This is a genomic window from Streptomyces sp. SS1-1, assembly GCF_008973465.1.
Classification (GTDB): Bacteria; Actinomycetota; Actinomycetes; order Streptomycetales; family Streptomycetaceae; genus Streptomyces.
This window is the reverse complement of record NZ_WBXN01000004.1, coordinates 4,525,105-4,751,324: the sequence shown is the minus strand read 5'-3', so window position 1 is coordinate 4,751,324 and position 226,220 is coordinate 4,525,105. Positions and strand designations below refer to the sequence as shown.

General features: G+C 72.3%; 205 protein-coding genes (2 of these 205 only partly in view). 79 read left to right on the top strand and 126 right to left on the bottom strand.

The window, feature by feature from the left end; all coding sequences use genetic code 11:
* Window positions 1–558, bottom strand: the 5' portion of a protein-coding gene (locus F8R89_RS23285) for a M48 family metallopeptidase (protein WP_151785763.1). The gene continues 39 nt to the left of window position 1, outside the view; 558 of the gene's 597 nt are visible here — the first part of the coding sequence; it begins with the start codon at window positions 556–558; its stop codon lies beyond the left edge, outside the window.
* Window positions 559–984: 426 nt separating this feature from the next.
* Here F8R89_RS23285 and F8R89_RS23280 point away from each other — a divergent pair, with 426 nt between their 5' ends.
* Together F8R89_RS23280 and F8R89_RS23275 are read left to right on the top strand one after the other, a co-directional pair.
* Complete coding sequence (locus F8R89_RS23280) at window positions 985–2,139, top strand: TOMM precursor leader peptide-binding protein (RefSeq protein ID WP_151788256.1); 1,155 nt, start codon at window positions 985–987, stop codon at window positions 2,137–2,139.
* A complete protein-coding gene (locus F8R89_RS23275; protein WP_151785762.1) occupies window positions 2,132–3,526 on the top strand; it encodes an ABC1 kinase family protein in 1,395 nt (464 codons plus the stop codon). Before F8R89_RS23280 ends, F8R89_RS23275 begins: the two co-directional genes overlap by 8 nt.
* Before the next feature lie 10 nt (window positions 3,527–3,536).
* Here the strand turns inward: F8R89_RS23275 and F8R89_RS23270 are convergent, their stop codons facing one another.
* The 5 genes from F8R89_RS23270 to F8R89_RS23250 all read right to left on the bottom strand — a co-directional run bounded on the left by F8R89_RS23270 (window position 3,537) and on the right by F8R89_RS23250 (window position 7,529).
* On the bottom strand, window positions 3,537–3,746 hold the full coding sequence (locus tag F8R89_RS23270) for a hypothetical protein (RefSeq protein ID WP_151785761.1): 210 nt from the start codon (window positions 3,744–3,746) through the stop codon (window positions 3,537–3,539).
* A gap of 131 nt (window positions 3,747–3,877) precedes the next feature.
* On the bottom strand, window positions 3,878–4,201 hold the full coding sequence (locus F8R89_RS23265; protein ID WP_151785760.1) for a hypothetical protein: 324 nt from the start codon (window positions 4,199–4,201) through the stop codon (window positions 3,878–3,880).
* The gene (locus tag F8R89_RS23260) at window positions 4,198–4,566 is read right to left on the bottom strand and encodes a WhiB family transcriptional regulator (RefSeq protein ID WP_062668745.1); all 369 of its coding nucleotides are present in this window, start codon (window positions 4,564–4,566) and stop codon (window positions 4,198–4,200) included. Before F8R89_RS23260 ends, F8R89_RS23265 begins: the two co-directional genes overlap by 4 nt.
* A gap of 176 nt (window positions 4,567–4,742) precedes the next feature.
* Window positions 4,743–5,069, bottom strand: coding sequence for a hypothetical protein (locus F8R89_RS23255; protein WP_151785759.1), 327 nt, complete (start codon window positions 5,067–5,069; stop codon window positions 4,743–4,745).
* A gap of 165 nt (window positions 5,070–5,234) precedes the next feature.
* On the bottom strand, window positions 5,235–7,529 hold the full coding sequence (locus F8R89_RS23250) for an ATP-dependent DNA helicase UvrD2 (RefSeq protein ID WP_151788255.1): 2,295 nt from the start codon (window positions 7,527–7,529) through the stop codon (window positions 5,235–5,237).
* Between the two features lie 99 nt (window positions 7,530–7,628).
* Between F8R89_RS23250 and F8R89_RS23245 the strand changes: the two genes are divergently transcribed.
* Window positions 7,629–7,871 (top strand): mycoredoxin, encoded by a 243-nt coding sequence (locus tag F8R89_RS23245; protein WP_151785758.1) that lies wholly within the window; start codon window positions 7,629–7,631, stop codon window positions 7,869–7,871.
* An 89-nt stretch (window positions 7,872–7,960) separates the two neighbouring features.
* Here the strand turns inward: F8R89_RS23245 and nudC are convergent, their stop codons facing one another.
* The 5 genes from nudC to F8R89_RS23220 form a co-directional block, all read right to left on the bottom strand.
* Entirely contained in the window at window positions 7,961–8,902 is a 942-nt protein-coding gene (gene nudC, locus F8R89_RS23240) for an NAD(+) diphosphatase (RefSeq protein WP_151785757.1), read from the bottom strand.
* 153 nt (window positions 8,903–9,055) lie between these two features.
* Entirely contained in the window at window positions 9,056–10,459 is a 1,404-nt protein-coding gene (locus F8R89_RS23235) for a dipeptidase (protein ID WP_151785756.1), read from the bottom strand.
* A gap of 10 nt (window positions 10,460–10,469) precedes the next feature.
* Window positions 10,470–14,075, bottom strand: coding sequence for an ATP-dependent DNA helicase (locus F8R89_RS23230; protein ID WP_192806199.1), 3,606 nt, complete (start codon window positions 14,073–14,075; stop codon window positions 10,470–10,472).
* A gap of 123 nt (window positions 14,076–14,198) precedes the next feature.
* A complete protein-coding gene (locus tag F8R89_RS23225) occupies window positions 14,199–17,615 on the bottom strand; it encodes an ATP-dependent helicase (protein ID WP_151785754.1) in 3,417 nt (1,138 codons plus the stop codon).
* A 311-nt stretch (window positions 17,616–17,926) separates the two neighbouring features.
* Window positions 17,927–18,313: an MGMT family protein gene (locus F8R89_RS23220; protein WP_151785753.1), complete on the bottom strand. Its 387-nt coding sequence runs from the start codon at window positions 18,311–18,313 to the stop codon at window positions 17,927–17,929.
* Between the two features lie 186 nt (window positions 18,314–18,499).
* Here F8R89_RS23220 and F8R89_RS23215 point away from each other — a divergent pair, with 186 nt between their 5' ends.
* From F8R89_RS23215 to F8R89_RS36260, 4 genes are all read left to right on the top strand, one after another.
* Window positions 18,500–21,286: a lysylphosphatidylglycerol synthase domain-containing protein gene (locus tag F8R89_RS23215; RefSeq protein WP_151785752.1), complete on the top strand. Its 2,787-nt coding sequence runs from the start codon at window positions 18,500–18,502 to the stop codon at window positions 21,284–21,286.
* A 221-nt stretch (window positions 21,287–21,507) separates the two neighbouring features.
* Window positions 21,508–23,055, top strand: coding sequence for an alpha/beta hydrolase (locus tag F8R89_RS23210; protein ID WP_151785751.1), 1,548 nt, complete (start codon window positions 21,508–21,510; stop codon window positions 23,053–23,055).
* Window positions 23,056–23,189: 134 nt separating this feature from the next.
* The gene (locus F8R89_RS23205) at window positions 23,190–24,734 is read left to right on the top strand and encodes an alpha/beta hydrolase (protein WP_151785750.1); all 1,545 of its coding nucleotides are present in this window, start codon (window positions 23,190–23,192) and stop codon (window positions 24,732–24,734) included.
* Window positions 24,735–24,823: 89 nt separating this feature from the next.
* Window positions 24,824–24,994 (top strand): hypothetical protein, encoded by a 171-nt coding sequence (locus tag F8R89_RS36260; protein WP_192806198.1) that lies wholly within the window; start codon window positions 24,824–24,826, stop codon window positions 24,992–24,994.
* Window positions 24,995–25,090: 96 nt separating this feature from the next.
* On the opposite strand, the gene F8R89_RS36840 is transcribed toward F8R89_RS36260, so the two are convergent.
* Window positions 25,091–25,309, bottom strand: coding sequence for a hypothetical protein (locus F8R89_RS36840; protein ID WP_225994469.1), 219 nt, complete (start codon window positions 25,307–25,309; stop codon window positions 25,091–25,093).
* Between the two features lie 446 nt (window positions 25,310–25,755).
* Here F8R89_RS36840 and F8R89_RS23195 point away from each other — a divergent pair, with 446 nt between their 5' ends.
* Window positions 25,756–26,139 (top strand): hypothetical protein, encoded by a 384-nt coding sequence (locus F8R89_RS23195; RefSeq protein ID WP_192806197.1) that lies wholly within the window; start codon window positions 25,756–25,758, stop codon window positions 26,137–26,139.
* A gap of 87 nt (window positions 26,140–26,226) precedes the next feature.
* Here F8R89_RS23195 and F8R89_RS23190 read toward each other — a convergent pair whose 3' ends face one another.
* The 14 genes from F8R89_RS23190 to F8R89_RS23130 all read right to left on the bottom strand — a co-directional run bounded on the left by F8R89_RS23190 (window position 26,227) and on the right by F8R89_RS23130 (window position 42,597).
* Complete coding sequence (locus tag F8R89_RS23190) at window positions 26,227–26,541, bottom strand: hypothetical protein (protein ID WP_151785749.1); 315 nt, start codon at window positions 26,539–26,541, stop codon at window positions 26,227–26,229.
* Window positions 26,542–26,553: 12 nt separating this feature from the next.
* Complete coding sequence (locus F8R89_RS23185) at window positions 26,554–27,342, bottom strand: DUF6928 family protein (RefSeq protein ID WP_151785748.1); 789 nt, start codon at window positions 27,340–27,342, stop codon at window positions 26,554–26,556.
* 158 nt (window positions 27,343–27,500) lie between these two features.
* Entirely contained in the window at window positions 27,501–28,679 is a 1,179-nt protein-coding gene (gene moeZ / locus F8R89_RS23180; protein WP_151785747.1) for an adenylyltransferase/sulfurtransferase MoeZ, read from the bottom strand.
* Between the two features lie 63 nt (window positions 28,680–28,742).
* On the bottom strand, window positions 28,743–29,603 hold the full coding sequence (locus tag F8R89_RS23175) for a spherulation-specific family 4 protein (protein WP_151785746.1): 861 nt from the start codon (window positions 29,601–29,603) through the stop codon (window positions 28,743–28,745).
* Window positions 29,591–30,592 (bottom strand): NAD-dependent epimerase/dehydratase family protein, encoded by a 1,002-nt coding sequence (locus F8R89_RS23170; RefSeq protein ID WP_151785745.1) that lies wholly within the window; start codon window positions 30,590–30,592, stop codon window positions 29,591–29,593. The genes F8R89_RS23175 and F8R89_RS23170 overlap by 13 nt, the downstream gene beginning before the upstream one ends.
* A 235-nt stretch (window positions 30,593–30,827) precedes the next feature.
* The gene (locus F8R89_RS23165; RefSeq protein WP_151785744.1) at window positions 30,828–32,072 is read right to left on the bottom strand and encodes a hypothetical protein; all 1,245 of its coding nucleotides are present in this window, start codon (window positions 32,070–32,072) and stop codon (window positions 30,828–30,830) included.
* A gap of 121 nt (window positions 32,073–32,193) precedes the next feature.
* Window positions 32,194–33,870 carry a DUF3492 domain-containing protein gene (locus tag F8R89_RS23160; RefSeq protein WP_151785743.1) on the bottom strand — a complete coding sequence of 559 codons (1,677 nt, stop codon included), beginning with the start codon at window positions 33,868–33,870 and terminating at the stop codon, window positions 32,194–32,196.
* Window positions 33,871–34,091: 221 nt separating this feature from the next.
* The gene (locus tag F8R89_RS23155; protein WP_151785742.1) at window positions 34,092–35,741 is read right to left on the bottom strand and encodes a dipeptide ABC transporter ATP-binding protein; all 1,650 of its coding nucleotides are present in this window, start codon (window positions 35,739–35,741) and stop codon (window positions 34,092–34,094) included.
* The gene (locus F8R89_RS23150) at window positions 35,738–36,736 is read right to left on the bottom strand and encodes an ABC transporter permease (RefSeq protein ID WP_151785741.1); all 999 of its coding nucleotides are present in this window, start codon (window positions 36,734–36,736) and stop codon (window positions 35,738–35,740) included. Before F8R89_RS23150 ends, F8R89_RS23155 begins: the two co-directional genes overlap by 4 nt.
* Complete coding sequence (locus F8R89_RS23145) at window positions 36,733–37,719, bottom strand: ABC transporter permease (RefSeq protein ID WP_151785740.1); 987 nt, start codon at window positions 37,717–37,719, stop codon at window positions 36,733–36,735. The genes F8R89_RS23150 and F8R89_RS23145 overlap by 4 nt, the downstream gene beginning before the upstream one ends.
* Before the next feature lie 4 nt (window positions 37,720–37,723).
* Window positions 37,724–39,442: an ABC transporter substrate-binding protein gene (locus F8R89_RS23140; RefSeq protein WP_151785739.1), complete on the bottom strand. Its 1,719-nt coding sequence runs from the start codon at window positions 39,440–39,442 to the stop codon at window positions 37,724–37,726.
* A 197-nt stretch (window positions 39,443–39,639) separates the two neighbouring features.
* On the bottom strand, window positions 39,640–39,732 hold the full coding sequence (locus F8R89_RS37240; RefSeq protein ID WP_318841307.1) for an Ms4533A family Cys-rich leader peptide: 93 nt from the start codon (window positions 39,730–39,732) through the stop codon (window positions 39,640–39,642).
* Window positions 39,733–39,788: 56 nt separating this feature from the next.
* Complete coding sequence (locus tag F8R89_RS23135; protein WP_318841306.1) at window positions 39,789–41,564, bottom strand: DUF3152 domain-containing protein; 1,776 nt, start codon at window positions 41,562–41,564, stop codon at window positions 39,789–39,791.
* 7 nt (window positions 41,565–41,571) lie between these two features.
* A complete protein-coding gene (locus tag F8R89_RS23130) occupies window positions 41,572–42,597 on the bottom strand; it encodes an alpha/beta fold hydrolase (protein ID WP_151785738.1) in 1,026 nt (341 codons plus the stop codon).
* Between the two features lie 290 nt (window positions 42,598–42,887).
* Here F8R89_RS23130 and F8R89_RS23125 point away from each other — a divergent pair, with 290 nt between their 5' ends.
* The 4 genes from F8R89_RS23125 (at window position 42,888) to F8R89_RS23110 (ending at window position 44,861) form a co-directional block, all read left to right on the top strand.
* Window positions 42,888–43,112 (top strand): hypothetical protein, encoded by a 225-nt coding sequence (locus tag F8R89_RS23125; RefSeq protein ID WP_151785737.1) that lies wholly within the window; start codon window positions 42,888–42,890, stop codon window positions 43,110–43,112.
* Window positions 43,113–43,320: 208 nt separating this feature from the next.
* Window positions 43,321–43,962: a TetR/AcrR family transcriptional regulator gene (locus F8R89_RS23120; RefSeq protein WP_062668722.1), complete on the top strand. Its 642-nt coding sequence runs from the start codon at window positions 43,321–43,323 to the stop codon at window positions 43,960–43,962.
* 194 nt (window positions 43,963–44,156) lie between these two features.
* The gene (locus tag F8R89_RS23115) at window positions 44,157–44,384 is read left to right on the top strand and encodes a DUF3107 domain-containing protein (protein WP_062668721.1); all 228 of its coding nucleotides are present in this window, start codon (window positions 44,157–44,159) and stop codon (window positions 44,382–44,384) included.
* A 207-nt stretch (window positions 44,385–44,591) separates the two neighbouring features.
* Window positions 44,592–44,861 carry a hypothetical protein gene (locus F8R89_RS23110; protein WP_151785736.1) on the top strand — a complete coding sequence of 90 codons (270 nt, stop codon included), beginning with the start codon at window positions 44,592–44,594 and terminating at the stop codon, window positions 44,859–44,861.
* Between the two features lie 39 nt (window positions 44,862–44,900).
* On the opposite strand, the gene F8R89_RS23105 is transcribed toward F8R89_RS23110, so the two are convergent.
* Window positions 44,901–45,665, bottom strand: a complete 765-nt coding sequence (locus F8R89_RS23105; RefSeq protein WP_151785735.1) for a ferritin-like fold-containing protein — start codon at window positions 45,663–45,665, stop codon at window positions 44,901–44,903.
* 474 nt (window positions 45,666–46,139) lie between these two features.
* Here F8R89_RS23105 and F8R89_RS23100 point away from each other — a divergent pair, with 474 nt between their 5' ends.
* Window positions 46,140–48,425 (top strand): DEAD/DEAH box helicase, encoded by a 2,286-nt coding sequence (locus tag F8R89_RS23100; protein WP_225994468.1) that lies wholly within the window; start codon window positions 46,140–46,142, stop codon window positions 48,423–48,425.
* Window positions 48,426–48,532: 107 nt separating this feature from the next.
* Window positions 48,533–49,414: an alpha/beta fold hydrolase gene (locus F8R89_RS23095; RefSeq protein WP_151785733.1), complete on the top strand. Its 882-nt coding sequence runs from the start codon at window positions 48,533–48,535 to the stop codon at window positions 49,412–49,414.
* On the opposite strand, the gene F8R89_RS23090 is transcribed toward F8R89_RS23095, so the two are convergent.
* Window positions 49,411–50,304, bottom strand: coding sequence for an NYN domain-containing protein (locus F8R89_RS23090; RefSeq protein WP_151785732.1), 894 nt, complete (start codon window positions 50,302–50,304; stop codon window positions 49,411–49,413). The two genes, F8R89_RS23095 and F8R89_RS23090, sit on opposite strands and share 4 nt — an antisense overlap.
* 238 nt (window positions 50,305–50,542) lie before the next feature.
* On the opposite strand from F8R89_RS23090, the gene F8R89_RS23085 reads away from it, so the two are divergent.
* Entirely contained in the window at window positions 50,543–50,695 is a 153-nt protein-coding gene (locus tag F8R89_RS23085) for a hypothetical protein (RefSeq protein ID WP_151785731.1), read from the top strand.
* An 88-nt stretch (window positions 50,696–50,783) separates the two neighbouring features.
* On the opposite strand, the gene F8R89_RS23080 is transcribed toward F8R89_RS23085, so the two are convergent.
* The 3 genes from F8R89_RS23080 to F8R89_RS23070 all read right to left on the bottom strand — a co-directional run bounded on the left by F8R89_RS23080 (window position 50,784) and on the right by F8R89_RS23070 (window position 53,114).
* A complete protein-coding gene (locus tag F8R89_RS23080) occupies window positions 50,784–51,389 on the bottom strand; it encodes a MarC family protein (RefSeq protein WP_151785730.1) in 606 nt (201 codons plus the stop codon).
* Between the two features lie 112 nt (window positions 51,390–51,501).
* Entirely contained in the window at window positions 51,502–52,359 is an 858-nt protein-coding gene (locus F8R89_RS23075) for a PHP domain-containing protein (protein WP_151785729.1), read from the bottom strand.
* 113 nt (window positions 52,360–52,472) lie between these two features.
* Window positions 52,473–53,114: a DUF6758 family protein gene (locus F8R89_RS23070; protein ID WP_151785728.1), complete on the bottom strand. Its 642-nt coding sequence runs from the start codon at window positions 53,112–53,114 to the stop codon at window positions 52,473–52,475.
* Between the two features lie 172 nt (window positions 53,115–53,286).
* Between F8R89_RS23070 and F8R89_RS23065 the strand changes: the two genes are divergently transcribed.
* Window positions 53,287–54,513 (top strand): MFS transporter, encoded by a 1,227-nt coding sequence (locus F8R89_RS23065; protein WP_151785727.1) that lies wholly within the window; start codon window positions 53,287–53,289, stop codon window positions 54,511–54,513.
* Between the two features lie 41 nt (window positions 54,514–54,554).
* On the opposite strand, the gene F8R89_RS23060 is transcribed toward F8R89_RS23065, so the two are convergent.
* A complete protein-coding gene (locus F8R89_RS23060) occupies window positions 54,555–55,139 on the bottom strand; it encodes a suppressor of fused domain protein (protein ID WP_151785726.1) in 585 nt (194 codons plus the stop codon).
* A 505-nt stretch (window positions 55,140–55,644) separates the two neighbouring features.
* On the opposite strand from F8R89_RS23060, the gene F8R89_RS23055 reads away from it, so the two are divergent.
* Both F8R89_RS23055 and F8R89_RS23050 read left to right on the top strand, forming a co-directional pair.
* Window positions 55,645–56,760 carry a magnesium and cobalt transport protein CorA gene (locus F8R89_RS23055; RefSeq protein ID WP_151785725.1) on the top strand — a complete coding sequence of 372 codons (1,116 nt, stop codon included), beginning with the start codon at window positions 55,645–55,647 and terminating at the stop codon, window positions 56,758–56,760.
* Window positions 56,761–56,793: 33 nt separating this feature from the next.
* On the top strand, window positions 56,794–57,306 hold the full coding sequence (locus F8R89_RS23050; protein WP_151785724.1) for a hypothetical protein: 513 nt from the start codon (window positions 56,794–56,796) through the stop codon (window positions 57,304–57,306).
* 4 nt (window positions 57,307–57,310) lie between these two features.
* Here F8R89_RS23050 and F8R89_RS23045 read toward each other — a convergent pair whose 3' ends face one another.
* Window positions 57,311–58,060 carry a hypothetical protein gene (locus F8R89_RS23045; RefSeq protein WP_151785723.1) on the bottom strand — a complete coding sequence of 250 codons (750 nt, stop codon included), beginning with the start codon at window positions 58,058–58,060 and terminating at the stop codon, window positions 57,311–57,313.
* Between the two features lie 232 nt (window positions 58,061–58,292).
* Here F8R89_RS23045 and F8R89_RS23040 point away from each other — a divergent pair, with 232 nt between their 5' ends.
* From F8R89_RS23040 to F8R89_RS23030, 3 genes are read left to right on the top strand one after another with little or no spacing between them, the layout of a single operon-like run.
* Entirely contained in the window at window positions 58,293–59,588 is a 1,296-nt protein-coding gene (locus F8R89_RS23040; protein ID WP_151785722.1) for a magnesium transporter MgtE N-terminal domain-containing protein, read from the top strand.
* Window positions 59,578–60,177 (top strand): DUF1003 domain-containing protein, encoded by a 600-nt coding sequence (locus F8R89_RS23035; protein WP_151785721.1) that lies wholly within the window; start codon window positions 59,578–59,580, stop codon window positions 60,175–60,177. Before F8R89_RS23040 ends, F8R89_RS23035 begins: the two co-directional genes overlap by 11 nt.
* A gap of 43 nt (window positions 60,178–60,220) precedes the next feature.
* Complete coding sequence (locus F8R89_RS23030; protein ID WP_151785720.1) at window positions 60,221–61,354, top strand: Mrp/NBP35 family ATP-binding protein; 1,134 nt, start codon at window positions 60,221–60,223, stop codon at window positions 61,352–61,354.
* Between the two features lie 75 nt (window positions 61,355–61,429).
* Here the strand turns inward: F8R89_RS23030 and F8R89_RS23025 are convergent, their stop codons facing one another.
* From F8R89_RS23025 to sigE, 5 genes are all read right to left on the bottom strand, one after another.
* The gene (locus F8R89_RS23025) at window positions 61,430–62,098 is read right to left on the bottom strand and encodes a hypothetical protein (RefSeq protein WP_225994467.1); all 669 of its coding nucleotides are present in this window, start codon (window positions 62,096–62,098) and stop codon (window positions 61,430–61,432) included.
* Between the two features lie 217 nt (window positions 62,099–62,315).
* Window positions 62,316–62,771, bottom strand: coding sequence for a sec-independent translocase (locus F8R89_RS23020; protein ID WP_151785718.1), 456 nt, complete (start codon window positions 62,769–62,771; stop codon window positions 62,316–62,318).
* Window positions 62,772–62,911: 140 nt separating this feature from the next.
* Window positions 62,912–64,990: a trypsin-like peptidase domain-containing protein gene (locus F8R89_RS23015; protein ID WP_151785717.1), complete on the bottom strand. Its 2,079-nt coding sequence runs from the start codon at window positions 64,988–64,990 to the stop codon at window positions 62,912–62,914.
* 103 nt (window positions 64,991–65,093) lie between these two features.
* A complete protein-coding gene (locus tag F8R89_RS23010; protein ID WP_151785716.1) occupies window positions 65,094–66,065 on the bottom strand; it encodes an anti-sigma factor family protein in 972 nt (323 codons plus the stop codon).
* Window positions 66,062–66,832 (bottom strand): RNA polymerase sigma factor SigE, encoded by a 771-nt coding sequence (sigE, locus tag F8R89_RS23005; protein ID WP_225994466.1) that lies wholly within the window; start codon window positions 66,830–66,832, stop codon window positions 66,062–66,064. Before sigE ends, F8R89_RS23010 begins: the two co-directional genes overlap by 4 nt.
* Before the next feature lie 163 nt (window positions 66,833–66,995).
* Here sigE and F8R89_RS23000 point away from each other — a divergent pair, with 163 nt between their 5' ends.
* Complete coding sequence (locus F8R89_RS23000; protein WP_318841317.1) at window positions 66,996–67,694, top strand: O-methyltransferase; 699 nt, start codon at window positions 66,996–66,998, stop codon at window positions 67,692–67,694.
* A gap of 88 nt (window positions 67,695–67,782) precedes the next feature.
* Here the strand turns inward: F8R89_RS23000 and F8R89_RS22995 are convergent, their stop codons facing one another.
* Window positions 67,783–67,950 carry a DUF3117 domain-containing protein gene (locus F8R89_RS22995; protein ID WP_003966491.1) on the bottom strand — a complete coding sequence of 56 codons (168 nt, stop codon included), beginning with the start codon at window positions 67,948–67,950 and terminating at the stop codon, window positions 67,783–67,785.
* Window positions 67,951–68,333: 383 nt separating this feature from the next.
* Here F8R89_RS22995 and F8R89_RS22990 point away from each other — a divergent pair, with 383 nt between their 5' ends.
* A complete protein-coding gene (locus tag F8R89_RS22990) occupies window positions 68,334–69,137 on the top strand; it encodes an enoyl-CoA hydratase/isomerase family protein (RefSeq protein WP_151785713.1) in 804 nt (267 codons plus the stop codon).
* Window positions 69,138–69,186: 49 nt separating this feature from the next.
* Here F8R89_RS22990 and F8R89_RS22985 read toward each other — a convergent pair whose 3' ends face one another.
* Both F8R89_RS22985 and F8R89_RS22980 read right to left on the bottom strand, forming a co-directional pair.
* Window positions 69,187–69,774, bottom strand: a complete 588-nt coding sequence (locus F8R89_RS22985; RefSeq protein WP_151785712.1) for a DNA-3-methyladenine glycosylase I — start codon at window positions 69,772–69,774, stop codon at window positions 69,187–69,189.
* Window positions 69,771–70,124 (bottom strand): DivIVA domain-containing protein, encoded by a 354-nt coding sequence (locus F8R89_RS22980; protein WP_151785711.1) that lies wholly within the window; start codon window positions 70,122–70,124, stop codon window positions 69,771–69,773. Before F8R89_RS22980 ends, F8R89_RS22985 begins: the two co-directional genes overlap by 4 nt.
* A gap of 138 nt (window positions 70,125–70,262) precedes the next feature.
* On the opposite strand from F8R89_RS22980, the gene folP reads away from it, so the two are divergent.
* Entirely contained in the window at window positions 70,263–71,123 is an 861-nt protein-coding gene (gene folP / locus F8R89_RS22975; protein ID WP_151785710.1) for a dihydropteroate synthase, read from the top strand.
* A 33-nt stretch (window positions 71,124–71,156) separates the two neighbouring features.
* On the opposite strand, the gene F8R89_RS22970 is transcribed toward folP, so the two are convergent.
* Window positions 71,157–71,915: a TIGR00730 family Rossman fold protein gene (locus F8R89_RS22970; protein ID WP_151785709.1), complete on the bottom strand. Its 759-nt coding sequence runs from the start codon at window positions 71,913–71,915 to the stop codon at window positions 71,157–71,159.
* Window positions 71,916–72,033: 118 nt separating this feature from the next.
* Complete coding sequence (dapE, locus tag F8R89_RS22965) at window positions 72,034–73,113, bottom strand: succinyl-diaminopimelate desuccinylase (protein ID WP_151785708.1); 1,080 nt, start codon at window positions 73,111–73,113, stop codon at window positions 72,034–72,036.
* 94 nt (window positions 73,114–73,207) lie between these two features.
* Between dapE and F8R89_RS22960 the strand changes: the two genes are divergently transcribed.
* Together F8R89_RS22960 and F8R89_RS22955 are read left to right on the top strand one after the other, a co-directional pair.
* On the top strand, window positions 73,208–74,182 hold the full coding sequence (locus tag F8R89_RS22960; RefSeq protein ID WP_151785707.1) for a heavy metal transporter: 975 nt from the start codon (window positions 73,208–73,210) through the stop codon (window positions 74,180–74,182).
* Between the two features lie 344 nt (window positions 74,183–74,526).
* Window positions 74,527–75,003: an ATP-binding protein gene (locus F8R89_RS22955; RefSeq protein ID WP_151785706.1), complete on the top strand. Its 477-nt coding sequence runs from the start codon at window positions 74,527–74,529 to the stop codon at window positions 75,001–75,003.
* Window positions 75,004–75,080: 77 nt separating this feature from the next.
* On the opposite strand, the gene F8R89_RS22950 is transcribed toward F8R89_RS22955, so the two are convergent.
* Together F8R89_RS22950 and fdxA are read right to left on the bottom strand one after the other, a co-directional pair.
* Window positions 75,081–76,175, bottom strand: a complete 1,095-nt coding sequence (locus F8R89_RS22950; protein WP_151785705.1) for a bifunctional succinyldiaminopimelate transaminase/glutamate-prephenate aminotransferase — start codon at window positions 76,173–76,175, stop codon at window positions 75,081–75,083.
* Between the two features lie 111 nt (window positions 76,176–76,286).
* On the bottom strand, window positions 76,287–76,607 hold the full coding sequence (gene fdxA / locus F8R89_RS22945) for a ferredoxin (RefSeq protein WP_010474859.1): 321 nt from the start codon (window positions 76,605–76,607) through the stop codon (window positions 76,287–76,289).
* Window positions 76,608–76,747: 140 nt separating this feature from the next.
* Between fdxA and F8R89_RS22940 the strand changes: the two genes are divergently transcribed.
* Window positions 76,748–77,740 (top strand): GNAT family N-acetyltransferase, encoded by a 993-nt coding sequence (locus tag F8R89_RS22940; protein ID WP_151785704.1) that lies wholly within the window; start codon window positions 76,748–76,750, stop codon window positions 77,738–77,740.
* A gap of 39 nt (window positions 77,741–77,779) precedes the next feature.
* On the top strand, window positions 77,780–78,631 hold the full coding sequence (locus tag F8R89_RS22935; RefSeq protein ID WP_151785703.1) for a transglutaminase-like domain-containing protein: 852 nt from the start codon (window positions 77,780–77,782) through the stop codon (window positions 78,629–78,631).
* A gap of 37 nt (window positions 78,632–78,668) precedes the next feature.
* Here the strand turns inward: F8R89_RS22935 and F8R89_RS22930 are convergent, their stop codons facing one another.
* From F8R89_RS22930 to F8R89_RS22890, 9 genes are all read right to left on the bottom strand, one after another.
* Complete coding sequence (locus F8R89_RS22930; protein ID WP_151785702.1) at window positions 78,669–79,283, bottom strand: response regulator transcription factor; 615 nt, start codon at window positions 79,281–79,283, stop codon at window positions 78,669–78,671.
* On the bottom strand, window positions 79,280–80,443 hold the full coding sequence (locus F8R89_RS22925) for a sensor histidine kinase (RefSeq protein ID WP_151785701.1): 1,164 nt from the start codon (window positions 80,441–80,443) through the stop codon (window positions 79,280–79,282). Before F8R89_RS22925 ends, F8R89_RS22930 begins: the two co-directional genes overlap by 4 nt.
* Window positions 80,440–81,180 (bottom strand): ABC transporter permease, encoded by a 741-nt coding sequence (locus F8R89_RS22920; protein ID WP_151785700.1) that lies wholly within the window; start codon window positions 81,178–81,180, stop codon window positions 80,440–80,442. The genes F8R89_RS22925 and F8R89_RS22920 overlap by 4 nt, the downstream gene beginning before the upstream one ends.
* Window positions 81,177–82,103: an ABC transporter ATP-binding protein gene (locus tag F8R89_RS22915; RefSeq protein WP_151785699.1), complete on the bottom strand. Its 927-nt coding sequence runs from the start codon at window positions 82,101–82,103 to the stop codon at window positions 81,177–81,179. The genes F8R89_RS22920 and F8R89_RS22915 overlap by 4 nt, the downstream gene beginning before the upstream one ends.
* A 126-nt stretch (window positions 82,104–82,229) precedes the next feature.
* A complete protein-coding gene (locus F8R89_RS22910; RefSeq protein ID WP_151785698.1) occupies window positions 82,230–84,518 on the bottom strand; it encodes a hypothetical protein in 2,289 nt (762 codons plus the stop codon).
* A 156-nt stretch (window positions 84,519–84,674) separates the two neighbouring features.
* Complete coding sequence (locus F8R89_RS22905; RefSeq protein WP_151785697.1) at window positions 84,675–85,076, bottom strand: DUF6113 family protein; 402 nt, start codon at window positions 85,074–85,076, stop codon at window positions 84,675–84,677.
* Window positions 85,073–85,933 carry an N-acetyl-1-D-myo-inositol-2-amino-2-deoxy-alpha-D-glucopyranoside deacetylase gene (mshB, locus tag F8R89_RS22900; RefSeq protein WP_151785696.1) on the bottom strand — a complete coding sequence of 287 codons (861 nt, stop codon included), beginning with the start codon at window positions 85,931–85,933 and terminating at the stop codon, window positions 85,073–85,075. The genes F8R89_RS22905 and mshB overlap by 4 nt, the downstream gene beginning before the upstream one ends.
* A 62-nt stretch (window positions 85,934–85,995) precedes the next feature.
* Entirely contained in the window at window positions 85,996–86,385 is a 390-nt protein-coding gene (locus tag F8R89_RS22895; RefSeq protein WP_192806196.1) for a hypothetical protein, read from the bottom strand.
* A gap of 67 nt (window positions 86,386–86,452) precedes the next feature.
* A complete protein-coding gene (locus F8R89_RS22890; RefSeq protein WP_151785695.1) occupies window positions 86,453–87,325 on the bottom strand; it encodes a helix-turn-helix domain-containing protein in 873 nt (290 codons plus the stop codon).
* A gap of 420 nt (window positions 87,326–87,745) precedes the next feature.
* Here F8R89_RS22890 and F8R89_RS22885 point away from each other — a divergent pair, with 420 nt between their 5' ends.
* Both F8R89_RS22885 and F8R89_RS22880 read left to right on the top strand, forming a co-directional pair.
* The gene (locus F8R89_RS22885) at window positions 87,746–88,621 is read left to right on the top strand and encodes a helix-turn-helix domain-containing protein (protein ID WP_151785694.1); all 876 of its coding nucleotides are present in this window, start codon (window positions 87,746–87,748) and stop codon (window positions 88,619–88,621) included.
* On the top strand, window positions 88,618–88,824 hold the full coding sequence (locus tag F8R89_RS22880; RefSeq protein ID WP_151785693.1) for a DUF397 domain-containing protein: 207 nt from the start codon (window positions 88,618–88,620) through the stop codon (window positions 88,822–88,824). The genes F8R89_RS22885 and F8R89_RS22880 overlap by 4 nt, the downstream gene beginning before the upstream one ends.
* 51 nt (window positions 88,825–88,875) lie before the next feature.
* Here F8R89_RS22880 and F8R89_RS22875 read toward each other — a convergent pair whose 3' ends face one another.
* Window positions 88,876–89,070 (bottom strand): hypothetical protein, encoded by a 195-nt coding sequence (locus tag F8R89_RS22875; RefSeq protein ID WP_003992731.1) that lies wholly within the window; start codon window positions 89,068–89,070, stop codon window positions 88,876–88,878.
* A gap of 174 nt (window positions 89,071–89,244) precedes the next feature.
* Here F8R89_RS22875 and F8R89_RS22870 point away from each other — a divergent pair, with 174 nt between their 5' ends.
* Window positions 89,245–91,386 (top strand): prolyl oligopeptidase family serine peptidase, encoded by a 2,142-nt coding sequence (locus F8R89_RS22870; protein WP_151785692.1) that lies wholly within the window; start codon window positions 89,245–89,247, stop codon window positions 91,384–91,386.
* 148 nt (window positions 91,387–91,534) lie between these two features.
* Here F8R89_RS22870 and F8R89_RS22865 read toward each other — a convergent pair whose 3' ends face one another.
* The 5 genes from F8R89_RS22865 to F8R89_RS22845 are packed head-to-tail and all read right to left on the bottom strand — an operon-like array spanning window position 91,535 to window position 97,097.
* Window positions 91,535–92,572 (bottom strand): ABC transporter ATP-binding protein, encoded by a 1,038-nt coding sequence (locus tag F8R89_RS22865; RefSeq protein WP_151785691.1) that lies wholly within the window; start codon window positions 92,570–92,572, stop codon window positions 91,535–91,537.
* Window positions 92,565–93,539: an ABC transporter ATP-binding protein gene (locus F8R89_RS22860; protein WP_151785690.1), complete on the bottom strand. Its 975-nt coding sequence runs from the start codon at window positions 93,537–93,539 to the stop codon at window positions 92,565–92,567. The genes F8R89_RS22865 and F8R89_RS22860 overlap by 8 nt, the downstream gene beginning before the upstream one ends.
* A gap of 7 nt (window positions 93,540–93,546) precedes the next feature.
* Window positions 93,547–94,551 carry an ABC transporter permease gene (locus F8R89_RS22855; RefSeq protein ID WP_151785689.1) on the bottom strand — a complete coding sequence of 335 codons (1,005 nt, stop codon included), beginning with the start codon at window positions 94,549–94,551 and terminating at the stop codon, window positions 93,547–93,549.
* Window positions 94,544–95,467: an ABC transporter permease gene (locus F8R89_RS22850; protein WP_151785688.1), complete on the bottom strand. Its 924-nt coding sequence runs from the start codon at window positions 95,465–95,467 to the stop codon at window positions 94,544–94,546. The genes F8R89_RS22855 and F8R89_RS22850 overlap by 8 nt, the downstream gene beginning before the upstream one ends.
* Window positions 95,468–95,474: 7 nt before the next feature.
* A complete protein-coding gene (locus F8R89_RS22845; protein WP_151785687.1) occupies window positions 95,475–97,097 on the bottom strand; it encodes a peptide ABC transporter substrate-binding protein in 1,623 nt (540 codons plus the stop codon).
* Window positions 97,098–97,410: 313 nt separating this feature from the next.
* On the opposite strand from F8R89_RS22845, the gene F8R89_RS22840 reads away from it, so the two are divergent.
* Genes F8R89_RS22840 through F8R89_RS22820 form a run of 5 tightly spaced genes read left to right on the top strand, consistent with a single transcriptional unit; the run spans window position 97,411 to window position 103,173 of the window.
* A complete protein-coding gene (locus F8R89_RS22840; RefSeq protein WP_151785686.1) occupies window positions 97,411–99,234 on the top strand; it encodes an ABC transporter substrate-binding protein in 1,824 nt (607 codons plus the stop codon).
* Between the two features lie 3 nt (window positions 99,235–99,237).
* A complete protein-coding gene (locus F8R89_RS22835; protein WP_151785685.1) occupies window positions 99,238–100,290 on the top strand; it encodes an ABC transporter permease in 1,053 nt (350 codons plus the stop codon).
* The gene (locus F8R89_RS22830) at window positions 100,287–101,228 is read left to right on the top strand and encodes an ABC transporter permease (protein WP_151785684.1); all 942 of its coding nucleotides are present in this window, start codon (window positions 100,287–100,289) and stop codon (window positions 101,226–101,228) included. The genes F8R89_RS22835 and F8R89_RS22830 overlap by 4 nt, the downstream gene beginning before the upstream one ends.
* Complete coding sequence (locus F8R89_RS22825; RefSeq protein WP_151785683.1) at window positions 101,225–102,199, top strand: ABC transporter ATP-binding protein; 975 nt, start codon at window positions 101,225–101,227, stop codon at window positions 102,197–102,199. The genes F8R89_RS22830 and F8R89_RS22825 overlap by 4 nt, the downstream gene beginning before the upstream one ends.
* The gene (locus F8R89_RS22820) at window positions 102,196–103,173 is read left to right on the top strand and encodes an ABC transporter ATP-binding protein (protein WP_151785682.1); all 978 of its coding nucleotides are present in this window, start codon (window positions 102,196–102,198) and stop codon (window positions 103,171–103,173) included. The genes F8R89_RS22825 and F8R89_RS22820 overlap by 4 nt, the downstream gene beginning before the upstream one ends.
* A gap of 81 nt (window positions 103,174–103,254) precedes the next feature.
* On the opposite strand, the gene F8R89_RS22815 is transcribed toward F8R89_RS22820, so the two are convergent.
* From F8R89_RS22815 to F8R89_RS22785, 7 genes are all read right to left on the bottom strand, one after another.
* Window positions 103,255–104,400 carry an ABC transporter ATP-binding protein gene (locus F8R89_RS22815; RefSeq protein WP_151785681.1) on the bottom strand — a complete coding sequence of 382 codons (1,146 nt, stop codon included), beginning with the start codon at window positions 104,398–104,400 and terminating at the stop codon, window positions 103,255–103,257.
* A gap of 27 nt (window positions 104,401–104,427) precedes the next feature.
* Window positions 104,428–105,489: an ABC transporter ATP-binding protein gene (locus F8R89_RS22810; RefSeq protein ID WP_151785680.1), complete on the bottom strand. Its 1,062-nt coding sequence runs from the start codon at window positions 105,487–105,489 to the stop codon at window positions 104,428–104,430.
* 10 nt (window positions 105,490–105,499) lie between these two features.
* Window positions 105,500–106,477, bottom strand: coding sequence for an ABC transporter permease (locus F8R89_RS22805; RefSeq protein ID WP_151785679.1), 978 nt, complete (start codon window positions 106,475–106,477; stop codon window positions 105,500–105,502).
* Between the two features lie 116 nt (window positions 106,478–106,593).
* A complete protein-coding gene (locus F8R89_RS22800; RefSeq protein WP_151785678.1) occupies window positions 106,594–108,390 on the bottom strand; it encodes an ABC transporter substrate-binding protein in 1,797 nt (598 codons plus the stop codon).
* A 121-nt stretch (window positions 108,391–108,511) separates the two neighbouring features.
* Entirely contained in the window at window positions 108,512–109,543 is a 1,032-nt protein-coding gene (locus F8R89_RS22795; protein ID WP_151785677.1) for an ABC transporter permease, read from the bottom strand.
* 912 nt (window positions 109,544–110,455) lie between these two features.
* Window positions 110,456–112,372, bottom strand: a complete 1,917-nt coding sequence (gene typA / locus F8R89_RS22790; protein WP_151785676.1) for a translational GTPase TypA — start codon at window positions 112,370–112,372, stop codon at window positions 110,456–110,458.
* 231 nt (window positions 112,373–112,603) lie between these two features.
* The gene (locus F8R89_RS22785) at window positions 112,604–114,772 is read right to left on the bottom strand and encodes an ABC transporter family substrate-binding protein (protein WP_151785675.1); all 2,169 of its coding nucleotides are present in this window, start codon (window positions 114,770–114,772) and stop codon (window positions 112,604–112,606) included.
* A 353-nt stretch (window positions 114,773–115,125) separates the two neighbouring features.
* Between F8R89_RS22785 and F8R89_RS22780 the strand changes: the two genes are divergently transcribed.
* From F8R89_RS22780 to F8R89_RS22760, 5 genes are all read left to right on the top strand, one after another.
* Window positions 115,126–115,416, top strand: coding sequence for a hypothetical protein (locus tag F8R89_RS22780; RefSeq protein WP_151785674.1), 291 nt, complete (start codon window positions 115,126–115,128; stop codon window positions 115,414–115,416).
* Between the two features lie 31 nt (window positions 115,417–115,447).
* On the top strand, window positions 115,448–116,269 hold the full coding sequence (locus tag F8R89_RS22775; protein WP_151785673.1) for a hypothetical protein: 822 nt from the start codon (window positions 115,448–115,450) through the stop codon (window positions 116,267–116,269).
* Window positions 116,270–116,289: 20 nt separating this feature from the next.
* Window positions 116,290–118,233 (top strand): fumarate reductase/succinate dehydrogenase flavoprotein subunit, encoded by a 1,944-nt coding sequence (locus F8R89_RS22770; RefSeq protein ID WP_151785672.1) that lies wholly within the window; start codon window positions 116,290–116,292, stop codon window positions 118,231–118,233.
* Window positions 118,230–119,000: a succinate dehydrogenase/fumarate reductase iron-sulfur subunit gene (locus F8R89_RS22765; RefSeq protein ID WP_151785671.1), complete on the top strand. Its 771-nt coding sequence runs from the start codon at window positions 118,230–118,232 to the stop codon at window positions 118,998–119,000. The genes F8R89_RS22770 and F8R89_RS22765 overlap by 4 nt, the downstream gene beginning before the upstream one ends.
* Before the next feature lie 76 nt (window positions 119,001–119,076).
* Complete coding sequence (locus F8R89_RS22760; protein ID WP_225994465.1) at window positions 119,077–120,690, top strand: hypothetical protein; 1,614 nt, start codon at window positions 119,077–119,079, stop codon at window positions 120,688–120,690.
* 90 nt (window positions 120,691–120,780) lie between these two features.
* On the opposite strand, the gene F8R89_RS22755 is transcribed toward F8R89_RS22760, so the two are convergent.
* The 6 genes from F8R89_RS22755 to F8R89_RS22730 form a co-directional block, all read right to left on the bottom strand.
* Entirely contained in the window at window positions 120,781–123,522 is a 2,742-nt protein-coding gene (locus tag F8R89_RS22755; RefSeq protein WP_151785670.1) for a SpoIIE family protein phosphatase, read from the bottom strand.
* Window positions 123,523–123,871: 349 nt separating this feature from the next.
* Window positions 123,872–124,282 carry an ATP-binding protein gene (locus tag F8R89_RS22750; protein WP_383654697.1) on the bottom strand — a complete coding sequence of 137 codons (411 nt, stop codon included), beginning with the start codon at window positions 124,280–124,282 and terminating at the stop codon, window positions 123,872–123,874.
* Window positions 124,283–124,401: 119 nt separating this feature from the next.
* Window positions 124,402–124,800: a (deoxy)nucleoside triphosphate pyrophosphohydrolase gene (locus F8R89_RS22745; RefSeq protein ID WP_151785668.1), complete on the bottom strand. Its 399-nt coding sequence runs from the start codon at window positions 124,798–124,800 to the stop codon at window positions 124,402–124,404.
* A gap of 28 nt (window positions 124,801–124,828) precedes the next feature.
* Complete coding sequence (locus tag F8R89_RS22740) at window positions 124,829–125,020, bottom strand: SPOR domain-containing protein (protein WP_055621826.1); 192 nt, start codon at window positions 125,018–125,020, stop codon at window positions 124,829–124,831.
* Window positions 125,021–125,373: 353 nt separating this feature from the next.
* On the bottom strand, window positions 125,374–126,126 hold the full coding sequence (locus F8R89_RS22735; RefSeq protein ID WP_151785667.1) for a GntR family transcriptional regulator: 753 nt from the start codon (window positions 126,124–126,126) through the stop codon (window positions 125,374–125,376).
* A 147-nt stretch (window positions 126,127–126,273) separates the two neighbouring features.
* Window positions 126,274–127,455, bottom strand: a complete 1,182-nt coding sequence (locus tag F8R89_RS22730; RefSeq protein ID WP_151785666.1) for a DUF4190 domain-containing protein — start codon at window positions 127,453–127,455, stop codon at window positions 126,274–126,276.
* 80 nt (window positions 127,456–127,535) lie between these two features.
* Between F8R89_RS22730 and F8R89_RS22725 the strand changes: the two genes are divergently transcribed.
* Window positions 127,536–128,744 (top strand): serpin family protein, encoded by a 1,209-nt coding sequence (locus F8R89_RS22725; RefSeq protein ID WP_151788251.1) that lies wholly within the window; start codon window positions 127,536–127,538, stop codon window positions 128,742–128,744.
* A gap of 6 nt (window positions 128,745–128,750) precedes the next feature.
* On the opposite strand, the gene F8R89_RS22720 is transcribed toward F8R89_RS22725, so the two are convergent.
* The 3 genes from F8R89_RS22720 to ychF all read right to left on the bottom strand — a co-directional run bounded on the left by F8R89_RS22720 (window position 128,751) and on the right by ychF (window position 134,387).
* A complete protein-coding gene (locus F8R89_RS22720; protein WP_151785665.1) occupies window positions 128,751–130,328 on the bottom strand; it encodes a S8 family peptidase in 1,578 nt (525 codons plus the stop codon).
* A 598-nt stretch (window positions 130,329–130,926) separates the two neighbouring features.
* Complete coding sequence (locus tag F8R89_RS22710; protein WP_151785664.1) at window positions 130,927–133,107, bottom strand: DEAD/DEAH box helicase; 2,181 nt, start codon at window positions 133,105–133,107, stop codon at window positions 130,927–130,929.
* A 191-nt stretch (window positions 133,108–133,298) separates the two neighbouring features.
* Complete coding sequence (ychF, locus tag F8R89_RS22705) at window positions 133,299–134,387, bottom strand: redox-regulated ATPase YchF (protein WP_151785663.1); 1,089 nt, start codon at window positions 134,385–134,387, stop codon at window positions 133,299–133,301.
* 525 nt (window positions 134,388–134,912) lie between these two features.
* On the opposite strand from ychF, the gene F8R89_RS22700 reads away from it, so the two are divergent.
* Window positions 134,913–135,398, top strand: coding sequence for a DUF6542 domain-containing protein (locus F8R89_RS22700; protein ID WP_225994464.1), 486 nt, complete (start codon window positions 134,913–134,915; stop codon window positions 135,396–135,398).
* Window positions 135,399–135,436: 38 nt separating this feature from the next.
* Here F8R89_RS22700 and ppgK read toward each other — a convergent pair whose 3' ends face one another.
* Both ppgK and F8R89_RS22690 read right to left on the bottom strand, forming a co-directional pair.
* The gene (gene ppgK / locus F8R89_RS22695) at window positions 135,437–136,192 is read right to left on the bottom strand and encodes a polyphosphate--glucose phosphotransferase (protein WP_151785662.1); all 756 of its coding nucleotides are present in this window, start codon (window positions 136,190–136,192) and stop codon (window positions 135,437–135,439) included.
* 29 nt (window positions 136,193–136,221) lie between these two features.
* Window positions 136,222–137,235: a 4-hydroxy-3-methylbut-2-enyl diphosphate reductase gene (locus tag F8R89_RS22690; protein ID WP_151785661.1), complete on the bottom strand. Its 1,014-nt coding sequence runs from the start codon at window positions 137,233–137,235 to the stop codon at window positions 136,222–136,224.
* A 150-nt stretch (window positions 137,236–137,385) separates the two neighbouring features.
* Between F8R89_RS22690 and xseA the strand changes: the two genes are divergently transcribed.
* From xseA to F8R89_RS22675, 3 genes are all read left to right on the top strand, one after another.
* Window positions 137,386–138,618: an exodeoxyribonuclease VII large subunit gene (xseA, locus tag F8R89_RS22685; protein ID WP_151785660.1), complete on the top strand. Its 1,233-nt coding sequence runs from the start codon at window positions 137,386–137,388 to the stop codon at window positions 138,616–138,618.
* Window positions 138,619–138,627: 9 nt separating this feature from the next.
* Window positions 138,628–138,867: an exodeoxyribonuclease VII small subunit gene (locus F8R89_RS22680; RefSeq protein ID WP_151785659.1), complete on the top strand. Its 240-nt coding sequence runs from the start codon at window positions 138,628–138,630 to the stop codon at window positions 138,865–138,867.
* A 188-nt stretch (window positions 138,868–139,055) separates the two neighbouring features.
* A complete protein-coding gene (locus F8R89_RS22675) occupies window positions 139,056–139,646 on the top strand; it encodes a malonic semialdehyde reductase (RefSeq protein ID WP_151785658.1) in 591 nt (196 codons plus the stop codon).
* A gap of 85 nt (window positions 139,647–139,731) precedes the next feature.
* Here the strand turns inward: F8R89_RS22675 and F8R89_RS22670 are convergent, their stop codons facing one another.
* A complete protein-coding gene (locus F8R89_RS22670) occupies window positions 139,732–140,253 on the bottom strand; it encodes a DUF4245 domain-containing protein (RefSeq protein ID WP_151785657.1) in 522 nt (173 codons plus the stop codon).
* A gap of 127 nt (window positions 140,254–140,380) precedes the next feature.
* Between F8R89_RS22670 and glpX the strand changes: the two genes are divergently transcribed.
* Window positions 140,381–141,418: a class II fructose-bisphosphatase gene (gene glpX / locus F8R89_RS22665; protein ID WP_151785656.1), complete on the top strand. Its 1,038-nt coding sequence runs from the start codon at window positions 140,381–140,383 to the stop codon at window positions 141,416–141,418.
* Between the two features lie 69 nt (window positions 141,419–141,487).
* Here glpX and F8R89_RS22660 read toward each other — a convergent pair whose 3' ends face one another.
* Together F8R89_RS22660 and F8R89_RS22655 are read right to left on the bottom strand one after the other, a co-directional pair.
* The gene (locus F8R89_RS22660; protein ID WP_079033618.1) at window positions 141,488–141,865 is read right to left on the bottom strand and encodes a WhiB family transcriptional regulator; all 378 of its coding nucleotides are present in this window, start codon (window positions 141,863–141,865) and stop codon (window positions 141,488–141,490) included.
* Between the two features lie 179 nt (window positions 141,866–142,044).
* Entirely contained in the window at window positions 142,045–142,722 is a 678-nt protein-coding gene (locus tag F8R89_RS22655; RefSeq protein WP_151785655.1) for a DUF1707 domain-containing protein, read from the bottom strand.
* A 159-nt stretch (window positions 142,723–142,881) separates the two neighbouring features.
* Here F8R89_RS22655 and F8R89_RS22650 point away from each other — a divergent pair, with 159 nt between their 5' ends.
* The 4 genes from F8R89_RS22650 to F8R89_RS22635 all read left to right on the top strand — a co-directional run bounded on the left by F8R89_RS22650 (window position 142,882) and on the right by F8R89_RS22635 (window position 149,203).
* Entirely contained in the window at window positions 142,882–144,561 is a 1,680-nt protein-coding gene (locus F8R89_RS22650) for a fumarate hydratase (protein ID WP_151785654.1), read from the top strand.
* A gap of 76 nt (window positions 144,562–144,637) precedes the next feature.
* A complete protein-coding gene (locus tag F8R89_RS22645; protein ID WP_151785653.1) occupies window positions 144,638–146,041 on the top strand; it encodes a class II fumarate hydratase in 1,404 nt (467 codons plus the stop codon).
* A 71-nt stretch (window positions 146,042–146,112) separates the two neighbouring features.
* A complete protein-coding gene (locus tag F8R89_RS22640; protein ID WP_151785652.1) occupies window positions 146,113–146,808 on the top strand; it encodes a DUF402 domain-containing protein in 696 nt (231 codons plus the stop codon).
* Between the two features lie 283 nt (window positions 146,809–147,091).
* Window positions 147,092–149,203, top strand: a complete 2,112-nt coding sequence (locus F8R89_RS22635) for an ATP-binding SpoIIE family protein phosphatase (RefSeq protein WP_192806195.1) — start codon at window positions 147,092–147,094, stop codon at window positions 149,201–149,203.
* Between the two features lie 39 nt (window positions 149,204–149,242).
* On the opposite strand, the gene F8R89_RS22630 is transcribed toward F8R89_RS22635, so the two are convergent.
* Complete coding sequence (locus tag F8R89_RS22630) at window positions 149,243–151,633, bottom strand: transglycosylase domain-containing protein (protein ID WP_151785650.1); 2,391 nt, start codon at window positions 151,631–151,633, stop codon at window positions 149,243–149,245.
* A gap of 250 nt (window positions 151,634–151,883) precedes the next feature.
* Here F8R89_RS22630 and F8R89_RS22625 point away from each other — a divergent pair, with 250 nt between their 5' ends.
* The 6 genes from F8R89_RS22625 (at window position 151,884) to F8R89_RS22600 (ending at window position 157,390) form a co-directional block, all read left to right on the top strand.
* The gene (locus F8R89_RS22625) at window positions 151,884–152,831 is read left to right on the top strand and encodes an SPFH domain-containing protein (protein ID WP_151785649.1); all 948 of its coding nucleotides are present in this window, start codon (window positions 151,884–151,886) and stop codon (window positions 152,829–152,831) included.
* Window positions 152,828–153,073 carry a hypothetical protein gene (locus F8R89_RS22620; protein WP_151785648.1) on the top strand — a complete coding sequence of 82 codons (246 nt, stop codon included), beginning with the start codon at window positions 152,828–152,830 and terminating at the stop codon, window positions 153,071–153,073. The genes F8R89_RS22625 and F8R89_RS22620 overlap by 4 nt, the downstream gene beginning before the upstream one ends.
* A gap of 105 nt (window positions 153,074–153,178) precedes the next feature.
* The gene (locus F8R89_RS22615; RefSeq protein ID WP_015658114.1) at window positions 153,179–153,703 is read left to right on the top strand and encodes a PadR family transcriptional regulator; all 525 of its coding nucleotides are present in this window, start codon (window positions 153,179–153,181) and stop codon (window positions 153,701–153,703) included.
* Window positions 153,700–154,389: an ABC transporter ATP-binding protein gene (locus F8R89_RS22610; RefSeq protein WP_151785647.1), complete on the top strand. Its 690-nt coding sequence runs from the start codon at window positions 153,700–153,702 to the stop codon at window positions 154,387–154,389. Before F8R89_RS22615 ends, F8R89_RS22610 begins: the two co-directional genes overlap by 4 nt.
* Window positions 154,386–156,722, top strand: coding sequence for an ABC transporter permease (locus F8R89_RS22605; protein ID WP_151785646.1), 2,337 nt, complete (start codon window positions 154,386–154,388; stop codon window positions 156,720–156,722). Before F8R89_RS22610 ends, F8R89_RS22605 begins: the two co-directional genes overlap by 4 nt.
* A 128-nt stretch (window positions 156,723–156,850) precedes the next feature.
* Entirely contained in the window at window positions 156,851–157,390 is a 540-nt protein-coding gene (locus F8R89_RS22600) for a carboxymuconolactone decarboxylase family protein (protein ID WP_151785645.1), read from the top strand.
* 15 nt (window positions 157,391–157,405) lie between these two features.
* Here F8R89_RS22600 and F8R89_RS22595 read toward each other — a convergent pair whose 3' ends face one another.
* The 5 genes from F8R89_RS22595 to F8R89_RS22575 all read right to left on the bottom strand — a co-directional run bounded on the left by F8R89_RS22595 (window position 157,406) and on the right by F8R89_RS22575 (window position 163,962).
* The gene (locus F8R89_RS22595) at window positions 157,406–158,803 is read right to left on the bottom strand and encodes an AI-2E family transporter (protein ID WP_151785644.1); all 1,398 of its coding nucleotides are present in this window, start codon (window positions 158,801–158,803) and stop codon (window positions 157,406–157,408) included.
* Window positions 158,804–158,957: 154 nt separating this feature from the next.
* Entirely contained in the window at window positions 158,958–159,668 is a 711-nt protein-coding gene (locus F8R89_RS22590) for a transglycosylase SLT domain-containing protein (RefSeq protein ID WP_151785643.1), read from the bottom strand.
* Between the two features lie 420 nt (window positions 159,669–160,088).
* A complete protein-coding gene (locus F8R89_RS22585) occupies window positions 160,089–161,414 on the bottom strand; it encodes a PhoH family protein (RefSeq protein WP_055621787.1) in 1,326 nt (441 codons plus the stop codon).
* Between the two features lie 324 nt (window positions 161,415–161,738).
* Entirely contained in the window at window positions 161,739–162,512 is a 774-nt protein-coding gene (locus F8R89_RS22580) for an isoprenyl transferase (protein WP_151785642.1), read from the bottom strand.
* Window positions 162,513–163,176: 664 nt separating this feature from the next.
* Entirely contained in the window at window positions 163,177–163,962 is a 786-nt protein-coding gene (locus F8R89_RS22575; RefSeq protein WP_151785641.1) for a methyltransferase domain-containing protein, read from the bottom strand.
* A 50-nt stretch (window positions 163,963–164,012) separates the two neighbouring features.
* Here F8R89_RS22575 and F8R89_RS22570 point away from each other — a divergent pair, with 50 nt between their 5' ends.
* Window positions 164,013–164,519, top strand: a complete 507-nt coding sequence (locus tag F8R89_RS22570) for a DinB family protein (RefSeq protein ID WP_151785640.1) — start codon at window positions 164,013–164,015, stop codon at window positions 164,517–164,519.
* A 19-nt stretch (window positions 164,520–164,538) separates the two neighbouring features.
* Here the strand turns inward: F8R89_RS22570 and F8R89_RS22565 are convergent, their stop codons facing one another.
* A complete protein-coding gene (locus F8R89_RS22565) occupies window positions 164,539–165,417 on the bottom strand; it encodes an LLM class flavin-dependent oxidoreductase (RefSeq protein WP_151785639.1) in 879 nt (292 codons plus the stop codon).
* 67 nt (window positions 165,418–165,484) lie between these two features.
* Between F8R89_RS22565 and F8R89_RS22560 the strand changes: the two genes are divergently transcribed.
* Window positions 165,485–165,850, top strand: coding sequence for a DUF192 domain-containing protein (locus tag F8R89_RS22560; RefSeq protein ID WP_151785638.1), 366 nt, complete (start codon window positions 165,485–165,487; stop codon window positions 165,848–165,850).
* Here F8R89_RS22560 and F8R89_RS22555 read toward each other — a convergent pair whose 3' ends face one another.
* The 13 genes from F8R89_RS22555 to F8R89_RS22495 all read right to left on the bottom strand — a co-directional run bounded on the left by F8R89_RS22555 (window position 165,851) and on the right by F8R89_RS22495 (window position 175,577).
* Window positions 165,851–166,471: an OmpA family protein gene (locus tag F8R89_RS22555; protein WP_151785637.1), complete on the bottom strand. Its 621-nt coding sequence runs from the start codon at window positions 166,469–166,471 to the stop codon at window positions 165,851–165,853.
* 7 nt (window positions 166,472–166,478) lie between these two features.
* A complete protein-coding gene (locus F8R89_RS22550) occupies window positions 166,479–167,063 on the bottom strand; it encodes a hypothetical protein (protein WP_151785636.1) in 585 nt (194 codons plus the stop codon).
* A 16-nt stretch (window positions 167,064–167,079) separates the two neighbouring features.
* On the bottom strand, window positions 167,080–167,697 hold the full coding sequence (locus F8R89_RS22545) for a pilus assembly protein TadG-related protein (RefSeq protein ID WP_151788249.1): 618 nt from the start codon (window positions 167,695–167,697) through the stop codon (window positions 167,080–167,082).
* The gene (locus tag F8R89_RS22540) at window positions 167,694–167,891 is read right to left on the bottom strand and encodes a Flp family type IVb pilin (protein ID WP_151785635.1); all 198 of its coding nucleotides are present in this window, start codon (window positions 167,889–167,891) and stop codon (window positions 167,694–167,696) included. The genes F8R89_RS22545 and F8R89_RS22540 overlap by 4 nt, the downstream gene beginning before the upstream one ends.
* A 133-nt stretch (window positions 167,892–168,024) precedes the next feature.
* Window positions 168,025–168,738 carry a LuxR C-terminal-related transcriptional regulator gene (locus tag F8R89_RS22535; RefSeq protein WP_151785634.1) on the bottom strand — a complete coding sequence of 238 codons (714 nt, stop codon included), beginning with the start codon at window positions 168,736–168,738 and terminating at the stop codon, window positions 168,025–168,027.
* Between the two features lie 12 nt (window positions 168,739–168,750).
* On the bottom strand, window positions 168,751–169,644 hold the full coding sequence (locus tag F8R89_RS22530; RefSeq protein ID WP_151785633.1) for a DUF5936 domain-containing protein: 894 nt from the start codon (window positions 169,642–169,644) through the stop codon (window positions 168,751–168,753).
* Window positions 169,645–169,657: 13 nt separating this feature from the next.
* The gene (locus F8R89_RS22525) at window positions 169,658–170,605 is read right to left on the bottom strand and encodes a type II secretion system F family protein (protein WP_151785632.1); all 948 of its coding nucleotides are present in this window, start codon (window positions 170,603–170,605) and stop codon (window positions 169,658–169,660) included.
* Window positions 170,606–170,615: 10 nt separating this feature from the next.
* A complete protein-coding gene (locus tag F8R89_RS22520) occupies window positions 170,616–171,953 on the bottom strand; it encodes a CpaF family protein (RefSeq protein WP_151785631.1) in 1,338 nt (445 codons plus the stop codon).
* A 13-nt stretch (window positions 171,954–171,966) separates the two neighbouring features.
* Complete coding sequence (locus F8R89_RS22515; RefSeq protein WP_151785630.1) at window positions 171,967–172,317, bottom strand: TadE/TadG family type IV pilus assembly protein; 351 nt, start codon at window positions 172,315–172,317, stop codon at window positions 171,967–171,969.
* 1 nt (window position 172,318) lies between these two features.
* Entirely contained in the window at window positions 172,319–172,645 is a 327-nt protein-coding gene (locus tag F8R89_RS22510) for a pilus assembly protein (protein WP_264158909.1), read from the bottom strand.
* A 47-nt stretch (window positions 172,646–172,692) separates the two neighbouring features.
* The gene (locus tag F8R89_RS22505) at window positions 172,693–173,976 is read right to left on the bottom strand and encodes an AAA family ATPase (protein ID WP_151785628.1); all 1,284 of its coding nucleotides are present in this window, start codon (window positions 173,974–173,976) and stop codon (window positions 172,693–172,695) included.
* A gap of 9 nt (window positions 173,977–173,985) precedes the next feature.
* Entirely contained in the window at window positions 173,986–174,693 is a 708-nt protein-coding gene (gene cpaB / locus F8R89_RS22500; protein ID WP_151785627.1) for a Flp pilus assembly protein CpaB, read from the bottom strand.
* 74 nt (window positions 174,694–174,767) lie between these two features.
* On the bottom strand, window positions 174,768–175,577 hold the full coding sequence (locus F8R89_RS22495) for a hypothetical protein (protein WP_151788248.1): 810 nt from the start codon (window positions 175,575–175,577) through the stop codon (window positions 174,768–174,770).
* A 277-nt stretch (window positions 175,578–175,854) separates the two neighbouring features.
* Here F8R89_RS22495 and F8R89_RS22490 point away from each other — a divergent pair, with 277 nt between their 5' ends.
* Window positions 175,855–177,558 carry a chitinase gene (locus F8R89_RS22490; RefSeq protein WP_151785626.1) on the top strand — a complete coding sequence of 568 codons (1,704 nt, stop codon included), beginning with the start codon at window positions 175,855–175,857 and terminating at the stop codon, window positions 177,556–177,558.
* 7 nt (window positions 177,559–177,565) lie between these two features.
* Here the strand turns inward: F8R89_RS22490 and F8R89_RS22485 are convergent, their stop codons facing one another.
* Window positions 177,566–177,997: a hypothetical protein gene (locus tag F8R89_RS22485; RefSeq protein ID WP_151785625.1), complete on the bottom strand. Its 432-nt coding sequence runs from the start codon at window positions 177,995–177,997 to the stop codon at window positions 177,566–177,568.
* A 129-nt stretch (window positions 177,998–178,126) separates the two neighbouring features.
* Between F8R89_RS22485 and F8R89_RS22480 the strand changes: the two genes are divergently transcribed.
* Window positions 178,127–178,642: a SigE family RNA polymerase sigma factor gene (locus tag F8R89_RS22480; protein WP_151785624.1), complete on the top strand. Its 516-nt coding sequence runs from the start codon at window positions 178,127–178,129 to the stop codon at window positions 178,640–178,642.
* Window positions 178,643–178,685: 43 nt separating this feature from the next.
* A complete protein-coding gene (locus F8R89_RS22475; protein WP_151785623.1) occupies window positions 178,686–179,912 on the top strand; it encodes a hypothetical protein in 1,227 nt (408 codons plus the stop codon).
* A 7-nt stretch (window positions 179,913–179,919) separates the two neighbouring features.
* Here the strand turns inward: F8R89_RS22475 and F8R89_RS22470 are convergent, their stop codons facing one another.
* Both F8R89_RS22470 and F8R89_RS22465 read right to left on the bottom strand, forming a co-directional pair.
* The gene (locus F8R89_RS22470) at window positions 179,920–181,239 is read right to left on the bottom strand and encodes an Nramp family divalent metal transporter (RefSeq protein ID WP_151785622.1); all 1,320 of its coding nucleotides are present in this window, start codon (window positions 181,237–181,239) and stop codon (window positions 179,920–179,922) included.
* Between the two features lie 88 nt (window positions 181,240–181,327).
* Window positions 181,328–182,239: an MEDS domain-containing protein gene (locus tag F8R89_RS22465; RefSeq protein ID WP_151785621.1), complete on the bottom strand. Its 912-nt coding sequence runs from the start codon at window positions 182,237–182,239 to the stop codon at window positions 181,328–181,330.
* Between the two features lie 340 nt (window positions 182,240–182,579).
* Between F8R89_RS22465 and F8R89_RS22460 the strand changes: the two genes are divergently transcribed.
* Entirely contained in the window at window positions 182,580–183,935 is a 1,356-nt protein-coding gene (locus F8R89_RS22460) for a M14 family metallopeptidase (RefSeq protein ID WP_151785620.1), read from the top strand.
* Window positions 183,936–183,938: 3 nt separating this feature from the next.
* Here the strand turns inward: F8R89_RS22460 and F8R89_RS22455 are convergent, their stop codons facing one another.
* From F8R89_RS22455 to F8R89_RS22435, 5 genes are all read right to left on the bottom strand, one after another.
* Window positions 183,939–184,499 (bottom strand): hypothetical protein, encoded by a 561-nt coding sequence (locus tag F8R89_RS22455; RefSeq protein ID WP_151785619.1) that lies wholly within the window; start codon window positions 184,497–184,499, stop codon window positions 183,939–183,941.
* Window positions 184,500–184,578: 79 nt separating this feature from the next.
* Entirely contained in the window at window positions 184,579–186,063 is a 1,485-nt protein-coding gene (locus F8R89_RS22450; protein WP_151785618.1) for a GntP family permease, read from the bottom strand.
* Window positions 186,064–186,182: 119 nt separating this feature from the next.
* Complete coding sequence (locus F8R89_RS22445) at window positions 186,183–186,593, bottom strand: RidA family protein (RefSeq protein ID WP_062671532.1); 411 nt, start codon at window positions 186,591–186,593, stop codon at window positions 186,183–186,185.
* Complete coding sequence (locus F8R89_RS22440) at window positions 186,590–187,351, bottom strand: IclR family transcriptional regulator (RefSeq protein WP_151785617.1); 762 nt, start codon at window positions 187,349–187,351, stop codon at window positions 186,590–186,592. Before F8R89_RS22440 ends, F8R89_RS22445 begins: the two co-directional genes overlap by 4 nt.
* Complete coding sequence (locus tag F8R89_RS22435) at window positions 187,348–188,400, bottom strand: sugar kinase (RefSeq protein WP_151785616.1); 1,053 nt, start codon at window positions 188,398–188,400, stop codon at window positions 187,348–187,350. Before F8R89_RS22435 ends, F8R89_RS22440 begins: the two co-directional genes overlap by 4 nt.
* Before the next feature lie 138 nt (window positions 188,401–188,538).
* Here F8R89_RS22435 and F8R89_RS22430 point away from each other — a divergent pair, with 138 nt between their 5' ends.
* On the top strand, window positions 188,539–189,807 hold the full coding sequence (locus F8R89_RS22430; RefSeq protein ID WP_151785615.1) for an amino acid deaminase: 1,269 nt from the start codon (window positions 188,539–188,541) through the stop codon (window positions 189,805–189,807).
* A gap of 13 nt (window positions 189,808–189,820) precedes the next feature.
* Window positions 189,821–191,428 carry an N-acyl-D-amino-acid deacylase family protein gene (locus F8R89_RS22425; protein WP_151785614.1) on the top strand — a complete coding sequence of 536 codons (1,608 nt, stop codon included), beginning with the start codon at window positions 189,821–189,823 and terminating at the stop codon, window positions 191,426–191,428.
* A 20-nt stretch (window positions 191,429–191,448) separates the two neighbouring features.
* Here the strand turns inward: F8R89_RS22425 and F8R89_RS22420 are convergent, their stop codons facing one another.
* Window positions 191,449–192,378 carry a S1 family peptidase gene (locus F8R89_RS22420; RefSeq protein WP_151785613.1) on the bottom strand — a complete coding sequence of 310 codons (930 nt, stop codon included), beginning with the start codon at window positions 192,376–192,378 and terminating at the stop codon, window positions 191,449–191,451.
* A 419-nt stretch (window positions 192,379–192,797) separates the two neighbouring features.
* Here F8R89_RS22420 and F8R89_RS22415 point away from each other — a divergent pair, with 419 nt between their 5' ends.
* The 3 genes from F8R89_RS22415 (at window position 192,798) to F8R89_RS22405 (ending at window position 195,259) form a co-directional block, all read left to right on the top strand.
* Window positions 192,798–193,184, top strand: a complete 387-nt coding sequence (locus F8R89_RS22415) for a hypothetical protein (protein ID WP_151785612.1) — start codon at window positions 192,798–192,800, stop codon at window positions 193,182–193,184.
* Window positions 193,185–193,534: 350 nt separating this feature from the next.
* Window positions 193,535–194,746, top strand: coding sequence for a pyridoxal phosphate-dependent aminotransferase (locus F8R89_RS22410; protein ID WP_151785611.1), 1,212 nt, complete (start codon window positions 193,535–193,537; stop codon window positions 194,744–194,746).
* 99 nt (window positions 194,747–194,845) lie between these two features.
* A complete protein-coding gene (locus F8R89_RS22405; protein WP_151785610.1) occupies window positions 194,846–195,259 on the top strand; it encodes a hypothetical protein in 414 nt (137 codons plus the stop codon).
* 224 nt (window positions 195,260–195,483) lie between these two features.
* Here the strand turns inward: F8R89_RS22405 and F8R89_RS22400 are convergent, their stop codons facing one another.
* Window positions 195,484–197,307 carry a phosphoenolpyruvate carboxykinase (GTP) gene (locus F8R89_RS22400; protein WP_151785609.1) on the bottom strand — a complete coding sequence of 608 codons (1,824 nt, stop codon included), beginning with the start codon at window positions 197,305–197,307 and terminating at the stop codon, window positions 195,484–195,486.
* A 329-nt stretch (window positions 197,308–197,636) separates the two neighbouring features.
* Here F8R89_RS22400 and trhA point away from each other — a divergent pair, with 329 nt between their 5' ends.
* Together trhA and F8R89_RS22390 are read left to right on the top strand one after the other, a co-directional pair.
* Window positions 197,637–198,383, top strand: a complete 747-nt coding sequence (gene trhA / locus F8R89_RS22395; RefSeq protein WP_151785608.1) for a PAQR family membrane homeostasis protein TrhA — start codon at window positions 197,637–197,639, stop codon at window positions 198,381–198,383.
* A gap of 101 nt (window positions 198,384–198,484) precedes the next feature.
* Window positions 198,485–199,210, top strand: a complete 726-nt coding sequence (locus F8R89_RS22390; protein ID WP_151785607.1) for a Mut7-C RNAse domain-containing protein — start codon at window positions 198,485–198,487, stop codon at window positions 199,208–199,210.
* Here the strand turns inward: F8R89_RS22390 and F8R89_RS22385 are convergent.
* From F8R89_RS22385 to F8R89_RS22365, 5 genes are all read right to left on the bottom strand, one after another.
* On the bottom strand, window positions 199,207–201,609 hold the full coding sequence (locus F8R89_RS22385; RefSeq protein ID WP_151785606.1) for a galactose oxidase-like domain-containing protein: 2,403 nt from the start codon (window positions 201,607–201,609) through the stop codon (window positions 199,207–199,209). The two genes, F8R89_RS22390 and F8R89_RS22385, sit on opposite strands and share 4 nt — an antisense overlap.
* On the bottom strand, window positions 201,606–202,793 hold the full coding sequence (locus tag F8R89_RS22380) for a glycosyltransferase (RefSeq protein ID WP_151785605.1): 1,188 nt from the start codon (window positions 202,791–202,793) through the stop codon (window positions 201,606–201,608). Before F8R89_RS22380 ends, F8R89_RS22385 begins: the two co-directional genes overlap by 4 nt.
* Entirely contained in the window at window positions 202,790–204,436 is a 1,647-nt protein-coding gene (locus tag F8R89_RS22375; protein WP_151785604.1) for an ArnT family glycosyltransferase, read from the bottom strand. The genes F8R89_RS22380 and F8R89_RS22375 overlap by 4 nt, the downstream gene beginning before the upstream one ends.
* Window positions 204,433–205,710, bottom strand: coding sequence for a glycosyltransferase (locus F8R89_RS22370; protein WP_151785603.1), 1,278 nt, complete (start codon window positions 205,708–205,710; stop codon window positions 204,433–204,435). Before F8R89_RS22370 ends, F8R89_RS22375 begins: the two co-directional genes overlap by 4 nt.
* A 191-nt stretch (window positions 205,711–205,901) precedes the next feature.
* A complete protein-coding gene (locus tag F8R89_RS22365) occupies window positions 205,902–207,935 on the bottom strand; it encodes a thioredoxin domain-containing protein (protein ID WP_192806193.1) in 2,034 nt (677 codons plus the stop codon).
* Between the two features lie 211 nt (window positions 207,936–208,146).
* Here F8R89_RS22365 and F8R89_RS22360 point away from each other — a divergent pair, with 211 nt between their 5' ends.
* On the top strand, window positions 208,147–211,347 hold the full coding sequence (locus tag F8R89_RS22360) for a tetratricopeptide repeat protein (RefSeq protein WP_151785601.1): 3,201 nt from the start codon (window positions 208,147–208,149) through the stop codon (window positions 211,345–211,347).
* A 22-nt stretch (window positions 211,348–211,369) separates the two neighbouring features.
* On the opposite strand, the gene F8R89_RS22355 is transcribed toward F8R89_RS22360, so the two are convergent.
* Together F8R89_RS22355 and mca are read right to left on the bottom strand one after the other, a co-directional pair.
* Window positions 211,370–211,633: a hypothetical protein gene (locus tag F8R89_RS22355; protein WP_151785600.1), complete on the bottom strand. Its 264-nt coding sequence runs from the start codon at window positions 211,631–211,633 to the stop codon at window positions 211,370–211,372.
* Entirely contained in the window at window positions 211,626–212,486 is an 861-nt protein-coding gene (mca, locus tag F8R89_RS22350; protein WP_192806383.1) for a mycothiol conjugate amidase Mca, read from the bottom strand. Before mca ends, F8R89_RS22355 begins: the two co-directional genes overlap by 8 nt.
* Window positions 212,487–212,654: 168 nt before the next feature.
* Between mca and F8R89_RS22345 the strand changes: the two genes are divergently transcribed.
* Both F8R89_RS22345 and greA read left to right on the top strand, forming a co-directional pair.
* Entirely contained in the window at window positions 212,655–213,053 is a 399-nt protein-coding gene (locus F8R89_RS22345; protein WP_151785598.1) for a DUF4307 domain-containing protein, read from the top strand.
* A gap of 168 nt (window positions 213,054–213,221) precedes the next feature.
* A complete protein-coding gene (gene greA / locus F8R89_RS22340) occupies window positions 213,222–213,722 on the top strand; it encodes a transcription elongation factor GreA (RefSeq protein WP_055621740.1) in 501 nt (166 codons plus the stop codon).
* Window positions 213,723–213,814: 92 nt separating this feature from the next.
* Here greA and F8R89_RS22335 read toward each other — a convergent pair whose 3' ends face one another.
* The 3 genes from F8R89_RS22335 to ilvA form a co-directional block, all read right to left on the bottom strand.
* Window positions 213,815–214,615 carry an ABC transporter permease gene (locus F8R89_RS22335; protein ID WP_151785597.1) on the bottom strand — a complete coding sequence of 267 codons (801 nt, stop codon included), beginning with the start codon at window positions 214,613–214,615 and terminating at the stop codon, window positions 213,815–213,817.
* Complete coding sequence (locus F8R89_RS22330; RefSeq protein ID WP_151785596.1) at window positions 214,612–215,592, bottom strand: ATP-binding cassette domain-containing protein; 981 nt, start codon at window positions 215,590–215,592, stop codon at window positions 214,612–214,614. The genes F8R89_RS22335 and F8R89_RS22330 overlap by 4 nt, the downstream gene beginning before the upstream one ends.
* Window positions 215,593–215,820: 228 nt before the next feature.
* Entirely contained in the window at window positions 215,821–217,050 is a 1,230-nt protein-coding gene (gene ilvA / locus F8R89_RS22325) for a threonine ammonia-lyase (protein ID WP_151785595.1), read from the bottom strand.
* A 163-nt stretch (window positions 217,051–217,213) separates the two neighbouring features.
* Between ilvA and F8R89_RS22320 the strand changes: the two genes are divergently transcribed.
* The 3 genes from F8R89_RS22320 to F8R89_RS36830 all read left to right on the top strand — a co-directional run bounded on the left by F8R89_RS22320 (window position 217,214) and on the right by F8R89_RS36830 (window position 218,661).
* The gene (locus F8R89_RS22320; RefSeq protein ID WP_151788247.1) at window positions 217,214–217,723 is read left to right on the top strand and encodes a MarR family winged helix-turn-helix transcriptional regulator; all 510 of its coding nucleotides are present in this window, start codon (window positions 217,214–217,216) and stop codon (window positions 217,721–217,723) included.
* Between the two features lie 192 nt (window positions 217,724–217,915).
* A complete protein-coding gene (locus tag F8R89_RS36835; RefSeq protein WP_413251296.1) occupies window positions 217,916–218,413 on the top strand; it encodes a sigma factor-like helix-turn-helix DNA-binding protein in 498 nt (165 codons plus the stop codon).
* On the top strand, window positions 218,410–218,661 hold the full coding sequence (locus tag F8R89_RS36830) for a hypothetical protein (protein WP_225994462.1): 252 nt from the start codon (window positions 218,410–218,412) through the stop codon (window positions 218,659–218,661). The genes F8R89_RS36835 and F8R89_RS36830 overlap by 4 nt, the downstream gene beginning before the upstream one ends.
* Window positions 218,662–218,670: 9 nt before the next feature.
* On the opposite strand, the gene F8R89_RS22310 is transcribed toward F8R89_RS36830, so the two are convergent.
* Window positions 218,671–219,828, bottom strand: a complete 1,158-nt coding sequence (locus F8R89_RS22310; protein ID WP_151785594.1) for a cystathionine gamma-synthase — start codon at window positions 219,826–219,828, stop codon at window positions 218,671–218,673.
* Window positions 219,829–219,980: 152 nt separating this feature from the next.
* Here F8R89_RS22310 and F8R89_RS22305 point away from each other — a divergent pair, with 152 nt between their 5' ends.
* Window positions 219,981–221,099: a hypothetical protein gene (locus tag F8R89_RS22305; protein WP_151785593.1), complete on the top strand. Its 1,119-nt coding sequence runs from the start codon at window positions 219,981–219,983 to the stop codon at window positions 221,097–221,099.
* A 52-nt stretch (window positions 221,100–221,151) separates the two neighbouring features.
* On the opposite strand, the gene msrA is transcribed toward F8R89_RS22305, so the two are convergent.
* The 3 genes from msrA to F8R89_RS22290 all read right to left on the bottom strand — a co-directional run bounded on the left by msrA (window position 221,152) and on the right by F8R89_RS22290 (window position 223,495).
* Window positions 221,152–221,664 carry a peptide-methionine (S)-S-oxide reductase MsrA gene (msrA, locus tag F8R89_RS22300; protein WP_062671587.1) on the bottom strand — a complete coding sequence of 171 codons (513 nt, stop codon included), beginning with the start codon at window positions 221,662–221,664 and terminating at the stop codon, window positions 221,152–221,154.
* Window positions 221,665–221,909: 245 nt separating this feature from the next.
* Complete coding sequence (locus tag F8R89_RS22295) at window positions 221,910–223,067, bottom strand: RNA polymerase sigma factor (protein ID WP_151788245.1); 1,158 nt, start codon at window positions 223,065–223,067, stop codon at window positions 221,910–221,912.
* Between the two features lie 20 nt (window positions 223,068–223,087).
* Window positions 223,088–223,495, bottom strand: a complete 408-nt coding sequence (locus F8R89_RS22290; RefSeq protein WP_151785592.1) for a YciI family protein — start codon at window positions 223,493–223,495, stop codon at window positions 223,088–223,090.
* A 155-nt stretch (window positions 223,496–223,650) separates the two neighbouring features.
* On the opposite strand from F8R89_RS22290, the gene F8R89_RS22285 reads away from it, so the two are divergent.
* Window positions 223,651–224,601 (top strand): DUF5829 family protein, encoded by a 951-nt coding sequence (locus F8R89_RS22285; protein WP_151785591.1) that lies wholly within the window; start codon window positions 223,651–223,653, stop codon window positions 224,599–224,601.
* A 97-nt stretch (window positions 224,602–224,698) separates the two neighbouring features.
* Here the strand turns inward: F8R89_RS22285 and F8R89_RS22280 are convergent, their stop codons facing one another.
* Window positions 224,699–225,613, bottom strand: coding sequence for a helix-turn-helix domain-containing protein (locus F8R89_RS22280; RefSeq protein ID WP_151785590.1), 915 nt, complete (start codon window positions 225,611–225,613; stop codon window positions 224,699–224,701).
* Window positions 225,614–225,799: 186 nt separating this feature from the next.
* On the opposite strand from F8R89_RS22280, the gene F8R89_RS22275 reads away from it, so the two are divergent.
* Window positions 225,800–226,220 carry the 5' end (the start) of an NAD(P)-dependent alcohol dehydrogenase gene (locus F8R89_RS22275; RefSeq protein ID WP_151785589.1) on the top strand. Its footprint extends 620 nt past the window's final position, so 421 of the gene's 1,041 nt are visible here — the first part of the coding sequence; it begins with the start codon at window positions 225,800–225,802; the stop codon falls past the right edge of the window.

Here is a 226,220-nt window from a genome sequence, read left to right as displayed (position 1 = left end):
GGCGGCGACGACCCCTTCGAGATAGCCCCTGGCCCGTTCGGTGCGCGGATACGCCTCCAGCAGCCGCCAGAAGCGCGGCCCGTGACCGGGGACGAGGAGATGCGCGAGCTCGTGCAGGAGGACGTAGTCCACGACGTACTCGGGCATGCCCTGCAGCCGGTGGGAAAGCCGGATGCTGCCCTCGGCCGGGGTGCACGAACCCCAGCGGGTGTTCTGGTTGGTGACCCAGCGGACCGAGTCCGGCCGGGCCCGTCCGTCCAGATACTGCTCCGACAACCGGGCCGCGCGCGCGGACAGTTCGGCGTCGCCGAGGACCTTCTTGCTCTCCTGGGCGGCCAGCTTGTCGAGCATGACGCGCACCCAGCGCTGCTCCTCCGCCTCGGACATCCGGGCGGGGATGAGCACGATGGTGCGATCGCCCTCGCGGTACGCCGACACCGTCCGGCGACGCCGGGCGCTCCTGCGGACCTCGATCGCGTTCGCCCCCGAGCCGCTCACGGGCGGGCTGGTCGTACTGCGCTGTGGCGTTCCGGCGCGGTGCAGTGGGTCGGCGGACACGCCCCGACGTTACCCGTTGCGCCTGGGGGAAGTCCCGACTCCGGGACGGTTCGATTCCGATCCCTCACCCGGCGTCTGATTTGTACGACGAATATCCACTGCCTGTGGACAACTTTCCGCACCGATCGCCGCGCCGGGGCATGCTGACTGCCGTCGGGAAGCCACGACCGGGCCTCCCGACGGCAGACGGGGACGCATCACGACGACGGCTACGGGGGCCTGTTCATGCACGCTGCAGCTTCGACCGAGACCTGTTTCGGCACCGGCATCGACACCGATGCGGCGATTTCGGCTGATTCGCCCGGTGGTTCGGCGGAGACGGAGGTGACGGCGGACCGGGAGACCGGGGCGGAGCTTCCACGGGCGCCTCTGCTGAAGCCCGCGTTGAGGCGCGGCTGGCGGGACCTCGGCACGGTGCAATTCGGGATGACTCCGGCGCACGCGCTGACGCTGGGGCCGATGGACACCGCGACGGGCAGTTTCCTCGACCTGCTGAACGGCACCCGGGGACCGGAGCTGCTGCGCGAGGAGGGGCGGCGGATGGATCTCCCCGACGGCCATGTCGACGGACTGCTGCGACGGCTCGCGCACGCCGGTCTGCTCGACGACGCCCGGGGCGGCGGGCCCGGGGGCGACTGGCTGCGGCGCAGAAAGGCGGTCCTGGACCGGCTGCGTCCCGACCTGGCGTCGCTGTCCCTGACCACGTCCGAGCCGGGCGAGGCGATCGGCCGGCTCGCAGCCCGCCGCTCCGCGCGCGTGCAGGTGCGGGGCGCGGGCCGGGTGGGCTCGGTGCTGGCCTCGCTGCTGGCGGCGGCCGGGGTCGGCGAGGTGGACGTGCGCGACATCGGGCGAGTCGAGCCGTGGGACGTGACGCCGGGCGGGCTGCCCGCGGAGACGGTCGGCGACCGCCGGGACGACGCCGCCCGCCGGGTCGCGCGCCGGCACGCGCCGCACCGACCGCCGCGCCGCGACGCCCGCTCCCCTCGCGGGCAGGACGCCCACGGCCACTCGCTGGTGATCATCGCCCCGCGCGACGACGTCGGTGTGCACGCCCCGTCCCCGTCCGCGGCGGAACCGCTGATCGACTCCGGTACGCCCCATCTGTACGTCGGCGTAATCGAGGGCACCGGCGTGGTCGGTCCTCTCGTCCTGCCCGGCGAGACGGCCTGCGCCGGATGCCTCGAAGCGGACCGCACGGACCGGGACCCGGTCTGGCCCCGCCTGGTGACCCAGTGGCGGTCGGGCCGGGGGCGGGCCCGGCCGGTGCCGCCCTGTGACGTCGCACTCGCGACGACCGTCGCCGGACTGGCCGCCGCGCACGCGCTGGCCTTCCTCGACGGCCGGATCCCGTCGACGGCGGGCGCACGCTGGGAGGTGTCACTACCCGGTCTGACCTGGCACGCCCGCCCGGTGTGGGCGCATCGTGCCTGCCCATGCGGTGCGGCGGACAAAGGTGAGGAGGAACACCCCTCCGCCGAGGAGGGGTCGCACGAGACAATGGCGGAGGAACGGCCGTCGAAGAAGCCACGCCGCGAGGCGGACACCGCACGGCCGGCTCGGATCTGGAGGGCGCATGTCTGATCTTCCGCGCAAGGCGGTCACCCGCACCGCCAAGCTCGCCGCGCTGCCGCTCGGCTTCGCCGGGCGCGCGACCTGGGGACTCGGCAAGCGGATCGTCGGCGAGTCCGCGGAGATCGTCGGCCGCGAACTGCAGCAGCGGACCGCCGAGCAGCTGTTCAAGGTCCTCGGCGAGCTCAAGGGCGGCGCCATGAAGTTCGGGCAGGCCCTGTCCGTCTTCGAGTCGGCCCTGCCGGAGGAGGTCGCCGGGCCGTACCGGGCGGCCCTCACCAAGCTCCAGGAGGCCGCGCCCCCGATGCCGACCCGCACCGTGCACGCGGTACTGACGGACCGGCTCGGCGAGGACTGGCACGACCTGTTCCTGGAGTTCGAGGACAAGCCGGCCGCCGCCGCGTCGATCGGCCAGGTCCACCGGGGCGTGTGGCACGACGGCCGGGAGGTCGCGGTCAAGGTGCAGTACCCCGGAGCCGGGGAGGCCCTGCTGTCCGACCTGAACCAGCTGAGCCGGTTCGCCCGGCTGCTGGGCCCCCTGATCCCGGGCATGGACATCAAGCCCCTGATCGCGGAGCTGAAGGACCGCGTCTCCGAAGAGCTGGACTACGGTCTGGAGGCGCAGGCACAGCAGGCGCACGCGGAGGAGTTCGCGGACGACCCGGACGTCGTCGTGCCGGAGGTCGTCCACCAGAGCGACGAGGTGCTGATCACGGAGTGGATCGACGGGGTGCCGCTCGCGGAGGTGATCTCCGACGGCACCGAGGAGCAGCGCGACCGCGCCGGTCAGCTCCTGGCCCGGTTCCTCTTCTCCGGCCCGGCCCGCACCGGCCTGCTGCACGCCGACCCCCACCCGGGGAACTTCCGTCTGCTGCCGGGCGGCCCGGAGGGCGAGGACGACTGGCGGCTGGGCGTGCTGGACTTCGGCACCGTCGACCGGCTCCCGGGTGGCCTGCCGACGCCGATCGGGGAGTCCCTGCGGATGACGCTGGACGGTGACGCGGACGCGGTCTACGAGATGCTGTGCGCCGAGGGCTTCGTCAAGGAGACGATCGACCTGGAGCCCGACGCCGTCATGGACTACCTGCTGCCGATCATCGAACCGGCCCAGGTCGAGGAGTTCACCTTCACCCGCGGCTGGATGCGCAGTCAGGCGGCCCGGGTGGCCGACCCCCGCTCCCCCGCCTACCAGCTGGGCAAGCGACTCAACCTGCCCCCCGCCTATCTCCTCATCCACCGGGTGACGCTGAGCACCATCGGCGTGCTGTGCCAGCTGGGCGCGACGGTCCGGCTCCGCCAGGAACTGGAGGAGTGGCTGCCGGGGTTCGCACCGGAAGACCTGACGGACGAAGAGGACTCGGCGGCGGAGGACTCGGCGGCGGAGGCGGCGGAGGCCTGAGCGGCCGGGGCTACCACCAGGCGGAGTCGAGCCGGCCCTCGATCGCGCGAAGGTTCTCTCGCGAGCAGGTGTCGCAGAAGTGGACCCGGACGCCGTTCTCCACGGAGCAGGTCCAGGTGGGTCGCGGTTCCTCGCTACGGGCGCCGCAGCGGGCGCACACCATCGGCTCAGGTCCGGCGTCGGAGCCGCGGTCTCCGTCGCCGCGGGGAGGACTCGTCACCCACCCGACGATAACGCCGGCGCCTGCCGGGTGCCCGGACAACGCACGGCGGGGGCCGCTCCGTTCGTGACGGATCGGCCCCCGCGGGAGTCGGTGCCCTGCCGGTGGGGAGACCCACCGGCCGGCGGCGATTACTGCATGACCGCCATGGCCAGCGCGCGGCGGGCGCGCAGCGAGGCGCGCTCGGCCCGGCGCTGCATCCGGCGAGCGGTCACCAGGCGGACGGCCTGTCGCTCCTGCTGCGCCTGGTGCTGGAGGTCGTGCATATGCGCACGTGCCAGGGCTTCTTGGATGAGTTGCATCTCTCGGTTCCTGTTCTGGCGCGCGGTGGTGGCGCCACTGTTGGTGAAGTCTTCAGGCGCGGTGCCTGCGGTCTCGTCGGTGGACGGCTTCATCGGGGCCTGCTTCTGGGGGTCGTGCGTGAGGGGGCGGTCGATCGTTCCGGTGATGTTCATGCCGTGACCGGGTTCTTGCGCGGGCGGCCACGCGGCCGCTTCCGGGCGACGACGACACCCTGGACGAACAGCTCGCCACCCCAGACGCCCCAGGGCTCACGCCGCTCCTTGGCGCCGGCGAGGCAGGCCTCCATCAGCGGGCAGGTGCGGCAGAGGGACTTGGCGTACTCGACGTCCGCCGGCGACTCGGCGAAGAAGACCTCCGGGTCGTAGGAGCGGCAGGGGACGGGCACGCCGAGGTTCTCGATGGCGTCGTCGAGCGCGGTGAGCGCGGTGAGGGGGATCAAGGTCGGGTCCTCCGTGGAGCCAGGCTTGGGAATCACGTCTGAAGGCGGTACGGACGGGGCGTGCGCTTCGAGTTGCACGGTTCGTCTTCCTCGTCTGTTCGTTCCGGTCCTGTTGGACCGGTTGGCGGCTGGTACCGGGTCTTGCCTGTCCCGAGGCCCCTTCGCTCTGTCGTCCCCTGTGAGAGGACAAACAGAAGGGCCGCGGATCCCGGATGGGGTTCCGCGGCCCTGAAGGCGCCGGCCTGATCAGGCGATCAGGCTGGATCACTCCAGGGTTCTGGCCCACGGAAGGCCCACATCTGGTGGTGCTGCGTCGTCTGCTTCCGGAATCCGGCACCGGTCGCCGTAAAGGCATAGGCCTTCGCCTGTGCCACTACTGCCGCTTCCAGTGCCTTGGTCGGTCGCTCATTGCGCTCGCGGACGGGAAGGCCCGCGAGGGACACGGCGGACGCCGGACGACCGGCACGAATGCCGGACAGACCGGTGCCCAGGTCCGAGGCGCCGAGCATGCACAGGGAGGCGACGACCGAGCGATCGGTCATTTTGGCGGTGCTGATGGAGCTGGCGTTGATGCTGATCACTGGACTCGCCTCCTCTCGGCGTCTCGGGGGACTGGTGTGAACCAGTCCTGCGGGTATGCAAGTACATCACGGATCAGGGGCCTCCGAGAAGGCCTCCGTTCGCGTGGTTAAGAACCTATGGGGATCGCTGGGGCATGCGCAAACTATTTTTGCGACGAGTTCTCCTCAGCCCCCGATCTCGCTCTCCCCGACCTCCTGACCTGCACATATGGCCAGAACATCGGTTCCGTAGCGGTCGAGCTTCCGTTTGAGGAGACCTGGAATACGGGCCAACTCATCCGGACTGCTCGGCTCCGCCTCGGCGATCGCCATCAGGGTCCGGTCCGTGAAGACGCAGAAGTCGGGCTGGCCGCTGCGCCGCGCCTGGTCCGCCCGCCAGTCGCGCAGCCGCTCGTACAAGCCCTCGTTCATGTCGGAGGGGCAGCTCTCGCAGCGCATCAGCTTCATCTCACCGGCGTCGATGAGGGTGCGCCCGCATACCCGGCAGCGGGCCGGGCTGCGCTGCCTGCGTCTCGGGGCGTCCTCACGCCGGCCGGTGTACCCGCGCGTGTAGCCCCGCTCGACGCCGGCGGCACCGCCCCCGGCCGCCGACCGGCCCGCGACGCCCCCGGATCCGGGACGCAACCCGTCCAGGAATCGGCTGGGCCGGCGGTTGGGACGGCCGCCCGGTGCGCGGGTCAGCGCCCAGGAGAGATGGAGGTGGCGCCGGGCGCGGGTGACGCCCACGTACAGCAGGCGCCGCTCCTCCTCGACCTGCTCGTCGGTCTTGGCGTAGGAGATCGGCATCATCCCCTCGGCGACACCGACCAGGAAGACGGCGTCCCACTCCAGGCCCTTCGCCGAGTGCAGCGAGGCGAGGGTGACGCCCTGGACGGTAGGGGCGTGCTGGGCGTTCGCCCGCTCGTCGAGCTCGGCGACCAGGTCGGCGAGGGTGGCGCCGGGCTTGGCCTTGGCGAAGTCCTGCGCGAGGTGGACGAGGGCGGCCAGCGACTCCCAGCGCTCTCTGACGGCACCCGAGCCGGCCGGGGGCTCGGACGTCCAGCCCTCCCCCGACAGCACGGCACGCACCTGCGAGGGCAGGCCCACGGCGTCGTCCAGGAGCGAGTCGTTGCCGCCGAAGCGGGCCGCGCCGCGCAGGGCGACGATCGCCTTGCGCACCTCGGGCCGGTCGAAGAACCGCTCGGCGCCGCGCAGCTGGTAGGGGATGCCCGCGTCGGCGAGGGCCTGCTCATAGGTCTCGGACTGGGAGTTCGTCCGGAACAGGACGGCGATCTCGGCGGCCGGGACACCGGCGTCCATCAGGTCGCGGATGCGCCGGGCGGCGCCCTCGGCCTCGGCCGGTTCGTCGGTGTACTCGGTGTAGACGGGCTCGGGGCCGGGGTCGCGCTGGGAGACCAGTTCCAGCCGGTGGTCGGCGGCGCGGCCGCGGGCCTGGGAGAGCAGACCGTTGGCGAGACGGACGACCTGCGGGGTGGAGCGGTAGTCGCGGACCAGCTTGACGACGGTGGCGCCGGGGTGACGGGTACGGAAGTCGAGCAGATGGTCCGGGGTGGCGCCGGTGAACGAGTAAATCGTCTGGCTGGCGTCCCCCACCACGCAGAGGCTGTCGCGGTCGCCGAGCCACAGCTCCAGCAGGCGCTGCTGGAGGGGGCTGACGTCCTGGTACTCGTCGACCACGAAGTGCTGGTACTGGGAACGCACCTGCTCGGCGATGTCCTGGCGGTCCTGGAGGACGGCGACCGTGAGCAGCAGGACGTCCTCGAAGTCGATGACGGCGCGGTCCCGCTTGAGGTCCTCGTAGACGGTGTAGAGCTGGGCGATCTCCGCCGGGTCGCGGGGGGCCTCCCGGCCGGCCTTGGCGGCGGCGAGCGCGTAGTCGGCGGGGACGGTCTGGGTGACCTTGGACCACTCGATCTCGGCGGTGACGTCCCGCAGCTCGTTGCGGTCGAGGCGGATGCGGCAAGCGGCAGCCGCGTCGGCGACGAGCTGGATCTTGCGGTCGACGAGCCGCGGCATGGAGCCACCGACGGCTTTCGGCCAGAAGTACTGCAGCTGCCGCAGCGCGGCCGAGTGGAATGTGCGGGCCTGGACGCCGGCGGCGCCGAGCTGGCGCAGCCGCCCGCGCATCTCCCCCGCGGCGCGGGCGGTGAAGGTGACGGCGAGGACGCCGGCGGGCGGGAGGATGCCGGCGCGCACCCCGTAGGCGATGCGGTGGGTGATGGCCCGGGTCTTGCCGGTACCGGCTCCCGCGAGCACGCACACCGGACCGTGCAGGGCGGTCGCCACCTCGCGCTGCTCGGGGTCGAGCCCTTCGAGCACCGCGTCGGGGGAGTCCGGTACCTGCGGGAAGAGGGTGGAGTGCGTTGCTGCTGTCACACGTTCATGCTGCCAGGTCGCCGGAGACGGCCGCGCCGGTTGTCCACAGGCGGGCAGGGATAGTCGTACGAATGCGGCAGGCATCACGTGCCCGGCATACCCCGGGTGGGAATGGAGCGCCGCCGCCGTACGTTCCCCCACCGGACGACCTGATCCCCGAGCCATCCGAGGAGCGCGCGAGACATGCAGGGCACTGTGACGATGTACAGCACCACCTGGTGCGGCTACTGCCAGCGGCTGAAGAAGCAGCTGGACCGCGAGGGCATCGCGTACACCGAGATCAACATCGAGCAGGACCCCGAGTCCGCCGCGTTCGTCGAGAAGGCCAATGGCGGAAATCAGACTGTGCCGACCATGCTGTTCGCGGACGGTTCGACGCTGACGAACCCGTCGCTGGCGCAGGTGAAGCAGAAGATCGCCGTCTGAGACACCCCTCAGCCAGAGCTGCGAAGAGGGTGGCGGCCCCTGACCGGGCCGCCACCCTCTTCGTCTGCGTCCGTGCGCTTCCGCGCGGGTCAGACGCCGCGCGTCGGCAGCTGCTTGCCGTACCAGAGCTCGATCAGCCGGGCCGCGATCGAGATGCCGTAGGGCGGCAGGACCTCGCCCGACTCGAAGGCCGCGCGCAGGTCGTCCCGGGAGAACCAGCGGGCCTCGTGGATCTCGTCGCCGTCGACCTGGATGTCGAAGGAGGTGGCACGGGCCATGAAGCCGAGCATGAGGCTGGACGGGAAGGGCCAGGGCTGGCTGGCCACGTACTCGACCTCGCCGACGGTGATGCCGGCCTCCTCGAAGACCTCGCGCCGCACGGCCTGCTCGATGGACTCCCCCGGCTCGACGAAGCCCGCGAGCGTGGAGAAGCGGCCCTCGGGCCAGTGCACCTGGCGGCCGAGGAGGATGCGGTCCTCCTCGTCGGTGACGGCCATGATCACGGCTGGGTCGGTGCGCGGGTAGTGCTCGGCGCCGCAGGCGGGGCAGCGGCGGATGTGCCCGGCGGCGGCGATGACGGTGCGCTCCCCGCAGCGGGAGCAGAAGCGGTGGGTGCGCTGCCAGTTCTCCAGGCCGACGGCGTGCACCATCAGGCCCGCGTCGCGCGGCGACAGCAGCAGTCCGGCCTCGCGCAGGCCCGCCGGTCGCGCGGACTGGTCGATACGGCCGGGCAGGGCGTCCTTCTGCAGGGCGAAGTAGCTGACGCCGTCCTCGTCGATGCCGAGGAAGTAGCGGTGCGCCTCGGTGAGGGGTGCCTCGAACGAGGGGGTCATGACGAGTTCGGTACGTCCGTCCGGTGCCTCGTCGATCAGGACCTGGCCTCCGGAGACCACGAAGCAGCGGGTCGTGGGGTGACTCCACGCCGCCGCGAGCCAGGCCTCGTCGAGCCGGTGGTGGGCGGCGCGGTCGATGCCGCTCGGGGCGGTGAGCGAGACGGGTCGGTCGGCGGTGTGGTCGGTCGAGGTGGTCACGGGTGCTTCCAACTCCCCCAGTGGAACGGTGTGCTTCGGCGGGTGGATCGGCGGGACGTGGGACAGGAGGTGACCGGGGGCGGCAGCGCGCGGCGCTGTGAGGCGGCGTCTCCAGTGTGCCGCGCGCGAGGCCGCTCCAGGTGGGGCGGTGCGTCAGGGCGCATGACGCCAGTGCGCGGCGAGGTCGCCCCAGAGGTGGGCGGTGGTCTCGACGCCCTTGAGGAGCAGGTCGAGCTCGACCTTCTCGTTCGGGGCGTGCCAGCCGTCGGAAGGGACGGAGATGCCGAGGAAGAGGACGGGCGCGCCGAGCACGTCCTGAAGGTCGGCGGCAGGCCCGGAGCCGCCCTCACGTGTGAAGCGGACGGGCTTCTCGAAGGCGCGGCCCATGGCGCGGACCACGGACTGGAGCGCCGGGTGGTCGAGCGGCGTCAGGCACGGGCGGGTGGCCCCGCTGAAGGTGATCTCGCAGCGGATCCCCGCGGGCACCTGCTCGGCTGCCCACGCGCGGACGGCCTTCTCGATGTGGTCCGGGTCCTGTCCGGCGACCAGCCGGAAGGACAGCTTCACCATGGCGGACGACGGGATGATCGTCTTGCTGCCGGGGCCCTGGTAGCCCCCGCCGATCCCGTTGACCTCGGCGGTGGGGCGGGCCCAGACGCGTTCGAGCGTGGTGTGGCCGGCCTCGCCGTGGGTGGCGTGCGATCTGGCGGTGCGCAGCCATCGCGCCTCGTCGAACGGCAGCTCGGCGAAGAGTTCGCGCTCGCGGTCGGTGAGCTCGACGACCCCGTCGTAGAAGCCGGGGATCGCCACGCGCGCGTGGTCGTCGTGGAGGGCGGCGACCAGGCGGGCGACGGTGGTCGCCGGGTTCGGGACGGCGCCGCCGAACGAGCCGGAGTGGATGTCCTGGTCGGGGCCGTACAGGCGGATCTCGCACTCGGCGAGGCCGCGCATGCCCGTGCACACGGTGGGGGTGTCCTCGGCCCACATGCCTGTGTCGGAGACGATCACGGCGTCGGCGGCGAGCCGGTCGGCGCGCTCCTCGGCCAGGGCACGGAAGTGCGGGGAGCCGGACTCCTCCTCGCCCTCGATCAGCAGCTTGAGGTTGACGGCGGGGGCGGTACGCCCGGTCGTGGCGAGGTGGGCCCGGACGCCGAGTGTGTGGAAGAACACCTGGCCCTTGTCGTCGGCGGCCCCGCGCGCGTACAGCCGTCCGTCGCGGACGACGGGCTCGAAGGGCTCGCTGTCCCAGCCGTCCTCGCGGGCGGCGGGCTGCACGTCGTGGTGCCCGTAGACGAGGACCGTCGGCGCCTCGGGGTCGCCGGAGGGCCAGTGCGCGAAGACGGCGGGCGCGCCGGGCGTGGGCCAGACCTCGACCGTCGGGAAGCCGGTCTCCAGCAGCTTGGCGGCGAGCCAGTCGGCGCTGCGGCGGACGTCGGGCGCGTGTGCGGGCTGAGCCGAGACGGACGGGATGCGCAGCCATTCCGCGAGATCGTCGAGGAAGGCGGTGCTGTGCTGTTCGATGTACGTACGGACAGCGTCGTCCGGGGTCTGGCTCATACTCCCGAGCCTATCGGCCTGAGCCGACATCCTGATTGGGCGGTTCCTCACACTCCGTCTCCCCGGCGGGCTCGCCGGTGAGCAGGCGTTCCAGCGCCGAGCGGTCCGGCAGGCCGTCCGGGCGTACGACCTCGCCGCTGCGGACGTACAGGAAGACGGCGTCGACCGACTCCAGCGGGACGCCCTGCTGCTCGGCCCAGGCGAGCCGGTACAGGGCGAGCTGGAGGGGGTCGGCGGTGCGGGCGCGGTTGGTCTTCCAGTCGACGATCTCGTACGTCACCCCGTCGCCCTCGCCGTTGCGGTACAGGGCGTCGATACGACCGCGCACGACCCGGCCGGCGATCGCGAGCTGGAACGGGGCCTCCACCCGGTACGGCGTGCGGTGCGCGTACTCCGTGCGCTCGAAGGCCTCTTTGAGGGCCTCCAGGTCGCGTTCGTCGGCGATCTCCGCCTCGCTGCCGGGCAGCTCGTCGGGCTCCAGCATCGGCAGCGTCAACTCTTCGAAGCGGGCTTCCACCCATGCGTGGAACCGGGTGCCTCGGCGTGCGGCGGGTTGTGGGGGGCGCGGCATGGGGCGCGCGAGTTCCTGCGCGAACCCGTCGGGGTCGGCGGCCAGCCGCATCAGCTGGGACGCGGTCAGGGACGCGGGCAGTGGTACGTCCGTGACGCTCGCGCGGGCGCGCAGCAGCTCGCCGGTGAGGGCGTCGAGATCACGGTCCCAGGAGGCGAGGGTGCGGGCCTCCTCCGGGGTGAGGTGGTCGGCGTCCGGCGTGCGGGTGCGCGGTGGCGCCGCCTGGTGCGGGATGGACGGGCGCGCGGGGGGCTCCGGGTCGCGGGGGCGTCCGTGGTCGGCGGTCGGGTCGAGGGCGGTCTCGTCGGGGGTTCGCTCGTGCGGGACGGCGTCCTCGCGCGGGGTGTCGTCGTAGAGGGCGTCGTCGTAGGCGTCGTCCTCGAAAGGCGCCTCGTCGAGGGGGGCGTCGTCCCAGAGGCCGGATGCGCCGGGGGCGTCGTCCTCGCGACCGTACGCGGGGTCGTCGTCCTCGTCCGGCGGGGGCGGCCAGTCGGGGTCGTCGTAGGTGTCGGGGTCGTGCGTCGCGACGGGGTCGTCCTGGGACGCCAGCCGCTCCAGGTGCGCGAGGACCGTCTCGGCGGCCGCGCGGCGCCGGGCCAGGGCGGTCTCGTCCAGGGGCAGGGGCCAGGCGTGCTCGGCGCCCTCCCGGAGCAGGGCCGGGTTCTCCGCGCCGTCGGCCGGTTCGTCGGCCCACACCTCGATCTCGCCGTGCCCGGCCGCGCAGTGGTCGTGGAGGGCCAGCAGGAAGTCGGAGGGCCCGCGCGGCTTCTTCTGGCTGGGACCCCACCAGTGGCCGGAGCCGAGGAGCAGCGAGCGGGGCCGGGTGAAGGTGACGTAGCCGAGGCGCAGCTCCTCGGTGTGCTGGTGCTCCTTCATGGCCTCGTGGAACGCCTTGAGGCCCCGGGAGTCCCAGGAGCCGACGTCGGGGAGCGTGTCGGCGTCGCCCCGCAGCTCGTGCGGGAGGACCTTGCCCTGCGCGGTCCACTTCTCGCGGCCCTGGGTGCTGGGGAAGGTGCCGGTGACCAGGCCGGGGACGGCGACGACGTCCCACTCCAGGCCCTTGGACTTGTGCGCGGTGAGCACCTTGACGGTGTTGTCGCCGCCCGGCAGGGCGTTGTCGAGGCCCTTCTCGTACTGGGCGGCGGTGCGCAGGAAGGCCAGGAAGGCGAGCAGGGAGGCCTCGTGGTCGCCGGCCGCGAAGGAGGCGGCGATGTCGAGGAAGTTGGACAGGGTCTCGCGGCGCCGGGCGGCCAGCGCGTGCGGGGAGGCCGACAGCTCGACCTCGAGGCCGGTGACGGCGAGGACGCGGTGCAGGACGTCCATGAGCGGGTCGGACAGGGAGCGGCGCAGGTCGCGCAGCTCGGCGGCCAGGCGGGCGAAGCGCACGCGCGCGTCCGGCGAGAACGGCAGCCCGTCGTCGTCCCCGGCACCGTCCAGGGGCGTCTCCAGGAAGGTGTCGAGGGCGTCCGCGAGGGAGATCACCTCGGCCGGGTCGATGCCCTCGACGGCCTCGGCGAGACGGCGGTCGGGGTCGTCGTCGCCGTCCACGCGCGCGTGGGAGACCAGCAGGCGGGCGCGCCGGCCCAGCAGGGCGAGGTCGCGTGGGCCGATGCGCCAGCGCGGGCCGGTGAGCAGCCGGACCAGGGAGGCGTTGGCGCCGGGGTCCTGGAGGACCTCGCAGACGGCGACCAGGTCGGCGATCTCGGGCAGGTGGAGCAGGCCGGACAGGCCGACCACCTCGACGGGGACGTCCCGCGCGACGAGCGCTGCCTGGATCTCCGCGAAGTCGGTCGCCGTACGGCACAGGACGGCGATCTCGCCGGGCGCCTTGCCGGTGTTCACCAGGTGGGCGATGGAGTCGGCGATCCAGTCGAGCTCCTCGGCGTGGGTGGCGAGGAGGGCGCAGCGCACGATGCCGTCGCGCTCGGCTCCGGGGGCGGGGCGCAGGGCCTCCACGCCCGCGTGGAGGGCGCGCAGGGGCTTTGCGAGGCCGTTGGCGAGGTCGAGGAGGCGGCCGCCGCTGCGGCGGTTCTCGCTGAGGGCCTGGCGGGTGGCGGGGCGGCCGTCGGCGTGGGCGAAGTGCTCGGGGAAGTCGTCGAGGTTGGCGACGGAGGCGCCGCGCCAGCCGTAGATCGCCTGGCAGGGGTCGCCCACGGCGGTCACCGGGTGGCCGGTGCCGTCGCCGAACAGTCCGGCGAGGAGGACGCGCTGGGCGACGGACGTGTCCTGGTACTCGTCGAGGAGGACGACCCGGAACTCGTCGCGCAGGACGCGGCCGACCTCGGGCATCTGTGCCAGGCGCGCGGACAGGGCGATCTGGTCGCCGAAGTCGAGCAGGTCCCGTTCGCGTTTGGCGGCGCGGTAGCGGACGACGAGGTCGGCGAGTTCGCGGCGCGCGGCGGCGGCCTCGGGGACCTTGCGCAGATCGCCGTTGCTGAGTTTGACGCCCTGGAGGGTGAGCAGCAACTGGGCGTCGTGGGCGCGCAGCGCCTCGGGGCGCACGAGGTGCTCGGAGAGTTCGGCGTCGAGGGCGAGCAGGTCGCTGACGAGGTCGGCGAAGGAGCGGGTGAGGGCCGGGTAGGGGCCGGGTGCCTCGCGCAGCACGCGCGCGGCGAGCTGGTAGCGGGTGGCGTCCGCGAGCAGCCGGGACGTCGGTTCGAGGCCGATGCGCAGGCCGTGGTCGGTCAGCAGGCGGCCCGCGAACGCGTGGTACGTGGAGATCACCGGTTCGCCCGGCGGGCGGTCCGGGTCGATGGCGTCGGGGTCGGTGACCCCGGCCCGGACGAGGGCCTTGCGGACGCGTTCGGCGAGCTCGCCGGCCGCCTTGTTGGTGAAGGTCAGGCCGAGGACCTGCTCCGGCGCGACCTGGCCGGTGCCGACCAGCCACACCACGCGGGCCGCCATGACCGTCGTCTTGCCCGATCCGGCGCCGGCCACGATCACCTGCGGGGCGGGCGGCGCGGTGATGCAGGCCGTCTGCTCCGGGGTGAACGGGATGCCGAGGAGCTCTTTGAGCTGCTCGGGGTCGGTGATACGGGCGGGCACCTGAGGAAGGCTAGCGGCGGCCACTGACAGCGCGTGCCGGATCGGTCCTTCGGGGCGGAGGAAGCGCAGGTCGGAGCGGGTGGTGCGATCCGTCACGCCGGTGATCGGGGCGCGCCGGACCGGTCACTCGACCACGTGCCGTCCCTCGGGGCGCGCGCTGCACGACGCGCGGAACGCGCAGTGCGTGCAGTGCTGGCCCGCGGTGGGCGTGAACCGTTCGTCGAGGACCTTTCCGGCCGCCGTGGCCAGCAGGTCGCCGACCCACTCTCCCTCCGGGCCGTCCAGCGGTTGCTGCGCCTGCACCTTGGGCAGCGTGTCGCCGCCGTCCCGCCGGGCGGCGCCCTGACGCAGCTGGACGAGTTCGGCGCCGCCCGGCTCGGGCCGGGCGCCGTCGAAGACCTCGTCGACGGCGCCCTCGCGCACGGCGAGCTGGTAGACGGCGAGCTGGGGGTGGCGGGCCACCTCGGCCGCGGTGGGGGACTGCTTGCCGGTCTTGAAGTCGACGACGTAGGCGCGTCCGTCGGCGTCGGCCTCGACGCGGTCCATCTGGCCGCGGATGCGCACCTCGAAGTCGCCCGCCTCCAGCGTCACGTCGAAGTCGTGTTCGCTGGCCACCGGGGTGCGGCCCGCGCGGTCCATCACATGCCAGCGGAGGAAGCGTTCGAGCGCCACGCGCGCGTTGGCCTTCTCCTGCTCGGACTTCCACGGGGCGTCGAAGGCGAGGGCGTTCCAGACGGAGTCGAGCCGTTCCATGAGGACCGCGAGATCGGCCGGGGTGTGCCCGGAGGCGACCTCGTCGGCGAGGACGTGCACCACGTTGCCGAACCCCTGGGCGACGGTCGCGGGCGCGTCGGCCTTCACCTCGCGGCCCAGGAACCACTGCAGGGAGCAGGTGTTCGCCAGCTGGTCCAGCGCGCTGCCGGACAGCACCACGGGCTGGTCGCGGTCGCGCAGCGGCACCTTCGACTCGGTGGGTTCGAACATGCCCCACCAGCGGTAGGGGTGGGCGGCGGGCACCAGCGGACGGCCGTCGTCGTCGGCGAGCGCGGCCAGCCGGGCCAGGCGGAGTGCCGCGGCCCGGCGCAGCGCCTCCGACGCGCGCGGGTCGACCGTCGTCGCCCGGAGTTCGGCGACGAGGGCGGCCACGGACAGCGGGCGGCGGGGGCGGCCCGTCACGTCGACGGGTTCCACGCCGAGTTCGGTCAGGAAGCGCGAGGGCTGGTCGCCGTCGTCGGCGGGGGCCTTGACGGCCGTGACGACGAGCCGCTCACGCGCGCGTGTGGCGGCCACATAGAACAGCCTGCGCTCCTCGGCGAGCAGCGCGCCGGGGGTGAGCGGTTCGGCGAGCCCGTCGCGGCCGATCCGGTCGGCCTCCAGGAGGGAGCCGCGGCGGCGCAGATCGGGCCACAGGCCCTCCTGGACCCCGGCGACGACGACCAGGCGCCACTCCAGCCCCTTGGAGCGGTGCGCGGTCATCAGGCGGACCGCGTCCGGGCGTACGGCCCGCCGGGTGAGGGTGTCGGCGGCGATGTCCTCGGCGTCGATCTCCTCGAGGAAGTTCAGGGCGCCCCGGCCGCCGGTGCGCTCCTCCGCGCGCGCCGCCGTCGCGAACAGGGCGCACACGGCGTCCAGGTCCCGGTCGGCGTTGCGTCCGGCGGCGCCGCCGCGTCGGGCGGCGCGTTCCAGGCGGGAGGGCCACGGGGTGCCCTCCCACAGGTCCCACAGGGCTTCCTCGGCCGTACCGCCGCCCGCGAGGCGCTCGCGGGCCGTGCGGAGCAGCGCGCCGAGGCGCTGGGCGCCCCGCGCGTAGGTGGGGTCGTGCACGGCCAGCCGCTCGGGCTCGGCCAGGGCGCGGGCGAGCAGGTCGTCGGAGGGCGGCGGCAGCGGGTTGCCGGCGGCCCGCTCCTCGTCCCGCAGGGCCCGCCCGAGGCGGCGCAGATCGGCGGCGTCCATGCCGGCCAGCGGGGAGGTGAGCAGGGTCAGGGCGGTCTCGGTGTCGAGCCAGCAGGGGGCGGGCGCGGCCTCCTCGTCACCGGAGGGGGCGGGCGCTGCCTCCTCGTCACCGGAGGAGGCGAGCACGGAAGACCCGGGCTCGGCCGGCCCGTCCTCCGTGCGTCCCTGCCCCTCCTCGGCGCGCCCTTGCCCCGCCACCGCCGTGGCCACCGCGCGCAGTGCCGTCAGCAGGGGCGCGACGGAGGGCTCGTGGCGCAGGGGCAGGTCGTCGCCGTCGATGTCCAGGGGCACCCCGGCGGCCGTGAGGGCGCGGCGGACGGTCGGGATGGTGCGGGAGCCGGCGCGCACCAGGACGGCCATGTCGCTCCAGGGGACGCCATCCTCCAGGTGGGCCCTGCGCAGGATGTCCGCGATGTTGTCCAGTTCGGTGCCGGCCGTCGGGTACGTGTGGACCTCCACCCGGCCGCCCTCGCGGACCGCGGCGAGCTCGCGGTGGGCGCGGACCTTGTCGGCCGGGAGCCGGGTGAGCGGCATGCGCCGGGTCAGCAGCCGGGTCGCGGCGAGGAGCGCGGCCCCGGAGCGGCGGGAGGTGCGCAGGACTTCCACGGGGGCGGGACGGCCGTCCGCGCGCGGGAAGGTGTGGGGGAAGTCCAGGATGCCGTTCACGTCGGCGCCCCGGAACGTGTAGATCGACTGGTCGGGGTCGCCGAACGCCACGAGGGTGCGGCCGCCGCCGGCGAGGGCGCGCAGCAGCCGTACCTGGGCCGGGTCGGTGTCCTGGTACTCATCGACGTACACGGCGTCGTACCGCGCGGCGAGCGCCTCGGCGGCGTCGGGCCGCCGGGCGAGCAGGACCGCGCGGTGGACCAGCTCGGCGTAGTCGAGGACGCCCTGGAGGTCGAGGACGTCCAGGTACTCGGCGAGGAAGGAGGCGGCGGCCCGCCAGTCGGGGCGGCCGATGCGCCGGGCGAAGGCGTCGAGGGCGCCGGGGTCGAGGCCCAGCTCGCGGCTACGGGCGATGACCGCGCGGACCTCGTCGGCGAAGCCGCGGGTGGTGAGGCAGGCGCGCAGCTCGTCCGGCCAGCGCACGTGGGCGAGCCCGAGCCGTTCCAGTTCGGGCTGGCCGGCGAGCAGCTCGCGGACGGTCACGTCCTGCTCCGGGCCGGAGAGCAGCCGCAGGGGCTCGACGAACAGGTCGTGGTCCTGGTGGGCGCGGACCAGGGCGTAGCAGAACGAGTGGAAGGTGGTCGCCTGGGGCGCGCGGGCGGCGCCGATGCGCAGGGCCATGCGGTCGCGCAGTTCGACGGCGGCCTTGCGGCTGAACGTCAGCACGAGGATGCGCTCGGGGTCGCCCCCGCGCGCGATGCGGGCCGCCACCGACTCGACGAGCGTGGTCGTCTTGCCCGTGCCCGGTCCCGCGAGGACGAGCATCGGGCCGCCGGTGTGGTCAACCACCGCGCGCTGGGCGGCGTCAAGACGAGGGGGAGCCACCTGCGCCGGAGGGGTACGCACCAACCGGTAAGCGCCACGGGTCCCCTGTCGCACCGGTGTGTGCGACAGGCGCCTGGTGGAGGAAGAGGAGCTCACGTGGTTCGCCGGTCCTGGTGGGTGTGCAAGGGGTCGTGGCCGGCGCGCTGCGCCGTCGCCGGGAGGCGGTGGCCGGGGCCGCGGACGGCCGCCTTCCGCGCGGGGAGTGCGGTGACCGCGGGGTGAGGGGGACACGCGCAGCCGACGCTACGCCGGGGGACGCCACGGAAGCAGGGCTTCCGCTTCATCCCTCGGGTCACTCCTGGCACCGGTGCCCCTCGCCTCACGAACGTACGTCATGCCTCGGACGTGCCCTCCTGCCCCGGGACGCGTCACGCGTCACACGGCGGGCCCGCCGATGGCGGAAGCTGTCAGGTGTGACCCTGTGCGCATCCACCGCCGTCCCAGCGCGCCCGTCTCATGTCGAGGCGCGGCAGGTGGTTCCCGGCGGCCCTGCCGGCCTCCTTCAGCGGTGTGCCCTCGGCGCGGTAGTGCTCCAGCGCCCGCAGATCGTGACCGGGCAGCAGGACGCCGTCGGAGCGGACCACCCGCCACCACGGGACGGCACCGCCGTAGAGGGCCATCACCCGGCCCACCTGGCGCGGCCCGCCCTCCTCCAGCCACTCCGCGATGTCGCCGTACGTCATGACGCGCCCCGGCGGGATCAGCTCGGCGACCTCCAGGACCCGCTCGGCGTACTCCGGCAGCGCGTCCGTGTGCTGCGGACGGGCGGCGTCCGGAAGGCTCTCCTCGCTCATCCGCCCCATCCTGCACCACGCCACCGACAACGCGACGCGCCCGCCACCGTGCGTAGCCCTCGCCCCGGGGCCACGCTTCGGGCAGACTGTGCGCCCCCGCGTTTGCACCCTGATGCCCCTGTGTGTCGGTGGGGCATGCCACCATCGTGCGGGCGGTGACTGGTGATACGAGATCAAGAAGAGACGATGAGGCAGCAGGGCGTGCACCCCGAGGACGCGGAGAGCACGTCCGGCGCTTCGTCGCGCCCTGACACCGCTCACGCGGGCGACAAGGCCCCCGAGGGGACCGCCGCCGGCGAGGAACAGCAGGTCAGCGGGGGCTCCGAGGCCGGCCGTGCGACCGGCGGGGCGACGGCCAAGATCGTCGAGGAGGCGCATGCCGACGAGGTGGAGGGCGACGAACCGCTGCTCCCCGCGCGTGTGCACCGCCCCTCCGACCTCGTCCGGGTACTGGCCGGCGTCCTGGGCATCGTGCTGCTGCTCGCGATCGCGGCGTTTGCGCACGGCACCACCTCGGGCCTCGAACAGGACATCAACAAGGGCACCGGGCAGGCGCCCGACCTGTTCAGCAAGCTCGCGGGCCTGGTCTCCAGCATCGCCATCCTGCTGGTCCCGGTGGCCTTCGCGATCGAACGGCTGATCAAACGGGACGGGCTGCGCATCGCCGACGGCGTCCTGGCGGCCGTCCTCGCGCACGGGGTGACACTCGCCACAGACCTGTGGGTCGCGCGGGCGGCTCCGGAGTCCATCCGGGACGCGCTCACCCAGCCCGCCCCCGGTGACGTCGGCTCGCTCACCGACCCGGTGCACGGCTACCTCGCGCCGGTCATCGCGTACATGACGGCCGTGGGCATGTCGCGCAGACCCCGCTGGCGCGCGGTCCTGTGGGCGGTCCTGGTCCTGTACGCCTTCTCGATGCTGGTCACCGGCTACACCACGCCGTTCTCGATCCTGCTGACGCTGCTGATCGGCTGGGCCGTCGCCTACGGCACGCTCTACGCGGTCGGCTCGCCCAACGTCCGCCCGACGGGACGGACGCTGATGGCGGGCCTGCGGCACGTCGGGTTCCGCCCCGTGAGCGCGGCCCGCGAGGAGGTCGCTGACACCCAGGAGACCGCCACCGACCGGGGCCGGCGCTACTTCGTCACCCTGGAGGACGGCCCTCCGCTGGACGTCACGGTGGTCGACCGGGAGCAGCAGGCGCAGGGCTTCTTCTACCGCGCGTGGCGCAACCTCACGCTGCGCGGCTTCGCCACCCGCAGCAGCCTCCAGTCGCTGCGGCAGGCCCTGGAGCAGGAGGCCCTGCTCGCCTACGCGGCCATCGCCGCCGGGGCCAACGCGCCCAAGCTGATCGCGACCTCCGAGCTCGGCCCGGACGCCGTGATGCTGGTCTACGAGCACACAGGCGGCCACACGCTGGACTCGCTCGCGGACGACGAGATCACCGACGACCTGCTGCGGGACACCTGGCTGCAGGTCAAGGCGCTGCAGTCCCGCCGTATCGCGCACCGCAGGCTGGTCGGCGACGCCATCCTGGTGGATCGTTCCGGCAAGGTGATCATCACCGACCTGCGGATCGGCGAGATCGCGGCGAACAGCCTGCTGCTGCGCATGGACATCTCCCAGCTGCTGGTCACCCTCGGGCTGCGCGTCGGCGCCGAGCGCGCGGTGGCCTCGGCGGTCGGCGTGCTCGGCCCGGACGCCGTGGCCGACTGTCTGCCGATGCTCCAGCCGATCGCGCTGAGCCGCTCCACGCGCGCGACGCTGCGCCGGCTCGCCCGGGAACGCGCCCAGCGCGAGCGCGACGCGGTGCTGGAGGCGTCGCGGCTGTCCAAGCAGGCCCGCAGCGAGGAGGCGGCGGCCGACACCGGCGCCGACTCCGAGAAGCTGGACAAGAAGACCGTGCGGGCGCAGGCGCGGGCCGAGAAGCGGGCGCTGGACGAGGCGCTGGACGACGCGCGCGAGGAGGACCTGCTCACGCTGATCCGGCACGAGGTGCTGCGGATCAGGCCGCAGGCACCGGTCGAGCCGGCCCGCCTCGAACGGGTGCGCCCGCGCACCCTGATCAGCTTCATCGCGGGCGCCATCGGCGCGTACTTCCTGCTCACGCAGCTCACGCACATCGAGTTCGGCCCGCTCGTCGCGAACGCCCAGTGGGGCTGGGTGGCCGCGGCCGTGCTGTTCTCCGCCGCCAGCTACTTCGCGGCGGCGATGGCCCTGCTCGGTTTCGTGCCCGAGCGGGTGCCGTTCCGGCGGACGGTGGCGGCGCAGGTCGCCGGGTCCTTCGTGAAGATCGTCGCGCCGGCCGCGGTCGGCGGCGTCGCCCTGAACACCCGCTTCCTGCAGCGCGCGGGAGTGCGGCCGGGGCTCGCGGTGGCGAGCGTCGGCGCGTCCCAGCTGTTCGGGCTCGGCTGCCACATCCTGATGCTGCTGTCCTTCGGCTATCTCACCGGCACCGAGAAGACGCCGTCCCTGTCGCCGTCCCGCACGGTCATCGCGGGTCTGCTGACGGTGGCGGTGCTGGTGCTGGTCGTGACGTCGGTGCCGTTCCTGCGGAAGTTCGTCGTCACGCGCGTGAGGTCGCTGTTCGCGGGCGTCGTGCCCCGCATGCTGGACGTGCTCCAGCGGCCGCAGAAGCTGGTCACCGGCATCGGCGGCATGCTGCTGCTGACCGCGTGCTTCGTGATGTGCCTGGACGCCTCGATCAGGGCCTTCGGCAGTGAGGGCACCTCGCTGAGCATCGCCAGCGTGGCCGTCGTCTTCCTCGCGGGCAACGCGCTCGGCTCCGCAGCCCCGACGCCGGGCGGTGTGGGCGCCGTGGAGGCCACGCTGACCGTCGGTCTGATCGCCGTCGGCCTGCCCAGCGAGGTCGCCGCGCCCGCGGTGCTGCTGTTCCGGCTGCTGACCCTGTGGCTGCCGGTGCTGCCCGGCTGGCTCGCCTTCAACCATCTGACGCGCAAGGGCGCGCTCTAGGACGCCCTTCCCGGCAGGGTGGGGCGAGGCCCGGCAGGGTGGGCGAAGCCCGGCAGGGTGGGGCGAGGCCCGGCAGGGTGGGCGAAGCGCGGCAAGATGGGACGAAGCCCGGCACGCCGGGCGCCGTACCCGTGGAGGGGCACCGGACGAGCGTGGCGCCGCCGTACCTCGTACGGCCCGTGTCCCGGGCGCCGCGCCCCGCACGACCGCAGGATGGGATCATGCCGAACCCGCTCCGGCTGCGCGCCGCCGCCCTGCCCGCCGCCGCCCTGCTGCTGGCCTCCGCGCTGGCGGCCTGCGGGGACGACAACTCCGGGGACCGTGATCTGACGGCACAGAAGCTGACGTGGCGTGACTGCCCCGCGCCGTCGCAGGCGCAGGGGGGCGGGGGCAGCCCCTCGCCGCTCCCGGACGACGGCACCTGGCAGTGCGCCAGGATGAAGGCGCCGCGCGACTGGGACGACCCCAAGGGCGACACCATCGAGATCGAGCTGATCCGGGTGAGGACCACCGCTCCCGAGAACCGGCGCCTCGGCTCCCTGATCTTCAACTTCGGCGGGCCGGGCGGCTCGGGAGTCACCACCCTGCCGGCCTTCGGCGAGTCGTACGAGTCCCTGCGCACCCGCTACGACCTGGTGAGCTTCGACCCGCGCGGGGTCGGCCGCAGCGCTCCCGTGTGGTGCGAGGACGACCAGCAACTCGACGCCTACTTCCAGCAGGACGCGACCCCGGACGACGCCGCCGAGCGCAAGGAGCTCGTCGACAGCACCAGGGACTTCAACAAGGCGTGCGAGAAGAACTCCGGCGAGATGCTCCCGCACGTAGGCACCACCGAGGCGGCCCGCGACATGGACCTGATGCGTCAGGTCCTGGGCGACGACAAGCTCCACTACTTCGGCATCTCGTACGGCACGGAACTGGGTGGCGTCTACGCCCACCTGTTCCCGAAGAAGGTCGGCCGGGCGGTGTTCGACGCGGTGGTCGATCCGACCCAGACCCCCGAGCAGGAGTCCCTCGCCCAGGCCAGGGGCTTCCAGCTGGCCCTCGGCAACTTCGCCGAGGACTGCACCTCCCAGGCCGAGGACTGCCCGATCGGCGACACCCCGGAGGACGTCGAGAACCGCATCGCCACGCTGCTGAAGGACCTCGACAGCAAGCCGATCAAGGGAATCTTCCCGCGCGAGCTCACCCAGAGCGCCGCCACCAACGGCATCCTGCAGGCCCTGTATTCGAAGGACTTCTGGCCGTACCTCACCGAGGGCCTTGAGCAGGCGTACGACGGGGACGGCAGCACCCTCATGCTCCTCTCCGACTCGCTGAACGGACGCAGCGAGAACGGCGAGTACAACAACAGCTCGGCCGCCAACGTCTCCGTCAACTGCGCCGACGAGAAGCCCCGCTACACCCCGGAGTTCGTGGAGGACCGGCTGCCCGAGTTCCAGAAGGCCTCGAACCTCTTCGGCGACGCCCTCGCCTGGTCGATCCTCGGCTGCACCGACTGGTCCGTGCCCGGCGCCGCCGACCATCCCGACGTCAGCGCGCCCGGCTCGGCACCGATCCTCGTCGTGGGCAACACCGGCGATCCGGCCACCCCCTACGAAGGGGCCCGGAAGATGGCACGAGCGCTGGGCGACGGGGTGGGCGTCGAGATGACCTACAAGGGGCAGGGGCACGGGGCGTACGAGAGCGACAACAAGTGTGTACGGGACGCGGTGAACGGCTATCTGCTCGACGGGAAGGTGCCCCCGGCCGGGACGGTCTGCGGCTGAAACTCGCCCACCCCTTACATATTCGCAGGTCAGAGAGTTATCCACAGGGTCCGACGGGCTTTCCGTGATCCGCCTAGTATGGCCGGACCGCCCTCCGCTGCACGGTGCGGAGGGCCCGCGAGGGGGGACACGGCATGGCACGGTTCGTACGGTGGACGGCTCTGACGGCTGCCGCCGCGCTGCTCGCGACCGGGTGCAGCGGGGACTCGTCGGACGACCCGAAGTCCGACGGGGACACGGGCAGCAGCGCCTCGGCGCCGGCCGCGAGTTCCGGGACCGCACTGCCCTCCTCTCTGACCTCGCAGAAACTGGACTGGGGCCGCTGCAAGGCCACCGGCGGCTCGCCGGCGCCGGGCGGCGAGTGGCGGTGCGCGACGCTCAAGGCGCCGCTGGACTGGAAGAAGCCCGAGGGCAGGACGATCGACCTCGCGCTGATCCGCGCCAAGGCCACCGGGGACGACCGCATCGGCTCCCTGCTGTTCAACTTCGGCGGCCCCGGCGGCTCGGGCCTGGCCACCCTGCCCTGGTACTCGGCGAGCGCGTCCGCGCTGCGCGAGCGCTACGACCTGGTGAGCTGGGACCCGCGTGGAGTGGGCGCCAGCGAGGGTGTGCGCTGCCGTCGCGACCAGGAGATCCAGGCGTCCGAGGCCGTCGACCTGACGCCGGACACCCCGGCGGAGGAGACGGCGTACTTCCGTGACGCCGCGAACTTCGGGAAGGGCTGCCAGAAGGCCGGAGGCTCCCTGATAGCGCACGTGTCGACCACCGACACCGCCCGCGACATGGACCTGATGCGCCACGTGCTCGGCGACCGGAAGACCCACTACTTCGGCATCTCCTACGGCACCGAACTGGGCGGCGTCTACGCCCACCTGTTCCCGAAGAACGTCGGCCGGATCGTCCTGGACGCGGTGGTCGACCCGACCGCCGACGCGACGGGCCACGCCGAGAACCAGGCGCTGGGCTTCCAGCGCGCGCTCGACAACTACCTGAAGTCCACGGGCAAGAGCGCGGAGGCGGGCACCCGTGAGGTGGTCGACCTGCTGAAGGAGATAGACGCGAACCCGCTGCCGACGTCGTCGAGCCGCAGGCTCACCGAGTCGCTCGCGCTCACCGGCATCATCAGGCCGCTGTACAGCAAGGCCAGTTGGCCGACCCTGACCAGTGCGCTCCAGGCGGCCCAGCAGGGAGACGGCACCGAGCTCCTGGCCCTCGCCGACGAGTACAACGACCGTGAGGCGTCGGGGAAGTACGGCACGGGCAGCCACTCGCAGCGGGTCATATCGTGCCTGGACGACAAGCAGCGCCCGACGGCCGAGGACGCGAAGAGGCTGCTGCCGCGCTTCGAAAAGGTCTCGCCTGTGTTCGGCCCGATGCTGGGCTGGGACACTGCCGGCTGGTGCCATGACTGGCCCGTCTCCGGTCAGTACGACACCCCGGAGGTGAGCGCGCCGGGCTCCGCCCCGATCCTGCTCGTCGGCAACACGGGTGACCCGGCGACCCCCTACGAGGGCACGCGCCGGATGGCCGACGAACTCGGCAAGGGTGTCGGAGTGATGATCACCTGGAAGGGCGAGGGCCACTCCGCCTACGGCAAGGGCAGTTCCTGCGTGGACTCCACGGTCAACGCGTACCTGCTCAAGGGCACCGTCCCGAAGGACGGAAAGGTCTGCTCCTGACAGCTCGCCCAGAATCTGTACGCGACGGCCGGCCGCTGCGATCATGAACGCCGGGCAGAAGCCCGCATGCGTGGGTGGGGGGTAGGACGTTGCGCAACCTGGTCGTGAGCCTGGTGCTGGTCACCGTGGTGTTCGCACTGGTGCTGCTGGCACTCGGCGGCAGCATGGGAGGCGTGGAGACCGGCATCTGGGCGGTGGCCTTGCTGGCGGCGATCACGGTGGCGGTCCGCCGGTATGTACGGCAGGGGCGCCTCGGCTAGACCTCCGAGGAGCCGCCAACCGTACGCATCGTCGGCTCCTGACCTGCGGTACAGCGGCCGCTCGCCCAGCTGAACCGCAGGAATCGCAGGGGTCCATCAGGTGGCCCCGTGCCGCCTGGCGGCGCCGCAGATCTCCCGTGCGGCGTTCGGCTGCTCCAACAGCATGGTCCCGGCCTCGCGTCCGTCATGGGTGGATGCGCAGGCGCGGCCCTCGGTGAGCAGACGCAGTTCCGGAAGCGGGTGCCGCCACAGCAGGACGGCGCGCTCCCACATCTCCAGGTGACGGGTGGTCAGCGGAGTTCGTACTGCGGGCAATCATGGGCCGACGGCGGGGTGTGCCGGGTGTACGGAGGCTGGACGGTGTACGTGCCGAGCACCGTCTCCCCCGGCTCCAGGACTTCGTTTCGGATCCCGCGTTGGCGACCGATCTGCGCCCCGGCCCAGCCGCCACATCCGGCCGCCGCCAGGCGCCGGCCACATCACCACCCACCACGGCAGACCGCCCTCGATACCGAAACCGACCGCCGCCGCCGAAGCGGGCAACGCCGTCGCGACAGCGCCGACTTATGTGAGGGAGCCGTCCCGAACTACTGGTCGAGATCAACTTCTCACCCTAGTATCCCATCGCAGCCCAACTCACCAAGTTGATAACACAGTTGGGCCCATCGGTCACCGCTGGACATCGAGCCGGACAAGGATCTCCATGACGAAGAAGCGTTCCAAGGCTTTCGGTGCCGCTGCCGCGGCCTTGCTGGCTCGCGGTGGACACCCCCGCCTCCGCGGTCACCTACACCGTCACGACCTCCGCCGCCCACGCCGGCGACGTGTGCACGGTGAATCCCTACTACTGCCACGGGTCCGCGTCGTTCATCAAGGACGGCGACCACCTGCTGGTCTGGGACAACAACAGCGACGGCCACTCGGTGGTGGTCAGATACATACGGTCCGACGACGGCAAGAGATACGACGCCTGGCACCACTACGGGGCCGGGAAGAGGCTGGACGTCAACATGAACCTCCCGGAGGGCAAGTGGCCCAACGCGTGGATCCAGTACGAGGTCTGCCTGGGCGAGTACAACGGCGGCAACAAACCGTCCATCATGTTCGAGACCTGCTCGGACTACATGATCGAAGACACCCAGTGATCCTCCGCCCGCGGCCATGCGTGGCCGCGGGCCGTTCAGGGCAGGCTGCACTCGCCAGCCCGCCCCTGTAGTGGTTGTCCGGCGGGATCACCGCGTCCACACCTGCTGAAACTCCTCGGCCGGGATGGCCTCCAGCAGCTCCTCTTCACGGTCGATCGCTTGGTCGGTCAGGCAGCCGTCCTCGTCCTCCAGGTGTTCCCATTTGTACCGGTGGAGCCGGCCGGCCGAGGTCAGCTCGGCTTGCTTGACGACGATCAGCTCGTCACCGTCGCGTACGGCCTCGATGTACCACAGGCCGCCCTCCTCGTCGGTGTGACGGAAGTGGTGCCGCAGGGTGGCGCTCTCATCGAGTGCTTTGAAGTACGCCACGGCCTCATTTCTGATGCGCTCCAGGTCAACCACCCGCCCATCGTGTCAGCGAGCGTGAGGGGGCGGCTGCGACGCCGGGCGACGCTCGCGCTCGAGCAGTGAGCCATCAGACTGCAGCGTGTAGACGCGCGGCGGCGGCATGGCTTCGACCGCCTTTCGTAGCGCCGCTTCCTGCTCAGCGGGGTCGGGCCCATCGGGGTCTCGCACGTGGAATCCGTACAGCTGGACGGCCTCCGCGTCGACGTCATCAGGGTGCGGACGGCCTTCCTGGATGAAGCCGCAGAGCGCACGCAGCGCGTCTTCTCCCATTTCCAAGGGATGGAAAGGCAGGGCGTAGGGCTCTTCCTCCTCGCCGGGCCAGGGGACGATGTCGGCCGGGCGGTCGCCGGCCCAGTAGGGCAGCTCGAAGGGGAGTGGTTCGCCGATGTTCTCGATGATGCCGCTGTCCGGGGACAGGCTCAGGGAGCGGACGAGGCGCCCGTCCTCCCACACGGCGAACGCCAGCCAGTCGACGACGCTGTGCATCGCGTGCAGGACGAGTCGTCGGCCGGCGCTTGCCGCCACGAGGTGTTCCGGGAGCTGGGAGGGGGCGTCGATCATCACCCTCTGATCGCCGATCACGTCCACGCCCGGCCAACTGGCCGCGTACGCCGTTCCCTTCGGGGGGTAGACGCCATCCCAGAGGTTCGAGCCCTCGCACTCCTCGATCTGCCAGCCGGGGTAGAGCCGCCGCATCAGGGCGGTCGTCCGGTCGAGGTCCGCCGTGCCCACCTGCCGCAACAGCCCCGGCACCTCGGCGTCGGCGTACACCAGCAGTCCCGTCTTGGCTCCCAAAACCCCTCCCCGCACGTTGCCTTCACCAGCCAGCGCACCGTAGCCGCACGCACTGACAACGGGAGCGGCGTCGACCCCGACAACGGCGGAAGCCCACGGCATCTGAGTGGTTCAGAGCCGTGGACTTCCTCAAGCCGCTGGTCAGCGGAAAGGGGCGGTCAGTAGACCGGCTTGTCGGGTTCGATCTGGTTGACCCAGCCGATGACGCCGCCGCCGACGTGGACCGCGTCCGAGAAGCCTGCGGACTTCAGGACCGCCAGGACCTCCGCACTGCGGACACCCGTCTTGCAGTGCAGGACGATCTTCTTGTCCTGCGGGAGGGTCTCCAGGGCGGTGCCCATGAGGAACTCGTTCTTCGGGATCAGACGGGCGCCGGGGATCGAGACGATCTCGAACTCGTTGACCTCGCGGACATCGATGATGTCGATGTTCTCGCCGTCGTCGATCCACTCCTTGAGCTGCTTGGGAGTGATCGTCGAGCCGGCCGCCGCCTCCTGGGCCTCCTCGGACACGACGCCGCAGAAGGCCTCGTAGTCGATGAGCTCGGTGACGGTCGGGTTCTCGCCGCAGACCGCGCAGTTGGGGTCCTTGCGGACCTTGACCTGGCGGTACTGCATCTCCAGGGCGTCGTAGATCATGAGGCGGCCGACCAGCGGCTCGCCGATGCCCGCGAGGAGCTTGATGGCCTCGTTGACCTGGATGGAGCCGATGGACGCGCACAGCACGCCCAGGACGCCGCCCTCGGCGCAGGAGGGGACCATGCCCGGCGGCGGGGGCTCCGGGTAGAGGCAGCGGTAGCACGGGCCGTGCTCGGACCAGAACACGGAGGCCTGGCCGTCGAAGCGGTAGATCGAGCCCCACACGTACGGCTTGTTCAGCAGCACGCATGCGTCGTTGACCAGGTAGCGCGTCGCGAAGTTGTCCGTGCCGTCGACGATCAGGTCGTACTGGCTGAAGATGTCCATCACGTTGTCGGCCTCGAGCCGCTCCTCGTGAAGGATCACGTTCACGTACGGGTTGATGCCCTTGACGGAGTCACGGGCGGACTCGGCCTTGGAGCGGCCGATGTCGGCCTGGCTGTGGATGATCTGGCGCTGGAGGTTCGACTCGTCGACCTCGTCGAACTCCACGATGCCGAGCGTGCCGACGCCCGCCGCGGCCAGGTACATCAGCGCCGGCGAGCCCAGGCCGCCGGCGCCCACACAGAGCACCTTGGCGTTCTTCAGCCGCTTCTGCCCGTCCATCCCGACGTCGGGGATGATCAGGTGGCGGGAGTACCTGCGAACCTCGTCTACGGTGAGCTCGGGGGCGGGCTCGACCAGGGGTGGCAGCGACACGGGGACTCCGTTGGTCGGTCGATCACTACATTTGTTCTCCTCGTAACAGTGCCACGGCCTTTTTCATTCCGAGACACCTGTTCCGATCCGCGAGACGATGTCGTCCCAGTAGCCGGGCATGGCCTCCCAGGGGTCGGTGCGCCCGCCCCGGTCGGTGCGGTCGGTGAACCAGACGGTCTCCGCGCCCTGCCAGCGCGCGATGCGCAGCGCCTCGTCCAGGTGCCCGCGCGGCACCCCGTGGACCAAGTGGCAGAAGCGGCCGGGCGGATAGTCGGCCGTCCACTCCGCCACCTGCGACCAGCGGTACTCGGACCAGGGCCCGGAGAACGTGACGAGCTGGTCGCCGCACTCGGCGTATCCGGGGTGCGGGTGGGTGCCGTGGGCGAGGACAATGTGGGCCTTGTCACGCAGCGCGCGCAGCCTGCCGACCGCGCGGCGGGTCTCGGGCAGATCGGCGCGTTCGATCGGGCAGCGGTCCAGGTAGAAGCCGTCGACCCGGTACCAGTCGATGTACCGCTGGGCCTCGGACATCAGGTCGCCGATGCTCCGGCCGCCGCCCCCTCGGGGCCGGCCGAGGTCCGGTCCGCACGGTTCCGTCGCGCGTAACCGCGGTCCGCCGGGGCGGGCGGTGTCGAAGCGCGTCGTGTCGAAGCGCGTCGTGTCGAGGCGCGAGGCGTCGAGGTGGCCGAGGACGCGGACGCCCGCGTTGCGGAGGCGGCCGGCTGCCTCCAGGCAGTGGGGGTCGGGCTGGGTGCCGGGGCCGTCGGCGACGTTGAGGACGGCCCAGTGCACGGGGGCGCCGGGGCGGGTCAGCTCCGCCCACTCGGCCGGCGCGAGCAGGGGGTGGGCCAGGCCGGGGATGCCGAGCCCCGGGCGCAGGTCCGTGCTCGCGGTCGTCGTGGGAGTACCGGTCAGATACGGCATGCCGCCTCCATCCAGATGTCGCCCAGGGACTCCTCGAGGCTGATACGGGGGCGCCACCCGAGCCGGTCGCGTGCCGTGCGCACGTCCGCCTGCTGCCAGCTGCCGCAGCCGTCCGGGTAGGCCACGGGCGCGGCGTTGTGCCCGGCGTGACCGGCATGGGCGCCGTGCGGGCCGTGCGCCGCGTGGTCCGAGTCGCCCCGGGGGTGCCCGATGGTGGCGCGCAGCGGGCCGGGGGGACCGTCGAGTTCGTGCAGGGCGCCGCCGTATCCGGCCACCCGGGCGAGGACGGCGGCCGCGTCGCGCAGGCGGACGGCGCGTCCGGAACCGATGTTGATGACGCCCTGCGCCGCCGAGAGGGAGGCGGCGTGGACGGCGCGGGCGACGTCCCGGACGTCGACGAAGTCGCGCTGGGCGCCGAGCCCGGTCAGTTTCAGCTCGCCGTCGCCCGACTGCATGGCCCGGCGCATGGCCTCGGCGAGGCGGCCGAGCGGGGAGCCGGCCGGGGTGCCCGGGCCCGCGGGTGAGAAGACCCGCAGCACGACGGCGTCCAGGCCGGACCCGAGGACGAGCTCGGTGGCGGCGAGCTTGCTGACGCCGTACGGGCCGCCGGGGCGGGGCACGGCGTCCTCGGCCGTGGAGGAGCCGGGCTGGCTCGGTCCGTACTCGGCTCCGCAGCCGATCTGCACGAGCCGGGCGCCGCAGCCGCTGCGCCGCAGGGCCTCGCAGACGGTGGCGACGGCGACGGTGTTGTGCCGGGTGAGCTCACGGGCGCCGCCGCGGGTGGCGCCGGCGCAGTTGATGACGACCCCGGGGTGGACCGCGTCGAGGAAGCGGGTGAGGGCGCCGGGGCTGCCGGACGCGAGGTCGAACCGGACGTCCGCGTCGTCGCCGCGGCCCAGCGCGGTGAGCTGGACGGCGGGGTCGGCGAGGAGACGGTCGGCGACGAAGCGGCCGAGATAGCCGTTGGCTCCGATCAGCAGCACTCTCATCGCGCGGCTCCCGGGGCCGAGGGGAGGTCGGGTCGGGAGGTGGTCATGGGAGGTCTCTCCTTCGTCGGGGTGCCTCCGGCGGTTCGGGCCGGGGGCTAGAAGTGGCTGGAGAAGCGAGGGGAGCGGGGGAGGCAAGGGCCGTGGGGGCCGTGGGGGAAGTGAGGGGTGCCGGGCAGGCGGCGCGGCCGGGGGCCCGGCCGTGCGCCCCGGGCGAGGGCTCCACCTGGTCGCCGGCTCACCACCGCTCCTCCCCCGCCGCGTCGGCCGGCGCCGCGTGGGCCGACGCCCGGGTGAGGGTGCGGCTCGCGTGGAGCAGCAGGGCCAGCGCGGCGACGCCGCAGGCGAGGGCGGGGACGGCGGCGGCTCCCCAGGCGTCGGTGAGCGCCCGGGTGGGGGTCCCCAGCCACGCGCAGCCCGGGAGGCGGGCCGCGAAGACGGCGGCGAGGGCCGTCGCCTCGGCCGCCGCGGTGGCGGTCAGGAGGAGCGCCGGGGCGTGGGTGAAGCCGTGCACGGTGAGGAGGCGGGCGAGGAAGAGCAGGGCGCCCAGCGTGAGGGTCGCCGGGTAGGCGGCGGGCTCGTCCAGGGCCGCGGCGGTCGCGGCGGTGAGGGCCGCGAGGGCGGCGACGTAGACGGCGAACACGACCAGCAGCAGAGGCTGCACCGAGGTGGCGAAGTCGGCCAGGGCCCGGCTGGAGGACAGCGTGCGGCGGGCCCGTACGGCGAGGAGGTGCGCGCACCAGGCCGCGGGGGCGCAGGAGAGCGCGAGGGCCAGGAGGGGCGCGGTCGTGAGGGGCCAGGGGCTGTCGGCTCCGCCGGACGGCAGGGTGTCGGGGCCGCCGGTGAGGGCCGCGCGCAGGAGGCCGTCGCCGAGGAGGGCGTAGCCGAGGAGCCAACCGGTCCAGGTCGCCGTCGGGCGGGTGGGGTGCGGGGTGGACAGCGGTCCCCTGGCCAGGGCCGCGCGCAGCGCGAGGAGCACGGCGAGCGCTCCGACGGCGGCCGCGATCAGACGGGTCTGGCCGTGGGTGAGACGTACGGCGGCCAGGGTGGCCGCGCCGAGCGCGCCGGGCAGGAGCGTGAGGAGCACCCAGTCGGCTCGTACGCGCGGCGGTGCGACGGGCTCGGGGGCGCCGGGGGCGTCGCCGTCGCGGGGCACGCGCGCGTACATCTCCTCGGCCAGCGAGAAGACGTCCCGGTGGCGGAAGCGGGCGGCGGTGCGGTCGGTGATGCCGTGGGCCTCCAAGCCGGCGGCGATCTCCAGGGGGTCCACCGCGCGGGCGCACAGGTCGTGGTGCCGGTGCATCAGGGCCTTCACCGGGTCGGCGCCCGCGCGGGGCGGGCGGGGCCGGTCGAGGGGGTGGGCGAGGGCCTGGTCCTCGGGGCCTTCGGCGTCGGCCGTGAGCCACTCCTCGGCGCGTTCGTCCCAGATCTCCGGGCCGCCCGGCGCGGTCAGCGGCCGGTCGGTCCCTCCTGCGGCGGTCATCGAGTCCCCTCCTGTGCCGGGGCCGGCCCAGCCGGCGTCCCGCCGATCCACGCGTCCCTCATCGCGCCCCCTCCGTCAGCGGAACCGGACAAGTCGACGTCCCGGCCCGTCCCCACGCCCCTCATCGCGCCCCCTCCGGCAGAGGAGCCGTGGTGGCCTCCGGCGGCCCCGCGTGCCTGCGCTTGTTGGTCCAGTGCCCGGGCACATGCGCCTCGGCCGGGACGCCGAACGGCAGCGGGGCGCCGGCGTCGTCGAGGACCACGCGCCGGAGCGGTGTGCCGGCGACGACGTCGAGGTAAATGCCGTGAAATGCCGCGACGTTCTGCTCGACCGTGAACAGTTCGAGGGCTCGCGCGCGGGCCGCCGCGCCGAGGCGTTCACGGCGCTCGGGGTCGCGCAGCAACGTCACGCACGCCTCCGCGAGCGCCCGCGGGTTGCGCGGCGGTACGACGAGGCCGGTGCCGCCGATGACCTCGACCACCGCGCCGACGTCGGTGGACACCGTGGCGCGCCCGCAGAGCATGGCCTCGACCAGGCCGACGGGGAAGCCCTCGACGACGCTGGACAGGACGGTCACCGCGCCGGAGGCGTACGCGTCGGCGAGCGACGGGAGTTGCGGGCCGCCGATCTCCTCGAAGGAGACCGGGTTCTCCCCGACGGTGTGCGGGCCGTCGGCCTCGTCGGGGAAGAGCTGGGCGGCCAGCGCCCGGCAGTGGCCGAGGTAGGCCTCCCCCTCGGCTCCCGCCGGGGCGCCGACGATCCGCAGGCGGGTCTTCGGCTCCTCCTTGCGGACCTCGGCGAAGGCGTGCAGCAGGGAGACGAGGTCCTTGGCGGGTTCGACGCGGCCGACCCAGACCAGGGTGTCGGGATCCGCGCACGACGACGCCTCGCCGACCTCCGCGAAGCGGGAGGCGTCCATGCCGGGGTACACCGTGCGCAGCTTGGAACGGTCGGCGCCGCAGCGCTCCTGCCAGCGGCGGGCGTGGGCGTTGCCCGGCGTGATGACGGCGGCCCGGCGGTACGCCTCGGCGGCGAGGGCGCCGTGGAAGCCGGCGAGGAGGGCGCGCACGGCGGGCGGGGCGCCGGTGCCGGCGAGGTACTGGGTGCGCAGCCGGACGCCGTACTCGGTCAGCAGCAGCGGTACGTCACAGAAGTGCCGGGCGAGCAGGCCGGTCAGGGCCGCGGTGCCGCCGGAGGTGGCGTGGCTCAGGTCGGCGGCGCCGAGTCCGTCGTCCTCGTACCAGTCGAGCGAGAGGGGGCGCAACGCGCGTTCGAGGTGGGTGGCGACGGTGAGGAGGTCGGGGACGCGCGCCTCGCGCGCCGTGCGCATCGCGTCCCGCGCGCGGCAGGCGCGCTCGAGGGTGCGTACGGCGGTCTCGGACCGTAACGCGCCGGCGAGTCCGCCTTCGTCGCGGGCGAGTTCGGCGAGCCCGTACAGCGCGTTGCCGAAACGGTCCGCCTGGACGGCGGACGGGGGTTCGGAGGCGCCGTCGGCCCCTCGGTCGCCGCCCGCGCAGAGGACGGCCGCCAACGCGCCGTAGTGCTCCTCGAAGCGCCGGCGGGCGCGGCGGCCGTACCCGGCCCCGTCGTCTTCGGCGGTCCACAGCGACGCCGTGCGCACCCGGCTGACCTGCGGGGGCAGCGGGACCCAGCCCTCGTCCTCCTGGCGCTCGCTGCGGCTGAGCGCGTAGATGTCGAACTCGTGCTGCCCGAGCCCGCGTACGAGCCGGTCGCACCAGAGCCTGGCGTCACCGCTCACATACGGATAGCCACCCTCCGCAATCAGTCCGATGCGCACGAGTACACCCCCGATCTCCCTTGAGGGGAGCCGCCGTACGGCGGCGGCTCACAGCGGGAAGAACGTATGCGCACAAGGCGGTGGCGCGATGGACGGTTGTCCATCGCGCCACCAAAAGGGGTGAACGGTCGTAACTTTCCCGTGCGGGTCGCGTTCCGTCGCGCTAGGAGTTCAAACGCACACGGATCGTCACCCTCTCCACCCTGTTCCGACGGGTCCGGTCAGATCGTGGCCGGCTCCCGTCGCGCCGACCGCCGTCGCGCCGCGACCTCCGGGTCGAGCGCCGGTACGGCGGCCAGCAGTTGCGCGGTGTACGGGTCCCGCGGGTGGTCGTACACCTGGTCGGCGGGGCCCTGTTCGACGATCCGCCCGCGCCGCATCACGGCGACGCGGTCGCTGACCTGGCGCACGACGGCGAGGTCGTGCGCGATGAAGACCAGCGCGAGGCCGAGTTCGCGCTGCAGCTCGGCCAGCAGCGCCACCACCTGGGCCTGCGTGGTGACGTCGAGCGCGGAGACGGGTTCGTCGCAGACGATGACGCGCGGGTCCGCCGCGAGCGCCCGCGCGATGCCGACGCGCTGGCGCTGGCCCCCGCTGAACTCGTGCGGATAGCGGTCGTGGTGGGCCGCCTCGAGTCCGACGCGCTCCAGCAGTTCGCGCACCCGCGCGCGGATCCGCGTCTCGTCCCGTTCGCCCCGCGCGCGCAGCGGGTCGGCGATCGACTCGCCCACGCTGCGGCGGGGGTTGAGGGAGGAGACGGGGTCCTGGAAGACCATCTGCACGGCCGGATCGACGCCCACGCGCGTGTGCCCGTCGTGGCGGACCTCTCCCGCGGTCGGCTCCAGGAGGCCGACGAGCATGCGGCCGAGGGTGGTCTTGCCGCTGCCGCTCTCCCCCACGACGCCGAGGGTCTCGCCCCGGCGGACGGTGAGCGACACCCCGTCCACGGCCGTGAACGCCTTCTTCCCGCGCCCGAACACCCGGCGCACCCCGACGGCCTCCAGCACCGGCTCCCCGGACCCGTCTCCCCCGGCGCCGGACTCCACGCCGGACTCCGCGCCGGACTCGGTGGCCGGCTCGGCGCGGGCCGCCCGGGGCGCGTCCACGCGCGGGACGGCACCGAGCAGTTCGCGCGTGTACGGCTGCCGGGGCGCGCCCAGCACCTCCGTGACGGACCCGTGCTCCACCTGCCGCCCGTGCCGCATGACCAGCACCTCGTCGACGCTCTCGGCGGCCACGCCCACGTCGTGCGTGACCAGCAGCAGCCCCATCCCGGTCTCCTGGCGGAGGGTGTGCAGCAGGTCGAGGATCTGCGCCTGGACGGTGACGTCGAGGGCCGTCGTGGGCTCGTCGGCGATCAGCAGCTCGGGCTCGCAGGCCAGCGCCATGGCGATGAGCGCGCGCTGGCGCATGCCGCCGCTGAACTCGTGCGGACGAGACCGGGACCGCCGTACGGCGTCCGGGATGCCCACCCGGTCGAGCACCTCGACGGCACGCGCGCGTGCGGCCCGCCGCGAGGCACGCGCGTGCACCCGGTACACCTCGGCGATCTGGTCGCCGACGGCGTAGTACGGGTCGAGCGAGGACAGCGGGTCCTGGAAGACCATGGCGGCCGTACCGCCCCGCAGCCGGCGCAGCGTGTCCTCGGACGCCCGCCCCACGTCGACGCCCGCGACCTCGATCGTGCCGCCGACCTCGGCCCCCGTGCCGCGGTGCAGCCCGAGCAGGGCGGAGGCGACGGTCGACTTGCCGGAGCCGGACTCGCCGACGAGGGCGAGGGCGGCGCCCCGCTCCAGGCGGAAGGAGAGCCCGTCGACGGCCCGCAGCCCGCCGAAGTCGACCGTCAGGTCAGCGACCTCGACCAGACTCATGTCAGTACCACCCGTCGGTCGGCCAGCGCGTACAGGACGTCCGCGACGGCGTTGGCGAGGACCACGAAGAAGCCGGTCACCAGGACCATCCCGACGACCACGGGCAGGTCGACGACCTTGACGGCCTCGACCATCTCCCGGCCGATGCCGGGCAGTCCGAACAGCGTCTCGGTGAGCACGGCACCGCCGAACAGGACGCCGATGTTGTTGGCGTTCACGGCGATGAGCGGGGCGAGCGCGCCGCGCAGGGCATGCCGCCCGATGACGGCCCGCTCCCCGACGCCGTACGCGCGGAAGGTGCGCACATGGTCCTCGGCGAGCGTCTCCAGCATCGCGGCGCGGGTGATCCGCGCGTAGGTGGCGGACTCGATGAGGGCCAGCGACAGCCAGGGCAGCAGCAGGTTCCAGGCCCACTGTTCGGGGTCGTCGGCGAAGGGGACGTACTGCGGGAAGGGCAGCAGCTCGAGCTGTCCGCAGACGACGATCATCAGGACGAGCCCGATGACGAAGACGGGGGTGGCCATGCCCGCGAGGGTGAGGGTGGTCAGCACCCGCTCGGTGGGCCGGCCGCGCCGCCACACGGACAGCACGCCGGTGCCGACGCCGATGATCAGCCACAGCACCATCGCGCCGAGCGCGAGCGACGCGGTGACCGGCAGCTTCGCCAGGATCAGCGTCAGGACCTGCTGGTCGCTCTGGTACGACAGCCCGAGGCAGGGCGCGGAGCAGTGCTGGACGGCGGTGCCGGTGGAGTAGTCCTGGCCGGCGACGATCCCCTGGAGGAAGTGCCAGTACCGCACGTACAGCGGGTCGTCCAGGTGCAGTTGCGCCGCGACCTGCTGCACCTGGGCGGGTGAGCAGCGCGGGCCGCAGGTGATCTGGGCGACGTCGCCGGGGGTGACGTAGAAGACCACGTAGATGATCACCGAGAGGGCGAACAGGGTGACGACGGCACCGGCCGCCCGGCGCACGGCGAAGCCACCGAAGCCGTTCATGAGCGGCCGCCCTTCCGGCCCGTGCCGACGCGCAGCCGGGAGGCGGCACGCGGGTCGAGGGCCGTGCGGACGCCGTCGCCGAGCACGGTGAGGGCGAGGACGGTGACGAACAGGGCGCCGGCGGGCAGCAGCAGGTACTGCGGGGCGGCCTGGTACCAGACGTTCGCGGAGGTCAGCATCTGTCCCCAGGACGGCGTCGGCGGCCGTACGCCCACGCCGAGGAAGGACAGGGCCGCCTCGACGGAGATGTTCGTCGGGACGAGGATGGCCGCGAACGTGATGACGGGCGCGGCGAGGCCGGGCAGCAGTTCGCGCCGGGCGATGCGGACGGTGCCCCATCCGCTGAGGCGGGCGGCGGCCACGTAGTCGGCCTCCTTCAGGGTGAGCGTCTGGGCGCGGACCAGCTTGGCCAGGGTGGCCCAGCCGGAGACCAGCCCGACGACCAGCGCCACCAGGACCGGGCGCGGGAAGCTGGTCGGCACCACGGCGAGCAGCGCCAGGGCGACGATCATCAGGGGCATCGCGACGAAGATGTCGGCGACGCGGGTCAGGAGCTGGTCGACCCAGCGGTTCCCGAGCCCCGCGGCGAGGCCGACGGCGACCCCGAGGACGAGCTGGACGACGGTCGCCGCGAGGGCGACGCCCAGGGATACGCGGGCGCCGTACACGAGCCGTGCGAACAGGTCGCGTCCGGTCTGCGGTTCGACGCCGAGCCAGTGGTCGGCGCTGACGCCGCCGAGGGATCCGACGGGGACGCCGCCGCGCGCGGAGTCCACGAGGGACGGTTGGTAGGTGGTGGGGTCCTGGCCCTCGAGGGCGGTGAGCAGGGGCGCGGCGAGCGCGACCAGGACGAGCAGGGCGACGACGGACGCCGCGACGAGGGCGGCGCGCCGGGTGCGCAGCCGCCTCCAGAACTGACGGGCCCCCGAGACCCCCGGAGCGTCCGCCCCGGGGGTCTCGACGGCGAGGACTGCCTCGCTCACGGCGCTACTTCACCGCGACCTGGGAGATGTCGAGGACGCCGGTCCAGTCGCTGATCACGACGTTCTTGACGTCCTTGCCGTACAGCCGCTTGTAGACGGGGTGGAACAGCGGCACGGTGAGGGCCTTCTCGCCGATCTTGCTGTCGAGCGCGCCCCAGCGCTTGGCGGCGGCGCCGAGGTCGGTGAGCTTGTTGATGGCGTCGATCTCGGCGTTGACGGAGGCGTCGTCCAGCAGGCCGTTGTTGAAGTTGGCGCCGTCCTTCACGATCTGCCGGCCGTCGAAGATCGGGGCGAGGAAGGGACCGCCGGAGGGCCAGTCGGCACCCCAGTGGGCGAGGAAGAAGCCGGGCTCGGTCTTCACATTGTGGATCTTGTCGGAGTAGTCGTTGTCCTCCAGGCCCTGGAGCCGGACGGTGATGCCGGCCTTCTTCAGGGCGTCCTGGATGGCGGTGGCGATCTCCGGGCTGGTCTCGAAGTCCTTGGCGTTGGAGTGGGTGAGCGTGACGGTCAGCCCGTCGCCGTGCCCGGCCTCCTTCAGCAGCTCCTTGGCCTTCGCCGGGTCACCGCTCGCGCCGGCCGGGAAGTGGTCGTACGGCGTGTGGCCGAAGGACTTCTGGTCGGGCAGGAAGGTGGTGGCGGGCTCGGCGAGCGCGGAGCCGCCGGCGGCGTTGACGACGGAGGAGCGGTCGAGCGCGTAGGAGATCGCCTGGCGGACCTTGGGGTCGTCGAACGGCTTCACCTTCGGGTTGAAGGCGATGTAGTTCGTGTAGCCGAAGTGCCCGGTGCCGACACGGGCGGCCAGTTCCTTGTCGCCGGAGACCTTGGCGAGTTCGGCGGGGCCGAGGTTGGTGTCCGTGGTGACGGCGGCGGCGTCCGCTCCCTGCGACGCGGAGAGCCGCTGGTTGATCACGGAGGAGTCGAGCCCGGACCGTACGTCGATCCGGTCGGGGTACGCCTTGCGCTCGGCGTCCGTCGTGGCGGACCAGTGCGGGTTGCGCTCCAGGACGAGCCGCTCGCCGTCGTTCTCGTTCGAGACGACCTTGTACGGCCCGGAGGAGACCGGGTGCTGCTCGTACCTGGTGCCGGTGTCCTTGGCCTTGGGGACGGGCGTGAACTGGGTCTGGGTGGCCAGGTACGGGAACTCGCCCTCGGGCTTGTTCAGGTGGAAGACGATGGTCCGCTCGTCCGGCGTCTCGATCGCGGACAGGCCCTTCTTGTCCTTGTACGGCCCCTGGTAGCCGGCGGCGCCGACCAGCCAGTCCCGCAGGTAGGGGGCGCCGCCCGAGAGCTCGGGGGCGAAGGAGCGCTCGATGCCGTACTTGACGTCGGCCGACGTGATCTTGGTGCCGTCCTCGTACTTCAGTCCCTCCTTGAGGGTGAAGGTCCAGACGGTGGCGTCCTTGTTGGGGCGCCCGGTGTCGGTGGCGAGGTCGGGGACGACCTGGGCACCGGCCTCGCCGTTCTCGCGGTTGCGGGTGGTGAGGGTGCGGAAGACGAGCGAGGGGACGTTGCCGCCGCCGGAGGTGTAGAGCCGGGCGGGGTCGAAGTCCTGCTGCGGGTTGGAGTTCAGAACGGTCAGCGTGCCGCCCTTGTAGGGCGTGGAGTCGTTGCCGGCTGCCTTGGCATCGTTGTCCTCAGGCCCGCAGGCGGCGACGCCCGCTGCCACGACCAGGCTGACGGATGCCGCTGCCACGCGGCGCGCTATGACGGACGATTGACGCATCGGAGACGACCTCTCGGTTGATGAAACGCGTGCCGGCCCCGCTTCGGGTCTCGAAGCATGAGATGGAACGACACGGAGTGAGACGTGCTGGAACGGACGTCTGCCCCGGCGTCAGGTCGTCGTGAGGCCGCGCCGGGTCAGGGACCGCAGCACGGAGGAGAAAAGGGGATCGCGACGCGTACGCCGAAGGGCGGGCGTCAGCGACAGTGGATGTCGGCCACGCACAGATGGGTCACGCCGATGAGCGCCAGCTCGATGGCGGCGCGGCAGGTGGCGGGACGGGACGACATGCGCAGAAATATGAACGATTTGGCTGCGCATGTCAATGTGAGCTGTGCGTCACCTGTCAACTCTTGGGGAACGCCCAGGGGTTGGCCTTGCAGGTGATCCCGTCGTGGTCGAGGAACTTGGTCTGCTGCTGCATGACCGGGGCGAGCTCGCCGTCCTTGTCGCAGTTGACATGGCCGAACCCGAGCCGGTGGCCGACCTCGTGGTTGATCAGCATCTGCCGGTAGGCGTGGATGTGGTCGCCGTAGGTCTCGGACCCCTGCGCCCACCGGTAGGCGTTGATCATCACGCGTTCGGTGGCGGCCGAGTCGCAGGAGACGTTGTCCTCGGTGGTGTCGAGGCCGGACTTGGCACACCAGTCGGCGGTGGTGCCGGGGCTGGCGAGCGTGATCACGAAGTCGGCGTCGTCGCCGGGGACGCGCTCGAAGGTCCGGGCGCCGCCGTGGGCCCAGCTCCGCTTGTCGTTCAGCGTCTTCTGCACGGCTTCGGCGAACAGCGCGCCGTCCAGCCCGAGGCCCTGCTCGACGTCCACGCGGTAGGTGAACTTCCGCCCGCCGCCGGGGGCCTTGGCGGTGCCCGGGACGGCGTCGAACTTCCCGGAGCCGGTCGCGTCCGCGGCCAGCGCGTACCGCCGGCCCATCTTCTGGTCGTACGTCAGCGGTGTCGCCGAGGGCGTCGGGCGGTCGTCGGTACGGGAGGCGGGGTCACGGAGGTCCCGCGTGCCGCCCTCGGCGGCCCCGGCCTGGGTGTCGGTGCCGCCCCGGCCCTGCGCGGCCTGTCCGGCGACCACGACGGCCAGCACGGTGACGACGGCGGCGGCCGCGACCCCGGTGAAGGCCCGGCCCCTGCCGCCCTTGACGGGCGCGGGCACGCCGGTCGGCGGCGCGTCGCCGGCGAGGCCCGGGGTCTCGTGGTCGGCGGCCGGGGGGTACGCCCGCCCGGCGGTGCGGGCCACGTCGACCTCGGCGTCGAAGGCGTCCACGAACTCCTGCCGGGGCCCCTCGGAGCCGGGCGCCTGGCGGGGCCGCGGCACGGGGGCACCGGCCGTGGCGGTGCCGTAGGCGACGGCGGTACGCCCTCGCAACTCCCCCCAGCCACCCCCGGCTTCCCGCTGCTCGGGGTGCCCGCCCCGGGCCCTGGGGATCCCGTGGGCGGGGGTGCCGTCGGCGAACCGGGGGACGCCTTGGGCGGGGGTGCCGTCGGGGTGACGCGGGACGCCCTGGGCGGGACTCCCGTCGGGGTGACGCGAAGCACCCTGGGCCGGGGTCCCGTCGGCGAAACGCGGCACCCCACGCGCGGGCGTCCCGTCGGGGAACATCGGCACCCCACGCGCGGGCGTGCCATCGGCGTAGCGCGGCACACCGTGGGCCGGAGTGCCGTCCGGCAGGCGCGGAACCCCGCGCGCCGGGGTCCCATCGGCATAGCGCGGCACACCATGGGCCGGCGTCCCGTCAGGCATGCGCGGCACCCCGTGCGCCGGGGTCCCGTCGGCGAAACGGGGGACGCCACGCGCGGGCGTACCGTCGGGGGCCCCCGGAGCGCCCTGGGCCGGACGCGGAACGCCCCGCGCGGGGGTGCCGTCCGGCAGGCGTGGGAAGCCCTGGGGCGGGGTGGTGCCCGCCGGGTGGGGCCGGCCGTCGTACGCCGGGGGTCCGCCCTGCGGCCCCGGCCCGGGCGGGGGCGTCGGCGCTCCCGGAGGGCGGCCGGGACCCGGCACGGAGGCCCGGCGCTGTGGCCCGCCGCCCTGCTCGGGCGGCGCCTGCGCGGCGTCCTGTCGTGCCGTCGTCTCCGTGGCGTCCCGCTTGGCGAGGCCGCGCCGGCTGTGGCGTCCCACGCGCGCCTCAGCTCCCCGGGTTCTCGGTCGGGGCACCCGCGTCGGTGCCGGACGGACGCGCACCCGCGTCGGGCGCGGGGCCCTCGGCCTGCGCGAGGAGGTCGCGGAAGCCCCGCGCGACGACGTCCGGGTACTCCATCATCGCCACGTGCCCGGCCTCCGGGAGGGTCAGCAGCCGGGAGTCCCGGAAGGCGCGCGCCGCCCTGCCGGACATCCGGTGGCCGACGAGCTGGTCCTTGCCGCCGTAGATGAGCAGGGTCGGCGCCAGGACCCGCTCGGCCTGCCGCCACAGCGCGTGCTGCCCGCCCAGGGTGTAGGCGTTGACGAGCCCGCGCGCGGACCGCGTCATCGCGTCCCAGAAGTACGGCAGTTGCAGCCGCCGCTCCATCTCCGCGACGGCGTCGCGGAAGCCCTCCGGCGTCACCCGTCCCGGTTCGCCGTAGCAGAGCTGCAGCACGCCGCGGACGCGCTGCTCCGCCGTCCACTTCCGGGTGAGCCGTGTGAAGAGCGCCGTCACCCCCGGCACCGCCAGCAGCCCGGTGGGCACGGCGGTGCGCTGGACGCGGAGCTCCGGTAGCGCGGGCGACACGAGGGTGAGCGTACGGACGAGGTCGGGGCGGACGGCGGCGACGCGCGTGGAGACCGCGCCGCCGAGCGAGTTCCCGAAGAGGTGTACGGGTCCGCGGCCGGAGGCGTCCAGATAACGGATCACCGCGCGGGCGTGCGCGGTGATGGAGTAGTCGCCGTCGTCCGGTGGCGGCGAGTCGCCGAAGCCGGGCAGGTCGACGGCCTCGGAGTCGACGACGCCGTCGAGCTGCTCCATGAGCGCCGACCAGTTGAGCGAGGAGCCGCCGAGCCCGTGGACGTACAGGGCGGGCGGCAGCCCTTCGCGCGCGGGCGGGCGCGACCGCACGGTCAGCGTGACCCCGGGCAGCCCGACCGACCGCAGCCGCTCCCCCTCCGCGACCCGGACGGTCGCCACCTGGGGGAGCACATGGGCGGCCGGCACGGAGGGCAGCTCGGTCGAAGACATGCGGCAATGTTACGAGGTGATCACGCGGTGATTCATGCGTTCGCCATTGTGTTCGCCATCACAAGGCGACGCGTACATGGCAGTACGAGCGACGGGAACCGGCCACGAGGACCGCTCTGTGCGCAGGGGTCCGGAAACCGCCCGGATCGCCCGCGGACGGCCCGTCCATCGCATAGCGTCCGGATCGGGTGTCTCCTAGGCTCGTACGCAGGGCACCCGGACACGGACCCCTGTCTCGCCCGGGGACACCGCACCCCCCACGGGGACGTTCTAGGAAAGGGAGCCCCACCATGGCCGTCGATCCCACCGACCCCGAGACCTTCGTGCACGACGACTCAGAGGACGCCGAGGAGTTCGACGTCGAGGCACCGCCCGCCGACGCGGCCGAGCAGAAGGCTGACATCAAGCCGGACCGCGACGACCCGCTGACGGAGGTGGACCCGGACCGGGCCAACGAGGCCGATCTCGTCGAGCAGGCGCGCGTGGTCTCCCTCGACGAGGACGACTATCGCTGACCGGACGGCTTCGCGAGCCCCGGAACAGGGCCGCTGAACAGGAAAGAGTCGGGCACCTGCCCATTGCGGCCTGGTTTCAAACCCTCTGTGCGACTTTCGCCACCGTCCGGTCCGTGAAATTCTGCGCTCGCACCGCGCACACCCGGGTTACCGAAAAGTACGATGGCGACGCGGCGCACACCGCATGTGGACGATCTTGGGAGGCGGCGTGACAGCCATCGAGCAGACAGAGGCGGCACGCCCGCGAGGCACGCGCCTGCCGCGCCGTGCCCGACGGAACCAGCTGCTGGGCGCCGCCCAGGAAGTCTTCGTGGCGCAGGGCTACCACGCGGCCGCGATGGACGACATCGCCGAGCGCGCCGGCGTCAGCAAGCCGGTGCTCTACCAGCACTTCCCGGGCAAGCTCGACCTCTATCTCGCGCTCCTGGACCAGCACTGCGAGTCGCTGATCCAGTCGGTGCGCAGCGCGCTCGCGTCGACCACCGACAACAAGCAGCGCGTGCGCGCCACGATGGACGCCTATTTCGCGTACGTCGAGGACGACGGCGGCGCCTTCCGGCTGGTCTTCGAGTCCGACCTGACCAACGAGCCCGCCGTGCGCGAGCGCGTCGACAAGGTCACGAACGACTGCGCCGAGGCGATCTGCGACGTCATCGCCGAGGACACCGGGCTCTCGCGCGCGGAGTCGATGCTGCTGGCCTCGGGCCTCGGCGGGCTCGCGCAGGTGGTGGCCCGCTCCTGGCTGCACAGCGACCGGAGCGTCCCGCGCGACCAGGCCGTCCAGCTCCTGACGTCGCTGGCCTGGCGGGGTATCGCCGGCTTCCCGCTGCACGGCTCCGACGCGCACTGAGCCGCACACGTCACGCATCCACGCGCGCGTACGGGCCGAAGCGCCCGCACGCGCGCGTGGTGCGCGTTTGTTCCCGCCCGCTGTTCGCTCCTGGCGTGGCCCGGCGGAGCGTGGACATCCCCTCACCGGGCTAATGTGTGCTGGGTACGGCGCGCATGGTCGCGCACTTCACTGACCGTCGGAGGGACATAGCCGTGGAGGTCAAGATCGGCGTGCAGCACGCGCCCCGCGAGATCGTTCTGGAGAGCGGTCAGAGTGCCGAGGACGTGGAGCGGGCGGTGTCCGAGGCGCTGGCCGGCAAGTCTCAGCTGCTGAGCCTCGTCGACGAGCACGGCCGCAAGGTCCTCGTCCCGGCCGACCGTCTCGCGTACGTGGAGCTCGGTGAGCCGGCTCCGCGCAAGGTGGGCTTCGGCGCACTCTGAGGCAGCCGCGCCAAGGCGTGCGGAGAGGGGCCCGGCGACCACGGTCGCCGGGCCCCTCTCGCGTTCCCGCACCCCGGACGGCACCTCCAGGTCTCCTCCACGCGCGGAACACAGCCCGTTCACAGAGGAGGATTGGATTCCGCAGGTCAGGGGTATGACGGGGTACGACCGTTTCGAGCAGGTCGGCCATGTGGGAGGGACCCCAGCATGCTCTTGGAAGCGCTCAGCTCCGCGATCCTCGGCCTGGCCCTGGCGTGGGCCGCGTACAGCCGCCTGCCGCACCGCATGCCCGCCCGCTCGCTGGTCCTCTCGACCGGTGCCGGCGGCGCCCTGTTCGGCGCCTTCGTCACGGACACCGCGCTCGACTTCGGCAATCTCGCCGTGATCCTGGCCGGCTCCGCGATCGTCGCCGTCGCCTCGCTCTCCCTGCTGGTGCGCCCCGCGGGAAGACTCGGCCGCCGCTCGGCGACCGCCTGACCCGCAGGAAGCGGCCGCCCAGCGCCTTACGCGTACGTGCTAGGCCGCGAGGCCCAGCGCCGCCATCCGCTTGGTGTGCGCCTCGGTGATCCGGGAGAACATCTTGCCGACCTCCGCGAGGTCGAACCCGTCCGCGACCCCGCCCACGAGCATCGTCGACAGCGCGTCCCGGTCCGCGACCACCCGCTGCGACTGCGACAGCGCCTCACCCATCAGACGCCGTGCCCAGAGCGCGAGACGGCCGCCCACGCGCGGGTCGGCGTCGATCGCCGCGCGCACCTTCTCCACCGCGAACTCGGCATGCCCGGTGTCGTCCAGCACGGCCAGCACCAGGTCGCGGGTGTCCGAGTCGAGCCGGGCGGCGACCTCCCGGTAGAAGTCGCTGGCGATCGAGTCGCCGACGTACGCCTTGACGAGGCCCTCCAGCCAGTCCGAGGGGGCCGTCTGCCGGTGGAAGCCGTCCAGGGCGGCCACGAACGGCTCCATGGCCTCGGTGGGCTCGACGCCGATGTCGGCGAGCCGGTCCCGCAGCTTCTCGTAGTGGTGGAACTCGGCCGACGCCATCTTCGCCAGCTCCGCCTTGTCCGCGAGCGTCGGCGCCAGCTTGGCGTCCTCCGCCAGCCGCTCGAACGCCGCCAGCTCGCCGTAGGCCAGCGCGCCGAGCAGGTCGACGACGGCGGCCCGGTACTGGGGATCGGCGGAGGCCTTCGCCCAGTCCTGGGCGGCGACCCCGGTGCGTGCGACGGGGGTGTCGGCGGTGTCCGCGGCGTCAGAGGTGTTGTCAGGCGTCGTCATGAAGCGCACAATAGCCCGCTCGGTGCGTGACGGAAGTCCCTGGTCAATCAGTGTGACGACGACTACGTGACCAATTCGGCCATCGCATGTGCGCGATTCCGGGGTATGGTGGTAATGCGCCCGCTGAGTACTTTGACGTACCCGACGGGCCGCGCGTTATGAGGATGCCCGGTCGGTGGCCCGATCGGCTCCGACCCGACAGCCCTCCCCGGTCGTACGGCACCATGCGTACGACGACCGGAGGGACACCCTCAGCGGTACGAGCGCTAGAGCGTCGGCAGTGGTCCCGTGCCTTACGGTCCCGCCGTACGGCAGCCGACGTCCCCGGCACGGTCCGTCAAGACCCCCCGCGCGCTCGCCTCGCACCGCGTACACAGAAGAGGCAGCACCCTGACTACGACTTTCCGAGAGCTCGGAATCCTTCCCGAGACCGCCGAGGCCCTGGAGGCCGTCGGCATCGTCACCCCCTTCCCCATCCAGGAGATGACCCTCCCCGTCGCCCTCTCGGGCACGGACGTCATCGGCCAGGCGAAGACCGGCACCGGCAAGACGCTGGGCTTCGGCCTCCCCCTCCTGGAGCGGGTCACCGTCCCCGCCGACGTCGAGGCGGGCCGCGCCCGTCCCGACGCGCTCACCGACGCCCCGCAGGCGCTCGTCGTCGTCCCCACGCGCGAGCTGTGCCAGCAGGTCACCAACGACCTGCTGACCGCGGGCAAGGTCCGCAACGTCCGCGTCCTCGCCATCTACGGCGGCCGCGCCTACGAGCCGCAGGTCGAGGCCCTGAAGAAGGGCGTCGACGTCGTCGTCGGCACCCCCGGCCGCCTGCTCGACCTCGCGGGCCAGAAGAAGCTCGACCTCAAGCACATCAAGGCACTCGTCCTCGACGAGGCCGACGAGATGCTGGACCTGGGCTTCCTGCCCGACGTCGAGAAGATCATCAACCTGCTTCCGGCCCGCCGCCAGACCATGCTGTTCTCGGCGACCATGCCGGGCGCGGTCATCGGCCTCGCGCGCCGCTACATGTCGCAGCCGACGCACATCCGCGCCACCGCGCCGGACGACGAGGGCAAGACGGTCGCGAACACCGCGCAGTTCGTCTACCGCGCGCACAACATGGACAAGCCCGAGATGGTCGCGCGCATCCTGCAGGCCGAGGGCCGGGGACTGGCCATGGTCTTCTGCCGCACCAAGCGCACCGCGGCCGACCTCGCCGACCAGCTCCAGCAGCGCGGCTTCGCGGCCGGCGCGGTCCACGGCGACCTCGGCCAGGGCGCCCGTGAGCAGGCGCTGCGCGCCTTCCGCAACGGCAAGGTGGACGTCCTCGTCTGCACCGACGTCGCCGCGCGCGGCATCGACGTCGAGGGCGTCACGCACGTCGTCAACTACCAGTCGCCCGAAGAGGAGAAGACGTACCTGCACCGCATCGGCCGCACCGGCCGCGCGGGCGCCAAGGGCATCGCGATCACCCTCGTCGACTGGGACGACATCCCGCGCTGGCAGCTGATCAACAAGGCGCTGGAGCTCGACTTCAACGACCCGCCGGAGACGTACTCCACGTCCCCGCACCTCTTCGAGGACCTGAAGATCCCCGCCGGCACCAAGGGTGTCCTGCCCCGCTCGGAGCGCACGCGCGCCGGGCTGGCGGCGGAGGAGCTGGAGGACCTCGGCGAGACCGGTGGCCGCGGCGCCCGTGGCCGGGGTGGCCGAGGCGGCCGGGACGACTCCCGTACCGCGGAGCGTGAGCGCCCGGCGCGCACGCCGCGCCGCCGTCGCCGCACCCGCGGCGGCACCCCGCTGGACGCCGAGTCGGCGCCCGCCGTCACCGGTACGCCGGAGGAGGCGGCCCCCGCGGAGTCCGCGACCGAGTCGCGCACGCCCCGCCGCCGTCGCCGCACGCGCGGCGGAGCGTCGGCCGAGGCGTCCCTTACGGCCGCCGCGCCGGCCCCCCAGGAGGCCGAGGCCGCCGTCGCCACCGCCGAGGGCCCGGCCCTGGAGACCGGCGAGGAGACCGCGGCGAAGCCGCGCCGTCGCCGCACCCGCAAGTCGGCGGAGGCGCAGACGGCACCGGTGGCCGAGGCCGCCGAGGAGACCGTGCGGGCGTCCGAGCCGGTCGCCGAGGCACCGGTGACCGAGGCGCCGGTGACCGAGGAGGCCCCCGCGGCCGCCCCGCGCCGCCGGACCCGGAAGACCGCCGCGCCGGCCGAGGCCGCCGTCGACACGGCCGAGGGCGCCGAGGCCAAGCCCAAGGCCCGCCGCACCCGCAAGACCGCGGCGACCGCCGAGGCGGCCGACATCCCGGCGCAGACGGCTCAGGAGCCGGAGGCCGCCGAGGCCAAGCCCAAGGCCCGCCGCACCCGCAAGGCCGCCGCGACCGCCGAAGCGGCCGTCGACACCGCCGAGGGCGCGCAGGCCAAGCCGAAGACGCGCCGCACGCGGAAGACCGCCGAGGCTCCGGCCGACGCGGCCGAGACGGCTGCCGAGCCCAAGCCGCGCCGGACCCGCAAGGCCGCCGCGACCGCCGAGGCCGCCGTCGACACCGCCGAGGGCGCTGAGGCCAAGCCGAAGACGCGCCGCACGCGGAAGACCGCGGCGACCGCCGAGGCGGCCGACATCCCGGCCCAGGCCACGCAGGAGCCGGCGGCCCCCCGCCGCCGTACCCGCAAGGCCGCGGCCGCCGAGGAGACCGTGGCGACGGCCGCCGAGGCGAAGCCGAAGGTGCGCCGCGCCCGCAAGGCGACGGCAGCCGCCGAGGAGCCCGCGGAGAGCTGACCCGCGTCACGCCGACGGCCCGGCCCCACCGAGAGGGGGGCCGGGCCGTCGGCGTTCCCGGGCTCCCGTGCGGTCCGGGGCGGGGCGTACCGGTTACCCTCCCCCTCGTGAGCACCGAACCCGTCCACACCCCGCCTCCCGGCTCCCGCGCCTACCCGCTGCGCACCGACCGCGGCGCCTTCGCCGTCGTCGACTGCCCCGTCGCGCCCGGGGTGCGGCCCCGCGGGGTCGCGCTGATGCTGCCCGGGTTCACCGGCAGCAAGGAGGACTTCACCCTGATGCAGGGGCCGCTGGCGGAGCGCGGCTACCGCACGGTGGCCGTCGACGGGCGGGGCCAGCACGAGTCGGACGGGCCCGAGCATGACGAATCGGCGTACGAGCGGGGCGAGTTGGCGCGGGACGTGCTCGCCCAGGCGGCGGCCCTCGGCCCCCTGGACACCCCGCTGCACCTGTTCGGCCACTCGCTGGGCGGCCAGATCGCCCGCGCGGCCGTCCTCCTCGACCACACGCCGTTCCGGTCGCTGACCCTGATGGCGTCGGGTCCCGCGCAGATCTCCGACTCCCAGCAGCAGCGCGTGAAGCTGCTGAGGGACGCGCTCGCGGTGATGACCATGGCCGAGACCTGGGAGGCGATCCTCGCCATGGGGCCGCCCGAGGAGGTCGGCGGCCCGGCGCGCGGCATCGGCGGCCCCGACCTGCTGCGCCGCCGCTGGCTGGGCACCAAGCCGGCGCAACTCCTGGCGACGGGACGTCAGTTGTGCGCGGAGCCGGACCGGGTGGACGAACTTGCCGCGCTGCCGCTGCCGTTCCACGTCCTGTCGGGAGCCGGCGACGACACCTGGCCGGTCTCCGTCCTGGACGACATGGCCGTACGACTGCACGCGCACCGGACGGTGATCCCGGGCGCCGAGCACTCCCCGAACGCCGACCGGCCCCTGCCGACCGCCCGGGCGACGGCCGACTTCTGGGACGAGGTCACCGGGGGTTAATACTGCGTCTGCAGGTGCTCCCAGAAGCCGTCGCGCAGTGCGCGGCGCAGGTCGGCCTGGCCGCGCAGGGAGTACTGGAGCAGTCCCTCCGCCTCGACGAGCAGGTCCTGGTCGACGGAGCCCGGAAGGTACGGGTGGCCGGGCAGCAGCTCGACCAGTGACTCGCGTCCTCGCGCCGCGAGCCACTTGGCCGCGATCTGCGCGCCGACGAACCGTACGTCCTCCCGGGTGGGCCGGGCGGCCGGGGCCTCGTAGGCGGCGGAGGTGCGCCGGGAGACGTACGGCTTGAAGAAGTCGAGGTCGAGGGTGCGCTGGCTGTCGACCTCCCAGAGCAGCGGCTCGGCCTGGTTGCGGCCCTCCGGCGCCTCGATGCCCCACAGGTGGACGCGTGCCCCGTAGCCCTGGGCCGCCTCGACCGCCGACACCAGGTCCTCGTCGCCGCCGAGGAGGGCGGCGTCGCTGATGGCGCGGTGCCGGGCCAGGGACTCCAGGTCGGTCCGGATGAGGGAGTCGACGCCCTTCTGCTGGTTGTGGGCGTTGAGGTTGCCCAGGCGCACCTTGACGTCGGGGAGTTCGGCGATCGACTGCTGTTCCGCGGTGTGGATGCGGCGCCGGGCGCCGTCGTACCAGTAGACGCGCAGCAGCCGGCTGTCGGCGAAGATCGTGCGGGCGCGGTCGATGAGGGCCTCGATCAGTCCCTCGGCGTCCAGGTCGAAGGCCCGGCGGTCCTCCGTGCCGGCGACGAGGCGCCCGGCGGCGGCGTAGAGGTAGCCCGCGTCGACGAAGATCGCGTGAGTGGAGGGCGTCTTCGCCACCTCGGCGAGCATGCGCAGCAGCAGCTCGTTCGTGTGGTCGATGCGGGCGGCGAGCGCCGCCAGGTCGTCGTTCATCGCCTCCATTGTCCCGGCGGTCACGCTGCGAACACAACTGGTCCCGGTCGGTCTCTGCTTGATCGTTCCACGATCCCTTACCGGTCAGTAGTTAGTCGTTCGAAAAATTTCTTTAGCGTAGGGAATGTTCGTAACACGCGAACCGTTGGATAGGTATGGAACCGGGAGCGCTGGTGCTCGTGGGGCCTCCACCCAGATGTTCTCCTCAGGAGGATGACCAGACGAAGGGAGAAGCCATATGCGCTTCGAGATCATGCGACTCGACGAGCTCGACGGCACGCCCGTGGACAGCACTGTCGTAGACGCCGCCTCCGTCAACCGGATCGTTCAGCAGGCTGCCGCCACAGGGCAGCGACTCTGGATCCGCCCGGCCGACACCTCGGCCTCGTAACGCGCGCGGATCGACGCGAAGCTTCAGGGCCCCGTACGGCACGACGCCGTACGGGGCCCTTTGGTGTGTCCTTGCGCCCAGGGGCGCCTCAGCTCCCCTGGATGACCTGGGTGACGCCGTTGATGATCTGCTGGACGGCGATCGCGGAGAGCATCATGCCCGCGAGCCGCGTCACGAGGACCACTCCCCCGTCCTTGATGACCCGGATGATCAGCAGCGAGTACCGCATCACGAGCCACAGCACCACGTGGATGGCGAGGATCGCCGTCCACACCGACACCTGGGTGCCGACGGTGTCCGCCTTCTGCACGGCGAGGATCACGGAGACGATCGCGCCTGGCCCGGCCAGCAGCGGCATGCCGAGCGGGACGAGGGCGACGTTCACGTCCTTGGTCTGCTGCGGCTCGTCCGTCTTGCCGGTGAGCAGGTCGAGCGCGATGAGCAGGAGCAGCAGACCGCCGGCGATCATCAGCGCCGGCACGGAGACGTGCAGATAGTCGAGGATCTGGTGGCCGAGGAGCCCGAAGACGGCGATCACGCCGCCCGCCACGCAGACGGCCTGGAAGGCCATCCGCCGCTGCACCTTGGCGGGCCGGCCGGCGGTGAGCGCGAGGAAGATCGGGGTGATCCCGGGGGGATCCATGATCACGAAGAGGGTGAGGAAGAGCGAGCCGAAGACGGCGACGTCGAACATGGGATGAGCAGTGCCTTGCGCAGGGGCGTGCCGCCGTGACCGGGCGCCCGCGGGGGCGGACGGGTGGGCACGGCGGACGGCGCCGGGTGGATCGGACGGGCGGGTGAGGGTCTCAGACTCCGCCGGTACCGGGGACGGGGAACGCGCCGGTGGCCCGCCGCGTGATCTCGCCGTACACCTCGGGGTCGGTCGTGTACTCGCCGAGGACGCAGGTCTTGCGGCTGCCGTGGTAGTCGCTCGAACCGGTCGTCAGCAGGCCGAGCTCCTGGGCGAGCCCGCGCAGCCGCGTACGGGTGCCGGGGTCGTGGTCCATGTGGTCGACCTCGATGCCGTCGAGGCCGGCGGCGGCCAGCTCGGCGATCGTGGACTCCGGGACCGTACGGCCGCGCTTGCTCGCGGCGGGGTGGGCGAAGACGGTGACGCCCCCGGCGGCCTTGACCAGCCGGACGGCCTCGAAGGGATCCGTCTCGTGCTTGCGCACATGGGCCCGGCCGCCGTCGGCCAGCCAGTCCCGGGTGAAGGCCTCGTCCACACTCCCCACGACGCCGAGCTCGACGAGCGCGGAGGCGACGTGCGGGCGGCCGACCGAGCCGCCGCCGGCGATCCGGCTCACCTGCTCCCAGGTGACGGGCACGCCCAGCTCGTTCAGCTTGGCGACCATGGCCTGGGCGCGCGGCACCCGGTCGTCGCGCACCAGCTCGCGCTCGGCGAGCAGGGCGGGCTCCTCGGGGTCGAAGAGGTAGGCCAGCAGATGCATGCTGACGCCGTCGACACGGCAGGACAGCTCGGCGCCCGTGACGAGCGTGAGGCCCTCCGGCAGCGCGGCGATCGCCTCGGCGTAGCCACGGGTCGTGTCGTGGTCGGTGAGGGCGACGACGTCCAGCCCGGCCCCGGCGGCCTTACGCACCAGCTCGGCGGGGCTGTCCGTGCCGTCGGACGCGGTGGAGTGGGTGTGCAGGTCGATACGCACGACGCGGACTCCAGTCGGGACGGCACGGAAGGGACCGCACAAGGATAGCCGTATTTCCGGCCACGCCTGTCACACCCGCACGGTACCGGCGCCCCCTACACGGGGGTGCCCTGCTACGGCTCGAGCAGACGCGGGGAGAGCGCCCCGCAGGGGACGAGTTCCACCTCGGCGCCGGCGTCCCGCAGATCGGTCAGCACCAGTTCGTCGTACATCAGCAGCCCGGACTGCTCGGGCCACATGATCGCCCACAGCCACACCCCGAGCGCCTCGCCGGCGAAGACGGCACGGTCGTCGGGAGTGCCGGAGACATGCCAGAGCGGGGTCGGGCGGCCGGTGGCGAGGACCTTGGCCTGCGGCGGCTTCTCGACGTCGAGGTACGGCCCGGGGTCGGGTCCGTCGATCCCGGCGTAGCGGGCGCCGAGCCCGACGCCGAGCTCCTCGGCGACCAGGATCAGCTCGCCGGGGCCGCCGAGCGGTCCGGGCCCGGAACAGGCCACGGCGCTCGCGCGTCCGCCGCTGCGGTCGTCGCCCGCGCTGGCGACGCCCGTGAACAGCCACCCGATCGGCAGCGGCCACGGCATCCACACGGGCACCCGTGTGCGGTGCACGACCACTCCGAGCGCCTCGACGCTCGGCGGGATCACGGGCTGCACCGGGTGCACGGTGCCGTGCACGTCGCACTGCCAGGTGTCGGCGAAGAGTCCGGGAGCCCTGACCCGGCCACCGCACTTCGGGCAACTGGGTTCGCCCCTCATAGGGCCCCACGGTCCTACCCCATCCGCGCCACGTCAAGGACGATCACCCGTCCGGACGGAAGGCGTGGACCGGCATATATAGATGTAGCTTGCATTAATTAGGCTAGCTAATCTAATCTGTTCAGGTACCAACCACCTTCACCGACTGTCCCAGTCCTGATTGGAGAACGGCATGGACCCCCTCGACGCGGGATCCGGCAGCATCCTCCGGCAGCCCAAGGCCGTCTGGGCCACCGCGGGCGCGTCCGTCGTCGCCTTCATGGGCATCGGGCTCGTCGACCCGATCCTGCCGTCCATCGCGAGCGGCCTGGACGCCACGGCCGGCCAGGTCTCGCTGCTCTTCACCTCGTACTTCCTGATCACCGCCGTGGCGATGCTGCTCACCGGCTTCGTCTCCAGCCGGATCGGCGGTCGCAAGACGCTGCTGCTCGGTCTGGCGCTGGTCGTCGTCTTCGCGGCCCTCGCCGGCACCTCCGGCTCGGTCGGCGAACTGGTCGGGTTCCGGGCCGGCTGGGGTCTGGGCAACGCGCTCTTCGTCTCCACCGCGCTCGCCGTGATCGTCGGAGCCGCGGCCGGCGGCAGCGCGGCGGCGATCCTGCTGTACGAGTCCGCCCTCGGGCTCGGCATGGCCTGCGGCCCGCTGCTGGGGGCGCTGCTCGGCGACGCCAGCTGGCGCTACCCGTTCTTCGGCACCGCGTTCCTGATGGCCGTCGGTTTCCTGTGCATCACGGCGTTCCTCAAGGAGCAGCCCAGGCCGGCCACCAAGACCTCGGTGCTCGACCCGATCCGCGCGCTCGGCCACGGCGGCCTGGCGTCGGCGGCGGCCTCGGCGTTCTTCTACAACTACACGTTCTTCACCGTGCTGGCCTTCACGCCGTTCGTGCTGGACATGAGCCCGTACCGGTCGGGCGCGGTGTTCTTCGCGTGGGGTGTGCTGCTCGCCGTGTTCTCGGTGATCGTGGCCCCGCGTCTGCAGGAGCGCTTCGGCTCGCTGCGGGTGCTCGGCGGCTCGCTCGTCCTGCTCGCGGCCGACGTGCTGGTCCTCGGCTACGGCGACCACACGACCGCCGTGGTCTGCACGATCCTGTCGGGTGCGTTCATCGGCGTGAACAACACCGTCTACACCGAGCTGGCCCTCGGCGTGTCGGACGCGCCGCGCCCGGTGGCCAGCGCCGGCTACAACTTCGTCCGCTGGTTCGCGGCGGCCGCGGCGCCGTTCTTCGCCCCGCGGATCGAGGAGTGGACCGGCAGCCTGCGGGTGCCGTTCGTGGTGGCGGCCGTCACGGCGGTGCTGGGCGCGCTCGTCGTCCTCGTCCGCCGCAGGGCGCTCACACTGGAGGCCGAGGAGCACGCCACGCGGCACGCGACCGAGGACAGCGTCACCGTGTTCGCCAACTGACGCTTCTCCAGGGCTCTTCGGTGAGATCGCTCACGTGACGCTCACGTCAGCGGGACGGACGTGCGGGTGGGATCCCGCAGGTCCGTCCCGTGCGTCAGCCAGCGCTCCTGGAGGGCCTGGGCGCCGTGCACACGCTTCCAGGCGGCCTCGTTCGGTGTCATCGGGAGCAGCGGCAGGAAGCTCACCGGGTCCAGCGGGGCGTCGAGGTCCAGGTCCTCCACGAGACCGCCCGGCTCGGCGACCAGGACCGAGGTGAACGGGGCGCCGGGCCACAGGGGTTCACCGACGTCGAGGGAGGCGCCGGGCGCCACGACGACACCCTCCACCTGCGGGGACGCGGCGAGCACCGCGAGCGGGCGCAGCACCTTGTCGGTGTCGGCGAGTCCGGCGCGGACGGACAGGACCAGCTCGGCGCGGGGGCCCTTCACGGGGTCGGCGATCACGGCCGTCGGGTCCGTCATGGGGTGCGCGGACATGCCGAGGGTCGCGTAGCGGACGATGTCGCCCTCCTGGAAGCGGAGCACCTCGACGCGGTCGGTGCCGAGGAAGGTGACCGCCGCGCGGGCGTCCGGTTCGCCGAGGGCGGTGCGGAGCCGGGCCTCGACCAGGGGAAGAACATCAGCCATGTCGCGAGCATAGAACTCGTCAGGACGCGGCAAAGCAGCGCCTTGACACTTCAGTCGGCTGATACTCTTGCCCGGTGTTCGGGCAGCGTGCCGAGGCATCGCGAACGAGTCCCGACGCCTGAATACTCCCGTACGGGGAACCCCTTAGGGGTATGGAACGTCCCTCACGAGGGACCGGCCGGAGGAGGTGGGGCTGTCATGGATCGAAGTCGACCGTGCAGTACCACTCGCTCTTCCCGCCGTTGATGTAGCTGGTTCGGCTGTTCCGGCTCCGGCTGACCGCCGCCTTTCACGCTCGTGTTCCTGACGCGGAAGAGCACTTCGTTTCGCTTTGCCTGATCGGTCTGATCTGTTTCAGCAACGAAGCCCATCACCGCAACGGTGCGGTGCTCCCCGCTTTGTGGACGTACCAAACATCCTGAGGTCAGGACGTCCTCATTCCGGGCAGTTCCATCCGTGCGGCGGTACGCGCGCGCTTCGTTGCCCGTCGCGAAGGAGCCTGCTCATGTCGATGATCCGCGACCTGCGTGCCGTGGTCCGTCCGTCCCGCATCTCGCTGCGCAAGGAGAGCGGCCCGTACGAGACCACCCGTGACCCCGCGACGCCCTCCGCCGTCGTCGACTGCGCCGTGTACCGCGACGGCGCCCGCGTGGCGACCGCGACACCGCTGACGCCCCACGAGGCGATGCGCCAGGTGCGCCGCGACGGAGGCTTCGTCTGGATCGGGCTCCACGAGCCCACCGAGGCCGAATTCGCCGGTATCGCGGGCGAGTTCGGGCTGCACCCGCTGGCCGTCGAGGACGCCGTGCAGGCGCACCAGCGGCCCAAGCTGGAGCGCTACGACGACACGCTGTTCACCGTCTTCAAGACGGTCCACTACATCGAGCACGACCGGCTCACCGCCAACAGCGAGGTCGTGGAGACCGGTGAGGTGATGTGCTTCACCGGCCGGGACTTCTTCATCACCGTCCGGCACGGCGGCCAGGGCTCGCTGCGCGCGCTGCGGCACCGCCTCCAGGACGACCCCGAGCTGCTCGCGAAGGGCCCGTCCGCGGTGCTGCACGCCATCGCCGACCATGTGGTGGACGGCTACATCGCCGTCGCCGACGCCGTGCAGGACGACATCGACGAGGTGGAGACCGAGGTCTTCTCGCCGGGCCGCAAGGGCGCGCCGCGCGGCACGGACGCCGGCCGGATCTACCAACTCAAGCGCGAGGTACTGGAGTTCAAGCGGGCCGTGTCGCCGCTGCTGCGCCCGATGCAGCTGCTGAGCGAGCGGCCGATGCGGCTGATCGACCCCGACATCCAGAAGTACTTCCGGGACGTCGCCGACCACGTCGCGCGCGTGCACGAGCAGGTCATCGGCTTCGACGAGCTGCTGAACTCGATCCTCCAGGCCAACCTCGCGCAGGCGTCCGTCGCGCAGAACGAGGACATGCGCAAGATCACCTCGTGGGCGGCGATCATCGCCGTCCCGACGATGGTCTGCGGGGTGTACGGCATGAACTTCGACTACATGCCGGAGACGCACTGGAAGTACGGCTACCCGGTGATCCTCAGCGTGACGGTGGCGATCTGTCTGGGCATCCACCGCACGCTCAAGCGCAACGGCTGGCTCTGATCCGGCCGGGCCCCGCTGGATAGGCTGGGGGCCATGACAAGCGAGCTGCTCGACCAGGCCCTCGTCGAGGAGGCCACGAAGAAGTCCGGGCTCGTCTGGGTCGCGGCGCCCGGTGTCCCGGCGCGCGCGCTGTGGCACGTGTGGCACGAGGGTGCCGCGTGTGTCGTGGGCGACGGCCCGGGTGAGCAGCCGCTTCCCGGCCTGGCCGACGGGGCCGCCGTCGAGGTCACCGTGCGCAGCAAGGACAAGGGCGGCCGGCTGGTGTCCTGGCCGGCGCGGGTCGTGGAGCTGGCGGCGCGGACCGAGGCGTGGGAGGCCGCCGTCGCCGACCTCAAGGGCAAGCGCCTGAACGCCCCGGACGGCGAGGCGATGCCCGAGCGCTGGGCGCGTGAGTGCCGGGTGCTGCGCCTGGAGCCGGCGGGAGCGCCGGCCCCGCTGCCCGACGGCTCCCTCGCCGAGGTCCCCGTCCCGACACCGGCGACGACCCGACGCCCCGTCCCGGCGGGACTCCCCCGCCTGCTGGCGAAGCGCCGCGGGCGGGGCTGAGCGGTCAGGACGACGGCAGCTGCTTGCCGTAGTCCACGGTGTCGTCCTTGTTCGGCTTCTCCAGCGGGAAGTCCTTGCCCCACGCGGAGAAGGTGAGGGTGCCGGCGCCGCCCGCGCGGGTCAGGAGCAGCGGGTAGGGCTTGCCCTCCAGGGAGACGTCGAGGGTGCCGCCGTCGCCGCCGTCCCCGGAGAGCCGGATGGTGCGCAGGCCCGCCTGCTCGTGGTGCCCGTCCGTGGTGACCTCGCCGTGCAGCGCCAGCAGCCCGTCGAGCAGCACGTCCTTCTCGGTGAACCCGCTGAACTTCTTGTACGAGGGATCACCCTGGGGCACCTTCACGTACTTGCCGTCCAGCTTGTCGACGGCCCCGGCGTCCGTCTTGCCGCCGGTGCCCGCGTCGCTCCAGAAGCCGGCGTCGGCCTTCAGGAACAGCTGCTCGCCGACGCGCAGCAGATGGAACGTGGAGCCGCGCGCGGTGACCGAGCCGGTCGCGCCGTCGGCCTTCAGCCGCATGTCGAGCCGGTAGGTGCGTCCGCTGGTGACCACGTTCCCGGAGAGGTGCACCGCCTGGGCGGAGTCGGCGGCGGCCCGGGTCTTGCGCTGGATCTCGGCCGGCGGCAGTTTGCCGACCCCGTTCGTCCCCGCGTCCGGGTCCTCGCTGCCGCATCCCGTCAGCCCCGTCGCCGACACGACCAGGGCGCACATGGCGGACACCAGCGCGGCCTTGCGGGGGCGGCCGTGGGGAATCGCAGTCACAGGTGGGGCTGCCTTTCTGTCGTGGTACCCGAGCGGCGTACGGCAGCGTACCGGGGCGCGGGGCCCTGGACGGAGCCAGTCCGTCCGGACCGCTCACCAGGGCGGACCGGATGCGGACGGGCTAGCCTGAAGCCCACTTGAGCGGGCATTTGGGAAAGGGCGCCCACGGCGCGGCACCCCGTCCCAGCAGCATCAGCAATTCGGCCGACCCGCACACAGAGGAGCCTCAGTCATGGCAGCCGGCGTCCCCCGGATCTTCGTCTCGCACCTCGCCGGTGTCGCCGTGTTCGACCCGAACGGCGACCAGGTGGGCCGGGTGCGGGACCTGGTCGTCATGCTGCGCGTGGGCCGGCGCCCGCCGCGGCTGCTCGGCCTGGTCGTCGAACTGTCCACCCGGCGCCGTATCTTCCTGCCGATGACCCGGGTGACCAGCATCGAGTCCGGCCAGGTCATCACGACCGGGGTGCTGAACGTCCGCCGGTTCGAGCAGCGGCCCACCGAGCGGCTGGTCTTCGGCGAACTGCTGGACCGGCGCGTCAAGCTGGTGGAGACCGACGAGGAGGTCACCGTCCTGGACCTGTCGGTGCAGCAGCTGCCCGCCCGTCGGGACTGGGAGATCGACAAGGTGTTCGTCCGCAAGGGCGGTAGGGGCGGCGCCTTCCGGCGGGCCAAGGGCGAGTCGCTGACGGTCGAGTGGTCCGCGGTCACCGGCTTCTCCCTGGAGGAGCAGGGGCAGGGCGCGGAGAACCTGCTGGCCACGTTCGAGCAGCTGCGGCCCGCCGACCTCGCCAACGTGCTGCACCACCTCTCCCCCAAGCGCCGCGCCGAGGTCGCCGCCGCCCTGGACGACGACCGCCTCGCCGACGTGCTGGAGGAGCTGCCGGAGGACGACCAGATCGAGATCCTCGGCAAGCTGAAGCAGGAGCGCGCCGCCGACGTCCTGGAGGCCATGGACCCGGACGACGCGGCCGACCTGCTCAGCGAGCTGCCCCCGGACGAGCAGGAGCGGCTGCTGAACCTGATGCAGCCCTCGGACGCGGCCGACATGCGCCGTCTGATGGCGTACGAGGAGCACACCGCGGGCGGTCTGATGACGACCGAGCCGATCATCCTGCGGCCCGACGCCACCGTCGCCGACGCGCTCGCCCGTATCCGGCACCCCGACCTGTCCCCGGCCCTGGCCGCCCAGGTCTACGTCTGCCGTCCGCCCGACGAGACGCCGACCGGCAAGTACCTCGGCACGGTCCACTTCCAGCGGCTGCTGCGCGACCCCCCGTACACCCTGGTCAGTTCCATGGTGGACGAGGCGCTGGAGGCCCTGGAGCCGGACGCGACGCTGCCGGTCGTCGCCGGGTTCTTCGCGACGTACGACATGGTCGCGGCCCCCGTCGTCGACGACTCGGGGTCGCTGCTGGGCGCGGTGACCGTGGACGACGTCCTGGACCACATGCTGCCCGACGACTGGCGGGAGACCGAGTTCCACCTGGACGAGGACTCCGGCGAGGGGAGCGGCACGGATGGCTCCTGAGCGCGAGAGCGGCGGACGCGAGCGCGCCACGGCGGGCGCGACCGCCGCCGGACGGGGACCGCGGACCCGGCTGGACCAGCCGCGCCCGCCGCGCCGCCGCATCCTGCCCGAGTGGGACCCGGACGCCTTCGGGCGCCTGTCGGAGCGGGTCGCCCGGTTCATCGGCACCGGGCGGTTCCTGGTGTGGATGACGGTCGTGATCATCCTGTGGGTGCTGTGGAACATCGCGGCGCCCAGCGAGCTGCGCTTCGACGAGTACCCGTTCATCTTCCTGACGCTGGCCCTGTCCCTGCAGGCGTCGTACGCGGCCCCGCTGATCCTGCTCGCTCAGAACCGGCAGGATGACCGGGACCGGGTCAACCTCGAACAGGACCGCAAGCAGAACGAGCGGTCGATCGCCGACACCGAGTTCCTGACCCGCGAGGTCGCGGCGCTGCGGGTCAACCTGGGCGAGGTCGCCACCCGTGACTGGATGCGCTCGGAGCTGCAGGACCTGATGAAGGAACTGGAGGAACGCCAGAACGGGCACCGCGACCGCGGGGTATTCCCGGCGGATCGGTCGCCGGGACGTGACGTAGACGACCGCTGACGGCCTTACCGGGGCATGGCTACCGGGCCGTACCATCGTCCTTATGGCTACGGAAGACGCGGTGCGCGAGGCACTGGCGACGGTGAACGACCCCGAGATCAACCGCCCCATCACCGAGCTGGGGATGGTCAAGTCGGTGGAGATCGGTGCGGACGGTGCGGTCGCGGTCACCGTGTACCTGACGGTCTCCGGCTGCCCGATGCGCGACACCATCACGCAGCGCGTGACGGACGCGGTCTCCCGCGTCGAGGGCGTGACCCGGGTCGACGTCACGCTCGACGTGATGAGCGACGAGCAGCGCAAGGAGCTGGCGAACGCCCTGCGCGGCGGCCAGGCCGAGCGTGAGGTCCCCTTCGCCAAGCCGGGCAGCCTGACCCGCGTGTACGCGGTCGCCTCCGGCAAGGGCGGCGTCGGCAAGTCCTCGGTCACGGTGAACCTGGCGGCTGCCATGGCGGCCGACGGTCTGAAGGTGGGCGTCGTCGACGCCGACATCTACGGCCACAGCGTGCCGCGCATGCTGGGCGCCGACGGGCGTCCGACCCAGGTCGAGAACATGATCATGCCGCCGTCGGCGAACGGCGTGAAGGTCATCTCCATCGGCATGTTCACGCCGGGCAACGCGCCGGTGGTGTGGCGCGGCCCGATGCTGCACCGCGCGCTCCAGCAGTTCCTCGCGGACGTGTACTGGGGCGACCTCGACGTCCTGCTGCTGGACCTGCCGCCCGGCACCGGCGACATCGCGATCTCGGTCGCGCAGCTGGTCCCGAACGCCGAGATCCTGGTCGTGACGACCCCGCAGCAGGCCGCCGCCGAGGTGGCCGAGCGGGCCGGCTCCATCGCCGTCCAGACCCACCAGAAGATCGTCGGCGTGGTCGAGAACATGTCGGGCCTGCCCTGCCCGCACTGCGGCGAGATGGTCGACGTGTTCGGCACGGGCGGCGGCCAGACGGTCGCCGACGGCCTGACCCGCACCACGGGTGCGACGGTCCCGGTCCTCGGCAGCATCCCGATCGACGTCCGCCTGCGCGAGGGCGGCGACGAGGGCAAGCCAGTCGTCCTGAGCGACCCGGACTCCCCGGCGGGCGCGGCCCTGCGCTCGATCGCGGGCAAGCTGGGCGGGCGGCAGCGCGGCCTGTCGGGTCTGTCGCTGGGGATCACGCCGAAGAACAAGTTCTGAGTCCTGACCCGCCCTCAGGGGCGTAGGTGCGCCGAAGGGGCGCCGCGGTTTCGCGGCGCCCCTTCGGCGTACGGGTCAGGCGTAGGACGCGATGTCCTTGATCATGGCGAAGCCCAGGCCGTACGCGCTCATGCCGCGGCCGTACGCGCCCACGTGGACGCCTTCCTGGGTGGATCCCGCGAGGACCCAGCCGAACTCGGACTCGCGGTAGTGGAACGGGGTCGGCACCCCGTCCACCGGCAGGGACAGCGTCGACCAGTCCGGGCCGTCGAGGTCGTCGGCGAGCGCCCAGGCCGTCTCGGTCTGCTGGTCGAGCCAGTCGTCCCGCAGCGAGTGGTCCATCTGGCCCGGCCAGGTGAAGGACAGCAGTCCGACGCCGGCCAGCCAGGCCGCCGAGGAGACCGTGGTGGCCTCCAGCAGGCCCGTGCCGTCGGCGCTGCGGCGGGACGGGTTGGCGGCGACGGTCACGACCACCGCGAACTTCTCACGGCCCTCCGCCGCCTCGTTGAGGACGGACGGTTCGTCACCGTGCCCGATCGAACCGTGTTCCACGGCCCCGTCGGCCGCCGTGCCGACCTGCATCAGCCAGCGCGGCCCGGTGAAGGCCTCGTCGAGGCCGTACCAGGGGAAGGGCGCCAGCAGGTAGCCGTCGACCGTGCGCCGGGCGGAGGGGACCGGTTGGCCGCCCTCCTCGGTCGGTGCCTGCGCGACCGCCCGACTCGTCGTCTGACTCGTCGTCTCCATGTGCCCGGACGCCTCCTCGATCTCGCCGGACCAGCCCGGCCCGCCCCCCTTCGGGCGTACTCGTCCAGTCCGCACAACAACTCGGCAGCATAGCCACACCGCTGCTGACAGCCGGGAAGCCGCCCGGCGCGCGAGGCGCGCGGACGGCGGGTTCAGGCCGTGCGGGGGTCCGGCCGGAGTATGAGAAGCGTCACGTACGGGCGGGGCGCCGGGTCTCTCAGGTGGCGTCCGCGTCGTACGGCGGGTGCTCGACGCGCGGGGTGTCCGGCTTCTTCGTCATGTCGACGGACCTCTTCGTCATGTCGACGCGGCCGCCCCCGGACAGGGCCGGCCCGGCGGCCGGCTCGGTCTCCCGGCCGTGGACGGCGTCGGTGACCTCGGCTATCTCCTTCTTCAGGTCGAAGCCGTTGCGGATCTCCTTGAGCCCCAGTTCCTCGTTGTCCAGCTGCTTGCGGATGAAGGTCTTGGGGTTGAGGTCCTCGAACTCGAAGTCCTTGAACTCCGGGCCGAGTTCCTTGCGGATGTCCTGCTTGGCGCTCTCCGAGAACTCGCGGATCTTGCGGATCGTCCGCGTGACGTCCTGGATGACCTTGGGGAGCTTGTCCGGACCGAAGACGAGCACGGCGAGGACGATCAGCGTCACCAGCTCGAGCGGTCCTATGTCATTGAACACCTGAAGCTCCTTGCGATGTCCTCGGTCCTCGGCCCTCGGTGGTCGCGCGCGGGTCTTTCCGTGGTCCGGGCCGCCCCCACGTTACCCGGCGATCCACCACGACCGGTACTGTGCCGGGCGGTATGAGACCGGTGTGAGTGTCACCGCCCGCTCGACGAGCCCAGCGTCAGCTCGAGCGTGATCTCCTTGCCGTCCCGTTTCAGCGTCAGCTCCAGGCGGTCGCCGGGGCGGTGGGCGCGGGTCTTGATGATCAGTTCCTCGCCGGAGTGGACGCGCGCGCCGTCGATCTCCGTGATGACGTCGCCGGGTTCGATACCGGCCTTGGCGCCGGGTCCGCCCTTGGTGACGGCGGGGCCGCCGTCGCCGTCCTTCGTCCCGACGCGGGCGCCGTCGCCGCTGTACCCCATGTCGAGGGTGACGCCGATCACCGGGTGGGTGGCCTTGCCGGTGTTGATCAGTTCCTCGGCGACGCGCTTGGCCTGGTTGACCGGGATGGCGAAGCCGAGGCCGATCGAGCCGGCCTGGCCGCCGTCGGGTTCGGCGCCGCTGCCCGCGGAGCGGATGGCGGAGTTGATGCCGACGACCCGGCCGGCGCCGTCGAGCAGCGGGCCGCCGGAGTTGCCGGGGTTGATGGGCGCGTCGGTCTGCAGTGCGTCGACGTACGACACGTCGCTGCCGTCCCCGCTCTCGCCGCCGGCGGTGATGGGACGCTGCTTGGCGCTGATGATCCCGGAGGTGACGGTGCCTTCGAGGTCGAAGGGGGCGCCGATGGCGACGACCGGGTCGCCGACCTGGACGTTCTCGGAGTTGCCGAGCGGCAGGGGCCGCAGTCCGCTGACGCCGGTGACCTTCACGACCGCGAGGTCGTAGCCGCTGTCCCGGCCGACCACGGTCGCCTTGGCGGTGTCGCCGCTGTGGAAGGTCACGGATATCTCGCCGTCGCTCCCGGCGGGTTCGACGACGTGGTTGTTGGTCAGGATGTGACCGCGGTCGTCGAGCACGAACCCGGTGCCGGTGCCCTGTTCCGAACGGCCGCGCACATGCAGGGTGACGACGCTGGGCAGGGCCCGGGCGGCGATCCCGGCGACGCTGTCCGCGGCCCGGCCGGGCGCCTCGACGCCGGCCTGCGGCAGCTTCACGGTGTCCAGGCCGCCGTTGCGCTCGAGATAGGCGCCGAGGGCTCCGCCGACGCCGCCGGAGATCAGCGCGATGACGAGGGCGCCGACGAGGAGCGCCCCCTTCACGCGCCTGCGCCGGCGCATCCCGGCACCGGCGCCGCTCTCCTGCAAGGGCGCCGCCGCCGCGCGCTCGGCCGCACGGGCCCAGGGGTCGTAGTTCCGCCAGGGGTCGAGAGGGGCGCCCTGGGCGCCGGGCGCGCCGGGCACCGCGGGAACGGCAGGCGGCGGCGCGTCCGCGAGGGCGGGATCAGGCACGGGGTGGGCGGGGGCGCCGGGGGGCGCCTGGTGATGGGGCGCGGGCACGGGGTGGGCGGGGGCCGCCTGCTGGTGGGGCGCGTGCGGAGCCGGTGGGGCCGCCTGGTGGTGGGGCGCGGGCGGACCGGAGACGGGCGGTGCCGCTCCCACCGGGATGCCGTGGGCCGGCGTGGCCGCCGGGTGCTGGACCGGCGGGGCGGGCGCCCAGGGGCCGGGCTCACCGTAGGGCGGCGTGCTGTAGGGGTCGGGGTCGTGCAGGGGCCGCGGGCCGGCGTCCCCGTGCGGAGCGGGGGCCACGGGAGCCTCGGCGGCGGTGCCGGGGGCTTGCGGGGCATCTGTGCCGGGAACCTGCGGGGCCTCCGTCCCGGGCCCCCGCGCGGCTTGCGTGCCCGAGGCATGCGGGGCTGCCATGCCCGAGGCCCGCGCGGCTCCCGTGCCCGTGCCGGCGTTCCCCGCCGGGGTGTTGAGGGCCGAGGCGGGCGCGGCCGGTACGTCCGGTGCCGTGCCCGGCGCTGACGTCCCCTCCCCGCCGTCCCGCGCCTGAGGCACCGACGCTCGCCCCGGGCTCGCCAGTTCGAAGTCGCCGTCGGTCGGGGTGGGGGTGCCTGGGCCGGAGGCGGGCGGGAGGGTGTAGTCGTCGTCCTCGCGGCCCGGCGTCTCCTCGGGGCTCGCGGGGCTCGCCAGTTCGAAGTCGCCGTCGGCGGGAGCGTCGGACGGGCCCGGGGAACCCTCCTGCGGCCGGGGGCGGTTCCACCACTTCGCCCGCGTGGGCTTCCCCTCGTTCATGCGCTGCTTCCTACTCACGTCGGCCACCCGTCCCGCGGGCACGCGGACGCGCGGCCCACCCCGGATTCAACCAGGTTCGTGGGCCGCGGCGCAGAGGGCCGGGTCAGGGGCCGGTGGCCGGAGAGGCGGAGGGTGAGGAGGTCGTGCCGGGGACGGGTGCGGCGAGCAGGCCCGGGGTGGCGGTGGTCCCGGGGTCCTTGGACCAGGAGGTCAGGCTGAGCGGCGGGGTGGCGCTCAGCGGACGTATCAGCGGGGACATGGCGGCGGCGCCCGCCACCACCGGGGCCGTCAGCGTCCGCATGTCCTGCGCCGCCGACGAGACCGGCGTCCCGGGGAGGAGCGGAGCGGGCGTCCGGGTCGGGGCGACCGGGGTCCGCGCCGCGCCGGACGCCTGGCCCTGCGCGAACAGCGGGCCGGCGCCCCGGCGGCGCTGGGTCTCCGGTGCCGTGGTGGCGCCGGTGCCCTGGGAGCGGGCCGGCGTCACATTGCTGCCGCCGGAGCCGCCGCGCGCCTCGGTGTCGGTGGGCACGCTGCCGGTGACCCCGCCGAGGGCGAGGGCGGCCAGCGACACGGCTCCGGCGGCGACGAACGCGAACCGCATCCGGGAGGACGCGTGGCGGTCGGGGTCCTGACGGCCGTTCACCGGGTGGGTGCGAAAGCCCCGGTCGGCCCCGGTGAACGCGGCGGCGTGCCCGCCCGAGGGGACGTACCCGAACTCGAACGCGTCGTCCCGCCTCACTCCGAAGACGCCCGCGGTGCCCGGCCGTCCGGCCGTCCCGAATCCGCCCCCGCCGAGCGGCGAGCCGCCGCCGTCGAGGTCACCTCCCCCGGGGAGGCCCTGGAGCCGGGCCAGGAAGCTCTCGGAGGGCGACGGGGGCGCCGCCTCCGCGAAGACGTTCTTCAGCCGGCGCTGTGCGTCGACCTCGGCCTTGCACCGGGCGCAGGTCGCCAGGTGGGCCAGGACGCGCTCACGCGTCTCATGACCGAGCTCTCCGTCCACGAGGGCGGAGAGGCGGTCGCCAAGGTGCTGCTCGGCGAGGAGCCGTTCGGTGGGGTCGGGTCGAAGGCCGCTCACGCGCTCGCGCCCCCTCCCCCCAGAGCGGCCACGCGCGGCACGAAGGAGCGGCGCTCGGCGCGCGCCTCCGGCGAGCGGTGGGCGAGGGCCTTGCGCAGCTGCGACCGGCCGCGGTGGATCCGCGAGCGGACGGTGCCGAGCTTGACGCCGAGGGTCGCGGCGATCTCCTCGTAGGACAGTCCCTCGATGTCGCACAGGACGACCGCGGCGCGGAACTCCGGCGCGAGGGTGTCGAGGGCCTGCTGGACGTCCGCGTCGAAGTGGGCGTCGTTGAAGACCTGCTGGGGCGTCGGCTCCTTGCTGGGCAGCCGCTCGGCGGCGTCCTCGCCCAGCGCGTCGAAGCGGATGCGCTGCTTGCGGCGCACCATGTCGAGGAACAGGTTGGTGGTGATGCGGTGCAGCCAGCCCTCGAAGGTGCCCGGCGTGTAGGTCGACAGGGAGCGGAAGACACGGACGAAGACCTCCTGGGTGAGGTCCTCGGCGTCGTGCTGGTTGCCCGTGAGGCGGTAGGCGAGCCGGTAGACGCGGCCGCTGTGCGTGCTGACGATCTCCTCCCAGGTGGGCGGAGTCCACGCCTGCCCGTCCGCGTCGGTGGAGAAGGTCGCGGTCTGGGCGAAGTCGCCGGCGTGGCTGTGGTCAGCGGTGTCGTTCACGGATTTCGGCCTGCCCGCCGATCCGAGGAAGCGCCGCAGCACCCCTCCCCGATCCGCAGGCGCAGCCGCACCTCCCCTATCGGCTCTGGTGGTGTCCAGTGGAGCCCCTACCATAGCCACCTCGCCCGTTAGCTCCGGATAAGCGGTTTTCCCTGAGTTTGAGCTGGGGTGACACGGCTGGTGCGCCTGCGTCAGCACTTGCTCGTGACCCTGCTCGTCATCGTGATCCAACCGTGTCCCCCCGCTCGTCTTCCCACCCTTCCAAACGCGCGGTCCCATCTGCGGGTTCCCGGGCGCAACGGATACAGTCACGCCGAGGCAACCACGGGGACAGGAGAGGGTCATTACCGGCAACCGGCAGACGAGCTGGGCGTTCGCCGACGCCTACGTCGCCGAGGACGACGTCCTGCGCTGGGCCCGGGACCGGGCCCGCGAGGCGGGACTGCGCTCGGTGTCGCCCGGCACGGGCGCCGCGCTCGGGTTGCTCGCCGCCACCGTGGACGCCAAGGCGGTCGCGGAGATCGGCACCGGCACCGGCGTGTCGGGCATCCATCTCCTGCACGGCATGCGCCCCGACGGGGTGCTCACGACCGTGGACTCGGAGCCGGAGCACCAGCAGTTCGCCCGCCAGGCCTTCCGGGCCGCGGGCTTCGCCGGCAACCGCGCCCGCTTCATCCCGGGCCGCGCGCTGGACGTCCTGCCGCGCCTCGCGGACGCCGGGTACGACCTGGTCTTCTGCGACGGCGACCGGCTGGAGTTCCTCGACTATCTCGCCGAATCGTTGCGTCTGCTGCGCCCCGGCGGCCTGGTCGCGTTCGAGGGCGTCTTCGCCAACGGCCGTACCGTCGACTCCGGACCGCAGCCCACCGAGGTCATACGGGTCCGGGAGCTGCTGCGGGCCGTGCGGGAGAGCCAGGAGCTGGTCCCGTCGCTGCTGCCCGTGGGCGACGGCCTGCTGTGCGCCGTCAAACGCTGAGCCCCCGGAACCTTGCCGGGCCCGGAACGCGGTGACCCCGGCATCCGTGGAATGCCGGGGCCACCGAAAGGGTAGGGTCGCGTCCGCGTCAGCCGACGACCTTCTTGAGGGCGTCGCCGAGCGCGTCGGCCTCGTCAGGGGTCAGCTCGACGACGAGCCGACCGCCGCCTTCGAGCGGAACGCGCATGACGATGCCCCGCCCCTCCTTGGTCACCTCGAGCGGGCCATCGCCCGTCCGCGGCTTCATGGCCGCCATGCTCGTTCCCCTTCCTGAAACCAGCTCATCGTCAAAGCCGACGGCCCCATGGAGGGCACGCGTCTCGGGAGTGAGACACGCGACACCGGCATCGAACACATTGCTTCCCAGCCATTATCCCGCATGCCAGGACCCGATGACCAACATCAGTAGGCATCGCTTGGGCAACGCGCGCGAGCAAAACCACTCAATTCGGCGATGTGGCTGCCATACTGCGCCACCCCGCGCACTTCGGCGGCACACGCCCGGGCGTGCGTTCTTTGACGCAGGTCACACCTCGCGTGCCCGTGGCGGCCCATGATCTCCGCCATGCTGTCCCTCAGACATGGGCGTACCGACGAGTACGAGTACGCCCGGAGCCGCCACACCGGAGGGGATACGCCATGGCCGACACCGTGCTCTACGAGGTGAGCGACGGGCTGGCGACGATCACGCTGAACCGCCCCGAAGCGATGAACGCGCTGAACATCGCCGCGAAGGTGGCCCTGCGGGACGCGGTGGAGGCCGCCGCGGGCGACGACGCCGTCCGGGCCGTGCTGCTGACGGCGGCCGGGGAGCGGTCGTTCTGCGTGGGTCAGGACCTGAAGGAGCACATCGGGCTGCTGGCCTCCGACCGGGAGTCCGGGACGAAGCTGACCATGACCACGGTCAAGGAGCACTACAACCCGATCGTCCGGGCGCTGGCCGGGATGCGGAAGCCGGTCGTGGCAGCGGTGAACGGCGTCGCCGCCGGGGCGGGCCTCGGCTTCGCGCTGGCCGCCGACTACCGGGTGGTCGCGGAGACCGCCGCCTTCAACACGTCGTTCGCCGGGGTGGCGCTGACCGCCGACTCCGGGATCTCCTGGACGCTGCCGCGGGTCGTGGGCCCGAGCCGCGCCACCGACCTGCTGCTCTTCCCGCGCAACATCAGCGCGCAGGAGGCGTACGACCTGGGGATCGCGAACCGTCTGGTGCCGGCGGCCGAGCTGCGCGCCGAGGCCGAGCGGGTGGCGCGCGGGCTCGCCGCGGGCCCGACGGTGGCGTACGGGGCGATCAAGGAGGCGGTGGCGTTCGGGCTGACGCACTCCCTGGAGGAGACCCTGGAGAAGGAGGACGAGCTGCAGACGCGCGCGGGCACCTCCGAGGACCACGCGATCGCGGTGCGGGCCTTCGTGAACAAGGAGAAGCCCTCCTACCTGGGCCGCTGACACCCGGGCCGCTGACACCCCGGCCGCCGGGCGGAGGGCGCCGCCCGCGTCAGGCGGCGCCCCGCGCGACGCAGTCCGCCAGATGGTCGTCGACCAGGCCGCACGCCTGCATCAGGGCGTACGCCGTCGTCGGGCCGACGAACCGCAGCCCCCGCTTCTTCAGCGCCTTCGACAGGGCCGTCGACTCAGGGGTGACCGCGGGGACGTCCGCCAGGGTCTTCGGGACCGGGCGGGCGGCCGGGTCCGGGGCGTGGGACCAGATCAGGGCGTCGAGCTCGCCCGGGGCCCAGCCGGCCAGCACCTTCGCGTTGGCCACGGTCGCCGCGATCTTCAGCCGGTTGCGGATGATCCCGGTGTCGGCGAGGAGGCGTTCCTCGTCGGCTTCCGTGAACGTGGCGACCCGGGCGATCTCGAACCCGGCGAAGGCCGCCCGAAAGCCCTCCCGGCGGCGCAGGATCGTGATCCAGGACAGCCCGGACTGGAACGCCTCCAGGCTGAGCCGTTCGTACAGGGCGTCGTCGCCGTGGACGGGGCGGCCCCACTCCTCGTCGTGGTAGGCCACGTAGTCCGGGGTGGACAGGGCCCAGGGGCAGCGCCGGGCGCCGTCCGGGCCCGCGAGGGCCGAACCGTCGCTCACTGGTCCTCCTGGTCGGGCTTGTCCATGGAGACCTGGCCGCGCGGCGCCCGCGCTCCGGCCAGCGCGGACTCCAGGTCGGCGATGCGCGCGTCGCGCTCGGCGAGCTCGGCGCCGAGGCGGCTGAGGGCGTCGTCGACGTCGGCCATGCGGTAGCCGCGGGCGGCGAGCGGGAAGCGCAGGGTCTCGACGTCGGCGCGGCCGACGGGGCGGTCCGGCGGGAGCGGGTCGTGCAGCCGCTCGGGCGCGGCCTCCGGCAGCGGTCCGTCGCCCTCGCCGCCGCCCACCACGGCGAGCGTCACCGCGCCGACCACGACGGCCAGCGCGACGACCAGGAACAAGAACATGAGCATCGCTGTGGCCCCCACGGTCCGTGATGCGAGCGGTCGGGTGTGTCAGGGTCCGATCGTGCCATGCGACGCTGACGGTTAGGGTCGCAGGCGGCCCGAAGGGCGTACGCAGCGGGAATGTCGAGGGAAGGTCAACAGGGGATGCTCAGGCTGGGCAGTCGCGAGTTCGGCGCGCACGAGCCGGTGATCATGGCGATCGTGAACCGGACCCCGGACTCCTTCTACGACCAGGGGGCGACGTTCCACGACGAGCCGGCCCTCGCGCGCGTGGAGCAGGCCGTGGCCGAGGGCGCGGCCATCATCGACATCGGCGGCGTCAAGGCGGGTCCCGGCGAGGAGGTGTCCGCCGAGGAGGAGGCGCGGCGCACGGTCGGGTTCGTGGCGGAGGTGCGGCGGCGTTTCCCGGACGTCGTGATCAGCGTGGACACCTGGCGTGCCGACGTCGGGGCCGCGGTGTGCGAGGCGGGGGCGGATGTGCTGAACGACGCCTGGGGCGGGGTGGACCCCGGTCTGGCGGAGGTCGCGGCCCGCTACGGCGTGGGCCTGGTGTGCACGCACGCCGGGGGTGCCCGGCCGCGTACCCGGCCGCACCGGGTGACATACGACGACGTCATGGCGGACATCCTGCGGGTGACCGTGGGCCTGGCGGAGCGGGCGCTCGCGCTGGGGGTGCCCCGCGAGTCGATCCTGATCGACCCGGGGCACGACTTCGGGAAGAACACCCGGCACAGCCTGGAGGCGACCCGGCGGCTCGGGGAGATGGTGGAGACGGGCTGGCCGGTGCTGGTCTCCCTGTCCAACAAGGACTTCGTCGGGGAGACCCTGGACCGGCCCGTGAAGGAGCGGGTGGTCGGGACGCTCGCGACGACCGCGGTGTCCGCGTGGCTGGGCGCCCAGGTGTACCGGGTGCACGAGGTGGCGGAGACCCGGCAGGTGCTGGACATGGTGGCGTCGATCGCCGGGCACCGGCCGCCGGCCGTGGCGCGGCGGGGACTGGCCTGAGCCCTCCCCGCCACGCTCCTCAGGTGCCCGGGGTCAGCGGCCCGCCTCCTTGGAGACCAGGGCGACCGCCTCGTCCACGTCGTCGGTGACGTGGAACAGCAGCAGGTCCTTCTCGGACGCCTTGCCCTGGGCCACCAGGGTGTTCGTCAGCCAGTCCACCAGGCCGCCCCAGTACGCGGTGCCGAACAGCACGATCGGGAAGCGGGTGACCTTCTGGGTCTGGACGAGGGTCAGGGCCTCGAAGAGTTCGTCGAGGGTGCCGAGGCCGCCCGGGAGCACCACGAACCCCTGGGCGTACTTGACGAACATCATCTTGCGGACGAAGAAGTACCGGAAGTTCAGGCCGATGTCGACGTAGGGGTTGAGGCCCTGCTCGAAGGGCAGCTCGATGCCCAGGCCGACGGAGGTCCCGTTCGCCTCGAGGGCGCCCTTGTTGGCCGCCTCCATCGCGCCGGGGCCGCCCCCGGTGATCACGGCGAAGCCGGCCTCGACGAGGCCCTGGCCGAGCCGGACCCCGGCCTCGTACTCCGGGGAGTCCACCGGGGTGCGCGCGGAGCCGAACACGCTGATCGCGGGCGGCAGTTCGGCGAGCGTGCCGAAGCCCTCGATGAACTCCGACTGGATGCGCAGGACCCGCCAGGGGTCGGTGTGGACCCAGTCGGTGGGGGCCCGCTCGTCCAGCAGGCGCTGGTCGGTGGTGCCCGCCTGCACCTGGTGGCGCCGGCGCAGCACCGGCCCCAGCCGCTGCTCGTCGGGTGGCTGCTTTTTCCCCTCGGGGTTACCGGTAGCCATGTGCGCTCCCTCCGTGTGCCAGGTCGTTCCGCCTCAGCGTAGATCTACGCGGGTTACCCGCGAGGGACGTCAGCATGTCCGCCCCGCGTCGCCCCAAACCCCCGGCGCCCCGATCGGGTCACGCGGTGAGCCACGCGCGCAGCCGCTCCTCCCCCGCGAGGATCTTCGCCGTCTCGACGCGCTCGTCCCGCTTGTGCGCCAGGTGCGGGTTGCCGGGGCCGTAGTTCACGGCGGGGACGCCGAGGGCGGAGAAGCGGGAGACGTCCGTCCAGCCGTACTTGGGCCGCGGGACGCCCCCGACGGCCTCCATGAAGGCCGCGGCGGCCGGGTGGGACAGTCCGGGCAGGGCGCCGCCGCTGTGGTCGTCCACGACGAACTCCTCGACGCCGCAGCCGGCGAACACCTCGCGGACGTGCGCGATCGCCTCCTCCTCGGTGCGGTCGGGGGCGTAGCGGAAGTTCACGGTGACGACGCACTCGTCGGGGATGACGTTGCCCGCGACGCCGCCGGAGATGCCGACCGCGTTCAGGCCCTCCCGGTACTCCAGGCCGTCGATCACCGGGTACCGCGGCTCGTAGGAGGCGAGGCGGGCCAGGATCGGGGCGGCCGCGTGGATGGCGTTGGAGCCCATCCAGGAGCGCGCGGAGTGCGACCGCTCGCCCTTCGTCTTCAGCAGTACGCGCAGGGTGCCCTGGCAGCCGCCCTCGACCTCGCCGTCCGAGGGCTCCAGGAGGACCGCGAAGTCGCCCTCCAGCCACTGCGGGCGGTTCTCCGCGATGTGCTTGAGGCCGTTGAGCTCGGCGGCGACCTCCTCGTTGTCGTAGAAGACGAACGTGAGGTCGCGGTTGGGGGCCGGGACGGTGGCCGCGATGCGCAGCTGGACGGCGACGCCGGACTTCATGTCGCAGGTGCCGCAGCCCCACAGGACGCCGTCGTCGTCGAGCCGCGAGGGCACGTTGTCCGCGATGGGCACGGTGTCGATGTGCCCGGCGAGGATGACGCGCTCCGGCCGGCCGAGGTCGGTGCGCGCCAGGACGTTGTTGCCGTACCGCTCGACCGTCAGGTGCGGCAGGGCGCGCAGGGCACCCTCGATGGCGTCCGCGAGGGGCTTCTCCGAGCCGCTCTCGGAGGGGAGGTCGACCAGCCGGGCGGTGAGCAGGGCGGCGTCGAGGCTGAGGTCAAGGGAGGTGTCGGCCATGGGGCCGACCCTAACCCGCCCTCCTGATCCGCGGTCCCGTCCCTCTTTTCCCACCGCCCTCCTACCACTCAGTAGCCTCGGCTACCTTGTAGGCGTGCCGAAGACGTCGCCTTCCTCACGCCGTGGCCGCCTCCTCCGCAGGGGGGCGGCCCTCCTGGTCCTGCTCGCCGTCGCGGGGTACCTCGCCGTGCAGTACGTCACCGGCGGCGCGCGCAAGCCGGGCTGCGCGGTCGTCTCCGCCGGGAGGGACGGGGCGCGGTACGAGTTCACGCCGGAGCAGGCGGTGAACGCGGCGACGATCGCCGCGGTGGGCACCGGGCGGGGGCTGCCGGAGCGGGCGGTGACGATCGCGCTCGCGACCGCGCTGCAGGAGTCGGCGCTGCGCAACATCGCGCACGGCGACCGTGACTCGCTGGGCCTGTTCCAGCAGCGGCCGTCGCAGGGCTGGGGCACCCAGAAGCAGATCATGGACCCGACCTACGCGGCCGGCGCCTTCTACGAGCACCTGGTCAAGGTCCCCGACTACACCCGGCTGCCGCTGACGGAGGCCGCGCAGCGCGTGCAGCGCAGCGGTTTCCCGGAGGCGTACGCCAAGCACGAGCCGGACGCGCGACTGCTGGCCGCCGCCCTGACCGGCCGCGCCGCCGCCACGCTGACCTGCGACGGCCGTCCGGAGACCGCGCCCAGTGCGGGCACGGACCGGGTGCGGGCGGCGCTGGTGCGGGACTTCGGGCGCGACGCGCTGCAGTCGGCCGCCGCCGAGGTGGGCGGCACGGCGTCGCCCTCGCCGTCCGGCGCGCGGGACGGGGACGGGGACGGGCGGACCGTGGTGCTGCCGGTGGCCGTGGACGGGCCGGACGGGAAGAAGCGCGCGGCGGATGAGCGCGGCTGGCAGCTGGCGCACTGGGCCGTGGCCAACGCGTCGCGGCTGCACATCGAGCGGGTGGCGTTCGCGGGGCGGGAGTGGACCGCCGGGCACACCGACAGCCGGTGGCGGCCGAGCGGGGCGCGGGGCGCCCCGGAGAGCGGGAGCGCGGCGGACGCCGTCCGGATCACGACGACGCGGTAGTACGGGCAGACGTTCAGGGACTCACTCCGCGGGGTTACCGCGGGTGTCGCCGGGCGCCGGGGCGGGCAGGCTTTCGCCCGGCCGGTCACGCGCGGCCAAAGCCCTTGTGAACAAAGGGATGTAAGGGTTCCGCACCCGTTTCGACGCGGAGCGATATGCCCGTTTTTGTCCGCAGGCGATTATGCGACGCATTGCCAACTCTTTACGTTGTCGCGCCGCAACCTTCCCGGCCTTCGAGCGGTAGTCACTGCGCCGAGCCCGGAGATCAACAGCCTGTCGGTCAACTGCCGGGCCTGGTCGGACACTTCATCGTTCTCATCCGACTTACCCGTCGAAGGAGCATCATGACCCTCCCCCTGACCCGCCGGATCGCCCGTGCCGCGCTGATCGTCGCTGCGGGAGCGGCTGCCGGGGTCGGTGCGGCCGGCTCCGCCAGCGCGGCCCCCGAACTGCCCGACGCGTCCAAGCTCGGCGGGCTCTCCGCCCTCGACGGCTCGAGCGTCGTCGACGGTGCCGCCCAGAACGCCACCGGGCTCGCGAGCGGTGCCGTCGACAGCGCGGTCGACCAGGCCCTGCCGACGGCCACGCAGACCGGCGACAAGGTCACCAAGAAGGGCACGAAGGCCGCCAAGAAGGCCGGCGGCAAGGTGACGAAGACCGGCGGCAAGGTCGCGAAGAAGGCCGCTCCGGCGGCCCAGCAGACCGCGGGCGGCGTGGCCGGGTCGGTCGGCACCGTCCTCGGCGACACCGCGGGTGCCGCCACGCAGGGCGGGCTGCCCGCCACCGGCTCGCTGCCGGTGCAGGGCCTGCCGATCGGCTGACGCGGCCGCAGGCCGACGAGAGCGGCGGGGTCCGGGACGCTTCCCGGACCCCGCCGCTCCGTGTGTCCCGGGGTGTCTCAGGCCAGCCGCTCGACCGCGGCCCGCACCCGCTCGTCGGTGGCCGTGAACGCCACCCGCACATGCCGGGCGCCGGCCTCGCCGTAGAAGTCGCCGGGCGCCACCAGGACGCCGCGTTCGGCGAGGTGCGCCACCGTCGACCAGCAGGACTCGTCCCGCGTGGCCCACAGGTACAGGCTCGCCTCGCTGTGCTCGATCCGGAAGCCGTGGCCCTCCAGGGCCGTGCGCAGGGCGGCGCGGCGGGCCGCGTAGCGCTCGCGCTGGACGTGGACGTGCTCGTCGTCGCCCAGGGCCGCCACCACGGCCGCCTGGGTCGGCGCGGACGTCATCATGCCGCCGTGCTTGCGGATCTCCAGCAGCGGCGCCAGCACGGCCGGGTCGCCCGCCAGGAACGCGGCGCGGTACCCGGCGAGGTTGGAGCGCTTGGACAGCGAGTGCACGGCGACCAGGCCGTCGTACGAGCCGCCGTTGACGTCCGGGTGCAGGACGGAGACCGGCTCGGCCTCCCAGCCCAGCTCCAGGTAGCACTCGTCGGAGAAGACCAGCACGCCGTGCTCGCGGGCCCAGGCGACGATCCGGGTCAGCTCCCGCTTCGAGAGGACCTTGCCGGTGGGGTTGGACGGCGAGTTCAGCCAGAGCAGCTTCAGCCCGCGCGGGTCCAGCTCGGTCGGGTCGTCGTACACCTCGTACCCGGCGCGGGCCAGGCGCGCGCCCACCTCGTACGTCGGGTAGGCCAGGCGCGGGTACGCCACCCGGTCGCCGGGGCCCAGGCCCAGCTGCGTGGGGAGCCAGGCGACCAGTTCCTTGGAGCCGACGATCGGCAGGACGTGCCGGTGGGTGACCTCGCGGGCGCCGAGCCGGCGCTCCACCCAGCCCGTGATCGCGTCACGCAGCGCCGGGGTGCCCCACACCGTGGGGTAGCCCGGGGAGTCCGCCGCGTCCATCAGCGCCTTCTGGATCAGCTCGGGGACCGGGTCGACCGGGGTGCCGACGGAGAGGTCGACGATGCCGTCCGGATGCGCCGCGGCCGTCTTCTTGTACGGCTCCAGCTTGTCCCAGGGGAAGGTCGGGAGGCGGTCGGAGACTGCGGACACGGGATGTCGCTCACTTTCTGGTACGGCCGGAAACGCCGACGCCCCGGTCCCGTACGGCGGTCGAGGCCGTACGGGACCGAGGCGGCACGCTGTGCGGGTCGCCGATGGGGGTTACCCGTTCTGCGGCGGCAGCGCGGCGATGAAGGGGTGGTCCCGCTCGATCAGACCGAGCTTGCTGGCGCCGCCGGGGGAGCCGAGCTCGTCGAAGAACTCGACGTTCGCCTTGTAGTAGTCCTTCCACTCCTCCGGAGTGTCGTCCTCGTAGAAGATCGCCTCGACCGGGCAGACCGGCTCACAGGCACCGCAGTCGACGCATTCGTCCGGGTGGATGTACAAGGACCGCTGGCCCTCGTAGATGCAGTCGACCGGGCACTCCTCGATGCACGCCTTGTCCTTGACGTCGACACAAGGCTGCGCGATGACGTAGGTCACGCTGTCGTTCCTCCTCGATTGGGCGCTGGCGGGCCTCCTCAGGCTCCGCCGCCTGGCGCGCGGGAGCGCGGCGTCGTCGATGCCCGCCCCTAGTATCTCCGTTCTTGGGCATGATCCGAACAGGAGGGGTGAACTGACCTGTGGAAATCTCTGCGACGGGACGCCTTGAGGTCCGTATCACCGCTGCTGACGTGGGCAAACGGGTCTCCGTACGCCGCCTGGCCGATCCCGCTGGTTCGGGTGAGAAGTTCACCGACACGGTGGGCGTGCTCGCATCGTGGGACGACGGTGTGCTGCTGATCACACGGAAGAGTGGTGAGACCGTCCACATTCCGGAAGCCTCACTGGTCGCCGGGAAGGTGGTGCCGGCCGCTCCGGCCCGCCGCCGGGGTCCCGCCGCGACCTACGAGGAGCTCGCGCGTGTCGCCGCGCGCGCGTGGCGGCCGGTGGAGAGCGAGCGGCTCGGCGGCTGGGAGCTGCGGGCCGCCGCCGGCTTCACCCGCCGCGCCAACTCGGTCCTGCCGATGGGCGATCCCGGGCTGCCGCTGGACGACGCGCTCGACGCCGTGCGCCGCTGGTACGCCGACCGGGGCCTGCCCGCCTACCTGCAGACCGCGACCGGCGCCGAGGGCACCCAGGAGCGGCTGTGCGCGGAGCTGGAGCGGCGCGGCTGGGAGCGCGAGGTGACCGCCGAGCTGTGGATCGGGGCGCTCGCCCCGGTCGCCGACCGGCACGAGGGCTCCGGAGTGGTGCTGAGCCGGGAAGCGGACGAGGCTTGGCTTGCGCGGTATCAGCGCAAGGGAGTGAGCGACGTGGCCCTGAAGGTGCTGGGCAGCGGCCCGTCGGTGTGGTTCGCGTCCGTCCCCGCCGGGGACGGCGAGGCGCCCGCCGCGATCGGGCGCTGTGTCGTGGACGGCCGGTGGGCCGGGTTCTCGGCGGTCGAGGTCGATCCGGCCATGCGGCGGAGGGGGCTGGCCCGCCGGGTGATGGCCGCGCTGTCGGCGCGGGCCCTGGAGGAGGGCGCGTCGGCGGCCTGGCTCCAGGTCGAGACGGACAACACGGGCGCGCGCGGCCTGTACGCCGGGATGGGCTTCGCCGCGCACCACGCGTACCACCACTACCGATCCGCCTGAGCGGCGGTACCGATCACCGTGGAAGGGCACGAGCCGGCTATGCCTCCCCTGCATCCCCCGACTCCCGAGCGCTCCGCCGAGCTGCGGCGGCGGTTCGCCGAGGAGGCGCGGTCCGAGCGGCCCGACCTCTCCGCGCTCTGCCTGCTCATCGGGGCCGAGGCGGACGGGGAGCTGGACGAGGCGGGCATGGACGCCGCGCAACTGGAGCTGGACGAGCTGGCGGGCCGGCTGCCGTACCGGCCGGGCGGGCCGCGCGCCTGGGCGGTGGCGCTGCGCGAACTGCTCGGCGAGCGGTACGGGTTCCGTGGCTGCGCGGCGGACTACGAGCGGCTGGAGTCGTCGCTGTTGCACCAGGTGCTGCTGCGGCGCAGGGGGCTGCCGATCCTGCTGTCGGTGGTGTGGATGGAGGTGGCCCGGCGGGCCGGGGCCCCGGTGTACGGGGTCGCGCTGCCCGGGCACTTCGTCGTCGGGTTCGGCCCGGCCGGGGAGCAGGTGCTGGCCGACCCGTTCGACGGGGGGCGGGTGCTGACCGGTTCCGACGCGGAGGTGCTGGTGGCCGGGGCCACGGGGGCGCCGCTGGACCCGTCGATGCTGACGCCGGCCGATCCGCTGGAGGTCGTGACGCGCATCCTCAACAACGTGCGCGCGTGGGCCGCGGCCCGGCCCGAGCGGACGGACGTGGCGCTGTGGGCGGTGGAGCTGTCGCTGCTGCTGCCGGCGCACCCGGCCCGGCTGCGGTTCGAGCGGGGCAAGCTGCTGGTGCTGCGCGGCGACTTCGTGCGGGGGGCCGTGGAGCTGGAGGAGTACGCCGAGCTGATCGACGTGGTGGACGAGGGGGCCGCGGAGAAGGTGCGCGCGGAGGCCCGCGCCGCCCGGGCCCTGCTCAACTGACCTCCGGGGAGCCTCGACCGGGCTCCGGGGAGCCGGACTACAGCCAGCCCTTCTCCCTCGCTATGCGCACCGCCTCGGCGCGGTTGCGGGCCGCCAGCTTCTGGATCGCCGTCGACAGGTAGTTGCGGACGGTGCCCTGCGACAGGTGCAGGGCCGCCGCGAGTTCGGCGTTGGTGGAGCCGTCCTCCGCGGCGCGCAGCACCTCCCGCTCGCGGTCGGTGAGCGGGTTGGCGCCCTCGGCGAGGGCCGCCGCGGCGAGGGTGGGGTCGATGACCCGCTCCCCCGCCAGCACCTTCCTGATCGCGTCGGCCAGTTGGGCCGCCGGGGCGTCCTTGACGAGGAACGCGTCGGCGCCGGACTCCATGGCGCTGCGGAGGTAGCCGGGGCGGCCGAACGTGGTGAGGACGACCAGCTTCACGGCGGGCAGTTCGGCGTGCACGAGGGCGGCCGCCTCGATGCCGGTCGCGCCCGGCATCTCGATGTCGAGGAGGGCCACGTCCACGTCGTGCGCGCGGGCCGCGGCCAGCACCTCGTCGCCGCGGGCCACCTGGGCGACCACCTCGATGTCGTCCTCCAGGCCGAGCAGGGCGGCCAGGGCCTCGCGCACCATGGACTGGTCCTCGGCGAGGAGGACCTTGATCGTCTGGCTCATGCGCCGGATCCTACGTCCGCCGGGACACCCGTGGCCGGGGCCCGGGCGATCAGGCGGAAACCGCCCCGGGTGCGGCCCGCCTCCAGGGTGCCGCCGGCCTGGGCCAGGCGTTCCGTGAGCCCGGTCAGACCGTGGCCCGGGGCGCCGCCCGGAGCGCCCTGACCGTCGTCCTCCACGGCGAGTTCCACGAGGGGGCCGTCCAGCGTCTGGCGGCGCAGGAGCTCCACGGTGCAGCGCCGGGCGCCGCTGTGCCGTACGACGTTGGTGACGGCCTCGCGCAGCGCCCAGGCCAAGGCCGTCTCGCTGTCCTCGGGGACGCCGGCGAGGTCCGGTTCGGCGGGGAGCTCGGCGGTGATGCCGGCCGCCGTCAACGCGACCTTGGCGCCCGCCAGTTCCTCCAGGAGCCGGGGCTTGCGGTAGCCCGCGACGGCGGCCCGGACGTCGACGAGCGCCTGCCGGCTGACCTGTTCGATGTCGGCGACCTGCTGGGCCGCCTTGTCGGGGTGGCCGGGGAGCATCCGGCCGGCCAGCTCGCTCTTCAGCGTGATCAGGGACAGCGAGTGGCCGAGCAGGTCGTGCAGGTCGCGGGCGAGCCGCAGCCGCTCCTCGTTGGCGGCGAGCCGGGCGACCGTGGCGCGGGCCTCCCGCAGCTCTATCGTCGTGCGGATCAGTTCGCGCACGCCGGTCATGGAGAAGCCGCCGAGCAGGGCCGGGAAGAGCAGCCCGGTCAGGAAGGACCTGCCGTCCGGCACCAGGAACGCGCAGCCGGTCAGCAGGGCGGACACGGCCGGGATCGTCCAGCGGGCCAGACGGAACGGCAGGGCGGCGCCCGCGGAGATGGCCACGTACACGAAGAGCACGAGCCACTGCGCGCCCAGGGTCAGGCTGAGCACGGTCGACTGGGTGGCGAGCACCGCCACGGAGCCGAGGACGACGGCGTTGTGCTCGCCGCGTCCGGCGCGGAAGACCAGCGCGAAGTACCAGGCGACGAAGGCGGCCAGGCCGATCCAGCCGAGGACCACGACCCCGTCGCTGTGGCCTCCGTGGAGCAGGTCGTCGACCGGCGCGCCCAGGTAGGCGAGCCAGATGCCGATCCAGAGGAACTTGACGACCTGCTGTCTGCGGTTCTGCGGGCGTTGCCCCATGCCGACGCTGCTCACGCCTTCAGCGTGTCCTTTCGGTACAGCCAGGCCGCGCCGCCGCTGAACAGCGCGAAGAACACGGCGAGGAGGGCGATGTCCCCGGCGTGCGGGGCCTGGTTCTGTTCGATGGCCTGACCCAGTGCAGCGTACGCGCGCGTGGGGACCCACTCGGCGATGTCCTGGAGCCAGCCCGGGAAGGTGGTGGTCGGCATCCACAGGCCGCCCAGGATGGACAGCCCGAAGTAGGTGATCATCGTGATCGGGCGGACCGCGTCACCGGTCGCGAGGTAGCCGATGGCGACGCCGAGCGCGGCGAAGACCAGGCTGCCGGCCCAGATCGCCCCGGTGAGGGCGAGCCACTGCCAGGCGTCCAGGCGCACGTCCTTGCCGACGGCGGCGACGAGGAAGACCATCACGATCGCGGGCAGGCTGACCACGGCTGCGCTCGCCGTCTTGGCGAGGACGTACCCGCGGCCGGGCAGCGGGGTGAGCCGCAACTGCCGTACCCAGCCGTTCTCCCGCTCCTTGGCGATGCGTTCGCTGTTGCCCATGAGGACGGCCGTCAGGGCGCCGAAGGACGCCATCGAGACCATCATGTAGGTCGGCAGGGTCAGTCCGGTGCCGTCGACCTTCGTGGTGCTGTCGGCGGTGCCCGCGATCAGCAGGAACAGGATCGACGGGTACGCCACCGAGAAGAACAGCGACTTGCGGTTGCGCAGGGCGCGGGCGAGTTCGAGGCGGATCAGGGCGTTCATGACGGGCGGGCCTCCTCGGCGGCGGTGATGGCGACGAACGCCTGCTCCAGGCCGAGCCCGGCGACTTCGAGATTGCGGGGGTACAGGCCGAGGCCGTACAGGGCGTGCACGGTCGCGTCGGCGTCGGCGGACTGCATGCGCACGGTCTGCCCGGAGACGTCGCAGCGGGTCAGGGAGGGCAGCGCCCGCAGCGCGTCCGCGTCGACCGGCCCCTCCAGGTCGAAGGAGATCCGGCGGGCGCCCGCCCTCGCCTTGATCTCGGCGGCGGTGCCGTCCGCGAGGAGCCGGCCCCGGTGCAGCACCAGGACGCGGTCCGCGATGGCGTCGGCCTCCTCCAGGTAGTGCGTGGCGAACAGGACCGTGCGGCCCCGGTCGGCCTGCTCGCGCATGGTCGCCCAGAACGCCTGGCGGGCGGTGACGTCCATGCCGGTGGTGGGCTCGTCGAGGACGATCAGGTCGCTGTCGCCGGCCGTGGCGAGGGCGAACCGGACGCGCTGCGCCTGCCCGCCGGAGAGCTTGTCGACCTTGCGGTCGGCGATCTGGGTGACACCGGCGCGGGCGAGGACCTCGGAGACGGGGTACGGCCGCGGGTGCAGCGAGCAGGCCAGGCTCACCAGTTCGGCGACGGTGACCTCCTCCATGAGTCCGCCGCTCTGGAGCATGGCGCCCACGCGGCCCGCGACGATCGCCGCGCGCGGGTCGGTGCCGAGGACGCTGACCGTGCCGCTGTCGGGCCGCTTGAGGCCGAGGAGCAGGTCGAGGGTGGTGGACTTGCCGGCCCCGTTCGGGCCGAGCAGGGCGACGGTCTCCCCCGGGTGCAGCGCGAGCGTCAGTCCGTCGACGGCGCGTACGTCCCCGTAGGTCTTGGTCACCCGGTCGAAGCCGGCCACCGCGGCGGCCGTTTCCACGGCTGTCGTTGTCATGGGTCCAGCCTGGCCGCCGGGCGGGGGTGCCCGGCAGTGCCGCCGGTCCTGTGTGCCGGATGACAGATGTCATACGACGGCCGAGGGGGCGCCCGCCGGATGCCCCCTCGGCCCGCCGAACCGCGGCTAGTTCGGGTTGGTGTCGATGGTGACCGTGCGCTCCGCCGGGGTCTTGCCGCGCAGTGCCTTGCGCAGGGCGGAGGCGACGTCCTCCGGGAGGACGTCCCGCTTGCCGCTGGCGCCGTTGATCTGCACGCCCGCGAAGGTGGTGCCGTAGGCCGTCTTGAGGGCCGTCAGGTCGTAGGTGTCGACGAGTTTGCCGTCGACGGCCTTCGCGCCGAGGATCTTCGGCAGGGACAGCGAGCCGAACTGGATGCTGTGGGCGGCGTCCGTCTGGATGGTCACCTTGGTGGCCATCGCCGGTTCGGCGAACTCCTTCATGAACCGGTCGACCTCGGCCTTGCCGATGGTCGGCTGCCGCGTGGTCGTCGGCACCTGGACGGCGGCCGCCTGGCCGGTCTCCACCTGGGTGCGGTACGCCGCCTCGACGGCGGACGTCGAGCGGGCGACGTCGATGCCGGCGCCGGGCTTGCCGTACACGGCGACCGCCTTGCCGGTCTTGAACGAGACGGTGCCCTCGGTGACCGATCCGCTGCCGCCGGAAGCGGCCTGGAGGGCGGCGTGCAGCTTCTCCTCGTCGGTGGGCATGACGGGCTCGACGACCCGCTGGTTGCCGAACAGGGAGCCGATGACGGAGACCGGGTTGTAGTCGCTGCTGGCGGCGGCGCTCACCGTCTGCTGCATGTCGAACTGGAGCCCGGCCTTGTCCGGGTCCAGCTGGACGGTCCGGCCGCCCACCGACAGCTTCAGCGGCTTGCCGACCCGGTCCTCGAAGGCGTCGTCCAGCTTCTTGACGGCGTCGTCGCGGGTGCCGCCGCCGATGTCGACGCCGAGCACGGTGGTGCCCTTGGGCACGTCGGTGTGGTTCATCAGCAGTCCGGCGCCGTACAGGCCGCCCGCGAGGACGACCAGGCCGCCGCCGAGCAGCGCGAGCTTGCTGCGGCCCTTCTTCTTGGCTGGACGGGCCGCCGGGGCGCTCGGCGCGGCCGGCTCGGGCGCGCCGGCGCCGGGCCCCCGGGAACCGCCCTGCGGGCCGCCGGACACGACCGGGATGCCGCTGGTGACGGTGTGCCCGGAGACGTTGTCCGCGACGCCGAGGTGCGGGTGGCCGGGCTCGGGGGCGTGCTTCTGCGGGGTGAGGATCGCGGTGTCGTCACTCAGGCCGCCGCCGGGGACCTGGCCCGGGGCGTGCGGGGCGGCACCGGGTCCTGCGGGACCGGGGCGGCCCGGGCCCGCCTGGATGCCGGGACCGGCCGGGCCGGGGCCCACGGGTCCGCGGGGCCGGCCGGGGCCGCCGCCCGCGAGGGCCGGGCCGTCGCCGGTGACGGGGCCGGTCGTCGGGCCCGTGGGACCCTGCGGGCCGCCGCCGGGGCCACCGCGGCCGAAGTCGTTCGGCCCGTTGAAGTCGCCGGGGCCGCCGGGGCTGTCCGGGGCGTTGAAGTCGGCGGCCGGGTCGATGTTGCCGGGGCCGCTGTAGCCGCCCTGGGGGCCGTTGCCGTTCGGGCCGGGCCGGCCGTTCGGGCCGCCGGAGCCGTTCTCCGCGAAGTACGGCAGGTCGTCGCGGCGCGCCTCACCGGCGGGCGGACGCGCGCCGCCGGACGGGCCGGTGCCGCCGCGCGGTCCGGCCGCGAGCGCCTCGGTCACGTCGAAGGAGCCGGTGCCGCCGCCGTGGCCGGGGGCCACCGGGCCGCCGGTCGCGCCGGGCAGTCCCGTGCCGGTGCCGCCGGACGGGCGGGGGCCGCCCTCCGTACGGGCGCCGGGCACGCTCACCGGGCCGACGACGCCGCCGGGGCGTCCCGAACCGGCGCCGGGGCCCTGGGGACCGGTGGCGGCCGGGTTCGAACCGGTGGGCGCGCCCGTCCCGTTGCCCGAGGGGCCGCTCTGCGGGGCCTTCGCGGACGGGGACTTGCGGGGGGCGAACCAGTCGCTGGCCTTCTCCTCCGCCGGAGCCGCGGGTTCGGCCGCCGGTTCGGCGGGGGCCGTGCGCGCGGCGGGTGCGGCGGGGGCCGCGGGCGCCTGGGTCTCCTGGGTGTCCGCGGCGGCGCCGGGCTTCCCGCTGTCGGAGACGGGCTTGCGCACGACGACCGGCGGGATCGGCCGTGATCCGGGGATGTTGATCCGGATGCGGGTCGTCAGCGTGGTCTCGGTCTTGCGTTCCTCCGGCGCGCCCGAACGGGCCGCGGCCGCACCGCTCTCGGAAGCCACGGGGGTCCCGTACGGCGGCGTCCCCGAAGGGTATGCGGCTCCGCCGCGCCCGTCGGGCCCGGAGGACGGAGTGTCAGTTTCACGACTCAAGGCAGGTTCTCCCGGTTGGCTCCGCCGCCCGTACCTCACTGCGTCGGGCGGCTCGGCGGCGCGCACCACCATACTGGCCACTTCTGACGCGTATCCCACGACCGCCTGGGAAACCCACACGGGACTCGCACGTGCACGGTATGGAGAAGTGGTACGTCACTTGCCAAGTCGGACCCCGTCGCCACCCGGTTGCCGTAGCGGGGCGAGGGTGGCGCAGATCACAGCCACGGCCATCCCTCCGAGCAAGAAGAGGTAGGCGGAGGCTCCCGTGCCGAAGACGAAGTCGCCCTCGGGGCGGCTGGCGGTGAGCAGGATGACGGTGACCGCCCAGCCCGCGGCGGCGGCGACGGCCCCGCCCCGGCTGCCCGTGGCGCGGGCGGCGCCGAGCATCAGCCCGGCCTCCCCCGCGAGCGCGAGCAGCAGGCCGCCCGGGAACCAGGCGGGCTGCACCAGCGCGCCGGCGATCCCGACCAGGGCGCCGAGCACGAGGAGCCCGAGGTAGGCGAGGACGCGGGGCGCGGACGGGCCCTTGAGCGGCCGGGCGAGCATCGAACTCATGACGTCTCCTCGATCCCCGCGAACAGGTCGGTCTCGGGGGCGCCGACGGGCTCCCCCTGGACCAGCTCGTAGTACTCGGTGGTGAGCAGGGGCTGGGCCAGCTCGTTGGACAGCGCGAAGTACCGGCCGGACACCTCGATCTGGGTGGCGTGCGCCCGCATGGCGGCGGTCTTGGCGGCGGCGGCGCGCTCGGTGCCGTCGATCACGGTGGTGACGCGCTCGTCCTCGACGACGCCCGGCACGTCGGCGGCCGTGGCGGCCTTGGCGAACGGCAGGCCGGGCAGGTCCGCCTGGAGCCGGGCGAACGCCTCGTCCACGGCGGTGCGCGGGACGCGGTTCCAGTAGATCTTGGGGATGCGCCAGCCGGCCTCGGCGGCCAGCTCGGCGCCGCGCATGGCGACGCGGTGGGCCTGGATGTGGTCGGGGTGCCCGTAGCCGCCGTTCGGGTCGTAGGTGACGAGGACCTGGGGGCGTACCTCCAGGATGACGTCCACGAGCGCGCGGGCCGCCTCGTCGAGGTCCGCCCGCCACAGGCACGCCGGGTCGTCGTTGTCGGCGGTGCCCATCATCCCGGAGTCCTCGTAACGCCCCGGACCGCCGAGCTGACGGAAGTCCTCGACGCCGAGCTCGCGCATCGCGGCGGTCAGCTCGCCGAGGCGGTACTCGCCCAGCGCGGCACCGGTCAGATGGCGCAGCCCGGCGGGGATGACCTCGCCGTGCTCCCCGAGGGTGCAGGTGACCAGCGTGACCCGCGCCCCCTGGGCCGCGTACGTGGCCATGGTGACGCCGTTGTTGATCGACTCGTCGTCCGGGTGCGCGTGCACGAGGAGAAGACGCCGGGCAGGCAGTTCCGTCATGGGGCCAGCCTACGAGGCCCGCTCCGCCGTTCCCCGCCTGCCCGGCGCCGCCCGGCTGTCTGTCACCCCTGCTCGTCCGGGAGGTGGGCGAAGGCGAGCGCCATGCCCGTCCGGTTTCCCTTCGTCGCCTCGTCGGCTACGGCGCTCAGCTCGCGAAGGGCTTCCCACGCGACAGCCGGATCCTCGTGTTCCAGGTTGCTCTGCGCCAGGGCATAGCGAGTGGAGAGGTCTGGCCGGCGGGCGATCTCGATCTCCTTGGCCCAGATCAGCACCCAGCTCTGGACAGGGCTCAGGGACTGCCACTCGACGGCCTTGGCGAAAGCCTCGTCCTTCATGGCCTGCATCTCGTCCAGGCGCCCTGGCGCGACGACCGCGAGGGCTGCGCGCAGAGCATCCGGGGTCAGGTCGGGGCGGGGAATCAGTTCGTTTCCGTGGTCGGCCTGAGTGCTCATGGTGTCCTCCGGAGGGTGCCCCGGCCAGAGTATCCGGCTGGAGCGCATGGAGCAGGGCGGGGCGGGCTCAGGCGGCAGCGGCAGCGGCAGCGGCAGCGGCATGGGAAGTACGGCAGTCACGGCAGTGTCCTGGTGTGGGTGAGCGGAAGGCCCGGTCGCAGGTGTCGCAGTTCTGGAGGGGATGGCGGACCGGTGGGGGCGCGGACGGGGCCACGAACGGTGGCGGGGGTGGGAGCTGGGCGGTGAGGCGGTGGGCCAGCAGGGCCGAGGGGCGCCGCAGGGGCTCGTCCGGCAGGTCGGTGGTGAGGGCGCGCACCACGCCCGCCGGGCTCACGTCCCGCTCCAGCCAGGCGGCGACGCCGGGGGCCAGATGGGCGGTGTCGTGGACGGACAGGAGCAGGCGCGGGTCGTGGCGGCGCAGGCCGGCCAGCAGCTCGGTGGCCCGGCGGACCAGCTCGGCCGCGGGATACGCCGGCTGCGGGACGGCGGGGAGCTGCCGGGGGCGCCGTTCGGCGGGCGTCCGGCGGGCCTGCGGAGCCTCCTCGTGGCCCCGGCCTCCCGGCTGGTTGCAGGAGACCGTGCGCGTGACGATCCTGCCGCCGGGGGCACGGACGCGTTCGCGACGCAGGTACCCGTGGGTCTCCAGCTCGCGCAGGGCCGCGGCGATGCGGGTGGCGCCCTCGGGGAACCGGAGGGTCAGGCTCTTGATGTCGACGCGGGCGCCCTGGGGCAGCGACTGGATGTGGCAGGCCAGACCGATCGCGAGGAGCGACAACTCGGCGTGCTGCGTGAGGTGGTTGCCGATCACGGTGAAGCGCGCGGTGTGCCGGGTGTTGTCGTGGGTCAAACCACCGCCCGGCTCGGGCCGCCGATTCGGGTGGCCGTGCGCGGTATAGCGGGCCCGGGCACGCGAAGGCGCGCTAGGGTTCTGCGTATCCATCGGGAAGCTTCCTCTTCCTCGGTGGTCAGGCCCTCGCACTGGGATTGCCGTCCCGGCGGGGGCCGTCGCATGTCTGCGGTTGTGTTGCGCCGAGCGTAGAGCCTCGAAGGGGCGCCGTATCCAGTCGAGTTGCCGATGTTCACCCGCGAGAGTGAGCGACGCCCGACGGGCGGGAGGGGTGGGGCTTGGTGAGGTTCTTTTCCCTGGTCACGTTCCTTGGAAAGACGGCTTGCGGCACCGGAGCACGAGGATGCGCGCTCCGGTGGCGTTCACGTCCAGGACGGACGCCTACCGTTTGCGTGACGGAGTCGTCGCGGTCGGTGATCTGTCCGGTGGTTGTCCGGTGGTGTCCGGGCTTGTCGGTGCCGGGTGGGCGGGTACGGAGCGGGGCGGCACGGCCGTACGACGGAGGGGCGCGACATGACGGTGGACGGGGAGATCCGGCGGCTCAGGAGCGAGGCCGACGAGCCGGGTTGGGAGGTGGATCCGGACGACGACTGGGGCCTCGCCGTCGTCGCGACCGTGGGGCGGCAGTTGAAGCTGCGCCGGGAGGCGGTCGGGATGCGGGCCGCCGCGTTCGGGGAGGCCGTGGGGTACGGCGAGGACATGGTCTACAAGATCGAGGCCGGGAAGCGGATTCCCCGGCCCGAGTTCCTGGACGTGGCGGACGAGGTGCTGGGCGCCGGCGGGCTGCTCGCCGCGATGAAGGAGGACGTGCGGAAGGTCCGGTATCCCAAGAAGGTGCGGGATCTGGCGCAGTTGGAGGCGCGGGCCGTCGAGATCGGGGTGTACGAGTGCAGCAATATCGCCGGGCTGCTGCAGACCGCCGGACACACGCGGGCGCTGCTGGAATCGTGGCAGCCCGCCTACTCGCCCGAGGACCTGGAACGGCGCGTCGCCGCGCGTATCGCGAGGCGTTGCGTCTTCGACCGCTCACCTGCCCCCGCTCTCAGCTTCGTCCTGGAAGAGTCGACGCTCCGCCGCAGGGTCGGGGGCACAATGGTGCGGCGACAGCAGTTCGAACGCCTGCTGGAGGTCGGCCGGTTCAGCAACGTCGCCCTCCAGGTGATGCCGATGGACAGCGCGGCCCATCCCGGCTTGAGCGGGAGGATCGAAGTGCTGAAGTTCGAGGACGGAACAGCCGTGGGACGCGCCGACGGTGCGTTCAGCGGCCGGCCGACGTCCGACCCGAGGCAGCTCCGCGTTCTCGAACTGCGCTATGGCACCATCCGGGCGCTGGCGCTCCCGCCGCGGGAGTCACTGGCACTCATCGAGCGACTGCTGGGAGAGACATGATCCGCGAAACCGCCGGACACGCCTACGAGTTGGCCTGGCGCAAGAGCAGTTACAGCAGCGGCCCCGACGGCGACTCCTGTGTCGAGGTCGCCCGCACCCCGGGCACCGTCCACGTCCGGGACTCCAAGGACGTCGCCGGGCCGCGGTTGGCGCTCACGCCCGCGGCCTGGGCCGGGTTCGTGGCGTACGCCGCCGGGCGGTGAGTGGGGCGGGCTCCGGACCGGTGGGTGCGGAGCCCGAGTGTGGCGGGCGGCTCAGAACTTGATGCTGCCGATCATGCCCGCGATGTTCGTCGTCAGCTCACTGATCGTGGGTGCGACGGTCGAGGACGCCAGGTAGAAACCGAGCAGCATGCAGACGATCGCATGGCCCGCTTTCAGCCCTGACTTCTTGATCAGCAGGAAGACGATGATCGCCAGCAGCACCACCGCCGAAATCGAGAGTGCCACGGCGGCTCACCTCCAAGAATCCCAAGCGGGGGTCGGTCTATGGGGGCAGATAAATCCATGCAGCAAGCCAGCAGGTTCATACCCACTATGCGACAGTGATCATAACGATCGGTACGTGCGCATCGGTCGGCGCACAGCCGCACAAGGGGGCGCACTGGCCAATATGGTCGGGGCATGACGACCGAGCCAGTCTCCTTCCCCAGGCGGCACGCCCGCACCCAGAGGTTCACCTTGGGAGCGCCCCGCGCGTTCACGGTGGCGCCCGACGGTTCCCGTGCCGTGTTCCTGCGCTCCTCCTCCGGTACGGACCCGGCGAGTTCGCTGTGGGTCCTCGACACGGCGGAGGGTCGGGAGCGCGTGACGGCGGACCCGCGCGCCCTGCTCGGCGGGGCGTCGGAGAACCTCCCGCCCGAGGAGCGCGCGCGCCGCGAACGCAGTCGCGAGGGGGGCGCGGGCATCGTCTCCTACGGCACCGACGCGGCTGTCGAGCTGGCCGCGTTCGCCCTGTCGGGGAGGCTGTTCACGGCCGAGCTGCGGGCCGGCACGGCCCGTGAACTGCCGGTCCGCGGACCGGTGATCGACCCGCGCCCCTCCCCCGACGGACGGCACGTGGCGTACGTCGCGCGGGGCGCGCTGCGGGTGGTCGGCGCGGAGGGCGAGGACGACCGGGCGCTCGCCGAGCCGGAGTCGGAGGGGGTCACCTACGGCCTGGCGGAGTTCATCGCGGCCGAGGAGATGGGCCGTCACCAGGGGTACTGGTGGAGCCCGGAGTCGGACCGGCTGCTGGTCGCGCGGGCGGACGACACCCCGGTGCGGCGGTGGTGGATCTCCGACCCGGCCCACCCGGACCGGGCGCCGCGGCAGGTGCCGTACCCGGCGGCGGGGACGCCCAACGCGGAGGTCCGGCTGTTCGTGGTCGGCCTGGACGGGGCGCGCACGGAGGTCTCCTGGGACCGGGCTCGGTATCCGTATCTGGCGCGAGTGCACTGGTCGGCGGCGGGTGCGCCGCTGCTGCTCGTACAGGCGCGCGACCAGCGCAGCCAGCTGTTCCTGGCCGTGGACCCGGCGACGGGGACGACCCGGATGGTGCACGCCGACGAAGATCCACAATGGCTGGAACTTTTCCCCGGTGTGCCGTGCTGGAGCCCGTCCGGGCACCTGGTGCGCATCGCCGACGAGGGCGGCGCGCGGGTGCTGGCGGTGGGTGAACGTCCGCTGACGGGGCCGCAGTTGCATGTGCGCGCGGTGCTCGACGTGTCCGGCGACGACGTGCTGGTCTCGGCGTCGGCCGGTGCCTCCGCGACCGATCCGGAGATCGGCGAGGTCCATGTGTACCGGGTGAACGAGCTCGGTGTGGAGCGCGTCTCGCAGGAGCCCGGCGTGCACGCGGCGGTGCGTGCCGGAGGGGTGACCGTGCTCGTGTCCCACACTCCGGACCGGCCCGGCGCTCAGGTCCAGGTGCTGCGCGACGGCAAGGTGATTGGCTTGGTCCGGTCGCATGCCGAGGATCCCGGAGTGACCCCGCGGCTCACACTCACCGAGGGGGGCGCACGCCGCATCCCGTGCGCCGTGCTTATGCCTCGGGACTACGCCGGTGACACCCCCCTCCCGGTCCTGCTGGACCCCTACGGCGGCCCGCACGGCCAGCGGGTGGTGGCCGCCCACAACCCGCATCTGACCTCCCAGTGGTTCGCCGACCAGGGCTTCGCCGTGATCGTCGCCGACGGCCGGGGCACCCCGGGCCGCTCGCCGGCCTGGGAGAAGGCCGTCAAGGACGACATCGCGGCGATCGTGGTCCAGGACCAGGTCGACGCCCTGCACGACCTCGCCGAGCGGTTCCCGCTGGACCTCGGCCGGGTGGCCGTCCGGGGCTGGTCGTTCGGCGGCTATCTCGCGGGGCTCGCGGCGCTGCGCCGCCCCGACGTCTTCCACGCGGCCGTCGTCGGCGCCCCCGTCACGGACCTGCGCCTGTACGACACCCACTACCAGGAGCGCTATGCCGGGCACCCCGACGAGCAGCCGGAGGTCTACCGGCGCAACTCCCTGATCGACGACGCCGGTCTGGTGGACGCGGCCGAGCCGCACCGCCCGATGATGATCGTGCACGGCCTGGTGGACGACAACGTGGTCGTCGCCCACTCGCTGCGACTGTCCTCGGCCCTGCTCGCCGCCGGCCGCCCCCACGAGGTGCTGCCGCTGTCCGGGGTGACCCACATGACCCCGCAGGAGGAGGTCGCCGAGAACCTGCTGCTGCTCCAGCTCGACTTCCTCAAGCGGTCGCTGGGGCTCACCGAGAAGGCGGCGGACCGGGCCTAGACGGCAACGGACCGGGGTGCCCATGGGCACCCCGGTCCGTTTACGGCACCCGCACGGCCGTACGCTGTTCAGCCTGACGCGTCCGTATATCGGAACCGGGTCGGTCAAGTTGCCTGCGTGTTAACGCGGTTCGCGGTCCTTTGCGGTGTTACGGGCGGGCCTCCGCGGCCACCACCTGCTTCTCCTCCGCGAAGTGGCACGCCGACGGATGGGCCGCCGGACCCCCCGCCGCGCGCAGCGGCACCGGCACCGCGAGCACCGGCACCTCCTCGGCGCAGCGCTCCCGCGCCTTGAAGCAGCGGGTGCGGAACCGGCAGCCGGACGGCACCTGGGTCGGGGACGGCACGTCGCCGCTGAGGATGATCCGCTCCCGGCGGGTCCGGGCCCGCGGGTCGGGGACGGGGACCGCGGAGAGCAGCGCCTGGGTGTAGGGGTGCGTGGGATGGTCGTAGATCTCGGCGTCGCCGCCGGTCTCCACGATCCGCCCGAGGTACATCACGCCGACCCGGTCGGAGATGTGCCGGACGATCGACAGGTCGTGCGCGATGAAGACGTACGACAGGCCGAACTCCCGCTGGAGGCGCGCCATCAGGTTGATCACCTGGGCCTGCACGGAGACGTCGAGCGCGGAGACCGGCTCGTCGGCGACGATGATCTCCGGGCGCAGCGCGAGGCCGCGCGCGATGCCGATGCGCTGGCGCTGCCCGCCGGAGAACTGGTGCGGGTAGCGGTTGATGTGCTCGGGGTTCAGCCCGACCACGTCGAGCAGTTCGCGCACCCGGCGGCGCCGGTCGCCCTTCGGCGCCACCTCGGGGTGGATGTCGTAGGGCTCCCCGACGATGTCGCCCACCGTCATCCGGGGGTTGAGCGAGGTGTACGGGTCCTGGAAGACCATCTGGATGTTGCGGCGCACGGCCTTCAGGGCGCGGCCCGACAGGCGCGTGATGTCCTCGCCCCGGTACCGGATGGTCCCGGCCGTCGGGCGTTCCAGGTTGACCAGCATCCGGGCGACGGTCGACTTGCCGCAGCCGGACTCCCCGACGACGCCCAGGGTCTCGCCGCGGTGCAGGGTGAGGTCGACGCCGTCGACCGCCTTCACGGAGCCCACCTGTCTGCGCAGCAGGACGCCCCGGGTGAGCGGGTAGTGCTTCACCAGTCCCTCGACCTCGAGGATCGCCTCAGGCATGCAGGCACTCCGTCCGGAAGTGGCAGGCGCTGGCGCGCACTTCGGAGACCGCGTACAGCGGGGGCTCGTCGGAGCGGCAGACGTCCCGGGCCATCGGGCAGCGGGGGTGGAAGGCGCAGCCGGGCGGGATGCGCGTGAGGTTGGGCGGCAGGCCCCTGATCGCGGTCAGCTCCCGGCCCTTGAGGTCGAGCCGGGGGACGGAGTCGAGCAGGCCCCGGGTGTACGGGTGGGCGGGCGCCTTGTAGATGTCGTGGACGGGGGCCGACTCCACGATCCGGCCCGCGTACATGACGGCGATCCGGTCGGCGACGTCGGCGACCACCCCGAGGTCGTGGGTGATCAGGACGAGCCCCATCCGGTACTCCCGCCGCAGCTCGGCGAGCAGGTCCATCACCTGCGCCTGCACGGTGACGTCGAGGGCGGTCGTCGGCTCGTCGGCGATGATCAGCGCCGGTTCCAGCGCGATCGCCATGGCGATCATGATGCGCTGGCGCATCCCGCCGGAGAACTGGTGCGGGTACTGCTTCACGCGCTCGCGGGCGCCCGGGATGCGCACCCGGTCCATCAGCTCGACGGCCCTGGCGCGGGCGTCCTTGCGGGACATGCCCCGGTGCACGACGAACATCTCGCCGAGCTGGTCGCCGACGGTCAGCACCGGGTTCAGGGACGACAGGGCGTCCTGGAAGATCATCGCCATGCCGGCGCCGCGCACCCGCCGCCGCTCCTCCTCGCCGAGCGCGAGCAGGTCCCGGCCCTGGAACAGCACCTCGCCGCCGGTGATCCGGCCCGGCGGCGAGTCCAGGATGCCCATCACCGCCTGCGCGGTCACCGACTTGCCGGAGCCGGACTCGCCGAGCACCGCGAGCGTCTCCCCCGCGTCCACGCCGAAGCTGACGCCGTTGACGGCGCGGGCGATCCCGTCCCGGGTGCGGAACTCCACCTTCAGGTCGCGTACGTCGAGCAGCATCGCGCCCTCACCTCAGCTTCGGGTCGAGGGCGTCGCGCACCGCGTCGCCCAGCATGATGAAGGCCAGGACGGTGACCGCGAGCGCCCCCGAGGGCCACAGCAGCGCGTGCGGGGCGGTGCGGATGTACGGGGAGGCGGCCGAGATGTCGATGCCCCAGGAGACGCTCGGCGGCTTCAGGCCGACCCCGAGGTAGGACAGGGTGGCCTCCAGGGCGATGTACGTGCCGAGCGCGATCGTCGCCACCACGATCACCGGGGCGACCGCGTTGGGCGCGATGTGCCGAAGCAGCAGCCGGGCCGGGGAGGCGCCGAGGGCGCGGGCCGCCTGCACGTAGTCGTTCTGCTGGACGGTGATGACCGAGCCGCGGGCGATCCGGGAGATCTGCGGCCAGCCGAGCAGCACGATGAACCCGACCACCGGCCACACCGAGTTGGCGGTCACCACCGACAGCAGGACCAGCCCGCCGAGCACGACCGGGATGGCGAAGAAGACGTCGGTGATCCGGGACAGCACGGCGTCCCACCAGCCGCCGAAGAACCCGGCGAGCGCGCCCAGCACCGAGCCGAGGAGGGCCACCCCGAGCGTGGCGCAGACACCGACGACCACGGACGTCCGGGCGCCGTACACGGTGCGGGTGTAGACGTCGCAGCCCTGGCCGTCGAAGCCGAAGGGGTGGCCGGGTCCGGAGCCCTGCTGGGCGCGGGCGAGGTCGCACTTCAGGGGGCTGCCGGAGGCGATCAGCGAGGGCCACACGGAGATCACGGCCAGGAAGAGGATGACCAGGGCCGAGACCAGGAAGACGGGGTTGCGGCGCAGGTCGCGCCAGGCGTCCGACCACAGGCTGCGGGGCCGGTCGGCGGCCTCGGCCGGGCCGGCCGCGGGCGGGGCGGGCTCCCCCGCTCCGTCGGGGGCGGCCGGCGGGCGCCGTACCGTCCCCGTCTCGGTCGCGCCCAGGTCCATCGCGCCGCCGCCGGCGATCACCCCCTCGGGCGGGAACGGCTGTTCAGGCATAGCGGATCCTCGGGTCGAGTACGGCGTACAGCAGGTCGACGACCAGGTTGCAGAGCAGGAAGACGAGGACGAGGACCGTCACGAAGCCGACGACCGTCTGGGTGTTCTGGCGCACGATGCCCTGGTAGAGCTGGTAGCCGACGCCGTGGATGTTGAAGATCCGCTCGGTGACGATCGCGCCGCCCATCAGGAAGCCGATGTCCGCGCCGACGAACGTGACGACGGGGATGAGGGAGTTGCGCAGCAGGTGCCGGGTGACGACCCGGCGCCGGGGCAGGCCCTTGGCGACGGCCGTGCGGACGTAGTCGGAGCGCCGGTTCTCCGCGATGGAGGTACGGGTCAGCCGGGTGACGTAGGCGAGGGACACCGAGGCGAGGACGAGGCCCGGCAGGAGCAGTTCCCCGAAGGGGGCCGCCGGGGACACCGACGGCCTGATCCAGCCCCACTCGACGCCGAGCCACAGCTGGAGCAGCAGGCCGGTGACGAACGTGGGGACGGAGATGACGACGAGGGTGAGCAGCAGCACGCCGGTGTCGACGGGACGGCCGCGGCGCAGACCGGTGAGGACGCCGAGGGTGACCCCGATGAGGATCTCGAAGCAGACCGCCACGACCGTCAGCCGGAGGGTGACGGGGAAGGCCGTGGACATCAGCTCGGTGACCTCCTGGCCGTTGAACGCGGTCCCGAAGTCCCCGGTGAACACGTTCCCCATGTAGGTCAGGTACTGCCGCCACACGGGCTGGTCGAGGCCGAACTCCTGGCGGAGCCGGGCGGCCGTCGCCGGGTCGCACTGGCGGTCGCCGCACAGGCCCGCGACGGGGTCGCCCATCACGTTCACCATGAGGAAGATCAGCAGGGTGGACCCGATGAACACCGGGACCATCTGCACCAGGCGCCGGACGACGTACCGTCCCATGGCGGGCTCAGCCGACCTTGATCTGTTCGTAGACGGGGACGCTGAACGGGTTGAGGGTCACGTCCGACAGGCGCGCGGACCAGCCTGCGCTGCCGTTCTGGTACCAGAGCGGGATGGCCGCCATCTCGTCGCGGACGACCTCCTCCGCCTGCTGGAACAGCTTCACGGCCGCGGCGGGGTCCGTCTCGGCGTTCGCCCGGTCCACGAGCCGGTCGAACTCCTTGCTGGACCACTTGCCGTCGTTGGAGGAGGCGTTGGTGTAGTAGAGCGGCTGGAGGAAGTTCTGGGGCAGCGGGTAGTCCATCTGCCAGCCCGCCCGGAACGGCCCGGCCAGCTTCTGGGTGGTGGACTTGCTGCGGAAGTCGGCGAAGGTGCCGATCGGGTTGCCGACGCACGCCTTGTCGTCGCCCAGCGCGTTGTTGATGGAGTTGCAGACGGCGTCCACCCACAGCTTGTGGGAACCGGTGTCCGCGTTGTACGTGATCCTGACCTGGCCGCCGGGCAGCCCGCCGCCCTCCTCGATCAGCTTCCGGGCGGCGGCGGCGTCGTACTCGCACCACTGCCCGCACAGCCCGGCCTTGTAGCCGCCCTCGGCGCCGAGCACGGGTGACGTCCAGTCGGTGGCCGGGGTGCGGGTGCCCTGGAAGATGGTCCGGGTGATCTGCTCGCGGTCGATGGCCCGGGACAGGCCCTTGCGGACCTTGTCCGCGCCGGGCCCGGTCCAGCGCTTGTCGTAGTGCGGGAAGGACAGGGTCTGGATGATGCCGGCCGGGGTGTTGAGGTAGCGGCCGTCGAGGTCGGCGCGGACGTTCTTCAGCTGCTGGGCGGGGACGTCGTCGACGAGGTCGAGGTTGCCGGCCATCAGGTCGGTGTAGGCCGTGTTGTTGTCGGTGTAGACCTTCAGGGTCACGCCGTCGTTGCGGGCCGCGTCGGGCCCGGCGTAGGCGTCCCACCGCACGAGCCGCATCTCCGAGCCCCGGGTGTAGTCCTGCACGGTGTACGGCCCGTTGCCGACGGGCCTGGCGAGCCAGCCGGCGTGGTCCTCGTAGAACGCGCGCGGCAGCGGGACGAACGCGTTGTAGCCGAGGGTGTCCGGGAACCCGGAGAACTTCTGGCTGAGCGTGACGGTGAAGGTCCGCTCGTCGACGACCTTCAGTCCGGACATGGTCTTCGCGCGCTGCTTCCCCTGCTCGGGGTGGACCTGGTCGTAGCCCTCGATGTAGCTGAAGAAGTACGCGTTCTTCTGGTTGTTCTCCAGGCTCGCCCCGTAGTTCCAGGCGTCCACGAACGACTTGGCGGTGACCTTCTCGCCGTCGCTGAACGTCCAGCCGTCCTTCAGGGTGACCGTGTAGTGCCGCGAGTCGGACGTCTCGATGCGCTCGGCGACCATGTTCTTCGCCTCGCCGGTCTTCGGGTCGTACTGCTTCAGACCCCGGAAGATCATGGACAGCACCTTGCCGCCCTGCACCTCGTTGGTGTTGGCCGGCTCCAGCGGGTTCTGCGGGTCCGTCCAGGAGGAGCTGAGCACCGCGCCGCCCTCCCCGGCGTCGGCGCCGCCTCCGCAGGCGGTCGTCGCGAGCGCAACGGCCATCGCGCCCGCGGCCCATCTGGCGTAGTTGGCTGCGCGCATCGGGTGCCTCCTCCTGACCGCGGCGCCCGGTCGACGCCCTGCCCTGCCAGCCACTATCGGCAGCCGCGCGGGCGGCGCGCATGCGCACGGAGTCCATCCGGGGAGGGGGTTGGCCCGTTCGGCCGCATGATCCCCGCCAGGGCGTCAGGCCGCCACCAGGGACTCTTCAGCGGTCTGGACCAGTGGCTGTCTCAATCTCATCACTTCGTTGTTTCCGCAGGCCACATGGGGTTTCATGCGCCATTGACGTGCGCATGAACGCGCTGACAGTCCAACTGGTCGTCCCTCTGCAAGCGATGACGCGAGGTCACACATGACTACTTCCGAGCAGCACGGCAGAGCGCGGCGGCGACTGGCCGCCGCCACCGGAGCCGCCGCCCTGGTCCTGACGGCCGGGCTGGTGCCGCAGCAGGCGGCCGCCGCTGACGACGGCAAGGTCCTCACCGTCGCAGTCGCACAGAGCGTCGACTCACTGAGCCCGTTCCTCGCCCAGCGGCTCCTGAGCACCAGCATCCACCGGCTGACGTACGAGTACCTCACCAACTACGACCCCGAGGACGCCCGCGCCGTCCCCGCCCTCGCCACCAAGTGGACGTCGTCGCCGGACAAGCTGACCTGGACCTACACGATCCGCTCCGACTCCGAGTGGTCGGACGGGAAGCACGCCACGGCCGAGGACGCGGCGTGGACGTTCAACACGATGATGACCGACCAGGGCGCGGCCACCGCCAACGGCAGCTTCGTCGCCAACTTCCGCAAGGTGACCGCCCCGAGCCCCACCAAGCTGGTCATCGAGCTGAAGAAGCCGCAGGCCACGATGACGGCGCTGGACGTCCCGATCGTGCCGAAGCACGTCTGGGAGAAGGTCGACGACTACTCCGAGTTCAACAACGACAAGAACTTCCCCATCGTCGGAAACGGGCCATTCATCCTCACCGACTACAAGCCCGACAGCTATGTGCGGCTGAAGGCCAACAAGGACTTCTGGCGCGGGGCGCCCAAGTTCGACGAGCTGGTCTTCCGCTACTACAAGGACCAGGACGCGGCGGTGGCCGCCCTGCGCAAGGGCGAGGTCTCCTTCGTCTCCGGATCGCCGGCCCTCACGCCCGCCCAGGCGTCCTCGCTCAAGAGCGAGAAGAACATCAAGGTGAACGACGCCCCCGGCCGCCGCTTCTACGCGCTGGCCGTCAACCCGGGCGCCCGGGCGAAGAACGGCGACACGTTCGGCGACGGCGACCCGTCCCTGAAGGACGAGCGGGTACGGCACGCGCTGTTCATGGCCGTCGACCGCAAGACCGTCGTCGACAAGGTGTTCCAGGGCTACGCCGTGCAGGGCGAGGGATACATACCGCCGCGCTTCGGCTCGTACTTCTGGAAGCCGTCCGGCGGCCAGGAACTCGCCTACGACCCCGCGAAGGCCGCCCAGCTCCTCGACGAGGCCGGATACAAGAAGAACGGTGACGGCAAGCGCGTCGGCAAGGACGGCAAGCCGCTCGACTACCGGGTGCTGTGCCACGCGACCGACCCCAACGACAAGGCGATCGGGCAGTACCTCCAGGAGTGGTGGGGCGAGCTCGGCATCGGCGTCTCCCTGAACTGCGTGGACAACGTCACCGACCCCTGGCTGGCCGGCCAGTACGACCTGGCCTTCGACGGCTGGTCCGTCAACCCCGACCCCGACTTCGTGATGTCCATCCACACCTGCGGGGCCCTTCCCGCCACCCCGAAGGACACGGGCGCCACCGACAACTTCATCTGCGACAAGCAGTACGACGAGCTGTACGCGAAGCAGCTCGCCGAGTACGACCCGGCCAAGCGGGCCGACCTGGTCAAGCAGATGCAGTCCCGGCTGTACGACCTCGGCTACATGAACGTCATGGCCTACCCGAACGCCGTCGAGGCCTACCGCACCGACCAGATCGCCTCGATCACCACGATGCCCAAGAAGGCGGGCAACATCTACGGGCAGGACGGCTACTGGAGCTGGTGGTCGGCCACCCCGGCGGACACCGGTGACTCCGGCGGCTCGGGCTCGACGGGGGTCGTCGTCGGCATCGTCGCCGGTGTCGTGGTCCTCGCCGGCGCGGGCGCCTTCCTCGCGCTGCGGCGGCGGTCCACCGCAGAGGACCGCGAGTAGCCCATGACCGCCGAAGCACCCCTCACCGCGGCCGTGCAGGCCGCCGCGCCCGCGGTCCCCGGACCGCGGGCGCGCACCACCACGCGCTATCTGCGCTACGGCGCCGGCAAGGTCGCCGGCGCCGCCGTCTCCCTGTTCGCCGTGCTCGTCACCGGGTTCTTCCTGTTCCGGCTGATCCCCGGCGACCCGGTGAAGACCATGACCGGCGGCCGTCCGGTGTCGGCCGAGCAACTGGCGGCCTACCGGCGCGAGTTCGGGCTCGACCTGCCGCTGTGGCAGCAGTTCACGGAGTACTGTGGCAAGGCGCTCACCGGCGATCTCGGGACGTCGTACCAGTTCCACACGCCCGTCACCGACAAGATCGCCGAGGCGCTGCCCAACACGCTGATCCTCACCGGCACCGCGTTCGTCCTCTACACCCTGCTCGGCATCGTGCTGGGCACCCGCTCGGCCTGGCGGCACGGCGGGCTCGGCGACCGGCTGAACACCGGCCTCGCGCTGACCCTGTACTCCGTGCCGTCGTTCTGGCTGGGCCTGCTGCTGATCATCGTGTTCTCGGTCGGCATCGGCCCGATCCCGGGTCTGTTCCCGACCGGCGGCATGGAGTCCGGCGGCGAGGAGGGCTTCGCCCACGTCCTCGACGTCGCCCACCACCTGGTCCTGCCCGTCGTCACGCTGGTCGCGGTCGAGTACGGCCAGACCCTGCTGGTCGCGCGGTCCGCGCTGCTGGACGAGATGGGCGGCGACTATCTGACGACGGCCCGCGCCAAGGGGCTCCGCGACGACCAGGTGCGCCGCCGGCACGCCGTGCCGAACGCGCTGCTGCCGACCGTCACCCTCGTCTTCGTCAACCTGGGCCGGACGGTCGCCGGCGTCATCCTGGTCGAGACGGTGTTCTCCTGGCCGGGGCTCGGCGGACTGTTCTACCAGGGGCTGAGCGTCCCCGACCTGCCGCTGGTGCAGGGCCTGTTCCTCTTCTTCGCCGGGACGGTGATCGTCATGAACACCCTGGCCGACCTCGTGTACCCGCTGCTCGACCCCCGGGTGGGCCGATGACGGCCGGGACCGGGGAGCCCGTGAAGCGGGGTGCCGAGCCCAAGGCGCCGAGCGCGCGGACGCTCGCCCGGCGCCGGCGCCGCGCGTCCGCCGCCCGCTTCTGGCGGGAGTACCGCAACCACCGCGCCGGACTGGTGGGGCTGGCCGCGCTCGCCCTGTTCGCGCTGGCCGCCCTGACCGCGCCGCTCACCGTCGGCTCCGACGTGTCCAGCGTGACCGGGGCGCCCGGACAGCCGCTGGAGACGCCGAGCGGGGAGTTCTGGCTGGGCACCGACCGGTTCGGTCGGGACCTGCTCGGCCTGGTGGTGTGGGGGTCGCGGGTGTCGCTGCTGGTGGGGCTCCTCGCCGCCGCGCTGTCCGTGGCGATCGGCACCCTCGTCGGCATCACCGCGGGCCATTTCAAGGGCGCGTACGCCACCGTGGTCATGCGGATCACCGACTGGTTCCTGGTGATGCCGACCCTGGTCCTCGCCATCGCGCTGGCCACCGTGATGTCCCGCTCGCTGGGTACGGTCGTCCTGGCGATCGGCGTCACGTCCTGGCCGACGACGGCCCGGCTGGTGCGGGCGCAGACCCTCGCCGTGGAGGCCCGGCCGTACATCGAGCGGGCCCGGGCGCTGGGCGGCGGGCACCGGCACATCATGGTCCGGCACGTCCTGCCCAACGTGATGCCGCTGGTCCTCGCCCAGACCACGCTGATGATCTCCTCCTCCATCCTCGCCGAGGCGACGCTCGCCTTCCTCGGGCTGGGCGACCCGACCGTCGTGTCCTGGGGCGGGCTGCTCCAGGACGCCCGGGAGGCCGGCTCGGTCTCCTCCGGGAACTGGTCGTACCTGGTGCCGCCCGGCCTCGCCATCGCGGGCGTCGCGCTGGCGTTCACGCTGTGCGGGCGCGCGGTGGAGTCCGTCCTCAACCCCAGGCTGGGGGTGGCCCGTTGACACTCCTCGAGGTCCGGAACCTGGAGGTGACCTACCCGGGCGGCGCGGCCGCCGTACGGGGGGTCGACCTGAGTCTGGAGGCCGGGCAGAAGCTCGGCATCGCCGGGGAGTCGGGGTGCGGCAAGTCCACGCTCGCGCTCGCCCTGCTGCGGCTGCTGCCGCCCGGCACCCGGGTCGGCGGCGAGGTCCTGCTGGACGGCGAGGACGTCCTCACCATGCGGTGGGGCCGGGTGCGGGCGGTGCGCTGGGCCGGGGCGTCCATCGTCTTCCAGGGCGCCATGCACTCCCTGAACGCCGTGCACCGCGTCGGCGACCAGATCGCCGAGCCGATCCTGCTGCACCGCCGGGCCACCCCGGCCGCCGCCCGCCGGCGCACCGGGGAACTCCTGGAGCAGGTGGGGCTCCCGGCGGCGCGCGCGTCGGCGTATCCGCACGAACTGTCCGGCGGGCAGCGTCAGCGCGTCATGATCGCCATGGCGCTGGCCTGCGACCCGCGCCTGGTCGTCGCCGACGAACCGACGACCGCGCTGGACGTGATGATCCAGGCGCAGATCCTGCGCCTCATCGAACGGCTCGTCGCCGAGCAGGAGCTCGGGCTCGTCGCGATCAGCCACGACCTCGCCGTCCTCGCCGAGACCTGCGACCGGATGGCGGTGATGTACGCGGGCCGGGTGGTCGAGGAGGGACCGGCGCGCACGGTGTACGAGCACGCCGATCACCCCTACGCGCGGGCGCTGTCGGAGGCGTTCCCGAGGATCGGCGACCCCGCCTCCCGGTTCGCCCCGCGCGGCCTGCCGGGCGACCCGCCCGACCCGTCGGCGCTGCCCTCCGGGTGCGCCTTCCACCCCCGCTGCCCGGTCGCGCTGGACTCCTGCGCGGCGGACGACCCGGCGCTGCGCGTGTCGGGCGCTGGACGGCGGGCGGCGTGTGTGCACGTGGGCGCGGCCCAGGACGCGAGGAGCGGAACATGAGCCTGCTGAGCGCGCGGGACCTGCACGTCACCTTCCCCGGCCGGCACGGCGGCCCGCCCGCCCGCGCGGTGGACGGCGTCGAACTGGACATCGGGGCCGGGGAGATCGTCGCGCTGGTCGGCGAGTCCGGCTGCGGCAAGACGACCCTGGCCCGCGCCCTGCTCGGGCTCGTCCGGCCGACGCGGGGGCGGGTCGTCTTCGACGGGGAGGAGGTACGGCCCGACGCGCGCGCCCTGAAGGCGTACCGGCGCCGCGTGCAGTTGGTCCTCCAGGACCCGACGGGCTCCCTGAACCCCCGGCACACCGTGTACGAGGCCGTGGCGGAGGGCCTGCGCATCCACGGGCACACCGGCGACGAGCGCGAGGCGGTGGCCGAGGCGCTGTCCCGGGCCGGACTGCGGCCGCCCGAGCGGTTCTTCCTGCGCTACCCGCACGAGCTGTCCGGCGGACAGCGCCAGCGCGTGGTGATCGCCGGGGCGCTGGTCCTCGCGCCCGAACTCCTCGTCGCCGACGAGCCGGTGGCCTCCCTGGACGCCTCGGTCCGCGGCGAGATCCTGGCGCTGCTGCTGCGGCTGCGCGCCGAACTCGGGCTGTCCGCGCTGGTGGTGACGCACGACCTGGGGCTGGCGTGGAACATCGCGGACCGGGTGGCGGTGATGTACCTGGGCCGGATCGTGGAGACCGGGGACGTCGAGCAGGTCCTGACGGCACCCCGGCACCCGTACACGCGGGCCCTGCTGTCGGTCCTGCCCGAGGCGCCGGGCACGCCCGTGATCCTCAGCGGCGAACCGCCGGACCCGTCACGGGTACCGGGCGGCTGCCGCTTCCACGCCCGCTGCCCGGTCCTGGCGAGCGGCGAGGCGGAGCGGGCCGGGGTGGCGGACGCCTGCCGCACCGAGGACCCGGAGATCCTCGACGGCGGCGCGCACGCCCAGGCGGCCTGCCACTGGGCGCGGGCGGCCACGCCCACCTGATCCGGCACGCACCAGGACCGGGGTGCGAGCGCCTGCCGCGGCGCTCACACCCCGGTCCTCGTGCGTCGGCGGGGGACGGTGTCAGCTCTTGGAGACCGGCCCGTCGGTGTCGGAGACGCCCTCCAGGGCCTTCAGGCCGGCGTCCATGACGACGTCCTCGCCCCGGTCCGCGATGGTGGGGTCCTCCGGGTAGTGGCACGCGGTCAGGTGACCGGGCTTGCTGCCCTCGATGCGCAGCAGCGGCGGCTCCTCCGTGGCGCACTTCTCCGTCGCCTTCCAGCACCGGGTGCGGAACCGGCAGCCGGACGGCGGCTCGATCGGCGAGGGCACGTCACCGGCGAGGCGGATGCGCTCCCGCTTCGTGGCGTCGATGTCCGCGTCCGGGACGGCCGACAGCAGCGCGTGCGTGTACGGGTGCCGCGGGCCGTTGTAGATCGAGTCACGGTCGGCGATCTCGACGATCTTGCCGAGGTACATGACCGCGACGCGCTCCGAGAAGTGCCGGACGATCGCCAGGTCGTGGGCGATGAAGACGAACGCGATGCCCATCTCCCGCTGCACTTCCTGCAGCAGGTTGACCACCTGGGCCTGGATCGACACGTCGAGGGCCGAGACCGGCTCGTCGGCGATGATCAGCTTCGGCTGGAGGGCGATGGCGCGCGCGACGCCGATGCGCTGGCGCTGACCGCCGGAGAACTCGTGCGGGAAGCGGTTGTAGTGCTCCGGGTTGAGACCGACGATCTCCAGGAGCTCACGGACGCGCTTCTCACGGCCGCCGGGAGGGTTGATCCCGTTGATCTCCATCGGGCCGGAGATGATCGTGCCGACCGTCTGCCGCGGGTTCAGCGACGCGTACGGGTCCTGGAAGATCATCTGGATCTCGGACCGGACCGGCGCCAGCTTGCGGCGGTCGGCCCGGCTGATGTCCTGGCCCTTGTACTCGATGGTGCCCGCGGTCGGCTCGTAGAGCCGGGTCAGCAGCCGGCCGGTGGTCGACTTGCCGCAGCCGGACTCACCGACGAGGCCCAGGCTCTCGCCCGGGTAGACCTCGAAGTCCAGGCCGTCGACGGCCTTGACGTGGCCGACGGTCCGCCGGATCGGGAAGCCGCCCTTGATCGGGAAGTGCTTGGTCAGTCCGCTGACCTTCATCAGCGGCGCCTCGTCGCTGCCCCGCTGCTGCGGGACGGCGTCGACGACCGCCGTGCTCGTGTTTTCGTTGTCGCTCATGGTGATGCCCCAGTCGCCGGTTTCCGCTCAGCCCAGCCGGGGCTGAATCGTGTCGATGAAGACCTGCTGCCGCTGCTCCCCCGTCAGGTGGCAGGCGGCGGCGCGCCCCGGGGCGAGCGTCGGACGCTCCCCCGAGCACAGTCCGCCCTGCACCTTGTCGGTGTGCGCGCACCGCGGGTGGAACGGGCAGCCCGACGGCGGGTTCAGCAGGGACGGCGGCGAGCCGGGGATCGGCATCAGCGGCTCGTCGACGCTCCCGGACAGCCTCGGCATCGAGCCGAGCAGACCCCAGGTGTACGGGTGCTGAGGCGTCTTCAGCACCTCACGCACCGTGCCGCGCTCCACGGCCCGGCCGGCGTACATCACGAGGATGTCGTCCGCCATGTTGGCGACCACGCCGAGGTCGTGGGTGATCATGATGATCGCGGAGCCGAACTCCTGCTGCAGGTCCTTCAGCAGGTCGAGGATCTGGGCCTGCACGGTCACGTCGAGCGCGGTGGTCGGCTCGTCGGCGATCAGCAGGTCCGGGTCGCAGGCCAGCGCCATGGCGATCATCGCGCGCTGGCGCATACCGCCGGAGAACTGGTGCGGGTAGTCGTCCACGCGCTGCTGCGGGTGCGGGATGCCGACCTTCTCGAGCAGGTCGATGGCGCGGACGCGGGCGTCCCGCTTGGAGGCGCCGGTGTGCTTCATGAACGGCTCACCGATCTGCCGGCCCACCGTGTAGTAGGGCGACAGGGCGGTCAGCGCGTCCTGGAAGATCATCGCCATCTTCTTGCCGCGCAGCGTCTCCAGCTGCTTCTCGCTGGCGTCGGTCAGTTCCTGGCCGTCCAGCGTGATCGAGCCGTCGATCGTCGTCGTCTTGCGGTTGTGCAGGCCGAGGACGGCGAGGTTGGTCACGGACTTGCCGGAACCCGACTCGCCCACGATCCCGAGGGTCTTGCCGCGCTCCAGGTCGAAGGAGAGCCCGTCCACCGCCTTGACGATGCCGTCCTCGGTGGAGAAGTGGACCTTGAGGTCGCGCACCGAGAGAAAGGCGTCCCCCGAGGCGGGAGCAGCGGCCTCTTCGGGCTTGGTCTGAGTGGTCACGGTGGTTCTCCTAGGACAGGCGCACGCGCGGGTCGATGACGGCGTACAGGGCGTCCACGATCAGGTTGAAGACGATGATGAGCGCGGCGCTGACCAGCATGACGCCCATCAGCATCGGCAGGTCCTTGTTGATGACGGAGTTCAGCGCCAGCCGGCCGAGGCCCGCGAGGCCGAAGGTCAGCTCGGTCACCATGCCGCCCGAGAGCAGCGAGGACAGGTCGATGCCGAGGATGGTGACGATCGGGATGAGGGAGCCGCGCCACGCGTACCGGAAGAACGTGTAGTTGGCCGACATGCCCTTGGCACGCGCGGCTCTGACGTGTTCCTCCTGGAGCTGCTCGATCATCGAGGAGCGGCTCATACGGGTGTAGTTGGCGGTGAAGATGGTCGCCATCACGACCCAGGGGATCAGCAGGCCCATGAACCAGCCGCCGATGTCCTCGGAGAAGGGCACGTACTTCGGCTTGTCGAGCCAGCCGGTGGTGTAGACGAGCGCGAGCAGGACCAGCGGGCCGAGGAAGTAGATCTGAAGGGAGCTCACGACCAGCGAGCCGGAGCTGAACACCTTGTCGATCCAGGTGCCGCGGTTCTTGGCGGCGAGCAGACCGGCGCCGAGGCCGAGGATCAGGAAGACCAGGAGGCTTCCGACAGTCAGGGAGAGCGTCAGCGGGAAGCGGTCGACGATCGTGTCCCAGACGTTCTGGTTGTTGGCGAAGGAGACGCCGAAGCAGGGGGCGGCACAGTGGCCGACGGCGAAGTCACGGCCGGCGAAGATGCCGACGAGGAACGTCCAGTACTGGACGGTGACCGGCTTGTCGAGGCCGAGGTTCTTGTGAATGATCGCCAGCGCGTCCGGAGTGCAGTTCTTTCCACAGGCCAGAGTGGCCGGGTCCTGCGGGATGGCGAAGAACATGAAGAACGTGAACGCACTGATCAACAGCAGAATCAGCGCCGCGCCGAATGTCCGGCGGATGAGGAATTGAAGCATGGCAGGCAGCTGCTCTCAGGACGGCGGCAATCGGAGGGGGGTCTGGCAGGGGGGGGTGGGGGACGGATGGTGGGCGCTCCGCCGCGCGCCCACCACCGTCACCCCGACCTAGCGGGTTACTTCTTCAGGAAGACGCGGGTGACGTCCACGTAGCTCGAGTCCGAGCTGTAGCGGATGCCGCCGATGTTCGAACCGAAGATCTGGAAGACCTTGGTGTAGTAGATCGGCGCGGCCGGGTTGACTTCCTTGGAGATGTACTCGTTCAGCTCGGCCCAGGCCTTGGTGGCCTCGGTCGTGTCGGTGATCTTCGCGATCCGCTCGATCTCCGAGTTGACCTTCGGGTCGTTGATGTGCGAGTAGTTCGACGCACCGTCCTGGATCTGCTTGCCGTCGTACAGCGGCGGGAAGACGGTGGACGCCGACGGCCAGTCCTGACCCCAACCGGTCATGTACAGGTCGTAGCCGTTCTTGACCTTGCCGACCTGCTCGTACCAGGTGGAGGAGTCGATCTCCTTCTTCTGGATGTCGAGACCGATCTTGCCCAGGGCGTCGGCGATCAGCACGGCCTGCTGCTGGCGGACCGGGGTGTTGCCGTAGGCGTAGACGAGCTTCTTGCCCTCGAAGCCGCCCTCCTTGATGAGCTTCTTGGCGGCCTCGATGTCACCGTTCGGCTTGCCCTTGCGGTTGAACGGGTCGAACGCCTCGTCGTAGCCCGGGGTGGTGGGCGACATCAGGGAGTTGGCGACCTCGCCGCCGTAGGCGCCACCGTCGGCCTTGAAGACCGAGGCGGAGGGCAGCGCGAGGGTGATGGCGTCGCGCAGCTTCTTGTCCTTGACGCGGTCAAGGTTGAAGTTGAGCTGCCACACGTACGGCGCGTAGCCCTGGATGGTGCGCTTCATCGCGGCCTTGTTGCCCACGACCTGCTGCAGCTGCGTGGTGGCGACCTGGCCGGTGAACATCATGGCGTTCTTGGCCTCGCCCTGGTCGGCCAGGAGCGTCTTGGTCTGGTCCTCGTCATCGTGGTTCATGCTGATGTCGAAGCCGTCGACGTACTGGTGACGGACCGAGTCGGACTTGGGGTCCCACTTGTCGTTCTTGACCAGCTTCATGGACTTGCCGGGCTTGAACTCGGAGATCTTGTACGGGCCCAGGGCGACCGGGTCGTTGTCGTACTTCTCCTTGGTGTCCGTCTCCTCGGGCACGACGCTGTAACCGGGCATGGTCAGCATCTGCGGGAGGTCGACCTGCGCTTCCTTGAAGTGGAAGACGATGGTCTTGTCGTCCGGGGTGTCCAGGACGGTCTTGGGCAGGTGCTTGCCCTTGTCCGGACCCGCGTACGCCTTGCGGTAGGTGGTGCCGGCACCCGAGAGCGCCTGCTGCAGGTAGGTCGGACCGTCCGTGATGTAGGACGCGTACAGGCGCTCGATCGTGTGGCGGATGTCCGCCGAGTTGATCGGGTTGCCGTTCTCGTCCTTGAGGTCGTCCTTGAGCGTGTAGGTCCAGGTCTTGCCGCCGTCCGAGACCTTGCCCGCGTCGGTGGCGAGGTCGCCCACGACGGTCAGGTTGCCCTGGTCGTCCTCGTCGTACTGGGTCAGGCCGCGGTAGATCAGGCGGCTGAGCAGCTTGCCGTCGGAGACGTAGATCTGGCCCGGGTCCAGGTGGGAGAAGTCGCCCTCCTGGTACACGGTCGCGACGCCGCCGGGCTTGGCGCCCGGGACCTCGGGAGCCGGACCGGTCGACGCCTTCGCGTCACCGATCACCACGGGCTTGGACTGCGCCTTGGCATCGTCCTTGGTCTTGCTGTTGTCCTTGCTGGAGCTACCGCCGCCCCCGCCGCAGGCGGTGAGGGTCAGGGCGCCCGCGGCGACCGCGACTATGGCGGCCGAAGCGGCGCGGTTACGGAAGATGCTCATGGAGACGATCCACCTGCCTGTGAGTAGTGAGCACTGCTGGTACCGGGCCGGTCGGTGCCGTACGGCACCGGGGCCGGCCGAGCGGAGTGTGGGGGGAGGGTGGGAGATGGCCCGGGGAGGGTCAGCGTCCCGTCTTGGGGTCGAAGGCGTCCCGTACGGAGTCGCCCAGGAGGTTGAACGCCACGACGAAGATCACCATGGCGATGCCGGGGAAGAGCATGTAGTACGGGTCCTGCTCGATGGTGCGTGCACCGATGGCGAACATCCGGCCCCAGTCAGGGGTGGGTTCGACGTACCCGACGCCCACGAAGGACAGGAACGCGATGCTGAGGATGGTGCTGGGCAGCGTCAGGGTCGCCTGCACCAGCGTGGGGGTCACGATGTTGGGCAGAAGCTCCTTGCGGATGATCCGCCAGGGCGAGGCACCGGAGATCCGGGCGGCCTCGATGAACTCCCGGTCGCGCAGCGACAGCGTGGCGCCCCGGACGATGCGCGCCAGGCTCATCCAGCCCAGGAAGGACAGGACGATGATGATCGCGGCCGACCGGACGTAGGTGGGCGTCTCCTCGTCGGGGGCGACGAACACCGTGGTGATGACCGGCATCGCCGCGACGAAGAACAGCTGGCTGGGCAGCGCCATGAAGAAGTCGGTGACCCGGCCGAGCCAGTAGTCGATGCGGCCGCCGAAGAAACCGCCGGCGAGGCCGATCAGCACACCCAGGATGGTCATGATCAGCGTCGCGGCGAGGGCCGTGGCCAGCGAGGTCCGGATGCCGTAGACCAGCTGCATGAACACGTCGCGGCCCAGGACCGGCTCGATGCCGAACCAGAAGTCGCCGTCGATACCGCCGGCGGGCTTCGCGGGCATCGTGAACATGTCCAGGAGGTCGGGGTTCTCCTGGCCGTACAGCGTGTACGGGTCCTTGCCGTAGACCATCGAGATCAGCGGCGCGATCGCGGCGATCAAGAAGAAGAACAGGACGACGAAAGCGGACACCACGCCGGTCTTGTCGCGCTTGAACCGCGCCCACATCAACTGGCTGGGGCTGCGCCCCGCGAGCTTCTTCGGCTCCTCGGCCTTGCCCGGTGACGCGCTCTCTTTGTCCAAGGCGGAGGAGGCTTCGACACCCTCAAGCTCGATTGGACTCGTCATGATTCGTCCATTTCACAGGTTGGAGGTCACCGGGGAGGAACACTGACCCGGCGGCCGTCGCACGGCGTACGTATCCGCAGCGCGCGAGGGGGGAACAACGACGGAGGGGCGTCGGCCGCCCCTGGGGGAACCCTGGCTCGCGACCGGCTGGGGGCCGGCCAACGGAACGAGTCGTCAAGGAAGTTCGCGACGCCGCGTCGCGAACGCAACCACCGTGACGGCACTGAGCGCACCCGCGGGGCCTACACCTGCCATCGGGGACGACGCGACCCATATGGCGCTTGTGGCACCTCGCATGGGTTCCTCCTCATGAATCCGCTGGTTCACCGCAAAGAGAGGCACATGACACCTTCCGGTCCCGTTCCGGTGCCGAAAGTCGTCAGGTGCCCCCCGCGCTCGCGAGTCGGCGCAGTCAGCGCGTGACCCGTTCAGACGAGCTCTACGCGCCTAACTATCTGCCATCGGCCACACGACGAACCACAGTCTCGAGGTCTCGGTTCGATCACAGATAGGGGCCAGGCCTTCCAAAATCCGGACAAAGGGTTTGGCGAGAGATCACTACGAAACGGACTTGTTACACATCTATCGGAGCGGGCCGTCCGTATAGCGGACGGCCGTCTCGAAAATGAGTTGCCGCTCACCCGCCGAAAAGGGAGGGTGCCCGCGGGGCGCTGTGTCGCCCGCCACACGCCGGCCGGGACAGCCGTACCGTGCGTGACCGGATCCGCGGGTTACCGGCAGTCGCACCGCCTCCGCTTGCGGGCAGGATAGTGCGACCTGTCCCGTTCTCCGGCACCTCACAACGGATTCAAGGGTTTTCCCTATGCCGTTCACGTGGGCCCCTCACCGGCCCCGGACGCACGACGGCACCGGACACCCCGGGCAGGGTGTCCGGTGCCGTCAGAGCGTGCGTCAGCCGTGCTTGGCGCGGCTCGCGGCGCGGGCGCGCTCGCGGGCGTCCAGGTTCACCTTGCGGATGCGGACGGCCTCCGGGGTCACCTCGACGCACTCGTCGTCGCGGCAGAACTCCAGGGACTGCTCCAGCGACAGCTTGCGCGGCGGGACGATCGACTCGGCCACGTCGGCCGTGGACGACCGCATGTTGGTGAGCTTCTTCTCCTTGGTGATGTTGACGTCCATGTCGTCGGCGCGGGAGTTCTCGCCGACGATCATGCCTTCGTACACCTCGGTGCCGGGCTCGACGAAGAGCACGCCGCGCTCCTGGAGGTTCGTCATCGCGAACGCGGTGACGGCGCCGGAGCGGTCGGCGACCAGGGAGCCGTTGTTGCGGGTCGTCAGCGTGCCGAACCAGGGCTCGTGGCCCTCGTGGATCGAGTGGGCGATGCCCGTGCCGCGGGTCTGCGTCAGGAACTCGGTACGGAAGCCGATGAGACCGCGGGAGGGCACGACGAACTCCAGGCGCACCCAGCCGGAGCCGTGGTTGGACATGTTGTCCATCCGGCCCTTGCGGACACCCATCAGCTGCGTGACGGCACCCATGTGCTCCTCGGGCACGTCGATCGTCATGCGCTCGACGGGCTCGTAGGTCTTGCCCTCGACCTCCTTGGTGACCACCTGCGGCTTGCCGATGGTCAGCTCGAAGCCCTCGCGGCGCATCTGCTCGACCAGGATGGCCAGCGCCAGCTCACCGCGGCCCTGCACCTCCCAGGCGTCGGGGCGCTCGGTGTCCAGGACGCGGAGGCTGACGTTGCCGATCAGCTCGCGGTCCAGGCGGTCCTTGACCTGGCGGGCGGTGACCTTGCGGTCCTTGACGGCCGCCTTGGCGTCGGCGCCCTTGCCGGTGCCGCCGCGGCCGACCAGCGGGGAGGTGTTGGTGCCGATGACCATGGAGATCGCGGGCTCGTCGACCGTGATGAGCGGCAGCGGCACCGGGTTCTCGGGGTCGGCCAGCGTCTCGCCGATCATGATGTCCGGGATGCCGGCGACCGCGCAGATGTCACCCGGGCCCGCCTTCTCGGCCGGCTTGCGGGTGAGCGCCTCGGTCATCATCAGCTCGGAGATGCGCACGTTGGTGACGGAGCCGTCGCGCTTCATCCACGCGACGGTCTGCCCCTTCTTCAGCTCGCCCTGGTGGACGCGCAGCAGCGCGATACGGCCGAGGAAGTTGTCGGCGTCCAGGTTGGTGACGTGCGCCTGGAGGGGGGCTTCCTCGTCGTAGGTCGGGGCCGGGATGTGCTGGAGGATCGTCGAGAAGAACGGCTCCAGGCTGGTGGAGTCCTCCGGGACGGTGCCGTCGGCCGGCTTGGTCAGCGAGGCGATGCCGTCACGGCCGCAGGCGTAGACGATCGGGAACTCGATCTGCTCCTCGTCCGCGTCCAGGTCCAGGAAGAGGTCGTAGGTCTCGTTGACGACCTCGTCGATCCGGGCGTCCGGGCGGTCCGTCTTGTTGATGCAGAGGATGATCGGCAGCCGGGCGTGGAGGGCCTTGCGCAGCACGAAGCGGGTCTGCGGGAGCGGGCCCTCGGAGGCGTCGACGAGCAGCACCACACCGTCGACCATCGACAGACCGCGCTCGACCTCGCCACCGAAGTCGGCGTGGCCGGGGGTGTCGATGATGTTGATCGTGATGGGGTCCCCGCCGTCCTTGGGGTGGTACTTCACCGCCGTGTTCTTGGCGAGGATCGTGATGCCCTTCTCACGCTCCAGGTCGTTCGAGTCCATCATGCGGTCGTCGACCGAGTCGAGCTGGTGGGCGGCGAAGGCACCGGCCTGCTTCAGCATGCCGTCGACGATGGTGGTCTTGCCGTGGTCGACGTGGGCGACGATGGCGACGTTGCGGATGTCGTGACGTGTTGCGGTCACAGCCATGTTGCGGCGTACTCCCGGAGTGTGAGGACGGCCCTGCTGCGTACGTCTGTGTTACGCGGGCCCTGCCGGGCGGAACATGCCACGGCCTCACCCCATGGTACGGGGCCGCGGCGGCCGGGGCTTGGCGGGATGTGACCGCGCAGGTCAGCACCCCTTTGGGCAACGCGAAGGGCGCCGCTGGGGCCCGATCGGCCCGTGCGGCGCCCTGGAGCGGCCTTCCGAGTGCCCGCGCTACGAGGCGGAGGGGGCCGGCTGCCCCTTCGCGCCCTTCTTCAGGAAGCCCATGTCCTCGAAGACCGGGGCGCCGAACCCGAAGGCGCCCGCGTTGGCGAGGTCCGTGCGCGCGGCCGTCAGCTGGGGCCGCTGGTAGAGGGGGATCGAGCCGGCCGCGGCCCAGATGCGGGAGTCGGCCTTGCGGATCAGGGACCGGGACTCGGACTCGTTCAGCGTGCCGACCGCCTGCTCGAAGAGCTGGTCGACCTGGTCGGTGCCGACGCGCGTGTAGTTCTGCTCGACGTTCAGCGAGCCGTCGGCGGCCGGGACCGGCTTGGCGTAGATGGGACGGGCGTCGGTCGCCGGGAAGGCGGAGCCGGGCCAGGAGTAGAGGGCGAGGTCGTACTGGCCGGACGCGATGTGGTCCTTGAAGTAGCTCTCGTCCGAGACCTTGGTGATCTCGGTGCGGATGCCGACCCGCTTCAGCATGAGGCCGATCCGGTCCGCCACCGTGCGCAGGGTCCCCGACCCCTCGCCGTCCGGCACGACGAAGCGCAGCGTCAGCGCCTTGCCGTCCTTGGCGAGCTGGCGGCTCGCGGCGCCCGCGGGAGCGGCCGTGCCCTGCGGGGCGTACGCCCCGGGCGCACCGCCGGGCAGCTGCTTGGCGCCGTACTGCTTGCCGTCCTGGGCGAGGTGGCGGGAGTCCTGGCCGTCGGCGCTCTTGCCGTCCTCGCCGACGATGTAGGTGTCGTCGTCGGACTTCTTGGCCTTCTTCGACTCGCCGTCCTTCTCGTCCTTCCCGTCCTTCTCCCCCGAGTCCTTGTCCTTCCCCTTGTCCTTCTCCTTCTTGTCGGACTCGGCGCCGGCGGCCTTCTCGCCCTTCTTCGTCTCCTTCACGGGTCCGCCCGGCACCCAGCCGGCGTCCACGAGGAGCGCCTGCGCCTCGGCGGTGTCCTGGCCGCCGATCGCCCCGCTGTTGTCGGCGTAGGCGGCCTGCCCGGCCAGTGCGAGGTGGCTGCCGACCGGCTCGGCGGGCAGCCCGAGCGGCCGCAGGACCGTCTCGGCCAGCTTCTCCCGGTCCAGGGCGCGGGCCACGGCCCGGCGCACCCGCTCGTCGGCGAGCGGTCCGTCGCCGCCGCCGTTGAGGGCGAGCTGGGTGTAGGAGGGCTCGAGCGACTTGCGGACCTCGAAGCCGTGGAAGCGCTCCTTGTCCTTGCGCTGCGCGGGCGTCAGCTTCTTCAGGTCCGGGCCCATCAGCGGGGTGCCGGAGGCGCTGGCCGAGGGGCCCTGGGGGCGGGGGGCGGCGACCGCGATACGGCGGGCCGCGGCCGGGTCGACGTCCGCCAGGTCGAGGCGTCCCGCGGCGAGTTCGGCGGCCCGCTCGTCGCGGGGGACGGCCCGCAGCACGATCTCGGAGAGCTTGGCCGGTCTGCCCCACCAGCGCGGGTTGCGGGTCAGGCGGATCTCGTCGCCCTTGTGGTCGATCTTCCGGACGGTGAACGGTCCCGCGCTGACCTTGAGCTTGGTCCGCGCCCCGTCGTTGAAGGAGTCCGGCGTGCCCATGACCTCCTTCGGGTACAGCGGCGAGAACAGCGACCGCCAGTCCGCGTAGGGGCGGGCGAAGGTGACCCGTACCTCCAGGTCGTTGTCGCCGCGCTCGATCTTCTGGATGCGGTCGTAACCGGCGTTGCGGGCGGTCCAGTAGGCGCTGTCCTTGCCGGACAGGGCCCGCCACTGGGCGGCGAAGTCGGCGGCGCCGATCTCCCGGCCGTCGCTCCAGACGGCCTGCTGGTTCAGCTTGTACAGCACGACCTGCTTGGGCTCGGTCTCCACGACCTCGGCGGACTCCAGGTACGACTCGTTGCGCTCGGGGCGCCCGCTCTCGTCGAGCCGGTACATCGAGGGCAGCGTGGCCTGGGCGATCCGGGAGGTGGTGGCGTCGGCGTCCGACTGGAAGGTGTTCAGCGTCTCCGGCACGGAGTCGACCGCCCAGCGCAGGGTGCCGCCGTCGGCGATCCGCGCCCGGGCGGCCGGGGCGATGTCCTGGCCGGCCAGCGGCTTGCCCGCCGGGTCCGGGTCGCTGCAGCCGGCGAGCACCGGCAGCGCCAGCACCCCCGCGGTGAGGAAGGCGGCCGAGCGCATGACCGCGCCGCGGCCGGGCCTGGTTCCGACGCCGTCGTGGGACATCTGCGTACCTCCGGGGAGCGGCTCCCGCCGGTGACTGTTAGTGCGTTCTGATCACATTTGGCGGTATTTTGGTGCTGATCAGATCTACGGCACCCCACTGAAGAGGAAAGGGTTCGCCAGGCGCAGACGACACGGCGCCGGGGGCGCGCAAGGCCACCCGTGCGGAGCACAGCGCCCCGCACACTCCTTCGATCCCCCGGCGCACACAGAGCGCGTGCGAGCGCGCGCCGATGGCGCGCAATCCGCCAATCGCTGCACACGCCTTCACAGGGACAGGTGTGACGCGCAACACTCGCAGGCGCATGAACGTTGCCACCCAAGGGCCGCAGGGCCCACGGAAGTGAGGTCACGTCATGTCCGTGCACGACGACTTGATCGCCGTCCAGCGCTGCCTGGACGACCTGGCGCGGTCCGTGGGCCGCCTGGAGAAGCAGCTCGGCACGGCCGGGCTGGAGATGCGCCGCGTGCGCACCGACGCCAACCATCTGCGCGAGAGCGTCGCGCTGCTGCGGGAGGCCGCGGCGAGCCCGGCGGCCCCGCGCAAGCCGGAGCTCGTCACCATCCCCGACACGCCGTACGACGACTCGCTGTGGATCGACACGGACGACGAGGGTCTCGGCGCCCGGGACCGCCGCGCCCCCTGATCCGCCCCCCTGACCCGACCGGAGTCATGCATTGGCCACTGGTACGGAACCCCATCTGAACAGCGGCGGCGTACGCACCGGTACCCGCGCCGCGATCGACGCCCCGCACCTGCGGACCGACCGCTGGTGGCTGGCCCCCGCCGCCACCGCGGCCGGTCTGCTGGCGTTCATCGTGTACTCGACCTGGCGGGCCTTCGCGAACTCGGACTACTACGCGGCGCCGTACGTGTCCCCCTTCTACTCCCCCTGCCTGGCGGAGAACTGCGCCCCCATGCGCGGCGGGCCCAACTGGGAGCTCTTCGGGAGCTGGTGGGGGATCTCGCCGGCGATCATCATCCTGATCTTCCCGCTCGGCTTCCGCCTGACCTGCTACTACTACCGCAAGGCGTACTACCGGGGCTTCTGGCTGTCGCCCCCCGCCTGCGCGGTCGCGGAACCGCACAAGACGTACTCCGGTGAGACCCGCTTCCCGCTGATCCTGCAGAACGTCCACCGGTACTTCTTCTACGCGGCCCTGCTGGTCGCCGGCATCCTGACGTACGACACGGTGCTCGCCTTCCGCGACGAGACCTACGCCTGGGGCCACATGGGCCTCGGCACCCTCGTCTTCCTCGCCAACATCGCGCTGATCTGGGCGTACACCCTCTCCTGCCACTCCTGCCGGCACATCGTGGGCGGCAAGCTCAAGCACTTCTCCAAGCACCCCGTGCGCTACCGCATGTGGCAGTGGATCGGCAGGCTCAACGCCCGCCACATGCAGCTCGCCTGGGCGTCGCTGGTGAGCGTCGCGCTCGCCGACTTCTACGTCTATCTCGTCGCGTCCGGGGTCTTCGACGATCCGCGCTTCTTCTAGATTTGGTGGGGACTGAACACATGTCCGTGGTGGACCGGCAGGAGTGGGACGTCGTCGTGGTCGGTGCCGGGGGCGCCGGCCTCCGCGCGGCGATCGAGGCGCGGGAGCGGGGCGCCCGTACGGCCGTGATCTGCAAGTCGCTGTTCGGCAAGGCGCACACCGTGATGGCCGAGGGCGGGATCGCGGCTGCCATGGCCAACGCCAACGAGCACGACAACTGGCAGGTGCACTTCCGCGACACCATGCGCGGCGGCAAGTTCCTCAACCAGTGGCGGATGGCCGAGCTGCACGCCCAGGAGGCCCCGCAGCGGGTGTGGGAGCTGGAGACCTGGGGCGCGCTCTTCGACCGGACGAAGGACGGCCGGATCTCCCAGCGCAACTTCGGCGGGCACGAGTACCCGCGCCTCGCGCACGTCGGCGACCGCACCGGCCTGGAGCTGATCCGCACCCTCCAGCAGAAGATCGTCTCGCTGCAGCAGGAGGACAAGAAGGAGACCGGGGACTACGAGTCGCGGCTGAAGGTCTATCAGGAGTGCACGGTCACCCGGATCCTGAAGGACGGAAGCCGTGTCTCCGGGGTCTTCGCCTACGAGCGGGAGACCGGCCGCTTCTTCGTCCTGGAGGCGCCGTCCGTGGTCATCGCGACCGGCGGCATCGGCAAGTCCTTCAAGGTGACGTCGAACTCGTGGGAGTACACGGGCGACGGGCACGCGCTGGCGCTGCTCGCCGGGGCCCCGCTGCTGAACATGGAGTTCGTGCAGTTCCATCCGACGGGCATGGTCTGGCCGCCGTCGGTGAAGGGCATCCTGGTCACCGAGTCGGTGCGCGGCGACGGCGGGGTGCTGCGCAACTCCGAGGGCAAGCGGTTCATGTTCGACTACGTCCCCGACGTCTTCAAGGAGAAGTACGCCGAGTCGGAGGAGGAGGGCGACCGCTGGTACGAGGACCCGGACCACAACCGGCGCCCTCCCGAGCTGCTCCCCCGCGACGAGGTCGCCCGCGCGATCAACGCCGAGGTGAAGGCGGGCCGGGGCTCCCCGCACGGCGGGGTCTTCCTGGACGTGTCCACGCGGATGCCGGCCGAGGTGATCCGGCGCCGGCTGCCGTCGATGTACCACCAGTTCAAGGAGCTGGCGGACGTCGACATCACCGCCGAGCCGATGGAGGTCGGGCCGACCTGCCACTACGTCATGGGCGGCATCGCGGTCGACTCGGACACGGCGGCGGCGCGCGGGGTGCCGGGGCTGTTCGCGGCCGGTGAGGTGGCCGGCGGAATGCACGGCTCGAACCGGCTCGGCGGCAACTCGCTGTCCGACCTGCTGGTCTTCGGGCGCCGGGCGGGCCGGCACGCCGCCGAGCACGCGGCGGCGCAGGCGTTCGAGCGACCCTCGGTCGGTGACGCGCAGATCGACAGCGCGGCGGCGGAGGCGCTGCGGCCCTTCTCTGCGGAGGGCCCGGCCGGGTCCGCGGACGCCGGGCGGCCGCCGGAGAACCCGTACACCCTGCACCAGGAACTCCAGCAGGCCATGAACGACCTGGTCGGCATCATCCGCCGCGAGGCCGAGATGGAGCAGGCGCTGGAGAAGCTGGCCGAGCTGCGGGTGCGGGCACGGCGGGCCGGGGTCGAGGGGCACCGGCAGTTCAACCCGGGCTGGCACCTCGCGCTGGACCTGCGGAACATGCTGCTGGTCAGCGAGTGCGTGGCGCGGGCGGCGCTGGAGCGCACCGAGTCCCGCGGCGGCCACACCCGTGAGGACCACCCGCAGATGGACCGCCGCTGGCGCAACATCAACCTGCTGTGCCGGCTCGCCGACCCGACGGGCGGCCTCGCGGCCACCGACCCCGAGCGCGGCCAGATCGACCTCTCCCGGGAGACCACCGAACCCGTCCGCCAGGACCTGCTCGCCCTCTTCGAGAAGGAGGAGCTGGTCAAGTACCTCGCCGAAGAGGAGCTCTACCAGTGAGCAGCTACGAGGCCCGCTTCAAGGTGTGGCGGGGCGATGTGGGAGGCGGGGACCTTCAGGACTTCCGGGTCGAGGTGAACGACGGCGAGGTCGTCCTCGACATCATCCACCGCCTCCAGGCCACCCAGGCTCCCGACCTGGCCGTCCGCTGGAACTGCAAGGCGGGCAAGTGCGGTTCCTGCTCGGCCGAGATCAACGGACGGCCGCGGCTGATGTGCATGACCCGGATGTCGGTGTTCACCCGCGAGGAGACGATCACCGTCACCCCGCTGCGGGCCTTCCCCGTCGTACGGGACCTGGTGACCGACGTCGGCTTCAACTACGAGAAGGCCCGGCAGGTGCCGGCGTTCGTGCCGCCGGAGGGCGTGGCTCCGGGCGAGTACCGGATGATGCAGGAGGACGTGGACCGCTCGCAGGAGTTCCGCAAGTGCATCGAGTGCTTCCTGTGCCAGGACACCTGCCATGTGGTGCGCGACCACGAGGAGAACAAACCGGCGTTCGCCGGGCCCCGCTTCCTGATGCGCGTCGCCGAGCTGGACATGCACCCGCTGGACGCGGCCGCCGAGAGCGGGCTCGACCGCAAGAGGACGGCGCAGGACGAGCACGGCCTCGGGTACTGCAACATCACCAAGTGCTGCACCGAGGTCTGCCCCGAGGGCATCAGGATCACGGACAACGCGCTCATCCCGCTGAAGGAACGGGCCGTGGACCGCAAGTACGACCCGCTGGTGTGGCTGGGGTCGAAGATCCGGAGACGGTCCTCGTAGCGGAGACGTACGCGCGCCTCCCCTGACGCACGCACCCCGGTCGCGCGGGCGCACACCTGCTCATACGCTCCCGAATGTGACGTCATCCTTGATCCGGGGCCGGCCGCGGCGCGCCCGCGCGCACATATCCGCGCGCGTGGCGCACTCCCTGCTGGGCGCGCTGATCGGGGTGGTGTGGCTGGTGCTGCCCGGGACGGCGGCCGGCGGGGCGGTGGCCGGCGGGCCGCACCGGCCCGTGGCGGGCGCGCTCGGGCAGCGGGACGACCGGGGGACGCACACGGCCGACCTCGTGCTGCCCATGATCGCCGTGGTCGCGGCGGGGGCCCTGGCGAGCTTCGGCTTCTGGCGGCGCCGACGGCGCACCTCCGGTCGTACGACACCCGGCGGAGCGCCGGTGACGGGCGGCGAACCGCCCGACGAGGAGCTGGACGCGCGGGCCCAGGAGGCGCTGGTCCGCGCGGACGGATGGGTGCGGGTCAGCCGTGAGGAGCTGGGGTTCGCGGAGGCCCGGTTCGAGAACGTCGAGAACGACGAACGCTTCGAGGACGGGCCGCCGGAGGAGATCGAGGACGCCCGGCGGGCCCTGCGCGAGGCCGAGACCGAGCTGGCGGCCGCGTTCCGCATCCGCCGGCGGTACGAGCACGGGGTGCCCGAGGAGGACGCGGCCCGACGGCACGCGCTGGCGGGCGTCATCGGGCGGTGCGAGGAGGCCGGGCGGCTGCTGGACGTACAGGCCGCCGCCTTCGACACACTGCGGGGTCTCGAGGAGGGACCGAGGGGCGGACTGGGAGCCGCTCTGACGGTCGCGGAGGCCCGGTTCCGGGGCCTGACCGCGCGCACCGCGGAAGCCGACGCGACCCTCCGCGACCTCGGCGACCGCTATGCCGCCCCGGCGTCCTCCACGGTCGTGGGGAACGTCGAACAGGCCAAGGACCGCCTGGTCTTCGCGACCACCCGCCTGAACCTCGCCCGCCAGGCCGCCGACGCCGGCGAGTTCGGCCGGGCGGCGAGCCGGCTGCGGGCCGCCGAGGGAGCCATCGCCCAGGCGGGCGTGCTCATCGACGGCGTCGAACGGCTGCGGAGAGACCTCGCGACGGCCGCGGAACTGGTACCGGCCGCGCTGACCGGCGCGGAGGCGGAGATCGCCGGCGCCCGCCGGGCCCTCGCCGGAGAGACCGCCGCCCACCCGGACGTCACACCGGGCGAACTGCGCGCCCGCACGGGCCACGCCGACGTCGTCCTGGCGGGCGTACGGCAGGAGCTGGCCTCGGGCCGGCCGTACGACCCGCTGGGGTTGCTGCGGCGGATCGTACGGGCCGTGGCACCCCTGGCCGCCGGACGCGCCGGGGTGCTCCCGGCCGCCGCCGCGGTCTGCGCACGGGCGGCCGTCGCCGGGGCGGACGACGTCGTCGCGACGCACGGCGCGGTGGTGGGCTGCGCGGCCCGCACCCGCCTGGCGGAGGCCCGCCGCCTCGAACACGCGGAGGACCCGGCCGACCTGGTGACGGCCGACACCCTGGCCGAGGAGGCCCACGCCCTGGCGGACCAGGACACCCGCCTCCACGGCCACCCACCCGAGCCGACCCCCGACCTGACAGCCGCCTCCCTCGGCGCCCTCCACCCGACCCCCCACAGCTACGGCGGCCCCCGAACATCCACCAGACGCCGCGAGCCGGACGACCCGGGGTGACCGTACCGGCGCCCCGAGCCCGGCGCCGGGGACGGCGTCTCCCGAGCAGAGCGCCGGCGCGTACCCGCGCCCTCCGCCGGGTGTGCCGGGTCAGAAGAGGCTCAGGAGGGCCTCCGCCGGGTCGGTCAGGGTGGTTTCGCCGTCGGGCAGGGGGAGTTCGAACCAGACCGTCTTGCCGCGTGGCGTGCGGCGGGAGCCCCAGGCCGCGCTGAGCAGGCCGACCAGTTGGAGGCCGCGGCCGCCCTCGTCCGTGTCGCGGGCGCGGCGGCGGCGCGGCTGGACGAGGCCGGCGTCCCAGACCTCGCACACGAGCGTGCGGTCCAGCAGCAGACGGAGCCGGATCTCTCCCTCGCCGTAGCGCAGCGCGTTGGTGACCAGTTCGCTGACGAGGAGTTCGGTGGTGTCGACCAGCGCCTCCAGGTCCCACGACTGGAGCCGGGCGCGGGCGTACTCGCGGGCGCGGCCCACGCTGCGGGGCTCGCGCGGCAGCGTCCAGTCGCCGACGGAGTCGGCGGGCAGCCCCTGCACCCGCGCCATCAGCAGCGCGATGTCGTCCTCGCCGTGATGGGTGTCGAGGGTGTTGAGGACGTGGTCGCACACGTCCTCCAGGGGGCGCGCGGGGTCGGTGAGCGCGCCGACGAAGGCCTGCAGGCCCTCGTCCAGGGGGTGGTCGCGGGACTCGACCAGTCCATCCGTGTAGAGCGCCAGCAGCGCGCCCTCGGGCAGTTCGACCTCCACCTCCTCGAACGGCTCGCCGCCGACACCGAGCGGCATCCCGGGCGGCACGTCCAGCATCAGCGCGTCCTCGCCGGGCTCGACGAGGACCGGCGGGAGGTGCCCGGCGTTGGCGAAGGTGCAGCGCCGGGTCACGGAGTCGTACACGGCGTACACGCAGGTGGCGAGGTACACCTCGGAGAGGTCCGCCTCCCGGGGCCGGCGGGCCGCCCGGGTGGCCTGCTGGACGCCGCCGGGGGCGCCGAGCCCGCGCGCGATCTCGTCCAGCGCGGACAGCACCTCGGCCGGTTCGAGGTCCAGCAGCGCCAGCGTCCGTACGGCGGAGCGCAGTTCGCCCATCGCGACGGCGGCGCGCAGCCCGCGCCCCATCACGTCGCCGACGACCAGCGCGGTGCGGTGGCCGGGCAGTTCGATGACGTCGAACCAGTCGCCGCCCACCTCGCTGTGCCGGTCGGCGGAGGCGTTGCCGGGCAGATAGCGGCAGGCGATGTCGAGTCCGGCGGCGACCGGGTCGCCGGGCGGCAGCAGCGACCGCTGCAGTATCAGGGCGCGTTCGTGCTCACGCCGGTACAGCCGGGCGTTGTCGATGCAGACCGCCGCGCGGGCCGCGAGTTCCACGGCGAGTTCGCGGTCGCGGTCCCCGAACGGCTCGCTGCCCTTCGTCCGGGCGAACTGGGCGAGTCCGACGACGGTGTCGTGGGCGACCATCGGCACGGCGAGCGTGGACTGCACGAGCCCGCCCTCCTCGCCGGGCACATGCTGCACGCGGGCGGTGCGCAGGGCGTCCGCGCAGGGCGAGTTGAACGGGTAGTGGTGCACGCCGCCGACGGAGACCTCCGCGCCGCCGCCCACGAAGGGCGCGTCCGACACGGCACTGGAGAAGGCGACCCGGCGCAGCTCCGCGCTGCCGTCGGCGAGGCCGGGCGGTGTCTCGTCGCCGGCCAGCAGCCCCTGGTACAGGTCGACCGTGGCGAGGTCGCAGAAGCCGGGCACCACCACGTCGAGGAGTTCGCGGGCGGTGGTCTCCAGGTCGAGGGAGTTGCCGATGCGGGCGCCGGCGTCGTTCAGCAGGGCGAGGTTGCGCCGGGCGGCGGCGGCCTCGCGGGCGGCGGCGCGCCGGGCGGTGATGTCGATGCCGAGCCAGGCGATGCCGATGGGACGGCCGCTGCCGCTGTGCACCCGGTAGAGGTTGACGGACCAGTGGCGGCGCTCGTCGGAGCCCGGCAGGAAGCCGGTGACGTGCATGTCGGTGATGGAGTCGCCGCTCTCCAGGACGCGGCGCAGGGTGGCCGAGACCCGCTCGGCCTCGGGCCGGGCCAGGTAGTCGTGGACGCCCCGGCCACGGTGGTCGTCGGGGGCGCCGCCGAACAGGGACGCGAACCGCTGGTTGGCGCGGCGCACCCGCAGATCGGTGTCGATCAGCAGGAACCCGAAGGGAGATTGACCGAAAATGGCCTGCGAGGCGGCCAGGTCGGTCTCCATCCGGCGGAGGGTCCGGACGTCGACGACGATGCAGACGGCGGCCTTCTCCCCCTCCTCGGTCCGCGTCGGCATGACGTACACCTCGGCGAGGCCGTCCTTGCCCCGGCCGCCGTCGTCGCCGTCCGGCGCCCGGAAGGGGACCACGCCGGTCCACTCGCGCCCGTCCAGGATCTCGGCCATCTTCCGCTGGCCCTGCGCGCGCAGGTCGGGGTCGATGAACACCTCGATGGGGTCCATGCCGACCGCGCGCTCGGCGGGGATGCCGAAGACCTGCTCGGCGCGCAGACTCCACTGGTCGACGAGGCCGTCGGGGCCGATGGAGAAGGACGCGACCTTGATGTAGTCGTAGATCGAACCGGGCGGCTTGCTCTGCCACAGCGGCTCGCCCGGGCGCGGCTCCTCGGAGCCGAATGCGGTCGTGTCCGGGTCCCGCGGACCGTGGGGTGTGCGGGTGTCCGGTGCGCCGGCCGAGGCGGCCCCGGCGGAGACGGGTGTGCCGTGGGAGGCGGGTGTGCCGTGGGAGGCGCGAGCGTCGGAGAGATCCCCCGCGGCCCTCGCCCCGCCCTTGTCCGACGGGTCCTCGGACTCCGTCGCCTTCGCTGGTATCTCGCTCACGCGAACCGTCCCCTCCAGCTCACCGCGTCCGGCACCGGTCACCGGCGGCGGCTGCCCGCAGTATCCAGCACTACGGCCCCGCACAACACGGTGTTCACGATCACAGCACGGTCCCGATGCTTTTCGGTCCCCGCCGCGGAAACACTTCCAGTCTTCTAACCAGCGGACACGCCCTCGAATCACGACCTTGGTCACCCGTCACCGACGGGAATCGGCCGCGGCCGGTCCGAGGCCTTTCCAGAGCCGGTCCAGAGCCGGTCCAGAGCTGGTCCAGGGCCGGACGGCGGGCGTACGGCGGGCGTACGGCGGGCGTCCGGGGCGCCGCTGACGGACCGTGGGACCCGAGGCATCAGCGGGGGATCGCGAGTTCGAACCAGACCGTCTTGCCGGCGCCGCGTCCCGGCCGGGTCCCCCAGCGGCGGGAGGTTCGCGCCACGAGCTGGAGGCCGCGGCCGCCCTCGTCCTCGTCGGCGGCGCTGCGGGCGCGCGGCGGATCGGGCAGCGGGTCGGAGACCTCGACGAGCAGCACCCCGCCGTCCCCGGAGGGACGCACCAGGCGCACCCCGATGGGACCGGTGGCGTGCCGCAGGGAGTTGGTCACGAGTTCGCTGACCAGCAGGGCCGCGACGTCGGCGAGGCCGCTCAGCCCCCAGGCGCGGAGCCGGTCGCGCACGGCGGCGCGGGCCGCCCGGACGGCGCCGGCCTCCGCGGGGAACGTCCATTCGGCGCAGTCGCCATCGGTGTCGAGCACGCCGATCACTTCCCAGCCAGCGGAGGCCACTCCATGTCCGGTTTCATGGGGTTAATGGGCACATACCCGATATTCGGGCGTCAGTACCGCGCCAGGCGGGTCAAGGGCGGGGGTCCGACAGGGGTGCGTCAGGGCGTCAGCCGCCGGGCCACTTCCCGGACCGCGGGCACGTCCTGCTCCAGCCAGTCGACGTCCCACAGCTCGCCGGCGTCCAGCCAGCGCAGGTCGTCGTGGTCCTCCAGGGGCCGCGGCGCCGGGCTGCCGGGCCGCAGGCGGGCCGTCCACACATGGAGGACGAAGGGGTCCCGCAGGGGCCAGACGCCGGGGACGCGCTCCACGACCTCGGCGTCCACGCCGAGTTCCTCGCGCAGTTCGCGGGCGAGCGCCGCGTCGGGCTTCTCGCCCGGTTCGACCTTGCCGCCGGGGAGCTCCCAGCGCCCGGCCAGGTCCGCCGGCGCGCTCCGGCGTGCGGCGAGCAGGCGGCCCGCGTCCAGCAGCGCGGCGCCGACCACGATCCGTTCCGTCATGCGCCGGAGCCTACGGGAGCGCCTGGCGTCAGCGGTCGGCGCCGCCGCCGTTCTGCGTGATGCGCTCGACCCAGTACAGCTGTTTGTGTCCACGGCCGTCGAGACTGTCCGCGATCTTCTGGGCCTCGGCGCGGGTCGCGTACCGGCCCACGCGGTAGCGATTGCCGTTGTCGTCCTGCCGGACGACGAGCCAGGGAAGAGTGATCGTGCTGTCGTTCATCGCGCCCCACTGCTCCTTCCCGCCCGCGGCCGCCCGCATAACGCTCGCGGCCTGTGCCGTGCCCCGCCCGCTGAGGAAACCGCAATCCGCATATGCCCGAGCCTACGCCTAACCTTCACGCAGCGAATACGGCTTTTCACAAAGAGGTACGCAACCAGCCAAGCCGGAGGGGGCGCGCGCCACGGAACGCGCCGTGTGCGCGAGGCGATGCGCCGGTGGGGCGGATACGCCGAAGAAACCCGGCATGACCTGCGGGAACGACCGCAGGGCAACCGGGCGCGCCGGGGCGGGTGTTGTGTCCCCGCACCGGGCAACGGAAGGGAGATGTGCGCTACTTCACTCGCGCCCGCGCGCTACTTGACCGGCAGGTGGTACGCGACGCGGTAGCGGTCGGCCGGGACCACCACGTCCGCCGTCTCGACCGGGCGGCCCGAGGCGTAGTAGGTGCGCTGGACGACGAGGACGACATGGCCGGGGACACCGCCCAGCGCGTGCAGTTCCTCCGCGAGGCCGGGGCGGGCGCCGACCTCCTCGGTGACGTTGTCCACGACGATGTCGATGGCGGCCATCCGCTCGACGACGCCCATGCCGCCGAGCGGGCCCTCCTCGGGCAGCATCACGGGCGTGCGGCCGGTGACGGAGAGGGGCTCCCAGGAGGTGGAGAGCATCATGGGCTCGCCCGCCTCCCGGAACAGATACCGCGTGCACATCACGCGCTCGCCGGGCCGGATCGCCAGCCGCTCGGCGACGGCACGGCCGGCCACCGCCTGCTCGCTGCGGGACTCCCAGGTGCCGCGGGCGTCGCCGTCGGCCTGCTCCTGCCGGAACGGTGTGGCCCCGCTCGGCGGGCGGAAGCCGGAGCGGGCGATCCGGCGGGGCACGGGCCGCTCGCGCACATAGGTCCCGGAGCCGGAGCGGCCCTCGACCAGGCCCTCGGCCATCAGCACCTTGCGCGCCTCCAGCGCGACGGTGTCCGAGACGCCGTACTCCTCACGGATCCTGGCCTGGGACGGGAGGCGGGTGTGCGGAGGGAGTGAGCCGTCGACGATCTTCTTACGGAGATCACCCGCGACACGCAGATACGCCGGCTGCTCACCGAAAGTCACTGGCCGCTCCCATCAGGTTGTACAGACAGCAACAGCGTGGCAACCAAGCGTTGTCCCGTGCAAGCAAAGGCCAGAGAATCACTCGATGTGATGACTTGTGAGGGCGGAGGGCTTTACGCAGGCACTTTCTCCCCGCTATAGCCGCGCTCACACCTCAAGGTCGCCGGCGTCCTCACTCCCGCCGCCGCTGCCGAAGTCGTCCTCGTACTCCGGCACGGTGGTGTCCAGGCCCAGAGCTTCGCGCGCGGTGACCGTCGTGGGGCCGTCCACGTACGCGTAGCCGTTCTCGTAGTGCGTGAAGTACGTGTCCGAGTCCTTCGCCGCGGCGGCACGCGTCCACTCGTCGCGCGCCTCCTCCATCTCCCCGACCAGATCACTCACCGGCTTCTCCGCCCCGTCCGGCCAGTCGTGCCCGCGCAGCGCCGCGATCTGCTCGCCCAGCACCTTGCGCACGTCACGGGCCCACTCCTGGTTCGCGGCCAGGTCGTCGTCGGGGTGCTCCTCCGGCTCCTCGTACAGCACCGCGTCGACGGCGTTGACCGCCTTCAGGAAGGCGACCTGGTCGGCGTCGAGCGTCGTGGCGTCGCCGCGCAGCGAGCCGGTCAGCCGGCCGTCCTTCCGCGTGCTGCCGAACAGGCAGGCGAGCTCCCGGTCGCCGAACCGCCAGCTCTGCGGGGTGGGCATGAAGTAGTAGACGTCCACGTCCTCGGGCACGCCCCAGGTGTCCATGGCGTAACCGTCGCTCAGCGCGTAGCACTTGTCGTCAGCCGTGCGGGACAGCTCGTCCTCGCCGGGGTACCGGCCGTCCGGCAGCTTCACCACGGCGAAGACCTCGCCGTCGTGCGCACCGGCGCAGGGCACCTTCTCCGCCTCGAAGGTCTCCCCTTCCAAGGTGCCCGACGGGGTGTCGAAGCAGTCGCCCTTGTCGAGCGCGAAGGCGCTGCCCTCACCGCTCGCGGCGCCCTTGAAGCCGTCCCAGAAGTCGGAGGCGGCACCGGTCGACAGCATCAGCGCCCACAGCGCCAGCCCCACGGCCGACAGCACCGACCCGGCGATCGCCATGCCCTTGCCGCGCTCGCCCTTCCTGCGGATCTGCGCGAGCGCGATCAGCCCGAGCACCAGTCCGACGGCCGGCACGAAGCACAGGATGCCGAGCACGAGGGACCCGATCGCGAGACCGTTGACCGGCGCCTGCCCCCCGTAGGGGCCGTACGGATGGCCGTACGCGGACGGGAACGGCGGCGGCACGGACGGCCCTTGCGGGTACGGCCCTTGGGGCCCCGGCGGCCCGTACGGCTGGTGGGGTCCGGGGGGCGGAGGTATCGACACGGGTACCGTGCTCCTGGTTCGGGCGGTGGGGATCGGCGTACGACTGCGCGCATCGTAAGCGCGTGACGAGCGGGGATGACATGGGGGTCGGACGGGCGACGGTCCGCGCGGTGAACCGGCTCACGGTCCGCTGGGCGCGGACGGCGGGGGCGGGCGGGGGCACGGTCCTCTCGGCGGCGGGCGTGTGGCCGCTGCTCGCGTTCCTCGCGGACGGCGCGGAGGGCCCCGCGCGGGCGGAACTGGCCGACGCGGTCGGGCTGGACGCGGTCGACGCGGCCGGGGCGGCACGGGAGCTGCTGGACGGCCTGGGCGGGATGCGGGGGCTGGAGCGGGCCGTCGGCCTGTGGACCGAGCGCACGCTGGAGCTGCGCGAGCGCTGGGCGGCCGGGGTGCCGGCGGAGGCGCACGGCGTGCTGACCGGTGACGCGACGGTGGACGGGGCCGCGCTGGACGCCTGGGCGGCCAAGCACACGGACGGACTGGTCGAGCGCATGCCGGCCCTCCTGGGCCCGGACACCCGGCTGGTGCTGGCGAGCGCGCTGACCCTGCGGACCCGCTGGCTGCGGCCGTTCGACGACCTCACCTGGATGCCGGAGACCGGGCCCTGGGCGGGGCGGGTGCTGGCGGGACTCACGCGCTCCGGTGCCGTCATGGACCGGGTCGGGGTGGCGGACACCCCTGCGGGACACGTCACGGAGCTGAAGGTGCTGGGCGACACCTCGACGGACGTCCATCTGGTGCTGGGCGAGGACGGGATGACACCAGGACAGGTCCTCGGGGCCGCGGTGGACGTGCTGGAGCGCTGGTCCCCGGTCGTCCCTGGGCACACGCTGCCCTACGGCGAGGCGGGCCCCGGCCTGAGCGTCGTACGGGAGCTGTCCCGGGAGCCCGCGCCGCCGACGCTCCACGTCCGGGTCCCGGCGTTCGGCCTGCGCGCCGAGCACGATCTGACGGCGTCGTCCGCCGTGTTCGGGCTCACCACGGCCCTGGACACCACGCGGGGCCACTTCCCCGGCGTCAGCGCCTCCCCGCTGACGGTGGGGTCGGCCCGGCAGTCCATGACCGCCCGGTTCGGCGCGGACGGCTTCCACGCGGCGGCGGTGACGGCGATCGCCGTTGCTGCGGGCGGCGCCCCGCCCGCGCTGCGCTGGCGGACCACGCGGGTCCGTGCCACGTTCGACCGGCCCTTCGGCTTCCTCGCCGTGCACCGGCACACGCGCCTCGTCCTCGCGGCGGGCTGGGTCACGGAACCCGAACGCCACCACGAGGACGAGGACTTGCGGGAATGACCGGTACTAGAACTGGAGCGCCCAGGCGTCGATGCGGCCCGTGTCCAGGCGCGCGTTGTCGCTGACCCTCAGCTTCCAGGTGCCGTTGGCCGCCTCGGAGGAGGCGTTCACCGTGTACGTGGTGTCGATGTTGTCGGCGCTGCCGCCGGTGCCGTACGACTTCAGCGTGTAGGCCGAGCCGTCGGGGGCGATCAGCTGGATCTGGAGGTCACCGATGTAGGTGTGGACGATGTGCACCTCGACGGCGAGGGCCGAGGGGGCGTTGCCGGAGACGCCGGAGACGGTCACCGGGGACTCGACGGTGGCGTTGTCGGCGATGGCGTAGTCCGTGGTGTTCTCGAAGCGCGGACCGGGCGGGGTGGTCGTGCCGCCGCCGACGTACAGCAGGCGGTTGGGCGAGCCCGTGCCGGGGCTGCCGACGACACCGCTCGTGGCGGACGCCGTCAGGGCCGAGGCGACCTGCGCCGGGGTGGCCGTGGGGTTGTCGGCGAGGTACAGCGCGGCGGCGCCCGCGACGTGCGGGGTCGCCATCGACGTGCCGGAGATGGTGTTGGTCGCCGAGTCGCTGCTGTTCCAGGACGAGGTGATGGACGAGCCGGGCGCGAACAGGTCCAGCACCGTGCCGTAGTTGGAGTAGCTCGCCCGGGCGTCGGAGGAGGTCGTCGCGCCGACCGTGATCGCCTCGGTGACGCGGGCGGGCGACTTGGTGGAGGCGTTGGTCGACTCGTTGCCGGCGGCCACGGCGAAGGTGACACCGGAGGCGATGGCGTTGCGTACGGCCGTGTCGAGGGCGGAGTCGGCGCCTCCGCCGAGGGACATGTTGGCGACGGCCGGCTTCACGGCGTTCCGGGCGACCCAGTCGATGCCGGCGACGACCTGGGCGGTCGTGCCCGAACCGGAGTTGTCCAGCACGCGCACGCCGACGATCTTCGCCTTCTTGGCGACGCCGTACGAGGACCCGGCGACCGTGCCCGCGACATGCGTGCCGTGGCCGTGGCCGTCCTGGGCGGTGTTGTCGTTGTCGATGGCGTCGTAGCCGTAGGAGGCGCGGCCGCCGAAGTCCTGGTGGGTGATGCGGACTCCGGTGTCGATGATGTACGCCGTCACGCCCTGCCCGGCCGAGTCCGGGTACGTGTAGGAGTTGTTGAGCGGCAGGTTCCTCTGGTCGATGCGGTCCAGGCCCCAGGAGGGCGGGCTGGGCTGGGTGCCCTCGACGTGGAACGTGCGGTTCTGGACGACGGAGGCGACGGCCGGGTCGGCGGCGAGCCGCGCGGCCTCGGTCTCGGACGCCTCGACCTCGTAGCCGTTGAGGGCCGTGCGGTAGGTGCGCTCGATGCCGGCGCCGTAGCGCTCGACGAGGGCGCGGGCCGTCTTCGAGTCCGAACGGGCCCGGTCGGCCTTGAGGGTGACGATGTAGCTGTCCGCCACGGCGTTCGCCGCGCCCGCGTACTGGACGTGGCCCTCGGGTGCGGCCTGGGCGGGGAGAGCGGTGACGAGGCCCGCGGTGAGGACCGCGGTCGCCGCCGCGCTGAACAGGGCCAGTCTTCGGCGGGTCGTGCGCTGGGGGGTACGCATCACTGCCATCTGAGGGTTCCTCCTCAATCGGTGGTGCGCCGGCGTGGGGTGGCACGGAACGACGAGGGACGCCCTGCGGAAGGGGATGACCCAACGAAGGGCATGATCATGTCAAGTCCGGACGGCGTCCGTGCGCCAGCCGAAAGATTGAGGCCTCTACAGGAATTGCACAAGGGCCCTGCGTGAGCCAGTCGTCCGACGACCGGCTCACGCAGGGCAGTTGGAGAGGCGGGAGCCGCCCGGTCAGGCGTCGAACGCCGTCGACCGCGCGCTCTCCTCCCAGGGCGCGATGCCCTCGCGGACCTGGTCGAGATGGCCGAGAACCGCGCCCGCGCCGTCGTCCCCGAGCGGCCCCGAGCGGCAGCCGCAGCGCGGTCAGCTCCGCCTCCAGCGCGGCCAGGATGACGGCCGCCGCCCTCGCCGGGAGCCTCGGCGCGTGCGAGGCACGGGCCGCCGCCGACCTCCGACGACGCGCCACGGACCGGTCCGGCGACACCGGCCGAGGGTCCCGCAGACGGCGAACCCCGACCTACCCCCGGACCCTCCCGCGCCGAGCGCCGACATACGAACGGCACGTCCGCCGCCCCCCGTAAGGCCGGCGCAGCGCTCACGCGTCCTCGGTGGCCGGTTCCCGCCTCGGTGTCGTGCCCAGGCGGGCCTGTTCCTCCTCGACGATGCGGCGGGCCAGGCCGAGGTCGGAGACGTCCACCGCGTCCGGGGTCGACTCGGCGACCGAGCTGCGGCGGGCGTAGGCGTCGAAGAGGCGGGACTTGTTCTCCAGGAGCCGGACCAGGCGCTCGTCCACGCCGCCCGTGCACAGCAGGCGGTGCACCCGGACCGAGCGGACCTGCCCCATGCGGTGGGCGCGGGCGACCGCCTGGTGCTCGATGGTCGGCTTCAACTGCGGCTCGCACAGGATGACCACGGACGCGGCCTGCATGTTCAGGCCCACTCCCCCGGCCTCGATCTGCGCGAGCAGCACCGCGTGACCGGGCGCGGCGGCGAAGTCGTCCACGAGCCGCTGCCGGCGGGCGGGCGGCACGCTGCCGGTGAGCGGCCCGAAGACATGCCCCTCGTCGCTCTTCCCGAGGGCCTCCTGGACCGTGCCCAGGACGCTGCGGAACGCCGAGAACACCACGGCCTTGTGCCCGTTCTCGGCGGCCTCCTCGACGATCTCCCGCAGCCGCTCCAGCTTCGCCGAGCCCTCGGGGCGGGCGTACGCGGCCCTGCGCATGGCCATGAAGTTGCCGGCTTGCACGGCCTCCCGGTACGCCTCCTCGTCCCGCGCGCTGGGCTCCTCCCACTCGTCGGTGTGCTGGAGCGCGGGGAGTTCGGTGAGGACGTCCTGCTGGTTGCGGCGCAGATAGACGGGCGCGACCGCCTTGCGGAACGCCTTCGAGCCCGCGACGCCGTCGTGCTCGTCGACGCGCTCGGCGAGGTCCGGCTGCAGGATGCGCACCAGGCTGCGGAACTCCTCGACCCGGTTCTCCATGGGCGTGCCGGTCAGGAACAGCACACGGTCACAGGTCCCGGCCCAGGCGGAGACGGCGCCGGCGCGGCGCGTGTTCGGGTTCTTGACGTAGTGCGCCTCGTCGACGACGAGCATGCCGAGCTCACCGGTGCCGGGGACCGGGAAGCCGCGCAGGGCGTCGAAGGTGGTGACGGCGACGCCACCCCGCTCCTTCCAGTCGGCGAACGCGTCCCGCCGGTCGGGGCCGTGCACCGGGGTCACCCGCAGCGTGCTGCGCTTCTCGGTCTCCCGGGTCCAGTTGATGAGCACGCTGGCCGGGCACACCACCAGGAAGTGGGTCTCGCCGCGCGCGGCGAGGTGGGCCAGCGCGGCGATGGCCTGGATCGTCTTGCCGAGCCCCATCTCGTCGCCGATGATCACCCGGCGCTGCGCGAGCGCGAACCGGGTGCCGAACGCCTGGTAGCCGCGCAGCGACACCCGGCGGTGGGTGTCGTCCAGCGACTGGGCCCGCACCCGGTCGGCCACCTCGTCCGGCAGGAAGCCCTCGGCGGCGGCCGGGTCGGGGGCGCGGCCCGACACCTCGGCGAGCAGGCTGTAGTACTCGGCGGAGCGCAGCTCGAAGTCGACCAGGGCGGCGACGTCGGAGTCCGGGCGGCGCAGCAGGTCCACCGACGCCTGGGCGAGCAGCCCGGGCACACCGTCTGCGTCCGCCCGCTCCGTCGCCGTACGGATCTCCGCCACGGCGGCGACCGCCCGCTCCCGGCCGGCCCGCCCGGCGAACAGCATGCGCAGCCGCCCGGCCGCGGGGGCCGCCTCGGTGAGCAGCGGGCCGAGCCGTTTCACCAGCGCGGCGGCGGTCTCGACGGCCCGGCGCGCCTCGGGTCCGGCCTCCACGAGCACGTGGAGGGCCACGACCAGGGCGGTGGTCCGCGGCTCCGGCTGGTCGACGTCGATGTGCACGGCGACGGTGTCCCGTACGGCGTCGGCGATGCGGCGTGCGGCGGCCACGGTCTGGTCGGCGGTCTGCCGGCCGACTCCGGGCAGCTGCCGCAGCCGGTAGGAGCCGGCGTCGAGGACCTGCCCGACCGTACGGAAACCGCCCTTCTCCACCTCGCCCAGCCGCAGCCGACCCTCGGTGAGCTCCTTCAGCCGGGCGACCGGGATGCCGTCCAGCTCATGCCGTACGAGCTCGCCGTGGATCGGCTCCAGAGCCGCGTGCACGGCGGCCACGGCCCGCGCGTGGTCGTCGACCACCGCCCGCGCCGCCTCGTACAGCCGCCGCCCCCCGGCGACCGCCTCCCGCTCACTACGCCCCATCCCGCCCCGTCCTCCCCGTCCTTCCCCCGCATCCTCCCACCGCGCGCGAGCACCCACCCCGTCCGGTGCACCGCCGCACGATCCCGTAGGCATACACGGATCGCTCCGACGATGCCGGCCGACTCTGCGCGGAGCGCGAAGGCCGCCCGACACCGCTCTGCCGCGGGTCGGGCGGCCTTCGCCGGGACGTGTCAGACGTTGAAGCGGAACTCCACCACGTCGCCGTCCTGCATGACGTAGTCCTTGCCCTCCATGCGCGCCTTGCCCTTCGCGCGGGCCTCGGCGACCGAGCCGGTCTCGACCAGGTCCTCGAAGGAGATGACCTCCGCCTTGATGAAGCCCTTCTGGAAGTCGGTGTGGATGACACCGGCGGCCTCGGGGGCGGTGGCGCCCTTCTTGATCGTCCAGGCCCGGGACTCCTTGGGGCCGGCCGTCAGGTAGGTCTGCAGGCCGAGGGTGTTGAAGCCGACGCGGGCCAGGGTGGCGAGGCCGGGCTCCTCGGCGCCGACCGACTCCAGGAGCTCCATGGCGTCCTCCTCGTCGAGCTCGGCGAGGTCCGCCTCCAGCTTGGCGTTGAGGAAGATCGCCTCGGCGGGGGCGACCAGGGCGCGCTGCTCGGCCTTGAAGTCGTCGTCGACCAGCTCGTCCTCGTCGACGTTGAAGACGTAGAGGAAGGGCTTGGTGGTCAGCAGGTGCAGGTCGTGCAGGAGCTCCTCGTTGCCGGAGCCCTGGACGATGCCCGCGGAGAACAGGGTCTCGCCCTTCTCCAGGATCTCCTTGGCCTCCTCGACGGCCTTCACCTTCGGCGCGATGTCCTTCTTGATCCGCGACTCCTTCTGGAGGCGCGGCAGGACCTTCTCGATGGTCTGGAGGTCGGCGAGGATCAGCTCGGTGTTGATCGTCTCGATGTCGTCCTTCGGCGAGACCTTGCCGTCGACGTGGACGACGTTCTCGTCCTTGAAGGCGCGGATGACCTGGCAGATCGCGTCGGACTCACGGATGTTCGCCAGGAACTTGTTGCCCAGGCCCTCGCCCTCGGAGGCGCCGCGCACGATGCCCGCGATGTCGACGAAGTCGACGGTCGCCGGGAGGATCCGCTGGGACCCGAAGATCTCGGCCAACTTCGTCAGCCGCGCGTCCGGGACGCCCACGACACCGACATTGGGCTCGATCGTGGCGAACGGGTAGTTGGCCGCCAGCACGTCGTTCTTGGTCAGGGCGTTGAACAGGGTCGACTTGCCGACATTCGGCAGACCGACGATTCCGATCGTGAGCGACACGTTGCGACTTCCCGTACGTGAGAGATGAGGACTGGGGTTGGGGCCGATCCACCAGTCTACGGCGTGCCGGGCCCGCCCCCGGCGTGCCGTCGAACACCTGGCCAAGGTGCGCCCCCGGGCGTGTCCGTCGCCCGCCGGACCCCGTGCGGCGCCCTAGGTTGGGGGGCGGGAGCGACACGGGGCGCGACCCGCCGGGCACGGACCGCCACGAGGTGCGCGGGGTTCCCCACGGGGCGAGGGCGGGTACGCGGCGCGCGAGCGGATGCGGATGTCGAGGCGGACGGGGACACGGTGGAGCGGGGCGAGGGCCGGACGAGGCGCGGTGTGGGCGAGCGGGACGCGGGAGGTGGCGGCGGGGCCGGGCGGCGGTCCGCCTGGCCCGCGCGGTCCCGTTCCGGAGGGTCCGCGAGCGCGGCCTCCCGGTCCGCGCGGTCGCCGCAGGGTCTGTCCCGGTCCGCGCAGGCCGCGTCGGCGGCCCGGGACCCGCGTCCACCGCGGCGCGACGGCGCCCGGCCAGCTCCGGCCATGCGGCCCGTCGCCCAGCGCCGGCCCGTCCCCTCCCGCCCGGCCGGGGCGGTACGGCGGCCGGGTCCGGCCCCGGCGCCCGCGACCGGCGGACGGCTGCCCAACCCACGCCTGACCGGGCTGGGCAGCGGCTTGTTCTGCGGGGCGGCGATGCTGCTGCTCGGTTTCCTCGACTCCGCGCTGTCCGGTTCGCTGGGCCTGTACAGCGTGCTGTTCCTGCCGGTGTGCGTGCTGACCGCGCTGTGGGTGCGGGAGGGCGACCTGCTGACCGCGCCCGTCGTCGTGCCGAACGCGTTCGCGCTGGGGCTGCTCCCGGCGGCCGACCACAGCGGCGGCTTCGGCGGTCACCTGATGGGCCTGGTGACCGCCCTCGCGACCGAGGCCGGCTGGCTGTACGGCGGCACACTCCTCGCCGGCGTCGTCGTCCTGGTACGCCGGGTCCGGCTGGTGGCCCGCCGGGCGGCGGCGCGGGGCCCTGCGGACTGACGGACGACCAGCCGACCGCCCGCGCGCACCGGTGGTGCCTAGCCGGTGACCGCCGTCTCCGCCGCGTGCATCGCCGCTCCCACGATCCCCGCGTTGTTCTGCAGCTGGGCCGGGACGATCTCCGCGCGGATGCCCTCGATGTGGGGCAGGAACTTGTGGGCCTTGCGGCTGACGCCGCCGCCGATGATGAACAGTTCGGGCGAGAACAGCATCTCGACGTGCGCGAGGTACTTCTGGACGCGGCGGGCCCAGTGCTCCCACGTCAGGTCCTCGTCCTCCTTGGCCTTGCTGGAGGCGCGCTTCTCCGCGTCGTGGCCGTTCAGTTCGAGGTGGCCGAGTTCGGTGTTGGGGACGAGGCGGCCGTCGTAGAAGAGGGCGCTGCCGATGCCCGTGCCGAAGGTGAGCAGGAAGACCGTGCCCTTGCGGCCGCGCCCGGCACCGAAGTGCATCTCGGCGACCCCGGCGGCGTCGGCGTCGTTGACCACGGTCACCGGGAGGCCGCCGAGGCGCTCGCCGAACAACGCGCGCGCGTCCGTGTCGATCCAGCCCTTGTCGACGTTCGCCGCGGTGCGGATCGTGGAGCCGTCGGTCACCACACCGGGGAAGGTGAGGCCGACCGGGCCGGTCCAGCCGAAGTGCTCGACGACCTGGAGCACACCGTCGGCGACCCCGTCGGGGGTCGCCGGGTGCGGGGTGAGCACCTTGTGGCGCTCCTGGGCCAGGTCGCCCTTGTCGAGGTCCACCGGGGCGCCCTTGATCCCGGATCCGCCGATGTCCAAGCCGAAGATCTGCATGGCCCTACGTTACGACGGACGACTGACGGTCACTCACCGGTCGCGGAACCGGTGCGCTCGGCGATGAGCGTGGCCGCCTCCTCGCGCAGGTCGCGGCGCAGCTCCTTGGGCAGGGAGAACGTGATGGACTCCTCGGCCGCCTTGACGATCTCGACGTCCTCGAAGCCGCGCTGGGACAGCCACTCCAGGACCTGCTCGACCAGGACCTCCGGCACCGAGGCGCCCGAGGTGACGCCGACGGTCGTGACACCGTCCAGCCAGGCCTCCTCGATCTCGTCGGCGAAGTCCACCAGGTACGCCGCGCGGGAGCCCGCCAGCTTGGCGACCTCCACCAGACGCTTGGAGTTGGAGGAGTTGCGGGAGCCGACGACGATGACGAGGTCGGCCTCGGCGCCCATCTGCTTCACGGCGAGCTGGCGGTTCTGCGTGGCGTAGCAGATGTCGTCGCTGGGCGGCGAGATCAGCTGCGGGAACTTCTCCTTGAGGGCGTCGACGGTCTCCATGGTCTCGTCGACGGAGAGGGTGGTCTGGGAGAGCCAGACGACCTTGGACTCGTCGCGGACCTCGACCTTGGCGACGTCGGCGGGGCCGTCGACGAGCTGGATGTGCTCGGGGGCCTCGCCGGAGGTGCCGATGACCTCCTCGTGGCCCTCGTGCCCGATGAGGAGGATGTCGTAGTCCTCGTTGGCGAACCGGACCGCTTCCTTGTGGACCTTGGTGACCAGCGGGCAGGTCGCGTCGATGGTGGCGAGCCGGCCGCGGGCGGCCTCCTCGTGGACGACGGGGGCGACGCCGTGGGCGGAGAACATCACGATGTTGCCCGGCGGCACCTCCTCCGTGCGCTCGACGAAGATGGCGCCCTTCTTCTCCAGGGTCTGCACGACGTACTTGTTGTGGACGATCTCGTGCCGGACGTAGACCGGAGCGCCGTACTGCTCCAGGGCCTTCTCGACGGCGATCACGGCGCGGTCCACACCCGCGCAGTAGCCACGGGGGGCGGCGAGCAGGACACGGCGGCCAGACGAAGCAGTCATGCGTCCCATCGTAAGGGTGCGTACGCCGCCCCGAAGATCGCGGGAGTCGCGGTGGGGGCGTGATGGGGTGCGCGGGGCGGGAGGCGGCGCGCGGGGGCCGGTGTCCGCGCCCCGCGCCGGGGCGGGGGTGTTGTCGGTGGCGGCCGTTACGCTCGCCGCATGGCTGTGAACACGTCGCCCGAGTCCCCGCTGCCCGTCGGTGAGGTGTCCCGGCTCATCGGCGGGTGGATCGACCGGCTCGGCGCGGTGTGGGTGGAGGGGCAGATCACCCAGTTGTCGCGGCGGCCCGGCGCGGGCGTGGTGTTCCTGACGCTGCGCGACCCGTCGTACGACATCTCGGTGAGCGTGACCTGCTATCGGCAGGTGTTCGACGCGGTGGCGGACGTGGTGAGCGAGGGCGCGCGGGTCGTGGTGCTGGCGAAGCCCGAGTGGTACGCGCCGCGCGGGCAGCTGTCCCTGCGGGCCGCCGAGATCAAGCCGGTCGGGGTCGGGGAGCTGCTGGCCCGGCTGGAGATGCTGAAGAAGTCGCTGGCCGCGGAGGGTTTGTTCGCTCCGGAGCGCAAGAGGGCGCTGCCGTTCCTGCCGCAGCTCGTCGGCCTGGTGTGCGGGCGGGCGTCCGCCGCCGAGCGGGACGTCCTGGAGAACGCGCGGCACCGCTGGCCCGCCGTCCGTTTCGAGGTGCGCAACGTCCCGGTGCAGGGTGTGCACGCGGTGCCGCAGGTCGTGCAGGCGGTCAAGGAGCTGGACGCCCTCGACGACGTGGACGTGATCATCGTCGCGCGGGGCGGCGGCAGCGTGGAGGACCTGCTGCCGTTCTCCGACGAGCAGCTGGTGCGGGCCGTGGCGGCCTGCCGTACGCCCGTCGTGTCCGCGATCGGGCACGAGCCGGACAACCCGCTGCTGGACCTGGTCGCCGACCTGCGCGCCTCCACGCCGACGGACGCCGCGAAGAAGGTCGTCCCGGACGTCGGCGAGGAGTACGAGCGGGTGCGGATGCTGCGCGACCGGGCGCGGCGGTGCGTGGAGGCGTACGTCGACCGGGAGGAGCGGGGGCTCGCGCACGCTCTCGCGCGCCCCTCGATAGAGGATCCGCACCGGATGATCGACGAGCGGGGCGACCATGTGGCGTCGCTCCTCGACCGCGGCCGCAGGTCCCTGGGCCACGCGCTGGACCGGGCGGCGTCCGAGCTGACGCACACGCACGCGCGCGTGGTGGCGCTGTCCCCGGCGGCGACCCTGAAGCGCGGGTACGCCGTGCTGCAGCGCAACGACGGGCACGCGGTGCGGGATCCCGGCGAGGTGGCGGCGGGCGAGGTGCTGCGCGCCCGGGTCGCCGAGGGCGAGTTCTCCGTACGAGTCGACGCAGGAAGCGACGCAGGAAGCGATGCATAGGGTGGGCGCATGACCGGCAAGGTGGAAGAGGCCCTCGGCTACGAGCAGGCCCGGGACGAGCTGATCGAGGTCGTACGGCGGCTGGAGGCGGGCGGCACGACGCTGGAGGAGTCGCTCGCGCTCTGGGAGCGGGGCGAGGAGCTGGCGAAGGTGTGCCGGCGCTGGCTGGACGGGGCGCGGGCGCGCCTGGACGCGGCGCTCGCCGAGGAGGAGGCCGGGGACGGGCAGGAGGAGGGCGGCGACGACTGACGCCGCCGCCCGTATCCCGGAACGCGAAGGGGTGGGTTCTGTGACGACGATCACCGGGACCCGCCCCTTTGTTGAACATTGAACTTGTCTCGCGTACGCTCGCTCGCGTAAGCGGTCCCCGGTCCGTTTACGCGTGCCGCGCGGCCCCCGTGCGGTACCCCCACACCGCACCACCGAGAAGGTTCCGCATGTCTCTCGTCCTCGATCCCGCCGCTCAGGACCTGCTGTTCCGCGAGGCCCGCACCGCGAACTCCTTCACCGACGAGCCGGTGACCGACGAGCAGGTCCAGGCCATCTACGACCTGGTCAAGTACGGCCCGACCTCCATGAACCAGTCCCCGCTGCGCGTCACGCTGGTCCGCTCCGCCGAGGCCCGCGAGCGCCTGGTCGCCCACATGGCCGAGGGCAACCGGCAGAAGACCGCCACCGCCCCCCTGGTCGCCATCCTCTCCGCGGACAACGAGTTCCACGAGGAGCTGCCGGTCCTCTTCCCGCACTTCCCGCAGGCCAAGGACGCCGTCTTCGGCGACCGCGTGGTCCGCGAGAACAGCGCCGCACTGAACGGCGCCCTCCAGGCCGCGTACTTCATCGTCGGCGTCCGCGCCGCCGGGCTGGCCGCCGGCCCGATGACCGGCTTCGACTTCGAGGGCGTCCGCAAGGAGTTCCTGGACGACGACCACACCCCGCTGATGGTCGTCAACATCGGCCGCCCCGGCCCGGACGCCTGGTACCCGCGCTCCCCGCGCCTGGCGTACGACGAGGTCGTCACCACGATCTGACCCGGCGCTCCGGCCCCCCACGGGCCCGCCGCCCATGACGAAGGCCCCCGGCGTCACGCCGGGGGCCTTCGCCGCGCTCAGGGGGTCACTCGGCGCGCAGCGCCTTCGCCATCCGCGTCAGCTGGTCGAACGAGCCGGTGCCGGCGACCACGGTCGTCGCGCCGTCCTCGCGGGAGACCAGGGCGTCGTAGCGGCCGCCGGTGTAGCGGGTCCAGGTGCGGTCGCCGATCCGCTCGGTGACATCGGTCCTGTGGGCGCCCTGGCTGGCCTGCTCGATGAAGTCGTCCGGCTTCTCCATCGACTGCTGGACCTGCACATAGCCGCCGTTCGGGGTGTGATAGCCGAGGTGCCAGGCGTCGAACTTGTCGCCCTGGAACCGCACGGAGGTCGGCTTCCACGTGTCGGGCAGTCCCTGCGGCGCCACCACCGGGTAGGACGCGGCCCGGCGGGCCGTGAGCAGCTCGACGCGGTAGTCGACCCGCGGGAGGTCGGGCGTGCCGTCGTCGTGCGGCACGAAGAGATAGACGACTCCCGCCGCGAGCACGGTCACCGCGAGGGAGAGGACCATGTTGCGGACCGACTTCTGCTTAACCTTCGAACCAGCCACGTCCCCTATCGTCGCAGGTGCCCGCTCTGCTCATCCGTGGGGCCCCCTGCTCATTCTGTCCGCCCGGGGATAGAGTCAGGCCCGTCACCCTCATCCGGCCGTCGTCGTATCAGAAAGGTGCGCTCCGATGACCGAGAATCATCATCATCTGCCGTCCGAACTCGAAGTACCGAGCGAGGCCCCCGACCGCAACCTGGCCCTGGAACTGGTCCGTGTGACCGAGGCGGCCGCGATGGCGGCGGGCCGCTGGGTCGGCCGCGGCGAGAAGAACGGCGCCGACGGCGCCGCGGTGCGCGCCATGCGGACCCTCGTCCACACCGTGTCGATGAACGGCGTCGTCGTCATCGGTGAGGGCGAGAAGGACGAGGCGCCCATGCTCTTCAACGGGGAGCGGGTCGGCGACGGGACCGGGCCGGAGTGCGACATCGCCGTCGACCCGATCGACGGAACCACGCTCACCGCCAAGGGCATGCCCAACGCCATCTCCGTGCTCGCCGCGGCCGACCGGGGCTCCATGTTCGACCCGTCGGCCGTCTTCTACATGGACAAGCTCGTCACCGGCCCCGAGGCCGCCGACTTCGTCGACATCGACGCGCCCGTCGGGGTCAACATCCGCCGGGTCGCCAAGGCCAAGCGGTCCACCCCGGAGGACGTCACCGTCGTCATCCTGGACCGGCCCCGGCACGAAGGGATCATCAAGGAGATCCGGGACGCCGGCGCGCGCATCAAGCTGATCTCCGACGGCGACGTCGCCGGCTCCATCTACGCGCTGCGCGAGGGCACCGGCGTCGACATGCTGCTCGGCGTCGGCGGCACCCCCGAGGGCATCATCTCGGCCTGCGCCGTGAAGTGCCTCGGCGGCACCATCCAGGGCAAGCTGTGGCCGAAGGACGACGAGGAGCGGCAGCGCGCGATCGACGCCGGGCACGACCTGGACCGCGTCCTGATGACGGACGACCTGGTCGCCGGGGACAACGTCTTCTTCGTCGCGACCGGCATCACCGACGGCGAGCTGCTGCGCGGCGTGCGCTACCGGTCCGAGACCGCGACGACCGACTCGATCGTCATGCGGTCCAAGTCGGGCACGGTGCGCCGGATCGACTCCGAGCACCGGCTCAGCAAGCTGCGGGCCTACAGCGCCATCGACTTCGACAGGGCGAAGTGACGGCGCGGCGGTACCGCTGAGCGGCAAGGGCGCCCCCGGTGCGGAGGGGGCGCCCTTTCGCGTCGTGTCTCAGCCGGCCTGGGCTATGCGGTTCGCGGCGCCCACCGTCTTCTTCAGCTCCATCTCGCGGCGGCGGCGCCGGGCGAGGACCACACGGCGCTCGGCCGCGGTCAGTCCGCCCCACACGCCGTACGGCTCGGGCTGGAGCAGCGCGTGCTCACGACACTCCACCATGACCGGACAGCGGGCACAGACCCGCTTGGCCGCCTCCTCGCGGGACAGGCGGGCCGCGGTGGGCTCCTTGGACGGGGCGAAGAACAGGCCCGCCTCGTCGCGCCGGCACACCGCCTCGGTGTGCCAGGGGGCGTCCTGGTCCCTGTCTCGCGCTGGCACCCGCTGGGCCGGAACGGCGGCTACCTGCAGGGACGAATGCGGCGGTTGCAGCACGGTCTACTCCTGACGACGGCTTCGCGAGCGAGAGACGATGCGACAAGGTCTACCCGCTGTACGCGTGCCTATGCAGGGAGTTCCGAACCGCTGGTTCCCGGGCCGCCGCGCGCGCCCGGGCGAGGGCGCCGGCCACAGGAACCGGCCCGTCCGGTTCACGGACGCCAACGGTCGAGACGTCAGTGCTCGAGGTGCCGGCGCAACCCCCGGTCGACCTTGCGGTGCACCCGGTCCAGGATGTCCGCGACCAGCTTCCCGCGCCGCGGCCGGCCCTCGATGCTGCCGAGCACGGCCCAGCCGTCGACATGGACGACCGGCGCGTCCGGGTCCTCCGCGTCGAGATGGTCCACCTCGAAGGAGCCGAGCACACCGCCGCCGGTGCCGCGCAGCGACACGTTCTCCGGGACGCGGACCTCGACGCTGCCGAAGACCGACCACGCCCGGATCACGATGTGCTGGTACTGGAAGAGGGCCTCGCTGAGGTCGATCTCCACACTGCCGAACACGGCGTACGCGTGGATGCGCCGGCCCGCGCGCCAGCGCCCCTTGCGCACGGCGCTGCTGAACACGGCGACCACGTGGTCGTCGGCGTCGGCCGGGACGGGCGCCGGGACCGGGCGCGCGGCCGCCGGGGCGGTGCGGCGCGGATGCCCGGCGGGCAGGTCCCGGACGAACACCTCCAGCTCGCCGACCGTCCTGGCCGCGAGGACGCCCTCGACCCGCTCGGCGTGCTCGTCGGCGGTCAGGCGCCCCTCGGCCAGGGCGTCGCGCAGGATGTCGGCGATGCGGTCACGGTCGGCGTCGGAGGCGCGGAGCTCGGCGGCGGGGGCGGGCGCGGTGCGCTTCTGAAGGTCCACGGCAGCAGCGTACCGAAACACGATAGATCGCGATACCCCTGGGTCGATTCGTCCGGCGGTCACCGAACTGAGCCGGACCTCACAGGCTCGCCGTCGGAGGCAGGTCCTAGGCTGGTGGGCGCTGCCAACGGAGGCCAGCCGCTGTCTGTCGAGTGAGGAATGGGCGAGATGCCTGAGTTCGCGTACACCGATCTGCTCCCCATGGGAGAGGACACCACCCCGTACCGGCTGGTGACCTCCGAGGGCGTCTCCACGGTCGAGGGACCGGACGGGCGCACCTTCCTCCAGGTGGAGCCGGAGGCGCTGCGCAAGCTCGCCGAGGAGGCCATCCACGACATCCAGCACTATCTGCGCCCCGCCCACCTCGCCCAGCTCCGCCGGATCATCGACGACCCGGAGGCGTCCAGCAACGACAAGTTCGTCGCCCTGGACCTGCTGAAGAACGCGAACATCGCGGCCGCGGGCGTCCTGCCGATGTGCCAGGACACCGGCACCGCGATCGTCATGGGCAAGCGCGGCCAGAACGTGCTCACCGCGGGCGAGGACGAGAAGGCCCTCTCCAAGGGCATCTACGACGCCTACAAGAACCTGAACCTGCGCTACTCGCAGATGGCTCCCCTCACCATGTGGGAGGAGAAGAACACCGGCTCCAACCTCCCGGCGCAGATCGAGCTGTACGCGACCGACGGCGGCGCCTACAAGTTCCTGTTCATGGCCAAGGGCGGCGGCTCCGCCAACAAGTCGTTCCTCTACCAGGAGACCAAGGCCGTCCTGAACGAGGCCTCCATGATGAAGTTCCTGGAGGAGAAGATCCGCTCCCTCGGTACGGCCGCCTGCCCGCCGTACCACCTGGCCATCGTCGTCGGCGGCACCTCCGCCGAGTACGCCCTCAAGACCGCCAAGTACGCCTCCGCGCACTACCTGGACGAGATCCCCGCCGAGGGCTCCGAGCTGGGCCACGGCTTCCGGGACAAGGAGCTGGAGGAGAAGGTCTTCGAGCTGACGCAGAAGATCGGCATCGGCGCGCAGTTCGGCGGCAAGTACTTCTGCCACGACGTCCGCGTGGTGCGCCTCCCCCGGCACGGCGCCTCCTGCCCGGTCGCCATCGCCGTGTCCTGCTCCGCCGACCGCCAGGCCGTCGCGAAGATCACCGCCGAGGGCGTCTTCCTGGAGCAGCTGGAGACCGACCCGGCGCGCTTCCTGCCGGACACCACCGACGAGCACCTGGACGAGTCCGGTGACGTCGTGAAGATCGACCTGAACCAGCCGATGGACACCATCCTGGCCGAGCTGACGAAGTACCCGGTCAAGACCCGCCTGTCCCTGACCGGCCCGCTGGTCGTGGCCCGCGACATCGCGCACGCCAAGATCAAGGAGCGGCTGGACGCGGGCGAGGAGATGCCGCAGTACCTCAAGGACCACCCGGTGTACTACGCCGGTCCCGCGAAGACCCCCGAGGGCTACGCGTCCGGCTCCTTCGGCCCGACGACGGCCGGCCGCATGGACTCCTACGTCGAGCAGTTCCAGGCCGCGGGCGGCTCCAAGGTGATGCTCGCCAAGGGCAACCGCAGCAAGCAGGTCACCGACGCGTGCGCCTCCCACGGCGGCTTCTACCTCGGCTCCATCGGCGGCCCGGCCGCCCGTCTCGCCCAGGACTGCATCAAGAAGGTCGAGGTCCTGGAGTACGAGGAGCTCGGCATGGAGGCGGTCTGGAAGATCGAGGTCGAGGACTTCCCGGCGTTCGTGGTCGTCGACGACAAGGGCAACGACTTCTTCCAGGACCCGGCGCCCGCGCCGACCTTCACGTCCATTCCGGTACGCGGCCCCGGACTCGCCTGAGCGGTCCGTGACGAATCGCCTCCACGGGGAACAGTGGTCGGGGTGCCGGCGCTGTGACACGTGGAGGTGATCGTCGATGACCGACGAGCAGGACAGGACCGGGTACCGCACGGAGCACGACTCGATGGGCGAGGTGCGGGTGCCCGCGCACGCCAAGTGGCGGGCCCAGACCCAGCGGGCCGTGGAGAACTTCCCCGTCTCCGGGCAGCGCATCGAGCGGGCCCACATCGAGGCGCTGGCCCGGATCAAGGGCGCCGCGGCGAAGGTGAACGCGCGGCTCGGGGTGCTCGACAAGGACGTCGCCGAGGCGATCCAGGAGGCGGCCGCGGAGGTCGCCGAGGGCCGCTGGGACGAGCACTTCCCCGTCGACGTGTTCCAGACGGGGTCCGGCACCTCGTCCAACATGAACACCAACGAGGTCGTCGCGACCCTGGCGACCGAGCGGCTCGGCCGGGACGTGCACCCGAACGACCACGTCAACGCCTCCCAGTCGTCCAACGACGTCTTCCCCTCCTCGATCCACATCGCGGCCACCGCCGCGGTCACCCGGGACCTGATCCCGGCGCTGGAACACCTCGCGGCGGCCCTGGAGCGCAAGGCCGGGGAGTTCGCCGACGTCGTGAAGTCGGGGCGGACGCATCTGATGGACGCCACGCCCGTGACACTCGGTCAGGAGTTCGGCGGGTACGCGGCCCAGGTGCGGTACGGCGTCGAGCGGCTGCGGGCCTCGCTGCCCCGGCTCGCCGAGCTGCCGCTGGGCGGCACGGCCGTCGGCACCGGCATCAACACCCCGCCCGGATTCTCCGCCGCCGTGATCGAGGAGGTCGCCCGGGTCACCGGGCTGCCGCTGACCGAGGCGCGCGACCACTTCGAGGCGCAGGGCGCCCGGGACGGTGTCGTGGAGACCAGCGGGCAGCTGCGGACCATCGCGGTCGGGCTGACGAAGATCGCGAACGATCTGCGCTGGATGGCGTCGGGGCCGCGCACCGGGCTCGCCGAGATCTCCCTGCCCGATCTGCAGCCGGGGTCGTCGATCATGCCGGGCAAGGTGAACCCGGTGATCCCGGAGGCCGTGCTCATGGTCTGCGCCCAGGTGATCGGCAACGACGCCACGGTCGCCACGGCGGGCGCGGCCGGCAACTTCGAGCTGAACGTGATGCTGCCGGTCATCGCGAAGAACGTCCTGGAGTCGGTGCGGCTCCTCGCGAACGTCTCCCGGCTGCTGGCGGACCGCACGGTCGACGGGATCGTCGCGCACCGCGAACGGGCCCGCGAGTACGCGGAGTCGTCGCCGTCGGTCGTCACGCCGCTCAACAAGTACATCGGGTACGAGGAGGCCGCCAAGGTGGCCAAGGAGGCCCTCGCCTCGCGCCGGACGATCCGCGAGGTCGTCCTGGACGGCGGATACGTGGAGCGCGGCGACCTGACCCTGGAGCAGTTGGACGAGGCACTGGACGTGCTGCGGATGACACGCCCGTAACGCTGGTCACGAAGGCGTGAACGGTGACCGGTCTCGCAGCGGCGTGTGCCTGGGGCACCTAATATCTCCGCATGGCAGACGGCGGGTCGGGGACGACGGAAGTGGAAGCGGGCGGGTCGACGGGCTTCTGGGCCCCCGGCTCGCAGATCCTGTGGCGGTACCGGGAGAACGCGGGCCGGCGCTTCCACATCGTGCGTCCCGTCACCGTCGTACGCGACGACGAGCGGCTGCTGGCGGTGTGGCTCGCGCCGGGCACGGAGTGCGTCAAGCCGGTGCTGAGCGACGGGACGGCCGTGCACGCGGAGCCGCTGCGGACCCGGTACACCAAGCCGCGCACCGTCGTGCGCGACCGCTGGTTCGGGACCGGGGTGCTGAAGCTGGCGCGGCCGGGTGAGCCGTGGTCGGTGTGGCTGTTCTGGGAGCCGGGATGGCGGTTCAAGAACTGGTACGTGAACCTGGAGGAGCCGCTGGCCCGTTGGGCGGACGGGGTGGACTCCGAGGACCATTTCCTGGACATCTCCGTGCACCCGGACCGCAGTTGGCACTGGCGCGACGAGGACGAGTTCGCGCAGGCCCGGCGGGACGGGCTGGTGGACGAGGAGCTGGCCGGGCGGGTGCGCCGGGCCGGGGAGGCGGCGGTGGAGGTGATCCGCGCGTGGGGGCCGCCGTTCCGCGACGGCTGGCAGAACTGGCGCCCCGATCCGTCCTGGGCTGTACCTTCTTTGCCTGAGGACTGGGACCGTACGCCCGCGCGGCTGTCGTCGTGAGACCCTTGATGCGCCCCCCGGCAAGAAACGTAGGATCGTCCTCCGCACGGGCGCGCGGGGACAACTGACGGACGAAGCGCCGGGCTTGACCGATCGTCACCGAGGGGCGGCAGGACGTGAGCGAGGGTTACCAGGGCGGCGCCGGCACGGACCGGCGCCGGCACCGCACCGGTGGCACAGGAACTGCCTCTGGTCACGCGGGATTTCCGTTCCTGGGGCATGTATTCCGGGTATCGGAGTCTCGGCGGGACGAACTGCACGCGTGGCGCGCAGCCCCGGACGGATGGATTCGAAAGGCGTGACGGAGCAGCCGACCTCCTTCGAGCGCCCCGAGGCGGGCGTCGACCCCGCGGAGCCCCGCGGGGCGCTCGCGCGTGTCTCGGCGCCCCGCGCCGCGTCCGCGCGCCCCTCCGGTGGCGGTGCCGCGTTACCCGCGCAGGCCCGCACCGGAGAGACCCCTTCCACGCCGGGCACCACCGCACCGTCCGGCCCGAGCAAGGAGCCCCCAGTCATCGTCGGCAACGGTCCCGAGCACGCGCAGCCCTCCGTCGCCGAGCCCGACGCGCACCGGCCACGGCCCGCGCCGGAGGCCATTCCCCCGCAGCCGGGCGCCGAGCAGCCCCCGGCGTCCGCCGAGCGGCGCACGGGCCAGCCGGTGCAGCCGGGCCGTCCCACGCCGATGCGGCGGGACGGGGACCGGCTGCGGTTCGTGGGCGCCGCCACGCGGCGGATCGCCCGCGGTCTGGATCTGGACGAGATCGTGATGGGGCTGTGCCGGGCGACCGTGCCGACGTTCTCCGACGCGATCCTCGTGTATCTGCGGGACCCGCTGCCGGTCGGTGACGAACGGCCGACGGGGCCGGTGGTGCTGCGGCTGCGCCGCACGGACCGTATCCCGGAGGAGCGGGACACCGAGGGCTTCCTGCCGCCGGCGCCGCCCGCGGAGCCGGCCGAGCTGGCCGGGCTGTCGTCGGTGACGGCGGAGCTGTGCGAGGTGCGTCCCGGGGGCGCGCTCGCGGAGGTGCTGCGCGGGGTGCGGCCGGTGTTCGCGGACGCGCCCGCCGCGCGGGCCGCGCTGCCGGAACTCCTCGGCGAGGAGGGCGAGTCGATCATCCCGGACGGGCAGCGGGCGATCCTGGCCCCGCTGCGGGGGCGGCGCCGGGTGATCGGCGCGGCGGTGTTCCTGCGCCGCCCGGAGCGGCTCGCGTTCGAGCCGGACGATCTGCTGGTCGCGGCCCAGCTGGCCACGCACAGCGCGCTGGGCATCGACAAGGCGGTGCTGTACGGCCGTGAGGCGTACATCGCGGACGAGTTGCAGCGCACGATGCTGCCCGAGACGCTGCCGCGGCCGACGGGTGTGCGGCTGGCCTCGCGCTATCTGCCGGCCGCGGAGACCGCGCGGGTCGGCGGTGACTGGTACGACGCCATCCCGCTGCCGGGCAGCCGGGTGGCGCTGGTGGTGGGTGACGTCATGGGGCACTCCATGACGTCGGCCGCGATCATGGGCCAGCTACGGACGACGGCGCAGACCCTCGCGGGTCTCGATCTGCCGCCGCAGGAGGTGCTGCACCATCTGGACGAGCAGGCGCAGCGGCTGGGCACCGACCGGATGGCGACCTGCCTGTACGCGGTGTACGACCCGGTCTCGCACCGCATCACGATCGCCAACGCGGGGCATCCGCCGCCGGTGCTGCTGCATCTGGGCGGGCACGCGGAGGTGCTGCGGGTGCCGGCGGGCGCGCCGATCGGGGTCGGCGGTGTCGACTTCGAGGCGGTGGAGCTGGACGCGCCGGCCGGGGCGACGCTGCTGCTGTACACCGACGGTCTGGTGGAGTCGCGGCTGCGCGACGTGTGGACCGGAATAGAGCAGCTGCGCGAGAAGCTCGCGGCGACGGCCCGGCTGACCGGCGCGGACCATCCGCCGCCGCTGGAGGCGCTGTGCGACGACGTGCTGGACATGCTCGGTCCCGGTGACCGGGACGACGACATCGCGCTGCTCGCCGCCCGGTTCGACGGGATCGCGCCGAGCGATGTGGCGTACTGGCATCTGGACCCCGAGGACGCGGCGCCGGGGCAAGCCCGGCGGCTGGCGCGGGGCGCGCTGGCGGGCTGGGGGCTGGAGGAGCTCAGCGACTCGGTGGAGCTGCTGGTCAGCGAGATCGTGACGAACGCGGTCCGCTACGCCTCGCGTCCGGTGACGCTGCGGCTGCTGCGTACGGACGTGCTGCGCTGCGAGGTCGGCGACGACGTGCCGCAGTTGCCGCGGCTGCGGCAGGCGCGGGCCACGGACGAGGACGGGCGTGGGCTGTATCTGGTGAACCGGCTGGCGCGGCGCTGGGGCGCGACCCGGCTGAGCACCGGCAAGGTGGTCTGGTTCGAGCTGAACCGCGGCTGAGCGCCGCGTCCTTCGAAGGACGCGGCGCCGCCTGCGGGCCTACTCCTCGTCGTCCGGCTTGGACGGGTCGAGGGTGATGCCGCCCGTGGGCCGGCCCGTGGGGTCGGTCGTGGGCTTCTGGGTGGTCGGCTCGTCCGTCGGCTCCTGGGTGGTGGGGTCGTCGGTCGGTTCCTGGGTGGTGGGCTCGTCGGTCGGTTCCTGGGTGGTGGGCTCGTCCGTCGGTTCCTCGGTGGTCGGGGTGTCCGAGGGGGTCGGCGTCCGGGTCGACCGGACGCCGGCGCCCTGGTCGGTGTCCAGGCTGAACCGGGCGTCGGGCCGGGTGACGCCGAACATGTACGAGGCCCAGATCTGCGCGGGGAAGCCACCGCCGTTGACGCGCGGGAGGCCGCCGGCGCCGTACATCTTGGTCTGGCTGTGGGTCTTGGCGTCCTCGCCGAACAGGCCGACCGAGGTGACCAGGTCGGGGGTGTAGCCGGTGAACCAGGCGGACTTGTTGTCGTCCGAGGTGCCGGTCTTGCCGGCGACCTTCTGCCCGCTGCGCTTGGGGTTGTTCGCGACGGCCTGGCGGGCCGTTCCGTCGCCGACCACGCCGGTCAGGACGGAGGTGACGGTGTCCGCGGCCCTGCGGGACAGGACGCGTTCGCCGATGGGGTCGGCGATCTTCACCTGGCGGGTGTTGTGCTCGGCCTTCTTGAGGATGCCGGGGGTGACCTTGATGCCGTGGTTGTCGAGGGTGGCGTACACGCCGGCCATCTGGAGGGGGCTGGCGCCCATGGTGCCGAGGGTCTGCGCGGGCACGGCCTGGGCCTCGGCGGTGTCCATGCCGAGCGCGCCGGCGACGTCCATGACGTCCTTCATGCCGACGTCGACACCCATCTGCGCGAAGACGGAGTTGACCGACTTGTTCATCGCCGTCTGCACGGTGATGTCGCCGTAGTCCTGGTCGTCCTCGTTCTCCGGGGCGAACCCGACCTTGGTCCCGCCGTCGACGACGGGGCGCTTGCTGGTGCCGTCGTAGACGGTGTCGGCGGTGATGGGGTCGCCGTCCTGGGTCTGGGCGGCCTTCTCCAGGGCGGCGGCGAGGATCACCGGCTTGAACGTGGAGGCGGGCTGGTAGTCGGCGCGGGTGGCGTTGCTCGTGTAGTGCTTGAAGTAGTCCACGCCGCCGTAGAGGGCGACGATCCTGCCCGTCTTCGGGTCGACGGAGACGGCGCCGGCCTGCACGTTGGCGTCGACCTTGCGCTTCTTCGGGTCGAGCTTGCTGGTGAGTTCGGCTTTGACGGCCTTCTCGAGGGCGGCCTGCCGCTTCTTGTCGACGTTGAGGGTGATGGTCCAGCCCTGGTCGACGACGGCGGCCTCGGCCTGGGAGCGGGTGAGGTTCTGCTGCTCCATCAGCTGGTCCTCCAGCTGACGGTTGGCGAGCTCGATCAGGTAGCCCTTCTGGCCCTCGCGTCCGGCGGCGGGCTTGGGCTCCCTGGGCACCGGCAGCTTGGTCATCTTCTGCCGGTCGGCGCGGTCGAGCCAGCCTTCCTCGACCATGTTGTCCAGGACGTAGTTCCAGCGGTTCGTGACGAGCCGCTTGCCGGTGTCGGACGCGCTCGACCAGTCGTACTGGCTCGGCGCCTGGAGGAGGGCGGCGAGGTAGGCGCCCTGCTCGACGGTCAGCTTCTCGGCGTCGACGCGGTAGTACGCCTGGGCGGCGGCCTGGATGCCGTAGGCGCCGCGGCCGTAGTAGCTGGTGTTGATGTAGCCGGCGAGGATGTCGTCCTTGGTCATCTGGCGGTCGACCTTCAGGGAGATGACCATCTCCTTGAGCTTGCGGCTGACCGTCTGCTCCTGGCTGAGGTAGTAGTTCTTGACGTACTGCTGGGTGATGGTCGAGCCGCCCTGCGCGCCCTTGCCCATCGCGGTGTTGAGCAGACCCCGGGCGGTGCCCTTGAGGTCGATGCCGTGGTCGTTGTAGAAGCTCTTGTTCTCGGCGGCGACGAACGTGTACTGGACCTTCTTCGGGACCTTGGACAGGTCCACGATCTCGCGGTTCACGTCGCCGGCGCGGGCGAGGACGCTGCCGTCGCTGTACTTGTAGACGTTACTCTGGCGCTGCGCGGCCTGGGCGGCGGCGTTGTCACCGGGGACGTCGACGTACAGGTAGAGCGCGAAGAACGCGCCGATGATCAGCAGGCAGGTGCCCAGGAAGGTGCCCAGCATCTTCTTCCAGGTGAACAGCCGGCGTATCCGGCCCTTGCCGTTCGCGCCCTTGCCGTTCGCGGCGCGGCGGGCGGCGGCACGGCCTCCTCCGGCGTCCGGCGGAGCGCCGACGACGGTCACCGACGGGTCGTCCCCGGTGTGCGGGGGCACTCCGGGGGAGCGCCGGGGCGCCGCGCGGCGGCCACCACGCTGCCGCGCTCGTCTCTCTTCCGCTCGTCCCATGGTTCCGTTCCGCTCCGCTTCGCTTGGGTGTGCGCTCCTGACACACGGGTTCGCCGCTTCCGGTCAGCTCCGAAAGCTAACACCGGAAGTTGTGACAAAGGGCGGCCGATCCGGGCTTTTACGGACGTGACAATCAGCACCCACCCCAACGGAACCGACGGCTCAGGGGGCTTCAAGGTTGCCCGCATCGGGTAATCTGATATCACTTAGCTAGGCACATGACAGCACTTACAGGGACGGGGGCACCACCATGCCGAACGACAGGAACGACACGCCGACGGCCGCCGCGGCCGACGTGCCGCAGATGCCGGCGCCGCGCGTGCGCGAGGTCGCCGCCCACAGCATCGGCGGCGGGCTCGCCCTGCTGCTGGGCCTGGTCGGGCTGCTGGTGGGCGCGGGGATGGTCGCCGGCGCCACGGCGGCCACCGGGAACGGCGGCAAGGCGGCCCTGATCATCGGGGGCGTCCTGGTCGCGATCGCCGCGCTGCTCGCGATGTCCGGGCTGAACATGGTCGCGCCGGGCGAGGCCCGGGTGGTGCAGCTCTTCGGGCGCTACCGGGGGACGATCCGGCAGGACGGCCTGCGCTGGGTGAACCCGTTCACCTCGCGCACGAAGATCTCGACGCGGGTGCGCAACCACGAGACGGCCGTCCTGAAGGTCAACGACGCCTACGGCAACCCGATCGAGCTGGCCGCGGTCGTGGTGTGGCGGGTCGAGGACACCGCGCAGGCCACCTTCGAGGTGGACGACTTCCTGGAGTTCGTCTCGACGCAGACCGAGGCGGCCGTGCGGCACATCGCCATCGAGTACCCGTACGACGCCCACGACGAGGCCGGTCTGTCGCTGCGCGGCAACGCCGAGGAGATCACCGAGAAGCTGGCCGCCGAGCTGCACGCGCGCGTGGAGGCCGCCGGTGTGCAGATCATCGAGTCGCGCTTCACGCATCTCGCGTACGCTCCCGAGATCGCCTCCGCGATGCTCCAGCGCCAGCAGGCCGGCGCGGTCGTCGCGGCCCGCCGGCAGATCGTCGACGGCGCGGTGGGCATGGTCGAGGCGGCACTCGCGCGGATCTCCGAGCGGGACATCGTGGAGCTGGACGAGGAGCGCAAGGCGGCGATGGTGTCGAACCTGATGGTGGTGCTGTGCGGCGACCGGGCTCCGCAGCCGGTCCTCAACACCGGGACGCTCTACCAGTGACGGACTCCGCCGGGGGCTCCGCCCCGCAGGGCCGGCCGCAGCGCAAGCAGGTGCTGCTGCGGCTGGACCCGGCCGTGTACGAGGCGCTCGCCCGCTGGGCGGGCGACGAACTGCGTTCCGCCAACGCGCAGATCGAGTTCCTGCTGCGGCGCGCGCTGGCCGAGGCGGGCCGGCTGCCCGGCGAGACCCGGCCGATCCCGCGCCGGGGCAGGCCCCCCGCGCGGCCGCCCGAGACGCCGTAGCGGAACCGTGACAATGGCCCCTCACCTGGGCCTTCACACCCTTCGCCGCACACTGCACACCGTGCGTATACACACCGGGTATACACCCCGTGTAGTGTCCTCGGCATGTCCATCGGTCACACCCTCCTAGGGCTCCTGGAGTCGGGCCCCCGTCACGGCTACGACCTGAAGCGGGCCTTCGACGAGAAGTTCGGTCACGACCGGCCGCTGCACTACGGCCAGGTCTATTCGACGATGTCCCGTCTGCTGAAGAACGGCCTCGTCGAGGTCGACGGCATCGAGCCCGGAGGCGGGCCCGAGCGCAAGCGGTACGCGATCACCGACGCCGGCGTCACCGACGTCCAGCGGTGGCTCGCGACCCCGGAGAAGCCGGAGCCGTACCTCCAGTCGACCCTCTACACCAAGGTCGTCCTCGCCCTGCTGACCCGGCGCGACGCGGCCGACATCCTCGACACCCAGCGTGCCGAGCACCTGCGCATGATGCGCATCCTCACCGACCGCAAGCGCAAGGGCGACCTGGCCGACCAGCTGATCTGCGACCACGCGCTCTTCCACCTGGAGGCCGACCTGCGCTGGCTGGAGCTGACCGCCGCCCGTCTCGACAAGCTGGCGGAGGTGGTGGTCAAGTGACTCCGCCCCCCGGCTCCCTGCTCGCGGCCTCCGAGCTGCGCAAGGCCTACGGCCCGACCGTCGCCCTCGACGGCGCGGACTTCTCCATCCACCCCGGCGAGGTCGTCGCCGTCATGGGCCCCTCCGGCTCCGGCAAGTCCACGCTGCTGCACTGCCTGGCCGGCATCGTCCCGCCCGACTCGGGGTCCATCGTCTACAACGGGCGCGAGCTGGCCACCATGAACGACGCCCAGCGCAGCGCCCTGCGCCGCTCGGAGTTCGGGTTCGTCTTCCAGTTCGGCCAGCTCGTCCCCGAGCTGACCTGCGTCGAGAACGTCGCCCTGCCGCTGCGCCTCAACGGCACCCCCCGCAAGGAGGCCGAGCGGGCCGCGCTCACCTGGATGGAGCGCCTGGAGGTCGACGACCTGCGCAAGAAGCGGCCCGGCGAGGTCTCCGGCGGTCAGGGGCAGCGCGTCGCCGTCGCCCGCTCGCTGGTCACCGGTCCGCGGGTGCTCTTCGCCGACGAGCCGACCGGAGCGCTCGACTCCCTCAACGGCGAGCGCGTGATGGAGCTGCTGACGGACGCCGCACGCTCCACCAACGCCGCCGTCGTGCTCGTCACGCACGAGGCGCGGGTCGCCGCCTACTCCGACCGCGAGATCGTCGTGCGCGACGGCAAGTCCCGGGACATGGAGCGCGTCGTATGAACGTGCGTCAGTGGGCCAGGGACCTCGGCATGGGGGTCCGGTTCGCCTTCGTCGGCGGCCGAGAGGGATGGGTCCGTGCCCTGCTGACAGCGGTCGGCGTCGGCCTCGGTGTGGCGCTGCTGCTGCTCACCACCGCGGTCCCCAGCATGCAGTCGGTCCGGCACGACCGGGAGAGCGCCCGCGCCGACATCGACTACAGCCGGCTGGACAAGAAGGCGAACGACCACAGTCTGCTGATCGCGGACATGGACACCGACTGGCGGAACAAGGACATCCGCGGCCGCGGCATCGAGCGCGAGGGCGCGAAGGCCGAGCCGCCGCCGGGCGTCGACAGCTTCCCCGCGGTCGGCGAGATGGTGGTCTCCCCCGCCCTCGAACGGCTGCTGAAGTCGGACGACGCGGCGCTGCTGCGCGAGCGGCTGCCCGAGAAGATCGTCGGCACCATCGGGGAGAGCGGGCTGATCGGCTCGCAGGAACTCGCGTTCTTCCGGGGCGCCGACGGCCTCGCGAAGGAGATCGACGGCGCCCGGGTCGCCCGGATCGACCGGTTCGGGGACACGAGCCCCGCCGAGACGGAGACCGACCCAGTCCTGCTGCTGCTCGTCATCGTCGTCTTCGTGGTGCTGCTGCTGCCGGTCGGCGTGTTCATCGCCGCGGCCGTTCGCTTCGGCGGCGAGCGGCGCGACCGGCGGCTCGCCGCGCTGCGGCTGGTCGGCTCCGACGGGCGCATGGTCCGCCGGGTCGCGGCCGGCGAGGCGCTCGCGGGTGCCGTCCTCGGCCTGGTCCTCGGCACCGTGTTCTTCCTCATCGGACGCCAGATCGCGGGCTCCGTCGAGGTGTTCGGCATCAGTGTCTTCCCGAGCTATCTGGACCCCTCCCCCGCGCTCGCCCTGCTCGTCGGCGTCGCGGTGCCCGCGGCGGCCGTGGTCGTCACCCTGTTCGCGATGCGCGGCGTGGTGATCGAGCCGCTCGGTGTGGTCCGCACGGCGAAGCCCGCGCGGCGCCGGCTGTGGTGGCGGCTGCTGATGCCGCTCGGCGGTCTGGCGATGCTGTGGCCGATGATCGGCCAGGGCCGCGAGAACGGCACCTTCAACGCGTACCTGGTGGTCGGCGGTGTGCTGCTGCTGCTCATCGGCGTCACCACGCTGCTGCCCTGGGTCGTCGAGGCGGTCGTCTCCCGGCTCGGCTCGGGCGGTGTGGCCTGGCAGCTCGCCGTCCGCCGGCTCCAGCTGAGCAGCGGCACGGCCGCCCGCATGGTCAACGGCGTCGCGGTCGCGGTGGCCGGTGCCATCGCCCTGCAGATGCTGTTCGCCGGGGTCGAGAGCGACTACACGAAGGACAGCGGCAAGGACGTCGCCCGGGCGCAGATGGAGGTGTCGCTGTCCCGGCACGCCGAACTCGGCACCGCGGTGGAGCGGTTCCGCACCACCAAGGGCATCAAGGACGTCTTCGCCTACGACCGCGGCTACGCGGGCGACCGGCGCAAGGAACCGGAGCTGGGCCTCGAGGTCAGCGTCGGCGACTGCGCGTCGCTGCGCCAGGTGGCCGTCCTGCCCTCCTGCAAGGACGGGGACGCGTTCTACGTGTCCGACGCCGAGTGGGACACGGACACCCCGAAGCTGGCCAAGCAGCCCGGACGGACGATGTACCTCGACCCGTCGTACGAGGGCGGTGCGCGGCAGCAGGAGATCGCCTTCACGATCCCGAAGGGGCTGCGGCCGGCCCACAGCCGTGAGGACCTCACGGGCGGTACGCGCGGCGGCCTCCTCCTGACGCCCAAGGCGCTCGCCCCGTCGGCCGCGCCCGCGCTGCGGGGCCAGGTGTACCTCCAGTTCGACCAGTCCGTCCCGGACGTGCAGGAGTACGCGCGGAACGCGGCGGCCGCGGCCGACCCGCTGTCGTACCCGATGAACTGGTACGCCACGGAAACGTCCAGTCGCTACGCCACCATCCGCACCGGTCTGTTCGTCGGCGCCGTCTGTGTCCTGACGCTGATCGGGGCGAGCCTGCTGATCTCCCAGCTGGAGCAACTGCGGGACCGTAAGAAGCTGCTGTCGTCGCTGGTCGCCTTCGGCACCCGGCGGCGGACGCTGAGCCTGTCGGTGCTGTGGCAGACCGCCATCCCGATCACCCTGGGGCTGCTGCTGTCGGCGGTGGTGGGCCTGACACTGGGCACGGTCCTGCTGAAGATGACCGGCACGCCGGTCGCCGTGGACTGGGCGAGCATGCTGTCGATGACGGGCGCCGGAGCGGCCGTGATCATCGTGGTGACGCTGCTCAGCCTGCCGCCGCTGATGCGGCTGATGCGCCCGGACGGTCTGCGCACGGAGTGACGGCCACCCGTCCCGCGGCACGCGGCCGCACCGCCTCGCGCGGTGCGGCCGCGCCCGCGTGCCGGCCCGTACGGTCACCGCCCGTGCCAGGATCGGTGGGGTACGCCGTCCCCTCAGGAGTGAGAGCCATGTCCCTGGACTCCCTGAAGTCCCGTCTGCCGGGCTACGCCCACGACCTGAGGCGCAACCTCGACGCCGTCGTCGGCCGTTCGGGCCTCACCGAGCAGCAGCTGTGGGGCACGGTGCTGGCCACCGCGATCGCCTCCCGCTCCCCCGTCGTGCTGCGCGAGCTGGCGCCGGAGGCGAAGGCCCGTCTGTCGCCCGGGGCGTACACGGCGGCGAAGTCCGCGGCGGCGGTGATGGCGGTGAACAATGTCTTCCACCGCACCCGGCACCTGCTGTCCGACCCCGCCTACGGCGGCCTGCGCACGGGCCTGCGGATGAACGTCCTCGGCGACCCGGGGGTGGACAGGATCGACTACGAGCTGTGGTCCCTCGCCGTGTCCGCGATCAACGCCTGCGGTCTGTGCCTGGACGCGCACGAGCGGGTGCTGCGCAAGGCGGGCGTGGACCGGGAGACGGTCCAGGACGCCTTCAGGATCGCGTCGGTGGTCCAGGCCGTCGGCGTCACGCTGGACGCCGAGGCCGTGCTGGAGGACGTCGAGTAGCGCCCGGCCCTCCGCTCACCTCTGGGGTGCCGGGTCCCCGTCACCCGCGGGGCCCTCGGCGGGGCCGTCGACGTGCTCGACGGCGACGGGTCCGCCCGCCGGCGCGGGGACGGCCGCCGCGGGCGGGGCCTGGACGGCCGCCAGGTCCATCTCCTGCGAGTACCGCCGCAGATAGCCCACGATCGTGTTCGTCACCGCCACCAGCGGGACGGCCACCACGGCGCCGCCGATCCCGGCCACCATGCCGCCGGCCGCCACCGCCAGCACGACCGCCAGCGGATGCACGCGGACCGCGCGGCCGAGGATGAACGGCTGCAGGATGTGCCCCTCGATCTGCTGGACCGCGAGCACCACGACGAGGGTCATGACGCCGGTGAAGACGCCCTGGGTGACCAGGGCGACGACCACCGCGAGCGCGCCCGACGCCACGGCGCCGACCAGCGGGATGAAGGAGAACAGGAAGATGAACACGGCCAGCGGGACGGCCATCGGGACGTCGAGGAAGTAGATGCCGATGCCGATGAAGACGGCGTCGATGAGGGCGACCACGACCGTGCCGCGCACATAGGCCGTGAGCGTCGCCCAGGCGCGCGGTCCGGCGCCCGCGACTCCGGGGCGGGCGGCGGCCGGGACCAGCTTGAGGGTCCACTGCCAGATCCGCTTGCCGTCGTAGAGCAGGAACAGCGTCGAGAAGACGGCCAGCAGGATGCCGGTGAGGGCCTCGACGATGACCGTCACGCCTTCGAGGCCGGCCGAGGTGATCTCGTCGGTGTTGGCGCCGACGGCGTTGCGCAGGTTCTCGGCGATCTCGTTGATCTGCTTGTCGGTGACGTGGAACGGGCTGTTGAGCAGCCAGTTGCGCAGTTCGTCGATGCCGTCCTGGATCTGGTCGGACAGGTCGTCGACGTTCTCCATGACCTGCCAGGTCACGAACCAGCCCATCAGGCCGATGACGACGAACCCGAGGATCGCGGTGAGGGCGGTGGCCAGTCCGCGCGGGACCCCGCGCCGGGTCAGCCAGGCCACCGAGGGCTGCATCAGGGCCGTCAGGAGCAGGGCGATCACGAATGCCAGGACGACGAGCTGGACGGCGCTGATGATCCGCATCAGCACCCAGACGGTCCCGGCGAGGACCAGCAGCCGCCAGCCCGCCTCCGCGGCGACCCGCATGCCCCACGGCACGGCCTGGGCCGGGTCGGGGCGCGGGGGCGCGGCCACGGGCGACCGCTCGACGTGGCGCGGCGCCGTGCCCGGGGACGCCGGGGCGTCACCGGTCGCGGGTCCGGCGGACGGCCCTCCGGAGGGAAGGTCGTCGCTCTCCCGCTCGGCCGCGGCACGGCGTTCGTTCAACCGTTCGCTCATTTCGGTCAGTCCGGCACCGAGCCGGCCGAGCCACCCTGGCACTCGTGACATGATCCGTCCTCTTCCCCCGTCCGTGCCCACCACTCCTCCCTGGAGCCGGTTCGACGCTACAGGGGCGGCACGCGCCAAAGCGAAAGCCCCTCACCTGAAGACGGTGAGGGGCGTCGCGAGGTTGAGCGGGGCGAGCCTAGGTCGCGGAGACGGCCTAGTACCAGTGGTTGGCCTGCCAGAAGCTCCATGCGCCACACGGGCTGTCGTAGCGCGAGTTCATGTAGTTCAGGCCCCACTTGATCTGGGTGGCCGGGTTCGTCTGCCAGTCCGCGCCGACGGACGACATCTTGGAACCGGGCAGAGCCTGGAAGAGACCGTAGGCGCCCGAGGACGGGTTCACGGCCTGGTAGTTCCAGCTGGACTCGTGGTCCACGATGTTGCTGAAGCACTGGAACTGGTCGGCCGGCACCATCTGGCGGGCCATCGCCTGGATCTGCGCGACGGTGTAGGAGCTCTGGACGGGGAAGTCGGCGGAGGACCGGGAGGCCTTGGTCTCGGCTTCCTCGCGCTCCTTGGCTTCCTTCGCCGCCTTCTCTGCCTTTTCGGCGGCTTCCTTCTTCTCGATCGCGCTCTGGGCGGCAGCCTTGCGGGCCGCCTCCTCGGCGTCCTTCTTGGCGCTCGCGTCCGCGGCGATGGCCTGGACGTCCGCCTGCGCCGACAAGGACTCGGTCTGCACCTGGGCCTGCTGGCCCGCGGGTATGTCCGCGAGGAGCGTCGTCTCGGCTGCCGTCGCCTCGGCGTCGTTGGTCTGCGCGGTGCTGCCCGAGGCAACGCCGACGACGCTTCCGACAGCGGTGACCGCGGTGGCCGAGGCCACTGCGAATCCCCTGACCGAAATCGGACTCACACGGTTTCCTTCCAGCATCGCCCGCTTCGGTGACCCTGGCGGACGCAATCGTGCCCCTGGCGCTGGCCTCCCAACTGCGGGGTCACGGGAGGCACGGACCCGCTGGGCAACTCCCCTGCGGGGAGCGCCGCGTGTTGACTCGGGCGGCATACGACGTCGCTATGCAGTTGGTGTGGTGCTGCTGTGGCGCCGTACCGCTGGGGGCACGACTGTGTCGTATGCGGGGCCTGACAGGAGTGAGACTCTGCCGCACCCGGACGGCGCGAGGCAATTCTGTGTTGCGTGTGAAAGCTCACACCCAGTTTGCCCCTGGGCTTTTCCGGAAAGCGGCACACGCCAAGGCGCCGCCCGGCTAGGCTCTTCGCCTTTCCGGACGGCGCCAACTGACGCGTAACCGCTATGAAGTTGGACAGCCCTCCACAGGCCCGTGCAGACCCGTCAGATCTGGCCGTCCTCGAGCATTTCGGTCACAAGGGCGGCGATCTGGGACCTCTCGGACCGGTTCAGCGTGACGTGGGCGAACAGCGGGTGTCCCTTCAGCTTCTCCACCACGGCGACCACTCCGTCGTACCGGCCGACGCGCAGGTTGTCCCGCTGGGCCACGTCGTGGGTGAGAACGACCCGTGAGTCGGCGCCGATCCGGGACAGGACGGTCAGCAGGACGTTCCGCTCCAGCGACTGCGCCTCGTCCACGATGACGAACGCGTCGTGCAGCGAGCGTCCGCGGATGTGGGTGAGGGGCAGCACCTCCAGCATCCCCCGCGCGGTGACCTCCTCGATGACCTCGCGGCTGGTGACCGCGGACAGCGTGTCGAAGACCGCCTGCGCCCAGGGGCTCATCTTCTCGGCCTCGGTGCCGGGCAGATAGCCGAGCTCCTGCCCGCCCACCGCGTACAGCGGCCGGAAGACCATCACCTTCTGGTGCTGCCGGCGCTCCAGCACGGCCTCCAGTCCCGCGCACAGCGCCAGCGCCGACTTTCCGGTGCCGGCCCGGCCGCCCATGGAGACGATGCCGACGTCCGGGTCGAGGAGCAGGTCGAGCGCGATCCGCTGCTCGGCGCTGCGCCCCTTGATGCCGAACGCCTCCCGATCGCCGCGCACCAGACGGACGTTGCCGTCGGGGGTGACCCTGCCGAGCGCCTTGCCGCGCTCGGAGTGGATGGTCAGGCCCGTGTGCACGGGGAGGGCGGCGGCTTCGGGCACATGGACGCGCCCCTCCTCGAAGAGGATGTCCACCTGCTCGCCCGGGAGGGTCAGTTCGGACATGCCGGTCCAGCCGGAGGAGTCCGTGATGGCCAGTTCGGCGCGGTACTCCTCGGCGAGGAGTCCGACGGACGAGGCCTTGATCCTCAGCGGCAGGTCCTTGGACACGACGGTGACGTCGAACCCCTCGGCCTGCAGATTGCGGGCGACCGCGAGGATGCGGGAGTCGTTGTCCCCCAGGCGGTAGCCGCTGGGCAGCACGCTGGGGTCCGAGTGGTTGAGCTCGACACGGACGGTCCCGCCGAGGTCCCCCGTGGGGATGGGGGAGTCGAGACGGCCGTACCGGACCCGGAGGTCGTCGAGCAGGCGCAGGGCCTGCCGGGCGAAGTAGCCGAGTTCGGGATGGTGCCGCTTGGCCTCCAGTTCCGTCACCACGACGATGGGGAGCACGACCTCGTGCTCGTCGAAGCGGCTCAGGGCGTTCGGGTCGGCCAGCAGGACGCTGGTGTCGAGAACATAGGTGCGCCGGTCGGGCTTGTGGCGCTTTGTGCTGGTCACCACGGAAGGACGTACCCCCTCGGATGAGGTCGGGGAGCGACGGAGTGGAGCTGGACCGGTCGTCGGCCGCGGCGCACGCCCCGCACGGGCCGGAAACCGGCCCTCCACTGCTTCTTCCGTGCCGTCACCGCACGGTAGGGCTGGTGCAAACGGGCCTCCCGGGCGGACGGCTCCGGCGCCGTCCGCTGAGATCCGACACCCGTGGTTCGGGCATCGACCTGCTTGGTCTATGCCCTCGAACACCCGCTGCCATGCCGACGGGTACGACGGCGCGCCCGTGAACTCCTCGTGAACGTCCGTCCCCGCCCGCCTGGGCGGGGTGCGGTGTCAGCCGCCGTAGCGGCGGTGCCGTGCGGCGTAGTCACGCAGGGCACGCAGGAAGTCGACCTTGCGGAAGGCCGGCCAGAAGACCTCACAGAAGTAGTACTCCGAGTGGGCCGTCTGCCACAGCATGAAACCGGACAGCCGTTGTTCACCGCTGGTGCGGATCACGAGGTCGGGGTCGGGCTGGTCGCCGGTGTAGAGGTGACGGCCGATGAGGTCGACGCTGACGGACTCGGCGAGCTCCTCCATGGAGGTGCCCTTGTCGTGCGCCTCGGTGATCATCGAGCGCACGGCGTCGGCGATCTCCTGCCGGCCGCCGTATCCGATGGCCACGTTGACCAGTATTCCGTCGACGTGGGCGGTGGCCTCCTCGGCCTCCTTCAGCGTGGTCTGCATGGGGCCGGGGAGCAGGTCCGGCGTGCCGACGTGGTGCACGCGCCAGCGGCCGTCGGCGGCGAGGGTGCGGACGACGTCCTCGATGATGCCGAGCAGGGGGACGAGTTCTTCCTGGGGGCGGTCGAAGTTGTCCGTCGACAGCAGCCAGAGGGTGACGACCTCGACGTCCGTCTCGGTGCACCAGCCGAGGAATTCCTCGATCTTCTCGGCGCCGGCCCGGTGTCCGTGCACGGTGGAGGAGCCCGCTGCCTTGGCCCAGCGCCGGTTGCCGTCCATGATCACGCCGATGTGCTTGGGCACCTGAGCGTGGTCCAGGTGGCCTTCCACCCGGCGCGCGTACAGCCTGACCAGCAGGCCGCGCAGCATGTCGCGCAGGTTCACGTGATTGTCAGCCCCTCCGTACGGATGCGGTCCCCGCGCATGGAGCGTACCGGGGTTCGGCGCGGGCGCGTTCCGGGGGATGGCCCGGGAACAGAAAACGGGCCGGTCCGTGGGGGGGAGACGGACCGGCCCGAGGGGGGGTTTCCACCATAACCCTTCGTAAGTGATGCTGCGTGCATCGGCGCGAGACAACTACGCTCCGGAGTCGCCCGGCGACGGCCGGATGAGAGGGAAAACGATCCCTCGGGGCGGCGCTCCGCCGAGGCACACGCCTCTGACCAGGGAGAACGTGGACCGCATGGCCGGTAATGGCGGGTTTGGCCGGTTGTGTGCGCCGCTCGGCCGTCCGGGGGGTCGTCCCTCCCAGGGGTGACCCCGGCCGCGAACGTCCGCTTGACGCGGCGAGGGGCCTGCCGGTGGCGGGTCGCAGCAGGGCAGGGCACCGCGCAGCCCCCTCCGCCGCGCGGTGCCACCGCGCAGCTTTGCTTACGCGAATTGCCTTGGTCCGAACTTACGTGAGAGCCGCACGGAAAGCGAGCCGACCCCCATAACGATGTGGAAAAGGTGAGGGTTCCTTGGATATGGAGGCCACAAACGCTCCCGAACCCCCGAATGCACGATTTGCACCATTTGACCGCGAGGCGACCGTCTCAAGCTCCGGCCCTCAACCGCCCGGCTTGTGCGCGACGAAGAGATGGCGGGTGCTGTGGGCCACGAAGGGGCCCTCGGCCTCGATCCGCTCGTGCAGGGCGCGCAGCCGGGGGCGGTACGCCTCCACGGTGAAGCCCGGCACCATCCACACCACCTTGCGCAGGAAGTGGACGACCGCCGCGATGTCGTGGAACTCCACCCGCAGGGTCTCGGCGCGCAGTTGGGCGATCTCCAGCCCCGCGGCCTCCGCCTCCGCGCGTTCCCGGTCCGGGTGCCGCGCGTCGCGCACCTCGTCCGGCTGCGGGCCGAGGAAGTGCTCGACCAGCTCGAAGACGCTGCGCGGGCCGACGTGCTGGGCGAAGTAGGTGCCGCCGGGCCGCAGCACCCGGGCGATCTCCGCCCAGGGGGCCCGGACCGGGTGCCGGCTCGACACCAGGTCGAAGGCCGCGTCGGCGAACGGCAGCGGCGCGTCCTCCGGTACGGCGACGACGGCGACCCCGCGCGGGGCGAGCAGCGCGGTGGCCTCGGTGACGTTCGGCGGCCAGCCCTCCGTGGCGACGGTGAGCACCGGCGCCTCGGGCGCCCGTCCGAGGGCGAAGGCGAGGACCTCCCCTCCCCCGGTCTGCAGATCGAGCGCGGCGGTGGCGGCGGCCAGGCGGCCGGCCAGCGACACCGCGTACCCCCAGCTCGGCCGCTCCTCCGTGGCCCGCCCCTCGAACCAGGAGAAGTCCCAGCCCTCGGTGGGCACGGCGGCGCCCTCCGCGACGAGTTCCTCGAACGACCTGCTGCGCTGTCCCATCCGGGCATGGTCGCAGGGCGGTGTCGGTGGCCGCTGATAATTTCCGCCCCATGACGAACCCGACGCGGCCGGCGTACACGGCGGACGAGAAGGCCTTGCTCCGCGAGAGCCTGGACCGGCACCGGGACGCGGTGTCGTGGAAGCTGGAGGGGCTGGACGACGAGGCGCTGCGCCGCCCGATGACACCGTCGGGCACGAGCCTGCTGGGGCTGGTCAAGCACCTCGCCTCCGTCGAGTACGGCTGGTTCGTCGCGAGCTTCGGCGGTGAGGTGGAACCGCTGTGGTTCGACCCGTACAGCGACGAGGACATGCGGGCCGACCAGGGCGAGACGACCCGGCAGATCGTCGACTTCTACGGCCGGGCGCGGGCCGCCGCCGACCGTGTGATCGACAGCCGGTCCCTGGACGAGCGGGGCCGGCCGGACTGGCGGGACATCGACGTGTCCCTGCGCTGGGTGCTGGTCCACATGATCGAGGAGACGGCACGGCACGCCGGTCACATGGACATCGTGCGCGAGCTGATCGACGGGGCGACGGGCACGCGGCGGCCCGGCTGACGCCCGCCCGGCCGCCGGATCAGGGGACCAGCGGGCGGACCTCCCCGGCGACGAACCGGACGAACCCCTCCGGGTCCGGCTCGTCGCCCGTCGGCTGCAGGACCACGGTGTCCGCCCCGGCCTCCGCGAACCGCCGTACGGCCGCGGCGACGGCGGCCGCGTCTCCGGCCGCTCCGAGGCCGGGCACGAAGGCGACCCCTTCCGCGGCCAGTTCGGCCTGTACGCGCTCGGGGCCGTCGGGGCCGGTGGCGGCGAGCAGATAGACGGTGACCGGGTGCGGCCCGGCGTCGGTGCGCCCGGCCGCGCTCCGCCCCTCGTCGATGAGCCGCCGGGCCCGGCGTACGCCGTCCGGCGGCGTGGAGGCGGTGAGCAGCGTGCCGTCGGCCGAGGCACCGGACAGCCGCAGCGAGCGGGGACCGGTCACCCCGGCGAGGACCGGTGCCGGCCCGTCCGGCGGCCAGTCCAGGGCCACGTCGTCCAGCCGGACGTACCGCCCCTCGACGGTGAGGCGTTCCCCGCGCAACAGGGCCCGCAGCGCGTCGAGATGCTCCCGCAGCAGGGTCACCGGCGACTCGGCGCGGGCGCCGACCTGGCCCATCCAGTCCTGCACGCCGTGTCCGAGGGCGAGGAGGGGCCGGCCCGGGAACATGCGGTGCAGGGAGGCGGCCTCCATCGCGGTGAGCGCGACGTTGCGCAGCGGCACGGGCAGCAGGCCGACGCCGACCTTCACCCGCCCGGTCCACGCGAGGGCGGCCGCGGCGGTGGAGACACCTCCCTCACGGAAGCAGTCCTCCCAGAGCCACAGCTCCTCCAGCCCCGCCGCGTCGGCGGCCTCGGCGACGGAACGCAGCCGTTCGGGGGCGAGTTGGGGACGGAACACCACGCCGAGTCCAGTCATGGGATCTTTCCTACCCGGGTAGCACGGCCAGGACAACGCGATATCGGCGAGGGCGGGAGGGGCCGCGATGGCTCGGCGGTGGCAGGACGGACGGGGCACGCTGGTCGTCCACGGGGAACGGGGCGAGGTGGCGGTGCCGCTGGAGATCGCCGCGTCCTACCGGGCCCGGACGAAGGGGCTGCTGGGGCGGGACGCGATCGACGGGGCGATGCTGCTCACGCCGGCCGGCAGCGTGCACACGGTGCGGATGCGGATGCCGATCGACGTCGCCTACCTCGACCGGCACCTGCGCGTCCTCGCCGTCCGCACGATGCCCCCGAACCGCCTGGGGCTCCCCCGCCTCCGCTCCCGCCACGTCCTGGAGTCGGAGGCGGGGGCGATGGCGGGGTGGGGGGTGCGGGTGGGGGTGACGGTCGGTGTGGTGACGGACTGATCAGCCCCCCGTGCGGGGGAAGGAGACCTCGACCCTGCGGTTCTTCTTGCGGCCGGCCTCGGTGGCGTTGGAGGAGATGGGGTACTGCTCGCCGTAGCCGCGGACCTCGTAGGTGATCGTGGAGTCGTCCAGCTCGGCCTCCAGGACGCCCTGTACGGCGTTGGCACGCTTGCGGGACAGGACGTCGCCGTGGGCCGCGGAGCCCAGGTTGTCGGTGAAGCCGAAGACGCGGATGCGGGTGGCGTTCTGCTTGCCGATCTCCTCGGCGATGGCGGCGATACGGGCCTTGGCCTCGCCGGTGAGTTTCGCGCTGTCCTTGGGGAACAGCACCTCCGCCTGGAGCGCGAACTTCACGTCGGCGTTGGTGTCCTCGCGGCGCTCCTCGCCGGCCTGGTCCTCGACGACCTGCTTGATGTCCAGCACCTTGGCGGCGGCGAGGGTGGCGCCCTCGGGCAGCTTGAGATCCGGGTCGTTGGCGTCGACCTCCACGGGCGCGGCGGCGGACGCCTCGGTGCCGGGCGGCACGACGGGGTCGTCGTCGGCCTCGGCGGTCGTGGCGGTCAGGAGGTTGGCGGCGATCATGACGCCGACCGCGGTCAGGGTGAGAGGGAGGCGGGTCATGGGCGGCTCATCCGGAGATCTGGATGGTGGCGGAGGCGAAGGTGGGGAGCTGGAAGACGACCTCGGCCGTGTCGGCGGGCGGCGCCGGGAACTGCATGAACACGGCCAGGCTCTCGCCGGACTTCAGGATCGAGAACCCGGTGGTCGTGAGGGGACGTCCATCGGTGTCGCGCAGCACGTAGTAGCGCTTCTTGCTCTTGGAGTCGACGAGGGTGGCACCGCCGAGCGACCTGCCGTGGCGCACGATCTCGGTCTCGTTCCCGCGCACCTGAGAGGGCACGGTGACACTCTTCTCGCCGTCGTTCTTGAGCGTGCCGTTCAGCGTGAGGAAGCCACCGGTGTCCCGCACCGCCGAGGTGATCTGCAGGAGCAGACCGTCCTGCCCCTTCATCTCCGCCAGCGGAGTGTCCGACTCGCCTTCCTGAGGGCTCGGCCCGGAGTCGTCCTTCTGCGAGGCGGAAGCGGAGGCCTTCGGCTTCCCGTCCTCATCGCCCCCTCCTCCGCCACAACCGGACGCACCGACGGCCAGACCGGCCGCGAGCGCGGCCGCGACCAGCGCCCTGCGGCCCTTCGCCGAGAACCGAATGCCCATCACTCCGCTTCCTTCGTCACTCGTCATTGCCTTGCCCGTCGGTCAGATGCACGTCGAAGAGGTCCTCGGGGCCTGGGAGGTCGTCGAGATTCTCCGGGTCGAGCTGCCAGTCGGCGTCGTCGCACCTGAGTTCCGGCAGGGCCTCGTCGTCGGCGTCCTCTCCCGGAAGGTCGAAGTCGCACCGCCACTCGATCACGGCCGTGGCGGTCGCCGTCGAGTGGACGTTCTCGGTACCGGGCACGATGGAGTCGCCCACGGGTTCCGTCGTCTTCACCTCGACCCGGTAGCCCGGAGGCAGTCCCGCCAGCGGAGTGCAGAACGCGGTGGCGTTGTTCTCGGCCGCGAGTTCCTGCGCTCGTCCGCACCCGTCGAGGGGAGAACCGACGCCGTCGAAGATGTCCTGCCACTTCTCGGGGTCGAGGACGTTCTCCAGCCAGTCGTCCGTGAGTTTGTCCCGGGTGTCCAGGGCCGCCGCGAGGGCAGCGGCGTCGGCCGCGGTCTGGGCGCCGTTCCGGTTCGCTGCCGCCTGGCCCACCGCCAGGTACACGAACGCAAGCAGGAGCAGGCCCCCCACCACCGTGATGTAGAGGGGGAACGCCTGCCCCGCGTCGCCGACCCCGCGTGTCTGCCTCAGCCGCCCGTGACCTCGGCGATCTGCTCGGTGATCGCGTCGTAAATGGTGCTGCCGATGTCCGTCCCGGTGATCGCCAGCACGATCGCCACCACCACCGCGATGATGCCCAGGTACTCCACCGCCGTCTGTCCCCTGTCGTCCCGTGCGGTGCGGGAGCGCAGGTACGCGGCGGTCGCGTTGATCCAGTTGCTCATGGGGGTCCCCTCCGGTGTACGGCGATCGTTGAGCGCTCTGGGGAGAAACGTAGGCGGGAACGGCCGGAATGCCAGAGGGCCCTTGGGCCCAATTCCACGCCATGACCGAAAACAGTCGTCGCGTCATCGCCCCTCAGCTCCGTCCTGACGGTGAACCGGGCTTCCCACCACGCCACTTGGCTGCGGCCTCCGCCCGGTTGGTGCTGTGAAGTTTGGCGAAGATGCGGTTGATGTGGTTCTTGACCGTCTTTTCGGTGATGAAACAGGTGGCGGCGATCTGCTGGTTGTTCATCCCCGACGCGATGAGGTCCATGATCTCCGCCTCCCTCCTGCTCAGTCGGAACCGTGACCGGTACGACGACTGTGCCACAGATGGTTGCACTTGCGAAAGCGGTTCCGACAAACTCCCGGCCCGGACGCCGCGTTCGGCGTTTGCTTGCGCGAGCATCGCGGCGACCGAGGGGGTCAGCGGGGCCCTGCCCCGCCTCACCTCCCGTACGGCCGCGACCAGTTCGTCCGCCGTGAACTCGCCGTGCAGCAGGTAGCCGTGGGCGCCCCGGCGCAGCGCCTCGCGGGCCGCCTCCGGTTCGTCGGCGTACGTCAGCACCAACACCGGGGTCGACAGGGCCAGTTGCGGCAGGTCCATGCCTGGCAGGCGCGCGTCCGGCACCGTCGCGTCAGGGTGGTGGCGGCGGGCCGCCTCCTGGGCCTCGTGGCCGTCGGACGCCTCCGCCACGATCCGCAGGCCGGGGTGGCCGGACAGCAGGGCGGTCAGGCGGGCCCGCGCGGCGGGGTCGTCGTCCGCCACCACGATCCGCAGCGCCTCGTGCGCCGGAATGCCGGTCATGTGCCTCCTCCCCTACTCCCCCGTCAGCGTCCCGAAGTCCGTGCCGGACCCGAGCAGCAGGCCCGCGCCCAGCAGGATCAACGTCGCCGGCACCATGAAGGTGGTGATCATCAGCGTGGCCCTGGGCACCGCGCGGGCCGCCTTGCGGCGGGCGTTCTGCGCGTCGGTGCGGCGCATGTCCTTGGCGAGGGCGACCAGGGTGTCGACGATCGGCGCGCCCAGTTCCTCGCCCTGCTGGAGCGCGGTCACGAACATCGCCACCTGCTCGGAGTCGTTGCGGCGGCGCAGCTCCGCGAAGGCCTGGCGGCGGCTCATGCCGAGGTCCATCTGGCGCAGGGTGATGCGCAGTTCGTCGGCCCAGGGGCCCTCGTACCGGCCGGAGACGCGGTCGAGGGCCTGGCGGAAGCCGAGGCCGGCGCTGACCACGACGGCGAGGACGTCGAGGAAGTCGGGCAGGGTGCGTTCGATCTCGTCCTTCCTGATCCGGATGGCCGACCAGATGCCGACCTCCGTCCAGAAGGCGCCGAACGCGAGCAGGAGCAGCGCGACGAGCACCTGTCCGCGCAGCAGGAAGACGAGGAAGCCGACCGCGCCGAGGAAGCCGTACACGGCGCGCCGGGCGGCGTAGCGGTCGATGGTCAGGCCGCCGGGGTTGCCCGCGAGGTCGATCCTGCGGCGGTACCGGGCGACGAGCTTGGGGCCCATGAGGCGCAGGACGGCCGGGGCGTAGCGCATGCCCATGCGGTCGATGAGGGAGTCCACGGCGCCGGTGCGGGTGGCGCCGACCTCCAGGGCGAGCGCCAGGTCGGCGGGGAGTTTCGTCTCGGCCCGGTACATGCGGATGCCGGCGAAGACGCCCGCGACGGCGAGGGCCATGGCGGTGGCGAGGAGCAGTCCGATTCCCATTCCGAAGGCCCCCTCAGACGTCGATCCGTGAGAGGCGGCGGATCAGCAGGAAGCCGAGCGCGTACAGCCCGAACGCGACGAGGACGGCGGCCTGGCCGAGCGGGCTGCCGGTCATGCGGTCGAGGGCGCCGTCCTTCACGCCGTTCATCAGGAACAGCGATCCGACGCCCAGCACGGGAACGGCGTACGACGTCATGCTGACCTGGGAGAGCTGGGTGCGGACCTCGCGCCGGGTCTCCTTGCGCTCCTCCAGGGTCTCGGTGAGGTTCCGCAGGGCGCTGACGACCTGGCCGCCGGCCCGGTTGGACAGGACCAGCGTGGTGACCAGGACGACGAGTTCGCGGGAGGGGAGGCGTTCGGCGAGTTCGCCGAGCGCGTCGTCCATGGAGGCGCCGAGGGCGAGCTGGTGGGAGACCTTGGCGAGTTCCTCCCCGGCGGGGGCCTCCAGTTCCTCGGCGGCGAGGCCGATCGCGGTGCGCAGGGCGAGTCCGGCGTGCGCGGCGTTGGCCAGGATGCGGGCGAGTTCGGGGAGCTGGTTGATGAACCGCTCGATGCGTTTCTGGCGCTGCCAGTTGAGGAACTGGACGGCGGCCCACACGCCGAGCAGTCCGGCGATCGGCCCGAAGAAGGGGGCGAGGGCCGCCTGCCCGACGAGCCAGAGGCCGGCCACGACGGCCAGCATGGTCACGAAGAACTCGCCGGGGGTGACGTCCAGTCCGGTGGCGGCCAGCCGCAGCTCCAGGCGCCTGCCCAGGCGGGTGCGGCGCAACCGGCGGTCCAGGCCGGGGAAGCGGCGGCGGCGCCCTCCGGGGCCGGTGAGCTGGCCCGTCGCGGACAGGCGCTCGACCAGGGCCTGGCGGCGGGCCCGGCCCGCGGCGTACGCCTGGACGCCCAGGACGGCCAGGACGCAGGTCAGCAGCGCGATGCCGGTGGTGAGCGTGATGCGGGTCTGCAGGTCCATGGGCGGGGTCCTACCTGGCCTCTCGGGTGGCGAGCTCGAGCGGGGACGCGGCGACGCCGAACGCCTGCGGGATCGGCTGGTTCGCCATGTAGAGGCGGTCGGCGGTGCGGCGCGGGAGCGGATGGCAGGCGAAGGCGCCGTGGACACGGCCGTCCGGTGTCATCGGCTGTGCGTTGAACCGGGCCACCGTCACCAGCCGGTACGGCTCCGCGCCGTGGCTGTCCAGGACGGCGATCTCGGTGATGCGGCGGGCGCCGTCCGGGAACCGGGTCAGCTGGATGATGACGTCGACGGCGCTGTTGATCTGGTCGTGCAGCGCCTCGAAGGGGACGGCGACCTCGGACATGGACGCGAGGGTCTTCAGCCGCATCAGGGCGTCCTCGGCGCTGTTGGCGTGCACGGTGGCCAGTGAGCCGTCGTGGCCGGTCGACATGGCCTGGAGCATGTCGAGGGACTCGCCGCCGCGGACCTCGCCGACGACGATCCGGTCGGGGCGCATCCGCAGGGAGTTGCGGACCAGGTCGCGGATGGTGACCTGCCCCTTGCCCTCGACGTTGGGCGGGCGGGACTCCAGCCGGATCACATGGGCCTGCTGGAGCTGGAGTTCGGCGGAGTCCTCGATGGTGATGATGCGCTCGGAGGACGGGATCAGGCCGGACAGCGCGTTCAGCAGGGTGGTCTTCCCGGTGCCGGTGGCGCCGGAGACGATGACGTTGAACTTGGCCTGCACGAGTCCGGCGAGCAGGTACACCATGGGTTCGTCGAGGGAGCCGAGGCCGGTCATCTCGCGCAGGGTGAAGGAGCGCGGGAAGCGGCGGATGGTGAGGGTGGCCCCGCTGAGGGAGAGCGGCGGGATGATGACGTTGACGCGCTCGCCGGACGGCAGCCGGGCGTCCACCATCGGGTTGGACTCGTCGACGCGGCGGTTCACGGTGGAGACGATCCGCTCGATGGTCTGCATCAGCTGGTCGTGGGAGGCGAAGCGCAGGGGCAACTGCTCGACGCGGCCCGCGCGTTCGACGAAGATCGCGTCGGGGCCGTTCACCATGATCTCGGTGATCGACGCGTCCTCCAGGAGCGGTTCGAGGATGCCGAGGCCGAGTGCCTCGTCGACGACCCGGCGGATCAGCTGGGCGCGCTCGGACGTGGACAGCACCGGGCCCTCGCGGCTGATGATGTGCCCGAGCACCCGCTCCAGGCGGGCCCGGCGTTCGGCCGCGGCCAGCGAGCTCATCTCCGCGAGGTCGATCTCCTGCAGGAGCTTGGCGCGGTAGGTGGCGACGAGGTGTCCGTCCTCGCCCCGGCCGCCCTTCTCCTCGGGGACGGTGATGCGTGACCTCAGGCTCATCAGGGTTCCTCGTTCAGTGGTCGAGCGGCATGATCGCGGTCTTCTCGGCGGGGTCGAAGTCCCAGCCGGGGACGATCGACGGGATCTCGACCGTCGCGGTGACGGAGACCTCGTCGCCGCCGACGGCGGGCGGGCAGCTGACCTCCAGCCACTCGCTGACCGCGGCGGTGCAGGCCGCCTGCGCGCTCTCGTCCAGGGAGGCGGCGCGCGCCCCGGCCCGGGCCGCGGTGCCGGCCTGCTGGGCGGCGTAGGCGATGAGGCCGAGCTGGATGCCGGCGAGGGCGACGAGGATCAGCAGGGGGACGAACCCGAGGTACTCCAGGGCGACCTGGCCGCGGTCGCGGTGCTTCCTGCCGTACGCCATCTCAGTTCCTCCCCTCCTCCTCGACGGCCCCGGCGTGGCCGTCGACCGTGAACGGGAACCCGATGGAGCCGGGGAAGAGGACGGGCACCTCCAGGTGCACGTCGGCCGTCACCAGCCCTCCCCCGGTGCCGCACGCCATGTCGCCGGTCCAGGCGCCCGGCAGGTCCGCGAGGCCGGCCTCCTGGCAGGCGGCGAGCCGGGTCCCGGGGTCCGCGGCCGTCCCCGCCCTCGCCGCCTCGTCCGCGGCGTGCCCGGCGAGGGTGTACGTGTAGCCGACGAGGACGCACTGCCACAGCAGCACCAGCGTCAGCAGGATCAGGGGTGTCATCCCGAGGAACTCGATCGCGACCTGCCCGCGGTCCCCCCGCCGCCGCCTCACCGCCCTATCTCCTTGCGCCTGCGGAACGTCACCGCGGGCCGCTCCGCGCTCCGGACGGCCCGCTCCCCGGCCCTGGCCCGTCCGCCGCGCCGGGGGGCGGCGCTCTCGGTGCCGGCGACCAGGCCCAGTTCGCCCGCGAGCGCCCACAGGGCCTGCTTCACGGTCGACTTGGCGTCCAGTTCGTGCAGCCGGCCGGCGTCGACCGCCCCCTGCAGCTCCTTGTAGTTGGCGGGGACGGCGGTGGCCGCGACGGCGGTGCCGGTGATGCGCTGGATCAGGGCGGGCTGGATCTCCGCGGACCGGGTGTGCCGGTTGACGACGATCGTGGTCTCCTCCGCCTTGCGGATCTGCAGGCGGTCCCACATCCGGACGGCCCGCTTGGCGCCGCGCACCGCGACCACGTCGGGGGTGGTGACGAGGAGCGCCGCGTCGGCCGTCTCCACGGCGGCCGCGCTCGCGCCGCTGAGCTGGGCGCCGCAGTCGACGACGACCACCTCGTAGCGGGAGCGCAGCGCGGCGACGATGTGCCGGGCGGCCGCGTCGGTGACCTCCTCGCCGCGCTCCCCGTCGCCGGGGGCCAGGAGCAGGGCGACCCCGGTGTCGTGCCGGAACACGGCGTCGGCGAGCACGCGCGGTGAGATGTCGGTGATGGCGGCGAGGTCGGCGACCGAGCGGCGGAACTGGATGTCCAGGTAGGAGGCGATGTCGCCGGTCTGGAGGTCCATGTCGAGCAGGGCGGTGCTGCGCCCGGACGCCTGTGCGGCGAGGGCGAGCTGGATGGCGGTCAGGGTCGCGCCGACGCCGCCCTTCGCGCCGCTGACGGTGACGACGGTGCCGCCCGCTCCGCCGAACACGTCGGGTCCGGCGCCCAGGTGCCGGCGTACGCCGACCGACCACTGGGCGACGGCGTCGACGCGGCTGGCGAGTTCCTCGTAGTGCAGGGGCAGCGCGACCAGGCCGCGGGCGCCGTGGTCCATGGCGGCCTGGAACAGGCCGGGGGTCGTGTCGGAGGTGACGAGGACGACGCCGACGGCCGGGAAGCGCAGGGCGACCTCCCGGATCAGCTCCAGGGCCGGGACGGGCCCGATGCGTTCGTGGACGACGACGACCTCGGGCAGTTCGTCGACGGACTCGGCGGCGAGGCGGGCGAGGGTGTCGACGAGCTGCGTGGAGTCGGTGACGGGGGCGACCGGCTCGGCGTCGGGGAGCTGGCTGAGCAGGGTGGTGAGGGAACGGACCGCGTCCGCGTCGCCGACGGCCGGGAGGATCCTCGTGGGCATGGGGGCCTCTCACTTGTCCTTGGCGAGTTCGTACGTGCGGTCCGACGGGGCGACGTCGGACGCGGCACCGGGCGCCACCAGCGCGAGCCGTACCTCGTCGGCGAACGACTCGGCGTAGGTGATGCGCTGGGCGTCGACGGTCTTCAGCGCGAACGTGATGGGGACGGCCTCGACGGTACGGCGGCCCCGGTCGTCGCGGTCGGGCTCGAGCGCGGTCAGGTCGCCGACGTCGATGACGCGGGCGTTGGCCACGATCAGCTTGGACTGGTCGGCGGCGCCGCCGCGTTCGCCCTTGAAGGTGGCGTAGACGTTGACCGTGGAGCCGGGGGTGATCTTCCCGGCGACACCGGTCGCCGCGTCGATCATGATGGCGAGTTCCTGCTCGTCCTGCTTCAGGGCGGGCTGGTCGACGATCATGTCGCTCTGGAGGAGGGAGCCCTCCTTGAGCGTGGTGACGGCGATCTTGCCGCGGATGTCGCTCAGGTCGGTGACGGCGTTCGGCGACAGCCAGCGCTCGGGCATCTCGATCTTCTCGAACTGGGCCGCGCCGAGCGGGGTGTAGGGGGCCACGTCACGGGTGAGCCGGTAGGCGGTGACCTCCGGGCCGACCTTGGACTTCACGTCGCTGATGACGGACAGCACGCCGGCGAAGGCGCCGAGGGCGCACAGGACGGACAGGAGAAGGAGTATCACGCCGCGGCGCTGACGGGAGTTCATGAACCGTGCAACCTCATTGGGGGAATCGGTCGGGGGCGGTCGGTGGGTCCGGTCGGGGCCGGGTCCTGGTCCGGTCAGCCTGCGCGGGCGGGCTGTTCGTGGGTGGGCGGGGTGGCGGAGCAGAAGACGCAGCGGTCGCCGATGACGTCGATGCCGCACCAGTGGCAGGAGCTCTGCCGGACGGAGCCGACGAGCTGGTAGAGCACCGGCAGGTCGGGCAGGAAGGCGCAGAACTCGATGAGCTTGGCCGTGCCCCACCAGGGGACGGACTCGGCGGGCAGCCCCACCTCGCGCAGGCCCTGGGCGCGCCAGGACGGGGCCAGGGTGCCGGCGACCCAGTCGGACTGGAGCTGTCCCTGGGCGATCAGCATCGACGTGCCGAACTCCGGTCCGGGCAGGGTGACTCCGGGGGCGGCGCGGACCAGCTGCGGCGACGGGTGGGCGAGGACGCCGAACTGGCTGCCGGGCATCCAGGACCGGGCGTGCGAGCCGAGGTCGACGGGGACGCGGTCGAGCTTGGCGACGGAGCCGAGGAGCGCGCCCGCGTGCAGATAGTGGGTGAGGAGCCGCCCGGCGGAGGCGAGGATGCCGGGGCTGAGGTCGCAGGAGGCGAGCTGGCGCAGCTGGCGGGCGAGGACGGCGAGCGCGAGCGGGGGCAGCGCGGGTTCGAAGACGGCGATGCGGTCGCTCTCCAGGAGGGACCGGACGGTGTGCAGCCGCCGCCGGGCGCGCCGGGAGGCGGCCTGCGAGCAGACCACGATCACATGGCCGTGCTGGTCGGTCAGGGACTGCAGATGCGCCAGCGACCGCTCCAGCGGCTCCCGTTCGAGGTCCGGGAGCACCACGGCGGGCACGGTCCGCTCGTCCTGCGCCGGCAGTGCCATGTCGGCACTGGTCACGGCAATGGCAGTTGGCACGCGTCGCTCCCCGTCTCCCCGCCCGGCCCCGGCGCTCGTGTCACTCCGGTGCACCGGGACGACTTCGTTGCGTGACTGTCCCTGCACTGTATCCACGGCTCGATGGCCGGAGAACAGCGTTTCCGCAGCCGGGAGATAACTGTCCACCCCCAACTCCCGTCAAAACGGGGCAGGTCGCGCGCACAAAGTCTCCACGACCGGAACCTCTTGACAGTTGGATTGGTCTGGACCAACGTGTTTTGGCATGTTCATAAACAGATCCCGGGGTCTCCCCGGACGGCCGGCACGCCTGTGGGCGGCGGCCGTGGCCTCCGCCCTCTCCCTGACGTTCCTGGGCGCGGGCCAGGCGTCCGCGGCGGACGTCAACAACGCGAAGAACGCCGGCTTCGAGTCCGGCCTGACCAACTGGACGTGTACCGCGGGCAGCGGCACGACGGTCTCCTCACCCGTGCACGGCGGCGCGAGCGCGCTCAAGGCGACACCGGCCGGGCAGGACAACGCCCGGTGCTCGCAGACCGTGGCGGTGAAGCCCAACTCCACCTACACGCTGAGCGCGTGGGTCCAGGGCGGCTACACCTACCTGGGCGTCACGGGCACCGGCACCACCGACGTGTCCACCTGGACCCCGGACTCATCGTCCTGGAAGCAGCTCTCCACGACCTTCACCACGGGCGGCTCCACCAGCTCGGTGACGGTCTACACCCACGGCTGGTACGGCCAGGCGGCCTACTTCGCCGACGACCTCTCCGTGTACGGGCCGGACGGCGGCGGGGGCACCGACCCCGCTCCGACGGTCCCCGGCGTCCCGGGCGGGCTCAGCGTCCAGGGCCGCACCTCGTCCTCCGTCTCGCTGGCCTGGAACGCGGTCTCCGGCGCCACCGGCTACAACGTGTACCGCGACGGCACCAAGGTGACGGCGGTCGGCGGCACCTCGGCGACGGTCACCGGCCTCGCGGCCTCCACGTCGTACTCCTTCCAGGTCACCGCCACCAACGCGGCCGGTGAGTCGGCGAAGTCGGCGGCCGTGACGGGGACGACCACGGCGACCCCGACCGGCCCCTCCCTGCCGAAGCACGCGGTGACCGGCTACTGGCAGAACTTCAACAACGGCGCGACCGTGCAGAAGCTCGCCGACGTGCCGTCCCAGTACGACATCATCGCCGTCGCCTTCGCCGACGCGACCGGGACGCCGGGCGCGGTCACCTTCAACCTGGACTCGGCAGGGCTCGGCGGCTACACCGTCGACCAGTTCAAGGCGGACGTCCGGGCCAAGCAGGCCGCCGGGAAGAAGGTCATCGTCTCGGTCGGCGGCGAGCGCGGCACGGTCGCCGTGAACGACTCCGCCTCGGCGGCGAACTTCGCGAACTCGGTGTACGCGCTGATGCAGCAGTACGGCTTCGACGGCGTCGACATCGACCTGGAGAACGGCCTCAACGCCACCTACATGACGCAGGCCCTGCGGTCCCTGTCGGCGAAGGCGGGCTCCTCGCTGATCATCACGATGGCGCCGCAGACCATCGACATGCAGTCGACGTCGAACACGTACTTCCAGACGGCGCTGAACATCAAGGACATCCTCACCGTCGTCAACATGCAGTACTACAACAGCGGTTCGATGCTGGGCTGCGACGGCAAGGTCTACAGCCAGGGCTCGGTGGACTTCCTGACCGCCCTCGCCTGCATCCAGCTCGAAGGCGGCCTGGCCCCCTCCCAGGTCGGCCTGGGACTGCCGGCGTCCACCCGGGGCGCGGGCAGCGGGTACGTGTCGCCGACGGTCGTCAACAACGCGCTGGACTGCCTCGCCAAGGGCACCAACTGCGGCGCGTTCAAGCCCTCCCGGACCTACCCGGACCTGCGGGGCGCGATGACCTGGTCGACCAACTGGGACGCCACCGCGGGCAACGCCTGGTCAGGCGCGGTGGGCCCGCACGTGCACGCCCTCCCGTAGGGAGGCTTCACCCCGCCGGACGGTAGTGGCCGAGCACCCAGGCCAGCTGCGGGAACCACTCCTGCAGCCTGGCCCGGGGCTTGGCCTCCACCACGCACTCGTAGAACCGGCCGTCCTGGTGGATCACGGCCACCATCAGCGCCTTGCCGTTCGGGCTCGCCTTGTAGTGCACGCTGCGGATCTCCGGCCAGCGGAACTCGACGGACAGGCCGTACATCTCGAAGACCACCCCGGAGGCGTCCACGACGACCGCGTTGCGTTTGTCGACGGCCAGGAACTCCGGCCCGGCGGCCGGCGCCCCCGGCTGCGGCGGCGGCGGCCCGTACCCCGGCTGCGCGGGGGCGTACGGCGGCGGCGCGGGCGCCTGGTGCGGGGCGTACTGCGGCGGGGGCGGGCCGAAGCCCGGTCCGGGTGCGGGTGCGGGTGGCTGCTCGCTCATCGGGGTCCTGGTCCTCGTCCTCGTCCTCGCGGGAAACCCGGCAGACTTCCGGGTGCTGCGGTGAAACATTCTCCCCGTCCCACCGCATCAGTGAGGTGAGGGCCTCACCGCACAGCCACAGGGGGACGTATGAGACAGCCGCGCGCGGACGAGTACGCGCGGTTCGCGGCGGCCAGGGCCGGGCATCTGTACCGCTCGGCCTGCCTGCTGACGGCCGGGGACACCCATCTCGCCGAGGACCTCGTGCAGGAGGCCCTCGGCCGGATCTACGTCCGCTGGGGCCGGATCTCCCGGGTGGACAACCCGGCCGGCTACGCGCAGACCGTCCTCACCCGTGTCTTCCTCGCCCACCAGCGCCGGCGCAGCAGCACCGAGCGGGCCACGGACACGTTCCCCGACCGGGCCGCCCCCGACGGCGGCCACGGCGACCTCCCGCTGCGGCTGACCCTGCTCCAGGCGCTCGCCCGGCTGCCCGCCAAGGACCGGGCGGTCGTCGTGCTGCGCTACTGGGAGGACCGCTCGGTCGAGGAGACCGCCGACGTCATGAACGCCAGCTCGGCCGCCGTGCGCACCCGGTGCACCCGGGCGCTGGGCCGGCTGCGCGAACTCCTCGGCGAGGAACTCGGCGAGTACGCCGCCCGCTGAGCCCGACCCCTCTCATCCTTCTCCGAGAAACGGTGGATCCGCCATGCCCGTGGAACACGACCAGGACCCCTTCGAGACCCGGCTCGGGCACGCCCTGCGCGACGCCGGGGACCACTTCACGGCCGACCGCACGGCACTCGTCGACGGAGGGCTCGCCCGGGGCCGCCGGCAGCGGCTGCGGCGCCGTACGGCGGTCCTCGGCGGGGTCGCCGGGGTCGCGCTGGCCGGGGTCGGCGGGGCGCTGCTCACCCCCTGGGACGACGGCGCCGCGCCCCGGCCCGGCACATCCGGACGGCCCTCCGCGCAGGCGCCCGTGGCACCCGTCACCGGGCACGAGCTGCTCGAGTCGCTGGAGGATCTGCTGCCCGAGGGCGAGGTGAGCGGGCAGGAGGCCAAAGGCGGGGCGGACCGCTCCCCGGCGCCGTACGCGCGTCTCGTCTTCGACGACGGCGAGGGGGCCGCGGCGGTCGTCGTCGGCCTGGACCGCATCCGGTTCGGCGGGCAGCACGCCCGGCAGACCGTCGACTGCCCCGACCGGACGCTGGTGCGGCACGACGCGTGCGTCTCCACCGAGCTGCCCGACGGCTCCCTCCTGAAGCTGTTCCAGGGGTACGTGTACGCCGACGGGCGCGCGAAGACCAAGCTGTGGTCGGCCGACCTGGTGACCCCGGCCGGGCAGCACGTCTTCGTCAACGAGCTGAACGCCGCCGCCGAGAAGGACTCCCCGGTGACCCGGCCGGAGCCCCCGCTGTCCACGGCCCGGTTGAAGAAGCTGGTGACGGCTCCGGTGTGGCGCGGCTACGTCGACTCGCTGCCCGAGGACCCGGTGGAGGCGCAGGAGCCACCCGCCCAGCCGTCCGTGGACTCGGTGCTGGACACGTTCGCGGCCCTGCTGCCCCGCAAGGCGAAGGTCGTGGAGCGGGGCGAGGACTACACGTTCCTGGTGCTGGACGACGGCAAGGGCCGCGGCTATGTGCAGGTCGACGTCCAGCAGAACATGGGCGACGTGGCCGGGGAGCTGTTCGGGGAGGGGTCCGAGACGCTGCCGGACGGGACGCTGGTCGACTTCCGGGAGAACGGCGGCGACAAGGGCGTGCCCGGTGCCGTGATGTGGACCGTGGACTCCCTGCGCACCGACGGCTTCCGGGTCGTCGTCAGCGCCCTCAACGCGCCGACCCAGCACGACGCCCCCAGCCGCACGGCACCGGTCCTCACCCGGGCACAGCTGCGGAAGATCGCCCTGAGCCCGGAGTGGGACCGGTACCGCTAGACGGTGATCAGAAGAAGTCGGCCCACGGCTGGTCCCAGATCTGCTTGACGCACAGCACCAGGAACAGCAGTCCGGCGACCGTCAGCATGGTGTTGCTGAGCGCGCCGTTGCGCCAGGGCGCGGGCGTGCGGGACGAGTTGAGGAGCCGGAGCAGGGTGCCCGCGAGGAACGGCAGGAAGGCCGCGCCCAGCACGCCGTAGAGGATGATCAGGCGGAAGGGCTGGCCCTGGAAGAGCAGGACGATGGGCGGGAAGGTCAGCCACAGCAGGTACGCGCGGAACGGCCAGGACCGTTCGCGGGCGCCGGAGGCGACCTTCTCGCCCTTCTGCGCCTCCTCGCCCCGGTAGCGGGCGACGAAGTCCGCGAACATCAGGCTCACGCCGTGCCAGACGCCGATGAGGGAGGTGTACGAGGTGGCGAAGAAGCCGATCAGGAAGAACTTCGCGGTCGCCGTGCCGTACTCGTCCTCCAGGATGTCGCCGAGCTGGAGGAGACCCTTGTCGCCGCTCGCGATGGCCACGTTCGCCGAGTGCAGCAGTTCGGCGCCGACGAAGAGCATCGCGACGACGAAGATGCCGGTGGTGAGGTAGGCGACCCGGTTGTCGAGCCGCATCACCTTCATCCAGCCGGTGTCCGTCCAGCCCTTGGCGTTGACCCAGTAGCCGTACGCGGCCAGCGTGATCGTGCCGCCGACGCCGCCGATCAGGCCGAGGGTGTTGAGGATCGAGTCCTTCTCGTCGGGCAGGACGGGCAGCAGGCCCGCGAAGGCGTCCCCGAGGTTCGGGGCGACGCGGACCGCCAGGTAGACGGTGACGACGAACATGACGCCCACCAGGACGGTCATGACCTTCTCGAACACCGCGTACTTGTTGAACCAGACGAAGACCAGGCCGGTCAGGCCGCAGGCGATCGCCCACCACTCCAGGTCCATCACGCCGGGGAACAGCGCCTGCAGGGGCAGCGCGCTCGACGACATCGCCGCCGCGCCGTACACGAAGCCCCAGACCACGACGTACGCGGCGAAGAACCAGGTGGTCCAGCGGCCCAGGGAGGCCCAGCCGTCGAAGAGGGTGCGGCCGGTGGACAGGTGCCAGCGTCCGGCGGCCTCGGCGAGGGAGATCTTGACCAGGCAGCCGACGATCGCGGCCCACAGCAGGGTGTAGCCGAAGTTGCTGCCCGCGATGAGGGTGGCGACCAGGTCCCCGGCGCCGACCCCGGTCGCGGCGACGACGATGCCGGGCCCGATGTACCGCCAACTGGACTTACGGGGACGGGAGTCCGCCGCGCCGACCGGTGATGCCTCTGTGCTTCCCGTGGTGTCCGCCATGCGGGTCAAGTAAGCGCACGGGCGCCGGGGCGGCAAGAGGGCGTGCCGCGATCTGCACCCGATGTCCGCACGGGCGCCACGGGGCCGCTCAGCCGTACTGAAGTCGTACGCTCGTCCCGCCCGGTTCGTCGCGGACGTCCACGTAGGCGCACACCTGACGGGCGAACCACAGGCCCCGGTCCTGCCCGGCCGCCGGGTCCGGCGGTACGAATCCGGCCAGCGGGTCCTCGACGCGGCGCACGGGCCGCAGTTCGCAGACGCAGGCCGGGCCGTCGGCCCACAGCAGCGCCCGGTCGACGGGGCCGAGGGCGGCGGCCGCCTCGGTGACGGCTGTCGCGAACACGTCCGCCTCGGCCGGGGCGAGCCCCTGCACGGTGGCCCAGGTGCGTACGGCTCCGGCGGCGGGGGCCGGTCCGGGGATGCGCTCGGCGGAGCCGGGCGGCGCGGGCAGCGGTACGGCGTCGAGTTCGGCGGCGATCCGCAGCGGGTCCTCGTACACCGCGCAGTCGGGGTGGGTGCGCTGGGCGGCGGCGACGATGGCGGCGCCCGCGACCCGGGTGTCGTAGGCGCACAGGGCGGTGGTGGCCTGGGGCGCGAACAGCAGGTTGGCGAGGGCCTCGTAGCGGATCCACTCGGCGGTCTCGCGGGGCGAACGTCCTGCCCGGCCGCCCCACACGGGTTCCATCAGCAGATGGATACGGCCGCCGGGTCCGGCGTGCGCGGCGAGGTAACCGGCGCCTTGCGCGATCGCGTTGGCGGCGGAGCCCGTGTACCACTCGGTGTGCGGGAGGAGTCCGATGTCGCCGGCCGCGGGGCCGAGGGCGTCGCGCAGCAGGTCCAGGTTGCCGGGGGCGGCGATGACCACGGGCGGCGGTTCGTGCCGTGCGGCGAGTCCCTCGGCGAGGAAGGGGAGCGCCTGCGCCAGGAACTCGTCGTCGGAGCCGAAGACGGCCATGCGGTGGTCGAACGGGCTGGAGCCGGGTGCGGCCGGGACGGTCATCGGCGGGCTCTCCTGACGTCACGGGGAGGCCGGGGGGAGCGGGGGCGCGCCGGTCCCCGCCGCCGTCGCTCCCCCCGCTCCCCCTTGCGCGGACCCTCACCCTTCCCGGCCGTGCGCCGTCGCGCACCCCGGGGTCACACCGGCGGGTGGACTTCGCCCGGGAACGCTCCGGGCGCATGCCGCACGCGTACACTGCGCGGCTCGTTTTCGGCCTGTCCCGGGCGTCGGCCGGTTCTCCACTCTTGAACTGTTCATGCCATACCCCGACCATGAGCCCCGCACCCCGCACCACGTCGTACGTCGCACTGAACCCCACCCCCCACTCCCCCGAGGAGACTTCATGCGACTTCGCACCCGCGGACCGGGCGCGCGCGGCGGCAGACGGGCCGCCGCACTCGCCGCCCTGCTCTCCCTCGCCCTCGCGGCGCCCCTCGCCGAGACCGTCTCCGCGTCCGCCTCCGCCGACAGCGCCGCCGAAGCCGCCCCCTCCGCCGACGACATCCGTCAGTACGAGGTCCGGCTGCACGCGACCCCCGCCGACCGCACGGCACTCCAGCGGACCGGCGTGAGCGTGGACGCCGCCGACGACCACGGCGTCGTCGTCTCCGGCCGCGCCGGCCAGATCGGGAAGCTGAGAGCGCTCGGCTACGACGTCACCCCGCTCGGCGCGGTCCCCGACCGGTCGGCCGGCGAGGGCGACGTCCGGCTGTACGACTTCCCCTCGGCCGACTCCCGCTATCACAACTACACGGAGATGACGGCCGAGATCGACGCGATCGTGGCGGCCCACCCGTCCCTCGCGAGCCGGCGCGTCATCGGCCGGTCCTACCAGGGCCGTGACATCGTCGCCGTCAAGATCAGCGACAACGTCGGCACCGACGAGGCCGAACCCGAGGTGCTGTTCACGCACCACCAGCACGCCCGTGAGCACCTCACCGTCGAGATGGCGCTCTACCTGCTGCGCGAACTGACCTCCGGCTACGGGACCGACGCGCGGATCACCGGCCTGGTGAACAGCCGGGAGATCTGGATCGTGCCCGACCTCAACCCGGACGGCGGCGAGTACGACATCGCCACCGGCTCCTACCGGTCGTGGCGCAAGAACCGGCAGCCCAACTCCGGTTCCTCGGCCGTCGGGACCGACCTCAACCGCAACTGGGCCTACCGCTGGGGCTGCTGCGGCGGCTCCTCCGGGTCGGCGTCCTCCGAGACCTACCGGGGCGCCCGCGCCGAGTCGTCCCCCGAGGTGAAGGTCGTCGCGGACTTCGTGCGCGGCCGGATCGTCGGCGGGAAGCAGCAGATCACGGCCGGCATCGACTTCCACACCTACAGCGAGCTGGTGCTGTGGCCGTTCGGGTACACGTACTCCGACACCACGACCGGGATGACGGCCGACGACCGCAACGCCTTCGCCACCGTCGGCCGCAGGATGGCCGCCAGCAACGGCTACACGCCCGAGCAGTCCAGCGACCTCTACATCACCGACGGCTCGATCGACGACTGGCTCTGGGGCGACCAGCGGATCTTCTCGTACACCTTCGAGATGTACCCGAGGTCCGGCGGCGGGGGGTTCTACCCGCCCGACGAGGTCATCGAGCGGGAGACCTCCCGCAACCGGGACGCCGTGCTCCAGTTGCTGGAGAACGCCGACTGCATGTACCGGTCCATCGGCAAGGAGGCCCAGTACTGCTCCTAGCGGTTACTGGTCCTCGGATTCGGCCTCGGCCTGTTCGGCCGCGCCCTCCTCGAAGTAGGCGTCGAGGACGGCGTCCAGCCGCTCGTCCCACTCCGTGAAGCGGCTCCTGGCCGTCGCCTCGATCTCGATCGGGTACCAGCGGCGGTCAGGAGTGTGCACCGTGATGGTGAACCGCTTCCCGAAGCGCGGGGACTCCGTCTCGACGGCGGCGATCTCGTCCCAGCGGAACTCGCACTCCTGGTCGTCCAGGCGGAGCCGGACTCCCCGGTGGTCGGCGACGATCCGCGCCCGGCGGTCGGCGGCCTCGAACACCGGGCCGTCCACCGGCGCCTCGTCCTCGGCTGCGTCCTCCTGGACGTCCTCCGCCTCGTCCGCCTCTTCGGGCTCCTCGGCGGCGGCCTCCTCGGGCACCGTCTCGTCGGGGTCCGCCGCGGCCGGATCGTCCTTCTCCTGCGGGCCCTTGGGGGCGGCGGACGCGGGCGGGGTGAGCCCGGGGACGAAGGCCGGGTCGAACCCGGCGCCTTCCACCAGGGGCTGGCTGCCTGAACCTATGCGCTGCTCCACAGCCGAGCAGTATGGTCGACAACCCTGTGTCCCGCGCAACCAGCCCCCGCATCGTTACCGAACCCGCGCGCCGCGGGGACTACACGAACAGGCTGAGCACGGCCGCCACCGCGAACCCGGCCAGCGACAGGACGCTCTCCAGGACCGTCCAGGACTTCAGCGTGTCCCGCTCGGTGATGCCGAAGTACTTGGCCACGATCCAGAATCCGCCGTCGTTGACGTGCGAGGCGAAGATCGAGCCGGCCGAGACCGCCATGATGACGAGGGCGACGAACGCCTGCGAGTGGTGCCCCTCGGAGAGCAGGGGCGCGACGATGCCCGCCGTGGTGACGATGGCGACCGTCGCGGAGCCCTGCGCGACCCGCAGCACCAGCGAGATCAGGTACGACAGCACGATGACCGGCAGGCCCACGTCGTTGAAGGTGTCCGACAGGGCCTGGGCGACGCCGCTCGCCTTCAGGACGGCGCCGAAGACACCGCCCGCGCCGACGACCAGCAGGATGTTGCCGACCGGCTTGAGCGATGAAGTGGACACCGTCTCCAGGGACTTGCGGGACCAGCCGCGCCGGATGCCCAGCAGGTAGTACGCGAGGAGCAGGGCGATCGTCAGGGCGACGAACGGGTGCCCGAAGAACTCGATGACCGAGCGGGTGGTGGAGGGGTCCAGGCCGATCGAGGAGAACGTCGCGGCGAGGATCAGCACCAGCGGGGTGCCGATGATCCCGAGGACCGTGCCGAGCGGCACCGGCTCCTCCCGGGGCTCCACGCCGGCCGCCCGCTGCTCGGCGACGACCGCCTCCCGGGCCTCCTCCGCCGCCTCGACCATGTCCTGCGGCACGGCGACGAAGAGGCGCCGCCCGATCCAGGCCGCGTACGCCCACGCGGCCAGCACCGCGGGGATACCGCAGACGACGCCCATGAGGATGACCCAGCCCAGCTCGACGTGGAGCAGTCCGGCCGCGGCCACCGGGCCGGGGTGCGGGGGCAGGAAGGCGTGGGTCATCGACAGGCCCGCGAGGAGCGGCAGGCAGTACAGCAGGATCGACTTGCCGGAGCGCTTGGCGGCGGCGTAGACGAGCGGCGCGAGGACGAAGATGCCGACGTCGAAGAAGACCGGGATGCCGAAGATCAGGCCGGTCACACCCATCGCGAGCGGGGCCCGCCGCTCCCCGAAGAGCCGCAGCAGCCGCGAGGCCAGCACCTCGGCCCCGCCGCTGACTTCGAGGATGGCACCGAGCATGGTGCCGAGCCCGATGATGATGGCGACATGGCCGAGGATGCCGCCCATCCCGGACTCGATGGTGGAGACCGCGTCGGAGCGCTGGACGGTGCCGAAGAGTTCGGTGACGGACAGGCCGGCCATCAGGCCGACGGCTATGGAGACGGCGAGCAGCGCGACGAAGGGCTGGAGCCGCACCTTGATGATCAGGTAGAGCAGCAGGGCGATACCGAGGGCGGCGACCGTGAGCAGTCCGGCCGTGCCGTCGATCAGGTGCAGCAGACCGCCGGTGTGCGGGGGTGTCTCGGGGGCCTGCGCGGCGAGCGGGAGGAGCGAAGGGGGCATCGGGGGTCCTCGGGGTGGGTGCATCCGGCTTTCGGGCAGGGGGCATCGCGGCATGGCGTCGCGGGGGTGGGCGGACACCATGCCGTGCGGGGGGTGCGGCGGGCGGTGCGAGGGAGGCGTCAGCCGAGGACGGCCAGCGCGTCGATCTCGATGAGGAGGCCGGCGGGCAGACCGACGTACACGGTCGTGCGGGCGGCGGGCGGCTGGGTGAGGCCCTGCTCCTCGAAGTAGGCGTTGTAGAGCGCGTTCATCTCGGCGAAGTGGTCCACGTCCGTCAGATAGACGCGGATCATCATGACGTCGTCCCAGGAGGCGCCGCCCTCCTCGAGGATCGCCTTGACGTTGGCGAGGGTCTGGAGGGTCTGCTCGCGCAGGGTGGGACCGGCGGGCGTGGGGGCCTGGCCCTCGACGGCGGGGAGGAAGCCGACCTGACCGGCGACCTGGAGGATGTTGCCCTTGCGCACCCCGTGGGAGAACTTCGCGGGCGGCGTGGTGTGGGTCTTCGGGGTGAGCGCGGTCTTGTCGGTCATGGGGTGTCCTTCGCTGGGGTTCTGCCGGAGTACTCGCCGCTGATGGCGTCGGCGGTGCGGCGCACGAGCGGGAGCAGGGTGAGGAGTTCGTCGGCGGTGACGACGACGTTCGGCGCGGACACCGACATCGCGGCGACGACCCGGCCGTCCGCGCCTCGGATCGGCGCGGCGACGCAGTTGATGGACTCCTCGTGGCCGCCGAGGTCGGTGGCCCAGCCCTGTTCGCGGACCTTGTCCAACTCCCGAAGGAAGGCGGGGGCGTTGGGGGTGGAACGGGACGTGTACATGGGGTAGTCGAGCTGTTCGGCGAGGGCTCGCCGCTCGTGCTCGGGCAGGTCGGCGAGGAGCAGCTTGGCGACGGCCGCGACGGTGATGGCGACGGGCTTGCCGATCCGCGAGTACATCCGCACGGGGTAGCGGCTCTCGACCTTGTCGATGTAGAGCACCTCGTCCTCCTCGTAGACGGCGAGGTGCACGGTGTGCCCGCACTGCTCGTTGAGCCGGACGAGGTGGGGGTGGGCGATCCCGCGGATGTCGAGGTTCTCCATCGCCTCCTGGGCGAGGGCGATGAGGCGGGCGCCGAGCCGGTAGCGCTGGTCGGACTGGCGGTAGACCATGCCGTGTTCGTGCAGGGTGCGCAGCAGCCGCAGCGCGGTGGACTTGTGGACGCCGAGCCGCTCGGCGACCTTGCCCAGGTCGGCGGGGCCCTCGGCGAGCAGCGGCAGGATGCTGAGCGCGCGGTCGACGGTCTGGCTCATGGCGTGGGTACCTCCTCGTCGGCCCGGTCCGCGGGGTGGGTCCGGCCGGGGCCGAGTCGAAGTTTCTCCCACCCGGCGTCGTCGAGGGCCACCAGGGCGTCGGCGGTGTCGCGGGCGGGGGGCGCGGCGAGGTCGGCGGGGCTGGTGAGGGTGGCGGCGGCCCACAGGTGCCCGTGGCGCAGCCGGTCGCGCAGCGGGAGGCCGCGCAGGGTGGCGTGGAGGAATCCGGCGGCGAAGGCGTCCCCGGCGCCGGTCGCGGCGGCGACCCGCACCGTGGGGGCCGGGACGTGCACGGCGGGGCGCCGGGCGTGGTCGAAGGCGGTGGCGCCGCGCGGGCCGTCCTTCACGACGAGCAGCGGCGGTTCGGGCAGCGCGGCGCGGATGGCCTCGGGGCCGCCGGTGACGCCCCAGGCGTCCTGGGCCTCGTCGACGCCCACGAAGACGAGGTCGGCGGCGCGGGCGAGGTCCAGCAGGACGGCGGGGCCTCCGGGGTCACGCCACAGGCCGGGCCGGTGGTTGACGTCGAAGGAGACGAGCGGGCGGTCCTCGCGCGGCGCGGTCAGTTCGCGCAGCAGGCCGAGGCAGGTGCCGGAGAGCGCGGCGGTGATCCCGGACAGGTGCAGGACGCGTCCGGCGCGCACGGCGTCGAGGTCGACGTTCTCCGCGGACATGGCGGACGCGGCGGATCCGGCCCGGTAGTAGGCGACCTCGTGGGCGTCGGTGCCCCGGTCGCCGGCGGTGCGGAAGTAGACGCCGGTCGGGCGGGCGGGGTCGCGGCGCACGGCCGTGACGTCGACGCCGTGGCCGCCGATGGTCTCCACGAGGTGGTCGCCGAAGCCGTCGGCCCCGACCCGGCTGACCCAGCGCACCCGGTGCCCGGCGGCGGCGAGCCCGCAGGCCACGTTGGACTCGGCGCCGCCGATGGCCCGCTCGAACGAGGGGACGTCGGCGAGGCGTCCGGGCCGGGACGGCAGGAACGTGACCATGGACTCGCCGAGCGCGACGACGTCCACGACGCCGGGGGCATTGCGGGGTCCGGTGAAGGTCACGATCGTCGTAGCTCCAGACCTTGGGCGGGCGGATCCGCGGTTCCGTTGACCCGCGGTTGGCCGAGATGTTAGACAGCGACAAGCGACATACGCAATGAGTGTTGCACTCACTGCAACGCCACTGATCAGGGAGGTTCCATGGGGAACGAGGCGCTGGCCCGCCTGTCCGAGGAGCGCGTCGACCACCGCTTCAAGGGCCTCCCGCCCGACGCCGACGGCCTGACCGTCGGGGAGCTGGCCGCCCAGCGGCGCAACCTCTTCACCGGCGGCTTCACCACCCCGGTGCTCGCGCTGTCCGCCGAGCGCCTGGAGCACAACCTCGCCCTGATGGAGACGTACGCCGACCGCCACGGCCTCGCGTTCGCCCCGCACGGCAAGACCTCGATGGCACCGGCGCTCTTCCAGCGGCAGATCGAGCGCGGCGCCTGGGGCATCACGCTGGCCGTGCCCCACCAGGTGCGCGTGGCCCGCGCGTTCGGCTTCGGGCGGATCTTCCTCGCCAACGAGCTGGTGGACGCCTCCGCGCTGCGCTGGATCGCCGGCGAGCTGGCCGACCCGGAGTTCCGCCTCGTCTGCTACGTCGACTCCGTGTCCGGCGTACGCCTCATGGACGCCGCGCTGCGGGACGCCGGGGCCGGCCGGCCGCTGGACGTCGTCGTGGAGCTGGCGGCGGGCGAGGGCGCGCGCACCGGCGTCCGGACGGACGAGGAGTGCGCGGCCGTCGCGGACGCGGTCGCCGCCACGGAAACCCTCCGTCTGGTCGGGGTCGCCGGGTACGAGGGCGAGGTGCCGCGGGCGGACCCGCAGCGGGTGCGCGCCTGGCTGCGCCGGCTGGTGGCGCTGGCGGCGGGCTTCGACGAGGCGGGCCGGTTCGCGGGCCTGGACGAGATCGTCGTGAGCGCGGGCGGCAGCGCCTGGTTCGACACGGTCGCCGAGGTGTTCGCGGAGATCCCCGCCCTGTCGGTGCCGGTGCTGAAGCTGCTGCGCTCGGGCGCTTACGTCTCGCACGACGACGGCCACTACCGCAGGCTCACCCCGTTCAACCGAGTGCCGGGCGAGGGCGCCCTGGAGCCCGCGTTCCGGCTCTGGACGCAGGTCGTCTCCCGCCCGTCCCCCGGCCAGGCGTTCGCCAACGCCGGCAAGCGGGACGCGGCGTACGACCTCGATCTGCCCGTCGCCCAGGTGGTCCGCCGGGACGGTGTGGAGCACCCCGCCACCGGCATCACCGTGACCGCGCTGTCCGACCAGCACGCCTGGCTGGAGACGACCGGCGAGGCGGACCTGGAGGTCGGGGACTGGCTCGGCCTGGGACTGTCCCACCCGTGCACGGCGTTCGACAAGTGGCAGCTGATCCCGCTCGCCGAGGCGGACGGGACCGTCGTCGACTACATCCGCACGTTCTTCTGAGGAGGGGCCGGTCGTGGAAGAGCTCGTCATCCGGGACGCCGACGTCGTCGACGGCAGCGGGGGTCCGTCCTACCGCGCCGACGTGGTCGTGGACCGCGGCAGGATCGTGTCGATCGTCCAGGAGGCCGCCGCGGCCGGCTGCCAGCGGCCGAAGGCGCGCCGCGAGCTGGACGCGGAGGGGCTGGTCCTCTCCCCCGGCTTCGTCGACATGCACGCCCACAGCGATCTGGCGCTGCTGCGGGACCCCGACCACAGCGCCAAGGCCGCCCAGGGCGTCACCCTGGAGGTGCTCGGCCAGGACGGGCTGTCGTACGCGCCCGTCGACGACCGCACGCTGGGCGAGGTGCGCAGCGCCATCGCCGGCTGGAACGGCTCCGGCGACGACATCGACTTCGACTGGCGGTCCGTCGGCGAGTACCTGGACCGCCTCGACCGGGGCATCGCGGTGAACGCCGCCTACCTGATCCCGCAGGGCACGGTCCGGGCGCTCGTCGTCGGCTGGGAGGACCGGGAGGCGACACCGGCCGAGCTGGACCGGATGCGCGCCCTGGTCGCCGAGGGCCTGGAGCAGGGCGCGGTCGGCCTGTCGTCGGGGCTGACGTACACACCGGGCATGTATGCGCGGGACGCCGAACTGACCGAGCTGTGCCGGGTCGTGGCCCGGTACGGCGGCTACTACTGCCCGCACCACCGCTCCTACGGGGCCGGGGCGCTCGAGGCGTACGAGGAGATGGTGGCGCTGACCCGGGAGGCGGGCTGCGCGCTGCATCTCGCCCACGCCACCATGAACTTCGGCGTGAACCGGGGCCGCGCCCCGGAGCTGCTGTCCCTGCTGGACAAGGCGCTCGCCGAGGGCGCCGACATCAGCCTCGACACCTACCCGTACACGCCCGGCTGCACGACCCTGGTGGCCCTGCTGCCGAGCTGGGCGAGCGAGGGCGGGCCCGAGGCGGTCCTCGCGCGGCTCGCGGACGACGCGACGGCCGAGCGGATCCGGCACGACCTGGAGGTGGTCGGCGCGGACGGCTGCCACGGCGTGCCCGTCGAGTGGGAGACGATCGAGATCTCGGGGGTGGCCGAGCCCGCGCTGGCGGACCACGTGGGCCGTACGGTCCGGGAGACGGCGGACGCGCGCGGCGAGGACCCGTGGACGACCGCGCGCCGGCTGCTCCTGGGGGACCGGCTGGGCACGACGATCCTGCAGCACGTCGGCCATGAGGAGAACGTCCGGGCGATCATGCGGCACCGCGTCCACACGGGCGGCTCGGACGGCATCCTCCAGGGCGCCAAGCCGCACCCGCGCGCGTACGGCACCTTCCCGCACTATCTCGGGCACTACGTGCGGGAGTTGGGGGTGCTGTCGCTGGAGGAGTGCGTGGCGCATCTGACCTCGCGCCCGGCGAAGCGGCTGCGGCTGCCGGACCGGGGCCTGGTCCGCGAGGGGTACCGGGCGGACCTGGTGCTGTTCGACCCGGAGACGGTGGCGGCGGGCTCCACGTTCGAGGAGCCGCGCACGCCACCGACGGGCATCCCGCATGTGCTCGTGGACGGCCGTTTCGTCATCGAGGACGGCCGCCGCACGGACGTACTGGCGGGCCGGGCGGTCCGCAGGACCGGTTAGCCGGCCCTACGGCGTGCCGGTCACGGCTTGGGAAGCACGCAGCCGCTCGCGCTCAGGTTCAGCTTGTTGCCGGTGCCGAAGCAGGTGGGGATCTGGTAGATCTGCTGGGCGTAGTTGATGCCCTGGCGGACGGTGACGTTGCCGCTCTCGTCCACCTCGCACGGGTTGTTGACCGTGCAGCGCTGGCCGTCCTCGTTGCCGGTGTTGTTGACGGCGACGACCCGCTTCGTGGCCTGGTCGATCACCGGGGAGCCGGAGGTGCCGCCGATGGTGTTGCAGGCGGAGGTGTAGCGGACCGAGTCCTTGAAGGTCCAGTCGCCTTCCTTCAGGCGGTACGCGAACCCGTCGACGTTGCAGTTGTAGAGCCGCTTCCAGTAGCCGGAGGCGACGGTGATCGCGGTGCCGGCGGCCGGGCGGGTGTCGGACACGGTCAGCGCGCTGATCCCGGTGGAGCTCTTGATCTGCGCGTACGTGCTGGTGAGCTGGTAGATCGACACGTCCGTGTCGGTCATGGTGCCGTAGGCGATCTTGCTGGCCCGCAGGGTGGCGACCTTGGAGCCGGACGCGTTGAGCAGGCTGAAGGTGCGGCTGGACGACCGGTTGACGACGACCTGTCCGGGACCGGGCATGCCGGTCTCCAGGCAGTGGCCGTTCGACAGGACGAGCGCCGGGTCGCTGTCCTGTGACTTCGGGAAGCGCACGACGGAGCCGGAACAGTTGCTGAGCGCCACGGTGCCGGCGAAGTCGACGGCCTGGGCGGTCGGCTTCAGCGCCTGTTCGAGACCGGCGGTGACGGAGGCGACGGTGTCCCGGACCACCGAGGTGACCGAGCCCGTCCCGGCACCCTTGCCGAAGGACGGGGCGGTGTCCGCGGGAGCCGCGGCCACGGGTGCGGCGCCGGCCCCGGCCAGGGCCAGGGCGAGGAGGGTGGCGCCGAGAGGTTTTCTCATGTGGGGGTCCCCTCATACGAGGAGGGTGACCGGAGAATCTCCGGCCACCCGCGCTTTTGTCATGCGCATTCTCACTCAGGAGACGGGCCCCGACAAGGACTTGATGACCGGCGCTTTCGGGCCGTAGGGCTTTCCCTACCACCGGGTACGGAAGGTTTCGGCGCGGCGGCGCAGGACCTCCACGCCAGGGTGGCCGGATCACCACAGGCGGCCCGGCGCACACGCGCTCTACGAACTCGCCCTGCGCACCGGCCGGCTTCGAAGCGGCCGTCGACATGACCACGGCCGCAGATGGCAGGCCGCTCGGCGACGGGCTGTGGGACATATCCCTCTCCATCGGCGCCAGGGCCTGACACGCGAGGGCCCGCATCGGCAGCAGGCGGGCCAACGATGTGTCAGGCGCGGCCGCGACACACGTCGTGGACACCGTCGAGGGCACCCGCGCCGTCACCCTCTACACCACTCGCCCGCACGGCAACCTCACGCTTGACATCGGCGAGCGCAAGCATGCCGTCCTGCCGCGAATCAGCCTCGCCAACGTGGTCCGGTGGGCATCGGACGCCCCGACGGAGTTGGAGTTCACCGGCCGATGCACGCTCGCCGGATACCCGGAGGGTGCTTTCACTGTGGCCATGGAGAGCGAGCAGAGTGCCACGGCTGTCTTCAAGGTCTCCCGGGTGCTCACCGGCGTCCCGGGCGGGTTTGGCGTACCAGGGCAGCGCGCGGCGGCGCCATTTGGCCGGTTCGCCCTGCAGGTCGCCAGAACCGACCTCGTCCGAGCCGTGACCCGGTCCATCAGGGGCTGAAGGGGGAAGCGTCACGTGGTGCAGCAGTGCCTCTTCGTGATCCGCAACCCACGCCCCCGTGGCCGTCGGCCGGGCGGCTTCACCTTTCGTCGAAGGCGTTCTGCCGGCTGTGCGGCGGCGGCCGGCCCCCGCTTGCCCTGGTGGAGCGGGGTCGCCGTCTCGTGCGGGCGCTACCCGTTCGGCTGCACCTGGGGCGTTGCGGTCCTCACGCTCAAGCGGCCTGGACGGGGCCGCGGAGCAGGGGCGGGAGGGGCCGCCGAGACTGTAGCGGCGATATCAGCCCAAACCATCGGGTCTCACGTGGCGGGAAACACGACGCAACCCGGCTTACCGGGCCGTAAGCTCCTGCCATGCAGGTGATCCAGTCGACCAAGCTCGCCAACGTCTGTTACGAGATCCGGGGCCCGGTGCTCGAGGAGGCGATGCGGCTCGAGTCGGCGGGGCATCGGATCCTCAAGCTGAACACCGGCAACCCTGCAGCGTTCGGCTTCGAGTGCCCGCCCGAGATCCTGGAGGACGTCCTCCGCAACGTGTCGTCGGCCCATGGCTACGGCGACGCGAAGGGCCTGCTGGCCGCGCGCCGGGCCGTCGTCATGCACAACCAGACCCTCGGCATCGAGACCGACGTCGAGCACGTCTTCATCGGCAACGGCGTCTCCGAGCTGATCGTCATGGCGATGCAGGGACTCCTCGACGACGGGGACGAGGTGCTGGTCCCGGCGCCGGACTACCCCCTGTGGACCGCGGCCGTCTCCCTGTCCGGCGGCACCGCCGTGCACTACCGGTGCGACGAGCAGTCCGACTGGATGCCCGATCTCGCCGACGTCGAGCGCAAGGTCACCGACCGCACCAAGGCGATCGTCATCATCAACCCCAACAACCCGACGGGGGCGGTGTACGACGAGGCCGTCCTGCGCGGGCTGACGGACATCGCGCGGCGGCACAACCTGCTCGTCTGCTCCGACGAGATCTACGACAAGATCCTCTACGACGGCGCCCGGCACACCCCGACCGCCGCCGTCGCCCCCGACCTGCTGACCCTCACCTTCAACGGCATGTCGAAGGCGTACCGGGTGGCCGGCTACCGGGTGGGCTGGATGGCGATCTCGGGCCCGCGCGCGCACGCGGACTCCTACATCGAGGGCCTGACCATCCTGGCGAACATGCGGCTGTGCGCGAACATGCCGGGTCAGCACGGGGTCGTCGCCGCCCTGAGCGGCCGGCAGACCATCAACGACCTGGTGCTGCCGGGCGGGCGGCTCAAGGAGCAGATGGACGTCGCCTACGAGTTGCTGACCGCCATCCCGGGCGTGAGCTGTGTCCGCCCGAAGGGCGCGCTCTACCTCTTCCCGCGCCTGGACCCCAAGGTCTTCAAGATCAAGGACGACCGGCAGATGGTCCTGGACCTGCTGCGCAGCGAGAAGATCATGGTCGTGCAGGGCACCGGCTTCAACTGGCCGGAACCGGACCACTTCCGGGTGGTGACCCTGCCCACGGCCACCGACCTGCGGGACGCGATGGGCCGGATCGGCCGCTTCCTGGACGGATACGGCCAGCCGTGACCGTATGTACGTGTACGGTCCACTTTTTGCTTCCAGCTCAACTTTAGACGAGATCTAAGCTAGGATGGCTTCCTGTCAGCGCACAGGAGGCCATCCCCCATGTACGAACCGATCCGCACCAAGTCGATCCACAGCACGATGGCCGGCGGCACCGACTTCCCCCACCGCTCGCGCGAGGAGGAGCTGGACATCCAGCTCGCCGGTCACCTCGCCGCGCTGCTCGCCGTCACGGACGAGCTGCGCGCCACGGCACCCTCGCGGGACCTCGACCTCGCGGCCGAACGGCTCGCCGAGCAGGTGACCCGGCTCCGGGAGGGACGCCCGCCGGCCCGCTCCGCCGCCGCGGCCGACCCGGCGCGGCTGGCGACCCTGCACCGCCGTGCGCACGCTCTCGCCGGGCGCGCCCTGGTCGTCGCCGCGTCCCGCGCGGACACCGCCGCGGCCATCCTCGCCGCCGAACGCATGGACGCGCACGCCGCGGCCCAGGCGTCGCAGGAACTCACCGGGGTCTGAGACCCCACCCCTGGCTCTTTCCGCAGGCCCTCGCCGTCAGGCGAGGGCCTGCCGCCGCTCTCGTCCCGTCGGGGCGGACGGGAACCGGCGGCGGCAGGCCCGGGGCCCCGCACGCCGTTGTACGGGGCCTCGCCGGTCCGGGAGGCGGTCACCGCGGCCGGCCGTGACGATGTAGCTGGTCAGGGCACGATCGGAGCCGGCCGCGGCGTCTTGGGGGGCTGTGCTCAGCCCAGGCGCTCCACCAGCGCGTGGTACTGGTCCCACAGCTCCTTGGGCGTGTGGTCGCCGAAGGTGTTGAGGTGCTCGGGGACGAGCGCCGCCTCCTCGCGCCAGACGTCCTTGTCGACGGTGAGCAGGTAGTCCAGGTCCGCGTCGGACAGGGCGAGGCCCGCCGTGTCGAGGGCGCCCTTGGCGGGCAGGACGCCGATCGGCGTCTCGACGCCCTCGGCCTTGCCGTCCAGACGCTCCACGATCCACTTCAGGACCCGGGAGTTCTCGCCGAAGCCGGGCCAGACGAACGTGCCCTCGTCGTTCTTGCGGAACCAGTTGACGTAGTAGATCCGCGGCAGCTTGGACTGGTCCTTGTCCTTGGCGACATCGACCCAGTGGGCCATGTAGTCGCCCATGTTGTAGCCGCAGAACGGCAGCATGGCGAACGGGTCGCGGCGCAGCTCGCCGACCTTGCCCTCGGCCGCGGCGGTCTTCTCGGACGCCACGTTGGCACCGAGGAAGACGCCGTGGTTCCAGTCGAAGGACTCCGTCACCAGCGGTACGGCGCTCGCGCGGCGCCCGCCGAAGAGGATCGCGGAGATCGGCACGCCCTTGGGGTCCTCCCACTCGGGCGCGATGATCGGGCACTGCGAGGCGGGCGTGGTGAAGCGGGCGTTGGGGTGGGCGGCCGGGGTGCCGGACTCCGGCGTCCAGTCGTTGCCCTTCCAGTCCGTCAGATGGGCCGGGGTCTCCTCCGTCATGCCCTCCCACCAGACGTCGCCGTCGTCGGTCAGCGCGACGTTGGTGAAGACCGAGTTGCCCCACAGCGTCTTCATCGCGTTGGCGTTGGTGTGCTCACCGGTGCCGGGCGCGACGCCGAAGAAGCCGGCCTCGGGGTTGATCGCGTAGAGGCGGCCGTCCTCGCCGAAGCGCATCCAGGCGATGTCGTCGCCGATCGTCTCGACGGTCCAGCCGGAGATCGTGGGTTCCAGCATGGCGAGGTTGGTCTTGCCGCAGGCGCTCGGGAAGGCGGCGGCCACGTACTTGGACTCGCCCTGCGGCGGGGTCAGCTTGAGGATCAGCATGTGCTCGGCGAGCCAGCCCTCGTCGCGGGCCATGACCGAGGCGATGCGCAGGGCGTAGCACTTCTTGCCGAGCAGGGCGTTGCCGCCGTAGCCGGAGCCGTAGGACCAGATCTCGCGGTCCTCGGGGAAGTGCGAGATGTACTTGGTGGAGTTGCAGGGCCAGGGGACGTCCTCCTGGCCGGGCTCCAGCGGGGCGCCCAGGGAGTGCACGGCCTTGACGAAGAAGCCGTCGGAGCCGAGCTCGTCGAGGACGGCCTGTCCCATCCGGGTCATCGTGCGCATGGACACGGCGACGTACGCGGAGTCGGTGATCTCGACGCCGATCGCGGACAGCGGCGAGCCGAGCGGGCCCATGCAGAAGGGCACGACGTACATGGTGCGGCCGCGCATGGAGCCGCGGAACAGGCCCCGCTCCCCCTGGAAGACCTCCCGCATCTCCGCCGGGGCCTTCCAGTGGTTCGTCGGGCCCGCGTCCTCCTCCTTCTCGGAGCAGATGAAGGTCCGGTCCTCGACGCGGGCGACGTCGGTCGGGTCGGAGGCGGCGTAGTAGGAGTGGGGGCGCTTGATCGGGTCGAGCTTCTTGAAGGTGCCCTTGGCGACGAGCTCCTCGCACAGGCGCTCGTACTCGGCCTCGGATCCGTCGCACCAGACCACGTTGTCCGGCTGCGTCAGTTCGGCGATCTCGTTCACCCAGGTGACGAGTGCCTGGTGCTGGGTGGGAACGACGGGGGGAGCCGCGTTGTCACGCGCCACGGTTGCTCCTAAGTGAGGGATTTTGTCCTTGATATGCCCTTGTGTGCCCCGTGGGGGCCTCGACCCGGACGCCGCACTGACTGGATCGCGTCGCGCTCATCCGGTGCCGACCGCACTCATTTGATCATCCGACGCGTCCGCGCATATGTCCAGAGGGCGTCACAAGTGAGCGGCGTGAGGATCGCCACTCATCCGGATGTTTTCGATCCGTCATCACGGACTCACCCCGGGTACACGTGCCTCGGGAGCCCCGTGAGACGATGGCCACTTCGGGCCCTCATCAGGCCGCCGAGAGGCATAAGTTACGGTTCCGTAGGTACGATTTCCTCATGACTAAGCCCGTCCCCGACGCGCCCACGGACACGCCGGCCGACGGCCGGGAATCCGGCGCGCCCTCCCTGCCGCACCAGATCGCCCACCACGCCCAGCAGCTCGGCGAGGAGATCAAACCGAAGCTCCGCGGCTGGCTGCACCTGGGCATGTTCCCGGCCGTGCTCGTCGCCGGGCTGGTCCTCACGGCCTTCGCGGACTCCCCGCGCGGCCGGCTCGCCTGCGGGATCTACACCCTCACCGCCTGCCTGCTGTTCGGCGTGAGCGCGCTGTACCACCGGGGCAACTGGAGCCGTCGCATGGACGGCGTCCTGCGCCGGCTCGACCACGCCAACATCTTCCTGATCATCGCGGGCACCTACACCCCGCTGACGATCCTGCTCCTGCCCGGCGCCAAGGGGCAGTGGCTGCTCTGGGGCATCTGGGGCGCCGCCGCGGCCGGCATCGTCTTCCGGGTCTTCTGGGTCGGCGCGCCCCGCTGGCTCTACACGCCCTGCTACATCGCGATGGGCTGGGCCGCCGTCTTCTTCCTGCCGGACTTCATGCACACCGGCGGTGTCGCCGTGCTCGTGCTGGTGATCGTCGGCGGCCTCCTCTACAGCGCCGGCGGCGTGGTCTACGGCATCAAGCGCCCGAACCCGTCACCGCGCTGGTTCGGATTCCACGAGGTCTTCCACTCCTTCACGCTGGCCGCGTTCATCGCGCACTACATCGGCATCTCCCTCGTCGCCTACCAGCACGCCTGACCGGCGTCCACACCGAGGAAAACGTCGCGGGACCGTCGACGCCGGCCCGGCCCTGCTGACGTCCCCGGGGCTCACGCGCCCTGCCGTGACATCCTGACGGGGTGAACGGTCCCGAGATCCACGTCGAGTTCGCGCCCGAGCTGCACCTGTTCGTCGCCGGTGCCCGGCGGCACGGCGCCACCCCGCTCAGCACCGACGGCGTCTCCACCCTCGGCCATGTCGTGGAGTCCCTCGGCGTCCCGCTCACCGAGGTCGGCACCCTGCTCGTCGACGGCCGCCCCGTCCCCGTCGCGCACGTCCCGCGGGCCGGCGAGTCCGTCACCGTGCGGCCCGTCGAACGCCCGCAGCGGGTGCCCGGCGCCCCCCTGCGCTTCCTGCTCGACGTCCACCTCGGCACCCTCGCCCGCCGGCTGCGCCTCCTCGGCGTGGACACCGCGTACGAGTCGACCGACATCGGCGACCCGGCGCTCGCCGCCCGCTCCGCCGCCGAGAAACGGGTCATGCTCAGCCGTGACCGGGGCCTGCTGCGCCGCCGCGAGCTGTGGGCCGGCGGCTACGTCTACAGCACCCGCCCCGAGGAGCAGTTGCGGGACGTCCTCGACCGCTTCCGCCCGGACCTGCGCCCCTGGACCCGCTGCACCGCCTGCAACGGCACGCTCCGGCAGGCCACCAAGGACGAGGTCGCCGACCAGCTCGCCGGCGGCACCCGGCGGACGTACGACGTCTTCGCGCAGTGCACCGCGTGCGGGCGCGCCTACTGGAAGGGCGCGCACCACGAACAGCTGGAGGCCATCGTGGAGCGCGCCCTCACCGAGTACACGGGCTAACGCCTGCCCAGGTCGCCCTTTCCGCAGGCCACGCCGTCCCGGTCCGGGTCGAGGCGCAGCGGGTCGTCCTGGCCGTTGACCTTCAGCCGGCCATAGTCGTTGTCCTTCAGCCAGTCGCAGCGGGCCTTCGTCGTCGCCTTCACGGCCGGCGGGAAGTCCGTCGGCACACAGACGTTGGCGGAGCCGTAGTGCCGGTCGCAGCCGGAGACGGTCGGGGCGACCTTCTGCGCCGTGCGCTTCTGGCCGGGGCCCGTGACCTTGCCCTGGAGGTCGTCGGCGAAGGCGTGGACGTGCGCGGAGGCGTCCTTGGCGCTGAGCGCCTGCGGGCCGTCCAGGTGCACCCACTTCGCCACCGACGGCACCCCGTTCGCGTCCACCGCGAAGAGCATGTACCAGCCGGGCGGCGCCAGGTTGGGGTTGCTCGTCACGTTCAGGTCGACGTTGTTCCCGTCCACCGACAGCGGCAGGTCGACGAACCGCTGGTTGGGGTCGGAGGAGTGGGTGACCGCGGCCGGGCGGATCAGCTCGGCCTTGGCGATGGGCCGGTCGACGGTGATCCGCTGGGTGTCGCCGTACGTCCACTCGGTGTCGATCACCGAGGTGATCGTGGGACGTTCGCCCTTGAGCAGATAGGGCGGGGTGTAGATCGACACGTCGTGGTTCCAGGAGCCGTTGCCCGGGTTGTCGCCGGTCGCCATGACCCGGCCGTCGGGCAGCAGGAACGCCGAGGAGTGGTAGCCGCGCTCCTCCGGGTCGGCGGCCACCGGGTCGAAGGTGCCGGTCGCCGGGTCGTAGATCGACGACTCGTACACGGGGTCGGCCCGGTTGTGCAGGGCGCCGCCGGTCTCCAGCACCTTGCCGTCGGGCAGCAGCACCGCGGAGACGTACATCTTGCCCTGGTCGCCGGTCTCGGCGACCTTGCCGGCGCCCAGGTCGACGGTGCCCTGCGGCAGCGGCGGCCCGGCCACGTACGACGGGTTCGGCTGCTTGAGGTCGATGACGTCGGTGAGGCGGTTGGCGTCCGGGTTGGAGTCGATGTTGCCGCCGCCGATGGTGAGGACCTTCTGGTCCTGTGCGGGCGGCAGCAGCACGCTCGCGGACTGGTCGCGCTCGTCCTTGTTCCGCAGGCCCGGGACCTGGGTGACGGTGTTGGCGTCGTAGTCGTAGATCGCCGCGCCGGTGCCCGGGATGTTGTTCCCGAAGACATGACTGCCGGAGTAGAACAGCCGCCCGTCCTGCATGAGGATCATCGACGGGTACAGACCCCAGTACGACCAGGTCTGGTTGACCTTCCAGAGCTCCAGCCACTTCTGCTCGGCGTCCGACCACCGCTCGGCCGTCACCGAGCCGGTCGAGTCCTCGCGCAGCCCGCCGAAGGAGATGACGTCGCCGTTGCCGAGGATCGTCGCCGACGGGTACCAGTGCCCGTCGTTCATGTCGTTGGTCCTGCTGTACGTCTCGGTGACCGGGTCGAAGATGTACGAGTCCTTGTAGCCCTGGTAGCCGACCGTGCCGTCGGCCGACGGATAGCCCTTGTTGCCGCTCATCACGAGGACCCGGCCGTCCTTCAGCTGGACGTGCCCGGCGCAGAACATGTCCTTGGGCGTCGGGATCTGCTTGTACGTGCCGTTCTGCGGGTCGTAGACCGCGCTGGTGAACGTGCCCGCCTCGAACATCTCCTCGCTGTTGCCGGACCCGGCGATCAGCAGCACCTTGCCGTTGTTGAGGACGACGGAGTGCATGGAGCGGACCGGGTTCCGCGTGGGCAGCACGTCCCAGCGGCCGTCCGCGCACTCCTCGGCGGTGCCCGTGCACTCCGGGTCCGGCACGGGCTCGGCGACCTGGTCCATCGTGTAGTCGTCGGTGGTGACCGAGCCGGTGCCGTACACGGAGACGCCCCACGCGATCCGGTCGGTGCCGGCCGGCACCTCGGGCGTGCGGACCGTCGCCTCCGTCCAGGCGGCGGCCATGTCCAGCGTCTTCAGGTCCGTCCAGTACTGCCAGCCGGCGGTCGCGTCGTGCCGGAACAGGGTGATCGACGTGTCCGGCGTCGTCGACCTGTACCAGAGCCCCAGGTCGTACTGCTTCCCCACCGAGACGACCGGCGCGCACTCGGCGGTCTCGGTGATGAGCGCCTTGCGGTCGCCCTCGGTCCGCCGGGTCAGCGTCACCTTCATCGCCTTGGACCCGGAGTGCGCGTCGGCGACCGTCTCGAAGGTGAAGTCGTTGTCGCCCCACCCGGACTTCTCCCAGCAGTACGGCATGTCGTCGCCGCCCGCCGTCTCGAACCCGGGGTTCTTCACGAGGTTGGCGGCGGACGCGGGCTGGGGCGCGGTGAGGAGCAGCCCCGTGGTGAGGCCCGTCACGGCCAGCAGGGCCGTCCTGGATCTGGATCTCATGCGGTACTCCTCGCTGTGCGGCTGCGGCTCCTGCGGGGCAGATAGACCAGCGCCTCGGTACCCACGAAGCGCAGGACGAACGTGATGACCAGGGCCAGCGCCGTCGCGGGCAGCACGGCGAGCCCGAACCGGCCGACGAGCAGCGCGATCAGCGGGATGCGCAGCACCAGGTCGGCGTTGGCGAGCAGCGCGAACCGGACCGTGCGGTCGGCCCAGTGCCGGTGGGCGCGCCGCTCACGGAACAGCAGCTTCTCGATCAGCAGGAAGTTCCATGCCACCCCGAACTGGTTGGCGACGATCTCGGCCGGCAGATAGTGCAGGCCGGCCCCGGTCATCGCCCACAGCGCGGCCAGGTTCGGCACGAAACCGGTCAGCCCGATCAGCCCGAACACCACCATCCGGGCCAGCGGGCTCGCCGTGCGCAGCCCCGCGAGGTGCCGCAGGAAGCGGCGCCCCTCCGCCGCCGTGGACTTGGACTCGCCCGCGAACCGCTCCTGGAACACGAACGGCACCTCGGTGACCGTCCGGGGGCGGCTGCGGACCGCCAGCTCCAGCAGGATCTTGTAGCCCAGCGGCTTGAGGGCGTCGGCGGCGATGTCGCTGCGCCGGATCGCGAAGAAGCCGCTCATCGGGTCGCTGATGCCGTGCAGCCGGCGCGGGAACAGGGCCTTGGTCAGCCAGGTCGCGCCCCGGGACACGGCGATCCGGTAGCCGCCGGCGAGCCCGGCCCGGCTGCCGCCCTCGATGTACCGGGAGGCGACGACGAGTCCGGCGTTCGCGCGTTCACCGGTGGCCACCAGCTCCGGGACCAGGGACGGCGGGTGCTGGCAGTCGCCGTCCATGACGACGATCCAGTCCGAGCCGGCCGCCTTCATACCCTCCACGACCGCGCCGCCGAGCCCGCCGACGGGCTCGTCCCGGTGCAGCACGGTGACGGGGAACGGGCAGTCCTTGGCGGCCTCCTCGATGACCCGCGGGGTGTCGTCGGTGGAGTCGTCCACGAAGACGACCTCGCAGGGCAGCCGGGCCGGCACCGACTCGGTGATCTGGTGCAGCAACTGCCGTACGTTCGCCGACTCGTTGAACGTGGGCACGACGATGGTGACGGCTCCCGGCTCGGGAACCTCGACGGGCTCGACGGCCGGATCGTCCAGCCGGCCGGAGGCCGTGTACTCGTGGGTCATCGAACGCCTCCGGCGGAAGTCTGGATCTGGCGGATCTCGATACGGTCCTCGCCGCTGCCGAACACGGCGACCGGCTCGGAGTGCTCCATGGCTGCCTTCACGTTGGGCAGGTCGACGGCGTCACGCCGGACCGTCGGGGACGCCACGACGTAGTCGAGGTCCTTCCAGCCGCGCGGCATCGTCTTCGTGACGGCCGGGTCGAGGTCGGCCTTGTAGAACCAGATGACGCCCCGTCCCGGTTCGTACCCGGCGTGCACCAGGTCGAGCCACAGCGCGTCGTCGACCAGGACCCGGGTGTCCGCCGGGTCCTCCACCTCGGTGGCCAGCCACTTCGAGGCCGCCCGGTAGGGGGCGTTGGCGTCGGCGGTGACGGCGGTGCGGTCGCCGTCGTACCAGCGCGGGACGACATAGGAGCCGGCCGCGATCGCCAGCACCGCCGCCAGGGCGTACCGGCCCGCGGTGACCGGGCGGGGCTCGCTCTCCGCGCGCCGGCGCCGCAGCACGGCGTGCGCGACGGAGGCCGTCCCCCCGGCCAGCACCAGGGCGAGGAACGGCAGCGCCTGGATGACGTACATCGCCGGCAGGTAGCCGCTCGGGCGCAGGGCGACCAGGGCGAGGATCACGACGGCGGCCGACGGCCCGGCCAGCGCGCGGGCGGTGACGGACCAGCGCCAGGTCACCAGCAGCAGGAGGGCGCCCGCGAGACCGCCGACGATGAGGACCCGGTCGTAGTACAGCCACGACTGGAGCACGCCCCAGGAACCCGAGCCCTCGTCGAGGATGAAACCGGAACCGGGCCGGGTCATCTGGTACGTGATGCCGTCCCACAGCGAGACGTGCCCGCTGCCCGGCAGCAACTCGCCCTTCAGCAGGGCGAACAGCGGGTAGGACAGGCCGATCAGCGCGCACGCCGTGATCGCCCCGGTGAGGGCGAACTTGCGGGTGTCGCGGTGGCTGTGCCGCCACATGGTGACCAGCACCGCCGGGAGCACGAAGAGCATCGTCTCCTTGGTCAGCACGGCCGTGGCGGCCGCGATGCCCGCGCCGAAGTGGTGCCACAGATGACGGCTCGGCGAGGCGGCCAGCGCGAACGCCAGCAGCGTCCACATCACCGCGAGGTTGTCCAGGAAGATCTCCCGCTGGAGCACCACCGACAGCGGCGACAGGCCGAACAGCACCATGCCGAGCCCGGCCGCCCAGCGCGGCAGCGACAGCCGCCGCCCGAGGACGTAGACCAGCACCGCGCTGATCGCGCTGACGACGAGCATCGCCGCCCGCATGGTGCCCACGGTCATCGACCCGGGGCTGAGCGCGGACGGGATCCAGGTCAGCACGGCGATCTGGATCCAGCCCAGCGGCGGATGGTCGTACCAGTAGGTGTAGTGGGCCAGGCCGCGGCCCTCCTGGACGGCCCAGGCCTGGGCGAGATAGGTGCCCTCGTCGTCGCTGAGGGCCGGGTAGTCGGCGATGTTCCAGCCCTGGACGACGAGGATCGCCACCAGGAGGACACCGCACAGGAGCAGGTCGGAGCGGGACGAACGCAGCCGCGAGGGCGCTGTTCGACCGGTCGGACGGGCCGTGGACACAGGCCGGCGCTGCGCGGGGACCTTCGGAGTGGTCACCGCGGGAAGGGTGGAGGTCACGCGGGGACGTCCTCTCGGAGGTCACGGGTCACGGCGGCGCCGTCCAGATGCGCGCCGACATGGCTGGTCAGCTCCCAGTCGTTGCGGCCGCGCTGCTCGCGCCACACGGCGCGGACGGCGGCCCCCGCGAGGAGCACCTGGTAGAAGGGGCCGCCCACGACGAGCTTCAGATAATGGACGAGGCGCACCCGCAGCCCGTACTGCCGCCCGAAGTCGTGCAGTCCGACGAGCTCGAACACGAACGTGACGAGCGCGGTGACGGCCGGCAGGAAGGTGATGAACGCGATGCCCACCGGCACGTCGAGGAACACCGCGATCGCGATGTTCAGCGGGATGACGAGCCCGGTGAACGCCTGCATGAACGGCGTCATCAGCGTGTACCGGGCGAGCAGCCGCTGCCCGAACGTGGGCAGTTGCTTCCAGTCCTTCTTCCGGTAGACCTGGAGGAAGCCCTGGTTCCAGCGGGTGCGCTGCTTCAGCAGCGACATCAGGCTGCCGGGCGTCTCCTCCCGGGTCACCATGTCGGAGTCGTAGGCGACGACGACCTTCTTGCCGACGCTGGAGAGCCTGACCCCCAGGTCGCAGTCCTCGGCCAGGCAGTCCGGGTCCCAGCCGCCGGCCTCGCGCAGCACGTCGGTGCGGACGAAGACCGTGTTGCCGCCGAGCGGGATGAACCCTTTCTGCGCGTGCAGGTGCAGCCGCGAGCGGAACCAGAAGAAGTACTCCAGGCAGTTGCGCAGGCTGTACCAGCTGGAGTGGAAGTTGATCAGCTGGACGCCGCCCTGGACGACGTCCGCGCCGGTCGTGCGGAACGCGTGGTCCACATGGGCCAGCAGCTCCGGGTGGACCTGGTCCTCGGCGTCGAACACCCCGACGACATCACCGCGGCAGTGCGGCAGCGCGGTGTTCATCGCCTTCGGCTTGTTCTTCTTCTCGTGCGTGTCGACGACGACACGGACCCGCGGGTCGCGGGCTGCCGCCCGCTCGGCCACCTCGGTGGTCTCCGGGTCGTCGTGCCCGACGATCACGATGATCTCGAAGTCGGTGTGCGTGGACTCCAGCAGCCGCTGGATCGTGTGGTCCAGCACGGCCTGTTCGTGCCGGGCCGGCAGTAACAGGGAGAACGACACATGGTCGTCCCCGTCCGGTCTGCTGAACCGGGTGGAGGCGAGCACTTCGGGCGTACGCCACGCGTGCATCTGCCACCACAGGGTGAAAGCCGCCATCCAGAACAAGGCCAGCGAGACGACGGCTATGAAGACAGACGTCAGCAACAGATCCCCCCAGATCCCCAATGCCCCCTGTCGCGACGGTGGGCCACACCGGTCGCGGCACTGTGCAGAGATTAGGAGGAATGTGTGAAGTTCGCAGACGCTTTCGATGAAGAGCGCGTTTCCTCACAACCGGAGGCGAGAGTGAACAATTCGCGCGCCACCCGCGTAACCGCCCCGATCCGCGCCCTGTTTCAGCTGCTCAGCGCCTCCCGCAACCGGTCCGGGTCGGTCGTCGGAGCGTCACAGGTGAAGTCGCGGCAGACGTAGGCGGCCGGCGCCCCCTGCTGCAACGGACGGTCGGCGAGCAACGGGAACTCGCCGCTCCCCGCCGCCCCCACCGCGACCACCGCGCCCGGCGCCGTCCCCAGAAGTGCCGTACGGTGCAACGCCCTTGTCGCCTCGTCGGACAGCGAGGGACCGACGACCGCGACCTCACGCGGCCCGTCCAGCAGCGCCTCCGCCACCGCCAGCCCCCACCCGATGAACCGCGGCACCCGCGGACCGAGCGCCTTCACCACGCCCAACGCCCGCTCCGCCGCCCGGCGATGCGGCTCGGACCCGGTGTGCGCGGCATAGCCGAGCAGCGCCCCGGCCGCCGCGCTCCACCCCGACGGCACCGCGTTGTCCGTCGGATCCTGCGGCCGCCGGATCAGCCGCTCGGCGTCCGCCGCCGTGTCGAACAGCGCGCCCGACTCCTCGTCCACGAACCGGGCCAGCACGTGGTCCAGCAGGAACCCGGCGAAGTCCAGCCACACGCCCTCCCCCGTGACCGACGCCAGCGCCAGGAAACCCTCGGCGACATCGCCGTAGTCCTCCAGCACCCCGGCGTTGGCCCCCGCCCTGCCGTCCTTGCTGGTCCGGGTCAGCCGCGCCTGCTCGTCCAGATGCACCCGCACCAGCAGGTCGGCGGCGCCGAGTGCGGCGTCCACCAGGTCCGGGCGGTCGAAGTAGGCGCCGGTCTCGGCCAGCGCGGCGATCGCGAGACCGTTCCACGCGGCGACGACCTTGTCGTCCCGGCCCGGCGCGGGCCGCCCCGCCCGCCGCTCCAGCAGCCGGGCCCGCACCGACGCGACCCGCTCGGCGTCGAACACCTCGTCCCGTTGCGGAAGTTGCAGCACCGAGGCGCCCTCCTCGAACGTGCCCTCCTCGGTCACCCCGAAGTACCGCGCGGCCATCTCGGCGTCCTCGTCCCCGAGCGCCTCACGCAACTGCTCCGGCGTCCACACGTAGTACGCGCCCTCGACGTGCCGCCCGCTGCCGTCGTCACTGTCGGCGTCCAGCGCGGACGCGAACCCGCCCTGCTCCGTGCGCAGTTCCCGCACCATGAAGTCAGCGGTCTCCAACGCCACCCGCCGCGCGAGGTCCGACCCGGTGGCCCGCCACAGGTGCGCGTAGACGCGGCACAGCAGGGCGTTGTCATAGAGCATCTTCTCGAAGTGCGGGGTCACCCAGTCCCGGTCCACCGAGTAGCGCGCGAAACCGCCGCCGAGCTGGTCGTAGATGCCGCCCCGCGCCATCCGCTCGCAGGTGTCCGCCGCCATCTGCAGCGCTCCCTCGGCGCCCGTGCGCGCGTGATGGCGCAGCAGGAACTCGATCACCATGGACGGCGGGAACTTGGGCGCGCCCCCGAATCCGCCGCGCTGCGGGTCGTACTCCCGGGTGAGGCCGAGCAGCGCCTGCGCCAGTTCCTGTTCGCCGGGGGCCTCGGTGCCGCCGTAGGAGATCTCCCGGCCGGCCAGGTCCCGCACGATCTTCCCGGCGACCTCGGCCACCTCGTCGCGCCGGTCGGTCCAGGCGGCGCGGACCCCCTCCAGCACCTGCCGGAAGGACGGCATCCCGTGCCGGGGCTCGGGCGGAAAGTACGTCCCGAAGTAGAAGGGCTCGGCCTCGGGGGTGAGGAACACCGTCATGGGCCAGCCGCCCTGGCCGGTGGCCGCCTGCACGGCCTCCATGTAGACGGCGTCGACGTCGGGGCGCTCCTCGCGGTCCACCTTGACGCTGACGAAGTGGGTGTTGAGGAACTCGGCCGTCGCCTCGTCCTCGAAGGACTCGTGCGCCATGACGTGGCACCAGTGGCAGCTGCTGTACCCGACGCTCAGCAGGACCGGCCGACCGCTTCTGCGGGCCTCCTCGAAGGCCTCTTCCGACCACGGCCACCAATCCACCGGGTTGTCGGCGTGCTGGAGCAGGTAGGGGGACGTCTCGTGGGCCAGTCGGTTCGGCATGTCCCCATCCTGCCCCACCTCCCCCGGCGGGCCCCGGGACGGCCCGCGCCTCCGCCTGTCGCCGTCCGGGGTCGGGCGGGTGTGCGGGGGTCGTGCGGGTGATCGTGGGATTCCGGGGTGCGCGAGGGCGTTGATCGTCGCCCTCTCGCGCTCGCGTGCGTGCCGAAGGACACTCGTAGGCGCTGGAGTTGCCGCCGGAGGGGGACATGCCATGCGGGACAGCCACCGGGCAGAGGCGGAGCGGCTGCTGGGCCGGGCCGTGGAGGAGGAGGTCCGGCGTTCGGGCGGGCGGGTGGACGGGCAGGTGCTGTCGGCGCGGGCCCGCGCGTCGCTGGACGCGCTGGCGGAGAGCGCGGCGGAGGAGTACGAGGCGTACACGCGGGCGCTGGACGCGGCGGAGGCCGGGCGGCTGACGTTCGGCGGGCGGTTCGCGCGGGAGGGTGGGCGGACGCCGCTGATGGTGGCCGGGGTCGCGGCGCTCGCGGCGACGGTCTCGGACCTGGCACTGGGCACCGGTGCGGGCATCGCGCTCGGGGCGGGTGTGACGGTGGGGGTGGTCGGCGCGGCGGCGACGGTGGTGAAGGTGGCGGGCGCTCATCTGCCCGCGGCGCATCACCGGGCGGGGGCGGCGGGGCAGCCGGGCGGTCCCGAGCAGTTGCGGCTGCAGTGGCTGACGGCGCTGGAGGTGCGGGGCATCCGTCCGTTTCTGGACCAGCAGCGGGTGCTGAGCGCGGCGACCGGGCCGGTGGCGGCGGGGCCGCGGCTGAAGGGGGCGGACAAGAGCGCGGCGGCGCGCGGGCGCGGGGCGCTGGCGCAGTCGTTCGGGCAGTTGCCGGACGCGGTGGAGCCGTTCGCGGGGCGGCGGCGGGAGCTGGCGTCGGTGCGGCGGTGGGTGCAGGCGGGGCGGGCGGACACGGAGACCCGGCCGACGGTGGTCGTGCTGCACGGGACGCCGGGCAGTGGCCGTACGGCGCTGGCGGTGCGGGCGGCGCACGAGCTGCGGGACCAGTTCCGGGGCGCGTGCGTGGTGGATCTGCGCGGGGACAGCCCGGAGGAGCCGCCGCTGACGACGCGGGAGGCGCTGCTGCATCTGCTGAACCGGCTGGGCGCCCCGCGGGAGCAGTTGCTGTTCCGGGAGCGCGCGTCGGCCGGGCAGCAGGTGGGACGGCTGGGCGAGCTGTACCGGCGGCATCTGGCGGGGGTGCCGGTCGTGGTGGTCCTGGACGACGCGCGGGACGCGGAGCAGGTGGCCGCGCTGGTGCCGGAGCGGTCCGACAGTCTGGTCCTGGTGACGGCGCGGGAGCCGCTGGACCTGCCGGCGGGTTCGGTGGCGCGGGTGCACCGGCTGCCGGTGGAGCCGCTGGACGCGGCGGGGTCGGAGGAACTGCTGGCGGCGGCCGCGCGGGACGCGTCGGGGCCGTACGACGCGCAGGCGGCGGACCGGATCCGTGAGCTGTGCGGCGGGTTGCCGTTGGCGCTGCGGATCGCGGGGTCGTCGCTGGGTCCGAGATCGCCGCGTGCGCTGGCGGCGGATCTGGGGGCGTACGGGCCGGTGGAGCCGGGTGAGCGGGTGCTGTGGCTGCGCTACACCGACCAGGGTGAGGCGGGCCGGCGGCTGCTGCGCAGGCTCGCGCTGGCGGGCCGCGCGTCGCTGGGGGCGGCCGCGGCGGCGGCGTTGCTGGCCACGGACCGGGCGGAGGCGGGCCGGCTGCTGGCGGGTCTGGCGGACGCCGGTCTGATCGACCATGTGCGCGCGGACCGGTACCGGCTGCACGACCTGGTGCGCGGGTTCGCCCATGCCCGTCTCCTGGACGAGGAGGATCCGGCGGAGCGTACGGCGGCGCAGGAGCGGCTGATCACGAGCTACGCCGATCTGGCGGACTCGGTGCTGCGGCTGGTCGACGGGAACGTGTCGACCCGTTCGGACCGGTTCAGTCCGCACGGCTTCGGGTCGCCGGACGAGGCGCTGCGCTGGCTGGACGAGGAGTCGAGCTTCATCACGGCGGCGCTGCGGCACGCGGAGGGCGTGGACCAGGGTCCGGTGGTGAGTCTGCTGGGCGCGCTGTGCGACTACTGCCTGCTGCGCGGCGATCTGTACCGGCTGGGTGAGATCAGTGAGCTGGCGCAGGCCGTGGACCAGGGGCTGCTGGTGCGGTCGGTGCGGTGGCGGACGGGGATCGCGGCGCGGCAGCTGGGTGAGCTGGACAAGGCGCGGGCGACGCTGGCGTCGGTGGTGGATCTGTACCGGGAGGCGCATCACGACGCGGGTGCGGCGCGTGCGTTGTGTTCGCTGGGGATCACGCTGCACCACCAGGGCGATCTGACGGAGGCGGCGGCGCGGCTGCGGGAGGCGCTGGATCTGCAGGCGGCTCCGGCGCTGGCGACGGACCGGGCGTGGACGATGCACGCGCTGGCGGCGGTGGAGCGGGACCGGGGCCGGGTCGCGGAGTCCGGTGAGCTGCTGGCGGAGTCGCTGGCGCTGCACCGCGCCGGTGAGTCGCTGCACGGGGAGGCGTGGGCGCACTTCCAGCTGGGCCAGCTGGAGCTGCGGACGGGGGACGTGCCGGCGGCGGAGGCGGATCTGCGGGCGGCGCTGGAGCTGTACGGGCGGACGCGGGACGCGCGGGGCGAGGCGTGGGCGCTGACGCAGCTGGCCCGGGCGCGGCTGGTGGCCGGGGACGCGGAGCCGGCGGTGGAGGCGCTGCGGCGGGCGGCGGCCCGGCACCGGGAGAACGAGGACGCGCGGGGCGAGGCGTGGTCGGTGTACTACCTGGGGCAGGCCCTGGAGGAGGGCGGGGACCTGGATCCGGCGGTGCGGGAGCTGGAGCGGTCCCGGACGATGTTCTCGCGGATGCGGGACGTGTACGGCCTGGCGTGTGCGCGGCATCATTCGGCGCGGGTGACGCGGGACCAGCGGGCGGTGCAGACGGGGTCGCTGCGCAATTCGGGCTTCGCGCGGCAGCTCCTGGTGGACGCCCGCGCGGACTTCCGGCGCATCGGTGTCGCGCACGGGGAGGCGTGGACGTGTCTGGAGCTGGCGGTGGTGGACGGCGGGAACGCCCGGACACGGCAGGCGCTGGCGCTGTGCGACGAGGCGGTGGCGCTGTTCGCGTCCTACGGGGATCTGCGGGGCGGGGACTGGGCGCGTTTCCTGCGCTGCACGCTCCTGCCGTACGCGGCTCCGGGCGGGGTGGAGGTGGGTACGGCGGTGGCGCTGGAGGAGCTGGCGCAGCTGGCCCGGTCGGGGCATCCGCTGCGGGACGGCAGGCTGGCGGAGTGCCTGGAGGCGTACCGGCTGCTGCTGGAGCGGGGTGTGGAGCTGGAGGCGGGGTGGCAGGCATGGCGGCTCGGCATGGTGCCGAACCGCCATGCGCGGGAGGTCATGGGGGTCGCCTCGGCGGCCCCGCGCTGACCGGGCCGCGGGGGCGGCGCCGTCAGCCCTGCTTCCGCCCGTCGGCGCCGGTGGTCGTCCCGGTGGCGTCGGCGGGGGCCTCGGCCTTCGGGTCGGGGTCCTCGGTGAACTCGACCCGGCTCATGTGCCGGTTCATCGACCTCATCAGCGCCCACACCGCGAGGGCCATCACGGCGAAGACGATGAAACCGAGGACGCCGGGGGTGACCTTGTCCTCGTCCACCTCCTTGGCGAGGGTGGCGAGGTGTGTCATTGCCAGGCTTGCGCTTGCGGTCATGTCAGGCATTGTCCCGGATGCCCGCGAAGAGGTCGTCCTCGGGGAGGGAGGTGGCGACGAGGGACTTCGCCAGCTCGTACTCCTCGGTCGGCCAGACCTCCTTCTGCAGGTCCAGCGGGACGCGGAACCAGCCGCCGTCGGGGTCGATCTGGGTGGCGTGGGCGATCAGCGCCTTGTCGCGGATCTCATAGAAGTCCGCGCAGGGGACGTGCGTGGTGAGCGTGCGCTCGACGCGCTCGAACTCGTCCCAGCGCTTCAGCCAGTCCCCGTACGGGGACTCCAGGCCGCGGTCGAGCATGGCCTGGTGCAGGGCCTCGGTGCGGGGGCGGTTGAAGCCCTGGTTGTAGTAGAGCTTCAGCGGCTGGTACGCCGGGCCGAACTCGTCCTCCGGGTACTTCTCGGTGTCGGCCGCGCCCTCGAAGGCCACCATCGAGATCTTGTGGGTCATGATGTGGTCGGGGTGCGGGTAGCCGCCGTTCTCGTCGTAGGTGGTGATCACCTGCGGGCGGAACGAGCGGATCTGCTTCACCAGCTCACCGGCCGCCTTGTCGACGTCCTCCAGGGCGAAGCAGCCCTCGGGGAGCGGGGGCAGCGGGTCGCCCTCGGGCAGGCCGGAGTCGACGAAGCCGAGCCACTCCTGCTTGACGCCGAGGATCTGGCGGGCCTCGTCCATCTCCTTCTTGCGTACCTCGTGGATGTGCTCCTCGACGTACTTGTCGCCCTGGAGCTTCGGGTTGAGGATGGAGCCGCGCTCCCCGCCCGTGCAGGTCACGACCAGCACGTCCACCCCCTCGGACACGTACTTCGCCATGGTCGCCGCGCCCTTGCTCGACTCGTCGTCGGGGTGGGCGTGGACGGCCATCAGTCGCAGCTGGTCAGTCAAGACTCAATCCTCGTAGTCGGCGCCCCGGCGTGCCCCGGTGCGATCGGCGGCTTCTATAGTGACCGAATCGGGGGGCGGATAATTCCGGGGTACGGCCCGGAGGCCCTGATTCGGGACATCCGTTCCGCTCCGGCCGGGAGGACGATCATGAGTACGGCGAGCACGCGACCGCCCGAGGGCCGTTACGGCCGTTCCTCGGACGCGCGCGCCGACCGCACGCTCAAGGTCGTCGGCGGGGTGCTCGGGGTGCTGCTGCTGGCGCTGGTCGGGTACTTCGGCTGGCACTACGTCGGCCAGAACAAGATCAGCGCCGAGGTGATCGAGTTCGACGTCCGCAAGGACGCGGTGGACGTGCATCTGGAGGTCCGCAAGGACGCCGGGGCCTCGGGCTACTGCACGCTGCGGTCGCAGGCGCGCAGCGGCGCCGAGGTGGGCCGGGCGGACTTCCGCTTCGACGGGGACGAGACCCGCATCGACAGGGTCGTCACCCTCCGTACGACGACCCCGGGGACGACGGCCGAGCTGCTCGGCTGCCACGCCGACTGACGGCATCCGGAATGCGCCGCGACTGACCTGCGGCGATGTAAATCTGGTGGCTTATGTCCTCCCCCTTCGGGCATCCAATTGTTAGGCTCGTGGTTTCGCCCATCCGTGAAGGCACATTCTTCTGGGTAGGGCGATGCTTTGTATTCCCAGTACCGACGAGGAGCACCTGTGACCCAGACCAGCGAGAACGTCACCTGGCTGACCCAGGAGGCGTACAACCAGCTCAAGGCCGAGCTGGAGTACCTGTCTGGTCCTGCGCGCACGGAGATCGCAGCCAAGATCGCGGCGGCGCGCGAGGAGGGGGACCTCCGTGAGAACGGCGGGTACCACGCGGCCAAGGAGGAGCAGGGCAAGCAGGAGCTCCGCGTGCGCCAGCTGACCCAGCTCCTGGAGAACGCCAAGGTCGGTGAGGCCCCGGCGTCGGCGGACGGCGCGGTGGCGCCCGGGATGGTCGTGACGATCGCCTTCGACGGCGACGAGGACGACACGATGACCTTCCTGCTGGCCTCCCGCGAGTACGCGAGCTCGGACATCGAGACGTACTCGCCGCAGTCGCCGCTGGGCTCCGGCGTGATCGGCCACAAGGTCGGCGAGGACGCGGAGTACGAGCTGCCGAACGGCAAGAAGGCCTCGGTGCGCATCCTGAAGGCCGAGCCCTACAGCGGCTGACCCGGCCCCTTCACCTTCACGAGAGCCCCCGGCGCCGCTCGACGCCGGGGGCTTCGTCGTGTCCGCGTGTCCGGGGCGGTGCCCCGTGTCGGTCAGGCTGTCGCGGAGCGGTACTTGCGGACGGCCAGGGCGCGGAACACCGCGATGATCAGGACCGACCAGATCAGCGACGCCCACACGGGGTGCTGCATGGGCCACGCGTCGGGCGCCTTGAACCCCGGCGGCAGGTTCCCGAACAGCTCACGGCAGGCCTGGACCGTGGCGCTGAACGGGTTCCACTCGGCGATGTGCCGCAGGAAGGTGGGCATCTGGTTGGCGTCGACGAAGGCGTTCGAGATGAACGTCAGCGGGAACAGCCAGATCAGTCCGCCCGAGGTCGCCGCCTCGGGGGTGCGCACGGACAGGCCGATGAGCGCGCCGATCCAGGAGAACGCGTACCCGAGGAGCAGGAGCAGCCCGAAGCCGGCGAGGACCTTCCCCGCGTTCTCGTGGGTGCGCCAGCCGACGATCACGGCGACGACCGCGAGGACGACGAGGGTGAGCGCGGTCTGCACGAGGTCGGCGAGGGTGCGGCCGGTCAGGACCGCGCCGCGGGCCATGGGCAGCGAGCGGAAGCGGTCGATCAGGCCCTTGTGCATGTCGTCCGCGATACCGGCCCCCGCACCGGCGGTCGCGAAGGTGACCGTCTGGGCGAAGATGCCGGCCATCAGGAACTCGCGGTAGGCCTGGGTGGAGGTGGACGAGCCGACCTGGATCGAGCCGCCGAACACATAGGTGAACAGGACCACGAACATGATCGGCTGGATGAGCCCGAAGATCAGCACCTCGGGGATCCGGCCCATGCGGATCAGGTTTCTGCGGGCGATGACCGCGGAATCGTTGATGGCGCTCACTTGGCCGTCTCCTCCTTGCCGTTCTCCTCGCTCTTGGTCTCGGCGACGTGTCCGGTCAGGGACAGGAAGACGTCGTCGAGGGTGGGGCGGCGCAGGCCGATGTCGTCGATCTCGATGCCCCGGGAGTCGAGCTCGCGGATGACCTCGGCGAGCAGCTTGGCGCCGCCGGTGACCGGCACGGTGAGCTTGCGCATGTGGTCCTCGACGGTGGTCTCGCCCTTGCCGAAGCCGCTCAGCACCTCGGACGCGGGCCGTATGTCGTCGCGCTCGTGGACGACGACCTCGACGCGCTCGCCGCCGGTACGGGCCTTGAGCTGGTCGGAGGTGCCCTTGGCGATCACCCGGCCGTGGTCGACGACGGCGATCTCGTGCGCGAGGTGGTCGGCCTCCTCCAGGTACTGCGTGGTCAGCAGCAGCGTCGTGCCGCCGGAGACCAGGCGCTTGATGACCTCCCAGAGCAGCTGGCGGTTGCGCGGGTCGAGGCCGGTCGTCGGCTCGTCCATGAACATCACGGGCGGGGAGACCACGAGGGCCGCCGCGAGGTCGAGCCGGCGGCGCATGCCGCCCGAGTAGGTCTTGGCGGGCCGGTCGGCGGCGTCTGCGAGGTCGAACTGCTCCAGCAGCTCGATCGCGCGGGCCTTCGCCTGCTTCGCCTTCATCTGGTACAGCTGGCCGACCATCTGGAGGTTCTCCCGGCCGGTCAGGTATTCGTCGACCGCCGCGAACTGGCCGGACAGGCCGATGGAACGGCGTACGGCGTCGGGCTGCCGCAGGACGTCGAGTCCCGCGACGACCGCCCTGCCGCTGTCGGGGCGCAGCAGGGTCGTCAGACAGCGGACGGTCGTCGTCTTGCCCGCGCCGTTCGGCCCGAGCAGACCGAGGACCGTGCCCTCGGGGACATCGAGGTCGACGCCGTCCAGAGCCCTTACGTCACCGAAGGTCTTCACCAGGCCTTCGGCGTAGATGGCGCCTGGCATATGGATCTCCACGTCGTCGGGGAAGTTCGGAAAGTCTAGGTTTGCACTTCTCATGCCGCTCGCGAGCGGCATTACGGGACACACCATAACGCGATGTATCGCGTCTCTCAATGGAGTTTTCCGAACGTGTGACACGAGGGGTCCGAGGAGCGTGCGGGGCCGGTGCCCGGACCGCTACGGCGGCCCGGCCGCAGACGGCTCGGGCGAAGACGGCAGAGGCGATGACGGTCAGGCGATGACGGTGTAGCCCGCCGCCCGCAGCGCCTCGCCGACCTCGGCGCAGTGCTCGCGCCCCTTGGTCTCCAGGTGCAGCTCGACCTCCGCCTCCGTGAGCCCGAGCCGTGGATCGGTCCGGACGTGGCTCACGTCGAGGACGTTGGCGTCCACCACTGACAACGCCCCGAGCAGCGACGCCAGCGCCCCCGGCCGGTCGGTCAGCCGCAGCCGTACGGCCAGGTAGCGGCCCTGCGCGGCCATGCCGTGCCGCAGGACGCGCTGGAGCAGCACCGGGTCGACGTTGCCGCCGGAGAGCACCGCGACGACGGGGCCCTCGAAGGCGCCCGGGTCCCTCAGCAGCGCGGCGACCGGGCTCGCCCCGGCCGGCTCCACGACCAGCTTGGCCCGCTCCAGGCACAGCAGCAGGGCGGCGGCCAGCTCGTCCTCGGTGACCGTGCGGACCTCGTCCACCAGGTCGCCGATGATCCGGAACGGCACGTCGCCGGGCCGGCCCACCTTGATGCCGTCCGCCATCGTCGCCGGGTGCTCGACCGCGACCGGGCGGCCGGCCGCCAGGGAGGGCGGGTAGGCCGCCGCGCCCTCCGCCTGCACGCCGACGATCCGCACGTCCGGGCGCAGCGTCTTGACCGCCATCGCGATCCCGGCCGCGAGCCCTCCCCCGCCGATGCCGACGACGACGGTGCGCACCTCCGGGCACTGCTCCAGGATCTCCAGCCCGACCGTGCCCTGACCGGCGATGATGTCGGGGTGGTCGAAGGGGTGGATGAACACCGCGCCGGTCTCGGCCGCGTACTCCTGCGCGGCGGCCAGCGTCTCGTCGACCACCTGGCCGTGCAGGCGCACCTCGGCGCCGTAGTCGCGGGTGGCGCTGATCTTCGGCAGCGGGGCGCCCTTGGGCATGAACACCGTGGACCGCACGCCGAGCAGGGAGGAAGCGAGGGCGACGCCCTGCGCGTGGTTGCCGGCGCTGGCGGCCACGACGCCGGCGGCCCGCTCCTCGGGGAGCAGCCCGGCGATCCGCACATAGGCGCCGCGCAGCTTGAACGATCCGGTGCGCTGGAGGTTTTCGCACTTGAGGTGCACCGGGGCGCCGACCAGCTGCGTCAGATGCCTGCTGCCCTCCATCGCCGTCACCCGGGCCACGCCGCTCAGCATCTTCTGGGCGCCGCGCACGTCGTCGAGGGTGACCGGGGGCAGTACGTCGGACGTGCGGTGGTTCATGTGGCCAGTCTCGCAGTTCACAGCCGCTACTTTGCGGTGTGACCAAGCAGCGAGACGGGATTGCGCAGCGTCGGTACACCCCGCGTCCCGGCCGCGTACCCTGTCCCCCAACCCAGCACCCCCTTCATGAAGTGAGCCTCCGGCCATGCCCACAACACCTGACATGTCGACGGACATGACGACCGTCGCTGACAGCGGTCTCCTCGACACGCTGCAGCACGAGGTGGCGGTGTTCGCCCGCCGTGCCGAACAGACCCGCCTCGGTGGGGTCGGCCAGGTGCGCAACTCCATGGACCGCGCCGCGTACCTGCTGCTCAACCGCCTGCACAAGGAAGGCCCCATGGGCGTCAAGGCGCTCGCGGCGAGCATGGGGATCGACTCCTCGACGGTCACCCGGCAGGTCGCCCCGCTGGTCGACACGGGTCTCGTCAAGCGCACCTCGCACCCGGAGGACGGGCGCGCGGTCGTGCTGCAGCTCTCCCCGCGCGGGCAGTCCCGGCTGGAGGAAGTACGGGCGTCGCGTCGTCAGTTGATGGCCGAGCTGACGCAGGACTGGGCGCCGGAGGAGCGCGAGGCGTTCTGCTCGCTGCTCACCCGTTTCAATGTCGCGCTGTCGGCGCGGATGGCGCCCCAGTCGGGGGGCGCGGCGCCGGAGGCGCCCGGCGCGTCCTGAGCCGGGCAGGGGGCCTCACGCGCGGGCGGGCACCCGCGTGGGACGGGAGGACGGCTCCCGGCTCTTGACCCCCGGGCCACCGCAGGCTTCCCATGAGACCGGGCCCTCCTGACGCACGGCAGGCGTGTCGTGCGGCCGGCGGGGCGGTCCTCGGCGCGCGGCCTGGCGGGAGGGGCGGTGGAACGACGGCACATGATCCGTGACGCCCGCCGCGGCCGTGAGTTCGAGGCGTTCGTCGCGGGCGCGGCGGGACGCCTGCTGCACACCGCGACGCTGCTCACCGGCGAGTCGCGGGACGACAATCCGCGCGCGTGTCGTCTGCTGACGCTTTCGCTCGCGCACACGTACGCGTGCTGGGACCGGCTGCGCGGCGAGGACCCCTACGGCGTCGCCCGGCAGGAGCTGGCGACCCGGTTCGCGCGCTCGGTCTGGCACCGGTACGGCGGTCCCGGCGCGCTGGGCCGCAGCCGCCCGCATCCGGACAGCCCGCTCGCCCGGCTCTCCCCGAGGGAACGCCTGGTGCTGGTGCTGCGGCTGTACGAGGGGGTCGCCGAGGAGCAGACGGCGGCGCTGCTGGGGCTGCCCGGGGAACGCGTCGAGGCGATCTGCGCGCGGGCGACCGCGACGCTGCTGCACCGGCCGCGCGAGACGGCCCCAGCCGTGCTCGGGGCGAAGGCGGTGGCGCGGTGAACCGGGTCCGGCGGGAGGCCGCCGCGCGGCAGCTGATGGAGGCCGCGCCGCCCCCGCGGGTGCCGCCGGAGCTGTACCCGGAGATCGTGCGGCGCGGGGAGCGCCTGCTGTGGCGCCACCGGGTCGCCGTACGGCTGATGTGGCTGCTGCTGTGCGCGGCGGCGGTGGCGTTCACGGTGTGGGCGCTGACCGCCCACCCGTGGGTGGAGCCGCCGTCGGAGACGACTCCACCGCTCACGGGCTGGTGAGCTACCGCGTCACTGGTCGAGCGCCTGCTTGAGGTCCTCGACCAGGTCGTCGACGTTCTCGATGCCCACCGAGAGGCGGACCAGGTCGGCCGGGACCTCCAGGGCGGAGCCGGCCACGGACGCGTGCGTCATCCGGCCGGGGTGCTCGATCAGGGACTCGACACCGCCGAGGGACTCGCCGAGGGTGAAGACCTGGGCGCGGTTGCACACCTCGACGGCCGCCTCCTCGCCGCCCTCGACGCGGAAGGAGATCATGCCGCCGAAGGCCCGCATCTGCTTGGCGGCGACCTCGTGGCCGGGGTGCTCGGGCAGCCCCGGGTACAGGACGCTCGTCACGCGCGGGTGCCGGGTGAGCATGTCGGCGATCTTCGTGGCGTTCTCGCTGTGCCGGTCCATGCGCACGGACAGCGTCTTGCTGCCGCGCAGCACCAGCCAGGAGTCGAAGGGGCCGGCGACGGCGCCCATCGCGTTCTGGTGGAACGCCAGCTCCTCGCCCAGTCCGGCGTCGGCGGCGATCAGCGCGCCGCCGACGACGTCGGAGTGGCCGCCCATGTACTTGGTCAGGGAGTGCACGACGACGTCCGCGCCGAGGGCCAGCGGCTGCTGGAGGTACGGCGTCGCGAAGGTGTTGTCGACGACGAGCCGGGCGCCCGCGTCGCGCGCCACCTGGGCGACGGCGGCGATGTCGGTGATGCCGAGCAGCGGGTTGGAGGGGGTCTCCACCCAGATCACCTTGGTCTTCGGGGTGATCGCGGCCCGTACGGCGGCCGGGTCGGAGGTGTCGGCGACCGACCACTCCACGCCCCAGCGGGCGACGACCTTCGCGAACAGCCGGAACGTGCCGCCGTAGGCGTCGTTCGGGATGACCACGTGGTCGCCGGGGCTGAGCAGCGTACGCAACAGGCAGTCCTCGGCCGCCAGTCCGGACGCGAACGCGAGGCCGCGGCGGCCGCCCTCCAGGGCGGCGAGGTTCTCCTCGAGGGCGGTGCGGGTCGGGTTGGCGCTGCGGCTGTACTCGTAGCCGCCGCGCAGGCCGCCCACGCCGTCCTGCTTGTAGGTCGAGACCTGGTAGATCGGCGGGACGACCGCGCCGGTCAGGGGATCGGCGGTGTTGCCCGCGTGGATCGCGAGGGTCTCGAAGTGCTGACTGATGTGCCTGTCGCTCATGGGGCCGAGGGTAGTGCGCCCGCGCCCGGGATGCGGCGCGGGCGGTGCGCGGCGGTCCCGGGACCGCCCGGACGCGGCGTCCGCCGGACCGTTTCTCCACAGGATGCCGACCTCGTTGGCCAAGAGTCGGCGGCGTCTGGAACGCTTGAGGCATGGAGATTCTCTGGGTCCTGATCGCCGCCGCCATGCTCGGCTTCGTGCTGGTGCCGTTCATGCGGCGCAGGAGGGGCATGATCGAGCAGGTCTCACCGGGCCACCCGGACGCCGCGGACCCGGCGAACTACGGCTTCGTCCTCCAGGAGGAGCTGGACATCCGGATGCCGGGTCCCGACCAGGACCTGCTGGACGTCCTGGACCTGGTGCAGCGCACCCAGGACTACCGGGCGGCCGCGCAGCTGCTGGCCGGCACCGAGGCCGAGGGCGAGCGCCGCTGGCAGCGGGTGCAGGCGTTCGCGGGCGCGGCGGCGCTCGAGCTGCAGCAGCGGCCCGGCGGCGTCGGCGAGGCGCCGGGCGGGCAGTGGCTGCGGGTGTGGCGCACCGAGCAGCCGAAGGACGCGGGCGGCGCGGCCGTGCAGGCGGAGTTCCTGGTGCAGCAGGCGTGGCGTACGGCGACGCCGGGCACGGACGAGTTCCGGATCATCATGGAGGAGGCGAAGGCCGCGTGCGGGCAGGCCGCGCTCCTCGCCCCCGGTGACCCGGTCCCGTACATCGTCGAGCTGTCGATCGCGCGCGGACTCGGGTACTCGCGCGCCGAGTTCGAGCAGCTGTGGCTGAAGATCCTGGACCGCGCCCCGGCCCACATGGGCGCGCATCTGGCCGCCCTGCACTACTGGTGCGAGAAGTGGCACGGCTCGCGGCAGCTGGCGTACGAGTTCGCGGAGGCGGCGGCCGCCCGCGCCCCCCGGGGGTCACTGCTCGCCGCGATGCCGCTGTTCGCCGTCTTCGAGCACCTGCCCGACGTGACCCTGGTCGCCGGTTTCTGGCAGAGCGAGGTCGTCACCAAGGCGGTCCACGGCGCGCTGTTCGCGGTGGGCGCGGCCCGGCCCGACGACCCGATGCTGGCGCACGTGCGCCATCTCCTGGTGTTCTTCCTGGTCCGCGGGGAGCGCTGGGCGGAGGCCATGGACCAGCTGGTGCACGTCGACGGGCATGTCGGTGCCCTGCCGTGGACGCTGTCGGCCGACCCGGCGGCGGAGTTCGCGGTGTTCCGGGCGCTGGCGGTGGCGGGCTACGAGGCGAACGGCGGCAGCCCGGCCACGCTGCCCCACTGACACACGGCGGCCCCGCCGCGCGTCGCGCGCGGCGGGGCCGGAAGGCTCGCGGTCAGCTCTCCGTGCGGGCGGGCAGGCGCCAGCCCGGGCGGGGGAAGTGGCAGGTGTAGCCGTCGGGGTAGCGCTCCAGGTAGTCCTGGTGCTCCGGCTCGGCCTCCCAGAAGGGGCCGACCGGCTCGACCTCGGTGACGACCTTGCCCGGCCACAGGCCCGAGGCGTCCACGTCCGCGATCGTGTCCTCGGCGATCCGCTTCTGCTCGTCGTCCACGTAGTAGATCGCCGAGCGGTAGCTCATGCCGATGTCGTTGCCCTGGCGGTTCTTCGTGCTCGGGTCGTGGATCTGGAAGAAGAACTCCAGGATCGCGCGGTAGTCCGTCTGCTCGGGGTCGAAGAGGATCTCGATGGCCTCCGCGTGCGTGCCGTGGTTGCGGTAGGTCGCGTTCGGCACGTCACCCCCGGTGTATCCGACCCGGGTCGCCGTCACGCCGGGAAGCCGGCGGATCAGGTCCTGCATCCCCCAGAAACATCCGCCCGCCAGTACGGCCCTCTGCGTCTGCGCAGCCATTGCGGCCCTCCATCCTTGTCGCTTCACACACTCGGGCTTCTCGACGGGCAGGTCCACCGGCATCGATGCCCACCAGCGACAACACACCGGGGGCCGCCGCGATTCCGGGCCGGTCCGCGCGCCGCCGGGGAGCCGTGCGGGCGTCGCCCGTGGTCGCGAGGCGCACGGCCGCTCCGAGGGCGTCGGGCGCGCCTCGTCCCGTGCGCCCCTCCCGGCCTACGACGACAGCGGCACGCCGACCCGTACTAGGGGACGCCCGAGGTTCCCGCCCGCGTGTTGAGGCGGGCCGCCCGGCGGGTCAGGTGGGCTCGTTCCTGGAGGTTGGGGGCCTTGAGGGCGGCCTCCGTGTAGAGGAGGGCCGCCGTCGGGAGGTCGCCGGCGCGTTCGTGGAGGTGGGCGGCCACGGCCGTGTGGCGGGGCAGGGCGGGGTCGAGTTCCGCGAGGGCGGCCAGGCCCGCCTGCGGGCCGTCGGCCTCGCCCACGGCGACCGCGCGGTTGAGGCGGGCGACGGGACTGCCGGTGAGGCGGACGAGCTCGTCGTACCACTCGACGATCTGCACCCAGTCGGTCTCCTCGGCGGTCCGCGCGTCGGCGTGCAGCGCGGCGACGGCGGCCTGGGCCTGGTACTCGCCGAGCCGGTCGCGGGCGAGGGCCGCCTGCAGGATGCCGATGCCCTCGGCGATCGACCGGGTGTCCCAGCGGGAGCGGTCCTGCTCGGCGAGCGGCACGAGAGCGCCGTCGGGCGCGGTCCGGGCGTCGCGCCGGGCGTGGTGCAGCAGCATCAGCGCGAGCAGCCCGGCGACCTCGGGGTGGTCGACGGCCGCCGCGAGCTGCCGGGTGAGCCGGATCGCCTCGGCGGCGAGGTCGACGTCCCCGGAATAGCCCTCGTTGAAGACGAGGTAGAGGACGCGCAGCACGGTGGCGACGTCCCCGGGCCGGTCGAGCCGGACCCCGGACACCGTGCGCTTGGCCCGGCTGATGCGCTGCGCCATCGTCGCCTCGGGGACCAGGTAGGCCTGGGCGATCTGGCGCGTGGTGAGCCCTCCGACGGCGCGCAGGGTGAGCGCGACCGCGGAGGACGGGCTCAGCGACGGGTGGGCGCACAGGAAGTGGAGCCACAGTGTGTCGTCCGCGGACGGCACGGGCCCGGGCGCCGGTTCCTCGTCGGCGCGGTCCTCGCGCCGGCGGCGCGCGGTGTCGGCGCGGGCCGCGTCGAGGAACCGGCGCCAGGCCACCGTGATCAGCCAGCCCTTGGGGTCCTTGGGCGGGTCGTCGGGCCAGACCCGGACGGCCTCAACCAGCGCGTCCTGTACGGCGTCCTCGGCCGCCGCGAAGTCGGCTCCGCGGCGGACGAGGACGGCGAGGACGCGCGGGGTGAGGCTCCTGAGCAGGGCCTCGTCCAGCGACGGGGGCATCGGCTCGGTCACTCCGTGATGGTGGGCGCCGCGTACAGGAAGGGACGGAGCTCCAGCCACTCGTGGATCGGCCTGCCGCCCGCGCCGGGGGCGGCGGACAGCTCGCCCGCGAGTTCGACGGCACGGTCGTAGCTGTCGACGTCGATGACCATCCAGCCGGCGATGAGGTCCTTGGTCTCCGCGAACGGCCCGTCGGTGACCGGCGGGCGCCCCTCGCCGTCGTAGCGGACCCAGGTGCCCTCCGGCGCGAGCGCCTGCCCGTCGACGTACTCGCCGGTCTTCTCCAGCCGCGCCGCGAAGTCCGTCATGTATTGGATGTGCGCGGAGACCTCCTCGGGGGTCCAGTGGTCCATCGGCACGTTGTTCACCGCGTCGGGGGCGCCGCGGTAGTGCTTGAGAAGCAGGTACTTGGCCATGACGGTCTCCTCGGTACGGACACGAACCATTGTGGTCGCGTTCCTACCGGGGACGGAGCCGGTCACGGCTTCTCGACATCCCCGAGGAGGTTTTTCGAGAATCTTTCGTTCGAAAATCTCTGCGATTTCGCGCGGGCCCTGCCTACGCTCTCCTCATGTCTCTTCACCGAGCGTTACGGACCGTCCTGGTCCTTCTCATCACCCTGACCGGCGCGCTGGGCGCCGGCACGGGCACCGCGCTGGCCCGGGATGGCCGGGCCCCCGCCGATCAGCGCACCCGGCACGACGGACAGCTGCTCTTCTTCAACCATGCCTACGGCGTGCTCGACCGGGAGACCGCGGACGCCATCGAACACTCCGCGTATCTGCGGGAGTTCGCGAACTTCCAGGTCCGCACCACCACCGGCGCCGACGGACAGGTCTGGACGGGCCGCTACCTGATGGGCCGCGAGACCTATCTCGAACTGTTCGGCGTGGGCGACGTGCCCGGCCAGGACGGCGAGCTCGGCGCGGGCGGCCTCGGCATCTCCGCGGAGCGCTCCGGCGACCTGGACCGCGCGGCCGCGCGGCTGCCGGGCCTGGGCGTCCCGGAACCGATCGCGTTCCAGCAGACCCGGGACTTCGGCGACGGCGTCCCGGTGCCGTGGTTCGACGCGGTCCTCACCACCGGGGAGTACGACGGCTTCGGAGCCTGGGGGATGGAGTACCGACCGGAGTACTTCGCGGACCCGCGCGGCGCCACCGAACCGGCCTCCTACCCCGGTGACGTGGGGCGGGAGCGCTATCTGCCCGACGCCTACCGCGACCACGCGATGCGGGACGTCGGCTCCATCCGGCTCGCGGTCACCCGGCGCGACCTCGACAGCACGGTGCCGCTGCTGCGGGCCGGCGGCTTCACCGTCCAGCCGGCACCGGGCGGCGGGATCGTCGCGCGGGGCGGCGGCACGACGATCCGCTTCGACGCGGTGCCGCGCGAGGAGGCGGGCCTGCGCGAGGTGACGTTCACGCTGAACGGCTCGCAGGCGTCCCGGCACGTGGAGCGCATCGGCCGCTCGGTCCTCACCGTGGGCCCGGGCACGCGGGCCGTGTGGACGTTCGGGCACTGAGCGGGGCGGGGCGGCCCGGCGGGGCGGAGCACACCGGCCCGCCGGGCGCCTCGGCCCCTCGGCCCCTCGGTCGCTCGGCCGCTCGACCCTTCGGCCCCTACAGAGCCGTCCCCCGGCCCGCCCGGGTCGCGTCCGCGCCCCAGCTCGCGAGCAGCCGCAGCCCCTCGGCCGACGGTGAGCCGGGCTCGGCGTAGTACGTGGTCAGATACTGGTCGGTGCCGTCCGACAGCCGGAACGAGTCGAAGTTCAGGGTCAGTTCGCCGACGAGCGGATGCCGCAGGCGCTTGACGCCGTAGGTCTTCTCCATGACGTCGTGGACGGCCCACAGCCGCCGGAACTCCGCGCTCTTCACGGAGAGTTCGCCGACCAGCGCCGACAGCCTCGGGTCGTCCGGATGGCAGCCGGCGTCCATGCGCAGATGGCCGACCATGTCGGACGCCTTCTGGTCCCACTCCACGAACAGCTCGCGGTAGTCGGGCCGCAGGAACACCATCCGGGCCCAGTTCCGCTCCTGCGCCGTCAGCTCCCCCCAGTCGCCGAAGACGGCCGCGGCCATCGGATTCCAGGCGAGGATGTCCGAGCGGCGGCCGGTGATGTACGCGGGGACGCCGTCGATCGACTCCAGCAGATGCCGCAGCGCCGGCCGCACCTGCTCGGTCCGGGTGGACGGCCTCCTCTTGTGCTGCTTCGGCTTGGTCAGGTGCATGAGGTGCGCGTGCTCCGCGTCGCTGAGCCGCAGCGCCCGCGCGATCGCGTCGAGGACCTCGGCGGAGACATTGCGCCCGTTGCCCTGTTCCAGCCGGGTGTAGTACGCCACGGACACCCCGGCCAGCTGCGCCAGCTCCTCGCGCCGCAGCCCCGGCACGCGCCGGTGCCGCCCGAAGTCCGGCAGCCCCACGTCCTGCGGCTTCAGCCGGGCCCGCCGGGTGCGCAGGAACTCGCTCAGCTCGGCACGCGGATCCAGTCCCGCCCCGGCGCCGGCCCCTGACTCGGATACGGGCTGCTCGTCCATGCCCCCGAGTATCGCTGGTCGTACGCACGGGAGCCTGACCCCGCCGGTGGTAGGAACAGCGGACGTACGAACACCCGGGGGCTGGGTGGCCGCGGCCCCTCCGGGCAGGCTGGACGCCGTGCCCGGACGCAGCACCCCAGGACGTACCGGGTACGCACGCCGAACCCCCCTAGGAGATCCCCCGGCATGACCACCGTCGCCGCGTACGCCGCACCCGCCGCCAAGGCTCCGCTGGAGCGCACCACCATCGAGCGCCGCGAGGTCGGCGCGCACGACGTCCTGATCGACATCAGGTTCGCCGGTATCTGCCACTCCGACATCCACCAGGCCCGGGAGGGCTGGGGCGAGGCGATCTTCCCGATGGTGCCCGGCCACGAGATCGCGGGTGTCGTCGCCGAGGTCGGCTCCGGGGTGACCAGGTTCCAGGTCGGCGACCGGGTGGGCGTCGGCTGCATGGTCGACTCCTGCCGTACGTGCGAGAACTGCGCGGCGGGCCTGGAGCAGTACTGCCTGGAGGGCAACACCGGCACCTACAACGCGATCGGCCGGGACGGCGAGCCGACCTACGGCGGCTACTCGGAGAAGATCGTCGTCGACGAGAACTTCG

Coding starts and splice junctions, on each gene's coding strand:
- F8R89_RS22630 (WP_151785650.1), bottom strand. CDS start 151,633: ATGGGACGAGCGGAAGAGAGACGAGCGCGGCAGCGTGGTGGCCGCCGC.
- F8R89_RS23265 (WP_151785760.1), bottom strand. CDS start 4,201: ATGAACATCACCGGAACGATCGACCGCCCCCTCACGCACGACCCCCAG.
- F8R89_RS22870 (WP_151785692.1), top strand. CDS start 89,245: ATGACGACCGAGCCAGTCTCCTTCCCCAGGCGGCACGCCCGCACCCAG.
- F8R89_RS22280 (WP_151785590.1), bottom strand. CDS start 225,613: ATGGACGAGCAGCCCGTATCCGAGTCAGGGGCCGGCGCCGGGGCGGGA.
- F8R89_RS22795 (WP_151785677.1), bottom strand. CDS start 109,543: ATGACGAGTCCAATCGAGCTTGAGGGTGTCGAAGCCTCCTCCGCCTTG.
- ilvA (WP_151785595.1), bottom strand. CDS start 217,050: ATGAACCACCGCACGTCCGACGTACTGCCCCCGGTCACCCTCGACGAC.
- typA (WP_151785676.1), bottom strand. CDS start 112,372: ATGGCTGTGACCGCAACACGTCACGACATCCGCAACGTCGCCATCGTC.
- F8R89_RS23165 (WP_151785744.1), bottom strand. CDS start 32,072: ATGACCGCCGCAGGAGGGACCGACCGGCCGCTGACCGCGCCGGGCGGC.
- F8R89_RS22865 (WP_151785691.1), bottom strand. CDS start 92,572: ATGCCTGAGGCGATCCTCGAGGTCGAGGGACTGGTGAAGCACTACCCG.
- F8R89_RS22320 (WP_151788247.1), top strand. CDS start 217,214: ATGTCGACGGACATGACGACCGTCGCTGACAGCGGTCTCCTCGACACG.
- F8R89_RS22570 (WP_151785640.1), top strand. CDS start 164,013: ATGACGAACCCGACGCGGCCGGCGTACACGGCGGACGAGAAGGCCTTG.
- F8R89_RS22440 (WP_151785617.1), bottom strand. CDS start 187,351: ATGAGCCAGACCGTCGACCGCGCGCTCAGCATCCTGCCGCTGCTCGCC.
- F8R89_RS23205 (WP_151785750.1), top strand. CDS start 23,190: ATGGCACGGTTCGTACGGTGGACGGCTCTGACGGCTGCCGCCGCGCTG.
- F8R89_RS22470 (WP_151785622.1), bottom strand. CDS start 181,239: ATGGCGGACACCACGGGAAGCACAGAGGCATCACCGGTCGGCGCGGCG.
- F8R89_RS22420 (WP_151785613.1), bottom strand. CDS start 192,378: ATGAGAAAACCTCTCGGCGCCACCCTCCTCGCCCTGGCCCTGGCCGGG.
- mshB (WP_151785696.1), bottom strand. CDS start 85,933: ATGACGGAACTGCCTGCCCGGCGTCTTCTCCTCGTGCACGCGCACCCG.
- F8R89_RS22305 (WP_151785593.1), top strand. CDS start 219,981: ATGGAGATTCTCTGGGTCCTGATCGCCGCCGCCATGCTCGGCTTCGTG.
- F8R89_RS22700 (WP_225994464.1), top strand. CDS start 134,913: ATGCGGCCCGTCGCCCAGCGCCGGCCCGTCCCCTCCCGCCCGGCCGGG.
- F8R89_RS22355 (WP_151785600.1), bottom strand. CDS start 211,633: ATGCCTGACATGACCGCAAGCGCAAGCCTGGCAATGACACACCTCGCC.
- sigE (WP_225994466.1), bottom strand. CDS start 66,832: ATGGTAGGGGCTCCACTGGACACCACCAGAGCCGATAGGGGAGGTGCG.
- F8R89_RS22885 (WP_151785694.1), top strand. CDS start 87,746: ATGACGGTGGACGGGGAGATCCGGCGGCTCAGGAGCGAGGCCGACGAG.
- F8R89_RS22930 (WP_151785702.1), bottom strand. CDS start 79,283: ATGAGCCAGACGATCAAGGTCCTCCTCGCCGAGGACCAGTCCATGGTG.
- F8R89_RS23030 (WP_151785720.1), top strand. CDS start 60,221: ATGGCTACGGAAGACGCGGTGCGCGAGGCACTGGCGACGGTGAACGAC.
- F8R89_RS22460 (WP_151785620.1), top strand. CDS start 182,580: ATGCGACTTCGCACCCGCGGACCGGGCGCGCGCGGCGGCAGACGGGCC.
- folP (WP_151785710.1), top strand. CDS start 70,263: ATGCTCAGGCTGGGCAGTCGCGAGTTCGGCGCGCACGAGCCGGTGATC.
- F8R89_RS22905 (WP_151785697.1), bottom strand. CDS start 85,076: ATGAGTTCGATGCTCGCCCGGCCGCTCAAGGGCCCGTCCGCGCCCCGC.
- F8R89_RS22725 (WP_151788251.1), top strand. CDS start 127,536: ATGGGGGTCGGACGGGCGACGGTCCGCGCGGTGAACCGGCTCACGGTC.
- F8R89_RS22345 (WP_151785598.1), top strand. CDS start 212,655: ATGAGTACGGCGAGCACGCGACCGCCCGAGGGCCGTTACGGCCGTTCC.
- F8R89_RS22805 (WP_151785679.1), bottom strand. CDS start 106,477: ATGCTTCAATTCCTCATCCGCCGGACATTCGGCGCGGCGCTGATTCTG.
- F8R89_RS22365 (WP_192806193.1), bottom strand. CDS start 207,935: ATGCCGAACCGACTGGCCCACGAGACGTCCCCCTACCTGCTCCAGCAC.
- F8R89_RS22540 (WP_151785635.1), bottom strand. CDS start 167,891: ATGAGCAACTGGATCAACGCGACCGCCGCGTACCTGCGCTCCCGCACC.
- F8R89_RS23150 (WP_151785741.1), bottom strand. CDS start 36,736: ATGAACGGCTTCGGTGGCTTCGCCGTGCGCCGGGCGGCCGGTGCCGTC.
- F8R89_RS22550 (WP_151785636.1), bottom strand. CDS start 167,063: ATGGGCATTCGGTTCTCGGCGAAGGGCCGCAGGGCGCTGGTCGCGGCC.
- F8R89_RS23140 (WP_151785739.1), bottom strand. CDS start 39,442: ATGCGTCAATCGTCCGTCATAGCGCGCCGCGTGGCAGCGGCATCCGTC.
- F8R89_RS22625 (WP_151785649.1), top strand. CDS start 151,884: ATGCCGAACGACAGGAACGACACGCCGACGGCCGCCGCGGCCGACGTG.
- F8R89_RS22590 (WP_151785643.1), bottom strand. CDS start 159,668: ATGCTGGAAGGAAACCGTGTGAGTCCGATTTCGGTCAGGGGATTCGCA.
- F8R89_RS22995 (WP_003966491.1), bottom strand. CDS start 67,950: ATGGCGGCCATGAAGCCGCGGACGGGCGATGGCCCGCTCGAGGTGACC.
- F8R89_RS22720 (WP_151785665.1), bottom strand. CDS start 130,328: ATGGCAGTGATGCGTACCCCCCAGCGCACGACCCGCCGAAGACTGGCC.
- F8R89_RS23060 (WP_151785726.1), bottom strand. CDS start 55,139: ATGGCTGATGTTCTTCCCCTGGTCGAGGCCCGGCTCCGCACCGCCCTC.
- F8R89_RS22385 (WP_151785606.1), bottom strand. CDS start 201,609: ATGAGATCCAGATCCAGGACGGCCCTGCTGGCCGTGACGGGCCTCACC.
- cpaB (WP_151785627.1), bottom strand. CDS start 174,693: ATGAACTCCCGTCAGCGCCGCGGCGTGATACTCCTTCTCCTGTCCGTC.
- F8R89_RS23110 (WP_151785736.1), top strand. CDS start 44,592: ATGCTCTTGGAAGCGCTCAGCTCCGCGATCCTCGGCCTGGCCCTGGCG.
- F8R89_RS22895 (WP_192806196.1), bottom strand. CDS start 86,385: ATGAGCACTCAGGCCGACCACGGAAACGAACTGATTCCCCGCCCCGAC.
- F8R89_RS22890 (WP_151785695.1), bottom strand. CDS start 87,325: ATGGATACGCAGAACCCTAGCGCGCCTTCGCGTGCCCGGGCCCGCTAT.
- F8R89_RS23100 (WP_225994468.1), top strand. CDS start 46,140: ATGACCCTCCCCGTCGCCCTCTCGGGCACGGACGTCATCGGCCAGGCG.
- F8R89_RS22635 (WP_192806195.1), top strand. CDS start 147,092: ATGGATTCGAAAGGCGTGACGGAGCAGCCGACCTCCTTCGAGCGCCCC.
- F8R89_RS23025 (WP_225994467.1), bottom strand. CDS start 62,098: ATGGAGACGACGAGTCAGACGACGAGTCGGGCGGTCGCGCAGGCACCG.
- F8R89_RS22600 (WP_151785645.1), top strand. CDS start 156,851: ATGTCCCTGGACTCCCTGAAGTCCCGTCTGCCGGGCTACGCCCACGAC.
- F8R89_RS23090 (WP_151785732.1), bottom strand. CDS start 50,304: ATGAACGACGACCTGGCGGCGCTCGCCGCCCGCATCGACCACACGAAC.
- F8R89_RS22690 (WP_151785661.1), bottom strand. CDS start 137,235: ATGGGACGCATGACTGCTTCGTCTGGCCGCCGTGTCCTGCTCGCCGCC.
- F8R89_RS23080 (WP_151785730.1), bottom strand. CDS start 51,389: ATGTTCGACGTCGCCGTCTTCGGCTCGCTCTTCCTCACCCTCTTCGTG.
- F8R89_RS22920 (WP_151785700.1), bottom strand. CDS start 81,180: ATGAACGCCCTGATCCGCCTCGAACTCGCCCGCGCCCTGCGCAACCGC.
- F8R89_RS22495 (WP_151788248.1), bottom strand. CDS start 175,577: ATGGCACTGCCGGCGCAGGACGAGCGGACCGTGCCCGCCGTGGTGCTC.
- F8R89_RS22380 (WP_151785605.1), bottom strand. CDS start 202,793: ATGACCCACGAGTACACGGCCTCCGGCCGGCTGGACGATCCGGCCGTC.
- F8R89_RS22800 (WP_151785678.1), bottom strand. CDS start 108,390: ATGAGCATCTTCCGTAACCGCGCCGCTTCGGCCGCCATAGTCGCGGTC.
- F8R89_RS22560 (WP_151785638.1), top strand. CDS start 165,485: ATGGCTCGGCGGTGGCAGGACGGACGGGGCACGCTGGTCGTCCACGGG.
- F8R89_RS22535 (WP_151785634.1), bottom strand. CDS start 168,738: ATGACCGGCATTCCGGCGCACGAGGCGCTGCGGATCGTGGTGGCGGAC.
- ppgK (WP_151785662.1), bottom strand. CDS start 136,192: ATGCAGATCTTCGGCTTGGACATCGGCGGATCCGGGATCAAGGGCGCC.
- xseA (WP_151785660.1), top strand. CDS start 137,386: ATGGCTGTGAACACGTCGCCCGAGTCCCCGCTGCCCGTCGGTGAGGTG.
- F8R89_RS22510 (WP_264158909.1), bottom strand. CDS start 172,645: ATGACACCCCTGATCCTGCTGACGCTGGTGCTGCTGTGGCAGTGCGTC.
- F8R89_RS23170 (WP_151785745.1), bottom strand. CDS start 30,592: ATGAGAGTGCTGCTGATCGGAGCCAACGGCTATCTCGGCCGCTTCGTC.
- F8R89_RS22565 (WP_151785639.1), bottom strand. CDS start 165,417: ATGACTGGACTCGGCGTGGTGTTCCGTCCCCAACTCGCCCCCGAACGG.
- F8R89_RS22490 (WP_151785626.1), top strand. CDS start 175,855: ATGTTCATAAACAGATCCCGGGGTCTCCCCGGACGGCCGGCACGCCTG.
- F8R89_RS22845 (WP_151785687.1), bottom strand. CDS start 97,097: ATGCGCGCAGCCAACTACGCCAGATGGGCCGCGGGCGCGATGGCCGTT.
- F8R89_RS22445 (WP_062671532.1), bottom strand. CDS start 186,593: ATGACCGACAAGACCGCGCTCACCCCGAAGACCCACACCACGCCGCCC.
- F8R89_RS22980 (WP_151785711.1), bottom strand. CDS start 70,124: ATGCTCATGTTCTTGTTCCTGGTCGTCGCGCTGGCCGTCGTGGTCGGC.
- mca (WP_192806383.1), bottom strand. CDS start 212,486: ATGGCCGTCCACGCCCACCCCGACGACGAGTCGAGCAAGGGCGCGGCG.
- F8R89_RS23275 (WP_151785762.1), top strand. CDS start 2,132: ATGTCTGATCTTCCGCGCAAGGCGGTCACCCGCACCGCCAAGCTCGCC.
- glpX (WP_151785656.1), top strand. CDS start 140,381: ATGACCGAGAATCATCATCATCTGCCGTCCGAACTCGAAGTACCGAGC.
- F8R89_RS22970 (WP_151785709.1), bottom strand. CDS start 71,915: ATGGCTACCGGTAACCCCGAGGGGAAAAAGCAGCCACCCGACGAGCAG.
- F8R89_RS22770 (WP_151785672.1), top strand. CDS start 116,290: ATGTCCGTGGTGGACCGGCAGGAGTGGGACGTCGTCGTGGTCGGTGCC.
- F8R89_RS23245 (WP_151785758.1), top strand. CDS start 7,629: ATGCAGGGCACTGTGACGATGTACAGCACCACCTGGTGCGGCTACTGC.
- F8R89_RS22520 (WP_151785631.1), bottom strand. CDS start 171,953: ATGAGCCTGAGGTCACGCATCACCGTCCCCGAGGAGAAGGGCGGCCGG.
- F8R89_RS22645 (WP_151785653.1), top strand. CDS start 144,638: ATGACCGACGAGCAGGACAGGACCGGGTACCGCACGGAGCACGACTCG.
- F8R89_RS23250 (WP_151788255.1), bottom strand. CDS start 7,529: ATGCCTGCCGCATTCGTACGACTATCCCTGCCCGCCTGTGGACAACCG.
- F8R89_RS23175 (WP_151785746.1), bottom strand. CDS start 29,603: ATGCCGTATCTGACCGGTACTCCCACGACGACCGCGAGCACGGACCTG.
- F8R89_RS22780 (WP_151785674.1), top strand. CDS start 115,126: ATGTCCGTGCACGACGACTTGATCGCCGTCCAGCGCTGCCTGGACGAC.
- F8R89_RS23125 (WP_151785737.1), top strand. CDS start 42,888: ATGGCCGTCGATCCCACCGACCCCGAGACCTTCGTGCACGACGACTCA.
- F8R89_RS22850 (WP_151785688.1), bottom strand. CDS start 95,467: ATGGGACGGTACGTCGTCCGGCGCCTGGTGCAGATGGTCCCGGTGTTC.
- F8R89_RS23220 (WP_151785753.1), bottom strand. CDS start 18,313: ATGAGCGAGGAGAGCCTTCCGGACGCCGCCCGTCCGCAGCACACGGAC.
- trhA (WP_151785608.1), top strand. CDS start 197,637: ATGACTAAGCCCGTCCCCGACGCGCCCACGGACACGCCGGCCGACGGC.
- F8R89_RS22675 (WP_151785658.1), top strand. CDS start 139,056: ATGTCTCTCGTCCTCGATCCCGCCGCTCAGGACCTGCTGTTCCGCGAG.
- F8R89_RS23130 (WP_151785738.1), bottom strand. CDS start 42,597: ATGTCTTCGACCGAGCTGCCCTCCGTGCCGGCCGCCCATGTGCTCCCC.
- F8R89_RS22830 (WP_151785684.1), top strand. CDS start 100,287: ATGACGGCCGGGACCGGGGAGCCCGTGAAGCGGGGTGCCGAGCCCAAG.
- F8R89_RS22640 (WP_151785652.1), top strand. CDS start 146,113: ATGGCAGACGGCGGGTCGGGGACGACGGAAGTGGAAGCGGGCGGGTCG.
- F8R89_RS23055 (WP_151785725.1), top strand. CDS start 55,645: ATGTCGATGATCCGCGACCTGCGTGCCGTGGTCCGTCCGTCCCGCATC.
- F8R89_RS22820 (WP_151785682.1), top strand. CDS start 102,196: ATGAGCCTGCTGAGCGCGCGGGACCTGCACGTCACCTTCCCCGGCCGG.
- F8R89_RS22285 (WP_151785591.1), top strand. CDS start 223,651: ATGTCTCTTCACCGAGCGTTACGGACCGTCCTGGTCCTTCTCATCACC.
- F8R89_RS22745 (WP_151785668.1), bottom strand. CDS start 124,800: ATGACGGAACGGATCGTGGTCGGCGCCGCGCTGCTGGACGCGGGCCGC.
- F8R89_RS22450 (WP_151785618.1), bottom strand. CDS start 186,063: ATGCCCCCTTCGCTCCTCCCGCTCGCCGCGCAGGCCCCCGAGACACCC.
- F8R89_RS22955 (WP_151785706.1), top strand. CDS start 74,527: ATGACCCTCCCCCTGACCCGCCGGATCGCCCGTGCCGCGCTGATCGTC.
- F8R89_RS22360 (WP_151785601.1), top strand. CDS start 208,147: ATGCGGGACAGCCACCGGGCAGAGGCGGAGCGGCTGCTGGGCCGGGCC.
- F8R89_RS23065 (WP_151785727.1), top strand. CDS start 53,287: ATGGACCCCCTCGACGCGGGATCCGGCAGCATCCTCCGGCAGCCCAAG.
- F8R89_RS22935 (WP_151785703.1), top strand. CDS start 77,780: ATGCCTCCCCTGCATCCCCCGACTCCCGAGCGCTCCGCCGAGCTGCGG.
- F8R89_RS23050 (WP_151785724.1), top strand. CDS start 56,794: ATGACAAGCGAGCTGCTCGACCAGGCCCTCGTCGAGGAGGCCACGAAG.
- F8R89_RS22855 (WP_151785689.1), bottom strand. CDS start 94,551: ATGCCTGAACAGCCGTTCCCGCCCGAGGGGGTGATCGCCGGCGGCGGC.
- msrA (WP_062671587.1), bottom strand. CDS start 221,664: ATGGCTGCGCAGACGCAGAGGGCCGTACTGGCGGGCGGATGTTTCTGG.
- F8R89_RS22605 (WP_151785646.1), top strand. CDS start 154,386: ATGAACGTGCGTCAGTGGGCCAGGGACCTCGGCATGGGGGTCCGGTTC.
- F8R89_RS22475 (WP_151785623.1), top strand. CDS start 178,686: ATGCCCGTGGAACACGACCAGGACCCCTTCGAGACCCGGCTCGGGCAC.
- F8R89_RS22880 (WP_151785693.1), top strand. CDS start 88,618: ATGATCCGCGAAACCGCCGGACACGCCTACGAGTTGGCCTGGCGCAAG.
- F8R89_RS22710 (WP_151785664.1), bottom strand. CDS start 133,107: ATGGGGCGTAGTGAGCGGGAGGCGGTCGCCGGGGGGCGGCGGCTGTAC.
- F8R89_RS22515 (WP_151785630.1), bottom strand. CDS start 172,317: ATGGCGTACGGCAGGAAGCACCGCGACCGCGGCCAGGTCGCCCTGGAG.
- dapE (WP_151785708.1), bottom strand. CDS start 73,113: ATGGCCGACACCTCCCTTGACCTCAGCCTCGACGCCGCCCTGCTCACC.
- F8R89_RS22680 (WP_151785659.1), top strand. CDS start 138,628: ATGACCGGCAAGGTGGAAGAGGCCCTCGGCTACGAGCAGGCCCGGGAC.
- F8R89_RS22465 (WP_151785621.1), bottom strand. CDS start 182,239: ATGACCGTCCCGGCCGCACCCGGCTCCAGCCCGTTCGACCACCGCATG.
- F8R89_RS22740 (WP_055621826.1), bottom strand. CDS start 125,020: ATGAACGACAGCACGATCACTCTTCCCTGGCTCGTCGTCCGGCAGGAC.
- F8R89_RS23280 (WP_151788256.1), top strand. CDS start 985: ATGACTCCGGCGCACGCGCTGACGCTGGGGCCGATGGACACCGCGACG.
- F8R89_RS23235 (WP_151785756.1), bottom strand. CDS start 10,459: ATGAGCCAGACCCCGGACGACGCTGTCCGTACGTACATCGAACAGCAC.
- F8R89_RS22405 (WP_151785610.1), top strand. CDS start 194,846: ATGTACGAACCGATCCGCACCAAGTCGATCCACAGCACGATGGCCGGC.
- F8R89_RS22290 (WP_151785592.1), bottom strand. CDS start 223,495: ATGGCCAAGTACCTGCTTCTCAAGCACTACCGCGGCGCCCCCGACGCG.
- F8R89_RS22410 (WP_151785611.1), top strand. CDS start 193,535: ATGCAGGTGATCCAGTCGACCAAGCTCGCCAACGTCTGTTACGAGATC.
- F8R89_RS22525 (WP_151785632.1), bottom strand. CDS start 170,605: ATGGACCTGCAGACCCGCATCACGCTCACCACCGGCATCGCGCTGCTG.
- F8R89_RS23155 (WP_151785742.1), bottom strand. CDS start 35,741: ATGAGTCTGGTCGAGGTCGCTGACCTGACGGTCGACTTCGGCGGGCTG.
- F8R89_RS22480 (WP_151785624.1), top strand. CDS start 178,127: ATGAGACAGCCGCGCGCGGACGAGTACGCGCGGTTCGCGGCGGCCAGG.
- F8R89_RS22575 (WP_151785641.1), bottom strand. CDS start 163,962: ATGGGACAGCGCAGCAGGTCGTTCGAGGAACTCGTCGCGGAGGGCGCC.
- F8R89_RS23040 (WP_151785722.1), top strand. CDS start 58,293: ATGGCAGCCGGCGTCCCCCGGATCTTCGTCTCGCACCTCGCCGGTGTC.
- F8R89_RS23215 (WP_151785752.1), top strand. CDS start 18,500: ATGAGGCAGCAGGGCGTGCACCCCGAGGACGCGGAGAGCACGTCCGGC.
- F8R89_RS22990 (WP_151785713.1), top strand. CDS start 68,334: ATGGCCGACACCGTGCTCTACGAGGTGAGCGACGGGCTGGCGACGATC.
- F8R89_RS23035 (WP_151785721.1), top strand. CDS start 59,578: ATGGCTCCTGAGCGCGAGAGCGGCGGACGCGAGCGCGCCACGGCGGGC.
- F8R89_RS23210 (WP_151785751.1), top strand. CDS start 21,508: ATGCCGAACCCGCTCCGGCTGCGCGCCGCCGCCCTGCCCGCCGCCGCC.
- F8R89_RS23070 (WP_151785728.1), bottom strand. CDS start 53,114: ATGAGGGGCGAACCCAGTTGCCCGAAGTGCGGTGGCCGGGTCAGGGCT.
- F8R89_RS22860 (WP_151785690.1), bottom strand. CDS start 93,539: ATGCTGCTCGACGTACGCGACCTGAAGGTGGAGTTCCGCACCCGGGAC.
- F8R89_RS22530 (WP_151785633.1), bottom strand. CDS start 169,644: ATGGGAATCGGACTGCTCCTCGCCACCGCCATGGCCCTCGCCGTCGCG.
- F8R89_RS23085 (WP_151785731.1), top strand. CDS start 50,543: ATGCGCTTCGAGATCATGCGACTCGACGAGCTCGACGGCACGCCCGTG.
- F8R89_RS36835 (WP_413251296.1), top strand. CDS start 217,916: ATGATCCGTGACGCCCGCCGCGGCCGTGAGTTCGAGGCGTTCGTCGCG.
- F8R89_RS22615 (WP_015658114.1), top strand. CDS start 153,179: ATGTCCATCGGTCACACCCTCCTAGGGCTCCTGGAGTCGGGCCCCCGT.
- F8R89_RS37240 (WP_318841307.1), bottom strand. CDS start 39,732: ATGTCGTCCCGTCCCGCCACCTGCCGCGCCGCCATCGAGCTGGCGCTC.
- F8R89_RS22505 (WP_151785628.1), bottom strand. CDS start 173,976: ATGCCCACGAGGATCCTCCCGGCCGTCGGCGACGCGGACGCGGTCCGT.
- F8R89_RS22555 (WP_151785637.1), bottom strand. CDS start 166,471: ATGACCCGCCTCCCTCTCACCCTGACCGCGGTCGGCGTCATGATCGCC.
- F8R89_RS22785 (WP_151785675.1), bottom strand. CDS start 114,772: ATGTCCCACGACGGCGTCGGAACCAGGCCCGGCCGCGGCGCGGTCATG.
- F8R89_RS22815 (WP_151785681.1), bottom strand. CDS start 104,400: ATGAGCGACAACGAAAACACGAGCACGGCGGTCGTCGACGCCGTCCCG.
- F8R89_RS22485 (WP_151785625.1), bottom strand. CDS start 177,997: ATGAGCGAGCAGCCACCCGCACCCGCACCCGGACCGGGCTTCGGCCCG.
- F8R89_RS22915 (WP_151785699.1), bottom strand. CDS start 82,103: ATGACAACGACAGCCGTGGAAACGGCCGCCGCGGTGGCCGGCTTCGAC.
- F8R89_RS22840 (WP_151785686.1), top strand. CDS start 97,411: ATGACTACTTCCGAGCAGCACGGCAGAGCGCGGCGGCGACTGGCCGCC.
- F8R89_RS22835 (WP_151785685.1), top strand. CDS start 99,238: ATGACCGCCGAAGCACCCCTCACCGCGGCCGTGCAGGCCGCCGCGCCC.
- F8R89_RS22430 (WP_151785615.1), top strand. CDS start 188,539: ATGGGGAACGAGGCGCTGGCCCGCCTGTCCGAGGAGCGCGTCGACCAC.
- F8R89_RS22330 (WP_151785596.1), bottom strand. CDS start 215,592: ATGCCAGGCGCCATCTACGCCGAAGGCCTGGTGAAGACCTTCGGTGAC.
- F8R89_RS23015 (WP_151785717.1), bottom strand. CDS start 64,990: ATGAACGAGGGGAAGCCCACGCGGGCGAAGTGGTGGAACCGCCCCCGG.
- F8R89_RS22650 (WP_151785654.1), top strand. CDS start 142,882: ATGGGCGAGATGCCTGAGTTCGCGTACACCGATCTGCTCCCCATGGGA.
- F8R89_RS22595 (WP_151785644.1), bottom strand. CDS start 158,803: ATGTCACGAGTGCCAGGGTGGCTCGGCCGGCTCGGTGCCGGACTGACC.
- F8R89_RS22310 (WP_151785594.1), bottom strand. CDS start 219,828: ATGAGCGACAGGCACATCAGTCAGCACTTCGAGACCCTCGCGATCCAC.